At 65.2% G+C, this 228,010-nt stretch carries 210 protein-coding genes and 3 pseudogenes (2 of these 213 only partly in view); 96 read left to right on the forward strand and 117 right to left on the reverse strand.

Features of this window, described 5'->3' with window-relative positions; translation table 11 throughout:
- A protein-coding gene (locus JX001_RS01605; protein ID WP_112863023.1) for an electron transfer flavoprotein subunit beta/FixA family protein crosses the window boundary here: on the reverse strand, nt 1–392 show its 5' portion. Its footprint begins 373 nt before the window's first position; only the first 392 of its 765 coding nucleotides appear in the window; it begins with the start codon at nt 390–392; the stop codon falls past the left edge of the window.
- Between the two features lie 116 nt (nt 393–508).
- On the opposite strand from JX001_RS01605, the gene JX001_RS01610 reads away from it, so the two are divergent.
- Nucleotides 509–853, forward strand: coding sequence for a hypothetical protein (locus tag JX001_RS01610; RefSeq protein WP_055755047.1), 345 nt, complete (start codon nt 509–511; stop codon nt 851–853).
- 10 nt (nt 854–863) lie between these two features.
- Here JX001_RS01610 and JX001_RS01615 read toward each other — a convergent pair whose 3' ends face one another.
- Both JX001_RS01615 and JX001_RS01620 read right to left on the reverse strand, forming a co-directional pair.
- On the reverse strand, nt 864–1,436 hold the full coding sequence (locus tag JX001_RS01615) for a cob(I)yrinic acid a,c-diamide adenosyltransferase (protein WP_039246607.1): 573 nt from the start codon (nt 1,434–1,436) through the stop codon (nt 864–866).
- A 2-nt stretch (nt 1,437–1,438) separates the two neighbouring features.
- Nucleotides 1,439–1,642 (reverse strand): twin transmembrane helix small protein, encoded by a 204-nt coding sequence (locus tag JX001_RS01620; protein ID WP_205682014.1) that lies wholly within the window; start codon nt 1,640–1,642, stop codon nt 1,439–1,441.
- A 160-nt stretch (nt 1,643–1,802) separates the two neighbouring features.
- Here JX001_RS01620 and JX001_RS01625 point away from each other — a divergent pair, with 160 nt between their 5' ends.
- The gene (locus tag JX001_RS01625; RefSeq protein WP_205682015.1) at nt 1,803–2,957 is read left to right on the forward strand and encodes a hypothetical protein; all 1,155 of its coding nucleotides are present in this window, start codon (nt 1,803–1,805) and stop codon (nt 2,955–2,957) included.
- Nucleotides 2,958–2,964: 7 nt separating this feature from the next.
- Here JX001_RS01625 and polA read toward each other — a convergent pair whose 3' ends face one another.
- The 5 genes from polA to JX001_RS01650 form a co-directional block, all read right to left on the reverse strand.
- The gene (gene polA, locus JX001_RS01630) at nt 2,965–5,877 is read right to left on the reverse strand and encodes a DNA polymerase I (RefSeq protein WP_205682016.1); all 2,913 of its coding nucleotides are present in this window, start codon (nt 5,875–5,877) and stop codon (nt 2,965–2,967) included.
- 37 nt (nt 5,878–5,914) lie between these two features.
- The gene (locus JX001_RS01635; RefSeq protein WP_017505427.1) at nt 5,915–6,532 is read right to left on the reverse strand and encodes a DUF6655 family protein; all 618 of its coding nucleotides are present in this window, start codon (nt 6,530–6,532) and stop codon (nt 5,915–5,917) included.
- On the reverse strand, nt 6,532–6,972 hold the full coding sequence (locus JX001_RS01640; RefSeq protein WP_205682017.1) for a VOC family protein: 441 nt from the start codon (nt 6,970–6,972) through the stop codon (nt 6,532–6,534). Before JX001_RS01640 ends, JX001_RS01635 begins: the two co-directional genes overlap by 1 nt.
- Before the next feature lie 78 nt (nt 6,973–7,050).
- Nucleotides 7,051–7,290: a zinc-finger domain-containing protein gene (locus JX001_RS01645; RefSeq protein WP_205682018.1), complete on the reverse strand. Its 240-nt coding sequence runs from the start codon at nt 7,288–7,290 to the stop codon at nt 7,051–7,053.
- A gap of 56 nt (nt 7,291–7,346) precedes the next feature.
- Nucleotides 7,347–7,631, reverse strand: a complete 285-nt coding sequence (locus JX001_RS01650; protein ID WP_241004708.1) for a hypothetical protein — start codon at nt 7,629–7,631, stop codon at nt 7,347–7,349.
- A gap of 185 nt (nt 7,632–7,816) precedes the next feature.
- Between JX001_RS01650 and JX001_RS01655 the strand changes: the two genes are divergently transcribed.
- A complete protein-coding gene (locus JX001_RS01655; protein WP_205682019.1) occupies nt 7,817–8,791 on the forward strand; it encodes an ABC transporter ATP-binding protein in 975 nt (324 codons plus the stop codon).
- Here JX001_RS01655 and JX001_RS01660 read toward each other — a convergent pair.
- The 3 genes from JX001_RS01660 to JX001_RS01670 all read right to left on the reverse strand — a co-directional run bounded on the left by JX001_RS01660 (nt 8,788) and on the right by JX001_RS01670 (nt 11,315).
- Nucleotides 8,788–9,669, reverse strand: coding sequence for an alpha/beta fold hydrolase (locus JX001_RS01660; protein ID WP_205682020.1), 882 nt, complete (start codon nt 9,667–9,669; stop codon nt 8,788–8,790). The two genes, JX001_RS01655 and JX001_RS01660, sit on opposite strands and share 4 nt — an antisense overlap.
- Before the next feature lie 63 nt (nt 9,670–9,732).
- Complete coding sequence (locus JX001_RS01665; protein ID WP_205682021.1) at nt 9,733–10,242, reverse strand: D-glycero-alpha-D-manno-heptose-1,7-bisphosphate 7-phosphatase; 510 nt, start codon at nt 10,240–10,242, stop codon at nt 9,733–9,735.
- Nucleotides 10,239–11,315 carry an AGE family epimerase/isomerase gene (locus tag JX001_RS01670; protein ID WP_205682022.1) on the reverse strand — a complete coding sequence of 359 codons (1,077 nt, stop codon included), beginning with the start codon at nt 11,313–11,315 and terminating at the stop codon, nt 10,239–10,241. Before JX001_RS01670 ends, JX001_RS01665 begins: the two co-directional genes overlap by 4 nt.
- A gap of 175 nt (nt 11,316–11,490) precedes the next feature.
- Between JX001_RS01670 and JX001_RS01675 the strand changes: the two genes are divergently transcribed.
- The 4 genes from JX001_RS01675 to xth all read left to right on the forward strand — a co-directional run bounded on the left by JX001_RS01675 (nt 11,491) and on the right by xth (nt 15,157).
- Nucleotides 11,491–12,654, forward strand: coding sequence for a DegT/DnrJ/EryC1/StrS family aminotransferase (locus tag JX001_RS01675; RefSeq protein WP_205682023.1), 1,164 nt, complete (start codon nt 11,491–11,493; stop codon nt 12,652–12,654).
- Between the two features lie 4 nt (nt 12,655–12,658).
- The gene (locus JX001_RS01680) at nt 12,659–13,591 is read left to right on the forward strand and encodes a Gfo/Idh/MocA family protein (protein ID WP_205682024.1); all 933 of its coding nucleotides are present in this window, start codon (nt 12,659–12,661) and stop codon (nt 13,589–13,591) included.
- A 47-nt stretch (nt 13,592–13,638) separates the two neighbouring features.
- Complete coding sequence (locus JX001_RS01685) at nt 13,639–14,142, forward strand: hypothetical protein (RefSeq protein ID WP_205682025.1); 504 nt, start codon at nt 13,639–13,641, stop codon at nt 14,140–14,142.
- Nucleotides 14,143–14,359: 217 nt separating this feature from the next.
- Nucleotides 14,360–15,157 (forward strand): exodeoxyribonuclease III, encoded by a 798-nt coding sequence (gene xth / locus JX001_RS01690; RefSeq protein WP_205682026.1) that lies wholly within the window; start codon nt 14,360–14,362, stop codon nt 15,155–15,157.
- A 3-nt stretch (nt 15,158–15,160) separates the two neighbouring features.
- Here the strand turns inward: xth and JX001_RS16220 are convergent, their stop codons facing one another.
- Nucleotides 15,161–15,535, reverse strand: coding sequence for an aminotransferase class I/II-fold pyridoxal phosphate-dependent enzyme (locus tag JX001_RS16220; protein WP_241004709.1), 375 nt, complete (start codon nt 15,533–15,535; stop codon nt 15,161–15,163).
- Nucleotides 15,532–16,608, reverse strand: a complete 1,077-nt coding sequence (locus JX001_RS01695) for an aminotransferase-like domain-containing protein (RefSeq protein WP_241004710.1) — start codon at nt 16,606–16,608, stop codon at nt 15,532–15,534. The genes JX001_RS16220 and JX001_RS01695 overlap by 4 nt, the downstream gene beginning before the upstream one ends.
- 62 nt (nt 16,609–16,670) lie before the next feature.
- Here JX001_RS01695 and yczE point away from each other — a divergent pair, with 62 nt between their 5' ends.
- Nucleotides 16,671–17,270, forward strand: a complete 600-nt coding sequence (gene yczE, locus JX001_RS01700; protein WP_205682027.1) for a membrane protein YczE — start codon at nt 16,671–16,673, stop codon at nt 17,268–17,270.
- A gap of 4 nt (nt 17,271–17,274) precedes the next feature.
- Here yczE and JX001_RS01705 read toward each other — a convergent pair whose 3' ends face one another.
- Nucleotides 17,275–17,961 carry a response regulator transcription factor gene (locus tag JX001_RS01705; protein ID WP_039246636.1) on the reverse strand — a complete coding sequence of 229 codons (687 nt, stop codon included), beginning with the start codon at nt 17,959–17,961 and terminating at the stop codon, nt 17,275–17,277.
- A gap of 65 nt (nt 17,962–18,026) precedes the next feature.
- A complete protein-coding gene (locus tag JX001_RS01710; RefSeq protein ID WP_205682028.1) occupies nt 18,027–18,743 on the reverse strand; it encodes a YggS family pyridoxal phosphate-dependent enzyme in 717 nt (238 codons plus the stop codon).
- On the opposite strand from JX001_RS01710, the gene JX001_RS01715 reads away from it, so the two are divergent.
- Complete coding sequence (locus JX001_RS01715) at nt 18,673–19,386, forward strand: thiamine phosphate synthase (protein WP_241004711.1); 714 nt, start codon at nt 18,673–18,675, stop codon at nt 19,384–19,386. The genes JX001_RS01710 and JX001_RS01715 overlap by 71 nt on opposite strands.
- A gap of 10 nt (nt 19,387–19,396) precedes the next feature.
- Here the strand turns inward: JX001_RS01715 and JX001_RS01720 are convergent, their stop codons facing one another.
- Nucleotides 19,397–19,777 (reverse strand): NtrZ family periplasmic regulatory protein, encoded by a 381-nt coding sequence (locus JX001_RS01720; RefSeq protein ID WP_205682030.1) that lies wholly within the window; start codon nt 19,775–19,777, stop codon nt 19,397–19,399.
- 364 nt (nt 19,778–20,141) lie between these two features.
- Here JX001_RS01720 and JX001_RS01725 point away from each other — a divergent pair, with 364 nt between their 5' ends.
- The 4 genes from JX001_RS01725 (at nt 20,142) to holA (ending at nt 24,871) form a co-directional block, all read left to right on the forward strand.
- Nucleotides 20,142–20,606 (forward strand): DUF3576 domain-containing protein, encoded by a 465-nt coding sequence (locus JX001_RS01725; protein ID WP_017505409.1) that lies wholly within the window; start codon nt 20,142–20,144, stop codon nt 20,604–20,606.
- Between the two features lie 157 nt (nt 20,607–20,763).
- On the forward strand, nt 20,764–23,343 hold the full coding sequence (gene leuS, locus JX001_RS01730) for a leucine--tRNA ligase (RefSeq protein ID WP_205682031.1): 2,580 nt from the start codon (nt 20,764–20,766) through the stop codon (nt 23,341–23,343).
- Nucleotides 23,343–23,822, forward strand: a complete 480-nt coding sequence (gene lptE / locus JX001_RS01735; protein ID WP_205682032.1) for an LPS assembly lipoprotein LptE — start codon at nt 23,343–23,345, stop codon at nt 23,820–23,822. The genes leuS and lptE overlap by 1 nt, the downstream gene beginning before the upstream one ends.
- The gene (gene holA, locus JX001_RS01740; RefSeq protein WP_205682033.1) at nt 23,819–24,871 is read left to right on the forward strand and encodes a DNA polymerase III subunit delta; all 1,053 of its coding nucleotides are present in this window, start codon (nt 23,819–23,821) and stop codon (nt 24,869–24,871) included. Before lptE ends, holA begins: the two co-directional genes overlap by 4 nt.
- 2 nt (nt 24,872–24,873) lie before the next feature.
- On the opposite strand, the gene JX001_RS01745 is transcribed toward holA, so the two are convergent.
- The 11 genes from JX001_RS01745 to hemE form a co-directional block, all read right to left on the reverse strand.
- Nucleotides 24,874–25,056, reverse strand: a complete 183-nt coding sequence (locus JX001_RS01745) for a hypothetical protein (protein ID WP_066553618.1) — start codon at nt 25,054–25,056, stop codon at nt 24,874–24,876.
- Nucleotides 25,057–25,082: 26 nt separating this feature from the next.
- Nucleotides 25,083–25,973, reverse strand: coding sequence for a ParB/RepB/Spo0J family partition protein (locus tag JX001_RS01750; protein WP_205682034.1), 891 nt, complete (start codon nt 25,971–25,973; stop codon nt 25,083–25,085).
- A 24-nt stretch (nt 25,974–25,997) separates the two neighbouring features.
- Nucleotides 25,998–26,816, reverse strand: coding sequence for a ParA family protein (locus tag JX001_RS01755; protein ID WP_039246649.1), 819 nt, complete (start codon nt 26,814–26,816; stop codon nt 25,998–26,000).
- Entirely contained in the window at nt 26,797–27,429 is a 633-nt protein-coding gene (gene rsmG / locus JX001_RS01760) for a 16S rRNA (guanine(527)-N(7))-methyltransferase RsmG (RefSeq protein WP_205682035.1), read from the reverse strand. The genes JX001_RS01755 and rsmG overlap by 20 nt, the downstream gene beginning before the upstream one ends.
- Entirely contained in the window at nt 27,429–29,309 is a 1,881-nt protein-coding gene (mnmG, locus tag JX001_RS01765) for a tRNA uridine-5-carboxymethylaminomethyl(34) synthesis enzyme MnmG (RefSeq protein ID WP_205682036.1), read from the reverse strand. Before mnmG ends, rsmG begins: the two co-directional genes overlap by 1 nt.
- Before the next feature lie 102 nt (nt 29,310–29,411).
- Entirely contained in the window at nt 29,412–30,722 is a 1,311-nt protein-coding gene (mnmE, locus tag JX001_RS01770) for a tRNA uridine-5-carboxymethylaminomethyl(34) synthesis GTPase MnmE (RefSeq protein WP_205682037.1), read from the reverse strand.
- 34 nt (nt 30,723–30,756) lie between these two features.
- Nucleotides 30,757–30,981 (reverse strand): DUF6489 family protein, encoded by a 225-nt coding sequence (locus JX001_RS01775; protein ID WP_055755073.1) that lies wholly within the window; start codon nt 30,979–30,981, stop codon nt 30,757–30,759.
- Between the two features lie 40 nt (nt 30,982–31,021).
- Complete coding sequence (rho, locus tag JX001_RS01780) at nt 31,022–32,455, reverse strand: transcription termination factor Rho (RefSeq protein WP_174086893.1); 1,434 nt, start codon at nt 32,453–32,455, stop codon at nt 31,022–31,024.
- A 207-nt stretch (nt 32,456–32,662) separates the two neighbouring features.
- Nucleotides 32,663–33,130 carry a CopD family protein gene (locus JX001_RS01785; RefSeq protein ID WP_205682038.1) on the reverse strand — a complete coding sequence of 156 codons (468 nt, stop codon included), beginning with the start codon at nt 33,128–33,130 and terminating at the stop codon, nt 32,663–32,665.
- The gene (gene hemH / locus JX001_RS01790) at nt 33,127–34,188 is read right to left on the reverse strand and encodes a ferrochelatase (RefSeq protein WP_205682039.1); all 1,062 of its coding nucleotides are present in this window, start codon (nt 34,186–34,188) and stop codon (nt 33,127–33,129) included. The genes JX001_RS01785 and hemH overlap by 4 nt, the downstream gene beginning before the upstream one ends.
- Nucleotides 34,185–35,243: a uroporphyrinogen decarboxylase gene (gene hemE / locus JX001_RS01795; RefSeq protein WP_205682040.1), complete on the reverse strand. Its 1,059-nt coding sequence runs from the start codon at nt 35,241–35,243 to the stop codon at nt 34,185–34,187. The genes hemH and hemE overlap by 4 nt, the downstream gene beginning before the upstream one ends.
- 450 nt (nt 35,244–35,693) lie before the next feature.
- On the opposite strand from hemE, the gene JX001_RS01800 reads away from it, so the two are divergent.
- Genes JX001_RS01800 through dnaQ form a run of 5 tightly spaced genes read left to right on the forward strand, consistent with a single transcriptional unit; the run spans nt 35,694 to nt 39,398 of the window.
- Nucleotides 35,694–36,563 (forward strand): pyruvate, water dikinase regulatory protein, encoded by an 870-nt coding sequence (locus JX001_RS01800; RefSeq protein WP_165114702.1) that lies wholly within the window; start codon nt 35,694–35,696, stop codon nt 36,561–36,563.
- A complete protein-coding gene (locus tag JX001_RS01805; protein ID WP_205682041.1) occupies nt 36,563–37,195 on the forward strand; it encodes a Maf family protein in 633 nt (210 codons plus the stop codon). Before JX001_RS01800 ends, JX001_RS01805 begins: the two co-directional genes overlap by 1 nt.
- Nucleotides 37,192–38,022, forward strand: a complete 831-nt coding sequence (locus JX001_RS01810) for a shikimate dehydrogenase family protein (protein ID WP_205682042.1) — start codon at nt 37,192–37,194, stop codon at nt 38,020–38,022. The genes JX001_RS01805 and JX001_RS01810 overlap by 4 nt, the downstream gene beginning before the upstream one ends.
- Nucleotides 38,019–38,651 carry a dephospho-CoA kinase gene (gene coaE, locus JX001_RS01815; protein ID WP_205682043.1) on the forward strand — a complete coding sequence of 211 codons (633 nt, stop codon included), beginning with the start codon at nt 38,019–38,021 and terminating at the stop codon, nt 38,649–38,651. The genes JX001_RS01810 and coaE overlap by 4 nt, the downstream gene beginning before the upstream one ends.
- A gap of 24 nt (nt 38,652–38,675) precedes the next feature.
- Nucleotides 38,676–39,398: a DNA polymerase III subunit epsilon gene (gene dnaQ / locus JX001_RS01820; protein WP_205682044.1), complete on the forward strand. Its 723-nt coding sequence runs from the start codon at nt 38,676–38,678 to the stop codon at nt 39,396–39,398.
- A gap of 68 nt (nt 39,399–39,466) precedes the next feature.
- On the opposite strand, the gene dapB is transcribed toward dnaQ, so the two are convergent.
- From dapB to dnaK, 3 genes are all read right to left on the reverse strand, one after another.
- Nucleotides 39,467–40,216, reverse strand: coding sequence for a 4-hydroxy-tetrahydrodipicolinate reductase (gene dapB, locus JX001_RS01825; protein WP_205682045.1), 750 nt, complete (start codon nt 40,214–40,216; stop codon nt 39,467–39,469).
- Complete coding sequence (gene dnaJ, locus JX001_RS01830; RefSeq protein ID WP_205682046.1) at nt 40,213–41,415, reverse strand: molecular chaperone DnaJ; 1,203 nt, start codon at nt 41,413–41,415, stop codon at nt 40,213–40,215. The genes dapB and dnaJ overlap by 4 nt, the downstream gene beginning before the upstream one ends.
- Before the next feature lie 175 nt (nt 41,416–41,590).
- Nucleotides 41,591–43,498: a molecular chaperone DnaK gene (dnaK, locus tag JX001_RS01835; protein ID WP_205682047.1), complete on the reverse strand. Its 1,908-nt coding sequence runs from the start codon at nt 43,496–43,498 to the stop codon at nt 41,591–41,593.
- A 290-nt stretch (nt 43,499–43,788) separates the two neighbouring features.
- On the opposite strand from dnaK, the gene JX001_RS01840 reads away from it, so the two are divergent.
- The 5 genes from JX001_RS01840 to JX001_RS01860 are packed head-to-tail and all read left to right on the forward strand — an operon-like array spanning nt 43,789 to nt 47,008.
- Nucleotides 43,789–44,157, forward strand: coding sequence for a hypothetical protein (locus JX001_RS01840; RefSeq protein ID WP_055755085.1), 369 nt, complete (start codon nt 43,789–43,791; stop codon nt 44,155–44,157).
- Nucleotides 44,120–44,758, forward strand: coding sequence for an alpha-ketoglutarate-dependent dioxygenase AlkB (locus JX001_RS01845; RefSeq protein ID WP_205682048.1), 639 nt, complete (start codon nt 44,120–44,122; stop codon nt 44,756–44,758). Before JX001_RS01840 ends, JX001_RS01845 begins: the two co-directional genes overlap by 38 nt.
- A 52-nt stretch (nt 44,759–44,810) precedes the next feature.
- A complete protein-coding gene (locus JX001_RS01850; RefSeq protein ID WP_205682049.1) occupies nt 44,811–45,560 on the forward strand; it encodes a dienelactone hydrolase family protein in 750 nt (249 codons plus the stop codon).
- A gap of 58 nt (nt 45,561–45,618) precedes the next feature.
- The gene (locus tag JX001_RS01855; protein ID WP_205682050.1) at nt 45,619–46,098 is read left to right on the forward strand and encodes an Rrf2 family transcriptional regulator; all 480 of its coding nucleotides are present in this window, start codon (nt 45,619–45,621) and stop codon (nt 46,096–46,098) included.
- Nucleotides 46,076–47,008 (forward strand): NAD(P)/FAD-dependent oxidoreductase, encoded by a 933-nt coding sequence (locus tag JX001_RS01860; RefSeq protein ID WP_241004712.1) that lies wholly within the window; start codon nt 46,076–46,078, stop codon nt 47,006–47,008. The genes JX001_RS01855 and JX001_RS01860 overlap by 23 nt, the downstream gene beginning before the upstream one ends.
- 3 nt (nt 47,009–47,011) lie before the next feature.
- Here the strand turns inward: JX001_RS01860 and JX001_RS01865 are convergent, their stop codons facing one another.
- The 6 genes from JX001_RS01865 to typA all read right to left on the reverse strand — a co-directional run bounded on the left by JX001_RS01865 (nt 47,012) and on the right by typA (nt 55,378).
- Nucleotides 47,012–47,449 carry an NINE protein gene (locus tag JX001_RS01865; RefSeq protein WP_205682051.1) on the reverse strand — a complete coding sequence of 146 codons (438 nt, stop codon included), beginning with the start codon at nt 47,447–47,449 and terminating at the stop codon, nt 47,012–47,014.
- A gap of 74 nt (nt 47,450–47,523) precedes the next feature.
- Complete coding sequence (locus JX001_RS01870) at nt 47,524–47,988, reverse strand: OsmC family protein (RefSeq protein ID WP_205682052.1); 465 nt, start codon at nt 47,986–47,988, stop codon at nt 47,524–47,526.
- Nucleotides 47,988–49,031: a tryptophan--tRNA ligase gene (gene trpS / locus JX001_RS01875; RefSeq protein WP_205682053.1), complete on the reverse strand. Its 1,044-nt coding sequence runs from the start codon at nt 49,029–49,031 to the stop codon at nt 47,988–47,990. The genes JX001_RS01870 and trpS overlap by 1 nt, the downstream gene beginning before the upstream one ends.
- Nucleotides 49,032–49,156: 125 nt before the next feature.
- Nucleotides 49,157–50,752: a murein biosynthesis integral membrane protein MurJ gene (gene murJ / locus JX001_RS01880; protein WP_205682054.1), complete on the reverse strand. Its 1,596-nt coding sequence runs from the start codon at nt 50,750–50,752 to the stop codon at nt 49,157–49,159.
- Nucleotides 50,753–50,788: 36 nt separating this feature from the next.
- Nucleotides 50,789–53,494, reverse strand: coding sequence for a [protein-PII] uridylyltransferase (gene glnD, locus JX001_RS01885; protein ID WP_205682055.1), 2,706 nt, complete (start codon nt 53,492–53,494; stop codon nt 50,789–50,791).
- A 51-nt stretch (nt 53,495–53,545) separates the two neighbouring features.
- The gene (gene typA, locus JX001_RS01890; RefSeq protein ID WP_205682056.1) at nt 53,546–55,378 is read right to left on the reverse strand and encodes a translational GTPase TypA; all 1,833 of its coding nucleotides are present in this window, start codon (nt 55,376–55,378) and stop codon (nt 53,546–53,548) included.
- A gap of 233 nt (nt 55,379–55,611) precedes the next feature.
- Here typA and JX001_RS01895 point away from each other — a divergent pair, with 233 nt between their 5' ends.
- Nucleotides 55,612–55,917, forward strand: a complete 306-nt coding sequence (locus tag JX001_RS01895) for a UrcA family protein (RefSeq protein ID WP_205682057.1) — start codon at nt 55,612–55,614, stop codon at nt 55,915–55,917.
- Here JX001_RS01895 and JX001_RS01900 read toward each other — a convergent pair.
- The 5 genes from JX001_RS01900 to JX001_RS01920 all read right to left on the reverse strand — a co-directional run bounded on the left by JX001_RS01900 (nt 55,914) and on the right by JX001_RS01920 (nt 58,819).
- Nucleotides 55,914–56,411 (reverse strand): GNAT family N-acetyltransferase, encoded by a 498-nt coding sequence (locus JX001_RS01900; protein ID WP_205682058.1) that lies wholly within the window; start codon nt 56,409–56,411, stop codon nt 55,914–55,916. The two genes, JX001_RS01895 and JX001_RS01900, sit on opposite strands and share 4 nt — an antisense overlap.
- Nucleotides 56,411–56,845, reverse strand: coding sequence for a DUF1178 family protein (locus tag JX001_RS01905; RefSeq protein ID WP_205682059.1), 435 nt, complete (start codon nt 56,843–56,845; stop codon nt 56,411–56,413). Before JX001_RS01905 ends, JX001_RS01900 begins: the two co-directional genes overlap by 1 nt.
- Nucleotides 56,846–56,851: 6 nt before the next feature.
- Nucleotides 56,852–57,691, reverse strand: coding sequence for a carbon-nitrogen hydrolase family protein (locus JX001_RS01910; protein ID WP_205682060.1), 840 nt, complete (start codon nt 57,689–57,691; stop codon nt 56,852–56,854).
- 3 nt (nt 57,692–57,694) lie between these two features.
- Nucleotides 57,695–57,952, reverse strand: a complete 258-nt coding sequence (grxC, locus tag JX001_RS01915; RefSeq protein ID WP_055755096.1) for a glutaredoxin 3 — start codon at nt 57,950–57,952, stop codon at nt 57,695–57,697.
- Between the two features lie 72 nt (nt 57,953–58,024).
- The gene (locus JX001_RS01920) at nt 58,025–58,819 is read right to left on the reverse strand and encodes a ComF family protein (RefSeq protein ID WP_205682061.1); all 795 of its coding nucleotides are present in this window, start codon (nt 58,817–58,819) and stop codon (nt 58,025–58,027) included.
- Here JX001_RS01920 and JX001_RS01925 point away from each other — a divergent pair.
- A complete protein-coding gene (locus JX001_RS01925; protein WP_205682062.1) occupies nt 58,818–59,720 on the forward strand; it encodes a methyltransferase domain-containing protein in 903 nt (300 codons plus the stop codon). The genes JX001_RS01920 and JX001_RS01925 overlap by 2 nt on opposite strands.
- Here JX001_RS01925 and JX001_RS01930 read toward each other — a convergent pair.
- The 6 genes from JX001_RS01930 to JX001_RS01950 are packed head-to-tail and all read right to left on the reverse strand — an operon-like array spanning nt 59,717 to nt 63,116.
- On the reverse strand, nt 59,717–59,908 hold the full coding sequence (locus JX001_RS01930) for a Flp family type IVb pilin (protein WP_205682063.1): 192 nt from the start codon (nt 59,906–59,908) through the stop codon (nt 59,717–59,719). The genes JX001_RS01925 and JX001_RS01930 overlap by 4 nt on opposite strands.
- A gap of 25 nt (nt 59,909–59,933) precedes the next feature.
- Nucleotides 59,934–60,347 (reverse strand): (deoxy)nucleoside triphosphate pyrophosphohydrolase, encoded by a 414-nt coding sequence (locus JX001_RS01935; RefSeq protein ID WP_241004713.1) that lies wholly within the window; start codon nt 60,345–60,347, stop codon nt 59,934–59,936.
- Nucleotides 60,344–60,628 (reverse strand): hypothetical protein, encoded by a 285-nt coding sequence (locus JX001_RS16225; RefSeq protein WP_241004714.1) that lies wholly within the window; start codon nt 60,626–60,628, stop codon nt 60,344–60,346. The genes JX001_RS01935 and JX001_RS16225 overlap by 4 nt, the downstream gene beginning before the upstream one ends.
- Nucleotides 60,600–60,824 carry a colicin E5-related ribonuclease gene (locus JX001_RS01940; protein ID WP_205682065.1) on the reverse strand — a complete coding sequence of 75 codons (225 nt, stop codon included), beginning with the start codon at nt 60,822–60,824 and terminating at the stop codon, nt 60,600–60,602. The genes JX001_RS16225 and JX001_RS01940 overlap by 29 nt, the downstream gene beginning before the upstream one ends.
- A complete protein-coding gene (argJ, locus tag JX001_RS01945; RefSeq protein ID WP_205682066.1) occupies nt 60,824–62,218 on the reverse strand; it encodes a bifunctional glutamate N-acetyltransferase/amino-acid acetyltransferase ArgJ in 1,395 nt (464 codons plus the stop codon). Before argJ ends, JX001_RS01940 begins: the two co-directional genes overlap by 1 nt.
- Nucleotide 62,219: 1 nt before the next feature.
- Nucleotides 62,220–63,116, reverse strand: coding sequence for a peptidylprolyl isomerase (locus JX001_RS01950; RefSeq protein ID WP_205682067.1), 897 nt, complete (start codon nt 63,114–63,116; stop codon nt 62,220–62,222).
- Nucleotides 63,117–63,360: 244 nt separating this feature from the next.
- On the opposite strand from JX001_RS01950, the gene secA reads away from it, so the two are divergent.
- Both secA and JX001_RS01960 read left to right on the forward strand, forming a co-directional pair.
- The gene (gene secA / locus JX001_RS01955) at nt 63,361–66,210 is read left to right on the forward strand and encodes a preprotein translocase subunit SecA (RefSeq protein ID WP_205682068.1); all 2,850 of its coding nucleotides are present in this window, start codon (nt 63,361–63,363) and stop codon (nt 66,208–66,210) included.
- Between the two features lie 83 nt (nt 66,211–66,293).
- Nucleotides 66,294–67,454: an aminotransferase class V-fold PLP-dependent enzyme gene (locus tag JX001_RS01960; protein ID WP_205682069.1), complete on the forward strand. Its 1,161-nt coding sequence runs from the start codon at nt 66,294–66,296 to the stop codon at nt 67,452–67,454.
- Here the strand turns inward: JX001_RS01960 and JX001_RS01965 are convergent, their stop codons facing one another.
- Nucleotides 67,455–68,351 (reverse strand): hypothetical protein, encoded by an 897-nt coding sequence (locus JX001_RS01965; RefSeq protein ID WP_205682070.1) that lies wholly within the window; start codon nt 68,349–68,351, stop codon nt 67,455–67,457.
- A 449-nt stretch (nt 68,352–68,800) separates the two neighbouring features.
- Between JX001_RS01965 and JX001_RS01970 the strand changes: the two genes are divergently transcribed.
- Both JX001_RS01970 and JX001_RS01975 read left to right on the forward strand, forming a co-directional pair.
- Nucleotides 68,801–73,657, forward strand: a complete 4,857-nt coding sequence (locus tag JX001_RS01970; protein WP_205682071.1) for an NAD-glutamate dehydrogenase — start codon at nt 68,801–68,803, stop codon at nt 73,655–73,657.
- Nucleotides 73,658–73,767: 110 nt separating this feature from the next.
- Complete coding sequence (locus tag JX001_RS01975) at nt 73,768–74,235, forward strand: universal stress protein (RefSeq protein WP_205682072.1); 468 nt, start codon at nt 73,768–73,770, stop codon at nt 74,233–74,235.
- A 12-nt stretch (nt 74,236–74,247) separates the two neighbouring features.
- Here the strand turns inward: JX001_RS01975 and JX001_RS01980 are convergent, their stop codons facing one another.
- Both JX001_RS01980 and timA read right to left on the reverse strand, forming a co-directional pair.
- On the reverse strand, nt 74,248–75,372 hold the full coding sequence (locus JX001_RS01980; RefSeq protein WP_205682073.1) for an MltA domain-containing protein: 1,125 nt from the start codon (nt 75,370–75,372) through the stop codon (nt 74,248–74,250).
- Nucleotides 75,372–76,010 carry a TIM44-related membrane protein TimA gene (gene timA / locus JX001_RS01985; protein ID WP_205683032.1) on the reverse strand — a complete coding sequence of 213 codons (639 nt, stop codon included), beginning with the start codon at nt 76,008–76,010 and terminating at the stop codon, nt 75,372–75,374. The genes JX001_RS01980 and timA overlap by 1 nt, the downstream gene beginning before the upstream one ends.
- 197 nt (nt 76,011–76,207) lie before the next feature.
- Here timA and secB point away from each other — a divergent pair, with 197 nt between their 5' ends.
- Together secB and JX001_RS01995 are read left to right on the forward strand one after the other, a co-directional pair.
- Nucleotides 76,208–76,720, forward strand: coding sequence for a protein-export chaperone SecB (secB, locus tag JX001_RS01990; RefSeq protein WP_205682074.1), 513 nt, complete (start codon nt 76,208–76,210; stop codon nt 76,718–76,720).
- A 9-nt stretch (nt 76,721–76,729) separates the two neighbouring features.
- The gene (locus JX001_RS01995; protein ID WP_205682075.1) at nt 76,730–77,680 is read left to right on the forward strand and encodes a DMT family transporter; all 951 of its coding nucleotides are present in this window, start codon (nt 76,730–76,732) and stop codon (nt 77,678–77,680) included.
- Nucleotides 77,681–77,684: 4 nt separating this feature from the next.
- Here the strand turns inward: JX001_RS01995 and dut are convergent, their stop codons facing one another.
- Complete coding sequence (gene dut / locus JX001_RS02000; protein WP_205682076.1) at nt 77,685–78,140, reverse strand: dUTP diphosphatase; 456 nt, start codon at nt 78,138–78,140, stop codon at nt 77,685–77,687.
- Nucleotides 78,137–79,366: a bifunctional phosphopantothenoylcysteine decarboxylase/phosphopantothenate--cysteine ligase CoaBC gene (coaBC, locus tag JX001_RS02005; RefSeq protein WP_205682077.1), complete on the reverse strand. Its 1,230-nt coding sequence runs from the start codon at nt 79,364–79,366 to the stop codon at nt 78,137–78,139. The genes dut and coaBC overlap by 4 nt, the downstream gene beginning before the upstream one ends.
- Nucleotides 79,367–79,468: 102 nt before the next feature.
- Here coaBC and JX001_RS02010 point away from each other — a divergent pair, with 102 nt between their 5' ends.
- The gene (locus JX001_RS02010) at nt 79,469–79,981 is read left to right on the forward strand and encodes an S-type pyocin family protein (protein WP_205682078.1); all 513 of its coding nucleotides are present in this window, start codon (nt 79,469–79,471) and stop codon (nt 79,979–79,981) included.
- 35 nt (nt 79,982–80,016) lie between these two features.
- Nucleotides 80,017–80,886: an HAD family hydrolase gene (locus JX001_RS02015; protein WP_039246730.1), complete on the forward strand. Its 870-nt coding sequence runs from the start codon at nt 80,017–80,019 to the stop codon at nt 80,884–80,886.
- Between the two features lie 9 nt (nt 80,887–80,895).
- On the opposite strand, the gene JX001_RS02020 is transcribed toward JX001_RS02015, so the two are convergent.
- The 4 genes from JX001_RS02020 to JX001_RS02035 all read right to left on the reverse strand — a co-directional run bounded on the left by JX001_RS02020 (nt 80,896) and on the right by JX001_RS02035 (nt 84,110).
- Nucleotides 80,896–81,258: a PilZ domain-containing protein gene (locus JX001_RS02020; protein WP_241004715.1), complete on the reverse strand. Its 363-nt coding sequence runs from the start codon at nt 81,256–81,258 to the stop codon at nt 80,896–80,898.
- A 9-nt stretch (nt 81,259–81,267) separates the two neighbouring features.
- A complete protein-coding gene (locus tag JX001_RS02025; protein ID WP_205682079.1) occupies nt 81,268–82,083 on the reverse strand; it encodes a kinase in 816 nt (271 codons plus the stop codon).
- Nucleotide 82,084: 1 nt separating this feature from the next.
- Nucleotides 82,085–82,405 (reverse strand): 2Fe-2S iron-sulfur cluster-binding protein, encoded by a 321-nt coding sequence (locus tag JX001_RS02030; protein WP_066627263.1) that lies wholly within the window; start codon nt 82,403–82,405, stop codon nt 82,085–82,087.
- Between the two features lie 79 nt (nt 82,406–82,484).
- Complete coding sequence (locus JX001_RS02035; protein WP_241004810.1) at nt 82,485–84,110, reverse strand: sensor histidine kinase; 1,626 nt, start codon at nt 84,108–84,110, stop codon at nt 82,485–82,487.
- Between the two features lie 119 nt (nt 84,111–84,229).
- On the opposite strand from JX001_RS02035, the gene JX001_RS02040 reads away from it, so the two are divergent.
- Nucleotides 84,230–84,919 (forward strand): TorF family putative porin, encoded by a 690-nt coding sequence (locus JX001_RS02040; protein WP_205682081.1) that lies wholly within the window; start codon nt 84,230–84,232, stop codon nt 84,917–84,919.
- Between the two features lie 64 nt (nt 84,920–84,983).
- Here JX001_RS02040 and JX001_RS02045 read toward each other — a convergent pair whose 3' ends face one another.
- Genes JX001_RS02045 through sdhC form a run of 4 tightly spaced genes read right to left on the reverse strand, consistent with a single transcriptional unit; the run spans nt 84,984 to nt 88,452 of the window.
- Nucleotides 84,984–85,778, reverse strand: a complete 795-nt coding sequence (locus tag JX001_RS02045) for a succinate dehydrogenase iron-sulfur subunit (RefSeq protein ID WP_205682082.1) — start codon at nt 85,776–85,778, stop codon at nt 84,984–84,986.
- A gap of 1 nt (nt 85,779) precedes the next feature.
- Nucleotides 85,780–87,564 (reverse strand): succinate dehydrogenase flavoprotein subunit, encoded by a 1,785-nt coding sequence (sdhA, locus tag JX001_RS02050; protein ID WP_205682083.1) that lies wholly within the window; start codon nt 87,562–87,564, stop codon nt 85,780–85,782.
- Between the two features lie 7 nt (nt 87,565–87,571).
- Nucleotides 87,572–87,991 (reverse strand): succinate dehydrogenase, hydrophobic membrane anchor protein, encoded by a 420-nt coding sequence (sdhD, locus tag JX001_RS02055; RefSeq protein ID WP_205682084.1) that lies wholly within the window; start codon nt 87,989–87,991, stop codon nt 87,572–87,574.
- Complete coding sequence (gene sdhC / locus JX001_RS02060; RefSeq protein ID WP_017506653.1) at nt 87,988–88,452, reverse strand: succinate dehydrogenase, cytochrome b556 subunit; 465 nt, start codon at nt 88,450–88,452, stop codon at nt 87,988–87,990. The genes sdhD and sdhC overlap by 4 nt, the downstream gene beginning before the upstream one ends.
- Nucleotides 88,453–88,645: 193 nt before the next feature.
- On the opposite strand from sdhC, the gene JX001_RS02065 reads away from it, so the two are divergent.
- Both JX001_RS02065 and alaS read left to right on the forward strand, forming a co-directional pair.
- Complete coding sequence (locus JX001_RS02065; RefSeq protein ID WP_205682085.1) at nt 88,646–89,506, forward strand: pirin family protein; 861 nt, start codon at nt 88,646–88,648, stop codon at nt 89,504–89,506.
- 271 nt (nt 89,507–89,777) lie between these two features.
- The gene (gene alaS, locus JX001_RS02070) at nt 89,778–92,423 is read left to right on the forward strand and encodes an alanine--tRNA ligase (protein ID WP_205682086.1); all 2,646 of its coding nucleotides are present in this window, start codon (nt 89,778–89,780) and stop codon (nt 92,421–92,423) included.
- 385 nt (nt 92,424–92,808) lie between these two features.
- Here alaS and JX001_RS02075 read toward each other — a convergent pair whose 3' ends face one another.
- The 3 genes from JX001_RS02075 to JX001_RS02085 form a co-directional block, all read right to left on the reverse strand.
- On the reverse strand, nt 92,809–93,363 hold the full coding sequence (locus JX001_RS02075; protein WP_017506657.1) for a DUF2939 domain-containing protein: 555 nt from the start codon (nt 93,361–93,363) through the stop codon (nt 92,809–92,811).
- A 50-nt stretch (nt 93,364–93,413) separates the two neighbouring features.
- Nucleotides 93,414–93,995 carry a DUF2939 domain-containing protein gene (locus JX001_RS02080; RefSeq protein WP_205682087.1) on the reverse strand — a complete coding sequence of 194 codons (582 nt, stop codon included), beginning with the start codon at nt 93,993–93,995 and terminating at the stop codon, nt 93,414–93,416.
- Nucleotides 93,996–94,266: 271 nt separating this feature from the next.
- Nucleotides 94,267–95,487, reverse strand: a complete 1,221-nt coding sequence (locus tag JX001_RS02085) for an NADP-dependent isocitrate dehydrogenase (RefSeq protein ID WP_017506659.1) — start codon at nt 95,485–95,487, stop codon at nt 94,267–94,269.
- 308 nt (nt 95,488–95,795) lie between these two features.
- Here JX001_RS02085 and JX001_RS02090 point away from each other — a divergent pair, with 308 nt between their 5' ends.
- From JX001_RS02090 to JX001_RS02100, 3 genes are read left to right on the forward strand one after another with little or no spacing between them, the layout of a single operon-like run.
- Nucleotides 95,796–96,008, forward strand: a complete 213-nt coding sequence (locus JX001_RS02090; protein ID WP_017506660.1) for a hypervirulence associated TUDOR domain-containing protein — start codon at nt 95,796–95,798, stop codon at nt 96,006–96,008.
- Entirely contained in the window at nt 96,005–97,153 is a 1,149-nt protein-coding gene (locus JX001_RS02095; RefSeq protein WP_205682088.1) for a DUF1176 domain-containing protein, read from the forward strand. The genes JX001_RS02090 and JX001_RS02095 overlap by 4 nt, the downstream gene beginning before the upstream one ends.
- Entirely contained in the window at nt 97,150–98,058 is a 909-nt protein-coding gene (locus JX001_RS02100; RefSeq protein WP_256435996.1) for an NAD(P)/FAD-dependent oxidoreductase, read from the forward strand. The genes JX001_RS02095 and JX001_RS02100 overlap by 4 nt, the downstream gene beginning before the upstream one ends.
- Here the strand turns inward: JX001_RS02100 and JX001_RS02105 are convergent.
- The 9 genes from JX001_RS02105 to JX001_RS02145 all read right to left on the reverse strand — a co-directional run bounded on the left by JX001_RS02105 (nt 98,055) and on the right by JX001_RS02145 (nt 109,132).
- Nucleotides 98,055–99,887, reverse strand: a complete 1,833-nt coding sequence (locus tag JX001_RS02105) for a DUF885 domain-containing protein (RefSeq protein WP_205682090.1) — start codon at nt 99,885–99,887, stop codon at nt 98,055–98,057. The two genes, JX001_RS02100 and JX001_RS02105, sit on opposite strands and share 4 nt — an antisense overlap.
- A 149-nt stretch (nt 99,888–100,036) precedes the next feature.
- Nucleotides 100,037–102,271, reverse strand: coding sequence for a polyribonucleotide nucleotidyltransferase (pnp, locus tag JX001_RS02110; protein WP_205682091.1), 2,235 nt, complete (start codon nt 102,269–102,271; stop codon nt 100,037–100,039).
- 298 nt (nt 102,272–102,569) lie between these two features.
- Nucleotides 102,570–102,839 (reverse strand): 30S ribosomal protein S15, encoded by a 270-nt coding sequence (gene rpsO, locus JX001_RS02115; RefSeq protein ID WP_017506665.1) that lies wholly within the window; start codon nt 102,837–102,839, stop codon nt 102,570–102,572.
- A 79-nt stretch (nt 102,840–102,918) separates the two neighbouring features.
- Nucleotides 102,919–103,848 carry a tRNA pseudouridine(55) synthase TruB gene (gene truB, locus JX001_RS02120; protein ID WP_091752038.1) on the reverse strand — a complete coding sequence of 310 codons (930 nt, stop codon included), beginning with the start codon at nt 103,846–103,848 and terminating at the stop codon, nt 102,919–102,921.
- Nucleotides 103,849–103,891: 43 nt separating this feature from the next.
- Nucleotides 103,892–104,344: a 30S ribosome-binding factor RbfA gene (gene rbfA, locus JX001_RS02125; protein WP_091752041.1), complete on the reverse strand. Its 453-nt coding sequence runs from the start codon at nt 104,342–104,344 to the stop codon at nt 103,892–103,894.
- A 65-nt stretch (nt 104,345–104,409) separates the two neighbouring features.
- Entirely contained in the window at nt 104,410–105,093 is a 684-nt protein-coding gene (locus JX001_RS02130; protein WP_205682092.1) for a DUF2459 domain-containing protein, read from the reverse strand.
- Nucleotides 105,090–105,641, reverse strand: a complete 552-nt coding sequence (locus tag JX001_RS02135; protein WP_205682093.1) for a hypothetical protein — start codon at nt 105,639–105,641, stop codon at nt 105,090–105,092. Before JX001_RS02135 ends, JX001_RS02130 begins: the two co-directional genes overlap by 4 nt.
- A gap of 55 nt (nt 105,642–105,696) precedes the next feature.
- Complete coding sequence (locus tag JX001_RS02140) at nt 105,697–106,380, reverse strand: LolA family protein (protein ID WP_066553451.1); 684 nt, start codon at nt 106,378–106,380, stop codon at nt 105,697–105,699.
- 340 nt (nt 106,381–106,720) lie between these two features.
- On the reverse strand, nt 106,721–109,132 hold the full coding sequence (locus JX001_RS02145) for an FtsK/SpoIIIE family DNA translocase (RefSeq protein ID WP_205682094.1): 2,412 nt from the start codon (nt 109,130–109,132) through the stop codon (nt 106,721–106,723).
- Between the two features lie 140 nt (nt 109,133–109,272).
- Between JX001_RS02145 and JX001_RS02150 the strand changes: the two genes are divergently transcribed.
- The gene (locus JX001_RS02150) at nt 109,273–110,526 is read left to right on the forward strand and encodes a UbiH/UbiF/VisC/COQ6 family ubiquinone biosynthesis hydroxylase (RefSeq protein ID WP_205682095.1); all 1,254 of its coding nucleotides are present in this window, start codon (nt 109,273–109,275) and stop codon (nt 110,524–110,526) included.
- A 209-nt stretch (nt 110,527–110,735) separates the two neighbouring features.
- On the opposite strand, the gene JX001_RS02155 is transcribed toward JX001_RS02150, so the two are convergent.
- From JX001_RS02155 to dapF, 6 genes are all read right to left on the reverse strand, one after another.
- A complete protein-coding gene (locus JX001_RS02155) occupies nt 110,736–111,257 on the reverse strand; it encodes a hypothetical protein (protein ID WP_205682096.1) in 522 nt (173 codons plus the stop codon).
- Nucleotides 111,258–111,463: 206 nt separating this feature from the next.
- Nucleotides 111,464–112,279, reverse strand: a complete 816-nt coding sequence (locus tag JX001_RS02160) for a SirB1 family protein (protein WP_205682097.1) — start codon at nt 112,277–112,279, stop codon at nt 111,464–111,466.
- Between the two features lie 12 nt (nt 112,280–112,291).
- Nucleotides 112,292–112,633: a YraN family protein gene (locus JX001_RS02165; RefSeq protein ID WP_241004812.1), complete on the reverse strand. Its 342-nt coding sequence runs from the start codon at nt 112,631–112,633 to the stop codon at nt 112,292–112,294.
- Nucleotides 112,634–112,698: 65 nt separating this feature from the next.
- Nucleotides 112,699–113,571: a 16S rRNA (cytidine(1402)-2'-O)-methyltransferase gene (rsmI, locus tag JX001_RS02170; RefSeq protein ID WP_205682098.1), complete on the reverse strand. Its 873-nt coding sequence runs from the start codon at nt 113,569–113,571 to the stop codon at nt 112,699–112,701.
- Nucleotides 113,568–115,898, reverse strand: a complete 2,331-nt coding sequence (locus tag JX001_RS02175; RefSeq protein WP_066553438.1) for an NADP-dependent malic enzyme — start codon at nt 115,896–115,898, stop codon at nt 113,568–113,570. Before JX001_RS02175 ends, rsmI begins: the two co-directional genes overlap by 4 nt.
- Before the next feature lie 133 nt (nt 115,899–116,031).
- Nucleotides 116,032–116,862 (reverse strand): diaminopimelate epimerase, encoded by an 831-nt coding sequence (dapF, locus tag JX001_RS02180; RefSeq protein WP_205682099.1) that lies wholly within the window; start codon nt 116,860–116,862, stop codon nt 116,032–116,034.
- Between the two features lie 40 nt (nt 116,863–116,902).
- Between dapF and JX001_RS02185 the strand changes: the two genes are divergently transcribed.
- The 5 genes from JX001_RS02185 (at nt 116,903) to JX001_RS02205 (ending at nt 123,837) form a co-directional block, all read left to right on the forward strand.
- Nucleotides 116,903–117,697, forward strand: a complete 795-nt coding sequence (locus tag JX001_RS02185) for a potassium channel family protein (protein ID WP_205682100.1) — start codon at nt 116,903–116,905, stop codon at nt 117,695–117,697.
- A 99-nt stretch (nt 117,698–117,796) separates the two neighbouring features.
- Entirely contained in the window at nt 117,797–119,971 is a 2,175-nt protein-coding gene (locus tag JX001_RS02190; protein WP_205682101.1) for a prolyl oligopeptidase family serine peptidase, read from the forward strand.
- A gap of 148 nt (nt 119,972–120,119) precedes the next feature.
- Nucleotides 120,120–122,327, forward strand: a complete 2,208-nt coding sequence (locus tag JX001_RS02195) for a prolyl oligopeptidase family serine peptidase (protein ID WP_205682102.1) — start codon at nt 120,120–120,122, stop codon at nt 122,325–122,327.
- Nucleotides 122,328–122,395: 68 nt separating this feature from the next.
- Complete coding sequence (locus JX001_RS02200) at nt 122,396–123,151, forward strand: DUF1223 domain-containing protein (RefSeq protein WP_205682103.1); 756 nt, start codon at nt 122,396–122,398, stop codon at nt 123,149–123,151.
- An 11-nt stretch (nt 123,152–123,162) separates the two neighbouring features.
- A complete protein-coding gene (locus JX001_RS02205; RefSeq protein ID WP_205682104.1) occupies nt 123,163–123,837 on the forward strand; it encodes a phytanoyl-CoA dioxygenase family protein in 675 nt (224 codons plus the stop codon).
- 1 nt (nt 123,838) lies between these two features.
- On the opposite strand, the gene JX001_RS02210 is transcribed toward JX001_RS02205, so the two are convergent.
- Both JX001_RS02210 and glpK read right to left on the reverse strand, forming a co-directional pair.
- Entirely contained in the window at nt 123,839–124,915 is a 1,077-nt protein-coding gene (locus JX001_RS02210) for a phosphotransferase family protein (protein ID WP_205682105.1), read from the reverse strand.
- A gap of 37 nt (nt 124,916–124,952) precedes the next feature.
- On the reverse strand, nt 124,953–126,482 hold the full coding sequence (gene glpK / locus JX001_RS02215) for a glycerol kinase GlpK (protein ID WP_205682106.1): 1,530 nt from the start codon (nt 126,480–126,482) through the stop codon (nt 124,953–124,955).
- A 38-nt stretch (nt 126,483–126,520) separates the two neighbouring features.
- Here glpK and JX001_RS02220 point away from each other — a divergent pair, with 38 nt between their 5' ends.
- The 3 genes from JX001_RS02220 to JX001_RS02230 all read left to right on the forward strand — a co-directional run bounded on the left by JX001_RS02220 (nt 126,521) and on the right by JX001_RS02230 (nt 129,428).
- Nucleotides 126,521–127,501 carry a threonine ammonia-lyase gene (locus JX001_RS02220; RefSeq protein ID WP_205682107.1) on the forward strand — a complete coding sequence of 327 codons (981 nt, stop codon included), beginning with the start codon at nt 126,521–126,523 and terminating at the stop codon, nt 127,499–127,501.
- 62 nt (nt 127,502–127,563) lie between these two features.
- Nucleotides 127,564–128,043, forward strand: a complete 480-nt coding sequence (locus JX001_RS02225) for a MaoC family dehydratase (protein WP_205682108.1) — start codon at nt 127,564–127,566, stop codon at nt 128,041–128,043.
- A 227-nt stretch (nt 128,044–128,270) separates the two neighbouring features.
- A complete protein-coding gene (locus tag JX001_RS02230) occupies nt 128,271–129,428 on the forward strand; it encodes an OmpA family protein (RefSeq protein ID WP_205683035.1) in 1,158 nt (385 codons plus the stop codon).
- A gap of 189 nt (nt 129,429–129,617) precedes the next feature.
- Here JX001_RS02230 and JX001_RS02235 read toward each other — a convergent pair whose 3' ends face one another.
- Nucleotides 129,618–130,292: a YiaD family glycine zipper/OmpA-like lipoprotein gene (locus JX001_RS02235; RefSeq protein WP_205682109.1), complete on the reverse strand. Its 675-nt coding sequence runs from the start codon at nt 130,290–130,292 to the stop codon at nt 129,618–129,620.
- Between the two features lie 162 nt (nt 130,293–130,454).
- On the opposite strand from JX001_RS02235, the gene JX001_RS02240 reads away from it, so the two are divergent.
- On the forward strand, nt 130,455–131,426 hold the full coding sequence (locus tag JX001_RS02240) for an isopenicillin N synthase family dioxygenase (protein ID WP_205682110.1): 972 nt from the start codon (nt 130,455–130,457) through the stop codon (nt 131,424–131,426).
- Nucleotides 131,427–131,430: 4 nt separating this feature from the next.
- Here the strand turns inward: JX001_RS02240 and JX001_RS02245 are convergent, their stop codons facing one another.
- The 7 genes from JX001_RS02245 to JX001_RS02275 all read right to left on the reverse strand — a co-directional run bounded on the left by JX001_RS02245 (nt 131,431) and on the right by JX001_RS02275 (nt 138,844).
- Nucleotides 131,431–133,338 carry a TadE/TadG family type IV pilus assembly protein gene (locus JX001_RS02245; protein ID WP_205682111.1) on the reverse strand — a complete coding sequence of 636 codons (1,908 nt, stop codon included), beginning with the start codon at nt 133,336–133,338 and terminating at the stop codon, nt 131,431–131,433.
- A 111-nt stretch (nt 133,339–133,449) separates the two neighbouring features.
- Nucleotides 133,450–135,345: a M2 family metallopeptidase gene (locus JX001_RS02250; protein WP_205682112.1), complete on the reverse strand. Its 1,896-nt coding sequence runs from the start codon at nt 135,343–135,345 to the stop codon at nt 133,450–133,452.
- A gap of 64 nt (nt 135,346–135,409) precedes the next feature.
- Complete coding sequence (mtgA, locus tag JX001_RS02255) at nt 135,410–136,102, reverse strand: monofunctional biosynthetic peptidoglycan transglycosylase (RefSeq protein ID WP_205682113.1); 693 nt, start codon at nt 136,100–136,102, stop codon at nt 135,410–135,412.
- Nucleotides 136,102–137,067, reverse strand: coding sequence for a WD40 repeat domain-containing protein (locus JX001_RS02260; RefSeq protein WP_205683036.1), 966 nt, complete (start codon nt 137,065–137,067; stop codon nt 136,102–136,104). Before JX001_RS02260 ends, mtgA begins: the two co-directional genes overlap by 1 nt.
- Nucleotides 137,068–137,116: 49 nt before the next feature.
- Nucleotides 137,117–138,067 (reverse strand): pirin family protein, encoded by a 951-nt coding sequence (locus JX001_RS02265; RefSeq protein ID WP_205682114.1) that lies wholly within the window; start codon nt 138,065–138,067, stop codon nt 137,117–137,119.
- Between the two features lie 21 nt (nt 138,068–138,088).
- Nucleotides 138,089–138,310, reverse strand: a complete 222-nt coding sequence (locus JX001_RS02270) for a hypothetical protein (protein ID WP_205682115.1) — start codon at nt 138,308–138,310, stop codon at nt 138,089–138,091.
- Between the two features lie 45 nt (nt 138,311–138,355).
- Nucleotides 138,356–138,844, reverse strand: coding sequence for an Lrp/AsnC family transcriptional regulator (locus JX001_RS02275; RefSeq protein ID WP_017505812.1), 489 nt, complete (start codon nt 138,842–138,844; stop codon nt 138,356–138,358).
- A 149-nt stretch (nt 138,845–138,993) separates the two neighbouring features.
- Between JX001_RS02275 and JX001_RS02280 the strand changes: the two genes are divergently transcribed.
- The 5 genes from JX001_RS02280 (at nt 138,994) to lpdA (ending at nt 145,009) form a co-directional block, all read left to right on the forward strand.
- Complete coding sequence (locus JX001_RS02280; protein WP_241004716.1) at nt 138,994–140,241, forward strand: thiamine pyrophosphate-dependent enzyme; 1,248 nt, start codon at nt 138,994–138,996, stop codon at nt 140,239–140,241.
- A gap of 2 nt (nt 140,242–140,243) precedes the next feature.
- Nucleotides 140,244–141,368 carry an alpha-ketoacid dehydrogenase subunit beta gene (locus JX001_RS02285; protein ID WP_205682116.1) on the forward strand — a complete coding sequence of 375 codons (1,125 nt, stop codon included), beginning with the start codon at nt 140,244–140,246 and terminating at the stop codon, nt 141,366–141,368.
- Between the two features lies 1 nt (nt 141,369).
- Nucleotides 141,370–143,025: a dihydrolipoyl dehydrogenase family protein gene (locus JX001_RS02290; protein ID WP_205682117.1), complete on the forward strand. Its 1,656-nt coding sequence runs from the start codon at nt 141,370–141,372 to the stop codon at nt 143,023–143,025.
- Between the two features lie 131 nt (nt 143,026–143,156).
- A complete protein-coding gene (locus JX001_RS02295) occupies nt 143,157–143,615 on the forward strand; it encodes a hypothetical protein (protein WP_205682118.1) in 459 nt (152 codons plus the stop codon).
- Nucleotides 143,612–145,009 carry a dihydrolipoyl dehydrogenase gene (gene lpdA, locus JX001_RS02300; RefSeq protein WP_205682119.1) on the forward strand — a complete coding sequence of 466 codons (1,398 nt, stop codon included), beginning with the start codon at nt 143,612–143,614 and terminating at the stop codon, nt 145,007–145,009. The genes JX001_RS02295 and lpdA overlap by 4 nt, the downstream gene beginning before the upstream one ends.
- On the opposite strand, the gene JX001_RS02305 is transcribed toward lpdA, so the two are convergent.
- Together JX001_RS02305 and JX001_RS02310 are read right to left on the reverse strand one after the other, a co-directional pair.
- Nucleotides 145,010–145,807 (reverse strand): SDR family NAD(P)-dependent oxidoreductase, encoded by a 798-nt coding sequence (locus JX001_RS02305; RefSeq protein WP_241004717.1) that lies wholly within the window; start codon nt 145,805–145,807, stop codon nt 145,010–145,012.
- Nucleotides 145,808–145,814: 7 nt separating this feature from the next.
- Complete coding sequence (locus JX001_RS02310) at nt 145,815–146,285, reverse strand: Rrf2 family transcriptional regulator (RefSeq protein ID WP_199059321.1); 471 nt, start codon at nt 146,283–146,285, stop codon at nt 145,815–145,817.
- Between the two features lie 168 nt (nt 146,286–146,453).
- On the opposite strand from JX001_RS02310, the gene JX001_RS02315 reads away from it, so the two are divergent.
- From JX001_RS02315 to JX001_RS02350, 8 genes are all read left to right on the forward strand, one after another.
- On the forward strand, nt 146,454–148,430 hold the full coding sequence (locus JX001_RS02315; protein ID WP_205682121.1) for a potassium transporter Kup: 1,977 nt from the start codon (nt 146,454–146,456) through the stop codon (nt 148,428–148,430).
- Complete coding sequence (locus JX001_RS02320; protein ID WP_434082624.1) at nt 148,427–149,815, forward strand: RsmB/NOP family class I SAM-dependent RNA methyltransferase; 1,389 nt, start codon at nt 148,427–148,429, stop codon at nt 149,813–149,815. Before JX001_RS02315 ends, JX001_RS02320 begins: the two co-directional genes overlap by 4 nt.
- Before the next feature lie 47 nt (nt 149,816–149,862).
- Entirely contained in the window at nt 149,863–150,537 is a 675-nt protein-coding gene (rpe, locus tag JX001_RS02325; protein WP_205682122.1) for a ribulose-phosphate 3-epimerase, read from the forward strand.
- On the forward strand, nt 150,534–152,381 hold the full coding sequence (locus tag JX001_RS02330; RefSeq protein ID WP_205682123.1) for a heparinase II/III family protein: 1,848 nt from the start codon (nt 150,534–150,536) through the stop codon (nt 152,379–152,381). Before rpe ends, JX001_RS02330 begins: the two co-directional genes overlap by 4 nt.
- The gene (locus JX001_RS02335) at nt 152,381–153,013 is read left to right on the forward strand and encodes a hypothetical protein (protein ID WP_205682124.1); all 633 of its coding nucleotides are present in this window, start codon (nt 152,381–152,383) and stop codon (nt 153,011–153,013) included. The genes JX001_RS02330 and JX001_RS02335 overlap by 1 nt, the downstream gene beginning before the upstream one ends.
- Nucleotides 153,014–153,111: 98 nt before the next feature.
- The gene (gene purH, locus JX001_RS02340; RefSeq protein WP_205682125.1) at nt 153,112–154,716 is read left to right on the forward strand and encodes a bifunctional phosphoribosylaminoimidazolecarboxamide formyltransferase/IMP cyclohydrolase; all 1,605 of its coding nucleotides are present in this window, start codon (nt 153,112–153,114) and stop codon (nt 154,714–154,716) included.
- A gap of 145 nt (nt 154,717–154,861) precedes the next feature.
- The gene (locus JX001_RS02345; protein ID WP_205682126.1) at nt 154,862–155,761 is read left to right on the forward strand and encodes a dienelactone hydrolase family protein; all 900 of its coding nucleotides are present in this window, start codon (nt 154,862–154,864) and stop codon (nt 155,759–155,761) included.
- 270 nt (nt 155,762–156,031) lie between these two features.
- Nucleotides 156,032–158,074, forward strand: a complete 2,043-nt coding sequence (locus JX001_RS02350; protein WP_205682127.1) for a S8 family peptidase — start codon at nt 156,032–156,034, stop codon at nt 158,072–158,074.
- Nucleotides 158,075–158,098: 24 nt separating this feature from the next.
- Here JX001_RS02350 and grpE read toward each other — a convergent pair whose 3' ends face one another.
- Together grpE and hrcA are read right to left on the reverse strand one after the other, a co-directional pair.
- Complete coding sequence (gene grpE / locus JX001_RS02355; RefSeq protein WP_434082634.1) at nt 158,099–158,686, reverse strand: nucleotide exchange factor GrpE; 588 nt, start codon at nt 158,684–158,686, stop codon at nt 158,099–158,101.
- A 44-nt stretch (nt 158,687–158,730) separates the two neighbouring features.
- A complete protein-coding gene (gene hrcA, locus JX001_RS02360) occupies nt 158,731–159,780 on the reverse strand; it encodes a heat-inducible transcriptional repressor HrcA (RefSeq protein ID WP_205683039.1) in 1,050 nt (349 codons plus the stop codon).
- Nucleotides 159,781–159,891: 111 nt separating this feature from the next.
- Between hrcA and rph the strand changes: the two genes are divergently transcribed.
- Nucleotides 159,892–160,617 carry a ribonuclease PH gene (rph, locus tag JX001_RS02365; protein ID WP_205682129.1) on the forward strand — a complete coding sequence of 242 codons (726 nt, stop codon included), beginning with the start codon at nt 159,892–159,894 and terminating at the stop codon, nt 160,615–160,617.
- 66 nt (nt 160,618–160,683) lie between these two features.
- Nucleotides 160,684–161,145: a hypothetical protein gene (locus tag JX001_RS02370; protein WP_205682130.1), complete on the forward strand. Its 462-nt coding sequence runs from the start codon at nt 160,684–160,686 to the stop codon at nt 161,143–161,145.
- On the opposite strand, the gene glmM is transcribed toward JX001_RS02370, so the two are convergent.
- Nucleotides 161,142–162,488, reverse strand: a complete 1,347-nt coding sequence (gene glmM / locus JX001_RS02375) for a phosphoglucosamine mutase (RefSeq protein WP_205682131.1) — start codon at nt 162,486–162,488, stop codon at nt 161,142–161,144. The genes JX001_RS02370 and glmM overlap by 4 nt on opposite strands.
- 161 nt (nt 162,489–162,649) lie before the next feature.
- Between glmM and glmS the strand changes: the two genes are divergently transcribed.
- On the forward strand, nt 162,650–164,464 hold the full coding sequence (gene glmS, locus JX001_RS02380; RefSeq protein ID WP_205682132.1) for a glutamine--fructose-6-phosphate transaminase (isomerizing): 1,815 nt from the start codon (nt 162,650–162,652) through the stop codon (nt 164,462–164,464).
- On the opposite strand, the gene JX001_RS02385 is transcribed toward glmS, so the two are convergent.
- The 7 genes from JX001_RS02385 to JX001_RS02415 form a co-directional block, all read right to left on the reverse strand.
- Nucleotides 164,425–165,093, reverse strand: coding sequence for a Crp/Fnr family transcriptional regulator (locus JX001_RS02385; protein ID WP_205682133.1), 669 nt, complete (start codon nt 165,091–165,093; stop codon nt 164,425–164,427). The genes glmS and JX001_RS02385 overlap by 40 nt on opposite strands.
- Nucleotides 165,094–165,145: 52 nt before the next feature.
- Nucleotides 165,146–165,889 carry a Crp/Fnr family transcriptional regulator gene (locus JX001_RS02390; RefSeq protein ID WP_205682134.1) on the reverse strand — a complete coding sequence of 248 codons (744 nt, stop codon included), beginning with the start codon at nt 165,887–165,889 and terminating at the stop codon, nt 165,146–165,148.
- Nucleotides 165,889–166,149: a DUF6894 family protein gene (locus tag JX001_RS02395; RefSeq protein ID WP_205682135.1), complete on the reverse strand. Its 261-nt coding sequence runs from the start codon at nt 166,147–166,149 to the stop codon at nt 165,889–165,891. Before JX001_RS02395 ends, JX001_RS02390 begins: the two co-directional genes overlap by 1 nt.
- A gap of 69 nt (nt 166,150–166,218) precedes the next feature.
- Nucleotides 166,219–167,718, reverse strand: coding sequence for a phosphomannomutase/phosphoglucomutase (locus tag JX001_RS02400; protein WP_205682136.1), 1,500 nt, complete (start codon nt 167,716–167,718; stop codon nt 166,219–166,221).
- Nucleotides 167,719–167,758: 40 nt separating this feature from the next.
- The gene (locus JX001_RS02405; protein ID WP_205682137.1) at nt 167,759–168,844 is read right to left on the reverse strand and encodes a glycosyltransferase family 4 protein; all 1,086 of its coding nucleotides are present in this window, start codon (nt 168,842–168,844) and stop codon (nt 167,759–167,761) included.
- Between the two features lie 92 nt (nt 168,845–168,936).
- Nucleotides 168,937–171,153 (reverse strand): AGE family epimerase/isomerase, encoded by a 2,217-nt coding sequence (locus JX001_RS02410; RefSeq protein ID WP_241004718.1) that lies wholly within the window; start codon nt 171,151–171,153, stop codon nt 168,937–168,939.
- 114 nt (nt 171,154–171,267) lie between these two features.
- Nucleotides 171,268–171,729 (reverse strand): Lrp/AsnC ligand binding domain-containing protein, encoded by a 462-nt coding sequence (locus tag JX001_RS02415; RefSeq protein ID WP_039243792.1) that lies wholly within the window; start codon nt 171,727–171,729, stop codon nt 171,268–171,270.
- 109 nt (nt 171,730–171,838) lie between these two features.
- Between JX001_RS02415 and putA the strand changes: the two are divergent.
- Nucleotides 171,839–174,969: pseudogene (gene putA / locus JX001_RS02420) on the forward strand (bifunctional proline dehydrogenase/L-glutamate gamma-semialdehyde dehydrogenase PutA).
- A gap of 89 nt (nt 174,970–175,058) precedes the next feature.
- On the opposite strand, the gene JX001_RS02425 reads toward putA, so the two are convergent.
- Both JX001_RS02425 and JX001_RS02430 read right to left on the reverse strand, forming a co-directional pair.
- Complete coding sequence (locus JX001_RS02425; RefSeq protein ID WP_205682138.1) at nt 175,059–176,390, reverse strand: HlyD family type I secretion periplasmic adaptor subunit; 1,332 nt, start codon at nt 176,388–176,390, stop codon at nt 175,059–175,061.
- A complete protein-coding gene (locus tag JX001_RS02430; protein ID WP_241004719.1) occupies nt 176,387–178,120 on the reverse strand; it encodes a type I secretion system permease/ATPase in 1,734 nt (577 codons plus the stop codon). The genes JX001_RS02425 and JX001_RS02430 overlap by 4 nt, the downstream gene beginning before the upstream one ends.
- Before the next feature lie 523 nt (nt 178,121–178,643).
- Here JX001_RS02430 and JX001_RS02440 point away from each other — a divergent pair.
- The 16 genes and pseudogenes from JX001_RS02440 to JX001_RS02515 all read left to right on the forward strand — a co-directional run bounded on the left by JX001_RS02440 (nt 178,644) and on the right by JX001_RS02515 (nt 199,302).
- Nucleotides 178,644–179,774, forward strand: a complete 1,131-nt coding sequence (locus JX001_RS02440; protein ID WP_241004720.1) for a 2OG-Fe(II) oxygenase — start codon at nt 178,644–178,646, stop codon at nt 179,772–179,774.
- 105 nt (nt 179,775–179,879) lie between these two features.
- On the forward strand, nt 179,880–180,158 hold the full coding sequence (locus tag JX001_RS02445; RefSeq protein ID WP_205682140.1) for a hypothetical protein: 279 nt from the start codon (nt 179,880–179,882) through the stop codon (nt 180,156–180,158).
- Entirely contained in the window at nt 180,155–181,339 is a 1,185-nt protein-coding gene (locus JX001_RS02450; protein ID WP_205682141.1) for a glycosyltransferase, read from the forward strand. Before JX001_RS02445 ends, JX001_RS02450 begins: the two co-directional genes overlap by 4 nt.
- 566 nt (nt 181,340–181,905) lie before the next feature.
- Entirely contained in the window at nt 181,906–182,097 is a 192-nt protein-coding gene (locus tag JX001_RS02455) for a hypothetical protein (protein WP_205682142.1), read from the forward strand.
- Between the two features lie 387 nt (nt 182,098–182,484).
- Nucleotides 182,485–183,897 carry a glycosyltransferase family 4 protein gene (locus JX001_RS02460; RefSeq protein WP_205682143.1) on the forward strand — a complete coding sequence of 471 codons (1,413 nt, stop codon included), beginning with the start codon at nt 182,485–182,487 and terminating at the stop codon, nt 183,895–183,897.
- Nucleotides 183,894–185,117, forward strand: a complete 1,224-nt coding sequence (locus tag JX001_RS02465; RefSeq protein ID WP_205682144.1) for a glycosyltransferase — start codon at nt 183,894–183,896, stop codon at nt 185,115–185,117. The genes JX001_RS02460 and JX001_RS02465 overlap by 4 nt, the downstream gene beginning before the upstream one ends.
- A complete protein-coding gene (locus JX001_RS02470) occupies nt 185,117–185,869 on the forward strand; it encodes a tetratricopeptide repeat protein (RefSeq protein ID WP_205682145.1) in 753 nt (250 codons plus the stop codon). Before JX001_RS02465 ends, JX001_RS02470 begins: the two co-directional genes overlap by 1 nt.
- Nucleotides 185,870–185,961: 92 nt before the next feature.
- Nucleotides 185,962–190,326, forward strand: coding sequence for a beta strand repeat-containing protein (locus tag JX001_RS16405; RefSeq protein WP_205682146.1), 4,365 nt, complete (start codon nt 185,962–185,964; stop codon nt 190,324–190,326).
- 66 nt (nt 190,327–190,392) lie between these two features.
- Nucleotides 190,393–191,170 (forward strand): annotated as a pseudogene (locus tag JX001_RS02480) (IS5 family transposase).
- 225 nt (nt 191,171–191,395) lie between these two features.
- Nucleotides 191,396–192,229: an ABC transporter permease gene (locus tag JX001_RS02485; protein ID WP_205682147.1), complete on the forward strand. Its 834-nt coding sequence runs from the start codon at nt 191,396–191,398 to the stop codon at nt 192,227–192,229.
- A 137-nt stretch (nt 192,230–192,366) separates the two neighbouring features.
- Nucleotides 192,367–193,434 carry a KpsE/RkpR family capsule polysaccharide export protein gene (locus JX001_RS02490; RefSeq protein WP_241004721.1) on the forward strand — a complete coding sequence of 356 codons (1,068 nt, stop codon included), beginning with the start codon at nt 192,367–192,369 and terminating at the stop codon, nt 193,432–193,434.
- A gap of 10 nt (nt 193,435–193,444) precedes the next feature.
- Nucleotides 193,445–194,176 carry an ABC transporter ATP-binding protein gene (locus tag JX001_RS02495; RefSeq protein ID WP_241004722.1) on the forward strand — a complete coding sequence of 244 codons (732 nt, stop codon included), beginning with the start codon at nt 193,445–193,447 and terminating at the stop codon, nt 194,174–194,176.
- 211 nt (nt 194,177–194,387) lie between these two features.
- A complete protein-coding gene (locus JX001_RS02500; RefSeq protein ID WP_205682150.1) occupies nt 194,388–195,278 on the forward strand; it encodes a glycosyltransferase family 2 protein in 891 nt (296 codons plus the stop codon).
- 46 nt (nt 195,279–195,324) lie between these two features.
- Complete coding sequence (locus JX001_RS02505) at nt 195,325–197,223, forward strand: glycosyltransferase family 4 protein (RefSeq protein WP_205682151.1); 1,899 nt, start codon at nt 195,325–195,327, stop codon at nt 197,221–197,223.
- 154 nt (nt 197,224–197,377) lie between these two features.
- Nucleotides 197,378–198,361 (forward strand): GDP-mannose 4,6-dehydratase, encoded by a 984-nt coding sequence (gene gmd / locus JX001_RS02510; RefSeq protein ID WP_205682152.1) that lies wholly within the window; start codon nt 197,378–197,380, stop codon nt 198,359–198,361.
- 2 nt (nt 198,362–198,363) lie between these two features.
- Entirely contained in the window at nt 198,364–199,302 is a 939-nt protein-coding gene (locus tag JX001_RS02515) for a GDP-mannose 4,6-dehydratase (RefSeq protein ID WP_205682153.1), read from the forward strand.
- 748 nt (nt 199,303–200,050) lie between these two features.
- Here JX001_RS02515 and JX001_RS02520 read toward each other — a convergent pair.
- Nucleotides 200,051–200,828: pseudogene (locus JX001_RS02520) on the reverse strand (IS5 family transposase).
- 120 nt (nt 200,829–200,948) lie between these two features.
- On the opposite strand from JX001_RS02520, the gene JX001_RS02525 reads away from it, so the two are divergent.
- The 6 genes from JX001_RS02525 to dapD all read left to right on the forward strand — a co-directional run bounded on the left by JX001_RS02525 (nt 200,949) and on the right by dapD (nt 206,638).
- Complete coding sequence (locus tag JX001_RS02525; protein WP_205682154.1) at nt 200,949–201,299, forward strand: class I SAM-dependent methyltransferase; 351 nt, start codon at nt 200,949–200,951, stop codon at nt 201,297–201,299.
- Between the two features lie 109 nt (nt 201,300–201,408).
- The gene (locus JX001_RS02530) at nt 201,409–203,040 is read left to right on the forward strand and encodes a class I SAM-dependent methyltransferase (RefSeq protein WP_205682155.1); all 1,632 of its coding nucleotides are present in this window, start codon (nt 201,409–201,411) and stop codon (nt 203,038–203,040) included.
- Nucleotides 203,041–203,114: 74 nt separating this feature from the next.
- Nucleotides 203,115–203,972, forward strand: coding sequence for a hypothetical protein (locus JX001_RS02535; protein ID WP_205682156.1), 858 nt, complete (start codon nt 203,115–203,117; stop codon nt 203,970–203,972).
- Between the two features lie 199 nt (nt 203,973–204,171).
- Complete coding sequence (gene argB / locus JX001_RS02540; RefSeq protein WP_017506718.1) at nt 204,172–205,101, forward strand: acetylglutamate kinase; 930 nt, start codon at nt 204,172–204,174, stop codon at nt 205,099–205,101.
- Nucleotides 205,098–205,772 carry a pyrimidine 5'-nucleotidase gene (locus JX001_RS02545; protein WP_241004723.1) on the forward strand — a complete coding sequence of 225 codons (675 nt, stop codon included), beginning with the start codon at nt 205,098–205,100 and terminating at the stop codon, nt 205,770–205,772. The genes argB and JX001_RS02545 overlap by 4 nt, the downstream gene beginning before the upstream one ends.
- Entirely contained in the window at nt 205,769–206,638 is an 870-nt protein-coding gene (dapD, locus tag JX001_RS02550) for a 2,3,4,5-tetrahydropyridine-2,6-dicarboxylate N-succinyltransferase (RefSeq protein ID WP_205682157.1), read from the forward strand. Before JX001_RS02545 ends, dapD begins: the two co-directional genes overlap by 4 nt.
- Here dapD and JX001_RS02555 read toward each other — a convergent pair whose 3' ends face one another.
- The 7 genes from JX001_RS02555 to JX001_RS02585 form a co-directional block, all read right to left on the reverse strand.
- Nucleotides 206,639–207,913: a sensor histidine kinase gene (locus JX001_RS02555; protein WP_205682158.1), complete on the reverse strand. Its 1,275-nt coding sequence runs from the start codon at nt 207,911–207,913 to the stop codon at nt 206,639–206,641.
- Nucleotides 207,914–208,125: 212 nt separating this feature from the next.
- Nucleotides 208,126–208,626, reverse strand: coding sequence for a YciE/YciF ferroxidase family protein (locus tag JX001_RS02560; protein WP_205682159.1), 501 nt, complete (start codon nt 208,624–208,626; stop codon nt 208,126–208,128).
- A 97-nt stretch (nt 208,627–208,723) separates the two neighbouring features.
- Entirely contained in the window at nt 208,724–210,652 is a 1,929-nt protein-coding gene (gene thrS / locus JX001_RS02565; protein ID WP_205682160.1) for a threonine--tRNA ligase, read from the reverse strand.
- A complete protein-coding gene (gene yidD, locus JX001_RS02570; protein ID WP_082503497.1) occupies nt 210,649–210,885 on the reverse strand; it encodes a membrane protein insertion efficiency factor YidD in 237 nt (78 codons plus the stop codon). Before yidD ends, thrS begins: the two co-directional genes overlap by 4 nt.
- 79 nt (nt 210,886–210,964) lie before the next feature.
- A complete protein-coding gene (locus JX001_RS02575; protein WP_205682161.1) occupies nt 210,965–211,420 on the reverse strand; it encodes an iron-sulfur cluster assembly scaffold protein in 456 nt (151 codons plus the stop codon).
- 55 nt (nt 211,421–211,475) lie between these two features.
- Complete coding sequence (locus JX001_RS02580; RefSeq protein WP_205682162.1) at nt 211,476–212,135, reverse strand: HAD-IA family hydrolase; 660 nt, start codon at nt 212,133–212,135, stop codon at nt 211,476–211,478.
- Nucleotides 212,136–212,177: 42 nt separating this feature from the next.
- Nucleotides 212,178–212,999 (reverse strand): tetratricopeptide repeat protein, encoded by an 822-nt coding sequence (locus JX001_RS02585; RefSeq protein ID WP_205682163.1) that lies wholly within the window; start codon nt 212,997–212,999, stop codon nt 212,178–212,180.
- 86 nt (nt 213,000–213,085) lie between these two features.
- On the opposite strand from JX001_RS02585, the gene JX001_RS02590 reads away from it, so the two are divergent.
- Nucleotides 213,086–214,468 (forward strand): leucyl aminopeptidase family protein, encoded by a 1,383-nt coding sequence (locus tag JX001_RS02590; protein WP_205682164.1) that lies wholly within the window; start codon nt 213,086–213,088, stop codon nt 214,466–214,468.
- 83 nt (nt 214,469–214,551) lie between these two features.
- Nucleotides 214,552–215,334 (forward strand): C40 family peptidase, encoded by a 783-nt coding sequence (locus tag JX001_RS02595; protein ID WP_205682165.1) that lies wholly within the window; start codon nt 214,552–214,554, stop codon nt 215,332–215,334.
- Here the strand turns inward: JX001_RS02595 and mmcB are convergent.
- From mmcB to thpR, 4 genes are read right to left on the reverse strand one after another with little or no spacing between them, the layout of a single operon-like run.
- Nucleotides 215,331–215,774: a DNA repair putative endonuclease MmcB gene (gene mmcB / locus JX001_RS02600; RefSeq protein ID WP_205682166.1), complete on the reverse strand. Its 444-nt coding sequence runs from the start codon at nt 215,772–215,774 to the stop codon at nt 215,331–215,333. The two genes, JX001_RS02595 and mmcB, sit on opposite strands and share 4 nt — an antisense overlap.
- A 45-nt stretch (nt 215,775–215,819) precedes the next feature.
- Nucleotides 215,820–216,344: a lipocalin family protein gene (locus JX001_RS02605; protein ID WP_205682167.1), complete on the reverse strand. Its 525-nt coding sequence runs from the start codon at nt 216,342–216,344 to the stop codon at nt 215,820–215,822.
- A gap of 57 nt (nt 216,345–216,401) precedes the next feature.
- Entirely contained in the window at nt 216,402–216,986 is a 585-nt protein-coding gene (locus JX001_RS02610) for a GNAT family N-acetyltransferase (protein ID WP_241004724.1), read from the reverse strand.
- Nucleotides 216,983–217,522: an RNA 2',3'-cyclic phosphodiesterase gene (gene thpR / locus JX001_RS02615; protein ID WP_205682168.1), complete on the reverse strand. Its 540-nt coding sequence runs from the start codon at nt 217,520–217,522 to the stop codon at nt 216,983–216,985. The genes JX001_RS02610 and thpR overlap by 4 nt, the downstream gene beginning before the upstream one ends.
- A 130-nt stretch (nt 217,523–217,652) precedes the next feature.
- On the opposite strand from thpR, the gene JX001_RS02620 reads away from it, so the two are divergent.
- Entirely contained in the window at nt 217,653–218,402 is a 750-nt protein-coding gene (locus JX001_RS02620; protein ID WP_205682169.1) for a Bax inhibitor-1/YccA family protein, read from the forward strand.
- A 114-nt stretch (nt 218,403–218,516) separates the two neighbouring features.
- Complete coding sequence (locus JX001_RS02625) at nt 218,517–220,484, forward strand: serine hydrolase domain-containing protein (RefSeq protein WP_205682170.1); 1,968 nt, start codon at nt 218,517–218,519, stop codon at nt 220,482–220,484.
- Here the strand turns inward: JX001_RS02625 and JX001_RS02630 are convergent, their stop codons facing one another.
- A complete protein-coding gene (locus tag JX001_RS02630) occupies nt 220,485–220,820 on the reverse strand; it encodes a DUF2794 domain-containing protein (protein ID WP_205682171.1) in 336 nt (111 codons plus the stop codon). It abuts the gene before it with no gap.
- A 322-nt stretch (nt 220,821–221,142) separates the two neighbouring features.
- On the reverse strand, nt 221,143–222,474 hold the full coding sequence (locus JX001_RS02635) for a trypsin-like peptidase domain-containing protein (RefSeq protein ID WP_205682172.1): 1,332 nt from the start codon (nt 222,472–222,474) through the stop codon (nt 221,143–221,145).
- A gap of 173 nt (nt 222,475–222,647) precedes the next feature.
- Between JX001_RS02635 and JX001_RS02640 the strand changes: the two genes are divergently transcribed.
- The 4 genes from JX001_RS02640 to JX001_RS02655 all read left to right on the forward strand — a co-directional run bounded on the left by JX001_RS02640 (nt 222,648) and on the right by JX001_RS02655 (nt 225,586).
- Nucleotides 222,648–222,947 (forward strand): DUF6356 family protein, encoded by a 300-nt coding sequence (locus tag JX001_RS02640; RefSeq protein WP_205682173.1) that lies wholly within the window; start codon nt 222,648–222,650, stop codon nt 222,945–222,947.
- 80 nt (nt 222,948–223,027) lie between these two features.
- Nucleotides 223,028–224,188, forward strand: coding sequence for a dual-specificity RNA methyltransferase RlmN (rlmN, locus tag JX001_RS02645; RefSeq protein WP_205682174.1), 1,161 nt, complete (start codon nt 223,028–223,030; stop codon nt 224,186–224,188).
- Between the two features lie 111 nt (nt 224,189–224,299).
- A complete protein-coding gene (locus JX001_RS02650) occupies nt 224,300–224,740 on the forward strand; it encodes a DUF350 domain-containing protein (protein WP_205682175.1) in 441 nt (146 codons plus the stop codon).
- A gap of 12 nt (nt 224,741–224,752) precedes the next feature.
- Entirely contained in the window at nt 224,753–225,586 is an 834-nt protein-coding gene (locus JX001_RS02655; RefSeq protein ID WP_205682176.1) for a S1 family peptidase, read from the forward strand.
- 56 nt (nt 225,587–225,642) lie between these two features.
- Here JX001_RS02655 and JX001_RS02660 read toward each other — a convergent pair whose 3' ends face one another.
- A protein-coding gene (locus JX001_RS02660) for a M16 family metallopeptidase (RefSeq protein WP_205682177.1) crosses the window boundary here: on the reverse strand, nt 225,643–228,010 show its 3' portion. Its footprint extends 509 nt past the window's final position; 2,368 of the gene's 2,877 nt are visible here — the last part of the coding sequence; the start codon falls outside the window, past its right edge; the stop codon is at nt 225,643–225,645.

Genomic DNA, 228,010 nt, shown 5'->3' on the forward strand with positions numbered 1-228,010 from the left:
TTGTTGTCGCCGTCGATCGACTGTTTGCCCATCAGGACCAGATCGGGCTTTTCTTCCTCGACCACCGCCTTCAGCAGCTTGGCGACCGCCAGCGGCTCGAGATCCGTGTCCGACTGGATCAGCAGACCCCGATCCGCGCCCATGGCCAGCGCCGTGCGGATGGTTTCCTGCGCCTGGGTGACGCCGATTGAGACCACGACGATTTCCGTCGCGGTGCCGGCGGCATGGTGTTCCTTGCCTTCCTTCAGACGAACCGCCTCTTCGACGGCGATCTCGTCGAAGGGGTTCATGCTCATCTTGACGTTGGCCAGATCGACGCCCGACTGATCCGCCTTGACGCGGGCCTTGACGTTATAGTCGATCACCCGTTTGACGGGGACGAGTACCTTCATGGGTCTATCCGTGAAATCGCCTGAATGTGTGGGCAGGACATGGAGCGGTCGCGAAGGCCTGTCAACGTAACGCGGGGTCAAGCTGCGGCTTCGATCCCTATCCAACGGACCACGAGATGAAGCGTTTCCTGACCTTTCCCCGCCTGGCGATGATCTTCTTCGGCCTGTTCGGCATCACCGTCGTCGGGATTTTCGCCTTGCAGGACTACTGGGTCGCGCCCGGCAAACGCTGCGAGGCGGCGGGCAAATGGTACGATATGGAAAGCCGCATCTGCGCCCAGCCCATCTCCATCGCCCAGATCACCGGCCGTCCCAATGGCGTGTCGCGCGCCGAGGCTTCGGCCGAGAAGAACCGCGAGCTGGTTCGGATCGAACAGGATCTCGCCGCCCAGAGCCGCGCCCGCGCCGCAGAGGCCGAGCGTCAGAAAGCCGCACTGGCGGCGGCGCGTCCCGCCGCCTGACCGGTTTCGCCTAGCGGGTCGCGCCGGGCTTCCATTTGATGTCGCTGGCCCCGTTGGCGTTGGCGCGCCGCGCGGCGACGAACAGATGGTCGGACAGGCGGTTCAGATATTTGACCGCCTCGACATTCACGGCCTCGCCGTTCTCGATCAGACGCACCGCCTCGCGTTCGGCCCGTCGGCAGACGGTGCGCGCGACATGCAGATGGGCCGACAAGGGCGCGCCGCCCGGCAGGATGAAGCTGTCGAGCGCCTTCAGGCTCTCGTTCATCCAGTCGATTTCCTGCTCCAGCCGCGCAACCTGGCTCTCGACGATGCGCAGGGCCTCCCAGGCCGGCGGCGGGTCCAGAGGCGTGGCCAGATCGGCGCCCAGGTCGAACAGCTCATTCTGAATCCGACCCAGCATGGCGTCGATCCGGTCGTTCTGACCGCTGTTCAGCCGGGCGACCCCGATCACCGCGTTCAGCTCATCCACCGCTCCATAGGCCTCGACCCGGGCATCGCTCTTGGACACCGGCGCGCCAGACGCCAGCCGCGTGCGACCGTCATCACCCGTGCGAGTGTAGATCTTGTTCAGCGTCACCATGATCAGGCCCCCTGCGTCGCCTTCCACATCATGCCGACGACCAGCAGGATGACGGCCACCGCCTGAAGCCCGACGCGCAGGCGCATCAGCTTGTTGGAATGGCTGCTCGCATAATCCCCGCCCCGGAACAGCGAATAGAGACCGAACCCCAGAGTGATCGTCACGGCCAGAATCGCGAGGATGATCAGAATGTCGAAAATCTGCATGCCGTTGTTCTAGACCCGGATCGGCTTCACGCGCCAGCACAGCGCATCGAACGTTCTGCGAGCGGTTTTAAGGCTCAGCTGACCGGACTTCATCGACCACGGGTATTTTTGTTGGTCCAGCTAAGCCATTTGGTGACGATTGAAGCTTAGGGTCATCGCCATGACTGATCGCGCCGTTCGCAACCTGGAGCTTTTGAGAGGCTCGGCTTCCACCGCTCGCGTGCTGAACCTGCTGCGCGTCTGGGAAGAGAATGGCGACAGCGCTTTCGACGGCGCCGTGCGCAACCCCGATTGGGCCGCGCGCCCGATCTTCCGCACGGCGGCTCTGAACCGCGCCCTCATCATCAAACATCGGCTGCGGCGAAACGAAACCGACCTATTCAACGGCCGACGCCAAGTGGCCACCAAGGTGGTGATGCCGATCGACGATGCGGATTTGAAGACCGGCGGCCGATACGTCTTCGTCAACCAGATCGGCTTCGAGCGCGTCATGATGGAGGCGTTCGGCGTTCCCGCGAACCATCCCGACATCGAGACCCTGCGACTGATCGACAAACTTCCGTCGCTGGATCCGTTTCTTCTGCGAGAACAGCTTCGACGCGGCGGGTTAGATCCCGCGCCCTGCTACTTCTCTATCAGCGACAGCGATCTTCAGCGGATGCTGACCTTCGTGCGTAACGAAATCGAACCGCTTGTGACGCTGAGCTTTGGCGGCGACACCATCGCGGTAAACTCGGATTCGGCCGGGCGGATGGCGTCCAAGATTCTGTCGAACACGCCGGGCGATCAGCTGGACGCCCTGCGGCTGACCCTGCGTCTGGCGCCCGAGCAGTATCAGGAGGGCGTTTTCTGCTGGAAAGGCTTCCTCTATTACAAATGGACGCTCGCGGCCCTGCTGGGAGAGGTCGCCGCGGTCGCCGAGGCTGTGCGCACCATCAAGCCGGTCGGCAAGGTGGACCACGCCGCGAAGGAATACCTCACCCGAAGCCGCGATGTGCTGCGCGGTCGCATCATCAAGACGTGCGACGAAGTCAGCCGCACCCTGCGCATCTATGACGACGCCTACGCCAAACTGACCCAGGAAGGCCGTCCGATCGCCTTCCGCGACTTCCTGCTGGACGCCCCGTCCATGTTCTCGAAACTGGGCGACCAGCTGGGTGCCGTCCAGCATATCGTCAGCTACTGGCGCTTCCGTTTCGGCCCGTCGGCCGCTCCGGTGAACGTCGAGGAGTTGATGGACATCTTCATGGACTTCGAAACCGGCCTGCTGGGCCGTGGCGAAGTTCCCGATGACATCGGCATGATCGCCGCCTAGCCCGATCCTAGTGCGCGGCGTCCCAGTTCGACGCCGCGCGGGCATCCACCACCAGCGGCACTGACAACGCCACGGCCGGATCCGACGCGTTTTCCATCACGCGTTTGATGACGGCGATGGCGCGGTCGGCCTCGGCTTCCGGCGCCTCGAACACCAGTTCGTCGTGGACCTGAAGCAGCATGCGCGTGCTGAGGCCTGCGTTGGTCAGGGCGGCGGGCATGCGGATCATGGCGCGGCGAATGATGTCGGCGGCCGCGCCCTGGATCGGGGCGTTGATGGCGGCGCGCTCGCCGAACTGGCGCTCGGCGCCGGACTTGGAGTGAATGGCCGGGATGTGGATTCGGCGGCCGAAGACGGTGGAGACGAAGCCCGTCTGGCGCACCTCGGCCTTGGTCTTGTCCATGTAGGCGCGGATGCCCGGGAACCGTTCGAAATAGGTCTTGATATAGGCCCCCGCCTCGCCCTGATCGATGCCCAGCTGATTGGCCAGGCCGAAGGCCGAAATGCCGTAAACGATGCCGAAGTTGATCGCCTTGGCGCGACGGCGGGTCTCGGACGGCATGCCCTCGACCGGCACACCAAACATTTCCGACGCCGTTGCGGCGTGAATGTCGAGCCCCGCCTTGAAGGCGCGCTTCAGCTCGGGGATGTCGCCGATATGGGCCAGCAGGCGCAGCTCGATCTGGCTGTAGTCGGCGCTGATCAGGACATTGCCGGGCGCAGCGATGAAGGCCTGGCGGATCTCTCGGCCGGTCTCGGTGCGGATCGGGATGTTCTGCAGGTTGGGATCGCTGGACGCCAGGCGGCCCGTGGTGGCGGCGGCCAGTTGATAGCTGGTGTGAACGCGGTCGGTCTTGGGATCGGCCGCCGCGGTCAGGGCGTCCGTGTATGTGCCCTTCAGCTTCGACAGCTGGCGCCAGTCCAGGATCGCGCGCGGCAGATCGTGGCTGAGCGCCAGTTCCTCCAGCACGCTGGCGTCGGTGCCCCACTGACCCGAGGCGGTCTTCTTGCCGCCTGGCAGGTTCAGTTCGCCGAACAGGATCTCGCCGATCTGGCGCGGCGAGCCGATGTTGAAGGGGCGCCCGGCGATCTCATGGGCCTGAGCCTCCAGCTCGGCCATGCGCAAGCCGAACTCGCTGGATAGCCGCTTCAGCCGGTCGGGATCGATGCGAACCCCGTTCAGCTCCATGTCCGCCAGCACCGTGGGCATGCCGCGCTCCAGCGTTTCATAGACGGTGGACAGGCCCTCACGTGCCAGACGGGGTTTCAGAATGCGCCATAGCCGCAGGGTCACATCCGCATCCTCGGCGGCATATTCCGAGGCGGGTTTCAGCGCGACGTGCTTGAAGGATTTCTGGCTCTTGCCCGTACCCGCCACGCTCTTGAACGGGATCGGCTCGTGGCCCAGGTGCAGGCGCGCCAACTCGTCCATGCCGTGCCCGTGCAGTCCGCCCTCCAGCACATAGGAGACCAGCATGGTGTCGTCATAGGGCGCGACGCGGATGCCCCGACGCACCATGACGGCGATGTCGTATTTGGCGTTCTGAAGCACTTTCAGGACCGACGGGTCTTCCAGCAGCGTCTTCAGCTTCGCCAGGGTCGTGGGCTTGTCCAGCTGATGGATCGGCTCGGGCGCCTCGCCCGTTTCGCCAAATAGTCCGCCCTCGCCGGACTGCGGCTCGTGCTCGTGCGTCAGGGGGATGTAGCAGGCCTCGTTCGGCCCCACCGCCAACGACACGCCGCACAGACCCGCGTGGGTCGCCGACAGCGTGTCGGTCTCGGTGTCGAAGCCGACTACGCCGACCTCGGTCGCGCGCGCGATCCAGCGATCCAGCGCCTCTTCGGTCTGGACGCATTCGTAAGCCGCGTGATCGAAGGTCTGAACCTCGGCCGGGCCTTCGACGACCTGGCCGTAGCGAGGGGTCGCGACCGGCGCGTTCAGGTTCGTCGCGCGCTTGGGCGCAAAGGCCGAGACGTCGCTGGGCCCGGCCTTGCCGTCGCCGACGCGGCGCTGCAGCGAGCGGAACTCCATCGTCTCCAGAAAGGCCGACAGGATCGCGGGATCGGGATCGCGCACGGCGAAATCGTCGATCGCCTCGGGCGCCGGCGCATCGCAGGTCAGGCGCACCAGCTCGCGCGACAGACGGATCTGGTCGGCGAAGTCGATCAGAGTCTGGCGGCGCTTGGGCTGTTTGATCTCACCGGCATTGGCCAACAGGGTGTCCAGATCGCCGTATTCGTCCAGCAGCTGCGCCGCCGTCTTTGGTCCGATGCCTGGCGCGCCGGGGACGTTGTCGACGCTGTCGCCGATCAGGGCCTGCAGATCGACCATCTTCTCAGGCGCAACGCCGAACTTTTCGAAGACCTCAGGCTCGGCCAGACGCCGGTCCTTCATCGGATCCCACATCACGACGCCGCCGCCGATCAGCTGCATCAGGTCCTTGTCCGACGAGACGATCACCGCCTCCCCGCCCGCATCGCGCGCCTTGCAGGCATAGGTCGCGATCAGGTCGTCGGCCTCGTAGCCGGGCAGTTCGACGCAATGCACGCCGAACGCCGCCGTCGCCTCGCGCACCAGCGGAAACTGCGGGACCAGATCCTCGGGCGGTGGCGGGCGATGGGCCTTGTACTGATCGTACAGGGTGTTGCGGAACGTCTTTTCCGAGTGGTCGAAGATGGCCACCAGGTGCGTCGGACCATCGGCGCCCTTCATGTCCTTCAGCAGCTTCCACAGCATGTTGCAGTAGCCTTGGACCGCGCCGACCGGCAGGCCGTCGGACTTTCTCGTTAATGGCGGCAGGGCGTGATAGGCGCGAAAGATGTAGGCCGAGGCGTCGATCATCCACAGACGCAGCGCAGGGCCGTCCTGCGTCATCTGGCGTTCGGTCTCTGGATTTTCGTGCGCGGTCGTCTCGGTCATGGCCGGAACATAGGGCTCCTACGCCCCCGCGTCAGCGTCAGAATTCGGTCCAGCTCGATCCCGGATCGCGTTGACCCGGCTGGGCCTGCTGCTGGCCCCAGGACACGACCATGAAGGCCTTGTGGCTGCGGATGCGATAGGTGCCGATCATCGGCACCACCGCGCCCAGCGGCGCACCGGTCTTGGCTTCGTAGAGGAAGCCGGAAAATTCGGCGACCCCGACCCGGTCCCGGTGGCTGTAGACCGACAGTTCCGGCAGGGAGACGACGTTGAAGGTCTCGTTGATCGGGATCCGCATCTCGGGAATGCCGAAGACGCGCCGCATCTGCTCCAGCGACAGGGCGCCGGCGCGGATCTCGAACACGGCGTTCGCCTCGTCCTTGTTGCGGGCCAGGCTGAAACCGGCGTCCGAGATCGCGCCGCGTATCGCGCTGACGGCGTAGCGTGTGCCCTCGCCCTGGAAATAGGCGTCGTCGATGAAGACCGAAGCGCCCGTCGGCAATGGCAAGACCAGTCCCTCGACCGCCCGGTCCGAGGCGCGCGCCAAGAGCAGTTGCTCCGTCGCCGTGCGGCCGGTGTTGCTTTCGGTGGTCGAGGCGCAGGCCGACAGCACGACCGCCGCAACCGTCAGCAGAGCCGCCGTCCGGGCCGTCATCACCAGGCGCCGACGTTCGGCATGGAGGCCCAGGGCTCGGCCGGCGCCAGCGGCGCGCCTTCCTGGAGCAATTCGATGGAGATGCCGTCGGGCGAGCGGACGAAGGCCATGTTGCCGTCGCGCGGCGGACGGTTGATCGTCACCCCGCCGTCCATCAGCGTCTGGCAGGCGGCGTAGATGTCATCGACCTTATAGGCCAAGTGACCGAAGTTGCGGCCGCCCTGATACTCTTCCGGATCCCAGTTGAAGGTCAGTTCGACCTCGGGGCAGCGTTCCGCCGCCGACTGTTCCAGATTCTCGGGCGCGGCGAGAAACACGAGCGTGAACCGGCCCGCCTCGTTCTCGGTGCGGCGCACCTCCTGCAGACCCAGAAGGTCGCAATAGAAGTGCAGCGAGGCGTCGATGTCCTTTACCCGGACCATGGTGTGCAGATAGCGCAAGGTTCGTCTCCGTCCGAACAGCGTGTCAGCCGTCTATAGACCCAACCGCCGCACCGCGACTGAACTGAGGTTACGGTCTCAGTGGGCCTCGGGCGCGCGGGCGGCGGGGCTCAGATATTCGTTCTCTTCGTGGGCCTGGGCCGACAGGACGAAACGCCGGTCGCAATAGCCGCACTCGATGAAGTCGTCCTCACCCATGTCCATATAGACTAGCGGATGACCCAGGGCCCCGCCGCCGCCGTCGCAGGCCACGCGTTTGGTCGAGACGACGATCTCTTCGGGCGGCGGGATGATGGCGTCGGAATGGCGGGGAGGCATGGTCCGGTCCGGGTCTGAAAGGCTTGCGGGCTTCCTAGGCGGCGCAGGCCGGAAGGTCAAACCTCGGCGGTCCGGCGACCCAGCAGCCGGTTCAGCATCGCCTTGCGCTTCTTGAACAAGGTCAGGCCCAGACAGGCCGCGCCGACCCACAGACCGATCTCGCCGATCAGCAACAGGGCGGCGCCGGCGATGGCGGCATGCGTCATCTCGATCTGATCGGTCTTGCCCGCCAGCAGCGTCAGTCCTCCACCAATATAGCCAGTGGCGCAGACCGCCATGGCGACGAAGCCGATCAGGCGAGTGCGGGTCAGAGGCGTCTTGGCTTTTTGAACGGGGGTCACGGCGATCTCCATCAAGTTCGGTTGTCTTTATGACAAGCAAACTAGACATACTGATTGGTGAGGTCAAGCACCATTGACACATGGACAGGTCTGCTTGTCTGATGCTGTCGGCGAGACAGGTTGGCGATTGTGATCGCGCGCCCTACCTATGCCGCTCGCCGTCCCGTCCGAGTGAATAGCCGATCATGTCAGAGACCCTCGCCCTGCCCGACAACGCCATCGAGGTGCGGGGACTGAAGAAGACCTATGCCGGGTCCAAAAAAGCTGCTCCCAAGACGGCCTTGCGCGGCGTCGATCTGGTCATTCCGCGCGGCTCAGTCTTCGGCCTGCTGGGCCCGAACGGCGCAGGCAAATCGACCCTGATCAACATCCTGGCCGGAGTGGTGAAGAAGTCCGAAGGCTCTGTGACCATCTGGGGCCGCGACATCGACAAGGAGCCGCGCGACGCCGCCGCCGCTCTGGGCGTCGTGCCGCAGGAGATCGTCGCCGACGTCTTCTTCACCCCGCGCGAATCGCTGGAGGTGCAGGCGGGCTTTTACGGCGTGCCTAAGGACGAGCGCCGGTCCGACGAACTTCTGGCCGCGCTCGGCCTGTCGGACAAGGCCAACGCCTATGTCCGCGCCCTGTCCGGCGGCATGAAGCGCCGCCTGATGGTGGCCAAGGCCCTGGTCCACAATCCGCCCATCCTCATCCTGGACGAGCCGACGGCCGGCGTGGACGTCGAACTGCGTCGCCAGCTGTGGGCCTACGTCCGCCGCATCAACGAAGAGGGGGTGACCATCGTCCTGACCACCCACTATCTCGAGGAGGCCCAGGAGCTTTGCGACACCATCGCCATCGTCAACCGGGGCGAGGTGGTGGCCTGCGAGCCGACGCCGCAGCTATTGCGCCGTCTGGACAGCCGCAATGTCGTTGTGACCCCGGAAACGCCCCAGGCGACGCCGCCGGTGCTGGCCGGTTTCGAGGTTACGCCTCGTCCGGGCGGCGCCTTCGCGGTCGCCTATAAGAAGGGGCAGTCGTCGGTCGAGCAGGTCATCAATGCCGTGCGCGCCGCCGGCGTCACCATCGCCGACATCACCACCGAAGATCCGGACCTGGAAGACGTCTTCCTGGCCCTGACCTACGGCGACACGTCACGGGTCGACCCGACCAGGGACTAATCGACCTCGGCCAGGAATTCGAAGATCGCCGCCTTGGCGTCGGCCTCGTCCAACATGGGCGCGTGGCCGATGCCGGGAACCTCGACACAGGTCATGGTCGGGGCCGCCTTCTTCATCCGCGCGGCGATGTCGGCGCTCAGCAGATCCGAGGCAGCGCCCCGCACCAGCAGCGTCGGCTTCTTCTTCGCCAGGCGTCGGAACATGGGCCACAGGTTCGGGACCAGCGCCTTGGCCCCGGCCGCGCGGATCGGCACGGCGATGTCGGGGTCGTAGTCCAGCCCGATCTCGCCGTCGGGCTGCTGGCGGAAAATTCGCCGGGCGAAGGCGTCCCAGTCCGCATCCCTATAGTGCGGAAACGCCACCGCATTGATCCGTTTTGCATAGGCCGCCGCATCGGCCCAGGAGCCGATCTCGACGGACTGGCCGCTGTAGGCGGCGATGCGCGCCAGACCTTCCGGCGCCACCTCCGGCCCGATGTCGTTCAGGATCGCCGCGACCACCGCCTTGGGCCGCATCGCCGTCAGCGCCATGGTGATCAGCCCGCCCATAGAGGTGCCGATGAAGACCGCTCTATCGATCCCGGCCTGTTCCATCAGGGCCAGCACGTCGCGCGCATAGACGTCGGGCATATAGGTCATGGGGTCGGGCGCACGATCCGACAGCCCGCGCCCTCGCACATCCACCGCCAACACCCGCCGGCCGCTCTGGGCCAGAAGCGGCGCGATGGCCTCGAAATCGGCGCTGTTGCGGGTCAGGCCGTGGATGGCGATCACGGGCGGGCGGGCGACGCCGGGACCGGGCGCATAATCCCGCGCAAAGAGCGTGAGCCCATCCGGCGAGGTCCAGCGGCGTTCAACGAATGGATAGGGCGCGCTCATTGGCGATTTCCTCCGATTTTGGATCAGAGTAATTCACCAGCCGAGGAAATGCGACGCCCGGTCCTAGAGACCGACCACATCGCGCACGAAAGCGTCCAGATCGCCGCCTTCGAAGAGGTAGCCCGCCACCGCGGCCCGCTCTCCGGCCTGCAGATCCCGCTTCTGATCGCCGATGATGAAGGACTGCTTCGGGTCCAGATCATGCTCTTCGATGGCGCGCAGCAACATGCCCGGATTGGGCTTGCGATCAGGGTGGTCGGGATGGCGATAACGCGCCTCGATCGCTTCGGGATGGAAGGGCGCGGAATAGACGCCGTCGATGATCGCCCCCTCTTCGGTCAGTCGCGCGACCAGCAGATCGTTGAAGGCGTTCATCGTCTCTTCGCTGAACAGGCCCCGCGCCACGCCAGACTGGTTCGTCACGATCACGGTGCGATAGCCGGCCTGGTTCATCCGCCGCACCGCCGCCGCCGCGCCGGGGATCAGCTTCAGGTCCTCAGGCCGATGCGGATAACCGCTGTCCTCGATCAGCACCCCGTCCCGATCCAGAAAGGCGGCGGGCCGGCCGGTCATGCGTCGCTCCGAAGCAATTCCGAAAAGGCGGTCATCAGGTGATAGAGGCTGGACGCCGGCGCCGCTTCATCGTGCGAGCGGCAGTCGGCGTCGTAGCTGTCCACCCATAGGCCCGGCACGGCGGTCGCCAGATGCGTGTCGAACACGGCGGCGATCAGTGCCGAAACGCCGGTGTCGCCAAAACTCAACCCTGTGCGAATGGCCTCGGTCTGGGACCACAGACGCCGCCCGCCATCCAGCACCTCTCCCGCCGGGCCGATCTCACGGATGGCGAATCCGTCGCGATAACCCTGCGCCGCCGCCCGACGATGCAGCGCCGTGGCCAGATCTGAATCGTCCCCGGCCTGCTTAAGCAGCCAGGCCCATTCTTCGAGGTGGCCTGGCTCGATCACATAACCTGTCGCTGGATCGGCGGACCAATCCTCGGTGAAATATTCGCGGATCGCGCCGTCGATCAGGAAGCGGTGTTTGCACAGGTCCAGCGACACCCGCGCCGCCGCTTCGAACGCTGGGTCGGGCGCAATCGCCTGCCAAGCCAGCATCGCCTCCAGCATATGCATGTGAGGATTTTGCCGACGCGGCAGGCATGGCGGCAGGGCCTCCGCCCATCCCCAATGCGAAGACGCCATCAACCGATCGATCGCAGCCAGCGTCTCAAGCGCCAGAGGCCGCGCTCGCGCATCACCCAGGACGCGGTGCGCCGCCGCGAGCGCGAACAGGACGAAGGCCAGGTCGTAAAGATCAGGCGTCTCATCGACCACCACGCCGTCGTCATCGGTTGCCGAGACCCAAAGGCCGTCGTCACGTCGGCGATCGGCTATCAGTTGATCCAGCCCGGCCTTGGCCACCGCACGGCCCTGCGCCCAGCCCAAGGCGGCCGCTTCGCAGAAGACATAGACCTGGCGTGCCTGAACCCGCGTGCGGCGACCAAGACCGGTCACCGGCCGGCCGTCGAAATCCAGCTGCTCGAAGAACCGCCCATCGGCGTCCACGCCCCGCTCGGCCCACAGCGGCAGGGCATGGTCGAACAGCCAGTTCGAGACCCTGGTCCGGGCGGCGGAAAGCGTCGTCATGGCGCTGGCTTAAGACGCAAGCCGACGGGCGCCAAGACCTGTGTGCGGTAGCAAAGGGCAACGCGATGTGACGCCGCGCGATTTGGCCCGCGCGCCCGATCTTGCTAGGACGACCCGACATTCGCGGCCCGCCTGTCCGGCCGCCGCCCCCGATCCCCCGTGGAGAGCGTCCCCCATGATCCCCTTCATAGACCTTCAGGCCCAGCGCCAGCGCCTCGGCGGCAAGATCGAGGCCGCCGTTCAGGAAGCCGTCGTCGGCGGCGCTTGGGTGATGGGCCCGCAGGTCCGCCAGTTCGAGGCCGACCTCGCCGCCTTCGGTCAGGCCAAACACGCCTTGGGCTGCGGCAACGGCACCGACGCCCTGATCCTGCCGTTGATCGCCTGGGGCGTTCGCACCGGCGACGCCGTCTTCTGCCCCAGCTTCACCTTCACGGCCACGGCCGAGGTTGTGCCGTGGCTGGGCGCCTCGCCCGTTTTCGTGGACGTTGACGCCCACACCTACAATATGGATCCGGCCAAGCTTGAGGCGGCCATCGAAGCGGTCAAGGCTGAAGGTCGCCTGACGCCCAGGGTGGTCATTGCCGTCGATCTGTTCGGTCAGCCGGCCGACTATCCCGCCATCCGCGCCATATGCGACCGCCATGGGCTGAAGCTGATCTCGGATTCGGCGCAGGGCTTCGGCTGCACCCTGAACGGCGACCATCCGCTGAAGTGGGCCGATGTCACCACGACCAGCTTCTTCCCGGCCAAGCCCCTGGGCTGCTACGGCGACGGCGGTGCGGTGCTGACCGACGACGACGATCTGGCTCAGGAAATGGATTCCCTGCGCGTGCACGGAAAGGTCGTCGCCAAGGACCTGGAGGCCGGCGCCGCCGCCTTCGCCCACGACCCCAAATATCTGGCGATGCGCATCGGCATGAACAGCCGGCTGGACACCATCCAGGCCGCCATCCTGATCGAGAAGCTGAAGGTCTTCGGTCAGGAGATCGAATGGCGCAACCGGATCGCCGCCCGCTACAACGAACGCCTCGCGCCCCATGTCTCGGCCGTGCCCCACGTCATCGACGGCGGCGTCTCGATTTGGGCGCAGTACACGATCGAGCATGAGGATCGCGACGGTCTGGCCGCGCACCTGAAGGATCAGGGTGTGCCAACCGCCGTCTATTATCCGGTGCCGATGCACATGCAGCCGGCCTATCAGCGCTTCCCGCAGGGCGCGGGCGGGCTGCCGGTCACCGAACGGCTGAGGAACCGGGTCCTCAGCCTGCCGATGCACGCCGATCTGGACGAGGCGACCCAGGACAAGGTCGTCGCTGCCGTCGCCAGCTACAAGGGCTAAGCCGATGCCGAACACCTCCGCCCTCAAGATCGGCGTCGCCGGCGTCGGCGTCATGGGCCGCAACCATGCGCGCGTCGCCTCCGAAATGCGCGAGTTCGAGCTGGCCACCGTCTTCGATCCCGATGCGGTGACGGCCGAAGGCGTCGCCGCCGCCTATGGCGCATCGCCCGTCACGACGGCCCAGGCCTTCGTCAACGCCGGCTTGGATGCCGCCATCGTCGCCACGCCCAACCGATTCCACGCCGAAATCGGCGTCGCCCTGCTGGAAAAGGGCGTCCACGTCCTCGTCGAAAAGCCGATCGCCGCCAGCGTCGCCGACGCCCAGCGCATGATCGATGCGGCCAAGGCCAATGACCGCGTTCTGATGGTCGGTCAGGTCGAGCGCTTCAATCCCGCAGTCGAAACCGTCAAGCGCGCAGTGACTGACGACGACATCATCTCGATCCAGATCACTCGCGTCGGTCCCTTCCCGCCCCGCATGGGCGAGGTCGGCGTGGTCATCGATCTGGCCGTGCACGACATCGATATCATCCGCCACCTGACGGGTTCCGAGATCGTCGAGGTCCAGCCGCAACTGGCCCGCACCCGGGCGGACCGCGAGGACACGGCCCTGCTTCAGTTCCGCCTGGACAGCGGCGTGATCGCCCACATCACCACCAACTGGGTCACCCCCTACAAAACCCGCACGCTGCAGGTCGCGACCAAGACCAAATTCATCGTCGCCGATCTGATCACGCGCCAGGTCACCGAATATTTCGGCCAGCAGCCAGACGGCTCCTATTCGACCCGGATGCTGAACAGCTGGCCGGCCGAACCGCTAAAGAAGGAGCTGGAAGCGTTCGCCCGCGCCATCGCGACCGGCGAAACGCCGGCCGTCACCGGCGAAGACGGCCTGCGCAATCTCGAGGTCGCGCTGCGCTGCCTCGGCGAGCACTGACCGGATCCAGAACCGTTCTCGCCGCAAAACCTGAGGAAGAGAAACGTATGCGCCGTATCACCGCCACCGCTCTCGCCCTGATCGTCGTCGGTTCGGCAGCGGCGCCCGCTCATGCGGACACCCGCTACCTGGCCTATAATGCGTCGGACCGGATCACGCAGGCGCTGACCAAGGGTGTCACCTTGCAGGTGCGGCGCGGTCTGTTCGGGGCGGTGCAGGTGGAACGTCTGTTCTCCACCACCGCACGTGGCACGGCAGGCTTCACGCGCGGCGGACCGGACGCCGCGCGACGCGTCCTGCCGCAAGGCGCCGAGGAAAACGATATCTACGCCATCGATCAGGACGGCGACGGCCGTGGCCTGTCGCGCGCCCTGTGTCCCGGCGCCGACGAGGTCTGGCTGATCATGGGTCGCGTCCGTGCGCCCCGTCCCCTGACGATGCAGGCGGTGGGTCGGTGGTCGGACGGCGCTTATCGGCACTGCGTGACGCTCAGCTACGACTGGCGCGGCGAATGGGCGACGGCGCCGCAGGCGCAAACGCCGCGAGACTGATGCGCGTCCAGACTGTTTCATAATCAGCACGCGCAAGCGAGCAATTGTGACGATTTGACTTTTACAGTCATCAGTGACACTTTGAGCACACGAGCGGCGGCGGCCGTTCTACCGCCCTGGAATATCCCCCTCCCCGGCGGCGAGAGAGACGAACCTCCCAGAGCCCGGCCCGTCGCGGCCGGGCTTTTTTTACGCGGCGCGCCTGCTAGACGGGGGCATGACACTTCGCCTCGCTACCTGGAACATCAACTCCGTCCGCCTGCGCATCGATCAGGTGGCCCGCTTCGTCGCCGAGCGCGCGCCCGACGTCCTGATGCTGCAGGAGATCAAATGCACCACGGACCAGTTCCCGCGCGGCGCCTTCGAGGACATGGGCATGCCCCACCTTCGCGTCGCGGGCCAGAAGGGCTGGCACGGCGTCGCCATCGCCAGCCGCCTGCCGCTTGAGGACAGCGACACCTTCCAGGTCTGCAAACTGGGTCACGCGCGCTGCGTCTCGGCCCGCGTGTCCGGCATCGACGTTCAGAACTTCTACATCCCGGCCGGCGGCGACGTTCCCGACCGGGCGCTGAACCCCAAGTTCGACCACAAGATGGACTTCTATGAACAGCTGACCGCGATCGTGGCCAAGCAGGACAAGTCTCGTCCCTTGGTCATAGCCGGCGACTTCAACATCGCCCCCGGCGAAGGCGATGTCTGGAACCACCGCTACATGTCCAAGATCGTCAGCCACACGCCGATCGAGGTCGAGACTTTGAACCGACTTCAGGAGACGGGCGGTTTCGCCGATGTGCTGCGCGACCGTTTCCCCGAGCCTCAGAAACTGGCCAGCTGGTGGAGCTATCGCGCCGCCGACTTCCGCAAATCGAATCGCGGTCTGCGCCTCGACCACATCTGGACCTCGCCCGGCCTGACCCCCGCCGTGGTCAAGGACACCGCCCGCATCCACGACGACGTTCGCGAGTGGGAGCGTCCCAGCGACCACGCGCCGGTCACGGTCGATCTGGACGTCTGATCCTCAATAGACGGCGACCGGCTTGACCGACGCCGGCGCCTTTCGACCCCGGCCGACCTTCCTGGCGGCGCGCCCGAGCCGAATCACCGCCTCATCCAGCTGATCTTCCGGCAGGGTGTAAGGCAGGCGCAGCCGGCGTTCGAAGGCGCCGTCGACGCCGAATCGCGGACCGGCGGCGAGGCGCAGGCCTTCGGCCTCGGCCGCGATCGTAAGGGCGGAACTGATCGGTCCGGGCAGGCGCGCCCACAGGGACAATCCCCCAGCTGGGCGGGGACAGACCCACTCAGGCAGTTTTTCAGCGAGCCGCGCCCGCAGATGATCCCGCCGGGCGCGCAAGAGGGGCCGGCGCGCCGCCAGGGCCTTGCCGCCGTCGTTCAACAGTTCGACCGCCGCCAGCTGCTCCAGGATCGGGACACCAGATCAAAGGTGGCGCGACTTTGGGCCAGACGCTGGATCACCGCCCGGTCCGCGCGGATCCAGCCGATCCGCAAACCGCCCCAGACGCTTTTGGACATCGATCCCAGCCTGACCATCCGCGGCGCATCGACGGCCGAGGCGCTGAGCGCCGGCGGTCCGCTCAAGGTCAGTTCGACCAGGGTCTCGTCCAGCACGAGCAGGGTCTCCGATCCCTTCAGCCCCGCCAGCAAGCGCGTCCGCTCCGCCGCCCGCATCATCCGCCCCGTCGGATTGTTGTGATCCAGCACCAGATAGGCCATGGCCGCATTGCTGCTTCGGCAGGCCGCAACCAGACCCTCGACATCCCAACCCTCCTCGCCCTCGCCGTCCGGCAAGGCGACGGGCACGGCGCGACCGCCCGCCGCCAGAATGGCGTCGATCGCCTGCGGATAGGTGGGATGGTCGAACACCACCGGGGCGCCGGGGCGCGTCGTCAGGCGCAGAAGATGGACCAGTCCATTGTGCGCGCCGTGCGTGATCAAAATCTGACCCGAAGAGGTCGCCAGGCCGCGCCGCCGATAGCCGGCCGCTACCGCTTCGCGCAGCGCCTCCAGCCCCGCCGTCTCGTAACCGTGTCCCGGCAGGTTGGCCGGCAACCGCTCTAGCGCCCGCACATAGGCAGCGTGCACATTGGGATCGGCCGGCAGGACGGCGGCGGTCAGGTCGATCAGGCCAGTCTTGTCCGTTGACGTCGCCTCATGACGCGGCGCCGGTCCGTTCGGCAGGCTGGTGCGCGCGGCGGCGCCCTGCCCGCCGGTCAGAAACCCGTCATCCCGCAAGCGACCGTAGGCGGCCGAAACGGTCGTTCGGCTCAAGCCCAGCGCCTGGGCCAGTTCCCGTTCGCCGGGCAACCGTGCCGCCAAGGGCAGTCGGCCATCCAGAATCAGCAGTCGTACCGCCCCCGCCAGCTGCCGATAGGCTGCGCCAGCACCCGGCGACCGCCAGGCGCCGAGATGGCGTGTCAGGGAAACAAGACCGATCGACCGCGACGACATGAGGCCAGAATGGCATAACTGGCTCTGTTTTCGATAGCCAGTTTGGCGCATCTGGTCGATCTATGACCCGTCGCCTGATCCAGCTGTTCATCGGCCTATTTCTCTACGGCCTCTCCATCGCCCTGATCGTTCGCGCAGATCTCGGTTTGGATCCGTGGGACGTGCTGAACCAAGGGGTGTTCGAGCGGCTCGCCAAACCCAGCGGAGTCAGCTTCGGTCTGGTGGTCAATCTGATCGGTATGGCTGTGCTGCTTCTATGGATTCCCCTACGCCAGAAGCCGGGGATCGGGACCGTGGCCAATGTGTTGGTCATCGGCACGGTCGCCAATTTCGGTTTGGACTGGATCCCGTCCGACCTGGGCCTACCGCTCCGGGCCGGCCTGCTCATCGCCGGCATCGTCCTGAACGGCGTGGCCAGCGGGGCCTATATCGGCGCAGGCCTCGGTCCCGGTCCCCGCGACGGCCTGATGACCGGCATCGTCGCGCGCACCGGCTGGCCCGTGAAATGGGTGCGGACGGCCATCGAACTGACCGTCATCGCCGTCGGCTGGCTTTTGGGCGGTTCGGTAGGAATGGGCACGGTGCTGTATGCCCTGACCATCGGCCCGCTGGTGCACGTCTTCCTGCCGCTGTTCACGGTCCGTCGGAAGACGGGCGACTGAGCCCTTAAGGCTGCAGCCGGTATCCGCCCGCATCGGTCAGCAGAAGGCGGGCATGGCCCGGTTCCGGTTCGATCTTCTGGCGTAGGCGATAGATATGGGTTTCCAGCGTATGGGTCGTGACCCCGGCGTTGTAGCCCCAGACCTCGGTCAGCAACTCTTCGCGCGACACCGGCTTGGCCCCGGCGCGATAGAGGTATTTCAGGATGTTGGTTTCCTTCTCGGTCAACCGCACCTTCTTGCCCTTTGAGTCCATCAGCACCTTGGCGGCGGGCCGGAACTCGTAGGGGCCGATGGTGAAGACCGCGTCCTCGGACTGTTCATGGCTGCGCAGATGGGCGCGGATGCGCGCCAGCAGCACGGCGAACCGGAAGGGCTTGGTGACATAGTCGTTGGCCCCGGCGTCCAGACCCAGGATGGCGTCGGCGTCCGCCGATTGCGCCGTCAGCATGATCACCGGTGTCGAAACCCCGTCCTTGCGCAACAGGCGACAGGCCTCGCGGCCGTCCATGTCGGGCAGATCGACGTCCAGCAGGATCAGGTCGGCGCGGATCTCGCGCCCCATCCGCACCCCGTCCGTGGCGGTCGATGCCTGCTGGGTGCGAAACTCCTCATGCAGGTTCAGCTGCTCGGCCAGGGCCTCGCGCAGGTCGTCGTCGTCGTCGATGATCAGAATGGTCTTGGGCGTAGGCATGGGACAGACAATGGCGAGGCTTGGCCCCCGCGCCAAGGCTTGGGGGTGCGAATATTCACATCGGGTTACGAGCTAGAGGGCGTTTCGGGTCGATTTCGTTCCCCGAACAAGGCCGTTCCGACCCTGACGTGCGTCGCACCGCACCGGATGGCGGTCTCGTAGTCGCCGCTCATGCCCATCGACAGGACCGACAAACCGTTGCGTTCGGCCATGGCCCGCAACATCTGAAAATGCGGCTCTGCATCCTGATCCGCCGGGGGGATGCACATCAGACCCTCGACAATCAGCCCGTAGGTGTCGCGGGCCGCCGCAATCAGGGCATCGGCGGCGTCGGGCAGGACCCCGGCCTTCTGCGGTTCGGCGCCGGTATTGACCTGGACCAGGACGCGCGGCGATCGGCCGCGCTTTTCGCCCGCCTGCGCCAGGGCCCGCGCCAGCTTCTCGCGGTCCAGGGTTTCGATCACATCGAACAGGGCGACCGCATCCTCGGCCTTGTTGGTCTGCAAGGGGCCGATCAGCCGCAGCTCCAGGGCCGGTACGGCTCCGCGACGGTCCGCCCAACGGCCCTGCGCCTCCTGCACCCGGTTCTCGCCGAAGATCCGCTGACCCGTCGCCAGGATGGCGTCGATGGCCTCTGGGGCTTGCGTCTTGGAGACGGCGGTCAGGGTCACGCCCGCTGGATCCCGACCGGCTGCATGGCAGGCGGCGTCGATGCGCGCCCGCACCCCGGCGACCCTTTCGGCGATGGACGGGGCGGAAAAAGCGGAGGAAGAAGAGGTCATGATCCTGCCGGCCGGTTACAGCGACGATGCGCGCGCGCTCTGGAACGCCGCGACCGCTCTAAACCGCGCCGCCGCCGCTGTCAGCCCGGCCGCCGCGGCCTTGCCGCCGATGCTGTTCTTCACCGACCCGGATCGCACGCCCCGACCGTGGGAGACGGCGGCGCGCCTGCCCGCCGGTTCGGCCGTGGTCTATCGCGCCTTTGGCGCCTCGAATGCCGTCGAGACGGGGCATCGGCTTCGGGAAGCGACGGCCGGTTGGGGCAGGAAACTATTGGTCGGTCTGGACTTGGATCTTGCCGAGGCGATTAACGCCGACGGGCTCCACCTGCCCGAACGGGCGGCGGACCAAGCAGCGCGCATCCGCGCGGACCGACCCGGCTGGATCCTGACGGCGGCCTGGCATGGGTCTTCGCCCGCGCCCGAAGACCTGAACGCCTTGATCCTGTCGCCGGTATTTCCCGCAGGCGGCGCGTCCGCCGGTAAATCCGCCCTGGGCGTCGCTGCATTCGAACGGCATGTGAAAGCCGCCGCCCTGCCGGTCTATGCGCTGGGTGGGGTCACGCCAGCAAACGCCGCAACGCTCGCACACACAGGCGCCTGCGGCCTGGCGGCGGTAAGTGCGATCCAGTCAGCGTTTCGCTGACCGATCGAAATCAGAACTTGAAGATGGTTTCCAGACGGACGCGGGGCTGGGCCCGGCCGTTGGTTTCGGGCGCGCGGGCCGGATCGGCTTCCGGCGTGCTGACGGCGGCGGCGGCCCCGACCCGCAGACGGTCGTTCAGCCGATAATAGGCGCCGGCTTCGACATCACCCCATTCGGTCTCGCGGCCGACGGGCTGATTGAGGTTGAAATCCAGACCCCACCGACCGCGGTCGTTGAGGCGCAGACCGCGACGCTGCGGCGCCGGCGTATTGCGTTGCGCCGCCTGGGCTTCCGACAGAGAGACTGTGGATCGGCTTTGGGCGAGCGCCGACGTCGACGCGGCCATCGCCGTCATCGCCATCATCACAGCCAGGAAACCACCGAACCGCATACCAAATCCTTCGAACCCCGCCGTGAAGGCGACGTTTCATCCCTGAACCGACCTTATATGGTCGTGAGCCCCGCGATTAGACACCGGGTGCCTGCGCGGTCAACGCAATGAGCCGACGATAACAAGGTTCCCGCGCATTGTTGTCGGCGTATGTGTCTCAAGCGTCACGGGATTCGGGCGGATTTCGGCGAAATCTCACATGCCCTTCACAAAACACCGCGACGCGCGATGCGACGGGAACCGACTTCGCCTTGTCATCGCCCCTTTTCGCCGTGTTATAGAGCCTGGCAGTCGGCATTCCTCATGCCGTGCGCGCGTGCGGGCGAGGGCTCTCACGTCCCTGAGTTTACGGAGACTTCTCTTGATGAGCCTCAACAAGGCCCTGGTTCGGAACGTCGCGGTCGTGCTGGTCTCGGGCGTGGCCCTGGGCGCGTCCCTGTCGGCCTGCTCGAGCATTCCCTTCGTCGGCGGCAAGAAGTCTGCGCCGAAGACGAACGTGCAACAGGGCATCGGCGTCAACGCCTTCCTGTGGCGCGCCTCGCTCGACACCCTCAGCTTCATGCCGCTGCTGACCGCCGATCCGTGGGGCGGCGTCATCAACTATGACTGGTACATCAACCCCCAGACGCCGAACGAGCGCTTCAAGGCGACCGTCTTCATCCTGGACACCCGTCTGCGCGCCGACGCGCTGAACGTCACGGTGACCAAGGAAGTGAAGGGCGCCGATGGTCAGTGGACCGCCGCCCCGGTCGCCGCCCAGACCGAGGCCGATCTGGAAAACGCCATCCTGACCAAGGCGCGCCAGCTGAACCTGTCGAACGCCGGCTAAAGCCGGCGCTCGCTTTGTTTGAGCGCTACCGCCCTTCGGGCTGCTTGAGCGCGACGCGTCCAAGAGTTTGTAGGACGCATTACTTCTTGGGCGCTGTCGTCCTTCGGGCTAGTTGAGCCGGGAGGGCGTCAGCGCCCTTTCGACTTTCAGGACGACCGTGGCCCGTTACGAACCCAAGACCGCCGAACCCCGCCAGCAGGCCCGATGGGCCGAGGCTTCCGCCTTCGTCACGAAGGACACCGGTCGGCCGAAATATTATGTGCTGGAGATGTTCCCCTATCCGTCGGGCAACATCCACATGGGTCACGCCCGCAACTATGTGATGGGCGACGTGGTGGCGCGGTCCAAGCGCGCGCAAGGGTACGACGTTCTGCACCCGATGGGCTGGGACGCCTTCGGCATGCCGGCCGAGAACGCGGCCATGGAGCGCGGCATACACCCGAAAGGCTGGACCTATTCCAACATCGCCAACATGCGCGAACAGCTGAAGCTGCTGGGTCTGTCGCTGGACTGGTCGCGCGAGTTCGCCACCTGCGACCCGGAATACTATGGCAAGCAGCAGGCTTGGTTTCTGGAGCTGTATCGGCGCGGTCTGGTCTATCGCAAGGATGCGGTGGTCAACTGGGATCCGGTCGACAACACGGTCCTGGCCAATGAACAGGTCATCGACGGTCGCGGCTGGCGCTCGGGCGCCCTGGTCGAGAAGCGCAAGCTGAACCAGTGGTTCCTGCGCATCACTGACTATGCGGACGACCTGATCGACGGCCTGAAGACCCTGGACCGCTGGCCCGAAAAGGTCCGGCTGATGCAGGAGAACTGGATCGGCAAGTCCAAGGGCGCGACCCTGTGGTGGGATATCGCCGAGGCGCCGGCCGTCCTGCCCGCCTCCCCCGAGGGCGAACCCAATCACGCCCGCGATCCGATCGAGGTCTACACCACCCGCCCCGACACCCTGTTCGGCGCCAGCTTCCTAGCCCTAGCGCCCGACCATCCCCTGACCAAAGCCATCGCCGAACATCGGCCGGACGTGGCGGACTTCATCAAGTCTTGCGCTCAGACCGGCACCAGCGAAGCCGAGATCGAAAAGGCCGAGAAGCTGGGCGTGGATCTGGGCGTCCGCGTCCGCCATCCCTTCGATCCGGACAAGACCCTGCCCGTCTGGGCCGCCAACTTCGTGCTGTCGACCTACGGTTCGGGCGCTATCTTCGGCTGCCCGGCCCACGACCAGCGCGACCTGGACTTCGCCCGCAAATACGATCTGCCGGTGACGCCGGTGGTCAAACCCGACGACGCCGAGACAGTCGAAATCGGAACCGAGGCCTATGTCGGCCCCGGCCGCATCTTCAACTCCGACTTCCTAAACGGCATGGACGTCGAGGCCGCCAAGGCCGCCGCGATCGCCAAGGTCGAGGCCGCCGGCCAGGGCCGCGCCGAGACCATCTATCGGCTGCGCGACTGGGGCGTCTCCCGCCAACGCTATTGGGGTTGCCCGATCCCGATCATCCACTGCCCGTCTTGCGGCGTCGTCGAGGTTCCCGCCGATCAGTTGCCAGTCGTCCTGCCTGATGATGTGACGTTCGACGTGCCCGGCAACCCGTTGGCGCGTCACGCGACCTGGAAGCACGTCAAATGCCCGTCGTGTGGCGCGGACGCGACGCGCGAGACCGACACGCTCGACACCTTCGTCGATTCCAGCTGGTATTTCGCCCGCTTCACCGATCCGACGGCCGAGGCGCCGATCGACAAGGCCGCCGCCGACCGCTGGCTGGCTGTCGATCAATATATCGGCGGGGTCGAGCACGCGGTCCTGCACCTGCTGTACGCCCGCTTCATCACCCGCGCCCTGTCTGACGCCGGCATGCTGTCGGTGAAGGAGCCGTTCGCCGGCCTGTTCACCCAAGGCATGGTGGTCCACGAAACCTATCGCCGCGCCGACGGCGCCTGGGTCGAGCCGACTGACGTCGAGCTCAAGAACGACAACGGCGTCCGCTCGGCCCGCCAGCTGTCGACCGGCGAGACCCTGGTCATCGGCGACATCGAAAAGATGTCGAAGTCCAAGAAGAACGTCGTCGCGCCGGCCGAAATCCTGGAAAGCCACGGCGTGGACGCCGGTCGCCTGTTCGTCCTGTCCGACAGCCCGCCCGAGCGGGACGTGCAGTGGACCCCTGGCGGCGTGGAGGGCGCCAGCCGCTTCGTCCAGCGCGCCTGGACGCTGTTCGACACCTATGACGCCGGTTTCGCGGGCGAGGACAAGGCCAACGCCGAACTGCTGCGCGAAACGCACAAGGCTATCAAGGCCGTGTCCGAAGGGGTCGAAGGCTTCCGCTTCAACTCGGCCATCGCCAAGCTCTACGCCTTCGTCGCCACTATTCGCGACAATGCCCAGGCCGGCGGCGACGCCAAGCGTCAGGCCCTTTCGGCGCTGGCCCGTCTGATCGCCCCCTTCACCCCGCACCTGGCCGAAGAAGCCTGGACGCGGCTGGGTGAGGACGGGATGGTTCTGGACGCGCCGTGGCCCGTGTGGGACGCTGCGCTCGCGGCCGACGACGAGGTGGTCCTGCCCATCCAGATCAACGGCAAGCGTCGCGCGGAAATCCGCGTGCCGCGCGGCATGGAGCCGACCGAAGTCGAAGCCTTGGTCCTGGCTGACGAAACGGTCAAGGCGCGGCTGGAGGGTCTGAGCGTGAAGAAAATCGTCGTGGTCAAGGACCGCATCGTCAATCTGGTGGCCGGCTGATGCGTATTGCGGCGGCTCTCGCGGTTCTCGCGTCTCTGGCGGTTTCCGCCTGCGGCTTCACGCCCATGTACGCCGAGACGGCCGCGGGTTCATCCCTGCGCCGGATCGCCGTCACGACCCAGGACGACCGCCTTGGCTATCGCCTGCGCGAGCAGCTGGAAGACGCCCTCGCCTGGGATCGCGGCGCGACGCCGCTGTATCGCCTGACGACAGAGGTCCAACAGAACCGCCGCTCGCTGGGTCGCCGCATCGACGACACCGCCACCCGCTATGAACTGACGGTCAAGGCGACCTGGACCCTGACGCCGGCCGCCGGGGGAACGCCCGTCAGCGGCGCGGAAACGGTCACCACGACCTACGCCACCGCCGACCAGCCCTATGCCGCCATCGCCGCCCAGCAGGACGGCGAGGAGCGCGCCGCGGCCGAACTGGCTCGCCTGATCCGACTGGATCTTATGCAGGCGCTGTCGAACCCGTGATCCTGGCCAAACGCCCCGAGATCGATCGCTTTCTGAAGGCGCCCGATCCGGCGATCCGGGCGGCGGTGATCCACGGCAAGGACCGGTCCGGCGTCGCCGAGCGGGCCGAGGTGTTGTGCAAGACGGTCACGCCCGACCTGAACGACCCCTTCAACGTCACCGTCCTGACCGATAGCGACATCGATGGCGACGAAACGAAGCTGGAAGAAGCGCTGACGGCCATGTCCCTGATGGGCGGCCGTCGTCTGGTGCGCATCCGTCTGTCGGCGCTGAAGCCCGGCGTGGATAAGGCCGTCGCCGCCGCGCTGAAGATCCACGCCGATGGCGGCTACAATCCCGACGCCATGATGGTGGTCGAGGCCGACCAGCTGGGCCGCGAATCCGCGCTCAGAAAGGCGGCCGAGAAGGAGAACGGCGCGGTCGGCATCGTCTGCTACGAGGACGAGACCGGCGATGTCGCCCGCATGGTCCGAGAGGCCCTGGCCGCCGACAAGGTGGGCCTGACGTCCGACGCCCTGGACCGTTTCGTCGCGCGCCTGCCGCGCGAGCGGGGCTTGATGCGGCAAGAGATCGAGCGCCTGGCCCTGTTCATCGGCCCTGGTTCCGGCAAGACGCTGGATATGGATGCGCTGGAGCATCATCTCGGCGTCGAGCCGGACGCCTCCCTGTCGGATGCCGCGCTTCAGGCTTTCGGCGCGCGGCCCGGCCCGGCGCAGGCGGGGCTCAGGCGCGCCTTCGCCGAGGGCGAATCGTCGGTGCTCGCCGTTCGCTCCGCCGCAATCCATCTCGGAAAGCTACGCCGGATCAATATCTTGCAGGCCAACGGCGCAAACGCCAAGGAGGCCGCCAAGGCCGCCGGCGTCTTCTGGAAACAGGAGGCGGAAATGCTGCGTCAGGCGCGATCTTGGCGGGTCGAAGCCCTGGACGAAGTCTTGGACAGCATCAACACGGCCGATGTCGCCACCAAGACGACCGGAATGCCGGACCAACTGATCGCAGAACGCCTGCTGCTGGAAATCGCAGGTCGCGCCAGACGCCTGGGGCTTTAGCCCTAGCCGCGCTTGGACGCCTTGCGGAAGGCGGGCTGGGCCATGGCGACATTGCGCGCCGACACAGCCTTCTCTTCGGCCTTGGCGCCCGGTTGGGCGTTGAACCCATGACCCGCCTTGGCCTTCTTGGCGGCGAGCGCCTGTTTCAGCTTTTCGGCGGCGGTGGGTGTCGTGTCTTCAGTCATATCGACACCCTAGCACAGTCCGCCGGTCAGCCGCGCATCAAACGGCGGCACAGGTCGTCGAGCTGCTCCAGCGAGCCGTAGCCGATCGTCAGTTCGCCCTTTCCGCCCTTGTCCGACAACTGGACCTTCAGGCCCAGCGCATCAGCCAGATCCTGCTGCAGGGCGGCGACATCGGCCGCCCCCTCCCCGGCTGCGGCCGCCGACGCCGACTTGGCCTTCGTCGGCTTCGGCCCCTCGACCGCACGGCGCGCCAGAGCCTCGGTCTCACGGACGCTAAGCCCGTCGACGAAGGCGATATCCGCCAACTGACCCGGATCGGGCGTATTGATCAGCGCGCGGGCGTGACCCGCAGACAGCTTGCCTTCGCGCACATAGAACAGCACCCGCTCAGGCAGTTGCAGCAGGCGCATGGTGTTGGCCACATGGCTGCGGCTCTTGCCGACCACGCCCGCCACCGCGTCCTGCGTCCGCCCGAAGCGCTCCATCAGAACGCGGTAAGCCTCGGCCTCTTCCAGAGGATTCAGATCTGCGCGCTGGACGTTTTCGACGATCGCGACTTCGAACACCTCGACGTCGTCCATCTCGTGGACCACGATCGGCACCTCGGTCAGGCGCGCCGCCTGCGACGCGCGCCAGCGGCGTTCGCCAGCGATAATCTGCCAGACGCCGTCCTCGCCCGGTTGGGTCCGCACCAGGATCGGCTGCAGCACCCCCTTGTCGCGGATCGAGGCGGTCAGTTCCTCCAGATCCTCTTGGCGGAAGGTCTTGCGCGGCTGATCTGGATTGGGCTTAAGACTTTCGATCGGCACGCGTTGCACACCGGCGGGCACGGGCGCGTCAGATGCGACCGGCGCCTCGGCGTCCTGTCCCATCAACGCCGACAGGCCGCGGCCCAGACCTCTATGTCGTTCAGCCAAGATACTGTTCCGTTCTATTAAAACTCAGGCGGCCAGCTTCAGGCGCTGGCGTTCGCGCTTTACCACTTCCTTGGCCAGCCGCAGATAGGCCTGGCTGCCCGCGCACTTCAGGTCATAGATCAGGGCCGGCTTGCCGAACGACGGCGCCTCGGCGACGCGCACGTTACGCGGGATCACGCTCTCATAGACCTTGTCGCCGAAGTGAGCGCGCACGTCGTTGGCCACCTGGCCCGACAGGGCGCTGCGACGATCGAACATGGTCAGGACCAGGCCCTGGATTTCCAGCGATGGATTGAGGCTGTGCTTGACCATGTCGATGGTGCGCATCAGCTGGCTCAGGCCTTCCAAGGCGAAGAACTCGCATTGCAGCGGCACCAACACTGCGTCCGCAGCCGCCATCGCATTCAGCGTCAGAAGGTTCAGCGACGGCGGACAGTCGATCAGCACATAGTCATACGCGGTAGGGCCATCGTCGTGGGCGCGCAGGGCGTCGCGCAGCCGATAGGACCGGCGATCCGCCTGGCTGAGTTCGATCTCCACACCCGACATATCGGCGTCAGCGGGCACGATCCACAGACCCGGCACCGTCGTCTGCACCGAGGCATCAGCGATGGAGCGCTGATCCACGACGACATCATAGATGGTGACGCGTCGTGTTTCACGTGGAACACCCAGACCCGTTGAGGCATTGCCCTGCGGGTCCATATCCACGATCAGTACGCGCTCCCCGATGGCGGCCAGGGCGGTGCCGAGGTTGATGGCTGTCGTCGTCTTGCCTACCCCGCCCTTTTGATTGGAAACAGCGAGGACGCGGGCGGGCTTTCTAGCGCGTTGAGCGGGCACGGCGGAGGCTCCGGATTGTCACGATGCGGCCGCGCACGTCGCTTTGCGACGGGGCCAGTTCAGCCTCGAAATGCCAGGATTTGCGCGCTTCGATCAACTCCGATTCGGCACGCTCCCCCTTCAGGAACAGACCTTGTGCACCCCTTTGGAAGTAGGGCTGTGCATAACCCAGCAGTTTCTCCATCGGCGCGACGGCGCGGGCGGTGACGATGTCGCACGTCACAGACTGCGCTTCAGCTCGGCCGACGATGACCGTCGCCGGCAAGGACAAGGCGTCCACGACCTCCTGAAGAAATCGGCAGCGTTTGGCCAAGCTGTCGATCAGCCAGACATGAGCCCCATGCCTCCCCTTGAGCATGATGGAAAGCACCAGTCCGGGAAAGCCGGCTCCCGCCCCCAGATCCGCCCAAGTCTTGGCTTCAGGCGCCAGATCGAGCAGTTGCGCGCTGTCCCAGACGTGCCGGTTCCAGAAGTCTGGCAGACTGTCCGGCCCCACCAGATTCATTACCGTATTGGCCTCGACCAACCGCTGCCGAAAGACCTCGAGGTCGGCGATCTGTTCCGCTGACGCATTGGTGCGTGTACGGCACGCCTTTTGTTCAGCCTCCAACATCAGGCCGCGACCGACGCCTTGGGCGCGCGCTTCACATAGGCCAACAGCGCCGTCAAAGCGCCGGGCGTCATGCCCTCGATCCGACTGGCTTGGCCCAAGGTGCGCGGTTGGACGCGCACCAGCTTTTCCTTCACCTCGTTCGACAAACCGCCAATGGCGCCGTAGTCGAGATCGGTCGGAAGCATCAGCCCCTCCTCCGCCTTCAGAGCGTCCGCATCCTGAGACTGGCGATCCAGATAGTTGGCGTAGGCGGCGTCGATCTGGACCTGCTCGCGGACGTCATCGGTCCATTCGGCGATGACGGGCACTGCCGAGACGAAGTCCTCCAAGGTCACATCGGGGAAGGCCAGCAGTTCGCGCATCGAGCGCCGACGACCATCAGCATTGACCGAGATGCCTAGCGCGCCAGCCTCATTGGGCGTGAAAAGTGTTTCACGTGAAACAGCGCTCGCTGCCGCAAGCGCCAAAGCCTTGGCCTCGAACCGAGTACGCCGCTCATCCCCGACGATGCCTAGCTCCATCGCAGTCGGTGTAAGCCGAAGGTCGGCGTTGTCCGCCCTCAGCGTGAGCCGATACTCCGCCCGGCTGGTGAACATCCGGTACGGTTCGGTAACGCCGCGCGTCACCAGATCGTCGATCATGACGCCGATATAGGCCTGATCACGCCCCAGGATCACCGGCTCCTGGCCGGCCGCTGAACGCGCGGCGTTTAGCCCCGCCATCAGCCCCTGGGCCGCGGCCTCCTCATAGCCCGTCGTGCCGTTGATCTGTCCGGCGAGATATAGTCCCGGACGCTTCTTGACCTCAAGCGCCGCCGTCAGCTCGCGCGGATCGACGTAGTCGTATTCGATGGCGTAGCCGTATCGGAAGACCTCAACCGCTTCCAAGCCCGGAATGGTTCGCAGGAAGGCGAGCTGCGTCGGCTCCGACACCGAAGTCGAAATCCCATTTGGATAGACCGTGGGATCATCGAGTCCTTCCGGCTCCAGGAAGATCTGATGGCTCGTCTTGTCGGCGAACCGAACGACCTTGTCTTCGATCGACGGACAATAGCGCGGACCCCGCCCCGACAGCTTGCCGCCATAGACGGCGCTCTCGCCGAGATTCTCAGCTATGATCCGATGGGTCTCCTCCGTCGTGTGGGTCACGCCGCAGGCGATCTGGGGCACGTCAATCCGGTCGGTCAGGAAGGAAAAGGCTGACGGTGTATTGTCCGCTTCCTGCATTTCCAGCCGGTCCCAGGCGATCGTCCGACCGTCCAGGCGTGCGGGCGTGCCCGTCTTCAAACGCCCCATCATCAGGTCGGCCGCATGAAGATCGGCGGCCAGACCGGTCGAGGGCTCCTCACCATGCCGCCCCGCCGGGATGCGTTCATCGCCGCGATGGATGACGCCGTTCAGGAAGGTGCCGGTCGTCAGGACGACTGCCCCAGCGCGAACCGTCTCTCCCGCGCCGGTCACGACGCCGCCCACACGGTCGCCTTCGAGGGCAAGCCGCTCGGCCGTCCCCGCCATCAGGGTCAGGTTGGGCGTCCCCTTCAGTTCGGCCTGTATGGCCTCGCGATAGAGGCGGCGGTCGATCTGGCTGCGCGGGCCCCGAACGGCGGCGCCCTTGGATCGGTTCAGGAGGCGGAATTGGATGCCTGACGCATCGGCCAGTCGGCCCATCACGCCGTCCATGGCATCAATCTCGCGAACGAGATGCCCCTTCCCCAGCCCCCCGATGGCCGGATTGCACGACATCTCGCCGATCGTCTCCAACTTCTGGGTCAGCAAGACGGTGCGGGCGCCCGCCCGCGCGGACGCCGCCGCCGCTTCACAACCGGCATGGCCGCCGCCGATGACGACGACGTCGAATACAAGATCATGGGGAGAAATCATCGCCGCCACATAGGGCAAAACGGGTTTGATCGCCAGAGGCAGGCCAAGCCCGTCATACTAAGATGGCCCTCCGTTTCACGTGAAACACCGGTATGGCTAGACCTACTTTCCAATGCAGAAGGTCGAAAAGACTTCGCCCAAAATGTCTTCGACACCGATCGCACCTGTCACGCGCGCCAGAGCGTCGGCAGCCCGTCTCAGATCCTCGCCAGCCATTTCCGGCGCCACATTGAGTGCAGCCCGCGCCGCATCGACGCTTTCCAACGCCTCAAGCAAACGCAGTCGGTGGCGCTCTTGGGTCACGGCAGGAAAGTCGGCGCCGGAAAGATCTCTCACAAGACGGTAACCAATCCAGTCCCGAAGCTCGATCAGGCCTTGGCCGGTCGCGGTGCTGACCGCTAAGGTCTCAAGACCATCTTCCCCTCCCGACCGGGCGCCAAGGTCGGACTTGGTCGCCACGATCAGATCGCCATCCTCGACGTAGCCCGCAGCCACCCCGTCAGGGTCGCCAGGCGCGCGGACCCAAAGACGCAAGTCGGCTTGTTCGGCGCGAAGCCGGGCGCGGCGCACACCCTCCGCTTCGACCGGGTCATCGCTGTCTCTCAAGCCGGCCGTATCCGACAAGGTCACGGCATAGCCGCCGATCACCAGATTCGCGTCCAGCACGTCCCGCGTGGTGCCGGCGATCGGCGTCACGATGGCCGCTTCACGCGCAACCAGCGCATTGAACAGCGACGACTTGCCGGCGTTCGTCTCTCCAATCAGGACGATGCGATAGCCGTCCCTCACCCGTTCGCCACGCCGCCCAGTATCGACCGCGCGTCGCAGGTCGGCGCCGAGTCGGTCCAGCACAGGCCCCGCCGTACGGGCCAGATTGTCCGGGACCTCTTCATCCGGAAAATCGATCTCGGCCTCGACCAGAGCCAGGGCGTGAAGAAGATCACGGCGGAAACCGGCATAGGTCTCGCTGAGCTTGCCGTCCAACTGGCCCAACGCCTGCTTGGCCTGGGCGCTGGTTTCCGCGTCGATCAGATCGGCGACCGCTTCGGCCTGCGCCAGATCCATGCGGCCGTTCTGAAAGGCGCGGCGTGTGAACTCGCCGGGGTCCGCCGGGCGTAAGCCCAGTGCAATCAAGGCGCGGCTGGCGGCCTCAACGACCGCGCGACCGCCATGCAGATGCAGTTCGGCGGCGTCCTCTCCCGTGTAACTGTTTGGCGCCGCGAAACGCAGCACAAGCGCCTGATCGATGTGCTCGCCGACATGGCTGAGGTCCCGCACCGACGCCATGCGCGGCTTCAAAAGGGTTGCGCCGAGCGCCGTCAACGCGGCCTCGACGCCTGGGCCCGACAGACGAAGAACCGCAATGGCGCCTCGGCCGGGCGGCGTCGCCAAGGCGAAGATGGTGTCGATCATCGACTCAGACCAAGCGGCTCCAGACGCGGACGGCTCACTTCACCGCCGCTTCCATCAGGCGACGGAACTGGTCCTGGGCCTGCAGGCCGAAGCTGGTCCAGGTCTTCATCAGTTCCTCAGGCTGCATGGCGGCGACATTGGCCTCCATCCGCTTCTGCATCTCCGCGACCATGGCCTCGTTCAGCGGCGTCACGTCCGGCAGACCGAGGAATGCGCGCGCCTCCGCCGGCGTGCAATCGACTTCCACATTGACCTTCATCGCATGGCCTCCTGTTTCACGTGAAACGTCCGAAGACAGATTACGTGTTCATCGACTGGAAGAAGTCCGAGTTGTTCTTGGACTGACGCAGCTTGTCGAGCAGGAACTCGATCGCGTCCTGTGGTCCCATCGGATTCAGGATGCGGCGCAGGACATAGGTCTTAGCCAGCTGATCCTTCGGCGTGATCAGGTCTTCCTTGCGGGTGCCAGACTTCAGCACGTCGATGGCGGGGAAGATGCGCTTGTCGGCGACCTTGCGGTCCAGCACGATTTCCGAGTTGCCGGTGCCTTTGAACTCTTCGAAGATCACCTCGTCCATCCGGCTGCCGGTGTCGATCAGGGCCGTGGCGATGATGGTCAGCGAACCGCCCTGCTCCACGTTACGCGCGGCGCCGAAGAAGCGCTTGGGCCGTTGCAGGGCGTTGGCGTCCACACCGCCCGTCAGGACCTTGCCCGACGAGGGAACGGTGGCGTTATAGGCGCGGCCCAGACGCGTGATGGAGTCCAGCAGGATCACCACGTCCTTCTTATGCTCGACCAGACGCTTGGCCTTCTCGATCACCATTTCGGCGACGGCGACGTGGCGGGTGGCGGGCTCGTCGAAGGTCGAGGCGACGACCTCGCCCTTCACCGTGCGCTGCATGTCCGTCACTTCTTCGGGGCGTTCGTCAATCAGCAGGACGATCAGGAAGACTTCCGGGTGGTTGCGTTCGATCGACTTGGCGATGTTCTGCAGCATCACCGTCTTACCCACGCGCGGCGGCGCCACGATCAGGCAGCGTTGGCCCTTGCCCAGCGGCGCAACGATATCGATGACCCGGCCGGAGCGATCCTTCAGCGTCGGATCCTGGATTTCCATGTGCAGCCGCTCTTCGGGATAGAGCGGCGTCAGGTTGTCGAACAGGACCTTGGTCTTGACCGCTTCGGGGTCTTCCAGATTGATCGTGTCTACCTTGAGCAAGGCGAAGTAGCGTTCGCCTTCGCGCGGGGCGCGCACGGCACCATGGACGGTGTCGCCCGAGCGCAGGCCGAAGCGGCGGATCTGCGAGGGCGAGACATAGACGTCGTCCGGCCCCGGAAGATAGTTGGCGTCCGAGCTGCGCAGGAAGCCGAAACCGTCCGGCAGGATTTCCAGCACGCCGTCGGCGATGATCTCGACTTCTTCGTCGGCCAGGGCCTTCAGGATGGCGAACAGCAGATCTTGTTTGCGAAGGTTCGAGGCGTTCTCGACCTCCAGCTGCTCGGCGAAGGCGACCAGGTCGGCCGGGGTCTTCTCGTTCAGTTCGGCGAGCGTGATGCGGCCGTTGGCGACGACAGGCTCGCCGTCCTCTTCATCGTCCGCTGTCGTATCCACGCCGGAATCGGCGCCCGCTGCCTCGCCGGCTTCATGCGCAGCGCCGTGATGGGTGGGGGTTTCAACCTCCACGCCTTCGTTCTCGGGGGTGTCGGGATGGGTGTCGCGGACGTCGGTCATGATACAGGCTCGCGGGCGCACACGGCCAGACGGCTGCGGCGCGGGTCTCTGAAAATGTCTGGCCGGTAGGCCGAAGGGAGGTGCGACGGGCTCCCGCTGGCTCCAAGGCCTGCAGGCGTCACGAAAGAGAGGGACCGCCGACGCGGGACGCCGAACGGTTCGCCGCCAGCGGAACCACAGGCGGCGGGTCAGGTCAAGCGGAGCCGCTTATCGGAAGGTCCACTCTGTCGTCACTGACAGCACCATGATGATCGCCAGAACGAAGGGCACTTCGTTCGTCATGCGCCAGAACTTGCCTGAATATTTCGACGTGCCGGCCGCGATCTTCTTCCTTTGGGCCGCCAGGAAGCCGTGCCAGCCGCTGAGCAGGAAGACACCCGCCAGCTTGGCGATCATCCACGGCTCGGCCAGGAAGGCGGCGCCGCGTGCCGAGACGTCGATGTGGATCAGCCACAGCCCGAAGACCCAGGCCAGGATCATCGCCGGGTTCATGATGATGCGCAGCAGCCGCGTCTGCCACAGGCGCAACAGGGTCTGCATTTCGCTTTTCAGCGGTTCAGGCTTGGCGTTCTGCTCGGCGTCATAGGCGTAGAGCCGAGGCAGGAACAGAAGGCCCGCCATCCAGGCGATCACCGCCAGAATGTGCAGCCCGCGTGCGAGATCATAGGTGTTCATGCCGCCTGCCTTCCCTTGCGATGCGGACAGGCCTTCCAGTCCGCCTTGCACCCCTGGCCGAACGGCGCAACGCCCGCGTGGGATAGCGCGCCCACGGCCGCGTCGGCCAAGGCGTCGATGAACAGCGGCTCGATCCCGACCGCCGACGCCCGCAAATAGGGACTGGCCCCTTTTTCGTGGGCCAGTTCGCCATATTCGATATCGAGCTCGACCAGGGTCTCGATATGCTCCGAGACAAAGGCGATGGGCGTGACGACCACGCCGATGCCGTCTTTGGCCGCGGTTTCAATGGCTTCAGGCGTGGACGGGCCCAGCCATTTCATTGGCCCGACCCGGCTTTGGTAGCAGATGGCGTGGTCGATCGGCCCGCGCTGGGCCTCGATGGCGGCGACCACGGCGGCGACCGTCGTCTCGATCTGCTCCTGATAGGGATCGCCCTTGCCGGTCACCAGCTTCTCGGGGATGCCGTGGGCGGAGAACAGCACCCGCACCGGCTGACCCACTGCCTCGTCCAGCTTCTCACCGATCGCCTGGGCCTGGGCCTCAACCCAGCCTGTCGCGGCCGGATAGCAGCAGACGGCGCGGCTGACGCCCGGGCCGGTATAGGCGGCGTTCCAGGCTTTCAGCGAGGATTCCGTCGTCGTGGTCGAAAACTGCGGATAGAGCGGCAGCAGCACGACTTCGTCAGGTCCGAAGGCGGCGACCTCGGCCGCCGTCTCTTCGGTCAACGGATGCCAGTAGCGCATGGCGATGAAGACCTTGACTTCGTCGCCGCCAAGCCGCGCGCCAAGCACGGCCTGCAAAGCCTCCGCCTGGCGACGGGTTTCGGGCAGCAGCGGCGATCCACCGCCCATCAGGGCGTAGTTGGCCTGGGCGCTGGTTTCGCGCCGACTGGAGATCAGTTTGGCCAGAGGCGTGCGGAAGATCCCCGGAAGGCCGATGATGGCCGGATCGTTGAACAGGTTGAACAGGAACGGCTTGACCGAAGCCTGATCATCCGGCCCGCCCAGATTGAACAGCACCACCGCAATGCGGCGGCCGGGGTTCGCATCACTCATTGGGCGCCGATCCGTCTCAGAACCTGTTCGACATGGTCGATCGGCACGTCCGGCAGGATGCCATGGCCCAGATTGAACAGCCAGGGCCCCTGCCCCCAGGCCTCCATCAGTTGATCGACGCGTCGATCCAGCAGATCGCCGCCGGCGCGCAGCAACAGCGGGTCGAGCGCCCCCTGGATCGGCTTGATCTGCTGCACTCGTTTGCCGACCTCGAGCGGGCAGGCGGTGTCCAGGGCGACGGCGTCGACCTCGACCGCCTCGGCATACCGCTCTGCGAGCGCCGCAGAGCCCCGTGGGAAGCCGATGAGGGGTACGGTGACCCCCAGCTCCCGCGTGCGCCTCACCAGCGCCTGGTGGGGCTTCAGGACCAATCTTTCGAACAGATCGTCCGGCAGCCCCTCGGCCCAGCTCTCGAAGATCTTCAGAACCTGGGCGCCGGCGTCGGCCTGCATCTTCAGATATCGGGCGGTGGCCTCGACCAGAACCTCCAGCGTCTCGTCGACACGCTCGGGATCGGCATAGGCGTAGGTGCGGGCCTGGGCGCGCTCGCCCTTGCCGATCGTGCGCGCCTGTCCGTCCAGCATATAGGTCGCCACGGTCCAGGGCGCGCCGGCGAAGCCGATCAGGGCGCGTTCCGGCTCCAGGGCCGCGCGCACGATCGACAGGGTCTCACCCACCGCTGACAGATGCTCGCCCGCCGCCGGAGCCAGTTCGGCCATCCGACCCGGGATCGGCATTTCGCCCAGACGCGGCCCCTCCCCCGTCTCGAACCAGACGTCTTGGCCGAGGGCGCGCGGGATCAGCAGGATGTCGGCGAAGACGATCGCCGCATCGAAGCCGAACCGGCGCATGGGCTGAAGCGTCGCCTCGGCGGCCATTTCGGGGTTCAGACAGAAGGCGATGAAGTCGGGCGCCTCGGCCCTCAGCTTGCGATATTCCGGCAGATACCGCCCGGCCTGGCGCATGAACCACACCGGCGGACGCTCCAACGTCTCCCCGCGGAGAGCCCGCAGCACCAAGGGTGTCGGATCGGCAGTCTGGGTCTGATCGGTCATGCCGGAGGATTAAGGTCACAGCCCCCCTCTCTCAATCCCTAATCAGATTAAGAATTAAAAGATTCGAAGTGGCAGGTAGGGCGGTGGAATGGCGGGGATGACTCGATCAGCTGCGGCGGAACAAAAGCGGATATCCACGCCTGCCGTATCGTTAACGGGGATGTCGAAACGGCTCATCCCGTCGGTGGACAATCCCTAACGAAACGTTAACGGGCAAGGGTTTGCGGGGACTTGCGGCTGTGAACGCGGTTAAGCGCCGTTAACCTTTCATTAGGATTTTCCACAGCGGTTAGAAGTTCGGTTTTCCGCCTTGGGATGATCCGGCGGCGGACGACCGACGCGATCCACCATCATCCCCGCTCGCGGGCGGATCGATCAGCGGCTAAGGAAAACGGCGCCCCGACGGTCCAACGCCGTCCCCCAACTTTCAACAGGGAGACAGACAGTCTCATGAGCCCTGCGAGACCCTCGGGACCGGCCCGTCTGGCCACCTATTTCCACGTTCACCTGGTGTCGGACTCCACCGGCGAGACCTTGAACGCCATGGCCAAGGCGGTGACCGCACGCTTCGACGGCGTTATTCCGATCGAGCACATCTATTCGCTGGTCCGGTCCGAAAAGCAGATGGAGCGGGTGTTGCAGGAGGTGGAGTCCGCGCCGGGCGTCGTTCTCCACACCCTGGTCGACCGCGATCTGCGCGAACAGCTGGAAGAAGGCTGCCGTCGCCTGGACATGCCCCAGATCGGCGCGCTGGATCCGCTGGTCGGGGCCATGTCGCGCTATCTCGGCGCGGCCCTGTCCACCCGCGTCGGCGCCCAGCACGCGCTGGACCATGACTATTTCAACCGGATCGCGGCGCTGGACTTCGCCATGGCCTACGACGACGGCCAGGGGTCGCTGGATCAGCTGGAGGGCGCCGACGTCGTTCTGTGCGGGGTCAGCCGGACGTCCAAGACCCCCACCTGCATCTATCTGGCCCACCGGGGCATCCGGGCGGCCAACGTGCCTCTGGTGCCGGGTCAGGAGGACGGCGAGCGGCTGACCAAGCTGAAGAACCCCTTGGTGATCGGCCTGACCGTGTCGCCCGATCGGCTGGTTCAGATCCGCCGCAACCGCATCGACAATCTGAACGCCAGCCAGTCGTCGAACTACACCGATCAGGACGCTGTGCGCGACGAGACGATCAAGGCGCGCCGGGCCTTCGAGCGGCGCGGCTGGCCGACCATCGACGTGACCCGCCGTTCGGTTGAGGAGACGGCGGCGGCGATCACCAATCTGCTGAGCGAGCATCGCAACCACAAGATCGGGACGACCTGGTGATGAGTGTTTCTGTTGCGCTATCGCCCTCCGGGCTGTTTGAGCGCGGAACCCTGATCCTGGCGTCCAAGAGCGCGGCCCGGCGCGCCATGTTGGAAAACGCCGGCGTCGCCTTCGAGGTGCGCGTCGCCGATGTGGACGAGGACGCCATCAAGGCCATCTCGACCGACCTGAACGCCGCCGCCCTCGCCGTTCGTCTCGCGGAAGCCAAGGCCCTGGCCGTCTCGCGCGACGACGAAACCGCCTGGGTGTTGGGCTCGGATCAGACCCTGGCCTTTGACGGCGGCCTGGTCTCCAAGGCCAAGTCTCTGGACGCGGCGCGGGAGCGGCTGAAAGCCATGCGTGGCAAGTCGCACCAGCTGCATTCCGGCGCAGCCCTGGCGACCAAGGGCAAGATCGTCTGGTCCGGCGTCGATACGGTTCAGATGCGGATGCGCGATTTCTCGGACGCCTTCCTCGACGCTTATCTGGCGGCGGAGGGCGAGGCCCTGCTGTCCTGCGTCGGTTCCTACCGGCTTGAGGGGCTGGGCTCGCAACTGTTCGAGGCGGTGGACGGCGACTATTTCACGGTTCTGGGCCTACCGCTCTGGCCGGTGTTGAAAGAGCTGCGTCGGGCGGGAGTGATCGCGGCATGAGCACGCACCGCATAACCGGGGCGGCCATGGTCGCCGGTATCGCCGGAAATCCGGTCGCCCATTCGCTCAGCCCGGTCATCCACAACGCCTGGCTGGCGGCCGGCGGGATCGACGGCGCTTATGTCCCCTTCGCCCCTGCTGATGCGGCCGGTTTCGAGGCCCTGGTCGCGGCGGGGCGCGCCGGCCTGATCATGGGGTTGAACGTCACCGCCCCGTTCAAGGAACAGGCCTTCGCCCTGGCGGATCAGGCGACGGCGGCGGCGCGGTTGACGTCCTCGGCCAATATCCTGCAGTTCGAAAACGGCAGGGTGCTGGCCGACAGTTCCGACGGGATCGGCCTGATGCGCGGCCTAAGGGAACAGGCGCCGGACCTGGACGTGGCGGGGCGGCCGGTGGTGATGCTGGGCGCCGGCGGCGCGGCCCGCGCAGGGTCCGGCGCCCTGGTCGAGGCAGGCGCCGAAGTTCGCATCGTCAACCGTTCGCCCGAACGCGCCCAGGCCCTGGCCGCCGATTTAGGGTCGTCGGTTCGGGTCGTGACGGCCGATGACGCCTTCGACGGCGCGGTCCTGGTAATCAATGCCCTCACTGTTGCGCCGACCATCGACTTCGACCGGATCAGGCCCGGCACGGTGATGATGGACATGACCTACAAGCCGCTGGCCACGCCCTTCCTGAAGGCGGCGCGCGAACGCGGCCTGCCGACAGTGGATGGATTGGCCATGCTGATCGGCCAGGCGGCGCCGTCGTTCGAAGCCCTGTTCCGCCGTCCGCCGCCACCTCTCGATCTTCGGGCCCTGTTGATGACGCATCTGAGCGAGGCGGCATGATCCTGCTCGGTCTCACCGGCTCCATCGGCATGGGCAAGTCGACGACGACGGCCATGTTCGCCGATTTGGGGGCCGTCGTCTGGAACGCTGACGATGCGGTCCACCGTCTCTACGCGCCCGGCGGCGCGGCGGTCGGTCCGGTGGGCGAAGCCTTTCCCGGCGTCCTCGTGGACGGCGCGGTCGATCGCACGCGTCTGGCCGAGGCGCTTGGGAAAGACGACACAGCGTTCCGTCGTCTGGAAGCCATCGTGCACCCCTTGGTCGCCCAGGGTCGCGCGGCGGATCTGGAGGCGGCGCGTACTGCGGGTGTGAAACTGGGGGTTCTGGACATCCCCCTGCTGTTCGAGACGGGTGGGGACAAGGGCGTCGACGCCGTGGTGGTGGTCACCGCCGATCCGGCGATCCAGGCGGAGCGTGTGCTGGCCCGCCTCGGCATGACCCGCGAACGGTTCGACGCCATCCTGGCGCGCCAGATGCCGGACGCGGAAAAGCGGGCGCGCGCCGATTTCATCATCGACACCGGCCGGGGTTTGGAGGCCGCTCGGGCCGAGGTCGAAGCGATCGTGGGCGCCGTTCTGGCCCCGTCGTGGATATCTCACCGGCGCGGCGCGGCGAGCCTTTCGCGCTGAGGCGAATGCCGCCATTAAGGGCGAATGGCGCGCGAGATCGTTCTGGATACGGAAACCACCGGCTTCGACCCCAAGACGGGCGACCGGTTGATCGAGGTCGGCTGTATCGAGATCCAGGACCTGCTGCCGACGGGCCGCACCTTCCATCGGTTCGTCAATCCCGAGCGACTGATCCCGCCCGACGCCATCCGGGTTCACGGCATCACCGACGAGAAGGTCAAGGATGCGCCCAAGTTCGCCGAGATCGCCGACGACCTGATCGAATTCATCGGCGATGCGCAGATGATCGCCCACAACGCCGCCTTTGACCGCAACTTCATCGACTTCGAATATGCGCGGTGCGGCCGGCCGATCACCGGCGAGGCGCGCTGGATCGATACGCTGAAACTGGCCCAGAGCCGGTTTCCGGGCATGCCCAACTCGCTGGACGCCCTGTGCAAACGCTACAAGGTGTCGCTGGTCGAGCGGACGCTGCACGGCGCCCTGATCGACGCTCGTCTGCTGGCCGAGGTCTATCTGGAGCTTCGCGGCGGCAAGGAACGGGTGCTGGACCTGTCGTCGGCGCCGGTCGGTCGCGGTCCCGGCGGCGTCATCGAAACCGCCGCCTATGGCCAGCGCCCTCGCCCCCTGGCGCCGCGCTCCACGCCCGAGGAACAGGCCGCCCACGTCGCCTTCCTCGCCAAGGCGCTGAAGGACCGCTCACTGTGGGAAGCCTACGGCCTGCCCACTCAGGAAGACGCGGCTTAGTCTCTTTTTAGCGCTCAAGTCGTGAGCGACCGCGTCGCGAACATAGCGCGACGCGCAGCGCCCCAGGCTTAAGCCTGCCGGAAGCCCAGCACGTCCTGCATGTCATAGAGACCGGGGCCTCGCGTCCGCACCCAGGCGGCGGCGGCGACGGCGCCGCGGGCGAACAGCGACCGGTCGATGGCCGAATGGCTGAGCGTCAGAACCTCGTCCTCGGAGGCGAACAGCACGGTATGCTCGCCGATGATGCCGCCGGCGCGGATGGAGGAAAAACCGATCTTGCCGCTCTCGCGCTCGCCCTGGACCCCGTCGTAGGGTTTGGAGCGCAGGTCATCCAGATCCGCGAACCGGCCCTCGGCGGCTGCTTCGCCCAGCATCAGGGCCGTGCCCGACGGTGAATCCACTTTCCGGCGGTGGTGGGCCTCGGTGATCTCGATGTCCCAATCCTGGGCGTCCAGACGTTGGGCCGCGTGCTGGACAAGGCCGATCAGGATGTTGACGCCCAGAGAGAAGTTGCCGCTCTTGACGATGGCGACCTTCTCGGCGGCCTTCATCAAGTCGGCTTCCTGCTCGTCCGTGAAGCCAGTCGAGCCGATCACCAGGGCCGGGCCGCCGCGCTCGGCCGCGCTCTGGGCCAGGGCGACCGAGGCGGCCGGGGTCGAGAAGTCGATGATCACGTCGCACAGCGACAGGTCGGCGGTTTCGCCCCAATCGAAGCGGGCGGCGACCACCACGTCTTCGCGGGCGTCCAGAACCTGAGAGACCGCACGCCCCATCCGGCCGCGATAGCCGGAAATGCCGGCGTGGAAGATTGCGCTCAAACCGCGTTCTCTTTCGACCCGTCCGCGTCCTGATTGCCCAGGATGTCGGCCCAGAAACGCTTCGCCTTTCCGGCAAAGCTGGAATTCCTGGGGTTCTGCCCCTCCCCGAACGACAGGGCAAGCTCTTCCAGCAACTCACGCTGGCGCGCGGTCAGATCGGTGGGCGTCTCGACGAACAGTTCGACCACCAGATCGCCCCGGTTGCGGCCGTTCAGATGGGGCATGCCCTTGCCCTTGATGCGCACGGTCTTGCCGGTCTGGGCGCCGGCCGGCACGGCGACGGAGGCCTTGCACTTGCCGTCGCAGGCCGTGGAGACCAGGCAGGGCGCGTCGATCTCGCCCCCCAGAGCCGCCACAGTCATCGGCACGGGCACGGTGACCAGCAGGTCCAGGTTGTCGCGCTCGAACAGGTCGTGCGGCGTGACCGAGATGAAGACGTACAGATCGCCGCGCGGTCCGCCGCGCTGGCCCGCATCGCCCTCGCCCGACAGACGGATGCGCGAACCGTCGTCCACGCCGGCGGGGATTTTCAGGTTCAGGGTGCGGGTTTTGCGCACCTGGCCGTGCCCATGGCAGGTGGTGCAGGGATCGGCGATCATCTGACCCTGGCCGTGGCAACGGGGGCAGGTGCGCTCGACCTGGAAGAAGCCGTTGGCCTGGCGCACGCGACCGGCGCCCTGGCAGGTGGTGCAGGTGACAGGCTTGGTGCCCGGCTTGGCGCCCGACCCGTCGCAGGTGTCACAGGTCATGGTGGAGGGGATGTCGATCTCGACGTCTTCGCCCTTGTAGGCCTGCTCCAGGGTGATCTCCAGATCGTAGCGCAGGTCAGAGCCCCGGCGCGGTCCGCCCTGCTGGCCCCGGCCCTGGCGTCCGCCGAACGCGTCGCCGAACGCATCGCCGAAGACCTGGGAGAAGATGTCGTTGATGTCCGAGAAGCCCTGACCGCCCTGACCGAAGGGATTGCCGCCCCCGCCGCCGTTCACGCCCGCATGGCCGTAACGATCATAGGCCGCGCGCTTGTTGTCGTCCGACAGCACCGTATAGGCCTCAGACAGCTCCTTGAACTTGGCCATCGACTCTTCCGAGCCGCCGTTGCGGTCGGGGTGGTGAACCATGGCCAGCTTACGGTAGGCGGCTTTCAGGCCGGGGGCGTCGATCGTGCGTTCGACACCCAGAACTTCGTAATAATCACGCGCCATCGGGCGTTCGTCCTCATACTTCCCCGTTCGCTTTCGCCTCGCCTCTTATCGAGCGTTGGTCGAAATCGATGTCCCGGCTGACATGGGGTCCGGGACCAATGATGCAAGTTTCATGAAAAGGCCCCGCCTATCGCAAGACAAGCGGGGCCGTATCATTTCAGCGACCTGTGACGGATCAGGCGCTCTTCTTGTCGTCGCCGTCCGTGTCCGACACTTCCTCGAACTCGGCGTCGACCACGCCGTCGTCGGCCGGCTGGCCTTCGGCGGCGGCGTCGCCCTGCTGCTGGGCGTACATGGCCTCACCCAGCTTCATCGAGGCCTGGACCAGGGTGTTGGTCTTGGCGCGGATGTCTTCCGGGTCCATGCCTTCGCGCGCGGTCTTCAGCTCGGCCAGGCCGGTCTCGATGGCCGTCTTCTCGTCCGCGCCGACCTTGTCGCCGTGTTCGGCCAGGGCCTTCTCGGTCGAGTGGATCAGGCTGTCGGCGGCGTTCTGCGCCTCGACCAGATCCTTCTTGGCCTTGTCGGTCGCGGCGTTGGCTTCGGCTTCCTTGACCATCTTGTCGATGTCGGCGTCCGACAGGCCGCCGTTCGCCTGGATGCGGATCGACTGCTCCTTGTTGGTCGCCTTGTCCTTGGCCGAGACGTTGACGATGCCGTTGGCGTCGATGTCGAAAGCGACCTCGATCTGCGGCATGCCGCGCGGTGCGGGCGGAATGCCCATCAGATCGAACTGACCCAGCATCTTGTTGTCCGACGCCATCGGACGCTCGCCCTGGAAGACCCGGATCGTCACGGCCGACTGGTTGTCGTCGGCAGTCGAGAAGGTCTGGCTCTTCTTGGTCGGGATCGTCGTGTTGCGCTCGATCAGGGGCGTGAACACGCCGCCCAGGGTTTCGATGCCCAGGGTCAGCGGCGTCACGTCCAGCAGCAGCACATCCTTGACGTCGCCTTGCAGAACACCGGCCTGAACGGCGGCGCCCAGGGCCACGACTTCGTCAGGGTTCACGCCCTTGTGCGGTTCCTTGCCAAAGAAGGCCTTCACGGCTTCCACGACCTTGGGCATGCGAGTCATGCCGCCGACCAGAACCACTTCGTCGATGTCCGACGCCTTCAGGCCGGCGTCGGCCAGGGCCTTCTTGCACGGCTCGATCGTGCGCTGGACCAGATCCTCGACCAGGCTTTCCAGCTTGGCGCGCGTCAGCTTGATGTTCAGGTGCAACGGACCCGAGGCGTTCATGGTGATGAACGGCAGGTTGACCTCGTACTGGGTCGTGGTCGACAGCTCCTTCTTGGCCTTTTCGGCCTCTTCCTTCAGGCGCTGCAGGGCCAGCTTGTCCTGGCGCAGGTCGACCGACTGTTCCTTCTTGAACTCGTCGGCCAGGTAGTCGACCAGACGCAGGTCGAAGTCCTCGCCGCCCAGGAAGGTGTCGCCGTTGGTCGACTTCACCTCGAACACGCCGTCGCCGATCTCCAGGATCGAGACGTCAAAGGTGCCGCCGCCCAGGTCATAGACGGCGATCTTCTGGCCGTCGTTCTTTTCCAGACCATAGGCCAGGGCCGCCGCGGTCGGCTCGTTGATGATGCGCAGCACTTCCAGGCCGGCGATCTTGCCGGCGTCCTTGGTCGCCTGACGTTGGCTGTCGTTGAAGTAGGCCGGCACGGTGATCACGGCCTGGGTGACCTTGTCGCCCAGGTAGGCCTCGGCCGCTTCCTTCATCTTGGTCAGGGTGAAGGCCGAAATCTGCTGCGGGGAATAGTCCTTGCCGAAGGCGCGCACCCAGGCGTCGCCGTTCGGGCCCTTGACGATCTCATAGGGCACCATGCCCTTGTCCTTGGCGACGACGGGATCATCGAAGTTGCGGCCGATCAGGCGCTTGATCGCGAAGAAGGTGTTGGACGGGTTGGTGACGGCCTGGCGCTTGGCGGGTTGACCCACCAGCACTTCCGCGCCGTCCTGGATCGCCACGACCGATGGGGTCGTGCGGTTGCCCTCGGCGTTTTCGATCACCTTCGGCGTCTTGCCGTCCATGACGGCGACGCACGAGTTGGTGGTGCCCAGGTCGATGCCGATAATCTTGGCCATGTGTTCTTCAGTCTCTCTGGTTCGGCGGGCGATGCGGCGGCCTTCGACGAAGCGCCGCGCGTGACCGCCCCCGGTTGGGTTGGCGTGGATCAGGCTGGATAGCCCCAAGTTTCGCGGGGTTTCTCCGAAGCTGGCCCCGATATGGGAAAATCCCCCCGGCCCGCAAGGGCGTTATGCGATTCAACGCTTTCGAAGAACGCCGAAATTCGAAGATGCAGGCGCGGCGATTACGGCGCATAAGATTTTGCATCGCGCTCTGGGGATCGCGATCGAGGAAGGGAGAGGAAACAATGATCAAGACCACGCTCAAGGCCGTCGTCGCCGCAGCCATTCTTGTCGGCTCCGCAGCGGCCGCCGCGCCGCCTGCTGCGACGCCCATGGTGCAGTCGAAGGACGGCTATGACCGGCACGTCACCATCAAGAACCGCACCGGCTGGACCATGTTGCGCTTCTACGCGTCGGATTCGCGCAGCGACGACTGGGAAGAGGACATCTTGGGCTCGGACGTTCTGGAAAGCGGGCAGGATGTGCGCATCAACATCGATGACGGCTCGGGCGCCTGCATCTATGACTTCAAGGCCGAGTTCACCAACGGTCAGGAGCTGACGCGGTCGCGCATCAATGTCTGTGAGGTCAGCGAATACACCTACACCCGTTGAGGTGAAGACCGCCGTCGAGGGCTTCCGGCTCTGGCCGGGGGCGCTCAATGCAGCGGCGCAGGCTGATCTGGTCGCCGAGGTGTTCGCCCGACTGGATGACGCGCCGCTTTATCGGCCGACCACGCCGGGCGGTCGGCCCTTCTCGGTTCAGATGAGCAACTTCGGGCCGCTGGGCTGGGTCTCCGACAGGGGCGGCTATCGCTATCAGTCGATCCATCCCGAGACCGGGCGACCCTGGCCCGCGATCCCGACCGTGCTGCTCAACCTGTGGGACGCCACGGTCGGCTGGCCCACGCCGCCGGACGCCTGTCTGGTCAATCTGTATCGCGATGCGGCGAAGATGGGCCTGCACCAGGACAAGGACGAGGCCGACCTCGGCGCGCCCGTTCTGTCGGTATCCCTCGGAGACACGGCGACGTTCCGCATCGGCGCGGCGGAGGGCGGACGCACCACGACGCTGAGACTGGACAGCGGCGACGTCTGCGCCCTGACCGGACCCGCCCGCCTGGCCCGTCATGGCGTCAACCGCGTTCAGGCCGGATCGTCGCGCCTGATCCCCGGCGGCGGCCGGCTGAACCTGACGCTGCGCTGCGCCGGTTGAGCACCGGATTTTTGGACTGGCTTTCGACGACAAGCTGCGGCGTAAATCGGGAATGGATGATCTGAAGCGCCGCTGGGCCCGCCTCGAACCCCACATCACCGTCGTAGGCCCCGACGACGACCGGCCCCGTCCTGCCGTGCTGATGTTCCACGGCTGCGGCGGCCTACGCGATCACCTGCCCCGCTATGCCGAGGTCGCCAAGGCGGCGGGCTGGCGCGCCTTCATCGTCGATTCCTACGGCCCGCGCGGCTGGGGCCGGGCCTTCACCCTGGCGGCGGTCTGCACGGGCCTGTCGTTCCGGGGCTATGAGCGGGTGGGCGACCTCCTGGCGGCGATCCAGGGCGTTTCGGCCCGCCCCGATGTCGACGCGACGAAGCTGGCCCTGGCCGGCTGGAGCCACGGCGGCTGGTCGATCATGGAGATGATGAGCGGCGCGCCGACGCCCGGCGCCTTTGGCGTGATCGATCCCGCCGAGGCCAGCCTGTCCGGCGTCAAGGCGGTTTGGCTGGCCTACCCCTACATCGGCCCGTTCGCCTTCAACCGGTTGAAGCCCTGGCGGCATTGCCCGCGCGTTCTGGCCGTCACCTGCAAGCGCGACCACCTGACCACTGTGCGCAACGCCGAACAGGTCAACGCCATGATCCGCAACTGCGGCTCCGAGGTCGAAAGCTGGATCGCCGGGGGCACCCACGCCTTCGACGAACCCACCAACAACGGTCCGATGCGCCACGATCCGGAACTGACAGTCGAGGCCCTGCGCCGTTTCGGCGCCTTCCTGACCGACGCGGTCCCACACAGCTGAAAAAGAAAACTCACCCGTGCTATTGACGGGCGACCCATCACGTAACAATTGCAGTTACATGAAAAGGGATTCCCGCCTGTCCAACATTCTCCACGCTCTGCTGCACATGGCCGAGCATGAGACACGCACCGGCTCGCCCATGACCTCGGACCAGCTGGCGGTCTGTCTTTCGACCAATCCCGTGGTGGTGCGCCGAACCATGGCCGGCCTGCGCGAGCAGGGATTGGTGGCGTCGGAGAAGGGGCATGGCGGCGGCTGGCGTCTGTCGCGACCGCTGGATCAGGTCACCCTGGGCCAGGTGAACACGGCCCTCGGCGGCGCGGATCTGTTTCCGGCCGCTCCGCCCATCGAGGCCGACGGCTGCCTGGTCGAGGCGGCGGTCAACGACGCCCTGGCCGAGACCTACGCCGCCGCCCGCGCCCTGCTGATCGCGCGCCTGAACGACATAACCCTGGCCGATCTGGCGGCGGATTTCTCGCGCCGCATGGCCGAACATCCCAAGAGAGACCTCCTGCATGCCCACGCTCGAAAGTCCTGACGTCATGCCGCACGACGCCCTGATCATCGGCGGCTCCTATGCCGGCCTATCCGCAGCCATGCAGCTGGTCCGCGCGCGCCGCCGCGTTCTGGTCATCGACGACGGGCGGCCGCGCAATCGGTTCGCCGCTCGCGCCCATGGCGTCCTGACCAATGACGGAAAGCCCGGCGCTGAGATCACGGCGTCGGCTCGAGCCCAGGTCGCGGCCTATCCCACCGCCGCCTTCCGCATGGCGGAGGCGGTCGAGGTCGAACGGATCGATGGCGGATTCTCGCTCGCCTTCGCTGACGGCACACGTACGCGCGGTCGCCGGCTGCTGCTGTCGCACGGGGTCGAGGACGTGCTGGCCGACATCCCGGGGGTGAAGGAACGCTGGGGACGCACCGCCCTGCACTGTCCCTGGTGCCACGGCTATGAGATCGGCGGCGGCCCCATCGGCGTGCTGGGGCGTGGCGATCACGCAGTCCAGTATGCGGCCACGGTCGCCGAATGGGGCCAGGTCACCCTCTTTATGGATCTGGACGTCGGCCTGTCGCCCGAGGACGCCCATCTGCTGGATCGACGCGGGGTCACCATCGAGGCCACGCCCATCGCGCGGCTGGAGGGCGAGGCGCCGGACCTGAGCGGCGCGCGGCTGACCGATGGACGGTTCGTCGACCTGAAGGCCATCTTCGTCGGCGCCAATGTGCGCGTCGCCAGCCCGTTCGCCGAGCGGTTGGGCTGCGAGATGACCGACACCCCGATGGGGCGAGTGATCAAGGTGGACGCCATGCAGCAGACGACCCAGCCGGGCGTCTTCGCCGCCGGCGACCTGGCGCGCGCCGCCTCCAACATCACCCTGGCGACCTCGGACGGCATGATCGCCGCCCACGGCCTATTCCGCTCCCTGATCGAGGAGGAGGCGCGATAGGCGTTAGACCGGGGCGCCAATGAGGCGTCGCTTCTGCGCTTCGTATTCGTCCTGCGAAATGGCGCCGCTATCCCGCAACGTCGCAAACTTGGCCAGCTCATCGACGACGGACTCTTGGGGCTTCGCACCCACATTGAGGCGGTCCATCAGCTTTCGATTTTGTTCCTCGACCATGCCGCCGATGGTGAATAGATCGATCAGCAGCCAAACAGCCAGAACCCCAATCAAGAAGAAGCCGACGATCACCAAAGCGAGCAATATGCCGGTCAAACAGAGAGTGAGTTGGGCCACGGCGGACCCTGTGCGGCCAAGGTAGAACCGATGCCCGCCGACGCTCCCGGTGAAGAACCAGAGCAGATAGGCGACGCCAGCAGACTTCTTGTTGGCTTCGAACGCCATCAAGGCTTGAGTGTCGGCGCTCAGGCCGCTTTGATTGGACATTTTACTTCCCCCTAAGGAAGTGTCCTTCTCAACCGACGCGGGTAGAGTCAAGGCGCTCCAGCTTTGTATCAGGGTCAGCCGATTGTCGCCTCGACCGTGATGGTCGCGCGGACCGAATGGGCCATTTCGCAATGGTCGTGCGCCTGGTGATGCAGGGCGTCGATCTCGGCCTGATCAGGTTCGCGGCCGGTGAAGCTGGTGAAGGGGCGTAGCGTCACCTCGGCGAGGTAGCGCTTGCCGTTCTCGACCTTGCCCATCTTGCCCGACGCCTCGTCGACGTAGGTATCGACCACCAGGCCGGCGTTGGCGGCGAAGGCGAGGAACCACAGCATGTGGCAGCTGGACAGGGAGGCGATCATCGCCTCTTCCGGATCGACCCCGGCCGGATCGGACATCGGCACGGGCACGCTGGAGGGCGCCGACGACCCCGGCACCACCGCCCCGCCGTCGAAGCTCCAGGAATGGGCGCGGCTGTAGCCTTTATCCAGAAACTGCTGGTCGCCGCGGGTCCAGACGACCTTGGCTTCATAGACGCCCATTACGCCCTCCAGAAGCCGACGATCTTCTTGACCTCGTCCACCACGGGATCGGCGACCTCGGCGGCGCTTTCGGCGCCGGCCTTCAGCACACGGTCGATCTCGGCCGGATCGTCCATCAGACGGCGCATCTCGGCCGTCACGGGCGCTAGCGACGACACCGCCAGATCCGCCAGCGCGGGCTTGAAGGCGCCGAAGCCCTGGCCGCCGAACTGTGCGATCACCTGTTCGCGGGTCAGGCCAGCCAACGCCGCATAGATGGCGACCAAATTCTTGGCCTCGGGCCGTTCGTTCAGGCCCTCCAGGGTTTCCGGCAACGGCTCGGGATCGGTCTTGGCCTTCTTGATCTTGGAGGCGATCGTGTCGGCGTCGTCGGTCAGGTTGATGCGGCTGTTGTCGGACGGGTCCGACTTGGACATCTTGGCCGCCCCGTCGCGCAGGGACATGACGCGGGTCGCCGGTCCCTGGATGATCGGCTCAGGCACGGGGAAGAAGCCAGGAACGCCGAAGTCGTTGTTGAACTTGGCGGCGATGTCGCGGGTCAGCTCCAGATGCTGCTTCTGGTCCTCGCCGACCGGCACTTCGGTGGCCTTGTACAGCAGGATGTCGGCCGCCTGGAGCACGGGATAGGTGTAGAGGCCGACCGAGGAGCGTTCCTTGTGCTTGCCCGACTTCTCCTTGAACTGGGTCATCCGGTCGAGCCAGCCGAGGCGGGCGACGCAGTTGAAGATCCAGGCCAGCTCCGCATGGGCGCGCACGGCCGATTGCGGGAAGATGATCGCCTTTTCCGGGTCCAGCCCCGAGGCCAGATAGGCGGCGGCGATCTCGCGCGTCTGGGCGGTCAGTTTGGCGGGATCCTGCCACACGGTGATGGCATGCATGTCGGCGACAAAGACATAGACCGGCGCGCCCTGGTCCTGCAGTTCCACGAACCGCTTCAGGGCGCCGAGATAGTTGCCCAGGTGCAGCGCGCCTGAGGCCTGGATGCCGGACAGGATGCGGCGCGGGCCGTCATAGGTCGCAACGGCGGGGGTTTGGTCGGTCATGGGATCGGGTCTCGGAAGGTCGAAAGGCAGGCGTGGCGAGGCAGGCGGCGGCTCAGCCGCGCCATCGCAGGTCATGGATCAGGCCCGAGGTCGTCATGGCCTCGCGCTTATCGGTTCGCCGCCTGTCAGTCCAGACCGGAGACCGCGCCGCCGCCGGGCTCGCGCCTCAGCGTAGCCTTCAGTTCCGAGATCGTGACGGCCCGGAACGCCAGCAGGCAGAAGCCGTAAAGCCCGGCTCCGGCGCCGCAGACCACCAGGACGGCGATCTCCTTGGCCAGGAACAGGCGGCTAAGCTGCGGATAGAAGACATCGGCGGCGAACAGCAGGGCGGCCATCATGGCGCTGGCGGCGATGACGCGCGCGATGCGCGACAAAAAGGCCGGCGACGGCCGCCAGCTGTTCTCGCGGATCAGGATCCCGCCCAACAGGGCGACATTGACCCAGGCTGAGGTGCTGGTGGCGATGGCCAGGCCCAGCACCCCGTCCCAACCCTGACTGCGGAACCAGAAGAACAGAGCCGAGCCCAGGATGACGGTGATGACCACGCTGGCCACGGCGAAGATCATCGGACGGCGCGTGTCCTGGCGCGCGAAAAAGGGTGGAGTCAGAACCTTGGCCAAGACGAAGGCCGGCACGCCCCAGGCGAACTGACGCAGCACATCGGCGGTGCGGGCGGCGTCGGCCGAGGTGAAGGCGCCCCGCGTCACCGTCGCGTCGATGATGAAGAAGGGAATGACGAACAGGGCAACCGCCGCCGGCAGGGTGAAGGCCATGGCCAAGTTGATGCCGTCGTCCAGCGTCTTCTGCCCGCCCTCGTGATCCCCGTCGACGAATGCCTTGGTCAGGCGCGGCACCAGGGCCAGGCCGATGGCGACCCCCACCAGGCCCAGCGGCAGTTGATACAGGCGGTCGGCGTTATAGAGCACCGAGCGCGCGCCCTCGTCCGACCCGGTCAGGAACTGCGACACGAGAGAGTTGATCTGCAGCGCCCCGCCCGCCAGGGCGCCGGGCACGGCCAGCGCCAGGGTGTGACGCACGTTCGGCGTGATGCGCGGCAGGCCGATCTTCAGCCGAACGCCCAGACGCCGCACGCCCCACCACAAGAGACCAGCCTGGATCAGGCCCGACACCGTCACCGCCGCCGTCACCATCAACAGCACCGTCTCCTGCGGGATCGGCAGGATCAGCGGCGGCATCAGGGCGGCCAGGGTGCACAGGTTCAGAAACACCGGCACGGCCGCCGACAGGGCGAACCGACCGCCCGTGTTCAACACGCCCGACAGCAGCGAGGCCACGGTCATACAGGCCAGATAAGGCATGGCCAGTTGGGTCGCGATCACGGCGGCGCGCAGCACCTCGGCCTGACCCTGATAGGCCGACAGCAGCCACGGCATGATCCACGGCATCACGACCTGCAGCAGGATGCAGAAGCCGGCGACCACCGCCAGCATGAAGCTGAGCGCCTCGGACGCCGTGACGGCGGCGGCTTCCTCGCCCTCGCGCGCCCGAACCCCGCCATAGAACGGCACGAAGGCCTGGGCGAAGGCGCCCTCGGCGAACAGGCGGCGGAACATGTTGGGCAGCATCAACGCCGTGGTGAAGGCGTCCATCATCGGTCCCTGGCCGAAGCGCGCCGCCAGCGCCATGTCGCGCACGAAGCCGAGAATTCGACTGCCCAGCGTCAGGGTCGACTGCACCAGGGTGTTTCGGGCGAGGCTCATGCGGACATTCGACAGGGCGCGGAGGAAGGTTGTCGCTTAGCGCGCTTGTTCGCCGGGCGATACGGGCTTTGCGCGCGGGCTGCGGCGGCCCAGGTCGGACACGTCGCGCGCGCTGGCGCGGGCCGAGGCGACCTTGCGTCCGGCGGGCGCGGGCGCGCGGCTGTCCAGCACGGCCTCAAGCGCGGTGCGCAGTTCGGCGATCCGCTGTTCCGAGGTGATCTTCCGCCCCTTGCGATCCACGACGTAGAAACTGTCCACCGCCCGCTCGCCATAGCTGGCGACGTGGGCGGAGCGGATGCTCAGGCCTTCGTCGTTGAACACCCGCGACAGGTCCGCCAGCAGCCCCGGCCGGTCGGCGCAGGACACCTCGACTACCGTGGCGACCTCGCTGGCGTGGTGATCGACCATGACCACGGGCCGGACTTCAAAGGCCGCCTTTCGCGCATTGCCGGTCGGATCGGGCGCCTGGCCGATGCGGCCCTCGCCCCGCGCGGCCTTTTCCAGCGCCTCGACCAGGGCCTTCAGGCGACGCGGTTCAGCCTGGCCATAGGGCAGGCCCGCTCCGTCCTGAACACGAAACACGTCCAGGACGACGCCGTCCTCGGTCGCCACGCGGGCGTCGGTCACGTCGGCCCCAAGCGCGGCCATGGTCTGGGCCAGATCGGCGAACAGGCCCGGCCGGTCGGCCGCTGCGATGGAGATTTCGGTGGTCTGCACCGCCAGCCCCTGCACCGGCGCGGTGGGCGCGCTCTCCGCCGCCGCGCCCGTCTCGCGCGCCCGCTGGACCAGGGCCGGATGCGCCGCCAGCGGATCCTCGCGCGTCACGTCCTCGCCCCGGAACAAGGCGGCGACCTGGTTGTAAAGGGTGCGCATCAGCTGACCCTTCCAGCCGTTCCACACCCCCGGCCCCACGGCCCGGATATCGGCGACGGTCAGAACCAGCAGCATCCGCAGTCGCTCGGGATCGCCGACCAGTTCGGCGAAGGCGCGGATGGTCGCCGGGTCCGACAGGTCGCGCTTCTGGGCATAGTCCGACAGCGCCAGATGGCTGCGCACCAGCCAGACGACCAGTTCGATCCGGCGCGGATCGACGCCCAACCGCTCGCACGCACGACGCGCGGCGATGGCGCCGTCCTCCAACTGCCCCCGCTCGCCGCCCTTGCCGACGTCATGCAGCAGCATGCCCAGCATCAGGGCTTCCATGTCCGAGATCAGGTGCACGATCTCGCTGGCCATCGGGTGATCGGTCTTCAGCTTGCCGCGAGCGATGTCGTTGATGATGCCGATGGCCTGCAGCGTGTGCTCGTCGACCGTATAGGCGTGGTACATGTTGAACTGGGTCTGGCCGACGATCCGCCCCCATTCAGGCAGGAACCGGCCCAGTAAACCCGTCTCGTTCATGATGGTCAGGACGCGATAGGGCCGCTGCCCGTGCGCCAGAACGTCCAGGAACGCCCGCGTCGCCGCCGGATCGCGCCTCAGCCGGGGCGTCACCAGCGACAGCGAGCGCGTCACCGCCGAAAAGGCGTCCGGATGCAGGTCCAGGTCGTGCTTGTCGGCGCAGACGAAAAGGGTCAGCAGCTTGACCGGATCGGCGGCGAACACCTCCGGCCCCTCGACTGACAACCGGCCCTGGTCGATCCAGAACCCCTCGACCTCCAGCTTGCGCCGCGGGGCGGGCCGGAACGGCGCCATCAGACGCGACAGGCCGTGCGCCGTCTTCTGGTGGCGCGCCTCCAGCTTGGCCGACATGGCGCGCGTCAGGGCGCCGACGTCGCGGGCCACCAGAAAGTATCGCCGCATGAACCGCTCGACCGCCGGTTCGTCGCCGCGCCCGCGCCAGCCCATGCGCCGGGCCACCTCGGGCTGCATGTCGAACGTCAGCTTCTCTTCGGCCCGGCCCGCGATCAGATGCAGATGGATGCGGACCCGCCACAGGAAGTCGAACGCCTCGTCCGACGTCCGTCGCTCGCGCGGGGTGAACAGTTCGTCCATCACCGTCGCGCCCAGCCGGCTTTCGGGCGCCAGTGACCTCGCGATCCAGTACAGGGTGTTCAGGTCGCGCAAGCCCCCCTTGCCGTCCTTGACGTTGGGTTCGACCTTGTAGCGGGTCGAGCCGGCCTTTTCGTGCCGGGCGGCCCGCTCCTCCAACTTGGCGGCGATGAATGGGCGCGGGTCGGATTTCGACACCATGTCGCGAAACCGGCCGATCATCAGCTGGGCCAGCGCCTCGTCCCCCGCCAGCGGACGCGCCTCCAGCAGAGTCGTCCGCACCGTCATGTCTGTCCGCGACAGGCTCAGACACTCTTCGACCGAGCGCACCGCCGACCCGACCTTGGCCCCCAGGTCCCACAGCACATAGAGGACGAACTGGATCACCTGCTCGCCGCGCGGCGTCGCCTTGGACGATCTCAGGAACAGCAGGTCCAGATCGGAATGGGGCGCCAGCACGCCCCGGCCGTAGCCCCCGACCGCAACCAGGGTCAGCCGCTCGGCCTCGACCGGCGAGGTCGGCCACAGCGTCTGGGTCGCCACCCGCCACAGGCCGGCCAGCATCTCGTCGGCGGCGGCGGCGTACAGACGCGCCACGTCGCGGCCCTTCATGCCGCCGTCCAGCTTGCGCTCCGCCCGGGCTCGGGCGGCGTCATAGGTCTCGCGCAAAACGACAGAGACCGCCGCGCGCGGGTCTTCCGCGCGGGCGGCCTCGTCAAGGCGGTCATCCAGACTGGGCGAGGCGTTCATGTCAGCCGTCTATAGGCCGCATCCCACCGCACGTCAGTCAGGGATTGCTGACTACTCCGGGCGAACGCGCTTCTTGCGGAACGACGGGTTCAGCGTCTGCTTGCGCAGGCGGATGGACTTCGGCGTCACTTCGACCAGCTCGTCGTCGTCGATATAGGCGATGGCCTGTTCCAGCGACATCTGGCGCGGCGGCGTCAGGCGAACGGCCTCGTCCTTGCCGGCGGCGCGGACGTTGGTCAGCTGCTTGCCCTTGATCGGGTTGACATCCAGGTCGTCCCAGCGCGCGTTCTCGCCGATGATCATGCCCTGATAGGTCTTTTCGCCGGCGCCGACGAACATGATGCCGCGGTCTTCCAGGTTCCACAGGGCGAAGGCCGCCGTTTCACCGTCAGAGTTCGAGATCAGCACGCCCTTCAGACGGCCGGCGATGGCGCCCTTGTGCGGCTCGTAGTGGCTGAACACGCGGTTCAGCACGCCCGAACCGCGCGTGTCGGTCAGGAACTCGCCCTGATAGCCGATCAGCGAACGCGACGGCGCCTTCAGCTGGATGCGGGTCTTGCCGGCGCCCGACGGCCCCATGTCGGTCATTTCGGCCTTACGGGCCGACAACTTTTCGATGACGATGCCCGAGAATTCGTCGTCCACGTCGATCATGACGTCCTCGATCGGCTCCAGCTTCTCGCCGTTCTCGCCGGTCTGGAACACCACGCGCGGACGCGAGATCGAGACCTCGAAGCCTTCGCGGCGCATGTTCTCGATCAGAACGCCCAGTTGCAGTTCGCCGCGACCGGCGACCTCATAGGCGTCGCCGCCTTCGGTCGTGGTGACGCGGATGGCGACATTGGCCTCGGCCTCCTTCAGCAGGCGGTCGCGGATGACGCGCGACTGCACCTTGTCGCCTTCGCGACCGGCCAGGGGGCTGTCGTTGACCGAGACGGTCATGGAGATGGTCGGCGGGTCGATCGGCTGGGCGGGCAGAGGCTCGGTCACTTCCATGGCGCACAGTGTGTCGGCGACAGTCGCCTTGGACATGCCGGCGATGGCGACGATGTCGCCCGCTTCCGAACCCTCGTCCAGGGCCTGACGCTTCAGGCCGCGGAAGGCCAGCACCTTGGTGATGCGGCCGCGTTCGATTTCCTTGCCTTCACGGTCCAGAGCGTGGATCGCCATGCCGGGAACGGCCTTGCCGCTCTCGATGCGGCCGGTCAGCAGACGGCCCAGGAACGGATCGCTTTCGATCAGCACGTCCAGCATGCGGAAGGGCTTGTCGCGGTTGGCCTGGACGGCGGGCGGCGGGACGTGATCGACGATCAGGTCGAACAGCGGGGCCAGATTGTCGTTGGGCTGGTTCAGGTCCAGCGTCGCCCAGCCGTTGCGGCCCGAGGCGTAGATGTGCGGGAAGTCCAGCTGCTCGTCCGTCGCGCCGATGGCGGCGAACAGGTCGAAGGTCTCGTTGTGGACGCGGTCGGGATCAGCGTGGGCGCGGTCGACCTTGTTGATGCACAGGATCGGGCGCAGGCCCATCTTCAGCGCCTTGGTCAGCACGAACTTGGTCTGGGGCATGACGCCCTCTTCGGCGTCCACCAGGATGACGCAGCCGTCCACCATGCCCAGGATGCGCTCGACCTCGCCGCCGAAGTCGGCGTGGCCGGGGGTGTCGATGATGTTGATGCGGGTTTCACCCGCCTTGCCGTTCCAGAGCACCGAGGTGCACTTGGCTAGGATGGTGATGCCGCGCTCTTTTTCCTGGTCGTTGGAGTCCATCGCGCGCTCGGTCTGCGCCTCGTTGGCTCGGAAGACGCCGGATTGGGCGAGCAGTTGGTCCACCAGGGTCGTCTTGCCGTGGTCGACGTGGGCGATGATGGCGACGTTGCGCAGGTTCATTTGAGTATCGCGAAAAGGCGCGGCCGGCATACGGGCGGCCGCTGGTCATGAAAAGGCATGCGGGAGGCGCGCGCCTCTTACAGGCATGTGGACAGAAAGACCAGAGCGGGCGTTCGCCGCGCTGATCGCGGCCTTACCGATATTTCATCCCCGACGCCGCATCCGACGCCGCTGACGGACGCCTCCTTCCCACGACGGGCCTGACGCAGGCCCATTCCGAAGGGGAGATGACGATGGGTTTGATGATCGCAGCCGCGCTTGCCGCCGCCTTGGGCGCGGGCCAGGCGCCGGACATGCATGTGGATGCCGAGGGGCTGAACATGGCCCGACCCGGCGAGGCCATGATCCTGGCCGGCCGCATCCGCGCCGCCAGCCGTGACTGGTGCGCCGTCCATCGCGCCGTCCTGACACCCGACAGCCTTGGCGACGCCAGGGTCTGCGAGCGTGAAATGAGACGCCGGGCCTATGTCGCCCTGCCCCGCCCTCAGCGCATCCATTTTGTGCGCGCGGGCGGCCAGACCGCGCTTAATCGGCGCTAGAGCGGTCGCAGCATATAGCGGGCGTCGGCGCCGTAGCTGGCAAGTTTAGCCGCCATGGCCTCGGCGGGTTGCTCGACGAAACCGTGTCGAGACCAGAAGCCGACGGCGTCATTGACCGCGACCAGGGCGACGGCGGGCCATCCGTCTTGCATCGCCTGTTCGGCCAGCCGCTCGACGATGGCGCCGGTCACGCCCCCGCCCCGCGCCTCGGGGTGCAGAGCCAGATCGTGCAGATAGATCAGGTCCGGCTGGGGCGGCAGGCCTTCGATCACTGTGTTCAGCGGCGGCGCGCTCTCGGCCTTCCACGGATAGGCGATCAGATAGCCGCGCGCCGGTCCGCCACCGTCCGCCAGCACGAAACACCCGCGCGGATACAGCGCCAGCCGGTTTTGAAAACAGGCTCGATCCTCGAAGTGGTCGGGAAACGACAGCCGCGCCACCTCCACCACCGCATCGATGTCCGTCGGCCGCATAGGCCGCCATTGCAGGGTCATCAGTTCACCCTGGACGGGTCTGGCGGCGCGTCAGGCAGGGCGGAAACCGGAACGCCGTCGTCCTTCAGCTTCTTGACCTCTGCGGGCGTGGCCTCGCCATAGATTTCGCGCTTCTCGGATCGGCCCTCGTGGATGTCGCGCGCCTCGCGGGCGAAGGTGTCGCCGACGTAGTCGAAGTTGGCCTCGACATGGGCGCGGACCTCGCGGGCGGCGGCCATCATCATCGTCTGCATCTTGGCGGCGACGTCAGAGGCGGGATCGGCCCTGCGGGCGCCGCTGACGGCCGGGGCCATGATCGCCTTTTCGACCGCGTGCGAACCGCAGAACGGGCATTCCACCAGCCCCCGCGCCGCCTGATCGTCATAGTCGGTCGAGGAGCCGAACCAGGCTTCGAAGGCGTGGGCCTGGTCGCATTTCAGGGCGTAGCGGATCATGGGGCGTCAAACAGCGGGCAGGTAATCGCGATCGTGGGTCAGGCTGGGCACGGCGGCGCGCGCCCTGGCCACGGCCTCCATGTCCAGTTTCGCACGCACGATGCAAGGTTCGTCGTGATCCGCCTTGGCGATGATCTCGCCCCACGGGCCGACGACGGTGGATCGCCCCCAGGTGCGGCGACCGTCCTCGTGCAGTCCGCCCTGCGCTGGGGCCAGGACGAACGCCCCCGTCTCGATGGCGCGGGCGCGTAACAGGGTTTCCCAATGCGCCTCGCCCGTCGGGGCGGTGAAGGCGGCCGGTATCGCGATCATCGACGCCCCCGCCTTGGCTAGCTGGCGATGCAGGTGGGGAAAGCGGATGTCGTAGCAGATGGTCAGACCCAGTCGGCCCCAGGGCGTGTCCGCCACCGCCGCCCCGTCGCCGGGCCTCACCGTCGCGCTCTCGCGATAGGTCTCGCCATTGGGGAGGTTCACGTCGAAGACATGCAGCTTGTCGTATCGGGCCACGATCCCGCCCGACGCGTCGATCAGCAGCGACCGATTGGCGGCGCGGCCGTCTCCCGCCTGGTCTGACCGGACGATGGCCGAACCGATCAGCAGCCAGACGCCCAGTTCCGCCGCCAGACGACGCAGACCCAGCACGGCGACGTCCTCGTCCTCGGTCGTGATCGCCGCCTCGCGCCGGTCTCGGCGTTGCTCCAGGACATTGGTCCCCTCGGGCGTCAGGACGAACTTCGCCCCGCCCGACGCCGCCTCGCGGATCAGGGGCTCGACATGGGCCAGCGCCTCTCGCGCCGTCGCCGGCGTGCGCGTCTGGATCAGGGCGATGTCGAGCCCGCTGCTCATGGATCAGGCGGCCAGAAGTCCGTCCAGCTTGCCGTCGCGATCCAGCGCGTGGATGTCGTCGGAACCGCCGACGTGCTGGCCGTCGATGAAGATCTGCGGGAAGGTCATTCGGCCGCCCGACTTCTCGACCATCTCGGCCTTCTTGTCGGGATCGTTGGACGCGACGATCTCGGTATAGTCCACGCCCTTCTTCTTCAGAAGCGACATGGCGCTGAAGCAGTAGGGGCAGCCAGGCTTGGTGTAGATAACGACGTCGGCCAAGTTCAGATCTCCAAAATAAAATCCAGCGCCCTCAAGCAGCGAGCCGCCGCGCGGCGAGCGATAGGGCGCTCTTCACATAGTCAGTTCACGGGCGTTTCGCACCCGCGCGATGACGGCGAGGTCCACGGCGCGCGCTCCGGCGTCGATCAGGGCGCGCGCGCAGGCCTCTCCGGTCGCACCCGTGGTCAACACATCGTCGATCAGAAGGATGCGTCGCCCCCGGATCCGACGCCAGCCCGCCTCGGTCACAGCGAAGGCCTTCTTGACGTTCAGCCGCCGCCCGCGCTGGCTCTTGCCGCCCTGGCTGGTCGTGTGGGTCGTGCGGACCAGGGCGTCGGGCAAATAGTCGCGGCCGGCGTGCCGGGCCAGCGGCCGGGCGATCTCGGCCGCCTGATTGAACCGTCGCGACAACAGACGAAGCCGATGCAGCGGCACGGGCAGGATCACGTCCGCGTCTTCGACCAGATCGGCGGCGGCGCGTCCGATCCAGCGCGCGAACAGGGGCGCGAACTGTTGCTGGTCCCCGTGCTTGAATCTGAGGATCAGACTGCGCGACGCCTCGTCATACAGGCAAGCCGCGCGCGCCCTCTCGAAGGCATAGGGCTTGGCGATACAGGCGGCGCAGCGATCCTCGGCGAAGGCGCCGCCGTCAAAGTCGAAGGCCGCTCCGCAGCCGTCGCAGACCGGCGCCTCTAGAAATTTGATCCGGCTCCAGGCGTCGGGCGTCAGGCCGGCCGCAGCGGTCGCCTCTCGGCTGTCGTGCGCCATGGGCGGCAGGATCAGGTCGGCCAGTCCTCGCCCTGCCCCGCGCAAGTGACGGCCCGCCCCTTCCCAGGCGCGTCGCCAGCCCCCATCCTGTGCGTCCATGACCGCCCCCCAATCCCCTTCCGAAGGCCCCCCGCGCATCTTCGACGCCGTTCGACGTCAGGCGCGGCTGGCGCGGTCAGCCTCCCGGTTCCCCCAGGCTGACTTCCTGCACACCCGCGCCGCCGCCAACGCCGCCGAGAGCCTGGAAGCCATATTGCGCGATTTTCCCGCTGCGGTCGATCTGTCCGCCCATCCAGGCGTGTTCGATGCGGCGGTCCGGTCCAGCGACGCCGCCGGCCGCGTCGGTCCCATCCAGACGCCCGTCTCCCTGGCCCAGCGCGCAGCGCCGGGCGCGGACGCGCTGCCGCTGGCCGACGCCTCGACCGATTTGATCATCTCCCTTCTGACCCTTCACTGGGCCAACGACCTGCCTGGCGCCCTGACCCAGATCCGGCGCGCGTTGAAACCGGACGGCCTGTTCATCGGCACGCTGTTCGGCGCGGGCACGCTGAAAGAGCTTCGCGCCGTCCTGACCGAGGTCGAGCTGGAGGAGCGCGGCGGCGCCCAGGCGCGAGTCTCGCCCTTCGCTGACGGCTATGACGGGGCGGCCCTCTTGCAACGCGCCGGGTTCGCCCTGCCGGTGTCGGACGTGGATCGGTTCACGGTCCGATACGACGACCTGTTCGCCCTGATCCGCGACCTGCGCGCCATGGGAGAGACCAATGTGCTGCACGGACCCGTTCGGCCGCTGAGCCGCCGTATCGTGGCGCGCGCCGCCGCCCTCTATGCCGAGCGCTACGGTCTCGACGACGGCCGCATCCCGGCGACGTTCGAAATCATCCATCTGGCTGGCTGGAAACCCCATGACAGCCAGCAGAAGCCCCTGCCGCGCGGCTCGGCCAAGACGCGGCTGGCCGATGCGCTGGGCGTCAGGGAAATGACGGGCGACGAGCCGGGCTAGTTGCCGACGACGGCCTTCATGGCGGTGGTCAGCCGCTCCACCGTTACGGCCAGGCCGCCGTTCTGCGTGTTCGCCAGGGCGCTGACAGAGGTCACGATCGCCAGAAAGATCAGGGCGCAGATCAGGCCGTATTCAATGGCCGTGGTCCCGCTCTCATTGCGCAGGAACCGGCCGATAAGACGTCGCATGGCCGGCCTCCCTGGTCGGCGGTGGTCAGAGCAGGTCGCGCAACCAGGCGACCAGAGGTTCATCCGCCGGCGGCATGGGATAGTCCGAAAGCTTGCTCGGCTTCACCCAGGCCAGGCCGTCGTGTTCACGCGCCGTGACCACGCCGTCCCACCGTCGGCACAAATACAATGGCATCAACAGGTGAAACGAATCGTAAGCGTGACTGGCGAAAACGAACGGCGACAGACAGTTTTCGCTGACGTCGATCCCCAGCTCTTCCTTCAGCTCGCGGATCAGGGCCTGTTCGGGCCGCTCTCCGGGCTCGACCTTGCCGCCCGGGAACTCCCACAGGCCGGCCAGCGTCTTGCCCTGCGGCCGCTTGGCGATCAGCACTCGCCCATCCACATCGATCAGGGCGGCGGCGACGACCAGGACGGTGGGAAGCGACGCAGCGGTCACCCGGCTTTCCGCAGCCACTGATTGGAGCGTTCGTCCATGTCCAAGGCGCGGGCGACGGCGACCAGCACCTCCGCATCGCCGTTCGCGCGTCGCTCCACCACCACTTCGTCCCCCGGCCCGAACGCCCATTGCTCGTCCTGCGGAGCCGGCTCTTCGCTGAGGTGGAAGACATTGTCGCTGACGGCCTTGGCCTTCACCGGCCGCCAGACATCGACCACCTCGTCCACGATGCGCACATGGACTTCCGTCCAGTCAGTAGATGAAGCCGTCGCCGCCGACATGAATGATCTCTCCAGACTCGTCCTCGATGACCACCGAGCGACCCGTCACGGGATGAATATAGCGCGTCGCGGGCCGATCTGTCTCGCGGTTCACCGTGGCGATGCGCACGCCTTTAGACACGGCCTCCGCGATCTGATCGTCGGTCCAGCCGCGGCCGACCATCTGACGCCGAAGCTTTTCCGGCCTCTTGACCATCAGCTGCGATAATCGCCGTTGATCTCGATGTAGCCCTTGGTCAGGTCGCAGGTCCAGACGGTGGCCGACGCCCGGCCGGACCCCACGTCGACGGTGATGTCGATCTCGGGGTTCTTCATATAGGCGGTCATCTTGGCCTCGTCGTAGGTCGGGGACGGGGCGCCGTCGACGGCGGCCTGGTGCGGGCCGAACTTGATGGCCAGGCGGTCCCGGTCGACCGGTTCCTCGGTCTTGCCCACCGCCATGACGACCCGGCCCCAGTTGGCGTCCTGACCGGCGATGGCGGTCTTGACGAGGGGGCTGTCGGCGATGGACTTGGCCAGCTTGCGGGCCGAGGCGGGCGAGGCGGCGCCGTCCACCGTCACCTTGACGAACTTGGTCGCGCCTTCGCCGTCGCGCACCAGCTGGTGCGCCAGGTCCAGCATGACCTTGTCCAGAGCGGCCGAGAAGCTCTTCAGGCGGCGATCGCCGACCCGCCCGATACGCGGCGCGCCCGAGGTTCCGGTGGCGAACAGCAGGGCGGTGTCGTTGGTCGAGGTGTCGCCATCCACCGTCACGCTGTTGAAGGTGGTGCGCACATGCAGGCCCAACAGCGCCTGCAGCACGTTCGGATGGATGTCCGCATCGGTGACGATGAAGGCCAGCATGGTCGCCATGTCCGGCGCAATCATGCCCGATCCCTTGGCGATGCCGGCGATCCGGACTTTGTAACCCTCGATCTCGGCCTCGGCGTAGGAGCCCTTGGGGAAGGTGTCGGTGGTCATGATGCCGCGACCGGCCCGGGCCCAGGCGTCCGCCTCCAGCCCGTTCTCGATCTCGGGCAGTTTGGCGACGATCTTCTTGTCGTCCAGCACCACCCCGATCACGCCGGTCGAGGCCAGCATGACGTCGCGCTGGCGACAGCCGAACCGTTTGGCGACCTCCGAGGCCGTGCGCCGCGCGGCGTCCGCGCCGGCCTTGCCGGTGAAGGCGTTGGCGCATCCGGCGTTGATCACCAGGGCGCGCACATCCTTGCCGCCCTCGGCCCCGGCCAGATGCTTCTTGCACCAGTCCACGGGCGCCGAGCCGATCTTGTGGCGGGTGAAGACCCCGGCGCAGCTGGTCCCGCGCGCGAACCGGAACACCACCAGATCGTCGCGCTCATGCTTGTAGAAGCCGGCGCGCGCGGTCGCGATCTCGACCCCGCCGATCGGCGGAATGGTCGGGAACGGCACGGCTAAGGGCGAGATGGCCAGGCCCGGCTTGCCGGCGGCGGCCGGCGGCGGCGCAGCAGCCGGGGCTGCATCCGATCCCGGCGTGCGGGTGGCGCGCTTCAGCGCCGTGGCGAACGGGTCCAGCGCCTTTTCGAACGCATGCTCGATCTTCTGGCCGGTCGTGGAGGGAGGCTTGGTCATGTCAGGCGCCCGGAGGAGCGGAAGGAGCAGGCGATGCGGGCGGCGTTTGGGCGGGCAGGCGGACATCCACCTTGGCCTTGCCACGCAATTGCTCCAGCAACTGTCGCACGCCTTCATAGGTCAGATAGCGCACGATCTGCGGCCGGGCCTGTTCCAGCGTCGGCGGGTTTTCCTTGCGCCGGTCCTCGACCCTCAGAACGGCCCAGCCGCCCTCGGTCTGGAACGGCCCGACGGTCGCACCGGCCGGCTTGTCGCGCAGGGCGTCGGCATAGGCTTGGGGCATCACGTCCAGCGTGGAATACCCCAGGTCGCCGCCGGAAAACCGCGTCGCCTCGTCGATCGACCGCTCCGCCGCCACCGCCTCGAAGCCGGCGCCCTGGCCCAGAATGCCGATCACGGCGTCCGCCTCGGGCTTGGTGCGCGACAGGATCAACCGCACGCGGATCTCTTCCGAGGTCTTCGCCAGCCGCAGCTGCTCATTATAAAGGGTCTGCACCGCCTGGTCCGACACGGCCTTGTTGACCACGCTCTCGACCAGCATGTCGCCCAGGATGCGCTCGCGCGTCGCTTCCAGACGCCGCTGCGCCAGGGGCGAGGAGTCCAGCCGCCGCCGCTGCGCCTCTCCGGCCAGCAGCTTTTGGTCGATCACCTCGTCGAGCACCCGGCGGAAGAGATCCGACGTCGTATCCAGCGCCTCGTCCTCGCCGATCAAACCTTGGGCCACCGCCTCGCGCTTCACGTCCGAGGCCCAGATGGTCTCGTCCTGCACCGTCGCCACGGCCTTGTCGCCCTGTTCGGGCGGCCGGTTGTCGCCGCTACGCGAACAGGCGGCGGTCGAAAGCGCCGCCGTCAGCACCGCCGCTGTCAGAAGACGTGAAGATCGCCGGAAGGGGGTCAAGGGGGCGCTCCGTCGAAGGCGGCCGAAAGCCCCTCGCGTTGACAGGGGTTAGGCCGGTGCTTAAGTCCCGCCTGCGCCCAAGTCGAGGGGTTTTGATCGTCTGCGCGGCCCTTCGCGCGCGCCTGATGCGGCGCTCCGGGGCTGCGGTCGGTCAGGGCCTCTCTCACGGCGTCCGTATCGCCGCCCCTCACGGGATTTCAGAGCCGCTCAGCTCGCAGACGCTCGACCGCTTACCGGATCCAATATGCTCGGCTTCGCCAAGAAACTTTTCGGCTCTTCCAACGACCGCAAGGTCAAGGCCTTCCAGGACCACGCCCAGCGCATCAATGCGCTGGAGCCCAAGTTCGCCGCCCTGTCCGACGACGAACTGCGGATGATGACCGACGCCTTCCGCGATCGGCTGGCGAACGGCGAGACCCTGGACAAGATCCTGCCCGAAGCCTTCGCCGTCGTGCGCGAAGCTTCCAAGCGCGTGCTGGGCCAGCGTCAGTACGACGTTCAGCTGGCGGGCGGCATGATCCTGCATGAAGGCGGCATCGCCGAAATGCGGACCGGCGAAGGCAAAACCCTGGTCGCCGTGGCGCCGGTCTATCTGAACGCCCTGCCCGGCAAGGGCGTGCACGTCATCACTGTCAACGACTACCTGGCCCGCCGCGACGCCGAGACGATGGGCAAGGTCTATCGCTTCCTGGGTCTTGAGGTCGGCGTCATCGTCAACGGCCTCAGCCAGGGTCAGCGCCAGCAGGCCTACAACGCCGACGTCACCTACGGCACCAACAACGAGTTCGGCTTCGACTATCTGCGCGACAACCTGGTCTATGACCGGCGCGAGATGGTGCAGCGTCCGCACAACTTCGCCATCGTCGACGAAGTCGACTCCATCCTGATCGACGAGGCGCGTACGCCTCTGATCATCTCGGGCCCGACCGAGGACCGTTCGGATCTCTACAAGATCCTCGACGGCCTGATCAAAGACCTGATCAAGGACAAGGACACCTTCGAGCTCGACGAAAAGCAGAAGCAGGTCCTGCTGACCGAGCTGGGCTCCGAGCGGATGGAAGAGGCCCTTGAGGCCGGCGGTCACTTCGCCGCCGACACCACCGGCCTGTACGACGCCGCCAACATCAGCCTGGTTCACCACGCCAACCAGGCCCTGCGCGCCAACACCCTGTATCAGCGCGACAAGGACTATATCATCAAGGGCGGCGAGATCGTCCTGATCGACGAATTCACCGGCCGCATGATGACCGGCCGCCGCCTGTCCGAAGGCCTGCACCAGGCCATCGAAGCCAAGGAAGACGTCAAGATCCAGCCCGAGAACCAGACCCTGGCCTCGGTGACGATCCAGAACTACTTCCGCCTGTACGAAAAGCTGTCGGGCATGACGGGCACGGCCGCGACCGAGGCCCAGGAATTCGGCGACATCTACAAGATGGACGTGCTGGAGGTGCCGACCAACCGGCCGATCCAGCGCAAGGACTATGACGACGAGGTCTATCGGACCCACGCCGAGAAGAACCAGGCCATCGCGCGCCAGATCGCCGAATGCCACCTCGCCGGTCAGCCGATCCTGGTCGGCACCGTATCGATCGAGCGTTCGGAACAGCTGTCGGACCTGCTGAGCCGCTTCGAATACAAGGTCGAGACCGCGCGCACGCTGAAGCCGGAATATGCCGGCAAGGCCAAGGAAGCCGAGAAGATCGGCGACGCCGCCTATGACATCACCTACGAGACCAAGCTGCGCGGCATTCCGCACAGCGTCCTGAACGCGCGCCAGCACGAACAGGAAGCCTATATCGTCGCCGACGCCGGCCTGCCCGGCGTGGTGACCATCGCCACCAATATGGCCGGCCGCGGCACCGACATTCAGCTCGGGGGCAACCTCGAAATGAAGATGCAGAAGTGGCTGCTGGAGCAGCGCAACATGGCCGTCGAGGTCACGCCGGAAATGGAAACGGGCAAGGAGGCCGAGTTCAAGGCCGAGATCGCCGTCCAGAAGAAGATCGCGCTGGAGGCCGGCGGCCTGTTCGTTCTGGGCACCGAGCGCCACGAGAGCCGCCGCATCGACAACCAGCTGCGCGGCCGCACCGGCCGTCAGGGCGACCCCGGCACCTCGAAATTCTACCTGTCCTGCGAGGACGACCTGCTGCGCATCTTCGCCGGCGACCGTCTCGACTCAATCATGAAGACCTTCGGCGTGGCGGAGGGCGAGGCCATCACCCACCCCTGGCTGAACCGCGCCATCGAGACCGCACAGAAGCGCGTCGAGACCCGCAACTACGACATCCGCAAGAACCTGCTGAAATACGACGACGTCGTGAACGACCAGCGCAAGGCCGTGTTCGAACAGCGTCAGGAGTTCATGGACTCCGAGGATCTGTCCGAACTGGTCGGCGACTTCCGCCGCGACGTCGTGTCCGACCTGGTCGAACGCTACATGCCGCCCAAGGCGTATGCCGAGCAGTGGGACATCGACGGCCTGGACGAAAAGGTCCGCTCGACCCTGGGTCTGGAGCTGCCGCTGCACGACTGGGCCGCCGAGGAAGGCGTGTCGAACGAAGAGATCGAGGAGCGGCTGCTGGCCGCCGCCGACGCCCGCGCCGCCGAACGCCTGGAACAGATCGGCGCCGACCAGACGCGCGGTCTGGAAAAGCAGTTCATGCTGCAGATGATCGACATGCAGTGGCGCGAGCACCTGGTCCATCTGGACCATCTGCGCGGCGTCATCGGCCTGCGCGGCTATGGCCAGCGCGACCCGCTGAACGAGTACAAGACCGAGGCCTTCTCGCTGTTCGAGAACCTGCTCTACGACCTGCGCCACAACGTGACCCGCTGGCTGATGACGGTGGAGTTCCGCTTCCAGGCTCCGCCCGAACTGCCCGAGTTCCAGGAAATCCACCTGAACCCCGGCACCGGCGAGAACGAGATGGCCAATCCGTCGGCGCAGAACCCCGAAGGCACGTTGATCGGCGACGACCGCTCCAAACTGCCGATCGAGGCCCTGCCGCCCGGCTGGGAAATGACCGGCCGCAACTCCCCCTGCCCCTGCGGCTCGGGCCGCAAGTTCAAACACTGTCACGGGGCTCTCGTTTAAGAGGCGCGCTACCCGCAGCGCTATCGCTCGCCGCGCGGCGGCTCGCTGCTTGAGCGCTGGGTGAGATGTCCTAAAGAAGAGGGATGACCTACAAGTCCCTCTTCTCCCGCGCCCTGTCAGCGGCGCCCGGTCGGCTGCATTTCGCCGCGCACAGCCATCACCTGTGGCCCGACGCCAGTTTCGAGGCGCAGCAGCAGACCTGGCTCGACGCCAACTTGCATGCCGACCACAAGTGGGATCTCGTCTTCGGTCAGGTGATCCCCGAGGCCCAGGCCCATGTCGCGGCCGAGCTGGCACTGCCCTCGCCCGACAGCATCGTCTTTTCGTCCAACACCCACGACTTCCTGCTGCGTCTGTTTTCGGGCGTGGAGACCAAGCCGGTCCGCATTCTGGCGACCGACGGCGAATTTCACTCCTTCCGTCGTCAGGCCGAACGGTGGGAAGAGGTCGGGGCGGCGCTGGTCACGCGCGTTCCGCTAGCCCCTTTCGACACCTTCGCCGACCGCTTTATCGCCGAGGCGTCCAAGGGCGGCTACGACTGGATCGTGGTCAGCCAGGTCTTCTTCCGCACCGGGGGCCTGTTCGACCGGATCGAGGAGCTTGCCGCCCTGGCGAGACCCGAAGGGCCTTGGGTGCTGATCGACGGCTATCACGGCTTCATGGCGACCCCGACCGACCTGTCGGCGGTGGCGGACCGGGTCTTCTATGTCTCCGGCGGCTACAAATACGCCATGTCGGGCGAGGGCGTCTGCTTCCTGCACGCCCCGCCCGGCTTCTGCCCGCGTCCTGTCGTCACCGGCTGGTTCGCGGAGTTCGGCGACCTGTCGGGTCCGCCCGGCGGCGTTCAGTATCGCAGCGACGGCGGTCGTTTCTGGGGCGCCACCTTCGACTGCACGCCGCTGTATCGCTTCAACGCCGTGCGCCGAATGCTGGATCAGCAGCGGCTGGACACCGCCGCCATCGCCGCCCATGCTCGCGATCTGGCGACCAAATTCCAGCAGGCCGTTCAAGCCGGACAGGCCGGTGTGTTGGCGCAGGCCGAAATCTTCAATCCGGTCGAGGGCGAAGCGCCGCGCGCCCGTTTCCTCGCCCTGCGTCATCCCGACGCCCAGGCCTTGTGCGCCGGTCTGCGGGCGGCGAACATCGTCACCGATGTGCGTGACGACGTCATCCGCTTCGGCTTCGGCCTGTATCAGGACGCCGAGGACGTCGATCGCCTGATCGCGGCCTGCCGATCCCTCTGATCAGTAGAAGGTCGTGTCGTCCTGCTTGCTGGGCGCCGGGGCCGTGCGCGGCGGCGTCCTCGGTTGGTTCGATGCGGGCGGACTCGCCGGGCGCGCTTGGGGCGAGGGCGGCGTCGGCGTGGCCCCGGCCCCCGGCGCATCGACCGGAGGGATCGCCGGCAAGTCCGGATAGGGCATGGACGAGGGGCGGGCGTCCTGCGCCGGCGCCTCTTCATCGGGCGCGATCGGTCCCGCGTTGGACTGGCCCAACCGGTCGGGTGCGCCGACATCGTCGCGGATGAAGGCCCAGGCCTGCCGGTCCGAGCAGCCGCAGGCCTTCAGGAAGCCCTGCTTGTCCCGCCACAGGATCAACGGATAGCTGATGTCGACGCCGGACTCCTTGAGCAACTCGCTCAGCCGCTCGTTGAAGCGACGTCCGGCCTCCACCACGGCGGTGCGCGCCAGATTGCCGTCCGCCTGCGGCACGCCGGCGGCGGTCCAGCTGTTGGCCGGCGTCGCCATCCAGCGTTGATAAAGCGGCCAGTCGCGTGTCAGCCAAAGCTCGGCGACCGTCGCCCGCTCCGCCGCCGTCGATTGCGCAGCGCCCTCCAGATCGGGGCGGGCGAACAGGATGTAGCGCGTCTCGATCCCCGCCGCCTTCAGCTTGGGCGCCTCGTCGCGCGCGTAACGCAGGGCCGAGGCGCTGTCGCGATAGGTGACGATATACAGGGCCTGTCCCCCGCTGCCGTCCGACACCCAAGAGGCCTCGTCCAGCAGTTGCTGGACCTCGGCCTGATTGCGGCTGACCGTGACCGGCTGGAACCGCGAATAGAAGTTCCAATAGGCCCAGTATCCGGCGCCGGCGAGCAGCAGGCCGACCACGGCCGCCACGATCGAACCCATCAAAAAGCGACGCATGTAATCGGGTGCTCCAGCTTCACCGTTGACCCTTCCTAACGCATAGCATCGAAATCCGTTGTCCTCCGAATCCGCCGACGTGTTCATCGCCGCTCGGAGGCGCCGAATTGTCGCGAAAGATTCCGTCCGATCCGCTCTTGAACGGCGAAATCGGCTTCCCATTTCCGATCTCGACGCTGCGGGACACTCCCCCTCCGAACCGCAGCGAAGCGAAGCCGGCGCCCTCCCCTCCCCTCCAGGCGCCGCTCGCGCAGGCCGCCGGACTCCCCCAGTCCGGCGGCTTTCTGCTTTGTGGCGCTGCACAATAATTCCAACCTGATCACTGATCATTACAAGGATCGGTCGCCGGGGGCTTCCCGAGCGACCGGACCTGGCCTAGTCAGCAGGGGTGGCGCCCCGTCGCGCCGCATCCCTTGCGGCCCTGCCGCGTCGTTCGAGACTGCTCGTCCATGACCGCCCACGATCTGCGCCAACCCGTTCAGCCGATCACCAAGGCCGCGCTGGAGGCGGCCTTCGCCAAGATCGCGGGGACCGGGCCCGGCGCAGTCGAACAGACCTATCTGATCCAGGCGCACGAAGACTATTCCGCCGATGAGACGCCCGAGCTCAGCGGCGAGGATCTGGCCGCCCTGCTCGGCGCCTCCTGGAGCGCCGCAAAGGCCTACCCGACCGGAACTGCGGCCCCCGCCATCACGGTCGGCCCGCTGCACGGCGCGAACGGTCAGGTGCTCGACTACGATCTGGTGCGCATCGTCCAGTCCGACGCCCCCTTCCTGGTCGACAGCGTCATGGGCGCCCTGGCGGAAGCCGGCGTGTCGGTACGCGCCCTGTTCCACCCTGTGGTCGAGCTGGACGGCCGTCGCCTGTCGATCATCATGCTGGTCATCGACAGCGTGCCGCAGGAGCGTCGCGACGCCCTGGGCGAAGGCCTGGCCCAGAGCCTGTCGGACGTCCACGCCGCCGTCGCCGATCACGACGCCATGACGTCCCTGATGCGCCAGGCCGTGCAGCGTCTGGAAGAGACCCCGCCCCCGGTCGATCCCGCCGTCCTCGCCGAGAACATCGCCTTCCTGAAATGGCTGAAGAGCGATCATTTCGTCTTCCTGGGCGCGCGCGACTACAGCTATCCGCTGAACGCCGACGGCGACTATGAGGCCGAGGCGCCGCTGGGCCTGTCTACCGACGGCCTGGGCATTTTGGCCGACCCCGAGCGCACCGTGCTGCGTCGCGCGTCGGAACCCGCCGTCCTGACGCGCCAGATGCGCCGCCAGCTGGATCTCAGCGAACCTGTGACGGTGGCCAAGGCCAACGCCCGCTCTCGCGTCCACCGCCGCGCCTACATGGACTATGTCGGGGTCAAGCGTTACGGGCCGGACGGCAAAGCGACCGGCGAGACACGTTTTGTCGGCCTGTTCACGTCGGAAGCCTACGACCAGCTGGCGACCGAGGTGCCGCTGCTGCGTCGCAAGGTGGCCAACGCCCTGGCCCGCGCCGACAAGGCGCCCGGAAGCCACAACGAAAAACGCCTCAAGAACATCCTTGAGAATTATCCCCGCGACGAGCTGTTCCAGGTCAGCGAGGACGAGCTGCTGTCCATCGCCCTGGGCATCCTTCACCTCTATGACCGGCCGCGCATCCGCCTGTTCTCGCGCCAGGACCCGTTCGACCGCTTCGTCTCGGTCCTGTGTTTCATCCCGCGCGAGAAGTTCGATTCCGCCGTGCGCGAACGCATCGGCCAGATCGTCGCCCGCGCCTGGGGCGGCCGCATCTCGGCCTGGTATCCGCAGCTGTCGGACGCGCCCCTGGTGCGCATCCACTACATCATCGGCGTGGAGCCCGGCGCCCACCCGATCCCGGACCCCGCCCAGCTGGAGGCCGACGTCGCCGAGGCTGGTCGCGGCTGGGTCGATCGTTTCGAAGGCGCCCTGCGTCGCTCGGGCGTCGAGGAAGTCGCCGTCGGGCCGCTGAGCGCCCAATGGGCCCGCGCCTTCGGCGCCGCCTATCGCGATCGCTATGACGCCGATGAGGCCGCGACCGACCTGCAATATGTGAACCGGCTGAATGAGACGGGCCTGCCGGGTGAGGGCAAGGCGGTCGCCGTGCGCGCCTTCCGCACGCCGGACGACAGCCGCCTGCAGTTCCGCTTCAAACTCTATCGTCGCGGCCCCGCCGTTCCCCTGTCCGACGTCCTGCCGATCCTGGCCGACATGGGCCTCAAGACGCTGGAGGAATACGGCTATCCGATCCGTCCCATGGGCGAGGAAGAGATCCACGTCCACGAGTTCCTGATGGAGGATCCGCGCGGCGAGGCGCTGGTCTTCGATGACGTGAAGGGCCCGTTCGAGGACGCCTTCGCCGCCGTTTGGACCGGCCGCAACGAAAGCGACGGCTTCAACCGCCTGGTGATCGAACTGGGCGTGGAATGGCGCGACGCCGCCCTGATCCGCACCTTGGCCCACTATCGCCAGCAGACGGGTCTCGACCCCTCCCAAACGGTCCAGGAGGAGGCCCTGCGCGAATATCCCGATGTGGCGCGCGCCCTGCTGTCGCTTTTCAAGGCCAAGTTCGCCCCTGAAGGCGGTTCGGCCGACGACCGCGCGCCGGCCGTCGCCGAGCTGGACGCCAAGATCGTCACCCTGCTGCAGGACGTGAAGAGCCTGGATCACGACCGGGCCCTGCGCCGAATCGCCGCCCTGATCGGCGCGATCAAGCGCACCAACTATTTCCAGCTGGACGCCGACGGTCAGCCCAAGCCGCACATCTCGATCAAGATCGCCTCGCGCGAGCTGGACGACCTGCCCCTGCCCAAACCCTATCGCGAAATCTTCGTCTGGGCGCCCCACGTCGAGGGTGTGCACCTGCGCTTTGGTCCCGTCGCGCGTGGTGGTCTGCGCTGGTCGGACCGTCGCGACGACTTCCGCACCGAGGTGCTAGGCTTGGTCAAGGCGCAGCAGGTCAAGAACGCGGTCATCGTGCCGGTCGGCTCCAAGGGGGGGTTCTATCCCAAGCAACTGCCCCGCACGACGGACCGCGAGGCCATTCAGGGCGAGGCCATCCGCGCCTATCGCACCTTCCTGTCCGGCCTTCTGGACATCACCGACAACATCGCCGCCGACGGGTCGGTGACCCATCCAGCCAATGTCATCGCCTGGGAAGGCGACGACCCCTATCTGGTGGTGGCCGCCGACAAGGGTACGGCGACCTTCTCCGACATCGCCAACGGCGTCTCGGCCGCCTACGGCTTCTGGCTGGGCGACGCCTTCGCCTCGGGCGGCTCCGTCGGCTATGACCACAAGGCCATGGGCATCACCGCGCGCGGCGCTTGGGAGGCGGTCAAGCGCCACTTCCGCGAAATGGGCAAGGACATCCAGACCCAGCCCTTCACCATGGTCGGCGTCGGCGACATGTCCGGTGACGTCTTCGGGAACGGCGCGCTTCTGTCCAAGGCGACGCGTCTGGTCGCCGCCTTCGATCACCGCGACATCTTCATTGATCCGAACCCGGATCATGTGACCAGCTGGACCGAACGCAAGCGTCTGTTCGACCTGCCGCGCTCGTCCTGGCAGGATTACGACAAGGCCCTGATTTCCGAAGGTGGCGGCGTCTTCTCCCGCTCGGCCAAGTCGATCCAGCTGACGCCGCAGATCAAGGCGGCCCTGGACATCGCTGAGGACGAACTGGACCCCGTCAGCCTGATCCGCGCCATCCTGAAGGCGCCGGTCGAACTGCTCTATCTGGGCGGCATCGGCACCTATGTGAAATCGGCGGCCGAAACCGACGCCCAGGTCGGGGACAAGGGCACCGACGCCTTGCGCATCAACGCCGACGAACTGCGGGTCAAGGTGGTGGGCGAGGGCGCAAACCTCGGCTTCACCCAGGCGGGGCGCATCGCCTTCGGTCAGGCCGGCGGCCGGATCAACACCGACGCCATCGACAACTCCGCCGGGGTCGACACCTCCGACCACGAGGTCAACATCAAGATCCTGGTCGGCTCGGCCGTGACCAACGGCGTCCTGCCGGCCGAGGAGCGCACGCCGCTTCTGGCCTCCATGACCGACGAGGTCGGCCTCAAGGTGCTGGCCCACAACTACGACCAGACCCTGGCCCTGACCCTGCAACAGGCCGAAGGCGTCGGCGCCCTGGACGCCCAGCAGCGGTTCATGCAGAGCCTGTCGGCGCGCGGAAAGCTAGACCGCAAGGTCGAAGGCCTGCCCAACGACGCTCGCGTCAAGGAGCTGATGACGGCGGGCATTCCGCTGGCCCGGCCGGAGCTGGCCGTCCTGATGGCCTACGCCAAGCTGGAGCTGTCGGACGATATCGTCGCCTCGCAGGCGCCCGAGGATCCCTTCTTCGAACAGATACTGGTCCGCTACTTCCCCGAGGCTCTGGCCCGGTTCGAGCCGGAGATGAAGAGCCACCGTCTGCGGCGCGAGATCATCGCCACGGTCATGGCCAACGAAGTCGTCAACATGTGCGGCCCGACCTTCCCCGACCGCCTGCGCGGCTCGGCGGAATGCGACACCACCGCCCTGATCATCGCCTTCGAGGCGGCGCGCCGCGTCTTCCGTCTGGACGAAGCCTGGGACGCCGTGTCGGCCCTGGATTTGAAAATCTCGGCCGAGGCGCAGATCGCCCTCTATCAGGAAATCGCTGTCGTCCTGCGTCGTCAGACCTTCTGGCTGGCCCGCCGCGCCAAGGGCGGTCTGTCGGTTCAGGCCCTGATCGACCGCTATCGTCCGATCGCCGACGCCCTGCAGGCCGAGGGCGCGCCGGTCCTGTCGCGCTTCGAACAGGGGCGTCTGGATGCGCGCGTCAAACGCTTCGCCGACCACGGCGCGCCTGAGGATCTGACCCGCAGCATCGCCATCATGCGCCCCCTCGTCGCCGCCTCCGACATCGGGGACTTGGCGCAGGAGGCGAACTGGCCGGTCGCAGCCATGGCGCGCCTGTATCACCAGGTCGGCGCCGCCTTCGACTTCGACCGTCGGCGCGCCGCCGCCGGCTCCATTCCGTCTGCGGATCATTTCGATCGTCTCGCCGTCCGTCGTCTGATCGAAGACCTGATGAACGAGCAGGCGGCCCTGACTCGCGCCGTCGCCCGCGCCTCCGATCCGTCGGTGGGCGTCAGCGAGGACGCGGCGGAGGCCGCCGTGGACGCCTGGATCGGCTCCAAACAGGCGACGGTCGAGGGCGTGCGCGCTTCGGTGGACGAGATCGAACAGTCGGGCTCGGGCTGGACCTTCGCCAAACTGACGATCGCCAACGCCACGATCCGTGATTTGGCGACGGCGGCGGTGAATTCTTGAGGTGTGCTATCGGCCTTTCGGCCGACTTGAGCACGCTATGTGGACGCTCTGCTTGACGAAGCCGTCGTCGCACGGCCTCTTCAGCCGCTGATCAGGCTGGGGAGGCCGCAATGCCGAGAAAGTTCCTCGTCGTCGTCGACGACAGTCCGGAGTTCGAGGCCGCCCTGCGGTTCGCCTCGCGCCGGGCGAAATCGACGGGCGGGCGCGTGGTCATGCTGCGCGTCCTTCCGACCGACAGCGACGCCCACTGGTCGGGCGTGCGCGAGGAAATCGAACGCCAGCAGCGCCAGGAGGCGGAAATCCTGCTGAACCGCCTGGGCGAGGAGGCGCAGAACCGCTCCGGCGCTGCGCCGGTCTTCCTGATCGAAAAGGGCGAGGCCCAGGCCGCGATCAAGAAGGTCGTCGCCGCCGACCCTGAGATCAAGATCCTGGTGCTGGCCGCCGGAACCAGCTCGCGCGGCCCCGGCCCGCTCGTCTCGGCCATCATCAAACAAGGCGCGCAGATCGGCGGCCGCAAACTGCCCGTCACCATCGTCCCCGGCGAACTGACCGAAGACGAGATCGAAGACCTGGCCTAGCCGGGCAGGGGTCTAACCCTTCGGGACCAGGCGCCACATCCGCAAGGGGTGGCGCACGGTCCCGGCCTCGGCCCCCGCGCGGTCGCCGCGCCCCATATAGAGGTCGGCGCGCACCGGTCCGCGAATGGCCGATCCCGTGTCCAGCGCCATGGCCAGACCGCGATAGCTGGCCGTGGCGCCGCGCAGATTGCCCCCGTCGGCCTCCAGCCAGACCAGTTCGCCATAGCGCCAGTGGGCCGGGTCGACCGCGATCGCCCGCCGCTCGGTCAGGGGCACGCCCGCCGCCCCCGCCGGGTGGCCGTCATCGTCGGAGTCCAGCCGGAAGAAGATGTAGCGTGGGTTCAGCGCCATGACCGCCTGCGCCTCATAGCCCCGATGGCTGGCCAGCCAGTCCCGGATTGCATCGCCGGAGGTGCCGTTCTGCGGCAACAGACCCTGCTGCGCCATCGGTCGGGCGATGCCCACGAACGGCTTGCCGTTGTCGGCGGCGTAGGCGGCGCGGCCGCGCGTGCCGTCCTCGAACGTCAGATAACCCGACCCCTGGATCTGCAGAAAGAACAGGTCCTCGGCCCGCATCCAGGCCAGGGCCTGCTCAGGCCGAGCGGCGGATTCGATATAGGCCCGGTCGCCGGCGGCGCGGGGATTGGCGGGCTTGGGCAGGACGGGGGCCGAGAACTCGGCGTCCGGTCGTCGCCGCGCCGGATATTCGGGCGCGAAGTAGGAAGTCAGCAGCCCCGGTCGCCCGTCCGGCGTCTGGGCCGGGATCGCGCTGAAGCTGGCCTCGAAGAAGGCGCGCGCCTGCGACGGCGTGATCGTCATCGTCGTCGCCATGGCCTTGGCGCGCCCGCAGACCCGGCGTGCGGCCGCGTCACGCGCCGCGCCGCACCCGTCCACATAGGCCCGGAAGGCGGCCAGATGGTCCTCCTGGCTCCAGCCCGGCAGCACGGCGGGGCTCAGGGCGTCGGACGGCGCGGGAGGCGGTGCCGGGTTCGGCGACGGCGTATAGGGTACCGGCCCCGTCTGCGGCCCTGTCGTCCCCGTCGCGCCGGTCGGCGTCATCGGCCCGGTCGAACAGGCGGCGACAGCCAGGGCGGCCGTCAGCGTCGCCAGTCCGCCCGACCGGCCGCGAACCGCCATCAGGCGTTGGCCGGCTCGACGCGCGCCAGGACCCAGTTCGGGTCCGTCGCGCCCAGGGTGCGTTCGAAGGTCCAGTGTTCGGCCGTGCGGCGTTCCTCTACCAGAGGCTCGCCCGTCGTCGCGTCCGCCGTTTCGCCAGAAGCCTTGGTCACCCGACTGCGCAGTTCGGCCAGGAAGCGGACCTTGGCGACGGCCTTATCGCCCTCGGCGACTGCGCCTTCCAGATCGGCCCGGGGCGGATACAGGAACTCGACCGTCTCGGTCTCGCCGCGCGTCTCGCGCGCTGCGATGCCGGCCTCGAACGAGGCGAAGACATTGGGCTTCAGCAACGGCTTCAGCGCGGCCCGGTCGCCGGCGGCGTAGCCGCGAACGATGGTCTCATAGGCCTGACGCGCGCCGTCCAGGAAACGGGCCGGGTCGAACGCCGGATCGCGCGCCTTCAGGCTGGCGATGGAGGCCAGGGTCGCCGGGTCGATCGCCGCGACCTTGGGCGTTTCGGCCTGGGCCGGGCCGGGCGGCGCGATCTTGGCGTCTTCCTGCGGCTGACGGCCCACCCGCTTGCCCAGCACGTTGTAGAGCTGGAACAGCACAAAGGCTGCGATGGAGGCGAAGACGACGACCTGTAACTGAACCGGAATGTTCAAGAGGAGATTCCTGTAGCGAACGACGGGTGCGCCAAACCTTAGTCTGGCGTGATTACGGGCTCATATAGGGTGAGGCAAGGCGAAGCGCGCCCCCAATCGCGCGCGCGACGTTGCGGCCAAGCGTCCCGGCATGGTAGTCGCGGCGCCTCATTCCGGCCTCATCGGCCCCAAACTGCGCCAAAGACCGTTTCATGACCGACGCCGCTTCTCCCGCCGAACAGCCCCAGCAAGGCGACGCCCAGCAGGGCCAGCCCGCCGGTCCCGGCTTCCGCATCCTGGCGCAATACGTCCGCGACTTCTCGTTCGAGAACCCGCGCGCCCCGGAATCCCTGCGCATCGACGGCAAGCCCGCGATCGATCTGGGCGTTGAAATGGCCGCCCAGGGTCGCCCCGACGGCCTGTTCGAACTGGACCTGAAGCTGTCGATCAAGGCGACGCACGAGAACCAGCCCGTCTTCCACGTCGAACTGGTCTATGGCGGCCTGTTCCAACTGGCCAATGTCCAGGAGCAGGACATCGAGCCGCTGCTGCTGATCGAATGCCCGCGCTACCTGTTCCCGTTCGCGCGCGAGATCATCTCGGGCGCCACGGCGGACGGCGGCTTCTATCCCCCGTTCCAGCTGGACCCCATCGACTTCGCCGCGATCTACATCGCGCGCCAGCAACAGATCGCCCAGCAGCCGGTCGAAACCGGCCAGGCCTAAGCGCGCGACATGGTCGCCGCCGCGCGGCCTTCGCCTGATCCATCGAAAGCCGCGGGCGAGGACGTCGTCCGCGGCATTCTTCTGCGCATCGCCGCCGCCGGCTGTTTTTCGATCATGACGGCGACGTTGAAGCTGGCGTCGCAGGACGGCGTCGCGGCGCCGGAAATGCTGTTCTACCGCGCCTTCTTCGGCCTGCCGGTCGTTGTGGCCTGGGTGCTGACCCAGCCGGGCGGGCTGTCGGCCCTGTCGACGCGCCGCCCCCTGGCCCATCTGGGACGCAGCGCCCTGGGCGTCGCAGCCATCCTGTGCCTGTTCCAGACGCTGACGCTGCTGCCTCTCGCCGACGCGACGACCCTCAGTTTCACCGCCCCGATCTTCGCCACCGTCCTGTCCTTCTTCGTGCTGAAGGAGGCTGTCGGCCCGCGCCGCTGGGCCGCCGTCGCAGTCGGCTTCATCGGCGTGATCGTCGTCATGCGGCCGGGCGTGGGCCATTCGGTCCTGCCGCTGGCGGGCGTGGCCTTCGCTCTGATCGGGGCGGTGCTGACGTCCGGCGTGACCATCACTCTGCGTCAGCTGCGCGACACCGAAAATGTCGCCGCCATCGTCTTCTGGTTCTTCGTCGCCTGTTCGGTCGTGGGGGCGATCCTGCTGCCCTTCGTCGGCCATTGGCACGCGCTCTCCACCTTCGGCCTGCTGATCGGATCGGGCGTCGCCGGCGGTCTGGCCCAGCTGTTCATGACCGCCTCGCTGCAAAAGGCCCCGGTCGCCGTGGTCGCGCCCTTCGACTATCTCCAGATCGTCGGCGCCATCGTCTTCGGCTGGTGGCTGATGTCCACGACGCCCACCCTCACCACCCTGGCCGGCGCCGCCCTGATCGCGAGCAGCGGCCTCTACACTGCTTGGCGCGAACATATCCGCCGCAAGGCCAGCCTCATCCAGCCGACCGCGCCGCTGGTTTAGGGCGTCAGCGCCCCGTCGATCCAAACCCGCCCGTCCCGCGCGCCGTCTCGTCCAGCGTCTCGACCTCGATCCAGTCGGCGCGTTCATGCCGGGCGATCACCAGCTGGGCGATGCGTTCGCCGCGGCGGATGACGAAGGGTTCGGCGCCGATGTTGGCCAGGATCACGCCGCACTCGCCGCGATAGTCGCTGTCGATGGTGCCCGGCGCATTGGGGCAGATGATGCCGTATTTCAAAGCCAGTCCCGAGCGCGCCCGCACCTGGGCCTCATACCCCAGCGGCAGGGCGATTTTCAGCCCCGTGGGCACCAGCATCCGCTGACCCGGGGCCAGGATCATCGGCTGATCCTCTGGCACGGCGGCGCGCAGGTCCATGCCCGCCGAACCGGCCGTCTCATAGGTGGGCAGGGGCAGACCTTCGGAATGTGGCAGACGCAGGATCTGGATTGGGGTCTCGGTCATTCGGGGGCCTCGAAATGATCGGCGATGCGGGCGGCGACGGCCCGGGCGATGGCGGTCTTGGACTGGCGCGGCCAGGTCTCGGTCCGATCGGCGGTGACCAGCAGCACGGCGTTGCCGTCCGATCCGAACACGTCGTCGGACACGTCGTTGCCCAGGATCCAGTCGCAGCCCTTTCTCGACAGCTTGGCGCGCGCATTGGCTTCCAGGTCCGTCGTCTCGGCGGCGAAGCCGATGACCAGGGCCGGGCGGTTCGGACCGGGCGCGGCGACGCCGGCCAGGATGTCGGGGTTCTCGATCAGGGCCAGGGTCGGCGGGCCGCCCGGTCCCTTCTTGATCTTGCCGCCGGCGATAGTGTCCACGCGCCAGTCGGCGACGGCGGCCGACAGCACGGCGATGTCGGCGGGAAGGGCGCTCTGCGTCGCCGCCTGCATCTCCAGCGCGCTCTCCACATCGATCCGCGTCACGCCGGTCGGGGCGGTGAGCGCCGTCGGCCCCGACACCAGCGTCACCTCGGCCCCCAGCTCGGCCAGGGCGGTGGCGATGGCGTAGCCCTGTTTGCCGCTGGAGCGATTGGTCAGCCCCCGCACAGGGTCGATCGGTTCGAACGTCGGCCCGGCCGTGACCACGGCCTTGCGTCCCTTGAGCGGTCGTCCGGCCGCGCCGGCTAACAGGCCTGCAATGGCGTCCAGGATCGCGGCGGGTTCCGCCATTCGACCCGGCCCGTATTCGCCGCAGGCCATCTCGCCGTCATCCGGCCCCACCACCGCCACGCCATGGAAGCCCGGAAAGGCCTTCAACCGTTCCATATTGGCCTGGACCGCCGGATGCTCCCACATCCGCACATTCATCGCCGGCGCCAGCAGCACCCGCTTGTCCGTCGCGATTAGGGTCGTCGAGGCCAGGTCGTCGGCCAACCCGTTCGCCGCCTTGGCGATCAGCCCCGCCGTCGCCGGCGCCACCACCACCAGATCGGCCCAGCGCGACAGCTCGATATGCCCCATGCTGGTCTCGTCGTCCGGGTGGAACAGGCCCGACCGCACCGGATGACCGCTCAGCGCCGCCAGCGACAGGGGCGTCACGAACTCGGCTCCGGATTCGGTCAGGATGACACGCGTCCGCCCGCCCGCCTTGGCGATCAGCCGCACCAGCTCCAGCGCCTTATAGGCCGCGATGCCGCCGCCCACGATCAGCAGGATCTTGCGGTTCGAAAGGGGGCGAGTGTCCATGACCACGGTCTAGCCGCCGCGCGTGACGCCGTCGAGACGAGAACATTGCACGAACAATAAAGTTGTGCTTTCGTCGCGCCCAGCGGGTATCTGGAGGGAAGAATGAGAACGCTGACGAGGGGAGGGGCCGCGCTGGTCCTGTGCGGTCTGGTGGGGCTTGGCGGCTGCGACAACAGCTCGGCGGTCGAGACGCGGGATCGCACGGCAAGCGCCGAACCCGTCGCCCTGACGTCCATGCCGACGGTAAGCGAAGAGGCTGCGACGCGTCAGGAGAAGCCCGTCCTGACCGCCAATCGGCGCGAAACCGTCGACGCCAAGATCGCCCGTCTCTACGACCGCAACGGCGCAGACTTCGGCGCGCGCTCGGCCGAGGATTATCTGACCAAGGTCACGGCTTTCACGACAAAGCCTCCACGCGACGTCGAGACCGTCAAACGGCCCAATGGCGACACCCTGATCTATCAGGCCTCGACCAACACCTTCGCCGTGGTGGCCCGCAACGGGTCGCCCCGCACCATGTTCAAGCCGACGACGGGCGCCGACTACTGGGCCGAGCAGAAGGCGGCGGCGCCCACCTTCGGTCAGCGGCGCCAATCGACGGGCGCGGCGGGCTGATATAGAGGGCGGGCTTCCACTGAGGATCTCGCCCCATGTCCGATACGGCCGAACCCAAGACCCCGCTGCTGAAGACCGCCCTGATCTATGATTTCGACGGCACCCTGGCGCGCGGCAATATGCAGGAGGTGTCGTTCATCCCCTCCGTCGGCATGGGCATCGGCGCGTTCTGGGAAGAGGCCGAGCGCCTGACCAAGGACGCCGACGGCGACGGCATCCTGATGTACATGCAGCTGATGCTGCATCACGCGCGTCAGAACGGCGCCCCGGTGACGCGCGAGACCCTGCGTCAGCACGGCGAGGCGGTGGCCCTGTTCGAGGGCCTGAAGGATCTCAGCTGGTTCGACCGGATGAACGCCTTCGGGGCCAAATACGGGCTGGAGATCGAGCATTACATCATCTCCGCCGGGCTGGAGGAGATGATCGACGGCACGCCGATCCGCCCCGCCCTGACCCACGTCTTCGCCTCCCACTACGTCTATGACGACAAGGGCGAGGCCGCCTGGCCGGCGGTCGGCGTCAACTACACCACCAAGACCCAGTATCTGTTCCGCATCAACAAGGGCGTGAAGAACCACTGGGAGCACGAACGCATCAACCACTTCATCCCCGACGACGAGCGCGCCGTGCCCTTCGACCGGATGATCTTCATCGGCGACGGCGACACCGACGTGCCGACCATGAAGATGATGCACACCAAGGGCGGCTTCTCGATCGCCGTCTATGATCCGCGCTCGAACGAGCGGGATCAGAAGAAGGTCTATTCCCTAATCTCGGAGGACCGGGTGAACTTCGTCGCCGCCGCCGACTATCGCGAGGGATCGGCCCTGGACCTGATCGTCAAGGGGCTGGTGGGCCGCATCGCCATCAACGCCGGCTCCATGCCAGCCGACACGGCGGACTAGCCCGGCCGATCAGCGGCCGCCGGCCCTCAGCCAGGCGTCGCGCGCGGGAATCAGCCTCGCCGGCGCCAGGCCTCTCAGCGACTTGGCCCCGGTCTGCCTCAGCCCGGCCTCCTGCCCGCGCTGCCAGACGACGGTGGCGGGATAGGCGACGCCCGCAGTCACATCGACCACCACGACCTCGCGCGGCAAGGCCCCGCCTCTGTCCAGCCGCAGCTTCATCCCCGCGTCCGACAGATCGACGATCAGACACGCCGTCTCCAGGCCGGGCGCGCAGATGACGCCGCGCGCGTTTGCAGGTCGGCGCGCGCCCATGCGGCGGTCGGGCTCGACGGCGGGCTTGGATCCAAACAGGCTCATGGTCCGATAACGCACAGATGCGGCTCAGGCGCCAAGCCCGCCTTCAAGGCTGCGAACCCCGCGTTTCCGGTCCAGAGCGACGATAATGTCGGCCTCCACGCCGCCCGTCATCATATGACGGCTCAGGCGCTCATAATGCTGGATGAAGACCGCCAGGGCCGCGCGTCGCTCGGGCGATACGGCGTCCTGCCCCATCAATCCCGCCTCCTGCTCGCAGCGCCAGTCCAGCACGACATCGAACCCCGGCGCCTTCAGAAAGACCAGGGCGTCCAGCCGCCCGCGCAGGCGGGCGTAGGGCTGACCCAGCGCTGCATTGACCGCCCTGCGCCATTCGGCCCCGACGTCCTGCCGGGCTTCCAGGGCGTTGATCGGCGCAACCAGATCCCCCTCGGCCTGCGGCGTCGCCCCCAGGCACCATCCCTCCAGCACGATGATCCGCGGCCGACCCTTCACCACAGGCCAGTCCGCCTGGGGCGCGCGGTCGTCGGCCAGCTTGTCGAAACGCGGCAGAGGCGTCAGATCGTCCGGCCCTGCCGCCTGCAACCGATCCAGCAGACGGTTCAGAAGGCCCAGGTCATGCGTCCCCGGCGGCCCGCGCGTGGCGAACAGCGGATGCACCCGCGCCGCCATGGCCGCCCGCTCCGCCTTCGTCAGATAGACGTCGTCCAGCGACAGGCTCGCCCCGCCGAACCGCTCGGCGACGGCCTTAGCCAGGGTCGATTTTCCTGAACCCTGCGATCCCGCGATCCCCAGGATCGGCGGCGGACCGTCTTGGCCCATCGCCTCGGCGCGCTGGTCGATCCATCGGCCGATCTGGTCGATCAGCCCCGCGTCGATCATTTCAGTGCTGGTTTTCCGGCAACCGCACGATCAGGCCGTTCAGCGCGTCCGACACCCGGATCTGGCACGACAGGCGGCTGTTCGGCTCGACCTCTTCGGCGAAGTCCAGCATCGATTCTTCCATGGCCGACGGCTTGCCCGTCGCCTCGCGCCAGGCTTCGTCGACATAAACATGGCAGGTCGCGCAGGCGCAGGCCCCGCCGCAGTCCGCGTCGATGCCCGGCACATTGTTGCGGATCGCGCCTTCCATGACGCTCAGCCCCGACTTCACGTCGACGACGTGCTCGGTTCCGTCATGCTCGATATAGGTGATGCTGGCCATGGCCCGCTCATATCAAGCCGGACCGCTCGCGCAAGGGCGTTGCTGGCCCCGGAGGACGATGCAGACCCAGAAACGCGGCTCAGGCGGCCGTCTCGGAGCGATCATGGTCGCATGGCGCGTCGGGCGCCGGGAGCAGGAGCCGGAAGGTGGTTCCCACGCCGATCCGGGTCTCATAGTCCAGCACGGCGCCCATCGAGGTCGCCAGCCGCCTGGCCAGCGCCAGTCCCAGACCCGCGCCGTCGACGCTGCGGGTGGCGGAATCGTCGCCCTGGCTGAAAGGGGTGAACAGCTTCGTCTGAACGGCTTCGGACATTCCTGGCCCGGTGTCGGCCACCCCGAAGATCAGGCCTTCTGACGACGGCTCGAGCGTCAACCGCACCTCGCCCGCACACGTGAACTGGATGGCATTGTCGATCAGGGCCGTCAGCACCTTCGACACGCGCCCCGCGTCGCCGAGCCGCAAGCCGGTGGGCTGATAGGTTTCGGTGATCGCCAATCCCTTGGTGTCCGCCTTGGCGCGCAGGCCGGCGGCGGCCTTAGCGAACACCGACGCCGGATCAAACGGCCGCCTCTCCGGCTCGGCCAGGGCGTCATCGATGTGCGCCATCTCAAGGATGCGCTCGATCATGACGAGCAGATGCTCGCCCGACTCCTTGACCACGCCGATCTGTCTCCGCTGCGTCGCGCTGAGATCGCTCATCAGCACGACCTCGGACATGCCCAGCACGCCGTTCAAGGGCGTGCGCAGCTCGTGGCTCATATTGGCTAGGAACCGCGACTTGACCAGATTGGCGGCGTCGGCGGCTTTCAAGGCTTCGCTCAGCGCCCGCTCGCTGTCGCTGAGCCGTTGGACATTGGCGGCCACGCGCCGCCACATCAGCGCCGCCGCGATCAGGAACATGACCAGCAGGCCGGCGAACACCGGAAGCAGCGTCGCCAGAATGTGGCGTCCTGGCCTCTCAGGCGCCCAGGACAGTCCGGCGATGGGGGTTCCATCCCGGCCTTGAAGAGAAACGAAATGCCGCTCATCCGGCGTCGTCAACCGGGTGTCATGCAGCCCAAGGTCCGTGTGCAGCGAACTGATGAAGGTGCTGATCGGCTTGGCGGACACCACGATGGCGTCGCGCGCCGGCCGGGCGACGGGCGCCAGATCCTCGGGCACGACGGTGGCGGCGCCGACCAGATAAAGCGCATCGCCGGCCCGTATGATGGAGGACCCACGCGAAACCGCCTTGAAGCCGACGGCTTGGCGCCGCGCAGGATTCAGCGAGGTCCGTCGAACGTCGGCCGCCAGATCCTGCACCGCCGCGGTCAAGGCGGCCTCGCTCGCCGCATCGACCGTCTTGCCGCCGCGCGACGCCAGCATCAGCCGGCCGTCGCCCGAGAAGACGAGCGTGACGGCATGATCCATATATTGCGCATAGTAGTCGCCGAAGTTGCTCTGCATCCACGACGTATCCTCGCGCTCCACCGCATCGACGGCGTCGTTCCAGATCGTCGCAGAGACGATGTCGTCGGAGATGACGTTGAGCATGCGCTCCAGACGACGCTCCACCATCGTCTGTTCGTGGGCGGCTGCGCGCTCATCGATGGCGCGACTGACCAGAAGCATGGCGATCGTCATGCCCAGGCATACGACGATGAGAACCGTCGCCGCGACAGCCTTCAACCAACGCATCTCATGCGCTTGTGCAAAGGGCGGCATCTTGGTCAACGGCCAAACCTCCCCGAAGGCCATGAACAGAGAAAGCCTTTAGAACAGAAATACTTCCGATATATTTAACCTCTGGCTCGGCACATTCCCCTAAGATTCAGGGGGACCTTATGGGCCGATCCTTTCTTGCCGTCCTTGGTCTCGTGTCGGCGTTTCCGGTCGCGGCGTCGGCTCAGGAGGCGGCCGATCAATGGCGTCTTGAGGCGGTCGTCGGCGGCGTCAGCGACTATCGCTATCGTGGGCTGAGCCTGTCTGACGAAAAGCCGGCGCTGCAGGCCGGCGTGACCCTGTCCCAGGCGTCAGGACTCTATGCCGACGTCTATCTGTCCAGCATCGCGGCGTATGGCGGCGATGAGGAGGACGAGGGTTCAAGGCTGGAGGCGACCTTGACCGTCGGATGGGCGGGGTCCTGGCTCGGCTTGGACTGGGACGCGGCCCTGTCCGCCTATCGCTATCCCGGCGGACAGGACGTCGACTATGTCGAGGCGCCCATCCAGGTCAGCCGCAGCTTCGGCGCCGCGACGGCGACCGTCGGATACGCCTACGCTCCGTCGCAGACCGCCTTGGGAGACGAGGACAATCACTACGGCTGGGCGGGGATCGATTACGCACCCGACGACTGGCCCGTCAGCCTCAGCCTGTCGGTCGGCCGCGAGCAGGGCGCCTATGCGCCGGAGGGCAAGACGGACTGGCGGATCGGCGGCTTCCTGCCCGTGGGCAAACTCACCGCCAGGCTGGAATGGGTCGACAGCGACAGGGACGACGGCGCCCTGGTCGCCAGTCTGTTCGCCAACTTCTGACGCCGGCCGACACGCCCGCCGTCCCCTCGGATCCGAAGGACCGGCGAGCGTTAGAAACCTGGCCTCAGGCCGCCTTCTTGCGACTCGGCGCGACCATCAGCTTCTTGGTCTCGGCGATGGCCTTGGCCGGGTTCAGGCCCTTGGGGCAGACCTGGGCGCAGTTCATGATCGTGTGGCAGCGATACAGTTTGAACGGGTCTTCCAGGTCGTCCAGCCGCTTCTGGGTCGCGTCGTCGCGGCTGTCGGAAATCCAGCGATAGGATTGCAGCAGCGCCGCCGGGCCCAGGTACTCTTCCTGGTTCCACCAGTAGCTGGGGCACGAGGTCGAGCAGCAGGCGCACAGGATGCACTCGTACAGGCCGTCCAGCTTCTCGCGCTCGGCCGGGGTCTGCAGACGTTCCGTCTCGGGGTCCGGCTCGTCCGATTGCAGATACGGCTGGATCGAGTCGTACTGGGCGTAGAACAGGCTCAGGTCCGTCACCAGGTCCTTGACCACCGGCTGGTGGGGCAGGGGGGAGATGGTGATATTGTGCGAACTGCACTCGTCCCAGCCCTTGGTGCAGGCCAGGGTGTTACGTCCGTCGATGTTCATCGAGCACGAGCCGCAGATGCCCTCGCGGCACGAGCGCCGGAACGACAGGGTCGGATCGATGGTGTTCTTGATGTGGATCAGCGCGTCCAGCAGCATCGGGCCGTGGTCGCCGCTCGGCACCTCATAGGTGTCCCAGCGCGGATCGGCATCGGTTTCCGGATCGTAGCGATAGACCTTGTAGGTCTTCACGTCCTTGGAGCCCGGCGCGGCCTTGTGGACCTTGCCGGTCGTCGGCTTGGAGCCTCTGGGGAGAGTAAGCTGGACCATCTTAGTAAACCCGCGCCTTCGGTTCGATATACGCGATGTCGTCGGACATGGTGTAGTTGTGGACCGGACGATAATCGATCTGGACCTGCTCGCCCGGACGCTTCCACGCCAGGGTGTGCTTCATCCAGTTGACGTCGTCGCGATCGGGATAGTCCTCGCGGGCGTGGGCGCCGCGCGATTCCGTGCGGTTCAGGCCGCCCTCGATCGTCACCATCGCCTGGGCGATCAGGTTGTCGTACTCCAGCGTCTCGACCAGGTCCGTATTCCAGATCAGGCCGCGATCGGTGGTCTTGATGTCGGCGCCGGCCGCCTCGATGGCGCGCAGCTTGTCCGTGCCCTGCTGCAGGGTCTCGCCGGTGCGGAACACCGCCGCATCGGCCTGCATCGCGCGCTGCATCGACAGACGCAGCTCGGCGGTCGGAGTCGAGCCGTCGGCGTAGCGGAATCGGTCCAGGCGGGCCAGGTGCTGGTCGGTCTGGCTTCTGGAGGCCGACGGCACGGCCGAGGCCTTGTCGACGACTTCACCGCAGCGCAGGCCGACGGCGCGGCCGAACACCACCAGGTCGGTCAGGGAGTTGGAGCCCAGGCGGTTGGCGCCGTGCACCGAGACGCAAGCCGCCTCGCCCACGGCCATCAGGCCCGGGACCACGCTGTCGGGGTTGCCGTCGCGCAGCGTCAGGACTTCGCCGTGATAGTTCGTGGGGATGCCGCCCATGTTGTAGTGGACGGTCGGCAGGACCGGGATCGGCTCCTTGGTCACGTCCACGCCGGCGAAGATCTTGGCGCTTTCGGAAATGCCCGGCAGGCGCTGGTGCAGGATCTTCGGATCCAGGTGATCGAGGTGCAGGAAGATGTGGTCCTTGTTCGGACCCACACCGCGCCCTTCGCGGATTTCGATGGTCATGGAGCGCGAGACCATGTCGCGCGGGGCCAGGTCCTTCACGGTCGGCGCATAGCGCTCCATGAAGCGCTCGCCTTCCGAGTTGGTCAGATAGCCGCCCTCGCCGCGTGCGCCCTCGGTGATCAGGCAGCCGGCGCCATAGATGCCGGTCGGGTGGAACTGCACGAACTCCATGTCCTGCAACGGCAGGCCGGCGCGCAGCACCATCGCATTGCCGTCGCCGGTGCAGGTGTGGGCCGAGGTGGCGCTGAAATAGGCGCGGCCGTATCCGCCGGTCGCCAGAACCACCATCTTGGCGCGGAACTGGTGAAGCTGACCGTTGTCGAGCTGCAGCGCCGTCACGCCGGTGCAGGCGCCGTCCTGCATGATCAGGTCCAGCGCGAAATATTCGACGAAGAACTTCACCTCGCGGCGCACCGACTGGCCGTACAGGGTGTGCAGGATGGCGTGGCCGGTGCGGTCGGCGGCGGCGCAGGTGCGCTGCACCGGGCCTTCGCCGAAGTTGCGGGTCATGCCGCCGAAGGCGCGCTGATAGATCTTGCCTTCTTCGGTGCGGCTGAAGGGCACGCCCCAGTGTTCCAGCTCATAGACGGCCTTGGGCGCGTTCCGGACCAGATATTCGATCGAGTCCTGGTCGCCCAGCCAGTCCGACCCCTTGACGGTGTCGTACATGTGCCACTGCCAGCTGTCCTCGCCCATGTTGCCGAGCGAGGCGGAGATGCCGCCCTGGGCTGCGACGGTGTGCGAGCGGGTCGGGAAGACCTTGGTCACGCAGGCGACCTTCAGTCCCTGCTGGGCGGCGCCGAGCGCAGCGCGAAGGCCCGAGCCCCCGGCGCCGACGACGACGACGTCGTATTCGTGATCGATCAGTTCGTAAGCGGCCATCAGTTCATCAGGCTCCGAAACCAGCGGGCAGCGGCGCCGAACCCAGCGCCAGCCGTACGATGAAGAAGACGCTGGCGGCGGCCAGCACCAGGAAGACGATGTTCAGCAGCAGGACCAGAAGGCCGCGCGTTCCGACGTTGGGCACGTAGTCTTCCAGAATGACTTTCCAGGCCAGGCTGACGTAGCCGAAGAAGATCACCGCGGTGATCGCCATCAGGACGGCGTTCAGCGGATTGGCGAACCAGGCCATCGCCGCGTCATAGCCGGCGCCCGCCAGGGTGAAGCCGGTCGAGGCGACCCACAGGCCCAGCGGCAGCAGGGCCACGAGCAGGATCCGCTCGATCAGCCACTCGCCGGCGCCGTGACGCTCGGAAACCTTGACGTTGTTCTTGAACTTTGCCCCGTTCCCTTTGATTTGACCGCTCACAGCGAAACCCTCCCCGTGGCGAACAGCACGACCCAGAACAGCACGGCCAACGGGATCGGTCCCCACACGGCGATGTTCGACAGGGCGGTCGCCGACTTCACCGTCAATCCGTTGCCGGTGTCGTTATAGGTGTGGCGCGCGCCGTTCAGGATGAAGGAGAACAGCACGACCGTCAGACCGAAGAAGACCAGCAGGCCCAGCGGCGATCCGGCCAGATCGAGCGCGCTCTGGAACGCCTCGGGTCCGAACGCCAGCGCGCCCAGCCAGGCCAGGACGAACAGCACGCCGACCGTGGCGGCGATGATCGTCGCGCGGAACAGGATCGAGGCCGTCATGGTGACGTGCCAGCGCCAGACGCCCATGTGGGGCGACAGCGGCGCGATATGTCCGTTCGGTTGAGTGACGAAGCGACCCGTCCGGTCGCTTGAGGCGCCACCCGGCGTCGGGTTGGGCTGGTTCATGCGAATGGTTCTCAAAAGCGAATGAATTCAATCGCCGTGTGCGGTTGCGAAGGCTTTTGTGACCCCGTGGGGCCGGTGTCAACGCACAGACCCCCAGATCGACGGATTGCCCCGCTTATACGTCCGTCTGAGACGATGGATCGTCAGGGGGCTCGGGCTCGCCACCGCTGATCCGCCACCCTATATGTAGCGAATGACCCAGCCCCGTTCCGTCCTTCGCCTGCACCCCGCCCACCGCGACGACATCGGCGACCTGACCACCCGCCGTCCCGTGCCCGGCCCCGGTGTGGACCAGATCGATCCCTTCCTGTTCCTGAACCACCACGGGCCCCAGACCTATGCGCCGGGCAACGCCGGCCTGCCGTTCGGCCCGCACCCGCACCGGGGCTTCGAGACCGTCACCTTCATCCTGGACGGCGAGCTGGCCCACAACGATTCCGGCGGCGGCGAGAGCATCATCAAGGCGGGCGGCATCCAGTGGATGACCGCCGGGTCGGGCCTGATCCACGCCGAACTGTCCCCCGCCGCCTTCAAGCGCGACGGCGGGCCGATGGAGATCCTGCAGCTTTGGGTGAACCTGCCGTCGCGGCTGAAGATGACCAAGCCGGACTATGTGGGCCTGCAGAAATCCGACATCCCGACCTTCACCACCGAGAACGGCGTCACGGTCGAGCCGGTCTCCGGCGACTGGCTGGGTGTCACGGCGCCGATCCAGTCGCTGATCGACATCCATCTGGCCGTCGTGCGCCTTCCCGCCGGCGCGACGTTCGAAACGCCCGTCGCCCCCGGCCGCAACGTCTTCCTGTATGGCGTCAAGGGCGAGATCGCCGTCGCCGGAACGCCCGTGCCTCAATGGAACCTCGGCGCCCTGTCCGACGGCGATGCGGTCCAGATCACGGCGACCACCGACGCCGTCGTCCTCTTGGGCCACGCCGAGCCCATCGGCGAGCCGGTCTTCAGCCATGGCCCCTTCGTCATGAACACCCGCGACGAGATCATCCAGGCGATCCAGGACTACCAGTCCGGCAAGTTCGGCCCGCCGCCCAGGGTGTGAGGCGGGCGCTTTCGTCTCCTCCCTGCTTTGCGGGGAGGTGGCGCGGCGCTTCTTCAGCGCCGTGACGGAGGGGCTCTTCGGAGCGTCACCGATCAAGGGACGTGAGGCGGCACAACCCCTCCACCGCTCAGCGGTCCCCCTCCCCGCAAAGCGGGGAGGAGACATCGTCTTCTCTGGGGCGCGCGCCTCTCCCCGCGCAGATGATGCGCTCCCCGCCAAAACCCTATATGACGCCGGTTCCTAGCGACCGCCCCAGCCGAAGACACGCCGAATGCCCAGCCTGAACGAGATCCGCGCCACCTACCTCGACTATTTCGCGGCGGACGGCCACGCCAAGGTCCATTCGGCCCCGCTGGTGCCGCAGAACGATCCGAGCCTGCTCTTCGTCAATGCGGGCATGGTGCCGTTCAAGGACTATTTCACCGGCGCCGCCAAGCCGCCCTATCGGCGCGCGACCAGCTCCCAGAAATGCGTTCGCGCCGGGGGCAAGCACAACGACCTGGACAATGTCGGCTATACCGCCCGCCACCTGACCTTCTTCGAGATGCTGGGCAACTTCTCCTTCGGCGATTACTTCAAGGAACACGCCATCGAGAAGGCGTGGAACCTGGTCACCCAGGACTTCGACCTTGACCCCAAACGCCTCTTGATCACCGTCTATATCGATGACGACGAGGCCGCCGCGATCTGGAAGAAGGTCACCGGCTTCTCCGACGACAAGATCATCCGCATCGCCGGCTCGGACAACTTCTGGGCCATGGGCGACTCGGGTCCGTGCGGCCCCTGCACCGAGATCTTCTGGGATCACGGCGACAAGATCGCCGGCGGCCCTCCCGGTTCGCCGGACGAGGACGGCGACCGCTACGTCGAGATCTGGAACAACGTCTTCATGCAGTATGAGAAGGAGAACGATCAGATCGTTCGCAACCTTCCCAAGCCCAGCGTGGACACCGGCATGGGTCTGGAGCGGATGACCACCGTGCTCCAGGGCGTGCATTCGGTTTTCGAAACCGACCTGTTCAAGACGCTGATCGCCGCGTCCGAAGACGCCACCTCGACCAAGTCGGACGGCGATCAAGCCGCCAGCCACCGCGTCATCGCCGACCACCTACGCTCGTCGTCCTTCCTGATCGCCGACGGCGTCACCCCGTCGAACGAGGGTCGCGGTTATGTGCTGCGCCGCATCATGCGCCGCGCCATGCGCCACGCCCACCTGTTGGGCGCCGCCGATCCCCTGATGCACCGTCTGGTCCCGATTCTGGTCGCCCAGATGGGCGACGCCTATCCCGAACTGGCCCGCGCCCAGCCCTTCATCGAGGACACGCTGAAGCAGGAAGAGGTCCGCTTCCGCACCACGCTCGGCCGCGGCATGGCCCTGTTCGACACGGCGGTTCAGGGCTTCCGTCCCGGCGACATGCTGGACGGCCAGACGGCCTTCACCCTGTCCGACACCTACGGCTTCCCGCTGGACCTGACCCAGGACGAGGCCCGTCGTCGCGGCTTCTCGGTCAATGTCGACGGCTTCGAGGCCGCCATGGCCGAACAGCGCCAGCGGTCGCGCGAGAACTGGAAGGGCTCGGGCCAGACCGCCAACACCAACGAATGGCTGGCGATCCGCGACCGGATGGGGCCGACCGTCTTCACGGGCTATGACAACATCGAAGGCTCGGGCGAGGTCCTGGCCCTAATGAACGCCGGCGCGCCGGTCGAAACGGCCGAGGCCGGCGACATCGTCGAAGTGTTGTTCGACACCACCCCCTTCTATGCCGAAAGCGGCGGCCAGGCCGGCGATCACGGAACCCTGGAGTGGCCGGATGGCGAGGCCGAGGTCATCGACGTGCGCAAACACGCCGGCGACCTGCACGTCCTGGTGGCCCAGGTCACGGCCGGCAAGCTGGAGATCGGAACCCGCGCGGCCCAGTTGGTGGACGCCGAAAAGCGTCGCACCAGCCGCGCCAACCACTCCGCCGCCCACCTGCTGCATACGGCGCTGAAGAATGTGCTTGGCCCCGCAGTCGCCCAGAAGGGTCAGCTGGTCGACGCCGAGCGCGCCCGCTTCGACTTCAGCCACGGCGCCCCGCTCACCGAGGCCGAACTGTCCGCCATCGAGACCGAGGTCAACGCCGTCATCCGCCAGAACGTCCCGGCGGAGACGAAACTGATGGCCCCGCAGGAGGCGATCGAGGCCGGCGCCATCGCCCTGTTCGGCGAGAAATACGGCGACGAGGTCCGCGTGCTGACGCTGGGTCGCTCGCTGGTCAGCGACAACGCTCCCTATTCGGTCGAACTGTGCGGCGGCACCCACGTCGCCCGCACCGGCGACATCGCCCTGTTCAAGATCGTTCAGGAAACCGGCGTCGCCGCCGGCGTGCGCCGCATCGAGGCCCTGACCGGCGAGGCCGCGCGTCAGTATCTGCTGGCCCAGGCCGGCGTCGCCCGTTCTCTGGCTCAAAGCTTCAAGGTCCAGACCGCCGACGTCCCCGCCCGCGTCGACAGCCTGGCCGCTTCGGTGAAGTCGCTGGAGAAACAGGTCGCCGAGCTGAAGAAACAGCTGGCCCTGGGCGGCGGCTCGGGCGCGTCGTCTGCGCCTGAGGAGATCAACGGCGTCAAGCTGATGGCCCGCGTGCTGGACGGCGTGGACGGCAAGGGTCTGCGCGGCGTCGCCGAAGACTTCAGGAAACAGGTCGGAACTGGCGTCGTCGCCCTGATCGGCGTCACCGAGGGCAAGGCCGCGGTCACCGTCGCCGTGACCTCCGACCTCGTTGATAAGGTCAACGCCGCCGACCTGGCCCGCGCCGCCGTCATCGCCATGGGCGGCCAGGGCGCCGGCGGCAAACCCGACTTCGCCCAAGGCGGCGCCCCCGACGGCTCCAAGGCCGAAGACGGCCTGGCGGCGGTCCGGAACGCGTTGGCGTAACCAGCTCGTTCCCTTCTCCCGTTGGGAGAAGGTGGCCCACAGGGCCGGATGAGGGTCGGCCGGTGGGCCATCTCGCACCACCCGACCCTCACCCTTTCGCGCAAGTACGATCGCTGCGCGCTCGTGCGCTCAAGCCCTCTCCCAAAGGGAGAGGGTGATCCATCGCAATTTCAAACCTGAAGACCTTGCAATCCAGCGGCTTAACCGGCCGCAGCGTCCGTTTCCTGAGCGTGCTGCAGGGCCGGCCTATACTCTCCGCTCACCACAGAGGAGGCCGCGCACCCAAGGGCAAAGTGCACCAATTGCACTCACTTTCTGATCGGCGCCCCGCCGTCCAATCAGACGAATTAGACACTTTAGACGGTGTTTTTTGTCCCCGAACGTCTCAACCCATCGGGTCGGGCGTCAGGTCCACCCCGGCCAGCTTCCAAGTGAAGGGCGTCCGGCGTTCCATGATCAGCACCAGCGCATCGTCCGGCCGATCGTCGCGCGTCAGGGTGACGGCGAAGGTGTTGAGCCCGCGATAGGCCCAGGACTGGCGGATCTTGTCCTTGTCGACGGCCGGCGTGTCGTCGGCGGGCACGGGCCGTTCCGGCTCGGGCGTCTCGCCGGAGCGGACCATGGCGGCGATGCCTTGCGGCGTGACGAAGTTGTCGACCGCCCCCTCGACCAGCGACGGGGCCAGCAGCATGCCCAGCGCCGCCAGACCCGTGTCCCCCTTGGTCCGGTTGCGGATTTCCAGGGCTGCGCGGGCGTTCAGCTCGCTTTTCAGGCTGGTGCGGAACGCTGGGAAGTCCACCTGCCGCTCCAGTCCGGCCGCATCCCCGGTCCGCGCGGCCCGCACCAGCGCCTGGGCGGCGATGAAGGGCGAGACGAACAGGGCGACGACCACGCCGATGACGACGGCGATCAGGGCTCCGGTGATGATCTTGCGGCTCATGTCGTCTCCTTGGCAAGCCAACGCGGGCTGGGCGGCGTCGGTTGCCGGGTTTATCGCGGGGTGACGGTGACGGCCGGCGCCGCCGGGGCCGTTCCGTCGGGCAGGCCGATGTGAACCAGCTTCCACTCGAACGGCCCGCGCCGCTCGAAGGTGAACAGGGTGCGCGACCCGCCCTGATCCGTCACCGCCATCCGCGCCCGATTAACGCTCCAGTAGGCGGGGATGGGCCAGGGCTTGCGGCTGCGCTCCGAGGCCGGCGAAACCCCCGCCGACGTGCGCTGGCTGGCGTATCGGCCCTCGCCCTTCAGCAGGGCGGTGAGGGCGGCGGGCGTCAGATAGGCGTCCACGTCCGGCTGGCGCAGGATCGGGTTCTGCTCGATCTGACGCCGGAAGGCGCCGATGGGGTCTTCCAGGAAGGACGGCGCGGGCGCCATCGCCTCGGGCCGCCCCGCCAGCTGCGGCCGCAGCGACTGGCGCACAGCGTTGAAGTCGATCAGTCGCGCCAGCCCCGCCACGTCGTTGGCCTCAGCCGCTGACCGAATGGCGAAGAAGGCTACTGCGGGCGCCGCGAAGAAGGACAGCACCGCCACGACCACCGCCGTCAGCACCAGGTTTCCGAACAACCGCTTCACGAACGCATCCTCATTACCGCCGATCATGCACGCCCCGGCCGATCACACAACGAAAAGCCCCGCCGGAGCGATCCGACGGGGCTGGTATTCTTGCGTTCCTCCCCAGCGAAGCGGGGGAGGGGGACCGCGCGTAGCGTGGTGGAGGGGGCGGACGCCGCACGGTCTCTTCAGCGTCGCGGCTACAAGCCGTCACGAAGGATTGCGCGCGGGTCGCCCCCTCCACCGCTTCGCGGTCCCCCTCCCCCATTGTCATGGGGGAGGATCTCAGGCTTCAGCCCACGTCCGGCAGAGCGGTCTTCAGGTTCTCGGCGACCTTGTCGAGGAAGCCTTCGGTGGTGAGCCAGCCCTGTTGGTCGCCGACCAGCAGCGCCAGGTCCTTGGTCATGAAGCCGGCCTCGACGGTGTCCACGACCACCTTCTCCAGCGTGTCGGCGAACTGGTCCAGGGCGGCGTTGCCGTCCAGCTTGGCGCGGTGCTTGAAGCCGCGCGTCCAGGCGAAGATCGAGGCGATCGAGTTGGTCGAGGTGGCCTCGCCCTTCTGATGCTGGCGATAGTGGCGGGTCACGGTGCCGTGGGCGGCTTCCGTCTCCAGCACCTTGCCGTCCGGCGTCATCAGTACCGAGGTCATCAGGCCCAGCGAGCCGAAGCCCTGCGCCACGACGTCGGACTGCACGTCGCCGTCATAGTTCTTGCACGCCCAGACGAAGCCGCCCGACCACTTCATCGCGGCCGCGACCATGTCGTCGATCAAACGGTGCTCATAGGTCAGGCCGCGCGCCTTGAACTCGGCGGCGTAGTGTTCGTCGAACACTTCCTGGAACAGGTCCTTGAAGCGGCCGTCATAGGCTTTCAGGATCGTGTTCTTGGTCGACAGATAGACCGGATAGTTGCGCTGCAGGCCATAGGCGAAGCTGGCGTGGGCGAACTCGCGGATCGAAGCGTCCTGGTTGTACATGGCCATGGCCACGCCGGCGCCCGGGGCCTTGTAGACCTCGTGCTCGATCACTTCGCCATCCTCGCCGACGAACTTGATCGACAGCGTGCCCTTGCCGGGCATTAGGAAGTCGGTGGCCTTGTATTGGTCGCCGAAGGCGTGACGGCCGACGACGATAGGCTGGGTCCAGCCCGGAACCAGGCGCGGCACGTTCGAGCAGATGATCGGCTCGCGGAAGACCACGCCGCCCAGGATGTTACGGATGGTGCCGTTCGGCGACTTCCACATCTTCTTCAGGCCGAACTCCTGCACGCGGGCTTCGTCCGGGGTGATGGTGGCGCACTTCACGCCGACGCCGTGCTTCTGGATCGCGTGGGCCGCGTCGATCGTCACCTGGTCGTCGGTGGCGTCGCGGTGCTCCATGCCCAGGTCGTAGTAGTCCAGCTCGAGATCCAGGAACGGGAAGACCAGCTTGTCCTTGATCATCTGCCAGATGATGCGGGTCATTTCGTCGCCGTCGATGTCGACGATGGGGTTTTCGACCTTGATCTTGGCCATGCGTTCGGTCCGCCTGTGACTGTGGGGAAGGGAATGTCGTGGCGGCGGTATAGCGAGGCCGCGCGCCCGCGCAAACCCCGCCGGCCGTCGTCGCCGCTCGGAATAACGCAGATCGGTTCTGAACCCTTTGCCGCCCCCGGACTTCTCTTGAGCCCAACAACAGAGACGGACGGCAGGATGACGGAGGAAGAGCGCCAGCTGGTGGACCGGTGGATCGTCACCTTCTGCGAGGCGCCGCCCGTGGTCGATGCGGAACTGATGCGCACGCTGATCGCTGAACAGGAAGCGACACAGCAGGAGTCATGGTCATGTCAGAAAAGACGTTCAAGGCCGGCGACAAGGTGAAGTGGGACCACAGTCAGGGCACAACGACCGGCAAGGTGGTCAAGAAGGTCACCTCGGAAACCAAGATCAAGGGCCACAAGGTTGCGGCCTCCAAGGATAATCCGGAGTATATCGTCGAGAGCGCCAAGACCGGCGCACGCGCGGCGCACAAGCCGTCGGAGTTGAAGAAGGCATGACCCTGAACGGCCTGTCGCGCGGCGTCGCCCTGTCGGCCCTTGTCCTGTCCGCGCTGTCCATCGCAGGATGCGGGGACAAGGATGCGGCCAAGGTGCCCGCCGCGACCCAGGTCGCCAGTCCGTCTGCACCGGCCGCCGCCGCTCCGGTGCTGCAAATCCGCCCCGAGACCAAAATTTTCCGCGACTGGAGCGCCACCTGCGGCAATGACGGGACCTGCTGGGCCTTCGGTTTTGCGCCCGAGTTCGCCGCCGGCTGGGTCCGCATCAGCCTGGCGCCCGGTCCGAACGCCCAGCCGCAAATCCTCTTCGGCTATTGGCCCGACGGCGAGGCCAAGGGCGCCGGGCCCCTCAGCTTGACCATTGACGGCCGCGCCTATCCGGCCGTGTTGGGCGCGGCGAGCGACGCCGAGACGCCGATCGGGGAAATCCGCGAAGGCGCTCGCGCCGCCCTCGACGCCATGGCTCAGGGCAAGGTCATGATCATTCGCGGCGCCTCGACCCAGGAGGTCTCGCTGCACGGCGCCGCCGCCGCCCTGTTGTGGATCGACGAGAAGCAGGGACGTTTGGATACGCCAACCGCCCTGATCCGACGCGGCGACCGCCCGGCCGCCCTTGTGCCGATTGCGCCGTCGCTGCCGACGGTGACGCCCGCTCCGGCCGTCGATCAGGCCGCGTTTGGCGATCAGAACCAGCGCCTGCCCGCCGCGCTGCGCGCTCGTACCGAGGTCGGCGACTGCCTCAAGGAGTCGGCCATGCCGGCCGTCAGCGACATGGTCATGTCCGCCCGGCTGGACGCCCGCACCGAGCTGTGGGCCGTGCCCTGCGGATCGGGCGCCTATAACGTCACCCACAACTGGTATCTGACAGGACCGGGCGGTCGCGACCCTCGGCCCGCAATGCTCGCCGGATCGGAAGGTCCGGGCTCCGATCCCGTTATGCAGGACAACGCGACCGTCAACGGCGCATATGATCCCAAGACCCGCACCCTGTCGGCCTTCGCCAAGGCGCGGGGCATCGGGGATTGCGGCGCGGCGCAGACCTGGGCCTGGACGGGACAGGGCTTCACCCTGACGCAGGAAAGCGTGATGGGCCAATGCGCCGGCGTGCCGTCCGACCTTTGGCCTGTCACTTGGCGCACGCGGTGACCGATCCGGAGGTTCTGATCATCGGCGCGGGCCCGGCCGGCCTGACGGCTGCGACCTATCTGGGCCGCTTTCGTCGGCGGACCCTGGTGGTGGATGGCGGCGCGCCCCGCGCCTGCTGGATCCCGCTCAGCCACAATATGCCGGGCTTTCCGGCGGGCATCACCGGCGCGGACATCCTGAAGCGGATGCGCGAACAGGCCGAGGAATATGGCGCGGTCGTCGAACCGGATCGCGTCCAGCGCCTGACCCACGACGGCGACGGCTTCGTCGCTGAGATGGATGGCCGCGTCGTTCGCGCCCGCGCCGTTCTGCTGGCGACCGGGGTCGTCGATCACCATCCGGATCTGCCCGGCGTCGAAGCGGCGGTGCAAAAGGCGCTGGTCCGCATCTGTCCCATTTGCGACGCCTACGAGGCGACCGACAAGGCCGTGGCCATCATCGGCCAGAGCGACAAGGGCGCGCGCGAGGCCGCCTTCATGCGCACCTATTCCGACCGTGTGACCCTGATCCATATCGGCGCGCCCGACGCGCTCAGCAGGCGTGACGAACTGGACCGGCTCGGCGTTGAACTGATCCTGGCGCCGCTGGACGCGATCGACATCGAGAACGATCGCGTGACGGCCCTGAGCTACGCCGGCCAGAGCCGCGCATTTGATTTGGTCTATTCAGCGTTGGGCACATCGCCGAACGCCGAACTGGCCCGGGGGCTGGGCGCGCGTCTGGCCGGCGACGGCCGGTTGGAGGTCGATCTGCATCAGGCCACCAGCGTGCCGGGCCTGTATGCCGCCGGCGACGTCGTGCGCGGCCTCAACCAGATCGCCGTCGCGACCGCCGAAGCCGCCGTCGCCGCCACCGACATCCACAATCGCCTGCGCCAGGCCGACGGCCTGACCGTCGCAGATTAAGCCTGGGTCGCGACCCAGCCGTCGACGATCCGTTCCAGCACCGACAGGGGCACGCCGCCGGCGGCGAGCGCCGTGTCGTGGAAGCCCTTGATGTCGAACCTGGACCCCAGTGTCGTCTTGGCCTTTTCACGCAGGCGGACCCATTCGTTGTGGCCGACCTTGTAGGCGCAGGCCTGGCCCGGCCATCCGCAATAGCGTTCGACCTCGGACGTCGCCGCGCCTTCCTGATCGCCATAGGCCTCCATCATGTAGCGGATGCCCTCTTCGCGGCTCCAGCCCTTGGAATGGATGCCGGTGTCGACCACCAGGCGCGCGGCGCGGAACATCAGCGATTGCAGGTAGCCGATCTGACCCACCGGATCGTTCTCATAGGCGCCCAGTTCGTCGGCCAGCTGTTCGGCATATAGCCCCCAGCCTTCGACGTAGGACGAGAAGCCCAGCAGGTTCATCAGCAGCGGCGCGGACTCGCTCTCCTGCTGCAAGCTGATCTGCAGATGGTGGCCCGGCGTCGCCTCGTGATAGGTCAGGGTCGGCAGGGTCCAGGACGGCCATTCCGCCGTGTCCTTCAGATTGATCCAGTATATGCCGGGCCGCGTCCCATCCAGGCTGGGGGAGTTGTAATAGCCCATCGGCGCGCCGGCCTCGATCTCGGGCGGCACCCGCTTGATCTCGACCTTGGCCTTGGGCAGGCGGCCGAAGGCGTTGGGCAGGCGGGCCTGCATGTCGGCCATCTGGGCGTTCAGCTTGGCGATCAACTCGGCCTTGCCCGCATCGGTGTCGGCGTAGACGTATTTGGGATCGTCCCCCAGGGCCTTGATCCGCTCGGCGACCGAGCCTTGCGTCAGGCCTTGCGCCTTCAGCAGAACATCGGCGCGCGCCGTCAGATCCGCCATCTGTTCGACGCCGGTGCGGTGGATCTCGTCCGCCGTCAGCCGGGTCGTGGTGATGTAGCGCAGGCTGTTGGCGTAATACTGCTCGCCCTGCGGCAGGCGGCGCACCGAGGCCTCGTGCACGGCGTTCGGTTGGGCTGCCTTCAGGACGGCGTTCTGGGCGGCCAGGGCCGGATAGACCCGCTCGGTCACAAGCCGTTCGACCTGCGCGCCCCAGTCGCCGGTCAGGCCCTTGGCGCGGGCCCGATCCACGACCGACTGGGTCAGGGGCGAGGTCGCCGCAGGCGTCGCCAGGACGCCGTCCTGCTGGCGGATCGCCTTGGCCAGGATGAAGTCGGGCGGGATGACGCCCAGCGCATAGTCTTCCTTCAGACGATCCGTCTCGGCCAGCAGCACGTCGGCGAAGGCGTTGACGCGGGCGACATAGGCGTCGGCGTCGGCGGCCGTCTCGATGGTGTGCTGGTTGGCCAGGAAGTCGGGCGTGGACTGATAGGCGCCGCCTTGCTGGCTGACGCGGTACGGATTGGGCCAGCCACCCTGGCCGTAAGGGATGTCGTAGGTGGCGATCACCCCGTCCAGATTCTGGGTCAGGCTGTCGTAGTAGTTGGCGTTGCGTGCATCGAGTTTGGAGCGGTCGATGCGGGCCAATTCGGCGCGTTGGCGACGGGTGAAGGCGCGCTGGTCGTCTTCCTCGGCGCGGGTCGGAACGGTCAGCTTGGACTTGGCGGCGGCGCGGTCGCCCTTGTCCAGGCCGAACATGGTGACGACCTCCGGACTCTTGTCCAGCGTCTGCTCGAACGTTGTGTCCATGAAGGTCTTTAGCTGGGCGGCGGCGTCGCCCTGCGATGCACCGGCCTGACGAGCGAAGGCCGGGCCGCCCACGGCGACGAGGCCGGCGCCCAGGGCGGCGGACTGAAGAAGACGACGACGATCGAACATGGAACGGCCCCTCGAAACTGGATGCGGCAATGGAAACCGCATGGGCCGGGGCGGCAAGTGAAATCGCGGACAGCCGGTGCGCCGACCCAAAGAAAAAGGCCCGGCGGATCGCTCCGCCGGGCCTCTTTCAGTCTCGATACCGAAGTCGCTCAGTCGCGACGACGACGTCCGCGATCGCCACCGCGATCACCGCCGTCACGTTTCGGACGACCGCCGGTGTCTTCCGACAGGGGCTCTTCGCCGCGCTCGGCGCGCTCGGCGTTGATCTTGGCCGTCAGGTCTTCACCCGTGGCCTGATCGACGACCTTCATCGACAGCTTGGTCTTGCCGCGATCGTCGAAGCCCAGGAACTTGACCTTGACCTCTTGGCCTTCCGACAGGACGTCGGCCGGATTGGCGACGCGTTCCAGAGCGATCTGCGACACGTGGACCAAGCCGTCCTTGGCGCCGAAGAAGTTCACGAAGGCGCCGAAATCGACGACCTTGACGACCTTGCCGGAGTAGATGGTTCCGACTTCCGGCTCCGAGGCGATGGACTGGATCCAGGCCTTGGCGGCGTCGATCTTCTCCTGGTCGTTGGCGGCGACCTTGATGGTGCCGTCATCGCCGATGTCGATCTTGGCGCCGGTCTTCTCGACGATCTCGCGGATGACCTTGCCGCCCGAACCGATCACTTCACGGATCTTGTCGACCGGGATCTTGACCGTTTCGATCTTGGGCGCGTGCTCGCCCAGTTCGGCGCGCGGCGCATCCATGGCCTTGGACATCTCGTCCAGGATGTGCAGGCGACCGGCCGAAGCCTGGGTCAGGGCCTGTTCCATGATTTCCTTGGTGATGCCGGCGACCTTGATGTCCATCTGAAGGCTGGTGATGCCTTCCGCCGTGCCGGCGACCTTGAAGTCCATGTCGCCCAGGTGGTCTTCGTCACCCAGGATGTCCGACAGGATGGCGAACTCGCCCGACGGCTCCAGGATCAGGCCCATGGCGATGCCCGAGACCGGACGGATCAGCGGCACGCCGGCGTCCATCAGGGCCAGCGACGAACCGCAGACCGTGGCCATCGAGGACGAGCCGTTCGACTCGGTGATCTCGGAGACCAGACGGATGGTGTAGGGGAAGTCTTCCTTGGTCGGCAGCATCGGACGGATCGCGCGCCAGGCCAGCTTGCCGTGACCGATTTCGCGACGGCCGGGCGAACCCATGCGGCCTGCTTCACCCACCGAATAGGGGGGGAAGTTGTAGTGCAGCAGGAAGTTCTCTTTGTAGGTGCCCTGCAGGCTGTCGATGTACTGCTCGTCCTCGCCGGTGCCGAGGGTGGCGACGACCAGGGCCTGGGTTTCCCCACGCGTGAACAGGGCCGAACCGTGGGTGCGCGGCAGGACGCCGACTTCCGACACGATGGCGCGGACCTTATCGAGGGCGCGGCCGTCGACGCGGTGCGCGTTCTCGATGATGTCGCGACGCAGGACTTCGGCTTCGCACTCCTTGAAGGCGGCCGAGAACTTGGAACCGTCGACGCCGTCAGGGTTCTCGTCGGTCTTCACCAGCTTGGCGGCGGCGGCCTTCTTGGCGGCGTCGACGCCCGAACGGCGCTCGTATTTGCCGGCGTGGGTGTAGGCGCTCTTGATGTCTTCGCCGACCAGCGACTTGATCGAGGCGACGACGTCGGAGTGGTCTTCGGCCTGGAAGTCGAAGGGCTCCTTGGCGGCGTGTTCAGCCAGTTCGATGATGGCGTCGATCACCGGCTGCATGCCCGCATGCGCGAACATCAGGGCCTCGAGCATCTTCTCTTCCGACAGCTCCTTGGCTTCGGATTCGACCATCATCAGGGCGTCTTGCGTACCGGCGACCACCAGGTCGAGGTCCGAGGACGGGATCAGGTCGATGGCGGGGTTCAGCACCAGCTCGCCGTCGATCAGGCCGACGCGCGCGGCGCCGATGGGGCCCATGAAGGGCACGCCCGAAATGGTCAGGGCGGCCGAGGCGGCGACCATGCCCAGAACGTCGGGATCGTTTTCCATGTCGTGCTGCAGCACGGTCACGACGACCTGGGTCTCGTTCTTGAAGCCCTTGACGAACAGCGGCCGGATCGGACGGTCGATCAGGCGGGAAACTAGGGTTTCCTTCTCGGACGGACGGCCTTCACGCTTGAAGTAGCCGCCCGGGATCTTGCCGGCGGCGAAGGTCTTTTCCTGATAGTTGACCGTCAGGGGGAAGAAATCCAGGCCGGGCTTGGGCGCACGGCCATAGACGACGGTGGCCAGAACCACGGTCTCGCCGTAGGTCGCCAGCACGGCGCCGTCGGCCTGGCGGGCGATGCGGCCCGTTTCCAGGGTCAGCGGGCGGCCGGCCCAGTCGATCGTCTTGCGTTTGATGTCGAACATATTTCGTCTTTCGTATCCCGGACGGCGTATTCCGTGCGGGGTCCCATCATGGGGCGGATGCGTCGGCGTTCTGTCCTTCGATCCAGAGGCCGCCGCGCCATCGCGACGACCGGGAGAGGACCGTCATGGCCCTCGCAGCTGCGCCGGTAAGTCCTGCGGCGCACAGGTCGTGTCTTTGTCGTCGCGCTTCCGGGGCGGCCAACCGGCAGCCACTTGGCCTGGAAGCGCTTAGTTGCACAACGAGGCGCGGACGAGACCGCCCGCGCCTCGAAAGCGTATTCTACACTGTTCCGACGCCTTAGCGGCGCAGGCCCAGTTTGGAGATGAGCGCCTGGTAGCGACCGGCGTCGACCTTGTTCAGGTGGTCGAGCAGGCGGCGACGTTGCGACACCATCTTCAGAAGGCCACGACGCGAGTGGTTGTCCTTCTTGTGGGTCTTGAAGTGTTCGGTGAGGTTGGCGATGCGTTCCGACAGGATCGCGACCTGAACCTCGGCCGAGCCGGTGTCGCCAGCGGAGCGGGCGTTATCGGCGATGATCTCGTGCTTGCGTTCAGCAGTAACCGACATCGTAGAGTCCTTTCTTGGCCTATCGCGCTTCGCGCTACTTGAGGCCGTGGGGTCTCGGCCCTTGCCGGATGGCGCGGGCCTAGAGGTTGAAAACGCGGTCGGGTTCTAGCCGGCCGGCCCGCAACTGACAGAGGGCGACGAGGGTCTGGCCCTGAAAGGCTGAAACCGTGCGCGAACCGCCGGTGAGACGATCCTTGAGGGTTTCCACCTGACGGGGGAGCAGAACGATCGGGCGTCCCTGCCGAAGCGAGAAGGCGTCCTGTTCATTCACGGCCAGTTCCGGGATGTCGTCCAGAGCGGTCGCGACGGCAAGCAAGCCTTCCGAGGCGGCGCCCCTATGCACCATTTCCTCCAGAGAATCCAGAGTGACGGCGTTTTGCGTGCTGAACGGCCCCACGCGCTCGCGTCTCAGGGCGCTGACATGACCCTCGGCGCCGAGGGCGGCGGCCAGATCGCGGGCCAGCGAGCGGACATAGACGCCCTTGCCGGTGCGGATGGTCAGTTCCACGTGGTCGGCGTCGGGCGCATCCGTCACCTCGGCCGAGTGGATCGTCACCCGGCGGGCCTGAAGCTCGAACTCCACCCCGTCGCGGGCCAGGTCATAGGCGCGGGCGCCGTCCACCTTGATTGCGGAAAAGCGCGGCGGCGTCTGGTCGATCTCGCCGACGAAGGCCGGCAGGGTGACCTTCACCTGATCGACGGTCGGGCGCACGTCGGAGCGGCCGATGATCTCGCCCTCGCGGTCCACGCTGTCGGTCGAGACGCCCCAGTTGATGGTGAAGCGATAGACCTTCTGCGCCTCCATCATCATCGGCACGGTCTTGGTCGCCTCGCCGAGCGCGATGGGCAGGATGCCGCTGGCCAGCGGGTCGAGCGTTCCGGCGTGACCGGCCTTCTGGGCGTTGAACAGGCGACGGATGCGGCTGACGGCCTCGGTCGATCCCATCTCGAACGGCTTGTCCAGGCAAACCCAGCCGTCGACGATGTCGCCCTTCTTCTTGCGGCCCATTATGCTTGGCCTACCGCGCTTCGCGCTACTTGACGCCGGAGGATCACTGATCGTCCTCGTCGTCGCGGCGCTCCAGGTCGGCGCGGACGCGGGGGTCGTCGAACAGGCGGTCGATGTGGCTGGCGGCGTCGAAGCTTTCGTCGTGGCGGAACTTCAGGTCGGGCGTGAACTTCATGTCCAGGCGACGGCCCAGCTGGCCGCGCACGAATTTGGCGTGGACATTCAGCGCCTTGATGATCTCGCTCTCGTGGCCATTGGTCGGCGCGGCCTCGACGCCGGCGCCGAGAGGCTCGACGAAACAGGTGGCGTGTTTCAGGTCCGGCGACAGGCGCACTTCGGTCACGGTGATGGACACCCCGGCCAGGGCCTCGTCGCGGATATCCTCCTCGCGCAGGATGTCGACCAGGGCGTGACGGATCAGCTCGCCGGCGCGCAGCTGGCGCTGGCTGGGTCCGGCGGGGCCGGAGGCGTTGCGGGTGTGTTGCTTGTGGGCCATCGGCCTCTCCTTCTTGTTCGCCCGCTGGGGATCGGACCCGGCCGGATAGGCGAAAGTCGGGCGGTCTAGTCCCGCAGCGGGGGTCTGTCCAGTTTTCGCGCCCGGTCGGCGACCCGAACCGAGCGCATCACCTCGCCCGAGGTGATGGCCGGAACAGGCCGGATCGCCACGCCACCGGCGTTCAGTACGCCGGCCGTCCAGTGATTGCACAAATGCAGGATGGAGAAGGTCTCGCGGCTGGCGAAGAAGCGCGCGTCGTCGCCGGGCCGCAGGGCTGCGATGCGCGGCCGGCCGTTCGACAGGTCGAGCGAAGCCTCGACGCGCGCGGCCAGACGCTCGAAGCGGGCGCGGCGCAGGGTCAGAGCGGCGCTGTCTTCGCCATAGGCCAGGCTCGGATCGTCGCGTCGAGGGGCCAGCATCAGCACCGATCGATTGCCGGGATGCAGAAAGGCGCGCGCCCCGTCGGGCAAGCGATCCGAAATCGGGCTCTGATCGACGTAGAATTTCGCATCGCCCCAGCCGATCAGAATCCACTCGCCGGGCGCCAAGGCTTGGACCGCAAGCGCCAGAGGACCGCCGCGGCGTTCCAGCGCGGCGCGCGGGACGGCGATATCGGTGTGAAAGCCGTTGTCGAGCACCTGAATAACGACGGGGTCTGTCGCCGTCCCATCCGTCGCGCCCGACCGGGTCCAGGTCAGAAGCGCGGCGACCAGTCCGGCCAACGCCGCCAGCACCAGGGCTCGCATCATCGGCTGAGGTCCAGCACGGCGCACAGGCGGTCGTCGCCCAGCAGGGCGCCCGGCGGCGGCCCCTGTCGCACCGGCATCAGGACGAAGCCGTCGCGCCGCACGGCCAAGGCCAGCCATCCGACGGGATAACCGGCGCACAGCCGCGTGTCGTCGTCAGCCGTGACGCGCCGCACCTCGATCTGGGCCATCGGCGGCACGGCCATGGCGTCCGTAAAACTTTTGGAGACGCTGGCCTGCTGATCCGCCTGAACCAGCCGATGTGGCGCCGAGGTCAGGCGGCCGCCCGTGGTCGTGCTCAGCGCGCCGCCGTTCACGTCCAGCGCCATGTCGGACTTGGCCGCGACGTAGCGCCCGGACAGCACGACCTCCCCGACCTCGACCTGTCCGGACAAGAGAGGTCTGGCAGAGAGGTCGGTAGGAGCGATCAAGCGGTTCAGAGCCGGTTCGACCACCAGGGCGCCCAGCATGAACAGAGCAAAGGCGCCAGCGCCGACCGCCGCGATCCATTTCAGCGATGGGACGCCGGATGGCGGGGCGGTCGCGCTCATGCGGCCAGTCTAGCGGAACAGGGGTTGAGGAATGGTCACCCGCCCCCGAAAGCCCTTAGTTGCGGCCGGGCCGGCGGGTCGGATCGCTGAGCTGGAACAGGCGCGCCGACAGGCCGGACGCCGGTTGCAGCGAAGTCAGCTGGGTCCGGGTGCGGGCGCCCTGAGGATCGGTGATGGTCCACTCTTGCAGACGCATCGGATTGCCGGCGAAGGCCAGCACGACCTGCCCGTCGTTCGGGCGGTTGGAATCCCGCGCCGTGATGGCGAAGGCGCCCGAAGCCATCCGGGTCACGCGTTCGATGCGGACGCCTTGGTCCAGCCGGACATTGCGCGCCAGGAAGGTGGACAGTGGGGTGCGACCGAGCGGCACCTGCTGGAAGCTGTTAAGACGCGGGTCGTAGCGTTTGACGTTATAGCCGTCCGATACCACCAGCAGACCGGCCGGGTTGGTGTATTCGAACCGCATCTTGCCGGGACGCTGCAGGTAGAAGCGGCCCTGGCGCGTCTGTCCGTTCGGGCCCGTTTCGGTGAAGGTGCCTTGCGCCGAGGTCAGGGCCTGCAGATAGCCCTGCGCCTGTTGAACCACGGCGCGATCCTCGGCCGACAGGTTGGACTGGGCGTGGGCGGCATCGAAGGCGCCCAGCGCGATCAGGCCGGTCGTCAGGCCGGCGCCCAGCAGCAGGCTGCGGCGGTGCAGATCGGCGGCCGGCAAGGCCAGGGTCTTGGTGCGCGAGGTCATGAAGTTCGTCTCCCGTTCGGGATGGTTGTCGATCCTGCCGTCTTGCCCGGTCGGCTTGGCGTCGGAATGACGCGAGCCTGACCATATTCCGGCGCTGCGATGAAGCCCTGTTCATCGAAATGCTGAAGCTTGGACGCGATAGCGGGTCAGACAACGGACATTGGGGGGGACGGTTGCATGGCGTCTCCTCCCCACCTGTGGGGAGGGGGACCGCGCGTAGCGTGGTGGAGGGGGTCTTGAAGGCCCACCCGCGCTCGCGATGATCTGAAGAACCCCTCCGTCACGGCGCGAAGAAGCGCCGCGCCACCTCCCCGCAAAGCAGGGAGGAGACCGGCTATTTTCACACCATCGGCGGCGGGCCGGCCAGGACGTCGCGCTTGCCGGCGTGGTTGGCTGGGCTGACCACGCCTTCCTGCTCCATTCGCTCGATCAGGGAGGCGGCGCGGTTGTAGCCGATCTGGAGCCGACGCTGCACGTAGCTGGTCGAGGCCTTGCGGTCGCGGGTGACCACGGCGACCGCGCGGTCGTACAGGTCGTCGCCCGAGCTGCCGCCGCCGCCTTCGTCATAGCCGTTGTCGCTGTCGCCGTCCGGTTCGTCGGTGATCAGATCCAGATAGTCGGGCTCGGCCTGGGCCTTCAGGTGTTTGCAGACGTCCTCGACTTCCTTGTCGTCGACGAACGGGCCGTGCAGGCGGGTGATGCGGCCGCCGCCGGCCATATAGAGCATGTCGCCCTGGCCCAGCAGCTGTTCGCCGCCCTGTTCGCCCAGGATGGTGCGGCTGTCGATCTTGGACGTGACCTGGAAGGAGATGCGGGTCGGGAAGTTGGCCTTGATGGTGCCGGTGATGACGTCCACCGACGGGCGCTGGGTCGCCATGATCAGGTGGATGCCGGCGGCGCGGGCCATCTGGGCCAGACGCTGAACCGCGCCCTCGACGTCCTTGCCGGCGACCAGCATCAGGTCGGCCATCTCGTCCATGACCACGACCAGGAAGGGCAGGGGCTCGGGGCGGATCTTCTCGGACTCATAGACCGGGCGGCCCTGGTCGTCGAAGCCGGTCTGGACCGTGCGTTCGAAATGCTCGCCCTTGGCCTGGGCCTCGCGGGCGCGCTCGTTGTAGCTGGCGATGTTGCGCACCCCCAGCTTGGACATACGGCGATAGCGATCCTCCATCTCGCGCACCGTCCATTTCAGGGCGACGACGGCCTTCTTCGGATCGGTCACGACCGGCGCCAGCAGGTGCGGGATGCCGTCATAGACCGACAGCTCCAGCATCTTGGGGTCGATCATGATGAAGCGGCACTCGGCCGGGCTGTGGCGATACAGGATCGACAGGATCATGGCGTTGACCCCGACCGACTTGCCCGAGCCGGTGGTGCCCGCGATCAGCAGGTGGGGCATCCGCGCCAGGTCGGCGACATAGGGCTCGCCGCCGATGGTCTCACCAAGCGCCAAGGGCAGCAGGTGGCCCTTCTTGTCATATTCGGCGCTGGCCAGAAGGTCGCGCAGATAGACGGTCTCGCGCTTGGCGTTGGGCAGTTCGATGCCGATGGCGTTTCGGCCCTGGACCACCGAGATGCGACAGGCGCGGGCGGACATCGAGCGGGCGATGTCGTCGGCCAGGGCGACCACGCGGCCATGCTTCACGCCCGGCGCGGGGACCAGTTCGTACAGGGTGACGACCGGGCCGGGACGGATCTGGTCGATCACGCCGCGCACGCCGAATTCCTGCAGCACGCCTTCCAGCATCTTGGCGTTCTGTTTCAGCGAATCCTCGTCCACCGAACCGACGCGCTGGGCCGGCTTGGTCAGGATGCCGAGCGGCGGCAGGTCAAAATCGCCTTCCGGCCGCACGAAGTCGAAGGCCTGTTGGTCCACATCGTCCTTGCGGGGCTTGGGCGCCTTGACCGCGGCGACGCGCGGCTCGACCGGGCGGGCGGCCGAGGGGCGTGGCGCGGGCTGGACGGCGTCGTCCTCCCACGGCGGCAGGTCGTCATAGGCGGTCTGAGGCGGCTCTTCGGCATAGGTCGGGGCCAGCGGCGCCTCTTCCGGTGGCGCGGCGCGGGGCGCTCGGGCCTTGGCGGGCGCCTTTTCGCGGGCGGCCAGGGGCTTCGGCTGGGGCGGCGCGGGTGCGCGCAGCGACTTGCCCCAGTGCAGGGCGTCCAGGAAATCCATGGCGCGCAGGCCGATGGCGAAACCGACCAGCCACAGCCCGGCGATCAGGAAGACGAGGCCCGCAATGATGCGGCCGCCGGGAATATGCAGGGCGCCGAGGCCGCGCGCCGCCAGGCCCGTCACGGCATCGCCCCACAGACCGCCCAGACCGGCGGCGAGCGGCCAGGCGGCGGGCGCGGCCAGGGCGGCGAGCGCGCCGGATAGCAGCAGCACCCCGCCGGTCGCGGCCAGGGCCTTCAACGGCGTGGGCTTGAGCCTTTGCTGGATCGCATCGCCGACCGCGCGCGCCAGGCCGAAGGCGACCAGCAGCAGGGCGGCCGGCCAGGCTGCGAGACCCAGCGACTGCATGAACAGATCGGCGAACAGGGCGCCGTTCGCCCCCAGCCAGTTGGTCGTCGGCAGGCTGGATGCGGCATTCAGACTGGCGTCCGCCGGATTCCACGACACCAGGGCGACCAGCAGCAGGGTCGCCAGCAGGGCCTGCAAGACACCTCTGAACCGCACCACGAAGGGCGCGTCCCACAGGATGCGGGCGCTGATCCAGGCCTGACGGCCGATGACGAGGGCGGTGGACATGAAGGGTCGAACCTTCCGGCGGCTGACGTTCGACCGCCCTTGTCGCACTCACAGGGTTAAGGGGCTGTTTACCAGCTTGGCCTTGGCGATGGACAAACCGTCCTCTGGACCTTTGGCCGCGACGGCGCGACAAGCCTGTCATGGCTGATACCGAACGCTACGACATCGTCATCGCCGGCGCGGGGCTGACCGGGGCGGCCTTCGCCCTGGCGGCGGCGCAAGGCGGGTTGAAGGTCGTGATGGTCGATCCGCAGCCGTTCAGCGCCCAGTTGGCGCCGACCTTCGACGGACGGTCGACCGCCGTGGCCTTTTCGACCTTCCGCATGCTGGACGCGCTTGGCCTAGGCGAAACCCTGCGTCCCCACGCCTGCCGGATGGACCATATTCTGGTGACGGACGGGCGTCGGCCGGGCGCGGCCAGCCGGTCCGCCTCGCCCGCCTTCCTGCGCTTCGACGCCGACGAGATCGGCGGCCGCACCGGCGGCGAACCGCTGGGCTATATGGTCGAGAACCGTCGCATCCGTGCGGCCCTGGCCGAGGCGGTGACGCGCGCGGGGATCGCGGTGCGGGCCCCGGCGACCGTCGCCAGCGTCGCGACCGATGCGGGCAAGGCGGCCGTGACCCTGGCCGATGGATCGACCCTGATCGCCCCCCTGGTCGTCGGCGCGGAGGGGCGAGGCTCGGCCGTGCGCCGCGCGGCCGGGATCGAGACCGTCGGCTGGGGCTATGGCCAGAGCGGCGTTGTGGCGACGGTGCGGCTGGGTCGCGACCATGGCAATGTCGCCCACGAATATTTCCTGCCCAGCGGCCCCTTCGCCATCCTGCCCCTGACGGATCAGCGCGCCAGCCTGGTCTGGACCGAGACGACGCGGCGGGGCGAGGCGCTGCGCGACGCCTCGGACGATGCGTTCCACGCCCATCTGATGCGGCGGTTCGGAGAGTTTCTCGATGGGGCGACGGTCGAGGGCCCGCGCTTCGTCTATCCGCTGTCGCTCAGCCTGGCGGAGAAACTGATCGCGCCGCGCATCGCCCTGATCGGGGACGCCGCACACGGAGTGCATCCGGTCGCCGGCCAGGGTCTGAACATGGGGCTGAAGGATGCGGCCGCTCTGGCCGAGGTGCTGGCCGAGGCCGCGCGCCTGGGCGAGGACATCGGGTCGGAAACCGTTCTGGAGCGTTACGCCCGCTGGCGCCGGTTCGACAACGCGGCCTTGGCGGCGGGTTTCGACGCCTTCGTACGCCTGTTCTCTAACGACATCGCGCCGGTGCGTCTGGCGCGCGATCTCGGCATGGCGGCGGTCAACCGGATCGGGCCGTTGCGTCGCGCCTTCATGCAGGAAGCCGGCGGCGCGACGGGGGATTTGCCTAGGTTGCTACGCGGCGAGGCATTTTAGGCCTGCTTAAGCTAACCAATTGAAATCGGAATCAAATTTAGCTTCAGGTCCACAAAATTGACCGTCGCTTCAATCCGTTATACGCTGAGAAATCGTACCGGAGAGGCCATTTCTGACCTCTCCGGTACGCTACTGGTCCCCCAACGGGGCTGCACACTGCGACGGGGTGCCTCCCAACGCAGTCTGGAAGTTAAGTTATGGTGGCGGTTTCAAGTTGCCTCACCTCCTTCCGGTTCTGAGCCTAAGAGGTCGGCGAGATTGCTATGCGATCTCGCCGATTCTTTTTTGGGTAGTGAGTAGACAGGCCCATCTTTTCTCAATCGCCCTTGTTGCGACATTCGCCAAGCAATAGGTCCGACACTTTCGCTGGAAGCGTCAGGCCACCAAACGCGCTGAATTTCAGCAAGAATTATACGCGGTTCGAGTCCGTCGATGCCTGCCTTCTCGGCATTCTCTAAGACTTTTAAGATCATGTCAGTAACAGCGGGAAGACTTGTCGGTTTTCGGCGTGTCCCACCTGTCGGCAAAAATGCTTCAGGCCTAGGCACAACCGCTCGGGACAAATCAGCGTCGTCCGCTTCATCATCCACGTGCAGCCTTGCAAGCACCCTTTGGGCTACTTCAAGCTCGGCAGCTTCTGCGCGCAGCGACGCAATGCGAGCGTTCAGGCGATCAAGCTCATCCTCGATCTCGTCGAGGCGATCGCGCACGATTTCAGCGACGTTAGCCATGTTCTCATCATGACGCTATGATAAGGCCAGTCAAGCCGTCATGGCGCTTTTTGGTGCTGATAACCCACAATATATCGGTCATCTGCGGAATTCTGCATGATTCTTGGTGAGTCAAGTCAGGTTTGGGAAGCGATTGTTAGTAGTGCTGTGGATAAGTCAGCCTCTAACGTCACGAAAAACTCAGAATCGCCGCTTCATCGCTCGGTTCAGTTCAACTGCATTCTCACGCGTTCGAACGTCGTGAAGCGGCGGGCTTCTTCTGCCCCGTCCAAACCGTGGGCGCGGGACAGGGCCTGAAGCGAGCCGGCCAGCGCGCCCTGTTTCTCGCGCGCCGAGGCGACGTCCAGCCACGGCCGGTGGTCTTCGGGGTCGAGCAGGGCGCGACGTAGGGCCGACCGCTCGGCGCCCTCATAGTCCCGACCGCGAATGGCGCGGCTAAACAGCACGTTCTGCAGGCGGATCAGCGACTGACGATCCGTCACCGGCGCCATCAGGATATCCAGCCGATCCGCGACATGCGGCATCAGACCGGCGCGAAGAGCGCGGCGAGTCAGTTCGCTGGGCAGGATCAGCCGCCCCTGGCTGAACGGATCCAGGGCTACGGGACCTTCCGGCGTCTCGACGCGAACCATGAAATGGCCGGGAAAATCGACGCCCGCCGCCGTGATGCCGGCCGCGCGCGCCGCGTGCAGATAGAAGACCGCCAGAACGGCGGACAGGCCGCGCCGACGCTCGGCGACCGCGATGATGTCGGTGTTGTCGGGATGGTCGTAATGGATCAGGTCGCCGTTCAGCCGCAGGTCCGCGCACAGGGTTTCGGCCAGGGCCTCGTCGGGACCTTCGCCGCCGATCCGCTCCTTCAGCCGCTCGCAGGCGTTGCGGGCCAGAGCGCGAACAGGCTCGGGATCACGCAACGGATGGTCATGGATGGCGCAGGCGATCGCCGCCTCCAGCAGGGGGAAGGCGTCGTCTTCGGCCTGACCGGCGGCGGTCAGGACGGCCTCGGCCTCCTCGCGCGTCATGCGATCCCCTTGTCAGCGCCTATCGACGCCACGAAGATGACGTGGAACGCGCCAGGGAGCCAGCGCCACCATATCAATTCTCAAATCCAGACGTTGCAGACCCGGCCGATTGCGCCGGATCGCCTCGCCCGCCGCGATCAGTCGATCGTATTGGACCGGCTTCAGCGCGAGCATGGCCGCTTCCATCGTCGCGCGGCGCTTGACCTCGACGACCGCCAGCACCGAACCGCGACAGACCAGCAGATCGATCTCGCCGGCCCGGCTCTTCAGACGGAAGCCGAGAACGCGATAGCCGCGCAGGATGAGCCAGAAGGCTGCGATCCATTCGGCGGCGTGACCGGACTTGAAGGCCATCCCGCCCTTCGCCTGACGCCACGCTGCCTTGGGGCGACGGACCGGCGCGGGACGAGACAGGCGTTTCACTTGCCCTTCAGCTCCAGCGCCCGGCGATACAGGGTTTTTCGGTTCAGACCCAAAGCCTTGGCCACCTCGGAGGCGGCGTCGCCGGTGGACAGGGTCTGAAGGGCGTCGATCAGGGCGGCGTCCGCGTCGGCTTCGGTCGCCTGGATCTCTTCGCCGGGGCCGACGACCACGACGATCTCGCCCTTGGGCGCGTCCAGGCGCGGATCGACGGCCAATTCGTCCAGCGGCCCGCGCACGCACTCTTCATAGAGTTTGGTCAGCTCGCGGGCGACGGCGGCGGGGCGCGGACCCAGCACGGCGGCCATGTCGGTCAAACTGTCTTTCAGACGCGGCCCGCTTTCGAAGAAGACCAGGGTCTGGCGCTGACCCTTCAAGGCTTCCAGCGCGGCGGTGCGGCCGGCCGTCTTGGGCGGCAGGAAGCCGGCGAACAGCACTCGATCGGCCGGCAGTCCGGCGATGCACAGGGCGGCCAGTAGACTTGAGGCGCCGGGGATCGGATGGACGGGCAGGCCCTCGGCGATCACCGCGCGGGCGACGACGAAGCCGGGGTCGCTGACCAGAGGCGTGCCCGCATCCGACACGAGGGCCACGACTTGCCCTTCGCGCAACCGTTCGATCGCCTGTTCGGCGGCGCGGCCGGACGCATGGTCGTCGCAGCGTTCCAGCCGGGCCTTCAACCCATAGGCGCTCAGCAGTTTGGCGGTGACGCGGGTGTCCTCGGCCAGCACCAGATCGGCGGCGGCCAGCACGTCCAGCGCCCTCAGCGTCATGTCGCGCAGATTCCCGATCGGGGTGGCGACCAGATAGAGGCCAGGCTCCACCCGCCGGGGCGGCGGTGCGGCGGGTGGAAAGACCGAGGCTTCGCTCAACGTTCGACCACGGCCGCGGGCGGACGCGGCGCCGAGGTCAGGCCCGAGCCCTGGAAGGCGGGACCGGCGTCATAGGCGGCGAAGGTGGCGGCGGTGATGATTTCGCTGACCGAGGCGCCCAGGGACACGATCTGCACCGGCTTCTCCAGACCGACCAGCAGCGGGCCGATCACGGTGGCGCCGCCCAGGGCCTGAACCAGCTTGGTCGAGATGGCGGCCGAATGGATGGCGGGCATGACCAGGACGTTGGCCGGCTTGGTCAGGCGGTTGAAGGCGTAGGCCGAATGCCCCTTGGGATCCAGCGCGACTTCCGGCGGCATTTCGCCCTCGTATTCGAAATCGACGCCCTTCTTGTCCAGGATGCGGATCGCCTCGCGCACCTTCTCGGCGCGGTCGCCGGGCGGGTTTCCGAAGGTGGAATAGGACAGGAAGGCCACGCGCGGATTGCGGCCCAGCTTCCTGACCGTATCGGCCGCCTTGACGGCGATGTCGGCCAACTCCTCGGCGTTCGGCAGTTCGTGGATGGTGGTGTCGGCGACAAACAGGGTGCGGCCCTTGGCCAGCAGGATCGACAGGCCGATCAGGGTGTCGTCCACGTCCAGCACGCGCTGAACTTCTTTAAGCGCCATGTTGAAGTTGCGGGTCACGCCCGCGACCATGGCGTCGGCCCGGCCCTTGGCGACCAAGGTGGCGGCGAAATAGTTGCGGTCCTGATTGATCATCCGCTGCACGTCGCGGCGCAGATAGCCCCGGCGCTGCAGCTTTTCGTACAGCCAGTCGGTGTCCTCGACATTGTGGTCGGAGACGCGGGCGTTGGTGATCTCTATGCCCAGCTCGTCGAAGTTCAGACCGGCCTCTGCGGCGTTCTGACGGATCAGATCCTCGCGGCCGACCAGGATCGGCGTGCCCAGGTCGGCCTGTTTGAAGCCCCAGGCGGCGCGGATGACGGCGGGTTCTTCGCCCTCGGCGAAGACGACGCGCTTGTTCGGCCCGCCGCGCACGGCCGAGCTGATCTTCTGCATCAGCGCGGCGGACGGATCGACGCGCGAACGCAGCGCGTGGCGATAGGCGTCCATATCCTCGATCTGGACGCGGGCCACGCCGGTGTCCATCGCCGCCTGGGCGATGAAGGGCGGGATGTACCAGATCAGGCGCGGGTCAAAGGGCGTCGGGATGATGTAGTCCGGACCGAACTTCAGCTTGCGTCCGCGATAGGCGGCGGCGACCTCGTCCGGCACGTCCTCGCGCGCCAGGGCGGCCAGGGCCTGGGCGCAGGCGATCTTCATCTCGTGGTTCACGCGGCGCGCCCGCACATCCAGCGCGCCTCGGAACAGATAGGGAAAGGCCAGGACGTTGTTGACCTGATTCACATAGTCCGAGCGGCCCGTGGCGATGATGGCGTCGGAACGCACAGACTTGACGTCCTCGGGCGTGATCTCGGGGTCGGGGTTGGCCATGGCGAAGATGATCGGATTGGGCGCCATAGAGGCGACCATCTCCTTGGTGATCGCGCCCTTGGCGGACAAGCCCAGCACCACATCGGCGCCGACCATGGCCTCGGCCAGAGTGCGCAGGGGCGTATCGGTGGCGTGGGCGGCCTTCCACTGGTCCATGCCGTGGTCGCGACCTTTGTAGACGACGCCGTCGCGGTCACAGATCACGGTGTTCTCGGCCTTGACGCCCGCGGCCTTCATCAGGGCGATGGAGGACAGGCCCGCCGCCCCGGCGCCGGCCAGAACGACCTTGATCTCGTCCAGCTTCTTGCCGGCGATATGAACGGCGTTGATCAGGCCGGCGGTCGAGATGATGGCGGTGCCGTGCTGGTCGTCATGGAAGACGGGGATGTCCAGCAGGTCCTGAAGCTCGCTTTCGATGACGAAGCATTCGGGGGACTTGATGTCCTCCAGATTGATGCCGCCCCAGGTGTCGCCGATGTTCTTGACGACGGTGATGAACTCGTCAGGGTCGGTGGTCTTAACCTCGACGTCGAAGCTGTCGACGTCGGCGAACCGTTTGAACAGGACCGATTTGCCCTCCATGACCGGCTTGGAGGCCATGTGACCCAGGTTGCCCAGGCCGAGGATCGCGGTGCCGTTCGAGATGACGGCGACCAGATTGCCCTTGGAGGTGTAGTCGTAGGCCTTGTCCGCATCGGCGGCGATGGCCAGGACCGGCACGGCCACGCCCGGCGAATAGGCCAGCGACAGATCGCGTTGGGTCGCCATCGGCTTGGTCGGCGCCATGGATATCTTGCCCGGCGTCGGGATGCGGTGGAAGTCCAGCGCTTCGTCGTCGGAGAAGGTTTGCTTTTCGGTCTGATCGGGCATCGGTCGTCCAGGGCGTCGGCGTGGCTGTAACCGTTCGTGTCCTAGAGGCTGGGACGGGCCGCGCCAACCCTTGACGCCGAGGAAGCCTGCGCAATCGGCCCGGAGCCTTACCTGCGCGTCAGCGTCAACGCCGTCAGATCGACAGCACGCCCGTCCGTTCGATCTCGACCGGTCCGGTCATCAGGACGTGATCGGTCGCGGCATCCCAGTCGATGATCAGTTCGCCGCCATCGACGACGACCGTCGCCTTACGTTCGGTCAGGCCGCGCCGCGCGGTGGCGACCAGGGCGGCGCAGGCGCCGGTGCCGCAGGCCTTGGTCAGTCCGGCCCCCCGCTCCCAGACCCGGAGACGGATGTGGTCCCGATCCAGCACATTGGCGAAGCCGACATTGACCCCTTGCGGGAACAGCGGGTGATGCTCGACCAGCGAGCCGGACCCCGTGACGAAGCCGTCGTCCTGGCGGTCGGTGAAGAAGACCACGTGCGGATTGCCCATGGAGACGGCGCCGGGCGTATACAGGATCGGCGCGTCGATCGGCCCGACCTGAAGCTCGATCCCGCGCGTGTCCATCTCTTCGGCCAGCGGAACCTGGGTCCAGTCCAGGCGGGGCCTGCCCATGTCCACGGTCACGCGGTGGTCGCCCGCTCGGGTGGCGGCGGTCGGGCCGGCCGCCGTATCGATGACGACGCGGTCCGAGGCGTTGGCCTGCATCAACAGCCAACCGACGCAGCGCAGGGCGTTGCCGCAGGTCTCGACCATCGATCCATCGGCGTTCCAGACCCGCATGAAGGCGTCGGCCGTGTCTGACGGTTCAATGGCGATCAGCTGATCGAAGCCCTCGCCCGTCTGGCGGTCGCCCAGCGCACGAATCTGGTCCTCGCCGGGAGCGAACGGCTGTTCCAGCGCATTGACGACGACGAAGTCATTGCCGGCGCCGTTCATCTTGACGAAAGGACGGGTCATGCAGGCCATATAGGCCCAACCCAGCGTCGCGGAAACCAGCGTGTCCCAGACCGAAACCGACCCCAAGGACAACGGCCTGCGACTGCGCGCCCGGCTGCGATACCTGTATCACGGCAGTCAGCCGCCGGCGGTGCGGTTCCGGTTGATGGTCATCGTCATCGATCTGGCGATCATCGCCTTCTTCCTGGCCGCGCCGATCCTCAAGAATATGGGCTGGGCCTTCTATGCGCTGGATTACTTCGTCGCCGCCATTCTGGCTCTCGACCTGGCCGCGCGAGCCTATGCCTACGCCAACGTCAAGGACTGGCTGAAGCGGCCGATCGTCTGGGTCGATCTGTTCGTGCTGGCGACCCTGTTGTTTCCGGCCTGGCTGTTCAACCTCGGCTTCCTGCGGATGCTGCGGCTGTGGACCCTGCTGAACTCGGACTTCTTCTGGCGCACCGTGGGGGCGCGGTTCGACGATACGCGGGTCGAAGGTATCGCGCGGGCCCTGGCCAACCTGATCACCTTCGTCTTCGTGGCGACCGGCTTCGTCTATGCGACCTTCAGGGGGCACGACGGCATCGCCGGCTATGTGGATGCGCTGTATTTCACGGTGGCCACCCTGACAACGACCGGGTTTGGCGACGTCACCCTGCCCGGGCCGTGGGGGCGATTGTTGTCCATCGCCGTCATGCTGGTCGGCATCACCCTGTTCCTGCGCCTGGCCCAAGCCCTGATCCGACCGCACAAGGTGCATTTCCCCTGCGATCGCTGCGGCCTGCAGAACCACGACCCTGACGCCGTCCACTGCAAGGCGTGCGGCAATCTGCTTTGCATTCCCGACGAGGGATGAGGCGGCGCGTCCCGCCGGTGTGACAAAACGGTAAGATCGCACGGCTTGCCGCACGGGAAGGCGTCGTTAAGGTGCCGGCTTCGTTTTAGGGACCTGTCCATGATCCGTGCTTCCGCCGTCGCGCTTGCGACGCTTCTCGCCTCCACCAGCCTGACCTCGGTATCCATGGCCCAGACTCCCCCCTCCTCACCCGCTCCGACCTCCGGCGGTTTCGCGACCAGCGATGCGACCGACCCCTATCTGTGGCTCGAAGAGGTCGAGGGCGAGCGGGCGATGGAGTGGGTGAAGGCCCACAACGAACGCACCTTCGCCGTCCTGCAAGGCGATCCGCGTTACGAGACCCTGCACCAGCAGGCGCTGGAGATCGTCCAGGCCCAGGACCGCATCCCGTCGCCTGGCTTCACCCACGACGGCCATATCGACAACTTCTGGCAGGACGCCCAGCATGTGCGCGGGCTGTGGCGTCGCACGACGCTGGACAGCTATCGCACCGCCACGCCCGAGTGGCAGACCATCCTCGACATCGACGCCCTGGCGGCGGCCGAGGGCCAGAACTGGGTCTACAAGGGCTCGACCTGCCTTCAGCCCGAAGAGCGCTACTGCCTGATCAGCCTGTCGAACGGCGGCAAGGACGCGGTGACCCTGCGCGAGTTCGACACGGTCGAGCGCAAGTTCGTCGACGGCGGCATCACCCTGCCGGAATCCAAGGGCGGCGCATCCTGGATCGACAAGGACACCCTGCTGATCTCGCGCGACTTTGGTCCCGGCACCCTGACCAACTCGGGCTATCCGATGGTGGTCAAGCGGATGAAGCGCGGCCAGACGCCCGACCAGGCCGAGACCCTGTTCACCGGCCAGCCGACCGACGTTTCGGTGTCCGGCTATACGCTGCGTGACGCCGACGGGGTGGTGAAGGCGACGCTGATCAACCGTTCGGTGGATTTCTATTCGTCAGAAACCTGGCGCCTGGGCGACGACGGCGCCCTGACCCAGCTTCAGTTGCCGGCCAAGTCCGACATCACCGGCCTCGTTCAGGGCCAGCTTCTGGTGTCGTTGAAACAGGACTGGACCGCGCCGTCAGGTCAGGATTTCAAGACCGGCGACCTAATCGCCTGGCCGCTGGAGGCCTGGCTGGCCGATCCGGCGACCCCGGCCCAACTGGTGCTGCGTCCGACCGAGCGTCAGGCCATCGAGGGCGTCAACGTCACGCGCAACCGGCTGGTCGTCGCCCTGTATGACAATGTGCGCGGCTCGGTGCGGGTCTATACTCCCGGTCAAGGCGAATGGTCGCACACGACGCTGGACCTGCCCCAGAACGTCTCGGTCGGCGTCGGTTCGGCCTCGGAGAAGGACGACAAGGTCTTTGTCAGCGTCACCGGCTATCTGAACCCGTCCAGCCTGTGGCTGGCCGATGCGGCGACTGGCGCGGTCGATCAGGTCAAGTCGATGCCGGCCAAGTTCGACGCCGCCGGCATGACGGTCGATCAGCACGAGGCCCGCTCGGCCGACGGGACAATGATCCCCTATTTCGTGGTGCATAAGGCGGACATGCCGCTGGATGGCTCCAACCCCACGCTGCTGTACGGCTACGGCGGGTTCGAAAGCTCGCTGCTGCCGGGCTATTCGGCGACGGTAGGCAAGCTGTGGCTGGAGCGGGGCGGCGTGTATGTCATCGCCAACACGCGCGGCGGCGGCGAGTTCGGCCCGCGCTGGCACGAGGCGGCCCTGCAACAGAACCGACAGCGCGCGCACGAGGATTTCCAGGCCGTGGCCCTGGACCTGATCGCCCGCGACATCACCAGCCAGCCCAAGCTGGGCATCATGGGCGGCTCGCAGGGCGGGCTGTTCATGGGCGCAATGCTGACCCAGCGACCGGACCTCATCAACGCCGCCGTCATCCAGGTGCCCCTGTTCGACATGTTGCGCTTCCACAAGCTGCTGGCCGGCGCCTCGTGGATCGGCGAATACGGCGACCCGGATATCCCCGCGCAGCGCGCCTGGATTCAGCAGTATTCGCCGTATCAGAACCTGCGCGCGGGCCAGCCCTATCCGGAGGTCTTCATCCATACCTCGACCAAGGACGACCGCGTCCATCCCGGTCATGCCCGCAAGGCGGCGGCGCGGCTGGAGGAACTGGGCTATCCCGTCCTGTTCTACGAGAACGTCGACGGCGGCCACGCGGCCGGGGCGAACCTGCGCGAAACCGCGCGTCGTCTGGCGCTGGAATACACCTATCTGTCGCGCCGCCTGATGGACACGCCGGCGCAGGAATAGGTCTTTTTCGATCCTCCCCGCGAAAGCGGGGACCCAGTGCTTTCGCAAGGTTCGGCGGCTGGGATTGCGTTCACTACGACACGGGCGACGCCGAACGCCCAAAGGTCTGGGTCCCCGCTTTCGCGGGGATGAGCGGAAAGTTCAAAGCATGCGTCACCTGATCCTGTCCGCCGCCATTCCGGCGCTTATGCTCGGCGCCTGCGCGAGCAGCCGGAACATGGACGAGTACTTCGAACCGAGGACTGTCACTTCGGAGACGCCCCCGCCCCACTTCCCCCGCGACCTGACCCCGGCGGGCGTCGCGGCGGCGGACGATCATCTGGCGCTGGAGCAGGTGGACGGGGCCGAGGCGACGGCCTTCGTCGCTGAGGAGAACCGCAAGTCCCTGGCCGTCCTGACCGGCGATCCGCGCTATGAAACCTTCCGCGCCGAGGCCCAGGCGATCCTGACTGCGACCGATCGCATCCCCAGTCCGTCCTTCCTGGGCGACGGCATCGGCAACTTCTGGCAGGACGCGACCAATCCCAAGGGCGTCTGGCGCCGCACGACGCTGGCCAGCTACCGGACCGCGACGCCGCAGTGGGAAACCCTGCTGGACATCGACGCCCTGTCCAAGGCGGAGGGCAAGGACTGGGTGTTCAAGGGCGCCGACTGCCTGGCGCCGGACGACACCCGTTGCCTGATCAATCTGTCCGACGGCGGCAAGGATGCGGTGGTCGTGCGCGAGTTCGACCTGACCACGAAGTCGTTCGTGGACAGCGGTTTCAACCTGCCCGAGGGCAAGCACCGCATCGAATGGCTGGATCGCGACACGCTTCTGGTCGCCACCGACTTCGGCGCCGGGACCATGACCGAGTCCGGCTATCCCTTCATCGCCAAGACGCTGAAGCGCGGCCAGACCCTGGCCCAGGCGACCGAGGTCTATCGCGGCGAACAGTCGGACGGCGGCTACGGCGTCAGCCCCGCCGTCTATCGCGACAAGGACGGCAAGGTGACCGCTGTCATCATCACCCGCCCGCTGGACACCTTCCGCTCCGAGACCTGGGCCATGGCCCACGACGGTTCGACGATGAAGCTGGCCCTGCCGGATCGGGTCAGCGTCTTCGGCGCCCAGGGAGACCTGCTGATCGTCTCCAACGACGAGGCCTGGACCTTCAACGGGATCGACTACAAGCCCGGTTCGCTGCTTTCGATTCCGCTGAACAGTCTGCGAAACGACCGCAATGATCTGAGCATCAGCAATCAGGCCTATCTGATCTATGAACCGGCCGCGCGCCAATCTTTGGGTGACGTGCGAGTTCTGGATCGCCAGGTCGTCGCGTCTCTGTCCGACAATGTGGCCGGGCGGCTGGCGATCTTCGAGAACCGAGGCGAATTTGGCTGGCGTCGTCAGGACGTGACCGTGCCCCAGAACATCGCCGTGGGTCTGGGCGATTCCTCCAAGTCGAAGGGCGAGGTCTTCGTCTCGACCCAGGGCTTTCTGACGCCCCCAACTTTGAGCCTGGCTTCAGTCGGTTCGACCGCCCTGACCGAGCTGAAATCCGCCCCGGCCAAGTTCGACGCCTCGACCCATGTGGTGGAACAGTACGAGGCCACGTCCGCCGACGGGACCAAGATCCCCTATTTCGTCACCCGCCCGCGCGACATGAAGCTGGACGGGTCGAACCCGACCGTCATGCTCGGCTATGGTGGTTTCCAGGTCAGTCTGAACCCGGCCTACAAGCCCGAGATGGGCAAGCTGTGGCTGGAGCGGGGCGGGGTCTTCGTCCAGGCCAATATCCGCGGCGGCGGCGAGTTCGGGCCCGACTGGCATCAGGCTGCGCTGGACGGCGATCGTCAGAAGGCCTTTGACGACTTCGCCGCCGTGGCGCGCGATCTGGAACAGCGCGGGATCACCAGCCCGCGTCGCCTGGGCATCTATGGTCGGTCGAACGGCGGGGTCCTGACCTCGGTGTCGATCACCCAGCACCCTGAACTGTTCAATGCGGCGGTGATCGAGAGCCCGCTTGTGGACATGCTGCGCTATCACGAACTGCCGGCCGGGGCGTCGTGGATCGGCGAGTACGGCGACCCGCGCATCCCGGAAGAAGCCGCGTGGATCGCGAAATACTCCGCCTATCAGCAGCTCCGTCCGGGCCAGCCCTATCCGCGCGTCTATCTGACCACCAATACGCGCGACGACCGCGTTCACCCCGGCCATGCGCGCAAGTTCGCCGCGCGCCTGGGGGATATGGGCTATGACCACCTCTATTATGAGGACACGGCCGGCGGTCACTCCAACGACGCCGACCCTGTCGCCAACGCCCGTCGCTGGGCCCGCCACTATGTCTATCTGTCGCAACAGCTGATGGATTGAATGAAGCAGAGAGAGCCTCACGCGAATATGAGGCGCTCCCTTGCAGCCCAGGGACTAAGAACGACGGCATGAACACCAAGGGCTGGATCATCGCGGGCACGGTCATGGCGGGCGCCCTCATGTCCGTCGCCTCGGCGGCCCAGCCGGCGGCGGGGCGTCCGCCGCTTGCGCCGCGCCATGCGACGGCCAACGGCCCGCCGGTGGTCGTCGAACTGTTCACCGCCCAGGGCTGCGGCGGCTGCATCGAGGCGAATGCGGCGGTGGAGAAGGCAGCGGCCCAGCCGGGCGTCATCGCCCTGACCTATGGCGTCGACTACTGGGATTATCTGGGCTGGACCGACACCTTCGCCCGGCCGGAGTTCGTTCAGCGCCAGCGCGCCTATCGCGCCGCCCTGCGCCAGCGCGGCGTCTCGACGCCCCAGGTCGTGATCGACGGCCGACGTCAGGTGTCGGGCGCCCGCAGCGTCGAGCTTGAAACCGCCATCGGTCAGGAGGCGGTGCGTCAGGCCTGGCCGCCGGAAATCGAATTCCGCGAGAACGGAGCCGGCGTCGGCGTCGGTTCCGGCCGCGCGCCGGCCGGCGGCGCCGAGGTGGTGGCGGTGACCTATACGCCCGGCCCCCAGGTGGTCGAAGTCCGTCAGGGCGAGAACCGAGGTCAGGCCGTGCGGCACATGAACGTCGTGCGCGGCGTGACGCGCCTGGGCGAATGGCGCGGCCGCCCGATGCTCTACGCGCTGCCGTCCGCCCGCCCCGGCGAGGCCGTGGCGGTGCTGGTGCAAGGCAAGACGGACAAGCGTATCCTGGGCGCCGCCGTCAGGGATTGATGTCTAGGCTTATGACGGTCGATCATGCGGCGTTTCAGAATTTGGGCGCCCACCGTTTTCACGGCGCGGTTTCGGATGACCTCGAGACTCTGTTCACGATCCTCGCTGACCTTCCATCTGATCGCGCGGGCGTGCGCCTACGCGGCATTGATCGACTAAGCCGATATTTAGCGCCAGACGGACGGATAGGGGCCGTCGCCGCCGAGGTGCTCGGCGATGCCAGCCGTCCCGTCCGGGCTATTCTTTTCGACAAGACGGCTGAAACCAATTGGTCGCTGGATTGGCATCAGGACCGCACGATCTGCGTCGAGCGGCGTGTCGCCGTCGATGGATATGGTCCCTGGTCCATGAAGGCAGGAATGCAGCATGTCGCTCCGCCTTTCGATTTGCTTGCGCGTATGGTGACCGTGAGAGTGCATCTGGACGATGTCTCCGTGGAGAATGCACCGCTCTTGATCGCGCCGGGTTCTCACCGTTATGGCCGGGTTGCGATCGGCGATGTGCCTGACCTCGTTCGACAGTGCGGCGTTCATGCTTGCCTCGCCGAGGCCGGCGATATCTGGCTCTATGCAACGCCGATTTTGCATGCTTCGGACGCCGCAGCACGTCCCACGAGACGGCGTGTTCTTCAGATCGACTATGCGGCCGAGGAGCTTCCTGGCGATCTGGAATGGCTTGGTGTTTGATCTAAGCGCCAGCCTTTTTCGCAAAGCTCCACGCCGCGTCGCTGAGCGGACCGACCTGGGCGGCCATGGTCTTGGCGTGGGCGCTGGCTGCGGTGCCGTCGCGGACCCGGCCGGCGATGCCCTGGCAGATGGCGGTCAAACGGAACAGATTATAGGCGTAGAGCCAGTCGAGGTTGGCGGGCCGCATGCCTGTCGCAGCGGCGTAGCGTTCGACGGTCTCCTCCACGGACGGGATGCCCAGGGCCTCCAGATCAGCCCCGGCGAGGCCGTTGCGCAGCGAAGCCGGAATGGCCCAGGCGATCAGCAGATAGGAGAAGTCGGCCATCGGATCGCCCAGGGTCGACAGCTCCCAATCCAGCACGGCGCGAACCTCTGCTCGATCCGGCGCGAGAATCATGTTGTCGAGACGAAAGTCGCCGTGGACAATGCGGCTGGGGCCTTCGGCCGGGAGGCTTTCGGGCAGGAAGGCGATCAGCCGGTCCATCGCCGGAACCGGCTCGGTCTCCGACGCATGATACTGCTTCGTCCAGCGGCTGACCTGACGCGCGAAATAGTTTCCGGCCTTGCCGTATTCGCCCAGGCCGATGGCGGCCGGATCGAAGGCGTGCAGCCGGGCCAGCGTGTCCGTCTGGGCTTCATAGACGGCGCGCCGCTCGGCGGGCGTCAGGCCGGGCAGTTTCAAGTCCCAGAAGATCCGACCCTCGACCTTGTCCATTACATAGAAGATCGAGCCGATGACGGTTTCGTCCAGGCATAGGGCATGCGGCTTGGCGACGGGGAAGCCTTGCGCGGCCAGGGCCGAGATGACCTGAAACTCGCGGTCCACGGCATGGGCGCTAGGCAGGAGGACGCCGGGCGGTTTGCGACGCAGCACATAGGCGGCCGAGGGCGTCACCAGTTCGTAGGTCGGGTTCGACTGGCCGCCCTTGAACTGGCGCACCGTCAGAGGACCGGCGTAGCCCGAGACATGGGCGCGCATCCAGGCGTCCAGCGCCGCCTCGTCCAGGCGATAGCGCGGATCGACTTCGCGTGTGCCGGAGAAGGCGCTTTGGGCGTCCAGCGGGGCGGCGTCGGTCATGCGGCGGTCCTCGTCGTTTCCTTGAGCCGTCCGGATCTCACGCCCGGTCCGGCGCGGCGATGATGGCGGCCTTCACCGCCCGACGCCAGCCGGAAAGCAGACGCTCGCGCTCGTCCGCCTTCATGCGTGGTTTCCAGCAGGCGGGCGCCTCGGCCGGGCGCGCCTCCAAGTCCGGCAAAAGGCCGACGCCCAATGCCGCGAGGCGCGCGGCGCCCAGGGCCGTCATCTCCTGAAAGGCCGGACGCTCCACCTCGACCTCGCAGATGTCGGCGATGAACTGCATGGCGAAACTGTTGGCGGTGACGCCGCCGTCCACCTTCAGCGTCTTCAGCGGCGGGGCGCCGTCGGCGGCCAGGGCGTCGAGCAAATCGCGCGTCTGATAGGCCAGGGCTTCCAGCGCGGCGCGTACGAAATGGGCCGGACCGGAATCCCGTGTCAGCCCCACGATGGTCCCCCTCGCTTCCGGTTCCCACCATGGTGCGCCCAGACCCGTGAAGCCGGGGACCATATAGACCCCGCCGTTGTCCTTGAGGGTCTGCGCCATCGCCTCCGACTGGCGCGACTCCGAGATCAGCCCGACCCCGTCTCTCAGCCACTGGATTGCCGAGCCGGCCGAGAAGATCGACCCCTCCAGGGCATAGGCGGACTGGCCATCGGCCTGATAGCCGAGCGTGCCCAACAGGCGCCGTGTCGAGGCCACCGGCTCCGCGCCGACATTGGCGACCAGGAAGGCGCCGGTGCCATAGGTGATTTTGGCGTCCCCGGCCTTAAGCGCCCCGTGCCCGACCAGGGCCGCCTGCTGGTCTCCGGCCGATCCGGCGATGGGCAGCGGCTGGCCGAACAGCGCCGGATCGCTCTCGCCGATCACACCTGCGCAAGGGACGATGTTGGGCAGGGCTTCGCGCGGGATGTCGAACAAGGCGCACAGGTCGTCACGCCATTCGACCGTCCTCAGATCCATCAGAGACGTGCGTGAAGCATTGGTCGCATCGGTGGCGTGGACCCGACCGCCGGTCAGCTTCCAGATCAGCCAGGCGTCGATCGTGCCCAGCTTGACCTCGCCCTTCGCCGCCCGCTCGCGCGATCCGGGCACGGCGTCCAGCAGCCATGCAAACTTGGTCGCCGAGAAATAGGGGTCGAGGATCAGGCCGGTCGCGGTCTGGACCCTAGGCTCGTGGCCCTGGGCGGTCAGGCGTGCCGTGACGTCGGCGGTGCGGCGATCCTGCCAGACGATGGCGCGATGCAGCGGCTCGCCGGTCGCCGCGTCCCAGATCACGGCCGTTTCCCGCTGATTGGTGATGCCGATGGCGTTGAAGCGGGCGACGCCGCCGACCTTGCGCACCACCTCGCGACAGGTCTGGAGCGTCGCCGCCCAGATTTCGCCGGCGTCATGTTCGACCCAGCCGGACTTCGGGAAATGCTGGGCCAGCTCGATCTGGCTGACCGCGACGGGCCTCAGGTCCCCTTTTTCTTCGCCTATCGCGCGTCGCGCTGCTTGAGGCGCGACTTCGAAGGCGATGGCGCGGGTCGAGGTCGTGCCCTGGTCGATGGCGAGGATCAGGCTCATGGTTCTCTCCCGGCTGCGTCTTGGGCTAAGGGGAGCATATGACGACGCACCTGCCCAGCTATGAAGGCGTCCTCGACGCCGCCCGCCAGATCGACGGGGTCGCCGTCCGCACGCCCCTGCTCGAAAGCCCCGCCCTGAACGCAGCGGTCGGTGGGCGGGTTCTGATGAAGGCGGAAAGCCTGCAACGGGCTGGGGCCTTCAAGTTTCGCGGCGCCTACAACCGCATCAGCCGGCTGACCGACGAGGAGAAGACGCGCGGCGTAGTCGCCTTCTCGTCCGGAAATCACGCCCAGGGGGTCGCCGCCGCCGCCGCCATGGTCGGGACGCCGGCGATCATCGTCATGCCGTCGGACTCGCCCAGGGTGAAGGTCGAAGGCGTGATCGGCTTCGGCGGCGAGGTGCGCTTCTACGACCGCTGGACTGAAAGCCGCGAGGCGATCGGCGCGGCCATCGCCGCCGAGCGCGGCTCGATCCTGGTTCCGCCGTTCGATGATCCCTTCATTATCGAGGGTCAGGGGACGACGGCGCTGGAAATGCTGGATCAGGCGGATGCGCCCTTCGACCAGCTGCTATGCGGGGCGTCCGGCGGCGGGTTGATGGCCGGGATCAACCTGGTCATGGCCGAACGCAGTCCTGCGACAAAGGTGTTTGTGGTCGAGCCCGAAGCGTTCGACGACACCGCGCGATCGCTGGCGGCCGGGGAGCGGGTCGGGCGTCCACAAGGCGCGCCGTCGATCTGCGACGCCCTGATGTCGCCGATGCCGGGCGTGCTGACCTGGCCGATCAATCGACGGCTAGCGGGGGCGATCACCGTCTCGGATGCTGCGGTCGCGGAAGCGATGCGGTTCGCGTTCCGCCATCTCAAGATCGTCCTCGAACCGGGCGGGTCTGTCTCGCTCGCGGCCTTGCTTGCCGGAAAGATCGGGACGAAAGGACGGACGACGGCCATTGTGCTTTCAGGCGGCAACGTCGATCCGACGCTGTACGCCGAGATCATTGAGGGGCGTTTCGGCGGCTGAGGGTCTTTTCTTCGTGACAAGGGTCGGCCAACCTCACATCAAATGAACTGAGGAAACGCACAATGACCAGGGCTAGTGAACTTCAGGCATTGATCGGCCAGGAGGTCGGGGTGTCGAAATGGTTTGACGTCACCCAGGCCCGCATCGACGCCTTCGCCGATTGCACCGAAGACCACCAGTTCATCCATGTCGATCCGGAAGCGGCCAGGGCCACGCCGTTCGGCGGAACGATCGCGCACGGCTTCCTGACCCTCAGCCTCGCTTCGGCCATGAGCTATGATGCGGTGGCGCCCCTGGAGGGCGTCGTGATGGGCGTAAACTACGGCTTTGACAAGCTGCGGTTCCTGGCGCCGGTGCCGGCAGGATCACGCATTCGCGGTCGCTTCAAGCTCATATCCGCCGACGACAAGGGCGGCGGACGCTGGTTGCTGAAACACGAACTGACCGTCGAGATCGAAGGGGCCGACAAGCCGGCGCTGATTGCGGATTGGCTCGGGATGCAGATGGTCGATCCCAAAAAACGAGCCATGACGCTCGCATAGGTTATAGCGCCGCGCGGTCCTAGATTGTGACGTGTCGAGGGCTGGTGATTAACCATTCTGTGGCCTGACCCGAAATTCACGTGTATCATCAAGGCCACGGTCTCAGATTTGCTGGTCGATATCGTCACGTTTCCGCCTCGACCTTATACGGCAAGGCTGGTAAGACCCGCGTAGGCGGTAGACCCGCCCCCTACTATAACAGAGGCGGAGGGATACCCCCTATGCGTATGAAGACTTTCGTGCTGGCCTCCAGCGCAGCGGCCGCCTTGGCCCTGTCGGCTGGCGCTGCGTCGGCAGAACCCAATGGTTGGTACGGCGCCATCGACGCCGGCTACCACATGATCGACGATATCAACGCTGAATCGTCCACGACCGGCGCCAACTGGAACTGGGAAGTGAACGACGGCTGGGCGGCGTTCGCTCGCCTCGGCTATCGCTTCAACCCGAACTGGCGCGTTGAACTGGAAGGCGGTTATCGCTCGGGCGACATCGGCCGCGTTCGCGCCGTGTCGGGCACGCAGGGCCTGTGCAACTTCACCCCGGCGACGGGCGGTTGCTTCTCGCCCGAAGGCGACATCGAATCCGCCACCCTGATGGCCAACGTCATCTATGACTTCGGTTTCGAATACTGGGGCGTGCGTCCGTTCGTCGGCCTCGGCGCCGGTGTGAACCGCGTGTCGACCGACACCATCGGCGCTCTGCGCGCCAACCGCAGCGCCACCTTCACCGCTGACGACAGCTCGACCAAGTTCGCCGCTCAGGCGATCGCCGGTCTGGCCTGGGCCATCGGCGAACGCGCCAACATCGACCTGACCTACCGGTATCTGACGGGCGACGCCAACTTCGCCTCGACGACGGTCGGCACCGGTCCTGGCGCCGGGCAGTTCGGCGAATGGGACGGCGACTACGACCAGTCGCACACCGTGACCCTGGGTCTGCGCTACAGCTTCGGTGCGGAAGACGCTCCCCCGCCCCCGCCGCCCCCGCCGCCCCCGCCGCCGCCGCCTCCTCCGCCCCCGCCGCCTCCGCCGCCGGTCGCTCAGACCCCGGTCGCTCGCCAGTTCGTCGTCTACTTCGACTGGGATCGCTCGGACCTGACCGCGGAAGCCCGTTCGGTGGTGACGCAGGCCGCCAACTACGCCAAGTCGGGTCGTCCGACGCGCGTCCTGATCGTCGGCTACACCGACACCTCGGGTTCGGCCGCCTATAACCTGGGTCTGTCCAACCGTCGTTCGCGCACCGTCGCGGACGCCCTGGTCGCTCAAGGCGTCAACGGCGGCGTGATCGCCCTCGACGGCAAGGGTGAAACCAACCTAGCCAAGCCCACCGCCGACGGTGTGCGTGAACCGCTCAACCGCCGCGCGACCATCGACATCAACTTCTAAGACTTTCGGAGCCGATCCGGTTCGTCCGGGTTGGCTTCGACCTTCGAAGCCGTCGAAAGACAGAACGCCGCTTCCGAAAGGAGGCGGCGTTTTTCTTTGCGCCGTCTCACCTTCTGCGTGATGCGCCCACGCAGCGAAAAGGGCGACGCCTCGCGACGCCGCCCTCAAGCATTCTGATTTTGACGCCGATCAGCCGGTGAACGGACGGATCAGGATCTCGACCCGGCGGTTCTGCGCCTTGCCTTCGGCTGTGGCGTTGGTGGCCACGGGTTCGCTGGAGCTCTTGCCGGCGACATAGAGCCGCTGAGCGAGGACACCGCGACGAACCAGTTCGGAAGCGACGCTGCTGGCGCGGGCTTCCGACAGCGGCTGATTGATCGCATCACCGCCCGAGGAGTCGGTGTGGCCGATCACGTCCACGGTCGACTGGTCATACTGTTGCAGCACGCGGGCGACGTCCTCCAGCACGGGCAGGAAGCGCGGGTCGATTGACGATTGGTTGGTGGCGAAGGTCACGTCCGACGGCATCCGCAGCACAAGCAGGTCGCCCTGACGCGCCACGCCGACGCCGGAGCCGGACAGTTCGGCCTCCATCGCACGCTGCTGACGATCCATATACTGGCCCACTGCGGCGCCGCCCAGCGCGCCAACGCCAGCCCCAATCAAGGCGTTCTTGCGGCCCTGCTCGCCGTTCGACGTGTTCGTCAGATAGCCGAGAAGCGCGCCGCCGACAGCGCCGGCGATGGCGCCGGTTCCGGTGTTGTTGCGAACCGGACCCGAGCGGTACGGGTCGGTGGTGGTGCAGGCGGCGGCGCCTAGAAGGGCGGCGATGGAGACGCTGGCGACGATAAACTTGGCGCGCATGGACTAGTCCTTTTCTCTGATTGCGATCTGGCGCGAAAACGTAGGCTCACTGTGAAGGTTCCAATCTGTATCGGGCATGAACGCCCGTCCGATGGTCCCGCGACGCCCTGACAAGGGCGCAGATTAGGCGTATGGGAACCGCCGCACCTTTTCAGATCGAGGATGTTCGTGAGCACGATCCTGAACGACAGCCCTGCCGGCCGCGCCATCCAGCCGGTCTCGATGACCCAATATGATGTCGATTTCCAAGGGTTCAGCGACGCCCTGGGCGCGTCCTTCTCGCGCTATGGCTTCGCTGTGGTCGCCGACCATGGGCTGGACGAGGCGCGCATCGCGGCCGCCATCGACGACGCCAAGGCCTTCTTCGCCCTGCCGGAGGACGTAAAGCGCCAGTACCACCAGCCCGGCACAGGCGGCGCGCGCGGTTTGACGCCGTTCGGCGTCGAGGCGGCCAAGGACGCCAAGACGGTCGATCTGAAGGAGTTCTGGCACGTCGGTCGTGAACTGCCCGAAGGCCATCCCTATCGCCGCTATATGCGCGACAACGTCTGGCCGACCGAGGTCGAGGGCTTCCGCGAGCATCTGTATGGCATGTTCGAAGATCTGGACGCATTGGGCGCCAAGATCCTGCGCGCCATCGCCCGCTATCTGAAGCTGGGCGACGACTTCTTCGCCGACAAGGTCGAGATGGGCAACAGCGTCCTGCGCATGCTGCACTATCCGCCGGTGCCTGTCGATGCGCCGGGCGTTCGGGCCGGAGCCCATGAGGATATCAATGTCATCACCCTGTTGCTGGGCGCTGAGGAGGCCGGGCTACAGCTGAAGGAAAAGGACGGCAGCTGGCTGGACATCGCGCCGCCGCCTGGCGCCCTGGTCGTCAACATCGGCGACATGCTGCAGCGGCTGACCAACCACGTCCTGCCGTCGACCACCCACCGCGTGGTCAATCCGGCGCCCGAGCGCCGCGGGTTCGCGCGCTATTCGACGCCCTTTTTCCTGCACTTCAACCCAGACTTCCCGATCGAGACCCTGCCCAGCGCCATCACGCCGGACAACCCCGACCGCTATGCCGGTAAGACCATTCTGGCCGAGGATTATCTGACCGAACGCCTGCGCGAAATCCGCCTGCTCTAGGCCGTCAGCGGGAGATCCTCAGTCGGGTGATGTCGCGTCCAATGGCCTGGAAGTCGTTGGACAGATCCGCCCCCGACTGCGGCAGGAAGGCCTTGTCCTTGTCGGTGGCGCAACTGCTGAGGATGTTCGCCGCCTCGCTGCCGGGGGTGATCGAGAACCCCACCGTGTAGACGATCACGTCCTTCGCCTTCATGCCGGCGCAGAGCTTCGCCGCCTGGTCGAAGGGGTCGCCGTTCGTCGCGTCGCAGGCGATCTTGTCGTAGAGACTGCCTGACCCAGAGCCGGCGTTTCGAGCGATCACGCCGCCGCAGTAAGGGGTGTTGAACTCGCCGTCGGTCATCAGAATGACAGCCTTCAGCACCTTGGTCGGCGCATAGGCGGCTGCGGGATTTGATGACCACAACCCGTTGAACTGGTTGGATACGGTGTACCATCCCCAGGCGAGGCCGATCTGCCCGGCTGTCGATCCCGTGACCGACAGACCATTCACAAGGGTGGTCAGGGTGTCGATGTTGGACGTCAGGGGCTGGATCGTCGCCGCTGGACAGGGATTGCGTGGAGACGCGTAGTTTCGGCCGACGTAGGCGGAACCGGGGGCCGTGTCGGTATAGGCCGACGACCCTGCGCGCTCACTGACGCAGCTCGTATTGTCGAACACATTGAGGCGATTGTACTGCGGATCGCGGAAGACACGTTTGACGCAGCCGTCACGGCCGCATTGAACAGAGCCGCCGTTGGAATAGTCGGCGTAGGCGGCGCCCCCGACGGGCAGGACGAAGGCATCGTTGGATGTGCGCTCATAGACTTCGAAAAGGCCGCTGTTGTTGTTCAGCGCGCTCATGCCGTTCACGCCGGTGATCTGGACGCCTTCGTCCTCGGACAGCCCATGGTTGTTTGAGGTGATGGTGATGAAGCAGTCCGAGCGCGTGCACTTGCGGATCTGGCCGCCGGAGCTGTAGCTGCTGTAACCGCTACTCGTGTTCAGCGCATACCAGTTGCCGCCGGACTGATATTGCAGGGAGACCTTGTTGGAGTCGATGCGAACGACCCTATAGGCGCGGTTGTTGATCTGGGTCATGCCGCTGACACCGCTGATCCAGACGTAGTCGTTGGTCGCCAGTCCGTGGCTGTTGGCGGTCACGACGCCGGGTGAGGCGCGCGTGATGCCGGAAATCGACTTGGCTGAGGCCGCCGCCCACGAGGCGCCGGTGATGCTGGTCGATCCGATCGAAGCGCCGCGCGCGGCGTCGGCGCGCGCCCCCAAGTTCACACCGATCGAATAGGGCACGATGGCCATGCGCGAATAGTAGGGCGTCTGTTTCGCCGCCGGTTGAACGACCAGCTTGATCAGCTGGTTCGCCGCGTTCTTCAGATCGCCGATCCGGTTGTTGCTGCCCATGGAGCCGGTGATGTCGAGCACCAGCGAGACCTCGATGTCCTTGGACGATCGGTTCACCTCGGAGTGGACGCTCACGGGCAGGGTGTCGTCCAGAATCTTGCCATAGGGCGGCAGGACGACGTTGGCGATCAGGGTCTTCACCTGCACCTGAATGTCGGCGATGACGACCTGCTCCTTCGTCAGCTCGATCTTTACGGCATCATCGGAAAACGGCTCGACCGAGGCGTTGCGCAGATTGGCTTTCAGGGCCACCAGGGCGACGGTCTTCAGGTCCTTGGGGTCGGTGTAGGAGGACCGCGCGGCGGCGAGCGTGGCGGCGTCCAGCGCGTCCTGCACCCGCGCCTTGGCCGTCGTCACCCGATTGATGTCGATGCCGCCCAAGGTCAGCATGATCAGGGCCGGCATCACCAGGGCGAAGATCATCACGACGTTGCCGCGCCGGTCCGAAGCCAGTTGGATCGCCAGCCTGCGCAGGGCCCGAACCGCTTTTTCGATCCGTGTGGACGCGTTCACAATGATCATCCCCAAGGGCGCAGATCGCCCGGATACCGCCTGAATAGCGATCAGTCTGCCATCAGGCGGTTAAGGGAAGCCTCAAGCGGAAGAGTTAACCGCGCTTGGAGATCAAGTGGCGCTCCAGCCGCATTGATGGCCGCGGTTCTGTTCCTGAAGCCAGACATTGAGCGGTGCGAAATAGTCGGCGATGGCCGAGGCGTCGTTGCCGTCGTCGCCGGTGAAGGCCTTCATCGCCTCCTGCCAAGGCCGCGACTGCCCCATTTGCAGCATCGCGTTGAAGCGCTCGCCGACCTCCTTGTTGCCATAGACGGAGCAGCGATGCAGCGGCCCAGTCCAACCCGCCTGCTTGCAAGCCGCTCGCTGGAACTGAAACTGATAGATCGCCGCCAGGAAGTAGCGGGTATAGGGCGTGTTGCCGGGCACATGGTATTTGGCGCCCGGATCGAAGGCGTTGGCCGGACGCGGACCCGGCGGCACCAGGCCCTGGTACTGCAGCATGTCGGCGGTCCAGGCAGTATTGTAAGCGGCCGGCGCCGTCTCGCCCGAGAAGACGTCCCAGCGCCAGCGGTCGACCATCAGGCCGAACGGTAGGAAGGCGATCTTGTCCAAAGCCATCTTGAGCAGGAAGGGAATGTCCTCCTCGGCGCCCGGCGTGGTCTTGAGCAGGCCGATCTGGCTCAGATAGGTGGGGGTCAGGGCCGACAGGCCGACGAAGTCGCCGATGGCCTCATGGAAGCCGTCGTTGGCGCCGTTTCGGAACAGCATCGGCTGGTTCTTGTAGGCGCGCTGATAGTAGTTGTGACCCAGCTCGTGGTGGACGGTGTAGAAGTCGTCGCCGTTGACGTTGGTGCACATCTTGATGCGGATGTCGTCGGCGTTGTCCAAATCCCAGGCCGAGGCGTGACAGACGACTTCGCGGTCGCGCGGGCGGGTGATCTGACTGCGTTCCCAGAAGGTCTGAGGCAGCGGGTCGAGGCCCAGCGAGACGTAGAAGCCCTCGCCCGTCTTGACCATTTTCGTCGCGTCGTAATCGGCGGCCTTGAGCAGTTCGGTGAGGTCATAGCTGGAGGCGCCGCCGCTGGGCGGGGCGACGACGTCGTAGATGTTGCCCCACTGTTGGGACCACATATTGCCCAGCAGATCGGCGCGGATCGGGCCGTGATCGGGTTGCACCGCGTCGCCATACTTCGCGTTCAACCGAGCGCGCACATAGCAGTGCAGGTTCTCGTAGAAGGGCTTCACCTGGGCCCAAAGCCGGTCGGTCTCGGCGGCGAAATCGTCGGCGGGCATGTCGTAGCCTGACCGCCACAGGGCGCCGGTGTCGGCGAAGCCCAGCTCACGCGAGCCTTCGTTGGCGATCTCGACCATGCGGGCGTAGTCGTCGCGCATGACCGGCGAGATGGTGCGCCAGCCTTCGTACAAAGCCTTGGTCTCGGTGGGGTCGCGGCTGTCGGCCAGGATCAGCGAGGCCTCGTCCAGCGTGATCGGCTTGCCCTTGAAGTCGAACTTACCGGTCGAATAGGTCGAGTCCAGCCGCGTGGTGATCTGGGCCAATTCCTCGGCTGCGCCGGGGCGGTTGGGAGCGGGCAGGACCAGGCTGAGCCGCAGCAGGTTCAGCTTGCGGCGCACGACCGGATCGACCTGGACGTCATTGAACTTTGCCGCCTGATTGGCCAGCTGGACCTGAAGCTCGGTCGCCTCGGCGTTGGCCTTGGACTCCAGCCACATGGTGTCGAAGGTGATGTTGGTGGCGCGCGCCCATTGGATGCGGGCGACATATTCGCTGACCTCGGCCCATTTGGTTTCGGCGTCGGCGATGAAGGCGGTCGCGCCCTCGGCGGTGATCGGATAGTCGCCGCGCATGCCACTGACGGCCGGCGCAGGCGTCGTCGAGGCCGTCTGTTCGACGCCCGGGGCTGCGGCGGCGGGTTCGCTGGTGCTGGCGCAGCCGGCGGCGAAGGCGAGGGCGCAGACCGCGACGGCGGTCATCATCTGACGCTTCATGATGGATCTCCTGAACAGCGCGGGCAGGAGAGGTCAGGCCCGGTCGCCCGTCAAGCGTGACGGTTCAGCGGCCGACGACGCAGGTGTTCAGACCCTCGTTGCGCACCGTGCCCATGGCCGCCTGGATGCGCGACGCCCGTCTGCGGACATAGGGGCCGGGCGCGGCGGCCTCGTAACGGCGCGGGGCCGGCAGGATGGCGGCCAGACGCGCCGCTTCGCGTGGGCTCAGGTCTCGCGCGTCCTTGCCGAACCAGTGGCGCGAGGCGGCCTGGGCGCCATAGACGCCGGGCGCCCATTCCACCACGTTCAGATAGACCTCCATGATCCGGCGCTTGGACCACACGGCCTCGATCAGGACGGTGTAGCCCGCCTCCAGACCTTTTCGGATCCAGTCGCGGCCGGGCCACAGGAAGACGTTCTTGGCCGTCTGCTGGCTGATGGTCGATCCGCCGCGCAGACGCCCGCCCTCGGCGTTATGGTCCAGGGCCTTCTGGATCGCCTCCATGTCGAAGCCGTGGTGGCTGCAGAACCGGGCGTCCTCGGCGGCGATGGCCGCATTGACCAGATTGGGCGAAATCTGGTTCAGACCGCGCCACTGATAGTCCATGCCGTCGCCCCTCGCGAGTTGGCGCAGCATCAGTATGCTGGGCGGCGGCGGCACGATGGCGACGATCAGCACGCCCGCGACCGGGATCAGGGCCAGGATCAGAAGCGCGGTCAGCACGACGCGGCGCCAGCTTTTACGGCCCGTCGCCATCAGAGGATCAACACCCCGGCGGCGCCATCTTCGTCGGCCCATGCGACCTTGTCGACGGCGGGGCTGAGCGACAGGGCGACGATGGCCGGCCCCTTCTCGGCCTTGACGAAGTTCAGACCCTGGGCTGCCGGATGCGCGACCCAGACCCGACCGTCGGTCAGGCCGGCGGCCAGCAGGCCCTGATCGGCGCGGGCCGAGACCAGATTGACCAGGGTCGTGTCGTCATAGCCGATCTCGGTCGCCTCGCGCCCCATTGGTCCGTTCGATCCGATGAAGGGCCACAGGACCGCGCCCTGCGCGCCCGAGGTCGCCATCAGCTGACCATTTGCCAGGAAGGCCATCGAGCGCACCTTGCCTGGATAGCCGCCCATGCGCAGATTCTTGGCGTCCTTGATGCGCCAGCCGTGCATCTGATTGTCCTGCATCGTCGTGACGACGAAGGCGCCGTCGGGCGAAAAGGCGACGCCGGTGTGCGATCCGGCCCAGGCCAGCTTCACCGGTTGCTGTTTCTCGATCCGTGCATACCACAGGGCCGCCCCGCCATAGGTCGAGGTGGCGATGCGCCTGCCCTTGGGCTCGAAGGCGACGCCGGAGACGGTGCGCTCATGCTGGAAGTCGCGGCGGAAGCCCACCTCCTTGGGGTCGATCACAGACAGGGTGCGGCCGAAGGAAAAGGCGATCAGACCCGAGGCCGGCGAGGCGTCGATGGCGTCGATCCACTGGTTCTTGGCCGTGGCGAGAACGACCGGGTCCTCGTCGCGACGGGTCCAGACGACCTTGCCGTCATCGCCGCCTGTGACGATCCCGTCGCCGGACGGGTGAACGCAGGCGCACAGTACGGCGCCGTCGTGCGCCTCCACCCGCGTCCGGTCCTCGAACCGGATCGAGCCGTCGCCGAGGGCGAAGACAGCGCCGGTGTTGTCGAACAGGGCGGCGGTGACCTGGGCGTCGAAATCGAAGTTCATAGGCCGCATGTAGCGACCCGACCTTGCCGCGTCACCTTCTGCTTGCCCGCTAGACCGGATCGGTCGGCTTGGGCGTCACTGGCGCCGGCGCGGCCTGCGCCCTTGCGGGTTCGTCGGGCAGGGGAATGAACTCCAGATCATCGGCGTCCGGCAACGTCATCCGGCCCGCCTTCCAATCGGCTTTCGCCTGATCGATGCGGGCCTGGCTGGAGGCGACGAAGTTCCACCAGATCAGCCGTTCCCCCACCGGCTCTCCGCCCAGCACCATGACGGTCGACTGGGTCAGGGCCTTGACCGTCGGTTCGGCCGTCGGCTCCAGCACGATCATCTGGCCCTCGTGGAAGGTGCGGTCGCCGACCTCGATGGAGCCCTTGGCCACATAGAGCGCGCGTTCGCTCATGCCTGCGCTTGGGCCCCCGGCGCGCTTCCCGGACGGCGGGGCGGTGCGCACGCCGGGCTGAAGCTCCCAATGGATATAGAACAGCGGCGACGACACCGGCACGGCCGCCTTGGCGCCGTAGGCCTCGCCCGCGACCAGCCGCGCGAAAAGGCCGCCGTTCTCGTAGGCCGGCTGGGCGTCCTCGCCCAGGTGATGAAAGGCCGGGTCCATCTCCTCGGCCTCGTCGGGCAGGGCGACCCAGGCCTGCATGCCGTGCATCGGCCCGCCCTTGCTCTTCTTCAGCGGATCGGTGCGTTCGGAATGGACGATGCCCTTGCCGGCGGTCATCCAGTTGACCTCGCCCGGCCGGATCGCCTGATCGTAGCCGAGATTGTCGTGGTGCATGATCTCGCCCTCGAACAGATAGGTCAGGGTCGACAGGCCGATATGCGGGTGGGGCCGCACGTCGATGGCCGTGGCGCCCGGCGCGAACTCCGCCGGTCCCATCTGGTCCAGGAAGATGAAGGGCCCGACCATCCGCCGCGAATGGAAGGGCAGGACGCGCCCGACCTCGAACCCGCCCAGGTCCTTGCGGCGTGCGTCGATCACCAGTTCGATCATAATCAGAGCCTTCGCCTGGAGTTATTTCCAGCCGGACTTTCGCAGCTTCTTTTTCAGGTCTGCAATAGCATCGTTCATGACCCGCTCGCCCTCAGTCCGAAGTGCGTGTTGAACGTCTCTGAGCGATCCAACTTCGGCTTCGCATGAGTTGCAAACCACCTGCTGATCCGGCTCTTCTCTATCGAACCGAAACTCTTTGCCGCCGCAGGTTTTGCATTCTGCGTTGATCGATCCATCAGCCATACGAATCTCCTTTGAGGAGAACGTATCATGAACCGAAAACCGACGCTATCCGACGTGAGGCGTGACGATGCCAAGAGGCAGGGCGGTCACATTCTTCACCCCGCGCGTGACGATGTGGCTTTCGCAGTCCGAGACGATGCCCAGGGCCAGCAGCTTCTCGCGCAGGAACAGGTCGAAGGCGTGCATGTCCGAGGTGATGATGCGCAGCACATAGTCCTCGCGCCCCGTGATGGTGGCGCACTGGACCACTTCCGGCCATTTGGCCACGGCGGCCTCGAAGACATTGAGGTTTTCCGCCGAGGGCAGCATCAGCTTGACGATGGCGTAGACCTCGAAGTCCAAGCCCAGCAGCTGAGCGTTCAGCAGGGTGACGCGCTTGGTGATCAGGCCCGAGTCTTCCAGCCGCTTGATCCGCCGCCAGCAGGGCGAGGCCGACAGCCCGACGCGATCGGCGACCTCTGCGACCGACAGCCCGGCGTCTTGTTGCAGGATATCCAGGATGCGGGCGTCGATGGGGTCGAGTTCGTCGGCCAATGCGTTTCTCCGATTATGATTATCGCGAAATAAAATACCCGATATCGGGATTGCGCAAGGTCAAATTGAGCGAGCACCTGCTTAGGGGTCGTGTTATCACACGTCCAGAGGAAACACGGACGGACCCCAGAACGGATATGGACGCCCGCATGAACGACAAAATGAACAAAAAGAACAGCCAGCCCCTGTCCTTGCGCGTGCCGGAGCCGTCCGGCCGTCCCGGCGATACGCCGGACTTCAGCCATCTGCAGATGGACCCTGCCGGTGTCGTCGAACGGCCCGAGGTCGGATCGACGCCCTATCAGATGCGCGATCTCGCCTTCCGCCTGATTCGGGTGCTGGACGATGAGGGCGCCGCGGTCGGTCCTTGGAACCCGCGCCTGGATCCCGAGACGATGCGCCGGGGCCTGAAGGCCATGATCCTGACGCGCGCCTTCGACGACCGGATGCACCGCGCCCACCGCCAGGGCAAGACCAGCTTCTATATGAAGTGCACCGGCGAAGAGGCCATCGCGGTCGCGCAGGGCATGATCCTGAGCCGCGAGGACATGGGCTTCCCCACCTATCGCCAGCAGGGGCTTCTGATCGCGCGCGGTTATCCGCTGGTCGCGATGATGAACCAGATCTATTCGAACGCCGAAGATCCGATCAAAGGCCGCCAACTGCCGATCATGTACTCGGCCAAGGACTATGGCTTCTTCACCATCTCGGGGAATCTCGGCACTCAGGTGCCGCAGGCCGTCGGTTGGGCCATGGCAAGCGCCTACAAGGGCGACGACAAGATCGCCATCAGCTGGATCGGCGACGGGGCCACGGCCGAGGGCGACTTCCACAACGCCCTGACCTTCGCCTCCGTCTATCGCGCTCCGGTCATCCTGAACGTCGTCAACAACCAGTGGGCCATCAGCTCCTTCCAGGGCATCGCCGGCGGTCTTGAGACGACCTTCGCCTCCAAGGCCATCGGCTATGGCCTGCCGGCCCTGCGAGTGGACGGCAACGACTTCCTGGCGGTCTGGGCGGCGACCCAGTGGGCCGAGGAACGGGCGCGGTCGAACCAGGGGGCGACGGTGATCGAGCTGTTCACCTATCGCGGCGCCCCGCACTCGACCTCCGACGACCCCAGCCGCTATCGCCCCGGCGACGAGCATGAGAAATGGCCGCTGGGCGATCCGATCGAACGTCTGCGCCAGCATCTGACCGTCATCGGCGAATGGGACGACGAGCGTCACGCCGCCGCGCTGAAGGACGCCGTCGAGAAGGTCCGCGCCGCCGGCAAGGAATCCGAAGCCATCGGCACCCTGGGCCAGTCGCGCCCCAGCGTGAAGACGATGTTCGAAGAGGTCTATGCGACCGAAGACTGGCGCCTGATCGAACAGCGCCGCGAGGTGGGGGTCTGACCATGAGCGAGCAAACCACCTTCACAGACGCCGATCGCAACGACGGCGTCGAGCCCGACATGGTCGACCAGAACGCCGCCCCCGCCTCGGAAGCGACGGGCGCGGGCGTGGTCTCCATGAACATGATCCAGGCGCTGAACTCGGCCATCGACGTCAAGATGGCCGAAGACGCCAACGTCCTGTCGTTCGGCGAGGACGCCGGCTATTTCGGCGGCGTCTTCCGCGTCACCGACAAGCTGCAGCAGAAGCACGGCCTGACCCGCAGCTTCGACGCCCCGATTTCGGAATGCGGCATCGTCGCCGCCGCGATCGGCATGGGCGCTTATGGTCTGCGTCCCGTCGTGGAGATCCAGTTCGCCGACTACATCTATCCGGCCTACGATCAGATCGTCTCGGAAGCGGCCAAGATGCGCTACCGCTCGGGCGGTCAGTTCACGTCGCCGATCACGGTGCGCAGTCCCTATGGCGGCGGCATCTTCGGCGGCCAGACCCACAGCCAGTCGCCCGAAAGCCTGTTCACCCATATCGCGGGCCTGAAGGTCGTCATTCCATCTAACCCCTATGACGCCAAGGGCCTGCTGACCGCCGCCATCGAGGATGACGATCCGGTCGTCTTCTTCGAGCCGAAACGCCTCTACAACGGCCCGTTCGACGGCTGGCACGAGAAGCCGGTCAGCCCGTGGAAGGCCCAGGATCTGGCCCAGGTCCCGACCGGCAAATATGTCGAGCCGATCGGCAAGGCGCGCGTGATGCGCGAAGGAAACGACGTCACGATTCTGGCCTATGGCACCATGGTCTGGGTCGCCCTGGCGGGTGCCGAGCACGCGGGCGTGGACGCCGAGGTCATCGACCTGCGCTCGCTCGTGCCGCTGGACATCGAAGCCATCGAGGCCTCGGTGAAGAAGACCGGCCGCTGCGTTATCGTGCATGAGGCGCCCAAGACCTCGGGCTTCGGCGGCGAGCTGTCGGCTCTTGTTCAGGAGCGCTGCTTCTATTCGTTGGAGGCGCCGATCGCGCGCGTCACCGGCTGGGACACGCCCTATCCGCACGCTTTCGAATGGGAGTATTTCCCCGGGCCGCAAAGGGTCGCAGACGCCTTGAAGAGCGTCATGACGGGAGGTCGATAAGATGGGTCGTTTCGTCTTCAAACTGCCCGACGTGGGCGAAGGCACCGCCGAGGCCGAACTGGTCGGATGGCACGTCAAGGTCGGCGACACGGTCGCCGAGGACCAGATCGTCGCCGACGTCATGACCGACAAGGCCACGGTCGAGATCACCGCCCCGGTCAGCGGCAGGGTCCTCGCCCTGCACGGCGAACCCGGCGCCATGGTGCCGGTGCGCGGCCCCCTGGTGGAGTTCGAGGTCGAGGGGGCGGGCAATGCCGATGACGCCCCGACGCCCGTCGCCCCCGCCGCCGCACAGCCGGACCCCGCGCCCGTGATCGCCGAGGCGCCGAAGGTCGAAACGACGGCAGCCCCCGCTGTCGAGGCGCCGACATCCGGCAATTACGTCTTCAAACTGCCCGACGTCGGCGAAGGCACGGCCGAGGCCGAGCTGGTCGGCTGGCACGTCAAGGTCGGGGATGCGGTCGAGGAAGACCAGATCATCGCCGACATCATGACCGACAAGGCCACGGTCGAGATCACCTCGCCGGTCGCCGGAACCGTCGTCGTCCTGTACGGCGAGGCGGGTAAGTCGGTGCCGGTCGGCGGGCCGTTGGTCGCGTTCGATGTCGAGGGTCGGGGCAATGTATCGACGCCCGTCGCGGCGCCGAAACCGGCCTCCAAGCCGACCGAGAATGCGACGACGGCTTCCGCCGCGATTTCAACGACTGGAAGCGCGACTACAGCGACCGCGCCCTCCAAGCCCGTTCCCGCCCTGACCGGCCGCGCGCCCGGCGAACGCCCCTCGGCGTCGCCGGCCGTGCGCAATCGTGCGCGGGATCTGGGCGTCGATCTGACCTTCGTGCCCGGTTCCGGCCCGGCGGGTCGGATCACGCACGAGGATCTGGACGGCTTCATCGCGCGCGGCGGTTCGCAACCCGCGTCGGCGCCGTCCGGCGGCGGCTCGACCTATGCGAAGGCGCAAGGGACGACCGAGGTCAAGATCATCGGCCTGCGCCGCAAGATTGCGGAGAAGATGGCCGAGAGCGTGCGCCGCATTCCCCACATCACCTATGTCGAGGAAATCGACATGACCGCGGTGGAGGAGCTGCGCGCCCACCTGAACGCGACGAAGTCCAAGGATCAGCCCAAGCTGAACGTCCTGCCCTTCATCGCCCGCGCCATCGTGGTCGCCCTGCGCGACCAGCCCCAGATCAACGCCACCTATGACGACGAAGCCGGCGTCCTGACCCAGCACGCCCCGGTCCATCTGGGCATCGCCGCCCAGACCCCGAACGGCCTGATGGTGCCGGTGGTCCGCCATGCCGAGGCGCGCGACCCTTACGATACGGCGCTGGAGATCGCGCGTGTGTCGGGCGCGGCCAAGGACGGTTCGGCCAAGCGCGAAGAGCTGTCGGGTTCGACCATCACCATCACCTCGCTGGGCACGCTGGGCGGGGTGGTCCATACCCCGATCATCAACCACCCCGAGGTCGCCATCGTCGGTCCCAACAAGATCGCCGAACGGGTCATGGTCAAGGACGGCCAGATGGTCGTGCGCAAGATGATGAACCTGTCGTCCAGCTTCGATCACCGCATTGTCGATGGGCATGATGCGGCGGTGTTCGTGCAGCGGATCAAGGGACTGTTGGAAAACCCGGCGACGCTGTGGATGGGGTGATGCCCGTTTTCTAAGCGGGAAAGCGAGGTCCGCCCGCGCCTATGGCTATCACCTCGAATTTGGCGCCATGGCTCTTGATGATCCTCTCTCCTCGCCGAGAGAGGATCATCGGGAATTGGAAGGGTAATGTGATGCGGCAAGTCAAAGTCAAAGCGCTGACCTTCGGCGCCAGCCTGCTAGCAGCCGTCGGCGTCGTCGCCTCGTCCGCTAACGCCTGCATTCCCGAGCCGCCGCCGGCTTGGTCGTCTCTGCTACGGACCGATGGGCCGGCGCTGTTCATCGGGCGCGTGACGACCGTGGAGCGTTTGGCTGAACCCAGCCGGACGCCGACCATCGAGGTCATTCAGTCCAAGGCGACCATCGCCAGACTGGAAACGCTTCAAGGCGCCCCGCAAGAGACATACACCCTGACCGCTGCAGAAACCGCTCGTCCGTTGGGCGGCTATCAAGGCATGATTTGCGTCGATTTTCAGCGCGTCAAACCCGGCGACGTCGTACTGGCCATGGAAACCCAAACCGGCGCGGTCCGCGTTTTCGAGCCCCAGCAAGTTCCTCCGCAGTTCAGCACCCGCCTTGAGGCCTATCGTTGACCCAGACCCTGAAAACCAAAGTCCTGATCATCGGGGCGGGCACCGGCGGCTATGTCGCCGGCATTCGCTGCGGCCAGCTGGGCCTCGACACCGTGCTAGTGGACGGCGGCGACGGGCTGGGCGGCACCTGCCTGAACGTCGGCTGTATTCCGTCCAAGGCCATCATCCATGCTGCGGGCAAGTTCGAGACGGTGGCCAAGGCGGCCGGCGGCGGGACACTGGGCATCACGGCGGCGGCGGCGGCCATCGACCTGTCGCAAACGGTCGCATGGAAGGACGGCATCGTCCGTAAGCTGAACGCCGGGGTCGCGGCCCTGCTGAAGAAGGCCAAGGTCAAGGTCATCAAGGGCTGGGCCGAGTTCGCCGACGCCAAGACCTGCGTGGTCAAGACCGACGAAGGCGACATCCGTATCACCGCCGAACATGTCATCCTGGCGACGGGGTCCGAGCCGGTCGAACTGCCCTTCCTGCCGTTCGGCGGCGACGTCATCTCCTCGACCGAGGCGCTGAGCCTGTCGGAGGTCCCCAAGAAGCTGGTCGTCGTGGGGGGCGGCTATATCGGCCTGGAACTGGGCATCGCCTATCGCAAGCTGGGCGCCGAGGTGGCCATCGTCGAAATGGCCGACCGCATCCTGCCGCTCTACGACAAGGCCCTGACCGATCCGGTCGCCAAATGGCTGGAGAAGCACGGGGTCGAGCTGCATCTGGGCGCACGCGCCGGGGGCTTCGGCGACGGTAAGCTGTCGATCACGACGAAGGACGGCGAGCCGCTGCAGCTGGACGCCGACAAGGTGCTGGTCACGGTCGGCCGGCGTCCGCGCACTCAAGGCTGGGGTCTGGAAAACATGGGCGTGGCCATGGCCGGGCCGTTCGTGAAGATCGACCAGCGCTGCGCCACCAGCATGAAGAACGTCTGGGCGGTCGGCGATCTGACCGGCGAACCCATGCTGGCCCACAAGGGCTCGGCCCAGGGCGAGGTGGTCGCCGAAATCATCGCCGGCCACGACCGCATCTTCGATCCCGTCACCATCGCCGCCGTCTGTTTCACCGAGCCGGAAATCGTTTCGGCCGGTCTGGGCCCGAACGAGGTCGCGGGCCGCGACGATGTGATCCAGTCGGTCTTCCCCTTCGCCGCGATCGGCCGCGCCCTGGCCATCGAGGCGGGCGAGGACGGCGGGTTCGTGCGGGTGATCGCAAACAAGGGCGATCATCGCATCCTCGGTATCCAGGCGGTGGGCCAGCACGTGTCGGAACTGTCCAACAGCTTCGCCCAGATGCTGGAGATGGGCGCAGTGCTGGAAGACGTCGCCTGGACGATCCACGTCCACCCGACGCTGGGCGAAGCCTTCCACGAAGCCAGCCTGCGCGCCCTCGGGCACGCCATCCACATCTGATCAGATCCGGTCCAGCCGCTTCGCATGGTTCGCCACCATGCGGAGCGCCAGGCCATCGGGCAGGAAGCGGGCCAGTCCGGCCATGACGTTGTTCATGACGCCGGGGGTGACGCTGGGACGGTTGGCCTCGCAGGCGTCATGGCCGATGCGCGCCACGCGCGCGGCGTCCATCCACATCCATGCCGGATAGGCGCTGGAGACCTGCTCGCGCGAGCCGTTGACGTCGTGGAATTCGGTCACGGTGTAGCCGGGGTTCAGCACCGTCACGTGAACGCCGGTTCCCTGCGTCTCCAGATGCAAGCCCTGCGACGCCTTGATCAGAAAGCTCTTGATCGGCCCATAAAGGGTGTCGCCGCCCGTCGCGGGCATCTGGCCGGCCAGCGAGGCGACGTTCAGCACCCGGCCGAAGCCGCGCTGGATCATGCCGGGCAGCAACAGCCGCGACAGCTCGACCGGCGCGGTCAGCATGACCTGGATCATGGCGCGGTGCGCGCTCTGGTCGGTGTCCAGAAAGCCGGTGACCCGGCTAAATCCCGCATTGTTGACCAGACCGTCGACGATCAGGCCGCGGGCCGCGATGGTCGCGACCAGCCGCTCGGGCGCCGCAGGGTCGGACAGGTCTTCGGGGATTACGGTCCCGATCACGCCGTGGGCGGCGGTCAGTTCGTCGGCCAGAGCCTGCAGCGGGGCTTGGCGACGCGCTGTCAGGATCACATTCCAGTTCTCGGCCGCATAGGTCCGGGCCAGGGCCGCGCCGATGCCGGCCGAGGCGCCGGTGATCAGGACGGTTCGATTCACGGCGCGATCAGGCCGCGACGGGGCAGGACTTATGCGGCGCATAGGCCGCCAGCGCGATCGGGTTTTCGGCCAGAAGATCGGCGATGGTGATCTTGGACAGGGCTTCGGTCGCGGCCTCGTCGGCGGCGGTCAGGGCCTTGGCGACCTGGCGCGGGATATGTTCGCTGATCGGGCAACCCTTGGCGCCGGCCGGGGGCGAACCGATGTGGGCGCAACCGTTGACGGCCTTCAGCACCTGATCCAGCCGGATGTCCTCGGGCTGCCGCAACAGCCAGGACCCGCCAGTCGCCCCCGGACGAGTGGCGATCAGCCCGGCCTTGGCCAAAAGGGCGGTCACGCGGCGAACTACGACCGGATTGGTCGGGATCGAGGACGCCAGCACGCCGCTGGGCATCGCCTGCGCAGGCCCAAACGCGCCCTTGTGGGCCATATAGGCCAGGGCGTGGGCGGCGACGGGGAAGCGTTGGCTGTCTGACATGGTTCTGTTCCTGATGCGAAAATAGGCGTTCAGGGGCCGAATCACAAATCGCGCCGCAGAACGCCGAAACCGAATCCGCTCCGGCGCGATTGAAGACCGCGTGGAATGGGCCTAAAGGCTCGCCGCTTTGAAGGGACCGACGCCGCGTCGGAGACCCGGAGGATACGCATGGCCGGGGACACTCCCCACGACGCGAGCGCTCCCTCGCCCGCGTCGAACACGCCGGACAAGCCCACCCACGCCACGGGTCCGGACTCCCACATCCCGGGCGGCCAGGCCGTCAAGCATGGCGGCTTCTGGGCCCTGACCATTGGCGCGATCGGCGTGGTGTTCGGCGACATCGGCACCAGCCCGCTCTACGCGCTGCGTGAGGCGATCGACCATGCACGCACTGGCGTCGGCGGCGACCTGGCCGTTATCGGCGTCGTGTCGCTAGCGTTTTGGGCGCTGATGGTGGTGGTGACGTTCAAATACGTCTTCTTCCTGATGCGCGCCGACAATAAGGGCGAGGGCGGTACCCTGTCGCTGATGGCGCTGGCCCAGTTCGCGGTCGGTCGGCGTAGCGCCTGGATCTTCATCCTCGGCGTTTGCGGCGCGGCCCTGTTCTATGGCGACGGCATCATCACGCCCGCCATCTCGGTCCTGTCCGCCGTCGAAGGGCTGCAGGACGCGCCGGGTCTGGCTGGGCGGCTGGATTCCTTCATCGTGCCGATCTCGGCCGGCATCCTGATCGCCCTTTTCCTGGTCCAGTCGCGCGGCACGGCCAGCCTGGCTAAGTATTTCGGCCCGATCACCGCCATCTGGTTCCTGAGCCTGGGGGCGCTCGGCCTGTATCATATCTTCGACGACGTCAGCGTGCTGCGGGCCCTGTCGCCCCACTACGGAATCCAACTGCTGTTCAACGACGGCTTCCTGGGCTTCGTGATCCTGGGCAGCGTCTTCCTGGCCGTCACGGGGGCCGAGGCCCTGTATGCCGACATGGGCCATTTCGGAAAGGCGCCGATCCGCATGGGCTGGCTGGCCTTCGTCCTGCCGTGCCTGACGCTAAACTACCTGGGCCAAGGAGCCCTAATCCTGGACAATCCGGCCGCGTCCGAGAACCCGTTCTGGAACATGGTGCCGCAGTTCGCCTATTGGCCGATGCTGATCCTGGCGACCGCCGCGACCGTCATCGCCTCACAGGCGGTGATCACCGGCGCCTTCTCGGTGACGCAGCAGGCGGTGCAGCTGGGCCTTCTGCCGCGCATCGACATCAAGAACACGTCCGAAACCCAGGCCGGTCAGATCTTCGTGCCGGCGGTCAACACCTTCCTGATGATCGGGGTGCTGGTGCTGCTGGTCGTGTTCCAGAGCTCGCATAACCTGACCGCCGCCTATGGCGTGGCGGTGACGGGCACCATGCTGGTCAATACGCTGATGGCCTATTCGGTCATTCGCAAGGGCTGGAAGTGGCCGATGTGGGCGGTGGCGGGGACCCTTATTCCGTTCGCCTTCATCGACAGCGTCTTCCTGACCTCCAACCTGCTGAAGATTCCGGACGGGGCGTGGATGCCGCTGGTGCTGGGCGCCCTGTTGGTCGTCGTGATGTGGACCTGGGTGCGGGGGACGCAGATTCTGACGACCAAGACGCGCAAGGACAGCCTGCCGCTGAACGATCTGATCGAGATGCTTCAGGCCCGTCCGCCGCACCGTGCGCCGGGCATGGCCATCTTCCTGACCTCGGATCCCGATGTCGCCCCGGTCGCCCTGATGCACAATCTCAAGCACAACAAGGTGCTGCACGAGAAGAACGTCATCCTGACCGTGCGCACCTCCGAGCGCCCGCGCGTCAAGGAGGCCGACCGGGTGCGGATGGAGCCGATCAACGACGACTTCAAGAAGGTCACGGTCACCTACGGCTTCATGGAGACGCCGAACGTGCCGCGCGCGTTGGGCCTGTGCCGCAAACAGGGGCTGAAGTTCGACATCATGTCGACCAGTTTCTTCCTGGGCCGACGTTCTCTGATCCCGTCGGCGCGTCAGGGCATGCCGCTGTGGCAGGACAAGCTGTTCATCTTCCTGATGCGCAACGCCGCCAATCCGACGGACTTCTTCCACATCCCGCCCGGCCGCGTGGTCGAACTGGGTGCGCAGGTGGCGGTATGAGCACGGAGGGACGGGGCGGGCAGAGCTCGCAGGCGCGCGGCCGTCGCATGGCCACCAAGGGCCGCCCGCGCCCGGCCTCGGCCGAGGCCGATCAAGGTCCGTCGCAGGACGACATCGGCGTGGAGGCCCGCGTCGTCGCCGGCATCCTGCTGAACGCCGCGCTGGAGAAGCGCAACGGGCTGGACGAAGCCCTGTCTCAGCCCGCCGCACGCGCGCTGGAGCCGGTGGACCGCGCCTTCGCCCGCGCCGTGGCCATGGCGGCCCTGCGTCGCCTTGGTGAGATCGACCAGATTCTGGATCGCCGCCTGAAGAAGTCTCCGCCCGAGGCCGTGCGCACCCTGATGCGCGTCGCCCTGGCCCAGACTCTGGTGCTGGAAACGCCCGCTTTCGCCGCCGTCTCGACGGCGGTGAAACTGGCCGAGCGCGATCCCAAGACCCGACCCTACAAGAATCTGGTCAATGCGGTGCTGCGCGGGGTTGGGCGCGAAGGTCCCGGCCTGACGACGGCCGAAAGCAATCTGCCGGACTGGATCGCGGCCCGCTGGAAGGCGACCTATGGCGAGGCCGCCCTAGCGGGTCTGGCCTTGGCCGCGCGCGAAGAACCCGCGACCGATCTCAGCCTGAAGCCGGGCGTGGATCCCGCCGCCGTGGCTGCCGCTGTCGATGGCGAGGTGCTGACCGGCGGTACGGTCCGCACCGGCCGTCGCGGCGATGTGGCCGGATGGCCCGGTTTCGAGGATGGCGACTGGTGGGTGCAGGACGCGGCCGCCGCCGTGCCCGGCCGGCTGCTGAATGTGAAGCCCAGCGAGACGGCGCTCGACATGTGCGCCGCGCCTGGAGGCAAGACGCTGCAACTGGCGGCGGCCGGCGCCACGGTCGTCGCGCTCGACCGTTCGGCCCCGCGTCTGAAACGCCTGACGCAGAATCTTGAGCGGACCGGCCTGACCGCCGAGGTGGTCGCCGTTCCGGCCGAGGACTGGGAGGACGCCCGCACCTTCGACGCCGTCCTGCTGGACGCGCCCTGCACCGCGACGGGCACCTTCCGCCGCAACCCCGAAGTCCTGCGCGCCACCAAACCGGCAGAGGTCGCCAAATTGGCGGACGTCCAGCACCGCCTGCTCGACGCCGCCGCCGAGCGCGTGAAGCCGGGCGGCCGTCTGGTCTATTGCACCTGCTCGCTGGAGCGCGAGGAGGGCGAGACCCAGATCATCGCCTTCCTGCGCCGCAACCCCGCCTTCCGCACCGTCGCCGCCGATCCGGCCGCCGTCGGCGCTCCGCCGGAGGCGCTGACGCCCGAAGGCTGGCTGCGCATCCTGCCCTCCATGTGGGCCGGACACGGCGGACTGGACGGCTTCTTCGCGGCCAGGCTGGAACGGGTGTCCTGAGCAGGAGCGCCTTGCTCCTGCCCGCAACCCGCCTTATCCGGAAGGCCATGGCCGTTACCCCTCTGATCTGCCCGTCGATCCTCGCCAGCGATTTTGCGCGGCTGGGTGAAGAAGTCCGCGCGCTTGAGGCGGCGGGCGCCGACTGGATCCACGTCGACGTGATGGACGGGCATTTCGTGCCAAACATCACGCTTGGCCCCGACATCGTGAAGGCGATCCGACCGCACACGACCCTGCCGTTCGACGTGCACCTGATGGTCGCGCCGGTGGATCCGTGGCTGGAGGCGTTCCGCGAGGCGGGCGCCGACGTCCTGACCGTTCACCCTGAAAGCGGTCCGCACCTGCACCGCACCCTGGGTCGCATTCGTCAGTTGGGCGCCAAGGCTGGCATCGTGTTCAATCCGGCGACGCCGCTGTCGATCCTGGAAGAGGTGGTCGATCTGGTCGATCTGGTGCTGATCATGTCGGTCAATCCGGGCTTTGGCGGTCAGAAGTTCATCGACAGTTCGCTGAAGAAGATCGCGGGCGCGCGGGCCATTCTCGACCGCGCCGGTTCGTCGGCTCACCTCCAGGTGGACGGCGGCGTGACCTCCGCCAACGCCGCAGCCTGCGTCGCCGCCGGCGCCGATGCGCTGGTCGCCGGCTCGTTCGTGCTCAAGGGCGATTACGCGGCCAATATCGCCGCCCTGAAAGCCGCGCCGGCTGGTCCGAGCCTCTCGTGAGCCCGCTCGGCCCCTTCGCCCCGCGGGGGCAGGAAACGACGCTGGACGTCGCCTCGGGTCAGATCCCCGGCCTGCCTGGCGCCCCGGTGCGCACGCCGGTGCGGTCGGGCGACACGATCGCAGGCCCGGGCCTGTGGCCCGCCATCGCCGGACGGTTGGCGACGCGGCAGCTGTGGATCGAGCTTTACGGCCTGCCCGGCTACGGCCTGACGCTGGGGGCGCCGCTGGTTGGGGGCAAGGTGACGGCGTTCGCCGCCACGCCGCGCGATTTCCGCCCTCATGATCCGGCGCCGGGGCGCAATGTCCTGGCCGGGCGTTTCATGTTGGCGGGCGCCTCGATGGAGGTCGAACCGCCGTCCGATCCGTGGAACCGGCCCAGTCCCTCGCGGCCATTCGCGGTCGAGCTTCACGCCTTCGCCTGGTTGCCGGGCCTGATGGCACAAGGCGACCGTGGCGCGCGCGAGGCGCTGCGTCTGACCTTGGCCTGGGCCGACGCCTTTGCACGGTGGTCGCCCTTCGCGTGGGGACCGGAAATCCTGGCCCGGCGGGTCGTCAATCTGGCGTGCGGCGCACGGCGGATGGGCGCCGTCGCGACCGAGGCCGAGCGGCTGAAACTGGCCGATAGTCTGGCGCGCCAGACCCGACAGCTGCTGCGTCCGCCCGGCGGTCTGGCCAGCCGGGCCGAGCGGTTGACGGCGGCGGCCATCGGCGGCTGCGTGCTGGCCGGGGCGCCAGGGCAGACCTTGCGCCGCCGCGCGTTGTCGCGTCTGGACGGCGCCCTGAAGACCACGGTGCAGGCCGATGGCGGACACGCCTCGCGCAGTCCCGAGGCGGGGCTTGAGCTGCTGCTTGACCTGTTGACACTGGACGACGCCCTGTCGCAACTGTCCGAACCGACGCCGGAGAGCATCTCGGCCGCGATCGCCCGGCTGACGCAGGGCCTGCGCCCGCTGACCTTGCCCGATGGTCGTTTGGCCAGCTTCCAGGGCGGCGGTCCCTCCACCATTGAACGCGTCGCGGCCGCCCGCGCCCACGACGACGAAGCGATGGCCAGGAGCGACGACACGCCTCCAGCGATCGGTTCGGTCGCCGGCCTGACGCGCATCGTCAGCCCCCTGCTCACCATCATCGCCGACACCGCCCCGCCGGCGCGCGACGCCTGGGGGGCGGCCGCCTGCGCCCAGCCGCTGACGCTGGAGATCGCCTGCGGCAAGGATCGTCTGGTGACCGGCTCGGGGTGGACGCCGGCCTCGACCGACCGCCAGGCCCTGCGGCTGACGCCGGCCCATTCGACCCTGACCTTGGGCGAGCGATCGCTGAACGAACCGCTGGGCGGCTGGAAGGGTGAGCTCTTGGGCCCGCGCCTGGTCGGACCGCCGATCCATGTGACCACCGACCTGCGCGACGGCGACGGCGCCGTCTGGCTGGAGATGGAACACGACGGCTGGAATGAGTTGTTCGGCCTGAACCATCAGCGCCGGCTTTATCTGGACCAGCGCTTGGACGAGTTGCGGGCCGAAGAGAAGCTTTTCCCCACGCCAGGCCGCAAGGAGATGGTGCGCCAGATTGCGGCCCCCTACGCCATCCGCTTCCATCTGGAGCCGGGAGTGCAGGCCTCTCTGGCGCGCGACCGGCGGTCGATCCTGCTGCGCGGCGCCTCGGGCCGGGGCTGGTGGTTCAGGACCGACGGACCGGACGTGGCCATCGAGCCCAGCGTCCATATCGACGCCGGCCTGACCCGCCGCTCCCTTCAGATCGTGGTGCGCGGCTCGGCCCGCACCGACAGCGAGACCAAGATTCGCTGGAAGCTGAGCCCGGCTGGCGCAAGCGGCGAACCGGGCTGATGTCGCGCCGTAAGGTCAATCTCGTCGATCTTATTGCGGTGCGGCCGATTGTGAATCCCACCCGGATCACCTCATTCAAACTGGTCGGCGATGTGGCGAGCTTCGCCCTTCAAGGCGCGTCGTGGTGGGGCGAGAATCAAGCGAACATCAACGGCAAGATCGAGTTTCGCTTCGAGGGTGTGACCTCCGGTTCGATCGACCTTTGGGCGCTTTCCGACCCCGAGTGGGACGAGGCGCTAGACACGTTCCATATGGAGCGTACATCGGACCTCCCTTGGGCCCAGCCGTCAACTGTTTCGATCTTTTGTAATGGATCGATCCCACGACCGCTGGACGTTTATACTTGCGTTCAGAACTATCTTCTCGACGTCAAAGCGTTGCGCTCGCCTTCGGACATTTTGAATGGCGGCGACAGGCTGTCGTGGTTTCTGGAAGTGGCTCGTTCGCCTGTGCACCAACTGGCCGTAGCGCCGCCAGCTATTGCCGACTTGATCATCGGCGAACTAAACGATCAGGGCGTGCCGCACACTGTAACTTTCCCTCCGGGTAGTGGGATTGCGCCGATCTTAGTCCGTATCGGTGATCACGGCTTTTTCTGCGAGCGGGCGACGGCTGAATTCGATCCAGACTGACGAATTGCGCCGCCCCAAACTGTCTCGCAAAAGCTGACGCAGCGTGTCGATGGTGCTAGATGGCGCGCCATCCTCCCCTGCCATCACGGACGCCGCCCATGCCCGCCGCTCCCGACTTTCCGCCCGCCCCTGACCGGGTCAAGCCGCAACGCGCCCTGATCTCTCTGTCCGACAAGGCCGGGCTGGAGGACGCGGCGCGCACCCTGCACGATCTGGGCGTCGAACTGGTCTCGACCGGCGGTACGCGCGCGGCGATCGAGAAGCTGGGTCTTCCGGTCAAGGACGTGGCCGATCTGACGGGCTTCCCCGAGATGATGGACGGCCGGGTCAAGACCCTGCACCCCATCGTTCACGGCGGCCTTTTGGGCGTGCGTGACGCCGCCGACCATGCCCAGGCCATGACGGACCACGGCATCGGCGCCATCGATATCGTCTGGATCGACCTTTATCCGTTCGAGAGCACCGTCGCGGCGGGCGGCGCGTTCGAGGCGGCGGTCGAGAATATCGACATCGGCGGCCCGGCCATGATCCGCTCGGGCTCCAAGAACCACGGCTATGTCACCGTCGCCGTCGACGGCGAGAGCATCGGCCTGATCCTTGAGGCGCTGAAGGCCGAAGGCTCGACCGATCTGGCCCTGCGCAAACGCCTGGCCGCCCGCGCCTTCGCCCGCACCGCCGCCTATGACGCCGCTGTCTCCGGCTGGTTCGCCGGTCAAATCGAGGATGCCGCGCCGGCCCGCAAGTCCATCGCGGGCGCCCTGGCCCAGACCCTACGCTATGGCGAGAACCCGCATCAAACGGGCGCCTTCTACCGCACCGGCGAGCGCCGTCCGGGCGTGGCCTATGCCGAACAGGTCCAGGGCAAGGAACTGGGGTACAACAATATCGCCGACGCCGACGCCGCCTATGAGTTGGTCGCCGAGTTCGAACAGCCTGCCGTGGTCATCGTCAAACACGCCAACCCGTGCGGCGTGGCCGTGGGAGGTGATCTGTCCGAAGCCTACGCCCGCGCGCTGGAATGCGACGCCGTCTCGGCCTTCGGCGGCGTGATCGCGGTCAACCGTCCGCTTACGGCTGAGGACGCTCGCGCCATCACCGGCATCTTCACCGAGGTCGTCATCGCCCCTGGGGCCGACGACGAAGCCAAGGCCGTCTTCGCCGCCAAGAAGAATCTGCGGCTGCTGATCACCGACGGCCTGCCCGACCCCCACGGCGCGGGAGAGGTATTCCGGTCGGTCGCCGGCGGCTTCCTGGTCCAGAGCCGCGACCGGTCGCTGATCAAGCCGTCGGACCTGAAGATTGTCACCAAGCGCCAGCCGACCCCGACCGAGATCCAGGACATGCTGTTCGCCTTCACCGTGGCCAAACACGTCAAGTCCAACGCCATCGTCTATGCCAAGGACGGCCAGACCGCCGGCATCGGCGCCGGCCAGATGAACCGTCGCGACAGCGCCCGCATCGCCGCCATCCGCGCCAAGGAGGCGGGTGAAGCCAAGGGGCTGACGCAGTCGCTGGCCGAGGGGTCGGCCTGCGCCTCGGAAGCCTTTTTCCCCTTCGCCGACGGCCTCCTGGAAGCGGTCGCGGCCGGGGCCACGGCGGTGATCCAGCCGGGCGGCTCCATGCGCGACGCCGAAGTCATCGCCGCCGCCGACGAGAAGGGGATCGCCATGGCCTTCACCGGCGTTCGGGTCTTCCGGCACTGATGCTGGAAAGAAAGGCGCTAACGCTCGACGCGCGGCGTCTCGCTGCTTGAGCGCCCTTCTTCCCGTTTTAAATCGCGCCTTAACGTGACTGGACGGCTGTCTTCGGCCGTGATGCTCTGACGCCTTTACTGCGTTGGAGCGTCCCATGACCGTGCTGATCCGCCCCGAAGGCCAGACCGCCGATGACCTCAAGCTGAGCCGTCGAACTCTGGGCGCCTTGGGGGGCTTGCTGTTTTCCGGCTATGCGGTCGCGGCCCTGGCCAAGGAAGCCAAGCCCATCACGACCGACGCCGAAGGCCTGTCCACCGAGACCGTGACCTATGCCGCGCCGGACGGGTTCCAGCTTCCGGCCTATGTCGCCCGGCCGGCGGGCGACGGGCCTTTTCCGGTGGTCGTGGTGGTCTCCGAGATCTTCGGCGTCCACGAATATATCCGCGACATTTGCCGCCGTTTGGCCAAGCAGGGATACGCCGCCATTGCGCCGGCCTTCTTCGTCCGAGTCGAGGATCCCGCGCCGCTGTCGGACATGCAGCGGATCATGCAGATCGTCGGGGCGGCGAACTATGAGCAGGTGATGGGCGACCTGTCGGCGACGCTGGAATGGGCCAGCCAGCAGTCGTGGTCCAGGGACGGCAAGGTCGGCATCACTGGCTACTGCTGGGGCGGCAAGGTGGTGTGGCAGGCGGCGGCCCGCTTCGCCGCCATCGGCGCAGGCGTGGCCTGGTACGGCCGCTTGGCGCCCGCCGCAGACGCCACGCCGGTTCAGATCTCATCGGGCCAACCCTGGCCGGTCGACATCGCCGACGATCTCAAGGCGCCGATGCTCGGCCTGTACGGCGGCAAGGATCAGGGCATCCCGTTGGCCAGCGTCGAACGGATGCGCGAGGCCCTTGGGCGCGCCGGCCAGACCGGAAGCCAGATCGTCGTCTATCCTGACGCCCAGCACGGCTTCCACGCCGACTATCGCGCCAGCTACTCGGAAGCGGACGCCAAGGACGGCTGGTCCAAGCTGCTGGAGACGTTCGATAAAGCGTTACAGAATTAGGACGTTAATGGTGCGAAGGCTGCGGGAAGCAGCCTCGAGTATGGGAGGGTAGGCGTGAACGGATTGAAGCTTCGCGGAGCGGTGGTCCTGGGTCTGGGGCTGCTGTTTTTACCGCTGGCCGGTTGCGGCGGCGGTGGTGGAGGCGGCGGCGGCACAATCACGCCTCCCGTTCCCCCGCCCTCCCCGCCCCCGCCTCCGCCCCCACCACCACCGCCTCCGCCTCCTTCGGTCACGTCGAGCGAGTATCTGCGGAACTACGGCCTGGCCAATATGAAGGTCCAATCCGCCTGGCAGGCCGGGGCGACCGGAGCCGGCGTCACCGTCGCCGTCGTCGACTCCGGCATCGCCAACACCCTGCCCGAGTTGGAGGGGCGTATTTCCAGCGCGTCGACCGACGTGGTTGTGGGACGCAACACACCCTATGTGGCGTCAAGCAGCCACGGCACGCGGGTGTCGGGCGTGATCGCGTCGAACTTCAACGGGTTTGGTACGATCGGGGTGGCGTACAATTCGACCATCCTGTCGATCCGCACCGACATCTCCGACTGCACGGACAAGAACACGGACGTCTGTTTCAGCAGTTCGGATCTGGTGCGCGCGCTGGACTACGCCGTCGCCAATGGCGTCAAGATCATCAACATGTCGCTGGGCGGCGATGGGCGGCTGGGCTCGGCATTCGAGGCGGCGCTGCTGCGCGCGGTCAATTCGGGAGCCGTGATCGTGGCTTCGTCGGGCAATGACGGAAACGCCAATCCGGGCTGGCCCGCGCGTTACGCTATCGACCCCCGGTTCGCCGGCAGCGTCATCGCGGTCGGATCGCACGGCGCGACAGATGCGATGTCCAGCTTCTCGAACCGGGCAGGGGATACGGCTGTCGGCTATATCTCGGCCCCAGGCGAAAAAGTAGTCACCGGCTGTGAAGGCACGTCGTGCAGGGAGGTCAGCGGCACGTCCTTCTCGGCCCCGCATGTGTCCGGTGCGCTCGCTTTGCTGATGCAGGCCTTCCCCAATCTGACGGCGCGCGCGGCGCTGGATATCTTGCTGACGACCGCACGCGACGGCGGGGATCCCGGCACGGACATCGTTTATGGGCGCGGTCTGCTGGACATGGCCGGCGCGTTCAGACCGGTCGGAACGACCTCGACGCCGATGGCGGACGGAAGCTCCATCGTCAGCATCAGCGAACCGGGCAACTTCGTCGGCGCGGCGTTCGGGGACGCTTTCGGCCGACAGACGGCGCTGAACACGGTGCTCTACGACGCCTACGATCGGATGTTCGCCGTCCAACTGGGCGGCGCCTATCCGACTGCGCCGAGCCGATCCTATCAGGCGGCGCCGTTCGAGCAGAACACGACGGCGACAACCAGCCTGGCTCTGCCGGACGGCGGGCGGTTGAACCTGATCGCGGCCCAGCCCAGCGCGCGACCTGACCCGATCGCGCCTCGTCACGATCTGTATGATGCGCCCTGGATGGGGGATGAGCCGCGTCAGGAGGCGATGCTTGACGTCTCCACAGGCCGTATGAACTTTTCGGTCTGGCAAGGAAAGGGCGGGGCGACATCGCCGTTCAACGGTGCGGCGGGCGACGCTTTCGCCGCCCTGGCCCAGGCCGATCGCGCCGTCCGCGGATCCATGCGGTTCGGCCCGGTGACGGTCTCGGGCGAGAGCGGCGGCGGCGATCGCCGGATGCCGCTGCGTCGCGTGGAGCAGGACGCCTCAACCTATAGCCGCGCGGCGATCGGATGGCGCGGAGCGGAGGGCGGTGTGTCGTTCAGCGTCGGCGCTCTCGATGAACGTCTCGGGCCCTTGGGCGCCTTCCTGCCGGGCGGGTCTGACTTCGCCCTGCCATCACGGACCAGCTTCTATGCCCTGGGCGGCGATTGGACCCTACGGCCGGGCCTGCGCCTGATCGGGGAGGCGGGGATGGGGTCGACCCGGATCGAGGGTCGGTTCCTGTCGATGGATCAGGCGGCGATCAGTTCGAACTGGCGGCTGGGCCTGCTGACGGGCTGTTCGATGATCTGCGACCGGATCAGCTTCACCCTGGCTCAGCCGCTCAGGATCGAGCGCGGAACCTTCTCGGCCATGCTGGCGGACGTGCCGGTCGAATATTTCGATCCGCTGACCTATTCGCGCCGCAGCTTCTCGGCGACGCCCAGCGGCCGCCAGATCGACTTCATCGTCGGCGGCGAACGTCGGCTGTGGGATGGGTCCAGCATGACACTGCAAGCGGTCGCCAGCCGCGAGCCGCGCCATGTCGCAGAAGCGCCGCCGGAGTTCGCCTTGATCGGAGCCTGGCGGCGTCAGTTCTGAGCGACGCCGCCTGACGACTGCGGATCAGGCCTTGCCGTCGAAGGTGTGAGTCTCGGCGGGGGGGGCGGCGCCATAGGGGTTCGGGGCTTGCGCTCCGGACCCCTTGGCGGCGACGACCACCATGGCGGGGCGGACGGTGCGGCCGAACAGTTCAAAACCGGACTGCATGGTCTGGATCACCGATCCGCCGGGCACGGTCTCGGACGGCTGTTCCATCATCGCCTGGTGCAGATGCGGGTTGAAGGTCTCGCCGGCCTCGGGCGCGACGCGCTTCAGGCCGTTGGCGTCGAAGGCTTGCAGCAGCGCCTTCTGCGTCAGCTCCAACCCGGTCACCAGACCAGCGGTCGCGCCCTCGGCGTCCTTGGGCGCAGCCATCAGGGCGCGTTCCAGATTGTCGGCGACGCTCAGCAGGTCCTTGGCGAAGCGCTGGATGGCGAAGGCGCGGGCGTCGTTCTGCTGCGTCTCCGAACGGCGCTTCAGATTCTCCATCTCGGCGGCGACGCGCAGGGCGCGGTCCTTCCATTCGTCACGCTCGGCGATCACGGCGTCCAGCGGCGCCAAATCGTCTGACGGATGGGCGTCCAGGCCGTGTTCGGCGTTGGTTTCGGCCATGTCGGCGTCCACGGCGTTTAGTTCGTCGTTAAGGGGCTTGTCGCTCACTTGTCGTTCCCGTCCAGCATCCGGCCCAGCACCCGGGCGGTATAGTCCACCAACGGAATGACACGGGCGTAGTTCAGTCTTGCGGGGCCTATCACGCCGATGGCGCCCAGAACCCGCTGTCGGCCGCTCATATAGGGCGCCGCGATCACGGCGGAACCCGAAAGTGAAAACAACCGTGTCTCCGCGCCGATGAAAATGCGCACCCCCTGCGCCGCATCGACGCCGTCCAGCAGGCCGATCAGCTGTTCCTTCTGCTCCAGATCATCGAAAAGGACGCGGACTCGCTCCAGATCGGCCAGGCCTTCCCGGTCCTGAAGGAGGTTGGCGCGACCCCGCACGATCAGGGCGCGCTCGCGATCCTGCCCGCCGGACCAGGCGGCGAATCCGTCCTCGACCAGGCGAGCGGCGGTCTGGTCCAGTTCACGCCGTGCGATTTCCAGCTCTTGCGTCATCTCGCGCCGGGCGTCGGCGAAGGGGCGGCCGCGCAGGCGGGCGTTCAGGAAGTTGGAGGCCTCGACCAGGGTCGAAGGCGTGACGCCGGCCGACAGGGTCATGATGCGGTTTTCGACCGTGCCGTCGTCAGCGACGATGACGGCCAGCGCCTGATCTCCGCCCAAGGCGACGAACTCGACATGTTTGACGCCGGAATCCCGCACCGGGCTTGAGACGACGCCCGCGCCGCCGGCCAGGCCCGACAGCAGGTTCGAGGCCTCATCCAGCGCCGCCTCGAAGTTCCGGCCGCGCCCGGCGAGCCGCCCGTCGATCTCGCGACGCTCTTCCTTGGTCAGGTCGCCGACTTCTAGCAGGCCGTCGACGAACAGGCGCAGGCCCGCGTGGGTGGGGATGCGCCCGGCCGAGGTGTGGGGCGCCGCCAGCAGGCCTGCAAGGGTCAGATCCTGCATGGTGTTGCGGATCGAGGCAGGCGACAGGGCAATGCCGCCCAGCGACAGCGTCCGCGACCCGACCGGCTCGCCGGTCTCCAGATAGCTTTCCACGATGCGACGGAAGATGTCGCGCGCCCGCGCATCCAGCCCCGCCAGACCCACGAGGGACTGGCCGGCGTCGAACGGCGGGTTTTTCGGGGCATACAGGCTCACGGTTTCAGGATAAGCACCGCCGCCACAGCTTCCAAGGTCAGACTTCCAAGGATCCCTCCCATGCGCCATTCGCAACGCACCGACGATCAACTGCGTCCCGTGACCATCGAGACCGGCGTCAACCGGTATGCTGAGGGCTCGTGCCTGATCACCTTCGGCAACACCAAGGTGCTGGTGACCGCCTCGATCGAGGACAAGGTGCCGGGCTGGATGCGCAACTCGGGTCAGGGTTGGGTGACGGCCGAATACGGCATGCTGCCGCGCGCCACCCACACGCGCGGCCGTCGTGAAGCCGCTGCCGGCAAACAGTCGGGCCGCACGCAAGAGATCCAGCGATTGATCGGTCGCTCCCTGCGCGCCGTGGTGGACCTGAAGGCGCTTGGCGAACGTCAGGTGCTGATCGACTGCGACGTCATCCAGGCCGACGGCGGCACCCGCACGGCGTCGATCACCGGCGCCTGGGTCGCCATGAGTCTGGCCCTGAACTATCTGCGCGACGAGGGCGTGCTGAAGGTCGATCCGATCACGGACCAGGTGGCGGCGGTGTCGTGCGGCGTCTGCGACGGCGTGCCGGTGCTGGATCTGGATTACGAAGAGGATTCCGAGGCCGAGGCGGATTCGAACTTTGTCCTGACCGGCTCGGGCCAGATCGTCGAGGTCCAAGCCACCGGCGAGAAACGCGGCTTCTCGCGCGCCGAGTTCGACCGGCTCTTCTCACTGGCCGAGATCGGCTGCACCGAACTGTTCGCCCTGCAGAAGGCGGCCCTGGCGGCGATGAAGCGATAAGGGGGTTTCACCTCGGGGCGCGGCCGGGCATCCTAACCGTCTCGGTTCTGATCGGAGATTAAGCCCATGCGTCGATCTCAATGGCTTTCGCTCGCCGCCTGCGCCGTGCTGGTCGCGGCATGTCAGCCTTCCGGATCGGGCGAGACGCCGGCTTCAGACAATGCGGCGTCGAACACCGCAGTGATCGACGCCGTTCCGCTGCAATCCGAAACCGCTGCGCCGGCTGAGGCGCCCAAACCGGCTGCGCCGACCAAGGAAACGCCCAAGCCCGCCGATGACCCTCAGGCCCGCATCCCTGAAGGACCGGACATGGCTCCGCAGCCCGTCCCGATCAGTGAAGTCCCCTGCCGCGAAGCCATCGGCGCCGCCGCCTCGGCCCGGCTGGTCGAGCGCTGCAGCCAGGTCAGCCCGGCGACCCGCCCGCCCTGCAACGCCGCCAACCCCTGCGACCTCATCCAGGGGGAGATCGACCGGTCCTGCAAACTGTGGGAACGCGACGGCGACCCGCCGGCGGCATGCAAGCCCTAGGCTGAGCGCACCGCGCCCGCCACATCGGCCACCACCCGCTTGACCAGCGCCTCGTCGTCGCCCTCGGCCATGACGCGGATCAGTTTTTCCGTGCCCGATGGCCGCACCAGCAGCCGTCCCTGACCGCTCAGGGCCGCTTCGGCCTCGGCGATGGCGGCCTTGACCGCGTCGGTCTCCAGCGGCTTGTCGGCGGAGAAGCGGACGTTCTCCAGCTTTTGCGGCACGGGCTCGAACTGACGAGCCAGTTCGCTCATCGGCTTGCCGGATTCGACCAGGACGGCCAGCACCTGCAGCGCCGCCATCAGGCCGTCGCCGGTCGTGGCGTGGTCGTGCAGGATGATGTGGCCCGACTGTTCGCCGCCGATGTTGAAGCCGCCTTCGCGCATCCTTTCCATGACATAGCGGTCGCCGACCTTGGTCCGCTCCAGCGTCAGGCCTTCGGACTTGAGTTTGCGCTCCAGCCCCAGGTTGGACATGACGGTTGCCACCACGCCGTCGCCGGTCAGGAGGCCGCGTCTGGCCCAGTCCAGCCCGACCAAGGCCATGATCTGATCGCCGTCCACGACCCGACCCGTCTCGTCGCAGATGATCAGTCGGTCGGCGTCGCCGTCCAGGGCGATGCCGATGTCGGCGCGGTAGCGTTTGACGGCATCGGCCAGGGTCGCGGGATGGGTCGAGCCGCACTCGGCGTTGATGTTTGTCCCGTTGGGGGTCACGCCCACGGGGAAGACCTCTGCGCCCAGTTCGAACAGGGTGGTGGGCGCGACCTTGTAGCCGGCGCCGTTGGCGCAATCGACGGCGATACGCAGCCCTTGCAGCGTCAACCGTTTGGGGAAGGCCTGTTTGGCGATCTCGATATAGCGGGCCTGGGCGTCGTCGATGCGTTTGACCCGGCCCAGCTTGTGCGACGGCGCCAGGCCCTGGTCGAGACCCTGGTCCATCATGGCCTCGATCTTCAGCTCGATCTCGTCCGACAGCTTGTAGCCGTCCGGCCCGAACAGCTTGATCCCGTTGTCGGCATAGTCGTTGTGCGAGGCCGAGATCATGACCCCCAGGTCGGCGCGCATCGACCGGGTCAGCATGGCCACGCCCGGCGTCGGCACGGGTCCGAAGGTGCGTACGTCCATTCCGACCGAAGCGAAACCGGCGACCAAGGCCGGCTCGATCGTATAGCCTGACAGGCGGGTGTCCTTGCCGATCACCACCAGATGGCGTCGATCATCGTCGGTGCGGAACAGTTTTCCGGCGGCCAGACCCACGCGCAGCGCGACCTCGGCCGTCATCGGATAGGTGTTGGCGCGGCCGCGAATGCCGTCGGTGCCGAAATATTTTCTGTCGCCCAAGGTGCGGTCCTTTGTTTCGGGTAACGTTCCGAAACCCCTTTTTTGATGCGGCCCGCCTTAAGATTGCATAGACGGCCGATGGGGCTTGATGTGTGGCTTAGCCCCGGATCGCCGTCAGTGCAAAGCGGCGCCCTTTTCCTGACTTCTCGGAGCCTTCGCTCATGTGCGGCATCATCGGCGTCACCGGCAATGGTCCTGTCGTTCCCCGGCTGATCGACAGCCTGAAACGGCTGGAGTACCGCGGCTATGATTCCGCAGGCGTCGCCGCCGTTGTGGACGGCTCGGTCGAGCGCCGCCGCGCCAAAGGAAAGATCCGCAATCTGGAAGCCGTCCTGGCCGAGGAGCCGATGACGGCGACGGTCGGCATCGGCCATACGCGCTGGGCCACGCACGGCGCGCCGACGACGGAGAACGCCCACCCGCACAAGGCCGGTCGCGTTACCCTGGTCCACAACGGCATCATCGAAAACTTCGCCGAGCTGAAGGCCGAGTTGGCGGCCGACGGCCATGTCTTCGAAAGCCAGACCGACACCGAGGTCATCGCCCACCTGCTGGATGCCGAACTGAACACGGGCCGCAGCCCCCTGGAGGCGTTCAAGACCACTCTGGATCGCCTGACCGGCGCCTATGCGCTGGCGGTGCTGATCGACGGGACGGACGACCTGATCCTGGGCGCGCGACGCGGCAGCCCCTTGGTGGTCGGCTGGGGCGAGGACGAAATGTATCTGGGCTCGGACGCGCTGGCCGTCGGTCCGTTCACGCAGAAGATTTCCTATCTGGAAGAGGGCGATTACGTCGCCATGACCAAGGCCGGCGCCCAGATGTTCGACGTGGCGGGCAAGCCGGTCGAACGCGCCATCGTCCAGGTCTCGGCCTCATCGGCCATGGTCGAGAAGGGCGAATATCGCCACTTCATGGAGAAGGAAATCCATGAACAGCCCGACAGCGTCCAGCACACCCTGTCGGAATATCTCGACCTGGTGACCGGCAAGGCCAAGACCAATCCCGTCGACTTCGCCGCCATCGACCGCATACAGATCGTCGCCTGCGGCACCGCCTTCTACGCCGGCCAGATCGGTCGTTATGCGTTCGAGAAGCTGGCCGGCCTGCCCTGCGACGTCGAGATCGCGTCTGAGTTCCGCTATCGCTCGCCGGCCGTCTCGAAATCCACCCTCGCCGTCGCCGTCAGTCAGTCCGGCGAAACGGCCGACACCCTGGCCAGCTTGACCTGGTGCAAGGCGCAAGGGTTGCAGACCGCCGCCGTCGTCAATGTTCATTCGTCCTCGATGGCGCGCGAAGCGGCCGTCCTGTGGCCCACCCATGCCGGACCGGAGATCGGCGTCGCCTCGACCAAGGCCTTCACAGCTCAGGTCGCGGCTCTCCTGGCCCTGGCCGTGGCGGCGGGCGTGGCGCGCGGCCGGATCGATGCGGCTCAGGAGGCCGAACTCGTCAAGGCCCTGTTCGAAAGCCCTCGCCTGATCGCCGAAGCCCTGACGATGGGCGACAGCATCCGCGCCGTGACCCACGACCTGTCAAAGGCCGACGATGTCCTTTTCCTGGGCCGGGGCGCCATGTTCCCGCTAGCGATGGAGGGCGCGCTGAAGCTGAAGGAGATCAGCTATATCCACGCCGAGGGCTATGCCGCTGGCGAGCTGAAGCATGGCCCCATCGCCCTGATCGACGAAGAGACCCCGACCATCGCTCTGGCTCCGCTTGACGACGTGTTCGAAAAGACCGCGTCCAACCTGCAGGAGGTTGCGGCACGTGGCGGCCCGGTCATCATGATCGCGCCGGAAAAGGCCCCCGATCCGCACGGCGCCGGCATTCGCCGCATCCACGCCCCCGACTGCCACCCGCTGATCGCGCCCCTGGTCTATGCCGTACCGGTGCAACTGCTGGCCTATTACACCGCCGTTCAGAAGGGCACCGACGTCGATCAGCCCCGCAACCTGGCCAAGTCCGTCACGGTCGAGTGAGGCTCGCCTGCCAGCCGGCGTAGCGTGTCCGGGTCGATGATCTGGATCGCGCCGCGCCGGAGCCGCACCGCCCCGGCGGCGCACAGTTCCGTGCACGCGGTCGATATGCTGGCGCGTCGTACGGCCATCAGCTGCGACAGCTCGGTTTGACGCAGAGCAAGGACGTCGCCCCCTTCTCGGTCGTGAACATCGAGTAGCAGGGCGGCCAGGCGCTGGCTGACCTTCAGTGCCGCATACCGAGAAAGCTCGGCTTGAAGGGCGCTGTTGCGACGCATCAGGTCCGTCAATGACGCCTCGACCAAGCTGTCGTGAGGGAGTGTTTGCGCGAGTTTTGCTGCCGATACGGTCAGGAACCGACCCGCTGTCAACCAAAGGGCGGATTCGGTTTCGCCGCCGCCTAGCACGGCATCGAAGTTGATTACGTCGTCGCTGGAGGCGAGCCCCCTTGAAAGGAAGCCGTCGAACCCGATCCGAGCCACGACGCCGGAAAGCACAAAGGTGACGATGGGGTCGCCATTGTAGGTGGGTGCGGTCCGTGCGCCGGCCTCGGCGAAGAACGCGTCGCCTGCGTCCAAGCCTTGGAGTGCAAGGCCGGACAACAAGGCGTGTGCGAGGTTCGACGTTGACATGCCTCGTCTAGACGGCCGATCGCCGTTTTTCGCGATAACATGCGTTAAGCCGTCAGACGGGCTCTGACTGCAGACGCAGATAGGTCGGATCGAACTCGGCGATTTCAGCGAGGCGACGCCAGTCGAGAATATCGATCCGCCCGCCCGCCCACGCGACGACGCCCTCGCTGCGGAGCTCGGAAATCAGCCGGCTGACATGAACGGTCGAAAGGCCGAGCGCGTCACCCAGCGTCGTTTGCGTCAGCGGAAGATCAAACGTCAGATCGCCCGTCTGGCCGACAGCCTGGAGACGCAGATAGAGCTCGCACACCAGATGCGCCAGGTGGCCAAGCCCGCTCCGTCGGCCCATGGCCACCAGCCACTGCCGATGAATGGCGGCGTCGATGATGGTGTCCAGCCAGAGAAGTCGGCCCAGATGCGGGTGGCGCTCGGTGATGTCGATCAGCCCGCTGTGCGGCGCCTCTGCGATCACGCAGTCGGTTAAGGCGACGACGCCATGGTCCATCTGTTTCATCAACAGGCTGTGCAGATCGATGAAGTCGCCCGACACATTGATTTCGGTGATCTGACGCGCTCCGTCTTCCAAGGTTGAATATCGCGCGGAAAAGCCCGAGATCAGAAGCGTGCTGTGCAGCGGACGGGTGTGCTCGCGAACGATGTCGGAGCCAGCGGGGGCTGTCTTTGGGGCGTCGAGCACATCTCGTAAGGCGGCGATTTCCTTTTCGTCGAGACGGTCTCTCAGCGACAACTTGTCGACCAATGTGGTGATCTTGGCGGGGCCGACGGTCTTGGGCATCAAACCTCTCCCGCCAGCGTCCAACCTTCAGGCGCTTGGTCAGATGCGGCCGCCGTCACGCTGACCACGGTCTGACCCTCCGCATCCGTGACGATGACGCTGAAGGCGCCGGTCGTCCAGAAGGACGCGCCCCTGTACCGCAGGATCTCACCAAGGACGGCGACGGCCTCTTCGCGCGCCGCGTCCATGTTTTTCAGTTCCTCGCCCTGCTCGTCGCGGACGCAATCGCCATTCTGGGTATGGAAAAAATAGCGCGGCAATCTTCCCTCCTGGCCTCAGACGAGAGGGAAGCGGTCACGGGCGCGATTGGTTCAGTCCGCTGCGAGCTTTCAGATTTCCTGATTGAAGGCGCCGATTTCAGGATAGGCGGCAAGGCGCGGCTTGATCTCCTTTCGGAACAAGTCGCGCATGTCGTCTTCGGATCGCATGCTTTCGACCACCACAACCAGTTCCGGCTTGTTGGACGACGCGCGCACCAACACCCATGAGCCGTCGTCCAGATGCACGCGAACACCGTTGACGGTGATGGCCTCGACGATCTTGCGGCCCAGGATTTCGCCGCCGGCTGCGGCCAAATCGGAATAATCCTTCACGATCCGCTCCAGCACGCCGTACTTCAGCTCGTCGTCGCAGTGGGGCGACATGGTCAAGCTGGTCCAGGCGTCTGGAAGGGCCGACTTCAGTTCGCTGAGCTTTTTACCTGGATTGCGATCCAGCATGGCCAGAACGGCCCCGGCTGCGACCAGCCCGTCGTCGTAGCCGTGTCCTAGATCGCCGGCCATGAAGAAGTGGCCCGATTTCTCGAAGCCGGCTAAGGCGCCCAGCTCGGCAGTCTTGCGCTTGATGTAGGAGTGGCCCGTCTTCCAGTAGACGACCTCGGCCCCGCTGGCTTTCAGCACCTCATCGGTTTTGTACAGGCCGGTCGATTTCACATCGACCACGAAGGTGCTGTCCGGATAGACCTTGGACAGGTCGCGAGCCAGCATCAGGCCGATCTTGTCGGCGAAGATCTCCTCGCCCGTGTCGTCAACAACGCCGCAACGGTCGCCGTCGCCGTCGAAGCCAAGGGCGAGATCTGCGCCCGTCTCACGCACGCGCTGGGCCATCTGCACCAGCATGGCGTGATCTTCTGGGTTCGGATTGTACTTGGGGAAGGTGTAGTCGAGGTCGGTGTCCATCTCGATCACCTCGACACCCATCCGCCGCAGGGCGTCGGGGGCGAAGGTGCCAGCCGTGCCGTTGCCGCAGGCGCAGACGACCTTCAAGGGACGCTTGATCTGCACCTTGGAGGCCACGTCGGCGACATAGGTTTCGCGGAAGTCATCGACGCGCACCAGCTTGCCGCCGGGGCGGGCCACGCCCTCGCCGTTCAGCACGATTTCTTTCAGGCGGCCCATCTCGTCGGGACCGAAGGTCAGGGGCTTGTTGGCTCCCATCTTCACGCCGGTCCAGCCGTTCTCGTTATGGCTGGCGGTGACCATGGCGACGCAAGGCGCGTCCAGCTCGAACTGACCGAAATAGGCCATGGGCGACAGGGCCAAGCCTACGTCCAGAACCTCCATCCCGCCTTCCAGCAGCCCGAGGATCAGGGCCTGTTTGACGCTGAGGCTGTAGCTGCGGAAATCATGGCCGGTGACGATTTTCGGCGCCACGCCGATCTCCTGGACATAGGTCGCCAAGCCTAGGCCCAGCGCCTGAATGCCGAGGAGGTTGATTTCCTTTTCCAGGATCCAACGCGCGTCGTATTCACGGAAGCCGGTCGGCTTAACCAGCGCCTGGGTTTCGTAGGCGGCCGTGTTCGGCTTAAGGTCCTGACGGGGGTTCAGCATGGTTGTAGTCCCTGGTTGTGTCGGTTGGATTGCCGGCAGATCAGGCTGCGGCGCGCTTGCGGATGCGAGCGATGCGGCGCAGGCGGCGCCAGAAGCGGCCGCGCTCCGGCTCGGGATAGGGCTGCAGGTTCTCGACGAACTGATCGGCTGAGGCGCGCCAGCTGAACTTTTCCGCATAGGCGCGCACAGTCTTGCGATCAAGTTCGAGGCAATCCAAGCAGGCGGTCTTGAGGTCCTTGTCGATTGCGCCTGCGTTCGATCCCGGAATGATGTCGATCGGGCCGTGAGCCGGATAGGCCGCGACCGGCGTACCGGCGGCCATGGCTTCCAGAATCACCAGACCGAAGGTGTCGGTCCAGCTGGGGAAGACGAATACGTCGGCGTCGCGGAAACAGCGGGCCAGGTCGTCGCCGAACTTGGCGCCGAGGAATTTGGCATCCGGATATTTCTCTTCGAGCTCGGCGCGGGCCGGTCCGTCGCCGACGACGATCTTGGTGCCGGGCAGCTCGAGCTGAAGGAAGGATTCGATGTTCTTCTCGACCGCCACGCGGCCCACATTCAGGAAGAAGGGCCGGGGCCAGTCCTTGCCCCCAAGCTCATCGTAAATCCGTTCCAGGTCGGGGTTGAACACGTCCGTGTCGACGCCCCGCGACCAGGGTGAGACGTTCTTGAACCCGTGCTCGACCAGTTCGTCGCGCAGGGTCGGGGTCGCCACCATCAGCCGACCCGACGGCTTGTGGAACCACTTCATATAGGCGTAGCCGACCTGGACCGGGATCGGGAAACGGGCCGAGACATATTCGGGGAATTTGGTGTGATAGCTGGTCGTGAAAGGCAGCTTCCATTCCACGCAGATGCGACGCGTGGCGATGCCGATCGGACCCTCGGTGGCGATATGCACGGCCTCAGGCTCAAAGGCGCGCAGCATTTCGCGGATTTCTTCCTCAGCGCCGAGCGCCAGTCGGATTTCCGGGTAGGTGGGGCAGGGAATGGTCTTAAACAGGCTGGGCTCGATGACCTCGACCTCATGGCCCATGGCGCGGCATTCCCCCACTGTGCGGGTCAGGGTGCGGACGACGCCATTGACCTGAGGTTCCCAGGCGTCGGTGGCCAGAACGATGCGCATTGAGGCGGGCGGACCCTGAGCCGTTAAGTAAGGGCGGAACTTCTAGACGGTTCGAATGACGAAGGCGAGACGGTCTCCGATGTCTCCGGCTCCTATAACAGCCGCAAGTGTTGGGCGATATCAGGCTCCAGTATGGTCAGAGTCTCTTTCGCCTGAACGTAAGCGGCCATGATGTGATAGAAGGAACTGGCAGGAGCTGGCTCGTCGATGAAATCGCCAGAGGCAAGGAGCTTGTCGTGCCAAAGTCCTTGCGGCGTGAGATATTTCCAAAGCGCGCGCTGCGCATTGGCGGCCTGGTCAAAACATTGAAGGCGTCTGCCGTCATCACTTAACGATGCCAGTATGAGCGATGCCTTGAGCCATTCTGTCTGGGGCCAGAGCCTGGATCTCCCGCTCCTCACGCTGCCGTCGGTGTTCATGGCGTCTATGGCGATATTGCGCTTCCTGTCGATACCCTTCAGGCCCGCTTCATAAAGTCTCCAGGCGTCCTCAATGACGGATTCATCGCGCCTGTTGCGGCCATGCCTTGCCAATAACCAGGCCCACTCGAACTGATGTCCCGGCTCGACCAAACGCCCGTCTTCTCCTGCTGCCGGAGACCACTCCTTCTGGAAGAACTCGAGCAAATATCCGGACTGGGGATCAATGAATCGGGTTCGAGCGAGGTCTACAATGCGGTCAGCGAGACGTCCCCATGCCGCGTCGCCGTTTGCTTCTTCCCAAGCGAGGGCGGACTCTAACAAATGCATATGAGCGTTTGACTGATACGGGTGCCCCCCACTTTCCATCACGCCGCCAACAGCATCCGCGCGCTTAAGTATTTCTTCTCTGACGGCAGCCGCATCGACTTCAAGCGCGGCGTCTCCGGTTGCAACCGAAGCGCGTGCGAGGGCGAAGATCAGGAACGCTTGATCATAAACCATCGCGGTCTCGTCGATCGGCGAGCCGTCGGCTGCAAGAAGCGTCCGCATTAGCCCGTCAGGACGCAGGTAGAGTGACCTAAGTCGCTCAAGACCCTTTGAAATCACCGGCTTCCACGGGCCCTGCCAGCCCTGCAATCCTGCTTCCGCATAGACCTGCAACTGCCGCGCCTGGACACGGGCGCGGCGCGGCGCCGAGACGTGGCGGCCGTCGAGCGCCAGAACTTCTTCAAAAGCCCCCGTAGCGTCCTGGCCCAAGCCGGACCAAACCGGCAGCGCGGCCTGCCGCAACCAGTTCGTCAACCTGACCGCACCGTCCTTCAACCCTTCCGGTTCCGGAAGGGGCGGAAAGTCCAAATGTTGAGGAGAGAGGTTTCGAAGGCGATCGACAACCTTCTTCACATCTTGGCTTTTTCTCAGATCGGTCACCAAGACCGCGTCGCGTTCTACGACAATGCCGACATCCCGCAAGCCGATTGCGGCGACCATTACGCCATCGCAGGCCCTGATCAGACAGCCCTCTGAGTCCTCCAAGACATGCAGGCCGACATTGCCCTCGCCCGACGCGTGCACGGAATCCCACGCGCCGAGGTCGGTCCAAGCGAAACGTACCGGCAGTACTGCGGCGAGACTGGTTTTCTCCATCACCGCGTAATCTATCGAGATTTTCGGGGCCAGTTTGAACTCCGAGCCTAGCAGGATGTATGCGTCATCCTGCACGGCGCTCTTCAATGCGCTCTCTATAGCTTCCGCCACAGCGGCGGCGCGCTCTGTTATCTCTTGAACGAGGACCGTGGACTGAACGATGAAGTTGCCGCTGTTCCAGAGGTACCCCTCGGAGATATAGCGCTGCGCCGTCGTAGTGTCGGGCTTTTCAACAAAAGCGGCGACTGCCGACAAGCCAGGGCCTTCAGGCGCAATATATCCGTAGGCCGACGACGGTTCGGTCGGCACGACGCCCAAGGTGACGATACGTCCAGCTTCAGCGCCGACAACGGCTTCGCGAACCGCGTCCCTGAACTCTTCTCCGTTCGGGATGTGGTGATCAGAAGCGACAAACAGATTGACCGCGTCAGGATCCCTGCGGGTCGTCCACAGGGCGGCAGCGGCCATGGCGGCTGCAGAATCCCGACCTTCAGGTTCCAAGATTATGGTTGCCGATATCCCGATCTCGTCAAGTTGGGATTGAATGGCATCGCGATGCGATAGCCCGGCGACGACGATGAGATCAGCTCCAGCCGCCAAAGACACCACGCGTTCGGCCGTCTCTTGGAACAGTGACCGGTTTCCCGCCAGCGGGATGAATTGCTTCGGCAGGGAAGGCCGTGACGCAGGCCACAAACGCGTACCTGAACCGCCGCACATGATGACCGGGTAAAGCGTTGCCATATTCTACAAGCCGCCGTTTCTTGACCGAACCGCCTATTACGCGAGCTTTGCTGTCGCGTCACGTGTTGAATGCGCCAGAGTTGCGCGACCCGTCACTTGGTTTCACGCTTCCAGTTACAGCGGCAGCACCGTCGTCGACTTCACCTCTTCCAGCACCGCATAGGTGCGGGTTTCGCGGACGCCCGGCATCCGCACCAGCACGTCGCCCAGGAAGGCGCGGTAGGCGTCCATGTCGCCGACGCGGGCCTTGATCAGATAGTCGAAGCCGCCGGCGACCATGTGGCACTCCAGCACCTCAGGCTGGCTGCGAACGGCGGCGGCGAAGGCTTCGAAGACGTCGCCGGTGGTGCGGTCCAGCAGGACCTCGACGAAGATCAGCAGGTCCCGACCAACCTGGGCCGGGTCGATCATGGCGGCGTAGCCGGTGATAATCTTCTTTTCGCGCAGCCGTTTGACCCGTTCGAAACAGGCGGCGGGCGACAGGTTGCAGCGTCGCGCCAGTTCGGCGTTGGAAATGCGGGCGTCGGTCTGCAGCACCCGCAGGATGCGGCGATCAACGGCGTCGATGTCGATCATCGGAAATCCGGAGCGTGTGCCGAACGATCTTCGGTTCTGTCCAATATCATACGAAGCACCTTCAATGAACTCCGGCATATACGGCTGAAATCCACAGGATTTGTCGCCGATGACCACTCCCGCCTTCATGCCTTCGCGCCTGGCCGCTTGGGACGGTCTGGATGCGCACAAGTTCCGAGACGAGCGTGAGGCCGTCGCCGCCAATCTGGCGCGCATGCCTCTGGATGCGACCGAACGGGCTGATGTGGTCGCTGAGGCGACGGCCCTGGTCGAACACGCGCGTCGCAGCCAGAAGAAGCAGGGCGTCGTCGAAAGCTTCCTGCAGCAATTCTCGCTTGGGACCCGCGAAGGTCTGGCCCTGATGTGTCTGGCCGAGGCCCTGCTGCGCGTGCCGGACGAGGACACCCGCGATCGCCTGATCGCCGAGAAGATCGGCTCGGCCGACTGGGCCGCCCACCTGGGTCAGTCCGACAGCCTGTTCGTCAACGCCTCGACCTGGGGCCTGATGCTGACCGGCAAGCTGGTCGATGTGGACGACGAGGCCCGCAGCGACCTGCCCAGCTTCCTGAAGCGGATCGCCGGCCGTCTGGGCGAGCCGGTCATCCGCCAGGCCGTGGCCACGGCGGTCAAGATCATGGGCGAGCAGTTCGTGGTCGGCCGCACCATCCAGGGCGCGCTCAAACGGTCGAACAAGGAAGGCTGGCTGTGCAGCTTCGACATGCTGGGCGAGGGCGCCCGGACCATGGCCGACGCCGACCGCTACGAGAAGATTTACGCCGACGCCATCGAGGCGGTGGGCAAGACGTCGAAGGGCCAGGGACCGGAACACGGCCACGGCGTTTCCGTGAAACTGTCGGCCCTGTCGCCCCGCTATGAGGCGACGCATGAGGATGACGTCTGGGCGACCCTGTATCCCCGCATCCTGCGCCTGGCCCAGATCGCGGCCAAATACGACATCAACTATACGATGGACGCCGAGGAGGCGGACCGTCTGGTTCTGTCGCTGAAACTGCTGGACCGGCTGGCGCACGAGCCGTCGCTGGGCGGCTGGACCGGCCTCGGTCTGGCGGTTCAGGCCTATCAGAAGCGCGGGCTGGAAACGATCGAACGCGTCGCCGACCTCGCCCGGCGCTCGGGCCGTCGTCTGATGGTGCGCCTGGTCAAGGGCGCCTATTGGGACACCGAGATCAAGCGCGCCCAGGTGTTCGGCCGCACCGACTATCCTGTCTATACGACCAAGGCGGCGACCGATCTGAACTATCTGGTCTGCGCCAAGGCCATGATCGAGGCCGCGCCGGCCATCTATTCCCAGTTCGCCAGCCACAACGCCCATACGCTGGCGGCCGTGCGGCGTATGGCGCGTGATCACGGCGTCACGGTCGAGCACCAGCGGCTGCACGGCATGGGCGAGGCGCTTTATGACGCAGCGCATGAGGCCTGGGCCGACGAAGTCGTCATCGTCCGCGCCTACGCCCCTGTCGGCGGACACGAGGAGCTGCTGCCCTATCTAGTGCGGCGCCTGCTTGAAAACGGCGCCAACTCCTCCTTCGTCCACGCCCTTCTGGACGAGCGCGTGCCCGCCTCGGCCGTCGCGGCCGATCCCATTTCCCTGGTCGAGCAGGCGCCCGACCGTCACCCCAAGATTCCGGTTCCGAAAGACATGTACGGCGATCGTCAGAACTCCCTCGGCCGCGATTATTCTCAGGCCGCCGACCGTGAAGCCCACGCCAAGGCGCTGGAATTGGTCGACCGCGAGAAGTTGACCAGCGGCCCGATCATCGGCGGCAAGCTGCGCGCCGGCCTTAACGCTCAGGACGTGACCAATCCCTTCGATCGATCACAGGTGCTGGGCCATGTGTCGGAAGCCGAGACGGCTGACATCGACGCCGCCGTCCAAGCCGCCGCCGAGGCTCAGGTCAAATGGGACCGCCAGGGCGGCGCCAAGCGCGCCATCGTCCTGCGCGCTATGGCCGATGCGCTGGAGGCCGATCTGGACCGGCTGGTCGCCCTGCTCAGCCGCGAGGCGGGCAAGACCCTGAACGACGGCGTGGCCGAGGTGCGCGAGGCCGCCGACTTCTGCCGCTATTACGCCCTGCTGGCCGAACGCGACTTCACCGCCCCCGAGACCCTGAAGGGGCCGACCGGCGAGACCAACCAGCTGTTCCTGCACGGACGCGGCGTCTTCGCCTGCATCTCGCCGTGGAACTTCCCCTGGCCATCTTCACCGGCCAGATCGCCGCCGCCCTCGCCGCCGGCAACGCCGTGCTGGCCAAGCCCGCCGAACAGACGCCGCTGATCGCCTCCGAGGCTGTGCGCCTCTATCACAAGGCCGGCCTGAACCCCGACCTGTTGGCCCTGGTCCCAGGACGTGGCGAGACGGTCGGCGCAGCGCTGGTCACCCACCCCGGCATTGATGGCGTCGCCTTCACCGGCGGCACCGACACGGCTGCCGCCATCAACCGCTCCATCGCCGCCCGCCCCGGCGCCATCATCCCCTTCATCGCCGAGACCGGCGGCCTGAACGGCATGTTTATCGACACCACGGCGCTGAAGGAGCAGGTCATCGACGACGTGATCCAGTCGGCCTTCGGCTCCGCCGGTCAGCGCTGTTCGGCCCTACGCGTCCTCTATGTGCCCAAGGATTCGGCCGACGCGTTGATCGAGGGCCTGAAGGGCGCGCTCGCGGTTCAGGCCGTCGCCGACCCCGCCGATCCCAAGACCGACATCGGCCCCGTTATCGATCCCGAATCCCGTCGCGCTTTGGAAGCTCATGTCGAGCGCCTGTCGAAAGAAGCGAAGATCATCGCCCGCGCCGCCCTGCCGATGGGCGCCGAAAAGGGCGACCTGTTCGCCCCCACCATCGCCGAAATCCCGACGCCGGACTTCCTCGAACGCGAGGTCTTCGGCCCCATCCTGCACATCTACCGCTACGGCCCGTCCGACCTGAAGTCGGTCGCCGGCAAGCTGGCCGCCCGCGGCTACGGCCTGACCCTGGGCGTCCACAGCCGCATCGAAGCCTTCGCCGCCGAAGTGATCGACCTGGTCCCCGCCGGCAACGTCTACGTCAACCGCTCGATCACCGGCGCGGTGGTTGGCGTCCAACCCTTCGGCGGCGAGGGCCTGTCGGGAACCGGCCCCAAGGCGGGTGGGCCGAACAGCCTGATCCGTTATGCGGCCGAGAAGGCGATCAGTGTCAACATCGCCGCGCAGGGCGGAGATCCGGCGCTTTTGAGCCTATGAGGTGCGTGCAAAAGAGGTAACATTCGATTCTCGATCTGCGCGCAGTATGACGAGTCACGGTCTGGCGGAAACACTGACAAATATCAGGACTAAATTCCTGATCCGCTACGCCATACGCTTCTGGTTAGGGGTTCAAGCAAATATTCAAGAGCTGTGCGTTTCCGCAGTAAGATCACCACCTCGACAGGCGTACCATTTCTGATTTGCGTGCCAAGTGGTCCAACTTTTTCCATTTCTTTGCTGCTCACAGTCACCTCCCCCCGGAAGTGAGCCCTTCCAGTATTCTGATCTGTAAAAGCATCAGCGGACACCACAGTCAGATGTCCTCGAATTATCGGAATTGAGCGGTCATGAAGGCCCGGGAAGCGGATCTCCGTTTCCATCCCTTTTTTAACATCATCGATATCGTTGGGATTTATCGAAACAACGATCACCTGCTCGGCCCGATCCGGTACTATTGACATCAAGGTCTGGGCAGGTTGGATGACGCCACCGGGTGTGAAGACCGTCAGACCGACGACCTGGCCGCTTGCCGGAGATCGAATTGCACTTCTGGCAATCTGCTCGCGAAGTTCGATCTGCTTCGGCAATAGATCATTTAGCTGGATGTCGATTTGTCGTAAGCCTTCGGCGATCTCCTCATTGGTTTGCGTCGTCACGCCTATCCTCTGAAACTGCGTTTCGCCGATGGATTCTCTGGCACGTGCGGCTTGAGCGCGGAGAGATCCGAGTTCTCCTTCCAGCGATGCGGCGGCCCGTTCAAGCGCACGAACCCTGTTCTGCGGTGCGTATCCTTTTTCCGCCAACGTCCGCATTCCTTCCAGTTCTTCTTGTATGAGGCGGCGCTGCTCAAGGTTGGCGGCAATTTGGCGGCTATAGCCTTCAATTTGCTTATTTAGTTGCTCGATACGCTGACTAAGAACGCTTTGCTGTGTCGATCGGCCCGCGCTTCTCGCCTCGAATTGAAGGCGCTGTAAGCGCAAGGCCTCATTCGCCATTGCGAGATCATCAGTCGGTAGTTGCTCAAACTCTATTGGGGCGGCGACCGTCGGGAGTCCGTCGCGTTCGGCGACCATTCGTGATCGTTGAGCCATAAGCGCCAAGATCTGACCCGTGATGCCACGCTCGTTAGCTTTCACGTTTCCGCTGGATAGGGTGATCAGAACTTGATCGCGCCTGACACTATCGCCTTCCCCAACATTCAGTGTTTCGACGATGCCGCCTTCCTGGTGTTGGACGGCCTGCTGATTGCCCGATACAGTGACCTGGCCGGACGCGTAGGCTCCGGCATCAAGTGGCGCCAGTGAAGCCCAACCCAGAAAACCAATAAAGAAAATCCCCACGACTACGCTACCGACGGTGATCTCGCCGCGGGGGGAGTTGATCGTCACCTTCCCCGAGGTGGCCGCAATGTTCTTCATTGAGCGAGTCCTTTTGCCGGCATAGAAGCGGCTCGCATTTCGGACAGCACTTTCTCGCGGGGGCCTTCCAACTGCACCATCCCATCCTTCATGGTGAGCAATCGATCGACCCGGGCCAATACGCCCGCGCGATGTGCGACGATTATAACAGCCGCGCCTCTCTCTGCTGCTCCAGCGATGGCGCGCATGAGTGCGATCTCTCCCTCTTGGTCGAGGCTGGAATTAGGTTCGTCCAGCACCAAAAGCGCGGGATCGCGATAAAGGGCTCGTGCCAGTGCGATTCTCTGCGCCTGCCCTGCTGAAACGCCCTCGCCGAAGCTCCCAAGCATAGTGTCGTAGCCCGCTGGCAGCCGAAGAATCATGTCGTGAGCACCCGCCCCACGGGCCGCTGCAATGGCCAGCGCGTCCAGATCCTCTTGATCCAGTCCCTTCTCACATTCGAATCGAGAAATGTTGTCTTTAACAGATCCTGCGAATAGTCCCGGATTCTGGGGTAGGTATCCGATATGCATGGCGAGATGGTCGGGGTTCCAAGCGCTATAATCCGCACCATCGATCCGAACTACGCCCGCTGTTGGCGCGAGCGCGCCAGCGACAACTCTGGCAAGCGTCGTCTTTCCGCTTCCACTTGGACCAACCACGCCAAGCGTAAGTCCAGGATCTAGCTTCAGTGTAACAGACCTGAGCTGAAGCTGTTCGCTGCCGGGAAAACGAACCGAGACACCATCAAGTCTGAGATTTCCTGTTGGTGCAGGCAAGCGTGTTCGTGAACGGTCAATATCAGCTGTCGATGAAAAGACGCTGACAAGCGCCGCCCAACTGGCTTGCGCTTGGACGATGCTGGGCCAGGCGCCAACAAGTGTTTCGATCGGGGCGACCGCGCGGCTAAGCAAGACGGATGCGGCGATGATGGACCCGGCGGAGACTTCCCCGCGTACTGCCAAAAACGCTGCCAGGCCCAACGAACCGGACTGGAGAGAAAGACGAAGAAATTTGATCGAACTTGAATAGCGTCCGCCACCAAACTGCGCTTGGGCATTAAGCTTCACTGCCGAACTTCGGTGGCGTAAATGACGTGCTATACTTGCGCGCACCATGCCGAGTGCACGAATAGTTTCGTTCTGGGTCGAGAGTGCGTCCTGAGAGGCATAGGTCTGCGAACTTAACAAGGCCGACTGTCTGAGCGTTGGTCGGGTTTCACGCTCATTGAGAATCGCAAGTATGATCAGAAGCCCGCCGCCCAGTAGTGTGAGAACGCCAATTGCTGGATGCAGTAAGAAGCAGCAGGCCAGATATAATGGCGTCCACGGAGCATCGAAAATTGCGAGCGCAGCGGGGCCGGAAATGGTGGATTTGAGAGCGTCGAACTCTCTCATTACTTGGCCTGAATTGCGAGGCTCGCCTGCCGCCATGGTACGGGCGAGGATTTGCGGGGCCAAATCTTCCTCTAGTTGAAGACCAGCTCGAATCATTATCCGGGAGCGTAGCCAATCCAAGGCCGCGAGCGTCGCAAGCGCGAAGAGCGCTATTGCCGTCACAAGCGCGAGCGTCACCAGGCCGCTTGTGGGTATCACTCGATCATAGACCTGCATCATGTAAATCGTAGGAGCGAGATAAAGCAGGTTCACCAACGCGCTGAAGCCTGCGCTCCACGCAAAATGAACGCGACACCGCTTCAGGGCATTGTGAAGCGGCTCCGTTGCGGGAGTTTTCTTGAACGGGGATTGCAAATTCCAGCGCCTAGTTTGACGTACTGTCTTATATGCAAGCCGCCAGATTACAGCCAGCATCATGTCGGATGGCGGTGGTCGGGCCTGTTGATGGCATGCAGGCGGAGATGGTGTGGCGCAAGTGACGGTCAATGTCTTTTTGCCAGCTTTGGCTTACCTTGTCCTAGGGAGGGCGCAAGCATGCCGCGCGTTTGACCCGGTACGCGACCAGGACCCTAAAGGCGCCGTGCAGATGTATGACGAGGCGGAAGGCTACTGGAAAATTGAGGCAAACGACGGCCGCGCTTGCTGGCTAGGCCTGAGAAGCGACCCCCGTGGCTCCAATCAAAAATTGAATGTGGATCATTGCAAGATTTCGAGTCCCTCTGAGGTGAGGGCCTGGCGTATCGAATATAACCAAATTCTGCTTTTGACGGAGTCTGGAGCTTTATCCGTAAGGTTTCGAATGATTGAACCAGACAATATTATTAGCGTGGAAGGAAACTGTCGAGTAAATCGAGTGCCTGTCTCTTGATATCGTGACATGAATAATAACTCGCTAAATGAGCATCTAGTTGTGGATATGCCTCGGAAGGCTGAAAATCAGGTTAATGACGTGTGCCTTCCTGGTGATCCGTTCCCTTCAATTCGGGCAGGGTATAAGACAAACCTCAACTATTCATTGGATGCCGCCGCAGGGCGCTATCTCGTGGTTGCCAATCTCGTAAATGCTTCCGAAGCTTGCTTTGATGATGCTGTCTCTGCGATAAAGAGCCACCGCGCATTTTTTAACGACACCGACATCTCTTTTTTTGGCTTCTTGGATGCCGAGAGTACATGGCGACAGAAGGCTCAGGATAGCCTGCCGGGAATACGCTGGCTTTTCTTCAGTCGAGATGCCGACGTCGCTTTGCATCGAATTCCGCCTTTCTGCTGGATTCTGGTGGATCCAACGCTGCGTGTGCTGACCAGGGCGCCTTTACAGTTCCATCGGAGTTTTCTTTCAAGTCTGGCTCTCCTGCCTCCGCCCGCCATGCACGGAGGAAGTGTGATTGATCCGCCTGTTCTCATCGTTCCCCGAATATTTGAGCCTGATTTTTGCGCGGAACTCATTCGTCATTACGATTCGGACGGCGGTCAGCTGTCTGGATTTATGAGAGAAGTCGCCGGCCGAACGGTGGTTCAGCATGACTTGAATTATAAACGGCGGAGGGATGTCATCGTGGGCGAGGGTCCATTGAGAGATGCGACTCGTGCTAGAATTTCACGCCGGTTGGCTCCCCAGATCAGCCGGGCGTTTCAGTTCGATGCGACGAGGATCGAGCGCTACCTGATAGCCGCCTATGATGGCGATGAGGGTGGCTGGTTTCGGGCGCATCGCGACAACACCACAAAAGGCACAGCGCACCGAAAATTCGCCGTGTCGATTAATCTAAACGCAGACTACGACGGCGGCGAACTCCGTTTTCCGGAATATGGAAATCGGACATACAGGCCACCATTGGGGGGTGGCTGTGTTTTCTCATGCTCGTTATTGCACGAAGCAATCTCTGTAAGGCGCGGACGCCGATACGCATTCTTGCCTTTTCTGTATGATGAAGCGTCAGCGGCTATCCGTAAGGAAAATGCTGCCTTCCTGGGCCTGAAGGGCCTGGGAGATATCGAGCATTTCTAGGCAAAATCTGTGACGAACGACCTTATCAAGAAGCTGGCGCGATCGACAAGATTGTGGCGTGTCCGACTCGGCTTGGCGCCCGAGCCTCAACCGGGGGCGGCGCGAATGAAGAGATCGATAGCTCGGCGGGCGTTGCCAGGCGGACGGGTTGCAGCCCTTGAAGCCGATTTCGATCAGATGATGAGCGGTTGGAACCAACACATTCCGCAAATCCTGGCGGAGATCGGTCAAGCGCGTCGCGCAATGGCGGAAGGCGACCAGACTCGTGAGCAAATTGGCGAACTTGAGGCCGCGCTACAGGCTCTGACTGCCGAGGTGAAACACTTGGAAGGACAGTTGAACATGTTAACCCGAACGCGAAATGACAAGGGTGAGCAGATTTGACTGCTAATAACGCGAGTATTGTAGTTGTTTGTCCTACTTTGCTGAACCACGACGCCGTCGGGGCGGCCACAGCTGCGCTTTACCGTGATTTGTCGCTTTGTCCGAACTGGACCGTGACATTACTCAGCCGAAGAACCGAGCGATCTGATACGCCCGTAACGATCGTTCATTCGCTCGGCGATCTTCTGATGAACCGAAAATTTCTGGAAGCCGATCTGATCATATATATATTTGCAATATACAATGAACTATTTGACGCGATGCTTATCGGAAATGGTCGAGCTCGACAGGTGGTAAGGTTTCATAATGTAACTCCAGTAGAGTTTGTTGATGCTAGTCAATCGGACATCATTGTAAAATCGCTGGATCAGTTGCGAAATTTTGATGTTGCTGACGAAATCTGGGCGGATAGTCAAGAAAATGTGGATGAGCTTCTGCGCCGGCGGATCGCGAATGGCAGGGCCGTACGTATGCCGATATCGGTCGAGCCTCTCATTGAGGCAAGTGTATTGGATAAGCCTGCAGCAGACAATGTAAATATATTGTACGTGGGAAGATTTGTGCCTTCAAAAGGCATAATTGATCTTATAAATGCTATCTCAACGGCAAGGTATTATATACCAGGCGTAAAATTACGAATGCTTGGAAACCTCTCTAGTGCGCCAAAGGAATATTTAGAAAAGATAATATCGACCATAAAAGAGCATAATCTGGAATCGGTAATTGATGTCAACGGTCCCGTTTCGGCAGACGAGCTTGCAAGGGCCTACAAATGCTCACATGTGTTTATGACAGCGTCTCATCATGAGGGCTTTTGTGTCCCTGTTATCGAGGCCTTGGCGGCAGGTTGTGTTCCCGTCACTTATAGCAACAGCAATCTTCGCCACATTTCAGGCGGATTGGGACGCCTTTCAGCGGAGGATAATCCGGATAGCCTCGCGGCGGCCTTGGTGGATGTGGTGCGAGCAATTACTGCGCCGTCTTCGATCGTCCTTCCTCTGGACCGTGGAGACACGCCAGTGGCGGAGTTCGACAATCTTTCGTCGAGGCACCTTCGGACCTTCGCGCCAGATATTTGTGCTGAGCGTGTGACTCGACGTGTTGTCGATCTCCTATCTATGTCGCAGCGTGACGCCTCATCCAAGTCAAGGATTACGTCCGTGCTGGACGAGAAGGCGTGACATAGCGAGGTTGAGTTTTGCCTTGCTGGGTTGCGTGTCTCGTCTAGGGTTCGGCCCATCTAAAGAGCTGTGTCGCGAGGACATCTCAAGTTGCACCGTGGCAACCAAGCAGGCAGAATACCGTGGGCTGCCAGCGTCGATCCTGACATAATCAAGGTCTCCGATGCGGCGAACTCGGTAACCGACTGCAGCCAACATCGATGGCGCAAGGGACCTAATCTCGCGCAACTGCGTCATCAATTTTGACGCCACAACTACGGCACAGTCCAGGCGAGCATTCATGTCGACTTGAATATGACGCACTCATTGCCGCAGCAGACGCTCATACAGCGTTCGACATTGAATGGTCTATATTTGGCAGGGCCGGTCGCCTTGTTTCTACGGACGGCACGGAAATTCTAATAGTGACGAGGTCGGCGCAGATCGGCTTGATGCTAACGCCAGGCTGACTCAACCACTCTCGACTGTGGCTAAATATTATGTGCACTTTGCGCAGTGCCTGGCGCTCGATCCTGAATTGATCGTTTGGAAGCGCTGCGGCGGCAGCTACCAGGACTACGCGCATCATGTCTCGGCGCCGCCCTCAGATGCTGGCGCGCTCAGTCTTGATGGGATCGGCGCGCCACGGCGGAGCGGGCGGCAATGTCTCGGTCCACGACGGCGTCGATGATGTGATTATTGGCGGCGGGGCGGACGCAATGTTTGGTGGCGTCGGCGCTGACATTTTCCGCTACCTGATGACAGACGATTCCACCTAGATAGCGGTTGAACGTGTTATTCGGCGTTGGCATTACGACGGACTTGGTGGATATTTCACTCGTCTGCCAAGGACCTCCGCCGAGCTTGGTCTTGCTTACAACGACGGTGGAAGCCTTATTTTGTCGATACGGATGGCGGCAGCACGTCGATATGGTGATCCATATTGCTAATGCAACAGTATCTCCGTCCGACATACGATCGGCTCAAAATCCGACGAATTCCGGTGTATCCGCCTGTGGCAAGGTATATTTGGAGGGACGGAACGACAGCGATGACGTTGTCCGCAGATGATGACAGCCTAATAATTGAAATGTAAGTCCGACTTGAGGTCGCTGATACGACGTTACGCGTATATGATGACCGACCTACGCTGACGCATAACTTTAATGATCTTCGTAGAGAGCAATGATAATGTTTACTCTGGTGCCATGACAACTTACTTCGATATCACAACCACCATGTCTTGGGGCGGCCCCCAGGTTGGCATCACTCGCGTCGAGAGGGAGATCGCCAAGCGCGCGATAAATTATTCTAAGAACAAGATCGCTCATTGCTTTTATCACAAAAGCACACGTTTGTATTATGTCCTGAACTCTGAGTTCGCGCATTCCGTGCTTAACCACGACTGGTGGATAGAGTTGAGCGTTGCCCAGAATCTTCCAGTTGCAGGGCTTCGAAGAGAAAGAGACCTTTTTCCACTCTCATTAGATCAGCGCACGAAAAACAAAGGCAGGTTAATAAAGTTACTAAATAATCTGACGGAAAATATGTCGTTAGACGAAGTGTTGATTTATAGAAATAACAGTCCCTTAGTTCCGGTGAACACGCCATCTGGCACTGTGTTTTTAACGGTCGACAAAATTATAGATGGAGTCTTGCCTCTAAATGGTGACGCGTGGATTGTAAACGGCGGCTTGGACTGGGAGCATAAAGATATTCGAGATATTCGACGTCTTAAAGCAAAATATCGCTTTAATTATGTTGCCATACTATACGACATAATACCGCTTCTCTTTCCGCACTACGTTGTTCCGTTTTATGTTGATTTGTTAAAGAGGTACTTCGGGGAGTTGTTTTGGACGGCGGATTTCGGATTGTGTATATCATCAACTACGCGCTGTGATGTAAAAGCGCATCTATCCGATTGGCGTATGCCTGACCTGCCACTGTCGGACTGGCAGCTGGGATCGGATCTGCCTTCAAGTCTAGAGTCAACACGCTTGCCCAAATCGCTACGCGGGAGGCCGTTCCTCCTTTATGTTTCGACTATAGAGCCGCGAAAAAGTCATCGCACCATCGTCGAAGCCTTTGAGAGGGCTGTTATGGATGGAAAATTATCGGCGGAAGCTGTTTGTGTATTTGTTGGGCGTGTGGGTTGGAATTCCGAGAATTTACTCCAAGAAATCCAAAATAATCCCAATTTGCAAGATAGGATTATATTGATGTCTGGGGTGTCGGATGAAATGCTGCTGGAGCTATACGATAACGCGAGATTCGTCGTGTTTCCATCTCGCTATGAGGGTTACGGATTGTCGCTCGTGGAGGCCATGGCTTTGGGTAAGGCCTGTATTTGTGGCGATGCCGGCTCGCTGAGGGAGGTGGGCGGCGACGCGCCTCTATACATCGATCCCATCGACATCCCTGCGTGGTCGAAGGCGATCTCCATGGCTTTTTCAGACGACGAAATGGTGGCATCGCTATCGCTGGCGTCCAAGACTCTCTACGAGCCAGTGACTTGGGATCAGTCTGCTGTTCAATTTTTTGACCGCCTTGACCGACATATTGAGACCTCAGAGTGAAGATTTTAGCATTTGGGACCTATCCCACACGTAGGCCCGTACACGGCGGACAACGTCGATCTGCACAGATCGGCGCATACTATACTGCTAAAGGTGCTGAGTATGAATACGCCTGCGTGTATCAACCGCGCACCTATTCGGCAGATGTTGTCGGTCCCAATGATTATCCGTTTGGGGCAATGGAAGGCCTATTCGCAAAGGTGCCTTTTATCGACGATCTTGCGAGCGGGGAGTTCGCCGCTAACCGACCTGAGGTCTATGAACATTTTGCCAGGCTTGTGGATACTTTCCGGCCTAATGTTGTCCAGCTTGAGCAGCCCTTCTTATGGCCTCTTGTTAGACGTCTTCTAAAGGAGCGTAAGCTGGACGACGTAAAGATTGTTTATTCTTCTCACAACCTAGAGGCCCCACTTAAGTTTGATCTTCTGGAGTCGGCGGGTGTGTCGCGAGACCTCAACGTACAGGTAGAGTGTCAGATATTCGACCTGGAGAATGAGCTCGCTGATCGTGCAGATCTAATCATATCGGTATCAAAATCAGAATCTGATATCTATCGTGGAATGAATGGTCGTCAGAGCCCGATTGTTATCAGGAACGGTGCTGATCGTATTGGCCACGTGTCTAAGCCGATACATGCTGAAGAGCTGCTGCGAGAAGAGTATATGGTCTTCGTTGGTAGCGCCTATCCGCCGAACGTCGATGGGTTCTGCAAATACGTCCTTAAATATGGTCTTTACGGTTTCCCTCCTGAAAAGCGATTTGCTATCTGTGGTGGCGTCAGTGAGGGCATCTACCAATCGGGTCTATACGCGCCTCATCAAGGTTCCTATCAGGATAGGGTGCAGTTCTTTAGCCAGCCCTCCGACAGTGAACTCTCATGGATCAGATTGCATGCCAAAGGTTTTCTGCTTCCCATAGAGAGTGGTGGAGGAAGCAATTTGAAAACCGCCGAGGCGCTAAGCAGCGGGAAGTGGGTCGTGACGACCGGAAAAGCGCTAAGATCATTCGAAGATTTTGGCAGCGAGGCCGGCGTGATCGTCGCGGATACACCGCGCTTGTTTCGCGATGCGATGCTAGAGGTCACATATGGAGCACCGTTGGTGCTAGATCATAGTCAGGTCGCTATGAGGGAAGGGCTGTTTTGGGACAAACTGATGTCCGAGAGTGGTTTGCTGGAGCGCTTGTCAAGCGTTGTTGAGACGGAAATGACGGTCCGCTGATGGATATTGTTCGGTTTCTTCGCCGTAAGCTTGCTCGTCCCTTCGTTCGAGACGGCAAGAAATATCAAGCCCGCCGTGATTGGGAGGGCGCCTTGGAGTGCTATAACAAGGCCGCACGTATTTTGGGTCATAGTCCCGGCCTCTCTTTCAGCATTGGCAATATTCTGGTTGAACTTGGTATGTTTGACGCGGCTCAGGAGAGTTACGCTAAGGCGAGCCAAGATCCACAGTTTTTAACTCGAATCATGGTTGCTCAAGCGGGGATGGAAGAGCGTCGCGGTCAATGGAGCGCAGCCATAGACGCTTGGGAACGAGTTCTCCAGGACATGGCCAGCATGGAGCAGTCTGGCCGAAAGCAGGAATGGGCGATGACGCCAGCGAAAGTGTTATTGCACCTTGCCAAATGCCGCCAAGCCAATGGTGCCGATCTTGAAAGCGAACGCGATTTCAATCTCGCGCTTGTGTTAGACCCTTCATCGCGCCTCGACCATGAAGCCGTCCTGATGCGCTCCCGGCTTCTCGCCAAGACCTCAAAACAAGCATCCTATAGCCTGCTGGAAAGAGGCCGCCGGAAATTTCCTGCCGATCAAGGGATCGCGCTGGCCTTAATCCAGTGTGCTCTGGATGTCGGACGAAGAGAGGATGCTTCGCGCCTTGGCCGCGAATGGCTTGCCAGCGCTCCGGGTGACGCCTTGGCGCTGCGCCTACTTGAAGTGAATGGGCTTGCGCCAAGCCCTGCGCCGGAAAGTTAGTGAGATAATCAAAAACCATTTTTCGTAACATCTTGGTCACTAAAGAGGCTGTCTAACGGACCTTAAACGGCGATGGTCACTGGAGAGTCCGAATGCGCATCCTATCTGCGACCCTGGAGTTTTTGCCGAATATGCTCTCCGCAGAGAGCTATCAGCCCGACGCTTTCGCTTACGATTCGTCTCCTTTAAGCGTCGTGATTAACGGAACGTCCGGCAATGATGTGCTGATCGGCAGCGCGGGCGACGATACGTTGAATGGACTAGAGGGTGATGATGTCCTCGATGGACGCGCGGGCGCTGATTCTCTTATTGGCGGGGACGGGTTCGATATCGTCAGCTATGCGCAAGCGACAGGCCCTGTTTGGGTTTACATCAGCGGAGGAGGGGATCCGCGTGGAGAGGCTGTCGGCGATACCTACTCCAGCATAGAGGGGATTATTGGCTCCGCCTTCAACGACTACCTCTCTGGAAATGGACTGAACAATAGACTTTATGGCGGACGGGGCGACGACACGATCTATGGCTTCGGGGGACTTAGTTCAGTCAGTTATCTCTATGGCGAAGACGGAATTGACACACTCGTCGGGTCAATCGGTGTGGATGTCATGGACGGCGGCAATGGCGAGAACACGGTCAGCTACATCCTCTCTCCTACAGGCCTCACCATTTCCCTAATCGACTCATCGCGAAATACGGGATGGGCGATGGGAGATACATACGCCAACATCCAGGATGTCATCGGCTCGAACTATAATGATGTCATTTACGGCAACAATGACTTCATCAATCAGTTGCAAGGACAGGAAGGCGACGACCAGATTTATGGGGTCGGATCGGCATATACAGTGCTTATCGGCGGCGCTGGCGCTGACCAACTGCACGCGGGCACGGGCGGTAATCTGATAGATTACGAAACGTCGCTTCAGGGCGTCACCGCCTCTATGGCGAATCCGACCTTGAATACGGGAGATGCCGCTGGCGACACCTATTTCGGGCTTTTTGGGCATGATTTGGCCGGTTCGCCTTTTGACGACGTGCTTTACGGAGACGCTGGCGATAACAACATAATCGGCGACCCCGACATTAACGTCTATCTTCGTTCAGGGACGGATCAGCTTTACGGCGGCGCTGGAAACGATACGCTAGACGGCGGCGGCGGCGGCGATCGGCTTGATGGGGAGGAGGGCTTTGACGCCGCTGCCTACACAAGCGCGCAAGCGGGGCTCCATGTTTATCTGCTCAATCCCGCGGCAAATACCGGCGACGCCCAGGGCGATACATTTTTCAATATCGAGGCGGTCATTGGATCGGCCTTCGCTGACACCATAGGTGGGGATAACGCGAACAACTCGCTCTTCGGAGAGGCCGGAAATGACGTTTTACAAGGGGAAGGAGGCGACGACCTCCTCGTAGGCGGCGCCGGATCAGACCGTCTCATTGGCGGCGCGGGTTTGGACCTAGCTGTTTACTCAGATTCCAATCAGGGCCTGTCCGTCAGCATGGAGGCACCACAGTTTAACACTGGCATCGCTGGGGGAGACACTTACGAAGGCGTTGAGGGTCTTTTGGGCAGCAAGTTTGCAGATGTCCTTGTAGGCGATGCTGGCTCCAACGTTCTGCGTGGCGAGGGAGGCGATGATCGGCTTTCTGGAGCCGCCGGCGACGACGTGCTGTTTGGAGACGCTGGTGCGGATCAATTGGACGGCGGCGCGGGATTCAACATCGCCAGCTATCAAACGTCCAGTGCCGGAGTAACCGCTTCTCTGACAGACCCGTCCCTCAACACGGGCGATGCGAAGGGCGACACTTATCAAAACATCCAACAGCTCAATGGCAGCGAGTACGCTGATATTCTAACGGCAATCAGCGCCAATGGAGGTGTGGTGAGGGGGCTTGGGGGGGATGACACTCTTTATGCCACTGGATTCGGCGCCCAACTGAGTGGAGACGACGGGAACGACGTACTGAACGGGGGTGCCGGTGATGATGTGCTTGTGGGCGGCGCCGGATCTGATCAGCTTATAGGCGGCGGAGGCGTCGATCTTGCAAGTTACGTGACTTCGACTTCGGGTGTGACCGCATCGCTTGGTTCGGGTGGCGTGTCGGGTGATGCGTCGGGCGACAGCTACGCCGGGGTCGAGAATCTGGCGGGCACCGACTTCGCTGACGATCTCACTGGAGATGCTTCCAGCAACTATCTTCTCGGCCTGTTCGGAGATGATACTCTTCGGGGCGGGGACGGTGATGACCTCCTCGAAGGCGGTGTCGGGGCAGACGCGCTCCTGGGCGGAGCTGGGTTCGACTATGCAGTGTATTCGGCCGCAGATACGGCCGTGACGGTCGTTCTCTCTGGCGGGACACAACTCGGGGACGCCAACGGTGACACATTCAGTTCCATAGAGGGCGTGCTAGGCAGTGCGTTCGGCGATGTGATCATTGGCGATGCCGCCAGCAACGTTCTTCAGGGGCTAGGTGGCAATGATCGCTTGAACGGCGGTGGCGGAAGCGATCTCTTGGTGGGCGGCGCGGGCGACGATATTCTTTTCGGCGGCGCCGGCAATGACAGTCTCACTGGTGGCACGGGTTCTGATAGATTTATCTATTCATTGGTAACTGATTCCCAATCCACGCCGGAGATCGCTCCCGACATTATCGAGGATTTTGAGACCGGAACTGACAAGATCGACATATCAGCTCTGCGACCGACCAATGTGAGTATTGGTCGAGATGGTGCTTACACGTTGGTTTCCGCGCAAACGTCAGAAGGCATTTGGGCTGTTCGTGTGGTCGGTGATGTTTCTATCAGCGATGTTATTCAAACAGCGACTGGCCAACAGATCATCGGCACGTCGGGTCCGGATGTGTTGGTTGGGACTGCTGGCCCCGACATTCTAAATGGTGGAGGCGGCGGCGACACCCTTACGGGTGGCCTGGGCTCAGACACCTTCCTCTACGCAGCGGCCAGCGATTCAAACGCTAGCGGTCGCGACCTGATTACAGACTTCGAGACTGGCGTGGATCGCATTGATCTTTCGGCCTTGAACACAACCGAGATCAGTATCATCCGCGACGGGGCGTCCAGCTACGTCTTCGCTTCAAGTCCGGGCGGTGGATTCCAGCTTCAAGTCAACGGGGCTCTTCAGGCCTCGGATATTGTCTATGGCTACAATCACTCGATCTACGTGATCGGCTCCAACGATTCGGACATCCTCATCGGATCAAACCAAGGAGACCCGATCGTCGGCAATGGTGGTGACGACACGATTATCGGCGGCGTAGGCGCTGACGCCCTGCATGGCGGCGCTGGCCGTGACACGTTCGTGATCCGCTCTGCGGCAGAATCCAACGCGACAGGCTACGACAACTATTATGATTTCACGACAGCAGAAGACCGCCTGGATCTGACGGCCTTGAGCACAACCGCGATTTCGGTCCTGCGGCAAACGGACGGATCCTCTGTTGTTTTCGGCAACTCCGCCTCGGGCAACTTCCAGTTCATCGCCGCCGGCCATGCGATCAATGGAGGTGACTTCGTCTATGGAAATAATCACTCTGTCTATCTGATTGGGTCCAGCGTTGGTGAGACCATAATTGGCTCTGCCTATGGCGATCCCATCCAAGGTGAGGGCGGCGATGATATCCTCATCGGCGGGCTGGGGGCTGACGCAATCCATGGCGGGGCGGGGCGCGATACATTCGTGATCCGCACAGCGGCCGAGTCCAGCGCCACTGGCTACGACAACTACTATGACTTCACCACGGGAGAAGACCGGATCGATCTCACCGCCTTAAACACGACTGCGATCTCGGTGCTGAGACAAACCGACGGCTCGAGCGTGATCTTCGGCAACTCAGCTTCCGGTGACTTCCAGTTCATTGCCGCCGGCCGTGCGATCAACGGAGGTGATTTCACCTATGGAAACAACCACTCGGTCTTCCTGGTCGGCTCGGCGGCAGGGGAGACCTTGATTGGATCGAACTACGCAGATCCCATCCTTGGCGGCGGCGGCGACGACATTGTCATCGGCGGCGGGGGCGCGGACAGCCTCGAAGGCGGAGCCGGGCGTGACATCTTCCGATACAGGGCGGCTTCTGAATCCACCTTAGGCTTCTCTGATCGCATCCAGGATTTCGTCGCCGGTGTGGACAAGATCGATCTGACTGGCCTGCGAAGCGGAGCCGCCGACAAATATGGCATCGCCTACGACGGTGGCGGATCGTTCCTCTATGTCGACATCGGCGGCGACGGCACCAACGACATGCTCATCCAGCTAAAAAACGTCAATCTGACCGCCGCGGATATTACCTGGGATGCGCAAAGCGCCTCTTCCCAGCCGCTATCCGCTATGGCGTTCGATTTGTGGGCTAGCCATGCGCATGCTGCCGATACCGCGAGCGGCCCCGCTATCGAATGGGTCAATCCTATCTGCAGCCATGATCAGGCCTGGCTGCTCTAGGCTCCGTACTCAATCAGCTTGCTTTGGAACGCGAAGGCTGATTCCAAGATTCCTGAGGGGCTCCGGATGTCGAAGTCGAAGTCGGTTTACTGGTTGTCGGATGTGGAGTGGGCGGCGATCGAGCCGCATCTGCCGAGAGGCCGTAGCGGCGCGCGGCGTGTAGATGATCGCCGGGTGATCAGCGGGATCGTCCACATGCTGCGGTCGGGCGCCCGATGGCGGGACTGTCCGACCGATTACGGGCCGTACACGACGGTATACAACCGCTTCAATCGCTGGAGCCGACAGGGCGTTTAGAGCGAGGTCTTCTACGCCCTGACCGGCAAGAGCGACGTGTTCACTGGCGCGATAGACGCCACCTACGTGAAAGCCCACCGCTCGGCGGCGGGCGCAAAAGGGGGGCCTTCGAAAACGCCATCGGAGCCTCCCGGGGCGGTCGGACGACGAAGATTCACGCCCTGACCGACGACCTGGGCCGGCCCCGAGCCCTGGTTCTGACGGCTGGGAACACCCATGACCTCGTCGGAGCTGCGGCGTTGCTCAGGATTGTGCCGACGCCTCGCAAGCTCCTGGCCGACCGCGCCTACGACGCCCGCAAGTTGCGCGACTGGCTCGCCGAACGAGGCTGCGAACCCGTCATCCCGCCCAACCCGACGCGCAAACATCCCACACCTAGGACCCCGTTGCCTATCGGAGCCGCAACGCCGTCGAACGGATGTTCTGCCGCATCAAGGACTTCCGGCGCATCGCAACCCGATACGACAAACGGGCCGACAACTTCCTGTCCGCCGTGCTTATCGCCGCCGCCGTCACTTGGTGGATGCCGATTGAGTCCGGAGCCTAGATCGGCGATTGTAGCGTGACGCCCACTTTCCAGGCCTTGGAAGCGTCGATGATGGTGGTCGAAGCGTCTCACTCCGAGCTCAAGCAACAGGCTTAAACACCTCCGTCAGAGAGTGGTGGTTGAGCTCGACATGCTGAGCGGGTTCCTGAGATGAGTTGACATCGGTGATCCCGTGGGCTCAATGCAGGACAGTGCGGGAGAGGCCCGACCATTATAGATAGGTCCATGCAACACCCGAGCCGTGATGAGGCCATGCTTGGCCATAAGTCGCTTCACGGCGGCGGCGTACTGCGGGGCGTCAAGCGTCACGCCCGGCTCGTGGGCGCGCTTTTCATGCGCGAAATCGTTACCCGTTTCGGGCGAGAGAGCGCTGGCTTTTTATGGGTTATAGGCGAGCCGCTAGTGTTTTGTGCCGGCGTCCTCGTACTGTGGACAGCCGTCAAGCCCGCTTATGAACACGGTGTCCGCATTGGGCCGTTCGTGATGACAGGCTACATGTGCTTGTTGCTGTTGCGACACATGCTGTCTATGAGCGTCGGCGCCCTCCAGGCAAATGTTGGCGTGCTTTACCATCGGCAGGTCACCGCAACCCATATCTTCGTTGCACGGAATCTGATGGAGCTTAGCGGTGCTACAGTTGCATTTATTGTAGTTTACGTCGTGCTTTACGCGCTCGGACAGGTCGGATTGCCGCACGACTGGCTGCTGTTGTACGCTGGCTGGTTTTTGATGGCTTGGGTGAGTTTCGGTTTCGCGATAGCCATGGCTGGCTTGGCCATGAAGTTTGAAGTTCTGGAGAGGATGGTCGCGGTCATAAGCTACATTCTTATCCCGTTCTCTGGCGCCTTCACGATGGCCTCCTGGGTGCCCAACAGCTATCGCGAGCTGTATTTGATGTTCCCGTTTCCGCACGGTGTCGAAATGGTTCGGCGCGCCGTTTTCGGCGAGTTTGTCGAGACTCACTTCAACCCCCTTTATGCCTTTGCCGTAGGGGGAGTGATGCTGCTAGTCGGGCTGGTCCTGATCTCCGATGCGAGGGAGCGTATCCTTGTCGAATGACCGTGAGTGTAATACCTGCATGGCCTTGATTCGGAACTGGATTTGGAATGTCTGACCCTCAATTGACTTATCTGGGGCCGTATTCCCGAGCCCGCGAAGCGCGCGTCCAATCCCCAGCCTGGTGGCGCAGGCTTCCGTTGGCTTTCCTAATCATTGTTGTGCTGCCCTTCGCCCTTTCGGCAATCTATTTCTTGCTCATCGCATCGCCGCGTTATGTATCTGAGGCGCGCTTTATTGTTCGCGCAGCCGACGACAGCCGGCCATCGTCTCTAGGGGTGGCTCTGGAAGGTGTCGGCTTGGCGACGGCGACTTCAGACGCCTTTGCTGTGCACGAATACATAACTTCACGCGACGGTTTTAATGAACTGACGCGGCGTTTCAATCTGCGCCGGATGATTGGGGCGGGCGATGTTCTGTCGCGCTATCCTCGCCCGTGGGAGGGTCAATCGAATGAGGATTTCTTCTCCGCGTTTCAGCGGTTCATCACGGTGGGTTATGACTCGACCACAGGCATCAGCACCTTGCGTGTCGAAGCGTTCGCTGCCCGTGATGCTCAGCGCCTGAACGACGCCATGCTGGCCAGTGGGGAAGCCTTGGTCAATCGGCTGAACGAACGGGCTTCCGTTGCGGCAATCCGCGACGCGGAAGCTGCTCGCACCCGCGCAAGCGACAGGCTGGCTCAGGCGCAAGCCGGTCTGACCGCGTTCCGCAACAAGCAGCGCTACATTGACCCTGCCCTGACCGCGCGAGAGGGCTCGCAACTGATCGGCGGGCTGTTGGCGACGGTGGCCGAGTTGCGCGCCGAACGCGCGCAACTGGCCGCTCAAGCTCCTCAGAGCCCGCAACTGGCGACGATCGACAGCCGAATTCGCGCCTATGAGGGGCAGATCACGGAGGAGCGCAGCAAGATCGCGGGCAACTCCACATCACTCGCCCCACAGGTCAGTGTGTACGAGGATCTGGTGCTGGAACGCGAACTGGCGGATAAAGAGCTGACGGCCGCCAATGCGGCCCTGACAACCGCTGAACAGGATGCGCGCCGCCAGAAGCTGTACCTGGATCGCATCGTCAATCCCAGTCTGCCGGACGCGGCGACGCAACCAAAGCGCCTGCTTTCGATCCTGACCGTCCTGTTTTCGGCCCTGCTAATCTATGGTGTCGGCTGGTTCGTTTGGGCGGGCGCGCGCGAGCATAGGCAGGCTTGACGGTGACGACGTGACTGCAGATCAATGGAGCGGCACGCCGTCGCCGAGTTCTACTGCGCCTGTCATTGGCGAAGGGGGTGAGTCTCCGGTTGGCTTAAGCCTTCGCAACGTCTCCAAAACCTATCACGGCGCGGCCAAGCCCTTGTTCGAGGGGCTGACGTTTGACTTGCAACGCAGCGGGCGCATCGCGCTTCTGGGGCGCAATGGTCAGGGCAAGTCCACCTTGATCAAGATGTTGGGCGGAGCCATCCCGCCGAGCTCGGGTGTAATCGAATGGCGGATGAGCTCGTCGTGGCCGATCGGCTTCTCTGGCGGTTTCCAAGGCAGTCTGACCGGAAACGACAACATTCGCTTCCTTTCGCGCATCTATGAGCGTGACTATCGAGAGGTTCACGACAAGGTCGAGACGTTTGCCGAACTGGGCAAGGCGCTGACCCAGCCGGTCAAGTTTTACTCGTCGGGCATGCGGGCGCGACTAGCATTCGGCTTGTCTTTAGCGATCGACTTCGACTGCTATTTGATCGACGAACTGATGGCTGTGGGGGACGCTCGCTTCCAGAGAAAATGTGCTGAAGAGTTGTTCGACCATCGGGGGCACAGGGCCTTCATAATCGCTTCGCACGACATGGCGACCATTCGTGATAGGTGTGAAAGCGCGCTGATTATTGAAGGCGGTAGATACAAGTTGTTTTCTGATATTGGCGAGGCAATCGAGATCTATACCTGGCTGAAAGCCGGATAAATTATCCAGGAGCTACAAGTCTCACAATAATATCTACGGCTTATCTTTTAGGCTTATGGGCAATCAGAGCAACATGGTGTCGTGTTTGGGCGTTGAGTAAATTGGATGTTGTATTCGATAAATATGTGGGGGTTTGTTTTGTTGGAGAGTGATAGGCAGGTCTAGTGCTTGCCCAATTTCAGATGCTTGCATTGGGACGGATGGGGTTCTGGTGCGGCATTTCCCCCTCGATACCACGCTGGATGTTGTGAACATGATTACGAGAGACGAAGCCTTTTGGTTGCACCGCTGTTTTTTGGGGCGAGACCCTTCCAGCGAAGACGACCTGCTCGCGCTTACACAACATCATGTTGATTTCGATGCCGCCCGGCTGGCCTTTATAATGTCGCGTGAATTCCAAAATCGATGGTTTCCCGCGCCTCGCTACATAGCGCCAGTCGGCGAAGTGCCGACATATGACAAAAAAGATGGCTGCCGGCTTGTGGTGACCTCAATTGTCAAGAACGAAGCCCATCAGATCGGTGATATGATCCAAGCTGCTTCGCTAATCGCTGACTATTTTGTAATAGTTGATACGGGTTCAACCGATAAAACGCGATCAGTAGCTGAGGAGGCTCTAAAGCGATCCGGCGTTGATTTCGTTCTGGCTAGTGTGGATTTTGTCGATTTCGCTCAAGCGAGGAATTGCGCGCTTGATCTTGTCCCCTGTGATGCGGATTGGATTTTCATGCTTGATGCGGATGAGCATATTGTTCCTGAGGATGTTCCAGCGTTCCGAGCTCTGTTGAGTAAGAATGTTGATGGCTGGCGTTTGCCGCGCTTTAATTTCAACGATGTCGATAAACTGGAACTTCCCTCGCCATACCCGGACTATCAGGCTCGTCTATTTCGTAAAATGGACCCTCCAGTGCGCTACGTTGGTGCAGTTCATGAGCAGCCAGTAGGTGTCGCAGAGTGGGCCGCGGTGCCAGTAAGCTCGGCTCAGCACGGCGGCGACTCCGGCGGACCGCACATCCATCATATGGGGCAAGCGGTGGCGACTGCGGAAATTCTTGAAAAGAAACGCGAACTTTATAACAAGCTCTCTCAGGTCGGCACTTAATCGTAGACGGTGCGAAATCTCTACAAAGCAAATGCAAGAGAATGATATGTTAGATCAACCGATCCGAGCTTCCAAAATTGACGGAGCTGATGAAATCGTCTGCGTAAGTGGCGGCGAGGAGGTGGTGAACGAATTCACGGGAGTGAGTTATTTCGACTGTACGGATCTCGTATTTTATCTCGCGCATCACAAAATGCCTTCTGGCATTCAACGTGTTACGCTTCAGCTCCTTAAAGAAATATTTGACCGTATATCATTGTGGGCTGGTGTTGAGTTTATCGCTTTCGACAAAAGCCGACAAAGGTTTGTGAATATAGATAAAAGCGATTGGTTGATGCTTATCAACCATGTGATTATTTGCGGCGTTGACGATAATCTGCAGGCCAAATTCCAGTCGGCCAATAACGGCGACTGGTCTGTCTTCAAGGGGCGTCCTCTTGACGATGATCGTTGGCGCGGCTCAAGGATTTTCGTGATTGGAGCGGGCTGGGTTACCGATTGCGTCCCTGCGCTCGCTGAGGCGCGAGAGTTGGGCGCTTTCATCAATCTTCTCGTTTACGACCTGATTCCGCTTAGACGGCCCGAATTTTTCACTATGGGCACAAGGGCACAGTTCGAGTCCTGGCTGAAGCCTATGCTCGCCATCGCCGACAAGGTTTTTGCCATCTCCAAGCACGCATCGAACGATGTCGAAAGCTTTGTCCGGGAGATCGGTTTGCCTTCGATCAACGTTGAGCCGATCAAGCTTGGTACGTTCGACTTGAACGCTACCGTCGGCGCGGACGAAGAGGCGACGGATTTTGTTGTAGGCGACTACGCGATTTTCGTTTCGACGATTGAGGCTCGCAAAAATCATATCCTCCTGTTTCGGGTTTGGAGTGATCTTCTAAGAGAAGGCGTAGATCTGCCCAGGCTCATCTTTGTCGGGCGAATGGGCTGGAATATAGAAGAACTACAGAGAAATTTGGAACAGTCCAACCAGTTGGATGGCGCTATCGAGATTCTGAATGATCTTACCGATTTCGAACTGTCGAAAATTTATCGGGGGGCGAAGTTTGCCGTGTATCCGAGTTGGTGTGAGGGGTGGGGCTTACCTGTTACCGAGGCAATCGCCGCTGGGTGTCCCGTCATCGCTTCAGACGCGACGGCCATACCTGAGGCCGGGGGAGCGGCAGCCAAGTACATCTCTCCAGATGATTATGAGGGATGGAAGGATGCTGTCCGGCAATGGTCGGAAAGCAAAGACCCGCGAGAGTTCGTGGATTTGGACGCGTTCGAACTTCCTAAGTGGAGCGACAGCTTAAACCAACTGCTCGCCACCGCAGAGATGAACCCAATCGAGGGAAGGTCTCCACGGTTGCCGTCCATTGAGCTAGGTCGTGAGTATGTTCTGTCTCACGCGCCCCACAGTCGTGCGCAGTCGCGAGCCATCGCCTCAGAAACACTGACACACATGACAAGCGGCATCCCTATGTGGGCGTTTGACGCTCAGGCCGGGCGGGTAGGTAGAAGTTGGGGTGAGCGCGAAACTTGGGGCAGCTGGACACTTGCTAACAGAAAAGCAGATCTATTGGTTAATGTGGCGGGGTCCGACAAAGACTTCTGTCTAATATTGAACTGTCAGATCGTATCCGAAGCTGTCGGTTTTAAAATCGTAGTGTCATTGGACGGTATCGATCACGAAGTTGTTCCGATGAATACCTCGTTCTCGCTATGCTTGCAGGTGAGCGGGAGCGAAAGCGTCGATCATACCGATCTTCGCCTCTCAATTATGCTGACATGCGGCCAGAACCAGCTGCGCCACATTAAGAGTGTGTATGGCCGAGCGCTTGGGGTTGGTGTGCGCAGCTTATTGGCTCTCAAGACGACCGACTTACCTCGTTGGGCTCAACTTTCGACACAGCTATCGGCCAAAGGGTCTGCTTTGATACTTGCGGATGACTGATGCACCGAATGCAGAAATTTGGGTTCGCACGAACTGATTGAGCCTGTAACAGCGTATAGATAGCGTCACGTCCGTAATTCCGAAATTTCAGCAGGGCGTTGTCGGGCGCTCTTGCTGATGTTAACCACAGCAAAATTTTCTCTGGATGACTATAATGACTCGCAAGGCTCTCATCACGGGCGTGACCGGACAAGACGGTGCCTATTTGTCCCAGCTGTTGCTGAGCAAAGGCTACGAAGTGCACGGATTGGTCCGCCGCAGCAGCCACTCGGAGGTGAACGACCATCGTTTGCAGTGGCTGGGCGTGCACAACGACATCCAGTATCATGACGGCAATCTGATCGATCTGTCCGGCCTGATCCGCGTGTTGCGTGAAGTGAAGCCGGACGAGGTCTACAATTTGGCGGCGCAGTCGTTCGTCAAGGCCAGCTGGCAGCAGCCCCTGCTGACCTCGGATGTCACCGCGAAGGGGGTCGGCAACATCCTTGAAGCGGTGCGTTTGGAAACGCCCGAGGCTCGCTTCTATCAAGCGTCGTCGTCGGAAATGTACGGCCTAATCCAAGAGCCAATGCAGAGCGAGGCCACGCCTTTCTATCCGCGCAGCCCCTATGCTGTGGCCAAGCTTTACGGTCATTGGCTGACGGTGAACTATCGTGAGAGCTTCGGCCTCCATGCGTCGAGCGGGATTCTGTTCAACCATGAATCGCCCCTTCGCGGCTTGGAGTTCGTAACCCGCAAGGTCACTGACGCCGCAGCCCGGATCAAGCTGGGTCAGGCCAAGGAATTGCCGATGGGCAATCTGGACGCCACGCGCGACTGGGGTCATGCACGCGACTATGTTGCGGCTATGTGGGCCATGCTGCAACAGGACGAGGCTGACGACTATGTGGTGGCGACCGGCCGCACGATCGCGGTTCGTGAACTGTGCCGCGTGGCTTTCGCCGCCGTGGATCTGAACTACGAAGACTATGTCCGCCTAGACGAGCGTTTCATGCGCCCCGCCGAGGTCGACGTTCTTCTCGGCGATTCGTCGAAGGCCGAGCGGAAGCTGGGCTGGAAGGCGGAGACGACGTTTGAGCAGCTGATCTCTGAAATGGTCGAGGCCGACCTCGTCCGTCGCCGCCGCGCGGCCGCCTGATCGTGAGCGGCGATGGCGGGATCGTCGTTACAGGCGCATCCGGCTTCATCGGAAGCCATGTGCTTCCGCAACTGAAAGCGGCGTTTCCCGAGCGGCTGATCACGCCGCTCGGGGGGCCTTCATCCAAGGCGTATCGCGGGGTGGATCTAAGCGATCCCGCAAGCCTGAGGGCGGCGCTGGACGGCGTGCAGTTCGATGCGGTGATTCACTTGGCCGCCCAGTCAAGTGTGGCCGGCGCGATCAACGCGCCCGAATTGGTTTGGCGCGCCAATGCTGTAGGCGCGATGACCGTGGCCAGTGTGGTTTCCGATCTGTCACCGCACGCGACCGTCATCCACGCCGGCAGCGCCGAATGTTATGGAGAGAGCTTTCTGCCCGGGCATCCGTTGGACGAAAGCGCATGTCTGAAACCGAGCAATCCCTATGCTCGGTCCAAGGTCGCCGCTGAACTGGCCTTGACCGACATCCTTCCCGCTAACGCGCAGTTGGTGTTGCTACGGTTGTTTAATCATACTGGAGCGGGTCAAGACGAACGCTTCGTCGTGCCGTCTTTCGCCGCTCAGGTGGCGCGCGTGGAAAAAGGTGAGCAGGCCATCATCGAGGTTGGCGACCTCACCGCCGAGCGCGATTTCGGCCATGTCGCCGATGCCGCTGCCGCCATCGTGGAGGTGTTGAAGGCCTCCGAAAACCTTCCCCGTGTAAGCACATTCAATGTGTGCACCGAAGTCGCCCGTCCTGTCGATGACGTCCTTGAAGTGCTTTTGAGTGCCGCCAAGCACCCTGTGGCTGTGAAGGTTGATCCGGCGCGTATGCGGCCTTCATCGATCGCCGTGGCCGCCGGCTCTTCGGCGGCGCTTAGGGCCGCGACAAGTTGGGTGCCTACGCGAAGCTTCGAGGAGACGATCCTGGAAGTGCTAGATTACTGGCGCAAAGCCGTCTGAATCGAGCCTAGGTCGGTTTAGTCAAACCTCGCCTGAACCCAGGGATGTGACCGCTAGGGATCTAGGCAAGCGAACGGATACGGCGTGCCGAATAGGCGCGTTGGGCGGTGTTATGCGCTTTTCATTGGCTAGCACATTCAGCCGAATGGAGCAGCGGATCATATTGGATCCTGCTGTCGCGCTGACAGGTGGCGGTATCAAGGTCGACGATCACCGCCTAGACGGTGTATCGGACTCCTGTGGGCTTTGCGCTAGAAAGTTCTAAATGTGCCGCCGTAGCGCTGACCACAGCAGCGCCAGCAAGACAAAGGTCGGCCAAGGCCAGGCCGTCGCCATTTGGTCGCCCACGCCTGTTGCAGTTGCTCAAACGGCTGGTCGGAGAGGATTTGGCGGAGCAAAAGTGTCTCAAGATTCTGAATGCTGATGAGCGTCTTGATGAGCTCGTGATGACGATGGCTTGCGAGGCGCCATTTGAGCAGCTTTTCAAGCTAGCGCGCACGTCGCGTCCTGGCTCATCCGCAAGAAAATGTTCGATCCAGCCTATGGCGGGCTCAAGGACTATGACGTCTCGGCTCCTTTCTGCAAAACTTCCGCGACCATTTCGCTACACGCCTTGGCAAGAGAGCCGAAGGGGCCGCGGCCATTTCTGATGTGCTCAAGGGGCGCTACCATCCTCCGCGCTTTGTCGAAACGGGTTGTATCCGTATGCTCGGGAATTGGTCCGGAGACGGTCAGAGCACTTTTCGATCTAGGCTCCGGACTCAATCGGCATCCACCAAGTGACGGCGGCGGCGATAAGCACGGCGGACAGGAAGTTGTCGGCCCGTTTGTCGTATCGGGTTGCGATGCGCCGGAAGTCCTTGATGCGGCAGAACATCCGTTCGACGGCGTTGCGGCTCCGATAGGCAACGGGGTCCTAGGTGTGGGATGTTTGCGCGTCGGGTTGGGCGGGATGACGGGTTCGCAGCCTCGTTCGGCGAGCCAGTCGCGCAACTTGCGGGCGTCGTAGGCGCGGTCGGCCAGGAGCTTGCGAGGCGTCGGCACAATCCTGAGCAACGCCGCAGCTCCGACGAGGTCATGGGTGTTCCCAGCCGTCAGAACCAGGGCTCGGGGCCGGCCCAGGTCGTCGGTCAGGGCGTGAATCTTCGTCGTCCGACCGCCCCGGGAGGCTCCGATGGCGTTTTCGAAGGCCCCCCTTTTGCGCCCGCCGCCGAGCGGTGGGCTTTCACGTAGGTGGCGTCTATCGCGCCAGTGAACACGTCGCTCTTGCCGGTCAGGGCGTAGAAGACCTCGCTCTAAACGCCCTGTCGGCTCCAGCGATTGAAGCGGTTGTATACCGTCGTGTACGGCCCGTAATCGGTCGGACAGTCCCGCCATCGGGCGCCCGACCGCAGCATGTGGACGATCCCGCTGATCACCCGGCGATCATCTACACGCCGCGCGCCGCTACGGCCTCTCGGCAGATGCGGCTCGATCGCCGCCCACTCCACATCCGACAACCAGTAAACCGACTTCGACTTCGACATCCGGAGCCCCTCAGGAATCTTGGAATCAGCCTTCGCGTTCCAAAGCAAGCTGATTGAGTACGGAGCCTAGACGCGTTCGTTGCGGTGCGGTCCGGATGGCTGACGTCTATCGATATCAATGTGGACAGCATTGACACGGCGCGGAGCCACTGCAGCCACTCGACGCAATTGGTGATCGATGACTCCGTTGCGGCGTTGAACGCTCTGTGTCCGTTTATAAATAAGCCTGTCGATTTGCTGTCTCTAGACTCTTTCGATGTCTATCCGGAAGCGCCCCACCCCAGCGCCATCCATCATATTATGGAACTGCTGGCCGCGAGACCGGCGCTTAGGCCCGGCTCGATCATTGCGGTTGATGATTCTGCCATCGGCGGTGATGGAGGCAAGGGGATGATAATGAACGAGTATTCTTCCAGGTCGTCCGCTACCGTGCTGTACGACGGGTATCAGAAGGTCTGGATAATGCACTGACCATAAGGGCTTGGCGTCGCTACAGATTGTGGATTTCGCTAGGCGGAGAACGGCTCGGGCGTGTAGAAATCAGCCTTGATAATTTGCTTTTGGCGACCAAGAGACTCCAATGAATCGAGATGATACTGCGGGCGCAAAGGCCGCAGCTTCGCCACCCAGCCCACCTCTCGCGCTGGCTTTCCCAACACTGATGGAGTGCTACGCCGACGCTCGACGGACGCCAATGCCGCCGCTGACAGTTGAAGACGGACGGTACACGAAAAACGTCGAATTGTTCGAGGCTTATGCCGCTAACCGTGAGCTTGGGGTCTATGAGCAAGTTCACTATGAGCGGTTTAAAATCAGCGCGGGCATGTTTTCTGGTTGTTTTGACAAAGGTACAAGCGTTTTAGAAGTTGGCGGGCAGTCCTTTTTTGGGGAATTCGTTCGCGACGTCCATTCGTCTTCCTATCATTCATGGAATGGCCCCTTGGGCGAGGACTTTGAACTGGATGACGCCGTCTTTGATCGGGTCCTGTGTCTAGAAGTCCTGTCCGAGTTAAGGGACGTCACGCCGATTGGTTCAGAGTCAAATGGACGCACATACTTTGACTACAGTGGCGTCCTGAAGGTGCTTAGCGAGTCGTATCGTATTCTGAAACCCGGCGGCCTGCTGCTAGTCAGCGCGCCAAATGCTACCTCGGTCGATGCTATTGCGCGAATCCTTCGACAGGAGCACCCGCATCTTTACGATCCTCACATTCGAGAGTTTGCGCCGCAGCAAATTCGGGCGTTCGGAAAGTTGGTGGGTTTTGACCTCATGGCGTTTGGGACGTTCTTCGCTTGGAACGTCATCGATCGGCTAGAGCGAGATAAACTTTTAAAATGGATTGCTGATGAGGGTTTAGATGCCTCGAATAGAGGCGACGACGCATGTTTCGTATTTAGAAAGCCGGTCGGAGAGGGACATAGCCTCGCGAAAGCGTCCATCCATTCAACGGAGCTGCCTATTCAAGTGTTCTTTGGGATGGGTGCCGCAGGAAGTGCGAGCTACTGGAGGGAGCGACACCAATCGGGGGACGTGCCGGAATATGAAGACATTTTGGCCGATGTTTTTTCCCGCCTGCTGTCGGCTGGTGACGTTGTCGTCGATATCGGTGTGAACGTCGGCAGGCACTTTACGCGCTTTCACGAAGTGGTCGGTGAGCATGGCCGCGTGATCGGTTTCGAACCTGTTCCAGATTTTGCGGCACACAGCCGTGCCTTAGTGGGGCCGGCCGCCGAGATCCGCGAAAAAGCGCTTTCTGACGCCGCCGGCGTCGGGGAGTTCCTTTTCATGACGAAAGCTGTCGGGGAGTCTGGCTTTAAAGAACGAGCAAGTGACGGTGATCGCGGCGCAAAGCCGATTCAAGTCGAGATATCGACGCTGGATGCCGAAACGGTTGACCTGCCAAGTTTGCGCTACATTAAAATCGATACTGAAGGGCACGAACTCAGCGTTCTCAAAGGAGGGCGAGAAACATTGCGACGTTTTCGTCCATATATCAGCGTCGAATGGGGCGAGCCCACCTATACCTTGTACGGACACGATATGTTCAGTCTTTTTGAATTTGCCAATGAAATAGAATATTCGATATCAGACTTGTTCGGTAACGTTGTGTCCAGTAGAGAAGAGTGGTCTAGGGTCTCCGATCAATCGTATTGGGATTACTTTTTAGTGCCGCTTGAAAAACTGGCAGAATGGCGCGAGTTGTTTAAATAGCGTGATTTTGGTGCCGGCAGTAAGAAATTTGCCAGTCAAAAATGACGCTATACCTCGAAGGTATTATATAGAATATGGCGATCGATTCTTTGCCGACGTTATTGTTATTGGTGGATGAGTCCTCGTCAAAGCAGTGGCGTGACTCGTTGATAGAAGTTGCGAGCGGCGGTGGGTTTGAGTTGATCTCTGGACCTGCTCCCCAAACATTCGACCCGCAGCATCCTACGGTCGTGATTAGCGATGACGTAAACTGGACTGTGCATATTGCGGCAGCCAGAACGCACGTTTTTGCCAATGGGGATTTGCCGCCGTTGGCCCCCTCTCCAGGATCATTTGTTGACCGTCATGAACTGCATAAGGAGTCGCGGCGCCTCGTGGTTGCTGCGCACGTCATCTCCGAGGGCGCGACTCTTCATGACCTTGATAGCGTCGAAGCAGAAATCGACGGTGTGGGCATCGCAAAACGTCTTGGCAAGTGCGCGCGAAGCACCGTTCAATCCCCCTTGTCAATTTATACTGATCTACCCCCCCGGCCTGGTGTCGCCGCTCATTGGCCGTCGCACGTTTTTTCGTATCAGTCAGAGGCGTTCGTTGACGGCTCGCCTGACATTGACCTCACGGGGCGGCCTAGAATGTTGCTTCATGGCCCCTACGTTTTTCTCCCGATTGGGCGATGGCGTGCGGACATCCGATTTGCTGTAGATCCGGAAGGTGGTGCGGCGCCTCTTCGAGTACAATGGGGCAAGGATGGGGATTACGCGACCTTGGAGTTTCGGGTCGCTCAAGGCGGAGAATACAGTGTTTCGCTAGAGCATGACTGGAAAGAACCCGCCCCAGCCCAAGTCGTAATTTGGGTGACCGAAGCCGTTTTTCGGGGCCATTTCATGTATCGCGGATGTTCGATTGACATGATTGCTGAGCTTAAATCGTGAGATTGGGCACCTGGAACATACTTTTCCGATTTTCCAATGGGTTGAGAAAGCGGTTTGTCCAGTGCGGCGGTCTGACGGCGTAGAGACGGTCTTGTATCATTTCGGAATTGACTAGGATGTTGCTAGGTCAGTTCCTGCAATAGGATTTCCACTGTAATTCCGTGACACCGCCCCCTTCCCCCGCTATCTCGCGCGCGTGATGAACGAAACCGAGCGCCAATCCGAGGAACGCAGTTGGGAGACGGCGAAGACGCTCGCCGAGGCCCTGCCGTATATTCAGGTCTATGACCGCGAGACCGTGGTCATCAAATACGGCGGTCACGCCATGGGCGAAAGCGCTGTGGCGCGGCAGTTTGCGGCCGATGTGGTGCTGTTGAAACTGATGGGCGTGAACCCGGTGGTCGTGCACGGCGGCGGGCCGCAGATCAGCGCCATGCTGGACAAGGCGGGGGTGAAGTCCAGCTTCGTCGACGGGCTGCGGGTCACCGATCCGGCGACGATGGAAGTCGCCGAGATGGTGCTGTCGGGCGCGGTGAACAAAGAGATCGCCCACTGGATCACCATGGCCGGCAAGGAGGCGGACGTGCGCGGCGTCGGCCTGTCGGGCAAGGACGCCGGTCTGTTGACGGTCGAGAAGACGCGCCGCACCAAGCGCGACCCCGACAGCATGATCGAGCATGAGGTGGACCTCGGCTATGTCGGCGAACCGACCAAGGTCGATCCCAAGCTGATCGCCGGCCTGATCGCGTCCGAGACCGAAGACTGGGTCCCGGTCATCGCCCCGATCGGCGTGGCCGAAGACGGCCAGACCTACAACGTCAACGCCGACACGGTGGCGGGCGCCGTGGCGGGTTCGCTGAACGCCAAGCGGATGCTGCTGCTGACCGATGTGCCGGGGGTCAAGGGCGCGGACGGCGACATCATCCGTCAGATGACGCTGGACGAGGCGCAAAACCTGATCGACACGGGCGTGGCCACCGGCGGCATGATCCCCAAGCTGGAGACCGCGATGGCCGCCGTTCGCGCGGGCGTCGAGGCGGTGGTCATTCTGGACGGGCGCCGACCGCACGCCATGCTGGTCGAGTTGTTCACCGAGTTCGGCGCGGGCACCCTGGTGAAGGCGTCTTGATCGACCCCCATTCCACATCCCTTGGGCATGTGCGCGCCTGGGTGTTCGACATGGACGACACCCTGTATCCGCGCGAGCAGGGTCTGATGCGGCTGGTCCAGGCGCGCATCAACGCCTTCGTGGTCGAAGCCGTCGGACTGGAGCCCGAGGCCGCCGCCGCGATGCAACGCCAGTTTCTGGACGAGCACGGCACGACCCTGGCCGGGCTGATGGCCAACTATGCGGTCGATACCGAACGGTTCCTGCGCGAGGTGCACGACGTGCCGCTGGACGGGGTCGAACCCAACCCGCGTCTGGCCGAGCGGCTGAAGGCTCTGCCCGGTCGTTGCTATGTCTTCACCAACGGTGCGCGCGACTACGCCCATCGTGTTCTGGAGCGGATCGGCGTCGCCGACTGTTTCGAAGGCGTTTTCGCCATTGAGGATGGGGATCTGACGCCCAAGCCCAATCCCGCGACCTTCCGCCGGATGCTGGAGCAGTTCGGCATCGATCCGCACCGATCCGCCTTCTTCGAGGACACGTCCAAGAACCTAGAGCCGGCCAAGGCGCTGGGCATGGCGACGGTCCTGATCGGCGACGGCCATGGCAAGCCGATCGGGCCGCACATTGACCATGTGGCCCCGGACCTTCTCGACTTCCTCTCCGACCTGAGCTTCAAGGACGCCGCATGACCGATCTGTCGCATCTCGAATCCGTCGTCGAGGCCGCTTGGGAACAGCGCGGCGAAGTGTCCGCCGCCACGCATGGCGAGGTGCGCGACGCCGTTGAAACCGCCCTGGCCCTGCTGGATTCCGGGCAGGCGCGCGTCGCCTCGCGCGGCGAGGATGGCGTCTGGACCACGCATCAGTGGCTGAAGAAGGCGGTGCTGCTGTCCTTCCGTCTGAACGACAACCAGATCATGCGGGCGGGCGCGCCGTCCGTCATGCCGCTGTCGGTGGATCATCCCGTCGCCGTCGGTCCCTTCTGGGATAAGGTGCCCAACAAGTTCGGCGACTGGACCGCGTCGGATTATCAGTCGGCCGGCTTCCGCTCGGTGCCCGGCGCCATCGTCCGTCACGGCGCGCATATCGCCAGGAACGTCGTGCTGATGCCGTCGTTCGTGAACATCGGCGCCTTCGTCGACGAGGGCTCGATGATTGATGCCTGGGCCACGGTCGGCTCCTGCGCCCAGATCGGCAAGAATGTGCACCTGTCAGGCGGCGCGGGCATCGGCGGTGTGCTGGAGCCTTTGCAGGCCAATCCGACCATCATCGAGGACGGCTGTTTCATCGGCGCCCGCGCCGAGGTGGCCGAGGGCGTGATCGTGCGCGAGGGCGCGGTCCTTGCCATGGGCGTCTATCTGTCGGGCTCGACCAAGATCGTGGACCGGGCGACCGGCGAAGTGTTCCGAGGCGAGGTGCCGGCCTATTCGGTCGTCGTGCCGGGTTCGCTGCCGGATCCCAATGGCGGGCCGTCGTTGTACTGCGCCGTCATCGTCAAGCGTGTGGACGCGCAGACGCGGGCCAAGACCGGCGTCAACGAACTGCTGCGCGACTGATCAGGCCGCTATGCGGGCGGCTTCGACCTGAGGCGTATCGAAGGTCGCGTGCAGGGTGAAGGTCGATCCCTGGCCGGGGGTCGACGTCACCGTGATCTCGCCGTCCATCAGGGCGGCCAGACGCTGACAAATGCTAAGGCCCAGGCCGGTGCCGCCGAACTTGCGGGTGGACGACCCGTCCACCTGAGAGAAGGGCTGGAACAGGCGCGTCAGATCGTCGGCGGCGATGCCGATGCCGGAATCGACCACACCAAGCCGCAAGGTCGTGCGGCCCTCGCCTGCCGGCTCGCTGTCGATAATCAGGCGAACCTCGCCCTGGGGCGTGAACTTGATGGCGTTGGCCAGCAGGTTATGCGTCACCTGCGCCAGGCGCAGCGGGTCCATTCTGAGAAGCGGCGGCAGCGGGCCGCGGATGTCGGTCGTGAAGGTCAGGCCGCGCGCTTCGGCCTGGGCCTTGAACGGGCCCGTCAGGCGGGCGGCGAGGGTCTCGGCTCCGACATCGACAAAGTCCAGTTCCATCTTGCCGGACTCGATCTTGGTGATGTCGAGGATGTCGTTCAGCAGCACCATAAGCCCTTCGCCGGAGTCGCGGATGACCCCGACGAATTCTTTCTGACGCTCGCTGAGCTCGGACATCTGCAACAGTTGCGCGGCCCCCAGAACCCCGTTCATCGGCGTGCGAAGCTCATGAGAGATGACGTCGAGGAAGCTGGATTTGGCGGCGCTGGCGGCGTCGGCCCGGTCGCGGGCGGCTTCCAACTCGGAGATCAGTTCGGCTTGGCGTCGGTTCACGGCCTCCAGATCATTGTCCTTCATCTGATTGATGGCCACCTTGATCAACAGGGCCAGCGCCAGCACCGGAGCCATGCTCAGAACGACCCAGAAGCCCGGTGTGCCGTAAAGTCTTACGAAAAGGACGCCGAACACGAGGGTGTAAGGCGTAGAAACCAGCAAGGCCTCACGCGGCGCGGCGCGCATCTGGGTAAACACCAGAACATAGCCGGCCATCAGAAGGGCGACACCCAACGGCACGCCATACGCGCCGCCATGGAGGAAGGCGAGCAGCGGGGCGGCGGACCAGGCCACGCATGAGACCGTTGCGGCCACCAGCTTGATCCGTCCGTGCAAGGTGTCGTCCGCCATCACCAGCAAACGTTCGGTGAATGTGCGCAACAGACCCGACAGGGTCGCCGCCAAGAACCACATTGCGGCGGTCCCCACGTTCGTCACTGTGAACAGCGCGATCGCCCAACTGAGGATGATCAGGTATCGCATATGCCCGTCTGCAATGAGGTGTTGCAGTACTGAGCGATCTTGGCCGGCCGCGTATTTCGTCATCGTCAGGTCTCAGGAGTCGATGACGCATCTTCGACTAGCTTCGCCTAAGAGACTATGAACGCTGATTTTTACGCGCTGAGCTGTCCGGTTTGGGGCGGATGGTCAAAGCCGCGGCAATGCGGGGGCGGTCGTCAGCCGCCCCCATAAAGTCAAACTGCGCTCTTCGTCGCATCGGCGTTGACCGCAGCGTCGGCGATGCCGGTCAGATCTTCGTCAGTTTGGGATTCCTCCTGGAGCGTCTCGTCCAGAAGGGCGGCGGCGTCCTTCATGCCCAGCACCAGCGCCCAGCGTTTCAGCGTGCCGTAGCGGGTGATCTCATAGTGTTCGACCGCCTGGGCGGCGGCCAGCAGGCCGGCATCCAGGGCCGGTGTGTCCTTGTATTCTTCCATGATCTCGTCGCCTTCGGCCAAGATGCCCTCAATGGCGTCGCAGGTCTTGCCGCGTGCGGGCTTGCCGATCAGCTCGAACACTTGTTGCAGGCGTTCGATCTGGCCTTCGGTCTGGCCCTTGTGCTTCTCGAAGGCGGCCTTCAGCTCAGGCGACTGAGCCGCACGGGCCATTTTGGGTAGAGACTTCAGAATCTTGCGCTCGGCGTAATAGATGTCCTTGAGCGTGTCGTGGAACAGGGTGTCCAGGGTCTTGTCGGCCATGGTGAGGTCTCGCATCCGTGATGGAGCGCAGGCGCGCGCCCCATCACAAGCGATCCATCCCGTTAGCGTTCCTATGCGCGAATTCGCGCGCAGCGGATCAACTGGCGCGCTTCAGATCCGGCGGGGTCGCTTCGTCGGTCAGGATGCGGATGGCTTCCTCGACCGTGACCAGGGTCTGGGCCTGCGAGCCGAGGCGACGGATGGCGACCATGCCGTCTTCCGCCTCCTTGCGACCGACGACAGCGATGACCGGGACCTTGCCGACCGAGTGTTCACGCACCTTGTAGCCGACCTTTTCGTTGCGCAGGTCGATCTCGGTGCGCAGGCCGGCGGCCTTGAACCTGGCCATCACGTCGCGGGCGTAATCGTCGGCGTCCGAGGTGATGGTGGCCACCACAGCCTGGGTCGGGGCCAGCCACAGCGGGAAGGCGCCGGCGTAGTTTTCGATCATGATGCCGATGAAGCGCTCGAACGACCCCAGGATCGCGCGGTGCAGCATGACCGGGCGGTGCTTCTGGCCGTCCTCGGCGATGTAGGTGGCGTTCAGACGTTCGGGCAGGACGTAGTCCAGCTGGATCGTGCCGCAGGTCCATTCGCGGCCGATGGCGTCCTTGACGATGAAGTCCAGCTTGGGCGCATAGAAGGCGCCGTCGCCCTCGGTGACGACCGGCTCGGTTCCGGCGGCGCGGGCGGCTTCGGCCATCAGGGTCTCGGCCTTGTCCCAGAACTCGTCCGTGCCGGCACGGTTCTCGGGCCGGGTGCCAAGGCTGATATAGGCCGTTTCCATGCCGAGGTCGGCGTGGACGCTGCGGGCCAGTTTGATGAACTCGGCCGTCTCCTCGACGATCTGGTCCTCGCGGCAGAAGATGTGGGCGTCGTCCTGGGTGAAGCCGCGCACCCGCATCAGACCGTGCAGGGATCCCGACGGCTCATAACGGTGGCAGGCGCCGAACTCGGCCATGCGCAGCGGCAGTTCGCGATAGGACCGCTGGCCCTGGTCGAAGATCTGGACGTGACCCGGGCAGTTCATCGGCTTCAGGCTCAGTTCCTCGCCCTCGACCGTCTCGCAGACGAACATATTGGGGCGATACTTGTCCCAATGGCCGCTCTGCTCCCAGAATTTGCGGTCCAGCACCTGGGGCGTCTTGACCTCGACATAGCCGGCGGCGTCCAGGCGGCGGCGCATATAGGCCTCGAGCACGCGCCACAGCACCCAGCCCTTCGGGTGCCAGAAGACCATGCCCCGGCCCTCTTCCTGCATATGGAAGAGCTCCATGGCCTTGCCGACCTTGCGGTGGTCGCGCTTTTCGGCCTCTTCCAGACGCTGCAAATGCGCGTCCAGATCCTCCTTGGTCGCCCAGGCGGTGCCGTAGATGCGTTGCAGCTGCTCGCGCTTGGAATCGCCCCGCCAATAGGCCCCGGCCAGCTTTGTCAGTTTGAACGCCTTGCCGACGTGGCGCGTCGAGGGGAAGTGCGGGCCCCGGCACAGGTCGATCCAGTCGCCCTGTTTGTATAGGGTGATGGTCTCGGTTCCCGGCAGGTCGCGGATCAGCTCGGCCTTGAACTTCTCGCCGCGCGCCTCGAAGAATTGGATGGCGTCGTCCCGCTCCCACACCTCGCGTTCGAACTTGGCGTCGCGATCCACGATCCGGCCCATCTCCTTTTCGATGGCGGCGAAGTCGTCGGTCGAGAAGGGCTCTTCGCGGTAGAAGTCGTAGTAGAAACCGTCCTCGATCGCCGGGCCGATCGTGACCTGGGTGCCAGGGAACAGGGTCTGGACGGCCTCGGCCAGGACGTGGGCGGTGTCGTGGCGGATCGTATAGAGGGCGGCGGGGTCGTCGCGCATGATCAGGCGGAAGTCGCCGCCCGTCTCCAGCACCCGGCCCATGTCGCGCTGCTCGCCGTTCAGTTCGGCCAGCACGGCCTTCTTCGCCAGCGACGGCGAGATGGAGGTCGCGACGTCGCGCGCCGTAGAGCCGGCCGGGTATTGGCGCACCGCGCCATCGGGGAATTTCAAGTCGATCATGGCTTCGTCTTTACTGGCGGAACCGGGTCGTATCCCGACCCGCCGAAGGGATGGCATTTACAGAGCCTGCGCACGGTGAGCCATCCCCCCTTTACCGGTCCGTGCTGGATCAGGGCGTCGCGCCCGTAATCCGAACAGGTCGGCAGGAAGCGGCACTGCTGGCCGATCAGGGGGGACAGCGTCAGCTTGTAGCCCCGATGGGCCGCGCGCACGCCGCGTTCATAGAGAGACATCACGTCCCTTCGCCGGGGGCTTGAGAGGTTCGCCGCGCTTATCCCCTGTTGCAGCAGGGGGATCAACCGGTCGTGCCCGTCAGGCCGCGCCGGCGAGACGAGTTCGGGCGGCGAGGGCCTTGTTCACCGCCTCCAGCGTCGCCTCCAGCGAGACCAGGGTCGAGGCGTGGCGGGCGGGGTAGTCGGCGACCTGTTTCAGCAGGCGCAAATCCTCGAACCGGCCGACGGGGCCGTCGCTGCCGGATTTCAGCATGGCGATCATCGCGTCGCGGGCGTCCTTGAGATCATCGACCGACGCGCCGATCACAGACTGACCCAGCACCCCGGCGGCGGCCTGGCCGAGGGCGCAGGCTTTGACGTCCTGGGCGAAGTCGGCGATGCGGCCCGCGTCGTCCAGCGTCACATCGACTGTCGCGCGAGACCCGCACAGTTTCGCCACCCGCTCGCCAGTGCCCTGCGGCGTAGGCAGCCGACCCGCGTGCGGCAGGTTCGCCGCCAGAGACAGGATGCGCGCGCTGTAGAGGTCGTCGATCATGGGGCGAAGATAGGCGCTCAGTCCTCCCCCGTGAAGCGCGGCGTAATGGGGGAATTTAAAGCGTCAGGACGAGACGCCCATCGGATCGCACTTCCACAGTCGCATCCGCATAGTCCGCCAGTGTGGGATGATCGGTTTTCAGCGGATGGGTCCAGGCGGCGGTGACGACCACCACATCGGCGCCGGCCGCTTCGCCCGCTCTGATCCCGGCCTCAGCGTCCTCGAACACCAGGCAGTCCGCGATGTCAAAGCCCAGGGTCGCGGCGGCCTTCAGATAGCCGGCCGGGTCGGGCTTGCCGCGTTCGACGTCTTCGGCGGTGATCATCACGGCGGGCGGGGTCGCGCCTGCGGCCCTCAGCCGGGCGCGCGCCAGGGGGATCGAGGCGGAGGTGACCACGGCCCAGCGGTCGGGCGGCAGGCGTTTGACGAAGTCGACGGCGCCGGGGATTGGGGCGACGCCGTCCACGTCCTCGATCTCGCCGCGTTCGACCCAGGCGACCTCGGCGTCCAGGTCGATATGGGGCAGTTTTTGGCGACGAATGGTGTCGATGGCGCGCACGCCGTGGATGGTGGGAACGAAGGCCTCGACATCCAGCCCGTGGCGCTCGGCCCAGCGGGTCCAGACGCGCTCGGCCGCCAGGGTCGAGGTGATCAAGGTGCCGTCCATGTCGAACAGGAAGGCCTGGTAAGTGCGGGGCGCGGGGAGGGAAGCCATGACCTCATCCACCACGCGGGCGGCCCGACCGCAACGGGCGGATCAACCGCCTTGAAGCGAATTCCAGGTGCGCGCGGTGTCGGTCGCTGCGCCGCCGCCGGACGTCGCCGCGCCGCCGGTGCTGCGCGAGCGCAGCCATTGCAGGTTCCGCTCGGCCTGTTCGGGCGGCAGTTCGCGGCGCAGGATCTGTTCCGCCTCGCCCATCTTGCCCTGAAGGCCCAGCACCATGGCCAGGTTCTGGCGCACCTTGGCCGAGGCGGTGGGTTGGGCCACGGCGCGGCGCAGCAGGGTCTCGGCGCCCGGCGCATCGCCATGCGTCAAGGCGGCGGTGGCGGCATTGGTCAGGACATCAGGGTTGTCCGGCGACAGGGCCAGGGCCTGGTTCCAGGCGGCGCGGGCGTCGTCGGTGCGACGCACCTGCTCATAGGCCACGCCCAGCAGGGAGTAGGGGCGCCAATCGCGCGGCGCCAAGTCGCGCGCCTGCTCCAGCGGCGCGACGCCATAAAAGGCCTGACCGCGCGCGATGTGGGCGCGGCCCAGCTCCAGCAGGGCGTCCAGATTGTTGGGCTGGAGCGTCAATGTCGCCTGCGCGGCCTCGGCTGCCTGGTCGTAGCGGCCCAGCTCACGCAGGGCCTGGGCCAGTTTCACGCCCGCCACGGCGTCGGTCGGATCAGCCTGCTGCTCCGAGGCCCAGAAGACCGAGCGCGACAGGGCGTCCATCCGGTCATAGGTGGCCCGCACCGCAGCGGACGACGGCGCGCGGGCCTGGGCCGCGGTCGCCGCAGTCGGATCGGCCGCCAGCGTCGGCGTGCCGGACAGGGCGATCAGGGCGACGGTTGCGAGAAGGGCGGGCATGCGCGACATGGGTCAGGTCCAGACGGTCCTAGAGGTCTCACCCCTAGAATCGCCGGTTCGCGTCAACCGATGGTTAACTTCGTTTTGAGGGCCTCATGTCCGTCTCGCATCCTCTGCTGGTTTCCGCCCAAGACGGCGACGGCGCCATCCCGATCCGCTTCGTGCAGGCGGGCGGCGTGCTGGACGGCGCGGCCCGACGCTGGGGCGATCGACATGGATTCGACGGCAAGCCGGGCCAGCTGTTGGTCGTGCCGGACGCGGACGGCGAGATCGGCCAGGTGGTCGTGGGCGCGGGCGCGACCTTCGACCCGATGAGCGTGCGAGGGCTGTCGGCGCGACTGCCGGGCGGCCTATATCGGCTTGAGGTCGCCGCCCAGGACGCGGAACTGGCGACCTTGGCCTTCCTGCTGGGGGCCTATGTCTTCGACCGCTACAAGGCCCGGCCGGACCGGACGCCCGTGCGGCTGGTCGCGCCGGACGGGGTGGATGTCGCCGAAATCTCGCGCATCGCCGCCGCCTGCGCCCTGGCCCGCGAAATGGTCGACACGCCCGCCGCCGACATGGGGCCTTTGCAGATCGAGACCATCGCCCGCGAGATCGCAGAGAAGGCCGACGCCGAGATCACCGTCACCACCGGCGACGCTCTGCTGGAAGACAACTATCCGGCCGTCCACGCCGTGGGGCGCGCCGCCGCCCCGCACCGGGCGCCGCGCCTGATCGAGATCGGCTGGAAGCTGGACCGGACCGACCTGCCGCTGGTCGCCTTGGTCGGCAAGGGCGTGGTGTTCGACACCGGCGGTCTGGACCTGAAGCCCGCCGCCGGCATGCGCAATATGAAAAAGGATATGGGCGGCGCGGCCCATGCCCTGGCCCTGGGGCGTCTGGTGATGCAGGCCGACCTGCCCATGCGATTGGTGGTCATCGTCGCGGCGGTCGAGAACGCCGTGTCCGCCGACGCCTTCCGGCCCGGCGACATCCTGAACAGCCGCAAGGGGCTGACCATCGAGATCGGCAATACGGACGCCGAGGGCCGGCTGATCCTGGCCGACGCCCTGACACGGGCGGGCGAGCACCAACCCGACCTGACGCTGGACTTCGCCACCCTGACCGGCGCCGCGCGGATCGCGCTGGGGCCGGAGCTGCCGCCACTTTATACTGATGACGAAGCCCTGGCGGCCGGGCTGCTGGCGGCGGCAGGTCAGGTGCGCGATCCCCTGTGGCGGATGCCGCTGTGGCCCGGCTATCGCGGCGCGCTGGACGCCGAGATCGCGGATCTCCGGAACGACCCGGCCGGCTGGGCCCAGGCCGGCTCGGTGACGGCCGCCCTGTTTCTGCAGAAGTTTGCTCCGACCACGGGCGCCTGGGGGCACATGGACATCTTCGCCTGGAACCCCCGCGCCCGCCCCGGCTACCCAGAAGGCGGCGAGGCCCAGGCGCTAAGGGCGTGCTTCCAATATCTCAGAACGCGGTTCTGTTGATTTTCTTTCGCAAAAGCGTCCCGCGTTAACGGCCCCTAAGCCATCGGGGGATAAGGCTGTGGGTTCAGCAATGCGAGTTCACGTTGACCGACGTCCTCGACCTTCTTCCGCCCGGCGAGCGCCTCGTTCGCTCCGACCTCGCCGAACAGGCGCTGGAAGGGCTGGTGCGCGCAGACACCTATCGGGCGACCGAGGCCATGCACTGTCGCGTCGCCGTGGCCGACATCCTGTCCGACGTTAACGGTCGCATCGACCAGCTTCTGCATGGCGAGGTCTTCGACGTCCTGGATCGGTCGAACGGACGGGCCTGGGGCCGGGCGCGCCGCGACGGCGTCGTCGGCTGGGTCGTCCTGGACAGTCTGTCGGCAGGCGCGCCGCTGGCTACGCACTGGATCGCCGGCGTGGATGCCGCCCTTCCATTAAACGCTCTGGTGATAGAGGCGACGGATGTGGCCGAGGCTGATCTGAAGCCCGTCGGCGCCTTCGAGACGGATCTGGTCGCGGTGGCCGAGCGGTTGCTCGGGCGGCCGCATGAACTTGGCGCGCGGTCTTCGATCTCCACCGACTGTTCCGGCCTGGTGCAGCAGGCTCTGCTGGCATGCGGCCTGCCCGGTCCTCGCCGGTCGGACGCGCAGGCCCAGATGGGTCGCGCGGCGTCTTCGTCGGACCTACAGCGCGGCGACATCGTCGTCTGGCTGGCGCCGAACAGCGATCAGGACTGGACCGGTCATTCGGCGCTGATGCTGGATGGCGAACGCATCATCCACGCCACGGGCGGCAGGGGCGTGGTGATCGAAAACCTGGCCGAGGTCGAGGCGCGTCTGGTCGCCGAAGGTTTTGCGACCGCCGTCTTCCGCCGGCTCTAGTCCCGCAAGGTCCGCATCGCGCCCAGCCGGGCGAAAGCCAGCGTCAGCGCCTTGCGGCGGGCGGGCGCCAAGCCGATCACGGGCGCGTCTCGCACGACCGCCCCGCCGAAACTGTCTGCGACGATCAGGCCCGGTTTGTCGGGCAGGATGTCCTGGGGAAACTCGGGCGCGACGGCGAAGAAGAAGGCGTCGCAGAACGGTTCGTACTCGTGCCATTTGCGGTCGACGCGATAGTCCTCGACGCCCGACTTCACCTCGCAGATGACGATGTCGCCCTTACGCCCGATCGCCATGACATCGGCGCGGCGGCCGTTGGGCAGGCAGACTTCCAGGAGCGGCGCATACCCCATGTCCATCATCAGCCGCGCCGCGCCGCGCGTGACCGAAAGGGTTGTCTCGGGACGGCTGAAGACGAGTTCGAGATGGGCGACGGCGGACATGCCGACAGCTTATGTTCCGCCTACGTTCCTATCGCAAGCGGCGCCTTAGAGGCCGGTGTGGATCAGGCGGCCGGTGCTGAAGCCCAGAGCGCGGACGCGGCTCAAGATGCGGTCGCGCTCAGCCTGCGAGGCATTCTGGTTGCGGTGCCAGATCCACCAGTTCGACTTGTCCGGCAGCCCCATGATGGCCCAGCTGTAGTCCGGGGCATGGTCGTAGACCCAGTAGTTCTGGCCCGCCAGGCCGCCGAAGCTGAGCAGGCCGGTCAGGCTGAATCGGAACTTCGCATTGGTCGTGGTGTCGGTGACACGGGCGTTGGCGCGCAGCGTCTCGACCTTGCCGTCGGCGCGCCGGACGCAGGTGACGGTGATGGCGTAGCGGGCGGCGGCGCCCTGCGGCGTGAAGTCGATCTGCGCCCGGCTGCAGTCCTTCTGGACGTTGTTATGATTGCGCTCGATCTCGAACCACCGGCCGTCGAAGCGGTTCAGATCGACGTTCGACGCCTGGGCGAACGCCAATGACGGCAGGGCGGCGAAGGCGATGGAGGCGGCGATCAGGCTGGCGCGGAACATGGGCGTATCCTCGTTCGGTTTGGAGGGAATACGATGCGCCGATGCGTCCGGTTGTGATCAGCCCTTCAGACGCGTCCGATTGATCGCCCATTCGTCGCGCGTCTGGCCCCATAGATCGATGGCGATGTCCTGGAGGGGTTCGGGCAGGACGCCCGGTCCGCGATTGCGCGAACCCAACCGTGTTGCGACCGCCGCCGAGGGCAGGTTCTCGGGCGCGATGCAGTGGATCACGTCTTCCCAGCCCAGCACGTCGAAGGCGTAGTCCATCGTGGCTGCGGCCGCTTCTACGGCATAGCCCTTGCCGGTGGCGTCGCGATGCAGGCTCCAGCCCACCTCGCGGCCGGGCCAGCCATAGGGGTGAAGCGGCCCGACGCGGCCGATCCACTGGCCGGTCTCCTTTTCCAGGATGGAGAACATGCCCTCTCCCGTCAGGGCCCACATCCCCGCGACGGTGCAGATCAGACGCCAGACCTGGGGCGCGGGCTGAACCCCGCCGATGAAGCGGGCGGTCTCGGGATCGGCCATGAACGCGGCCCAGCGCGGAAAGTCTTCAATCGCCGGCGGACGCAGGATCAGTCGTTCTGTCTCCAGGGTCGGCCCCAGAACGACGTGGGGCGGGAGGGCGTAGGCGGGGTCATTCACAGCAGATACTCCCGCTCCAGTTCGTAATGGCTGCCGCTGTCTGTCAGTACGCTGGAATACAGGCCGAAGCGGTCGATGCGGATCGGCGGCGAATGCAGCAGGTTGTGCCCCGACACCCAGGCGCCGAGCCGGTCGGGATTGGTCTGGGTCTTCAGATAGGCCAGGGTCACATGCGGTTTGTAGGCGCGCGCCTCCATGCCGATCCCGGCGCGTTCTCCGGCGGCCTTGCAGCGCCCGGCGAGAACCGACAGGCGCTCATTGGGCGTTTCGACCCCGGCCCACAGCGTATGGCTGCGGTGGTCGTCGCCGAAACAGCCGACGCCCTTCAGCGCGATCTCGAACGGACCGCCCGTCACGCGCGTCAGCTCCGACGCCAGGTCGTCGGCGCGGCGTTCGTCGGTCTCGCCATAGAAGGCGAGCGTGACGTGCAGGGCGTCCAGCGGCCGCCACCTTGCGCCGGGCAGGCCCGATTGCCGTCGTTTCAGCGTCTCTCCGACATCGGGGGGCAGGGTCAGGGCGGTGAACAGACGAAGCATGCGACCGAAGGTAGCGGCCGGAACACAAGCCTCCAAGTCCGGTTTTCCTTGCAGCGCGGGCCTCGGCTCACGATATTCAAAGCCTGTGACCGGAGAAGCCTCTCCGGCCAATCGGAGAAAGTTCGTCGCCATGAGCGATTTTAACAACGGTTACGCCCGTCCTCTGCCGCAGACGGCCGACATGTCGGTCGACGCCGGCCTGCGCAGCTTCATGCTGGGCGTCTACAACAAACTGGCCCTGGGCCTCGTGGTCGCCGGCGCCCTGGCCTATGTCACCGGCAATGTGCCGGCGGTGCAGCAGCTGCTGTTCGTCCAGACGGCGGACGGCCGGATCGGCCTGACGATCCTGGGCATGATCGTCCAGTTTTCGCCGCTGGTGATGCTGTTCGGCTCGATGTTCTTCATGAAGAACCCGACCGCCAAGGGCGTGAACATGCTCTACTGGGCCGTGGTCGCCACAATCGGCGCGGGCATGGGCGTGCTGTTCCTTCGCTATACCGGCGGCTCGCTCGCCACCACCTTCCTGGTGACGGCGGCGGCCTTCGGCGGTCTGAGCCTGGTGGGCTATACGACCAAGAAGGACCTGACCGGCATGGGCACCTTCCTGATCATGGGCGTGATCGGCCTGATCATCGCCTCTATCGTGAACATGTTCCTGCAGTCCGGGACCTTCTATCTGATCATCTCGGGCCTGGGCGTGCTGATCTTCTCGGGTCTGATCGCCTACGACACCCAGCGTCTGAAGATGACCTACTACGCCCTGGGCGGCGATCAGAACGCGATGGGCGTGGCGACCGGCTTCGGCGCTCTGAGCCTGTTCATCAACTTCGTGAACCTGTTCCAATTCCTGCTGGCCTTCATGGGCGGCAACCGGAACTGAGGACGGTCGAAAGACGGATGTGAGAAGGGCCCCTCACGGGGCCCTTTTTTTGATCTCTCTCTGCATCCATTCACGCACTCCAAAGCCTCCTGCGTAAAACGGCGAGGCTGATGCATGATCTCTATGATGCGGCGTTTCGGGTGCGGCCTAGGGCTTGGGCTGCTCGTTCTGGCGGCGACAGGCCAGGTTCAGGCCCGAGTGGAGAGCTCTGCGGCCGAAATACGATTGCCTAACGGCGTCGGCGTCATGGCGCCATCGGCCTGGTCCGTGCGACGAGAGGCGTCGTCAATCATTCTGGAAACGCCCGAGCCGGGTTCCTTTCTCATCTTCACGGACACCAGCGGCGGGGATGCGGATCACGCCGTAGCCGCAGCGTGGGCGGCTCACGACAAGACTGCTCTGCCACAGCTCTCTGCGCGAGATCTGCCTTTGCGCGATGGTTGGGCGCAGATCAGAAGCTACGCCTATCGCGCTGAAGAAGGGCGAACAGCCTATGCGCGCGCCTATCGGGAGGGCGGCGACTGGACGGTCGTTCTTTACGATATGGATGACGCGATCGCGGAAAAGCGCGATTCCCAAATCGAGGTCGCGCTAGGTCGCCTCCTCCCCCAGGGCTATCGGCGCGAAAACTTCGCCGGGCGCCAGGCTCATCGCCTCGATGCAACGCGGGTCCAGGCGCTGACCGACTTCATCGAGACGGCCCGGGCCGACCTCGACATCCCGGGTGTCGCGCTAGGGCTCGTGCAGGACGGCGAGGTCGTGTTCCAGGGCGGGTTCGGGGTCCGTGAGATTGGACGGTCCGAAACCGTCGACGCCGACACCGCCTTCATGATCGGCTCGAACGGCAAGGCCCTGACGACCCTTCTTTTGGCGCGATTGGTTGAACGGGGACTGCTGGACTGGGACACGCCGGTGTCCTCAGTCTGGCCGGCCTTCAGGCTGGGCGACGCAGTCACAACGCGACAGGTCCGCGTTCGTCATCTGGTGTGCGCCTGCACTGGACTGCCGAGACAGGACTACCCGTGGATATTCCAGGGCGACGAAGCCCAGGCGGCGACCGTGCTTGACTGGCTGTCGGAGATGAAGCCGACCAGCGACTTCGGGGAAATCTATCAATACTCCAACCTGATGGCGGCGGCGGGTGGCTATCTGGCGGCTCACATCCTGCATCCGGAAATGGAGTTGGGCGCGGCCTACGATCTGGCCATGCAGGATGAGGTTTTCGGCCCATTGGGTATGACGGAAACGACCTTCAACCAGGCGCGCGTGATGGCGGGCGACCATGCCTCGCCCCATGCGCTCGACATCGACGGCGTACAGCGGGTCGCCGTGATGGGATTGAACGACGCCGGCGTCCCTTCTCGCCCGGATGGCGGCGAATGGAGCACCGTGCGCGACATGCTGCACTATGTGCAGATGGAACTGGCGCGAGGACGCTTGCCGGACGGACGGCGCTATATCGCCGAAGAGCCGCTTGTGGCGCGTCGCATTCCCCAAGTGGCGGAAGGCAGCGACGAATATTACGGCATGGGCCTGAAGATCGACGAAATCTGGGGTGTGCCCGTCGTTCATCACGGCGGAACCCAGTACGGATATCGGGCGGACATGATCTGGCTGCCGGACCAGAACGTGGGCGCGGTCATCTTGATCAATTCCGATTCAGGGGCGGCGTTGCGGGCGGTGTTCCGTCGTCGCCTTCTGGAGGTGCTTTTCGACGGCGAACCGCGCGCCGCGGCGGACCTTGAAAACTATGCGCGCAGGTTTAAGGCCAGTCTGGGTGAAGGGCGTCGGTCGATGACAGCACCTGCCGATTCCCAGGCTGCGTCACGACTGGCCGATCGCTATGTCAGCAAGGATTTGGGGCCGCTCACTGTCCATCGGCAAGACGCGTCGACTGTGTTTGACTTCGGTGGTTGGCGCAGCGAGATGGCCAGCCAAACCGACGACGATGGTGCGACCTCGTTCGTGTCGATCACGCCCGGCGCGGACGGCTATGTCTTCGAAGAACGCGCCGGCACCAACGGTCGACAACTCGTCACGCGGGAGGGATCGTTCGCCTATGTCTTCGACGAGGTGAAATGATCACTCCACCACCTGAAACCGGCGGCCGTCGAAGACCCGCAGCACCTGGGCCAGGTCGCGGCCGCGTTTCAGGATCTGGCCGCCTTCGCCGATGACGGCCCACTGGCCCTGGCGGGTCTGGAGGGCGGGGCGCTTTTCGATGCGGTAGAGCGGGGCGTCGCCGCTGCGGCGAAAGACGGCGAATTCGGCGAAGTCCTTGTGCCCGACCATGGCGTAGTCGCGCCATTCGCCCTGCGCGACCATGCGGCCATAGATCCTGAGGATAGGATCCAGTTCGCGGCGGTCGAAGAAGACGGGGCCGGGCGCTGGCGTCGTGTCGTGAGGGTTCAGGCTCATACGTCCAACTTAGGCCGCTGGCGGCCCGACGCCAGAGGCGGCCAGGAAATCGACGCAGACACGAAATGGCCCCGTTTCGGTCCTTCGCCCGCCCGTATGCGCAACGAAATATCGATCATCGGCTCGTCGGAGTTCGGAAGCGTCCCGGATCCTGAACAGCCCCCCCCAGCCCCCCTGGATGTTTCCAGTTTACGGGCTCCGGCGGCCGATGCTTCCTCCAAGCGAGCGCCCGCCCTGCCTTTCCCCTCCCCCTCCCTGGCAAGGCGGGCGTTTCGCTGTCTGGAGCTTGCCAGACAGCGCCCCGTCGGCGTCTGACCCCGCCTTAGAGCGACAGGGTCAGGTTCAGGGCCTCTCCATTTCTGAGCACGGTCGCCTCGACCGATCCCGACGCTCCCTGTAGCGCGATCGCGGCCGCGCGAGAGTCGGCGACGGGCGCGCCGGCGATGGCGGTGATCACATCGCCGGCCGTCAGCTCGGCCCGGGCGGCGGGCGAGCCGGCCGAGACGGCCGTGACCTGGGCACCGCCGTCCTGGTCTCGCAGCGTCGCCCCATAGGCCAGCACCGACTGGGCCCCGACGATCACGGGCTGATCAGCGGGCGTCTCGACCGCCAGCGACGTGGTCGCCTCGCGCCCGCCGCGCAGATAGGAGACGCTGAGGTCCGAGCCCGGCGCGGCGATGCCGATGGTGGCGTTGACCGAGCCGGCGTTGGCGACTGGGCGGCCCTGGATCCGGGTGATGACGTCATTGTGGCGCAGGCCCGCGCGTTCGGCCGGCGATCCCGGCGCGACATCGGCGACAACGGCCCCACGCACGATGCCCAGATGAAGGTCGCGCGCGCGTTCGGCGTTCAGCGAGCCGAAGATGGCCCCGGTCGCGCCGCGCTTGACCTCGCCGTTCTTCTTCAACTGGTCGGCGACGTAGAGCATGATCCGCGTCGGCACGGCGAAGGCGATACCGTCATTGCCCCCGCCCAGACCGCCCGACAGGATCGAGGTGTTGATGCCGATCAGCCGGCCCCGGCTGTCCAGCAGCGGCCCGCCGGAGTTGCCCGAGTTCACGGCCGCGTCGGTCTGGATATAGTCCTCGACCGCATCGCCTAGCCCTGAGCGGTTCAGGCCCGAGATGACGCCCATGGTCAGGGTCTGGTCCAGGCCCAGCGGATAGCCGACCGCGAAGGCCAGATCGCCGGTGCGCAGGGTGTCGGAATCCACCGTCTGGACCTGTTTGAGGTTCAGCGGCCGACCGTCGGGCGTGATGCGAAGCACGGCGATGTCGGTCGCTTTGTCCGCCCCCACGAGCACGGCGTCGAACAGGCGACCGTCCGTCAGATCGACGGTGAACTTCCGCCCGCCCTCGACGACGTGATTGTTGGTGATCACCAGCCCCTCGGCCGCATCGACTATGACGCCGGAGCCGGAGGCGTAGGGTTTGGGATCGGCCGCGTTCGAACTGGGACCGCGCGACTGGCCCAGGGTCGTGACCTGAACCACCGCCGGAAGCGAGCCCTCGAGCCCCGACGAGAAGCTGAAGACCCCGCGCCGGGCGTCATAGGGCAGGCCTGCCGCGCCCGACTGCGCCAGCACCGGCGTCGCTGAGGCCAGCAGGGCCAGGGCGACGGCCATGGAGGAGGCGGGCGAAAGGCGGATCGGCATGGGCATTTCCTTGATCGAGCGCCGACCCTAGACCGAGTTTTCGTTTCTGACGATGGGTCTGAAGCGGGCAGGTGGCGTGTCGGTCACGTCCAATGATCAGATCGCGGTTGGGGGTTGCGTCCGGAGCAGTACGGCGAGACCATAGGCCCGACGAAGCAGGGAAGGCCGCCGCCATGAGCCAGACGACGATCGACCGCCGCCGGTCGGGTTCGACCCCGTTCGACCGCCTGTTCCGCGACCACCCGCGCGAGGTCGACGAGACCTATCTGCAGCATATGGCCGCCTCGGCGGGTTTCGGCTTCAAGCTGCTGGGCCTGGCGGGCGCCGCCTTCGCCCACGCGATCGTGCCGGGCGTGCACAAGATCACCGTCTCGACCGCGATCCGCAGCATGGCCAAGGACATGGGCGGTCGGGCCGAGGAGGCGCGCGAGACCCGGATGCGCGACGCCGGCGTCTGGGACGTGGGCCTCTAGGCGGTCGAATCCGCCCCGGCCATGCAATCGCCGGGATCCGTGCTATATAGGCCGGCTCAACCTCACGCAGGATCGCCGCCTTGAGCATCACGCTCGATCTTTCGCGCGTCTCTAACGCGCCCGCCGTCAAAGCTCCCGTCAACCTCAGCGGTCTGACGCGCGCCGGCCTGCGCCAGGCCCTGATCGACGCGAACGTCTGTCCGCCCGAAAAGGCCAAGATGCGCGCCAGCCAGGTGTGGAGCTGGATCCACCACTATGGCGTGACCGAGTTCTCGGCCATGAGCAATGTTGCCAAGGATATGCAGGCCAAGCTGGCCGAGCATTTCACCCTGGCCCGTCCCGAGGTTGTCGAACGCCAGGTGTCCAAGGATGGCACGCGCAAATGGCTGATCCGCACCGCGCCGGGCATCGAGATCGAGACCGTCTATATTCCCGACGTGGGCCGGGCCGGCGCCCTGTGCGTGTCCAGCCAGGTCGGCTGCACCCTGAACTGCACCTTCTGCCACACCGGCACGCAGAAGCTGGTGCGCAACCTGACCGCCGCCGAGATCGTGGCCCAGGTCCAGGTCGCGCGCGACGACCTTGAGGAATGGCCGTCGCCCAAGGAAGACCGGCGCCTATCCAACATCGTCTTCATGGGCATGGGCGAGCCGCTCTACAATCTGGACCACGTCGCCGACGCCATCGACATCATCTCGGACAATGAGGGCATCGCCCTGTCGCGCCGTCGGATCACGGTCTCGACCTCGGGGGTAGTGCCGCAGCTTCAGGCCTTGGGCGACCGGACGGTGGCCATGCTGGCCATCAGCCTGCACGCCACCAACGATGCGCTTCGCGACGTGCTGGTGCCGCTGAACAAGAAGTACCCGCTGGACCAGCTGATGGCGGCGATCCGGGCCTATCCAGGCCTGTCGAACGCGCGGCGGGTGACGTTCGAATACGTCATGCTGAAGGGCGTCAACGACAGCCCCGAAGAGGCGCGCGCCCTGCTGAAGCTGATCGAGGGCATTCCGGCCAAGATCAATCTGATCCCGTTCAACCCCTGGCCCGGCGTCGAATACGAATGCTCGGACTGGAAGACGATCGAGCGCTTCGCCGCCATCTTGAACAAGGCCGGATACGCGTCGCCCATCCGCACCCCCCGCGGCCGCGACATCCTGGCCGCCTGCGGTCAGCTGAAGTCCGAAAGTGAAAAGGTCAGAGCCTCGGCGCTCCGGAAGGCGGAGCAGGCGGCGGCCTGATCCTCGTGTCCTCTCTTGATGAGAGGACACAACCTTCGGACACATAATGTCACGCAGTGTGTCCCCGGCGCGCTTGCGGATTGGGGCGACAATCGGGCAAGGCGTCTGGGCATGGACCCCTCCTTGTCGAATGTCCTTTCCAGCGCCGAGGTGCAGGCTTTCGCCTCGGGCTTCCCGGTCATGGTGATGCACCTGATCGTGACCCTGCTGCTGCTCGTGGCGGGGGCGACGGTCTATGCCCTGCTGACGCCATGGAAGGAGGTCGCCCTGATCCGTCAGGGCAATGTCGCCGCCGCCATCGCCTTCGCCGGCATTCTGGTGGGGTTGGCGGTGCCGCTGGCGGTATCGCTGTCGGTGTCGACCTCGGTGCGCGACATCGCCATCTGGGGCGTGGCGACCGTGGTGCTGCAGCTTCTGGCCTTCCGGGTCGTGGACCTGTTGCTGACGGGCCTGCCTGAACGCATACGCCACGGCGAGATCTCGGCGGCGGTGGTGCTGCTGGGCGCCAAGCTGGCGACGGCCGTCATCCTGTCCGCCGCGCTCACCGGCTGATCGGCCGGGGCGATGCAGTTTCCCCGCCTGCCGGACTGGGCCATCTATGGAGCGGTGGCGGCCGTGTTTCTGGCGGTGTCCCTGGGGCGGCGCGAGAACGCCGATGCGCCGCCGGTCGAGGAGGCCGACGCCGATGTAGCTGAGGGCGCGCTGTTAGGCCCCATCACCCCCTTTGACGCCGCCGTCACGGTCGATGCGGGCGAAGCGCCGTTCAAGCCGTCGTCGGGCACGGCCTTCTCCATCGCAGGACGGGGGCGCTGGGTGACGGCGCGCCATGTCGTCGAGGGGTGCCGCAAGCCGGCGCTGGTGGTCGGCGAGGGGCGGGCGGTCGCGGCCGACGTCCGTCTGGCGCCGCGCGCCGACGTCGCCTTGCTGATCACCGACGGCGGGCCGGCGGCCTTGCCGGTCGCGGTCGGGGCGCCGCTGCGCAAGGGGCAGCGCGCCTTCCATCCGGGCTTTCCTCAGGGGCGTCCCGGCGAGGTGACGTCTCGCCTGCTGGGGCGCGAGACCTTGAAGGTCTTCGGGCGCGGCGCGCGCGACGAGCCGGTGCTGTCCTGGGCCGAGGTCGGGCGCACCAACGGGCTTGAGGGCACATTGTCGGGCCTGTCGGGCGCGCCGGCGCTGGATGCGCAGGGCCGCGTCGTGGGCGTCACCATCGCCGAGGCGCCGAGGCGGGGCCGGATCTATACGACGGCGCCCGAGACGTTCGGTCCGGCGATCCGCGGCGAACAGACGCCGGCCGACGACGCGCGCGGCCAGGCCATCACGACCGAGGATTACGGCCAGGTGTCCAACCGGCTGAGGCGCGATCTGCGCGTGGCGCAGGTGGTGTGCCTGTCGGTCTAGCCGAAAAGGAGTGACGGCCCGCCGCGCAGAGGCGACGGGCCGTCCAGCTTTCAGTTCTACTTTAGCGAACCGCTGTTGAGGTTCAGGGCGCCGGCCTCGATGACTTCGAGGTTGGGGTGTTTGGCGCGCAGATCGTCCAGGAATTTGGAGCCGTCGCCGACGATGACCAGGCTGGCGCGGTTGACCGGCAGGTGTTCGGCGAAGGCGGCCTCGACCTGTTCCGGCGTGACGGCGCGGACCCGGCCGGCGTAGTCGGCGAGGTCGCTCATCGGCAGATCATAGAGCGCCAGGTTGGCGACGAGGGCGCCCAGGCCGTCCACCGTCTCCAGCGAGCGGCCGAAGCCGCCGATCAGGGTGGCGCGGCGCGGGGCCAGATCGGCCTGGGTCGGAGTCTCGGTTCCCAGCTTGGCGATCTCGGCCAGGATCAGATCGGCGACCTCGTCGGCGGTCTCGTTCTTGGTCTGGGTCGAGGCGGTGAACAGGCCCGCATCCGCCCGCGCGCCCAGCGACGACGAGGCGCCGTACGACAGACCGCGCTTGATGCGGATTTCCTGGTTCAGGCGCGACGAGAAGCCGCCGCCCAGCAGGGTGTTGCCGACCGTCAGCGGGAAGAAGTCCGCATCGGTGCGCGACACGCCGCGAACGGCGGCGACGACCGCGGCCTGACCGGCGCCGGGCTGGTTCACCACGACGATGCGCGGAGCCAGGGGCTGACCGGCCGGGTTGGTCGCAGCGGCCGGGGCCGCGCCGGCCGGGCGCCAGTCGCCGAACGCCTGTTGCGCCAGGGCGCGGGCGGCGGCCGGCGTAATGTCGCCCGAGAAGACCAACGTCGCGTCCGACGGCCGGTAGCGGGCGGCGTGGAATGCGGCGACGTCGGCCGCCGTGATGGCCGGAACCGTCTGCTGGGTGATCGTCGCGCCGTAGGGGGCGTCGCCGTAGATGACGCGGCCGACCGTCATGCCGGCGATGGACGCCGGCTGGCTGAGGGCGACGCGCAGGCCGTCCAGGGTCTGGGCCTGCTGACGTTCAAGCTCTTCGCCGGCGAAGGTCGGGTTCTTCACCAGATCCGCCATCAGGGCGACGGTCGCCGGGAAGGCGTTCGACGGCGCGTTGGCGTAGACGTTCGAGAAATCGACCCCGGCTGATGCGCCCACGCTGGCGCCCAACTGTTCGATCTGGGTAGCGATTTCGGGCGCGGTTTTGGTCTTGGTGCCCTGGGTCAGAAGGGCGGCGGTCATGGCGGCGACGCCGGCCTTGCCCGTCGGATCATCCGACGAACCGGCGTCGAAGCTGAGGCGGGCCGAGACCAGCGGCACGCCGTCGGTCGGGGCGACCAGGACGCGCAGGCCGTTGTCCAAGCGGAAGTCGGCGACGGTCGGCGTCACGGGTGCGACCTCGGCGCCCGGCTGGGGCAGGGGCTTGCGCTCCGCCTCGGGCAGGAGGACGGCGGGCGGGCCGGCGGGGGCCAGGTCGGCGACCTTCACGGGGGCGTCCACGTTCATCTTCTGGACCGAGGCGGGGTTCTGATCGTCGGCGGCCAGGAAGGTGATCGTCGACTGGCGCTGCGGCGTCAGATATTTGCGGGCGACGCGCTGAATGTCGGCGACGGTGACGGCCTGGATCTGGGCGACCTCTTCGTCGGCGGCGGCGGCCGAGCCGGTGTTGATCAGCGAGAAGCCCAGGGCGGTCGCGCGGTCGTCCACCGTCTCGCGGCTGCGCAGGGCGTCGGCGACCAGTTCGTTCTTGGCTTCGGCCAATTCCTCGGCGGTTACTTTAACGTCGCGCAGCTTGGCGATCTCGTCGTTCAGGGCGGCGATGCCTTCGTCGGCCGTATGGCCCTGAGCCATGATGGCCAGGGCGGACAGATTGCCGGCCTGCTGCGAGAAGTCGGGGGTCGAGCCGATCTGGGCCGCGATCTGCTTGTCATAGACCAGCGAGCGATACAGGCGGCTGGACTCGCCGGTGGACAGGATGCCGTCCAGAACGGTCAGGGCGGCGCGGTCGGCGTCGGCGTATTTCACCGTCGGCCAGGCGACGACGGCGGCCGGCAGCGGTACGTTGGGCGCATAGTAGGTGACGTTGCGCGGACCCGTCGGCTCAGGCTCGACGACATTGTTGGTCGGGATCGGCGTGGTCGGGTTCTTCAGCGGGCCGAAATACTGATCCACCCAGCGGTCAAGTTGAGCCTGGTCGAAGTTGCCGGCCACGATCAGATAGGCCGCGTTGGGGCGATAATAGGTGGCGTGGAAGCGGCGCACGTCCTCCAGCGACGAGGCCTCCAGCTCCTCGATCGAGCCGATGCCCGGACGGCGATAGGGGCTGTCTTGGTAGATGGTCTCGGGCACGAACAGGCCAAACAGGCGGCCGTAGGGATTTGCCAGGATGCGCTGGCGGTATTCCTCCTTCACCACGTCGCGCTCGGCG

The sequence above is a fragment of the Brevundimonas fontaquae genome (assembly GCF_017086445.1).
In the GTDB taxonomy this organism is placed as follows: domain Bacteria; phylum Pseudomonadota; class Alphaproteobacteria; order Caulobacterales; family Caulobacteraceae; genus Brevundimonas; species Brevundimonas fontaquae.

Bases quoted from the DNA above. Each gene is read 5' to 3' on its own strand.
- JX001_RS02315 (WP_205682121.1), top strand. From the start codon at position 146,454: ATGGCCGGGGACACTCCCCACGACGCGAGCGCTCCCTCGCCCGCGTCG.
- argJ (WP_205682066.1), bottom strand. From the start codon at position 62,218: ATGACCAAGCCTCCCTCCACGACCGGCCAGAAGATCGAGCATGCGTTC.
- JX001_RS02205 (WP_205682104.1), top strand. From the start codon at position 123,163: ATGACGGTCGATCATGCGGCGTTTCAGAATTTGGGCGCCCACCGTTTT.
- JX001_RS02140 (WP_066553451.1), bottom strand. From the start codon at position 106,380: ATGACCTCGCGCACCAAGACCCTGGCCTTGCCGGCCGCCGATCTGCAC.
- glmS (WP_205682132.1), top strand. From the start codon at position 162,650: ATGTGCGGCATCATCGGCGTCACCGGCAATGGTCCTGTCGTTCCCCGG.
- JX001_RS02025 (WP_205682079.1), bottom strand. From the start codon at position 82,083: ATGATCGACGCGGGGCTGATCGACCAGATCGGCCGATGGATCGACCAG.
- JX001_RS02200 (WP_205682103.1), top strand. From the start codon at position 122,396: ATGAACACCAAGGGCTGGATCATCGCGGGCACGGTCATGGCGGGCGCC.
- JX001_RS01965 (WP_205682070.1), bottom strand. From the start codon at position 68,351: ATGCGTCGCTTTTTGATGGGTTCGATCGTGGCGGCCGTGGTCGGCCTG.
- JX001_RS02370 (WP_205682130.1), top strand. From the start codon at position 160,684: ATGCGTCGATCTCAATGGCTTTCGCTCGCCGCCTGCGCCGTGCTGGTC.
- hemE (WP_205682040.1), bottom strand. From the start codon at position 35,243: ATGACCGATCAGACCCAGACTGCCGATCCGACACCCTTGGTGCTGCGG.
- JX001_RS02270 (WP_205682115.1), bottom strand. From the start codon at position 138,310: ATGGCTGATGGATCGATCAACGCAGAATGCAAAACCTGCGGCGGCAAA.
- JX001_RS01670 (WP_205682022.1), bottom strand. From the start codon at position 11,315: ATGACGACGCTTTCCGCCGCCCGGACCAGGGTCTCGAACTGGCTGTTC.
- JX001_RS02620 (WP_205682169.1), top strand. From the start codon at position 217,653: ATGAGCGATTTTAACAACGGTTACGCCCGTCCTCTGCCGCAGACGGCC.
- JX001_RS02560 (WP_205682159.1), bottom strand. From the start codon at position 208,626: ATGGCCGACAAGACCCTGGACACCCTGTTCCACGACACGCTCAAGGAC.
- JX001_RS02075 (WP_017506657.1), bottom strand. From the start codon at position 93,363: ATGAGCCGCAAGATCATCACCGGAGCCCTGATCGCCGTCGTCATCGGC.
- purH (WP_205682125.1), top strand. From the start codon at position 153,112: ATGCCCGCCGCTCCCGACTTTCCGCCCGCCCCTGACCGGGTCAAGCCG.
- secB (WP_205682074.1), top strand. From the start codon at position 76,208: ATGACCGACGCCGCTTCTCCCGCCGAACAGCCCCAGCAAGGCGACGCC.
- JX001_RS02230 (WP_205683035.1), top strand. From the start codon at position 128,271: ATGAAGACTTTCGTGCTGGCCTCCAGCGCAGCGGCCGCCTTGGCCCTG.
- JX001_RS16225 (WP_241004714.1), bottom strand. From the start codon at position 60,628: ATGTCGGCGGCGACGGCTTCATCTACTGACTGGACGGAAGTCCATGTG.
- lptE (WP_205682032.1), top strand. From the start codon at position 23,343: ATGCGTATTGCGGCGGCTCTCGCGGTTCTCGCGTCTCTGGCGGTTTCC.
- JX001_RS02345 (WP_205682126.1), top strand. From the start codon at position 154,862: ATGACCGTGCTGATCCGCCCCGAAGGCCAGACCGCCGATGACCTCAAG.
- glnD (WP_205682055.1), bottom strand. From the start codon at position 53,494: ATGAACGCCTCGCCCAGTCTGGATGACCGCCTTGACGAGGCCGCCCGC.
- JX001_RS02210 (WP_205682105.1), bottom strand. From the start codon at position 124,915: ATGACCGACGCCGCCCCGCTGGACGCCCAAAGCGCCTTCTCCGGCACA.
- JX001_RS01680 (WP_205682024.1), top strand. From the start codon at position 12,659: ATGCCGAACACCTCCGCCCTCAAGATCGGCGTCGCCGGCGTCGGCGTC.
- JX001_RS02590 (WP_205682164.1), top strand. From the start codon at position 213,086: ATGTCCGTCTCGCATCCTCTGCTGGTTTCCGCCCAAGACGGCGACGGC.
- JX001_RS02295 (WP_205682118.1), top strand. From the start codon at position 143,157: ATGCGGCAAGTCAAAGTCAAAGCGCTGACCTTCGGCGCCAGCCTGCTA.
- JX001_RS02320 (WP_434082624.1), top strand. From the start codon at position 148,427: ATGAGCACGGAGGGACGGGGCGGGCAGAGCTCGCAGGCGCGCGGCCGT.
- JX001_RS01995 (WP_205682075.1), top strand. From the start codon at position 76,730: ATGGTCGCCGCCGCGCGGCCTTCGCCTGATCCATCGAAAGCCGCGGGC.
- JX001_RS02085 (WP_017506659.1), bottom strand. From the start codon at position 95,487: ATGGCCAAGATCAAGGTCGAAAACCCCATCGTCGACATCGACGGCGAC.
- JX001_RS01920 (WP_205682061.1), bottom strand. From the start codon at position 58,819: ATGGACGCACAGGATGGGGGCTGGCGACGCGCCTGGGAAGGGGCGGGC.
- JX001_RS01810 (WP_205682042.1), top strand. From the start codon at position 37,192: ATGAGCACGCACCGCATAACCGGGGCGGCCATGGTCGCCGGTATCGCC.
- JX001_RS02655 (WP_205682176.1), top strand. From the start codon at position 224,753: ATGCAGTTTCCCCGCCTGCCGGACTGGGCCATCTATGGAGCGGTGGCG.
- thpR (WP_205682168.1), bottom strand. From the start codon at position 217,522: ATGCTTCGTCTGTTCACCGCCCTGACCCTGCCCCCCGATGTCGGAGAG.
- JX001_RS02225 (WP_205682108.1), top strand. From the start codon at position 127,564: ATGACCAGGGCTAGTGAACTTCAGGCATTGATCGGCCAGGAGGTCGGG.
- JX001_RS02030 (WP_066627263.1), bottom strand. From the start codon at position 82,405: ATGGCCAGCATCACCTATATCGAGCATGACGGAACCGAGCACGTCGTC.
- JX001_RS02400 (WP_205682136.1), bottom strand. From the start codon at position 167,718: ATGCTGAACCCCCGTCAGGACCTTAAGCCGAACACGGCCGCCTACGAA.
- JX001_RS02390 (WP_205682134.1), bottom strand. From the start codon at position 165,889: ATGCCCAAGACCGTCGGCCCCGCCAAGATCACCACATTGGTCGACAAG.
- JX001_RS02470 (WP_205682145.1), top strand. From the start codon at position 185,117: ATGGATATTGTTCGGTTTCTTCGCCGTAAGCTTGCTCGTCCCTTCGTT.
- JX001_RS02250 (WP_205682112.1), bottom strand. From the start codon at position 135,345: ATGAAGCGTCAGATGATGACCGCCGTCGCGGTCTGCGCCCTCGCCTTC.
- JX001_RS01625 (WP_205682015.1), top strand. From the start codon at position 1,803: ATGACTGATCGCGCCGTTCGCAACCTGGAGCTTTTGAGAGGCTCGGCT.
- JX001_RS02425 (WP_205682138.1), bottom strand. From the start codon at position 176,390: ATGAAGAACATTGCGGCCACCTCGGGGAAGGTGACGATCAACTCCCCC.
- JX001_RS02195 (WP_205682102.1), top strand. From the start codon at position 120,120: ATGCGTCACCTGATCCTGTCCGCCGCCATTCCGGCGCTTATGCTCGGC.
- JX001_RS01805 (WP_205682041.1), top strand. From the start codon at position 36,563: ATGAGTGTTTCTGTTGCGCTATCGCCCTCCGGGCTGTTTGAGCGCGGA.
- JX001_RS02455 (WP_205682142.1), top strand. From the start codon at position 181,906: ATGTCTCGGCGCCGCCCTCAGATGCTGGCGCGCTCAGTCTTGATGGGA.
- JX001_RS01925 (WP_205682062.1), top strand. From the start codon at position 58,818: ATGACCGCCCCCCAATCCCCTTCCGAAGGCCCCCCGCGCATCTTCGAC.
- JX001_RS01845 (WP_205682048.1), top strand. From the start codon at position 44,120: ATGTCTGTGAGGTCAGCGAATACACCTACACCCGTTGAGGTGAAGACC.
- rsmG (WP_205682035.1), bottom strand. From the start codon at position 27,429: ATGTTGGAGGCTGAACAAAAGGCGTGCCGTACACGCACCAATGCGTCA.
- JX001_RS02485 (WP_205682147.1), top strand. From the start codon at position 191,396: ATGCAACACCCGAGCCGTGATGAGGCCATGCTTGGCCATAAGTCGCTT.
- JX001_RS01610 (WP_055755047.1), top strand. From the start codon at position 509: ATGAAGCGTTTCCTGACCTTTCCCCGCCTGGCGATGATCTTCTTCGGC.
- JX001_RS01900 (WP_205682058.1), bottom strand. From the start codon at position 56,411: ATGACCCTGCAATGGCGGCCTATGCGGCCGACGGACATCGATGCGGTG.
- JX001_RS01980 (WP_205682073.1), bottom strand. From the start codon at position 75,372: ATGGCGGTTCGCGGCCGGTCGGGCGGACTGGCGACGCTGACGGCCGCC.
- JX001_RS02010 (WP_205682078.1), top strand. From the start codon at position 79,469: ATGAGAACGCTGACGAGGGGAGGGGCCGCGCTGGTCCTGTGCGGTCTG.
- JX001_RS01725 (WP_017505409.1), top strand. From the start codon at position 20,142: ATGAGCCTCAACAAGGCCCTGGTTCGGAACGTCGCGGTCGTGCTGGTC.
- murJ (WP_205682054.1), bottom strand. From the start codon at position 50,752: ATGAGCCTCGCCCGAAACACCCTGGTGCAGTCGACCCTGACGCTGGGC.
- JX001_RS01660 (WP_205682020.1), bottom strand. From the start codon at position 9,669: ATGAGCGCGCCCTATCCATTCGTTGAACGCCGCTGGACCTCGCCGGAT.
- JX001_RS02445 (WP_205682140.1), top strand. From the start codon at position 179,880: ATGAAGAGATCGATAGCTCGGCGGGCGTTGCCAGGCGGACGGGTTGCA.
- JX001_RS02090 (WP_017506660.1), top strand. From the start codon at position 95,796: ATGTCAGAAAAGACGTTCAAGGCCGGCGACAAGGTGAAGTGGGACCAC.
- JX001_RS02160 (WP_205682097.1), bottom strand. From the start codon at position 112,279: ATGACGCGCGAGGAGGCCGAGGCCGTCCTGACCGCCGCCGGTCAGGCC.
- JX001_RS01960 (WP_205682069.1), top strand. From the start codon at position 66,294: ATGACCTACAAGTCCCTCTTCTCCCGCGCCCTGTCAGCGGCGCCCGGT.
- JX001_RS01745 (WP_066553618.1), bottom strand. From the start codon at position 25,056: ATGACTGAAGACACGACACCCACCGCCGCCGAAAAGCTGAAACAGGCG.
- JX001_RS01785 (WP_205682038.1), bottom strand. From the start codon at position 33,130: ATGAACACCTATGATCTCGCACGCGGGCTGCACATTCTGGCGGTGATC.
- sdhC (WP_017506653.1), bottom strand. From the start codon at position 88,452: ATGAACCAGCCCAACCCGACGCCGGGTGGCGCCTCAAGCGACCGGACG.
- JX001_RS02440 (WP_241004720.1), top strand. From the start codon at position 178,644: ATGAATAATAACTCGCTAAATGAGCATCTAGTTGTGGATATGCCTCGG.
- JX001_RS02105 (WP_205682090.1), bottom strand. From the start codon at position 99,887: ATGTTCGATCGTCGTCGTCTTCTTCAGTCCGCCGCCCTGGGCGCCGGC.
- rph (WP_205682129.1), top strand. From the start codon at position 159,892: ATGCGCCATTCGCAACGCACCGACGATCAACTGCGTCCCGTGACCATC.
- JX001_RS02505 (WP_205682151.1), top strand. From the start codon at position 195,325: ATGTTAGATCAACCGATCCGAGCTTCCAAAATTGACGGAGCTGATGAA.
- JX001_RS01705 (WP_039246636.1), bottom strand. From the start codon at position 17,961: ATGCCTACGCCCAAGACCATTCTGATCATCGACGACGACGACGACCTG.
- glpK (WP_205682106.1), bottom strand. From the start codon at position 126,482: ATGAGCCTGATCCTCGCCATCGACCAGGGCACGACCTCGACCCGCGCC.
- grpE (WP_434082634.1), bottom strand. From the start codon at position 158,686: ATGGCCGAAACCAACGCCGAACACGGCCTGGACGCCCATCCGTCAGAC.
- JX001_RS02405 (WP_205682137.1), bottom strand. From the start codon at position 168,844: ATGCGCATCGTTCTGGCCACCGACGCCTGGGAACCTCAGGTCAATGGC.
- JX001_RS02580 (WP_205682162.1), bottom strand. From the start codon at position 212,135: ATGGCTTCCCTCCCCGCGCCCCGCACTTACCAGGCCTTCCTGTTCGAC.
- JX001_RS02135 (WP_205682093.1), bottom strand. From the start codon at position 105,641: ATGAGCGCGACCGCCCCGCCATCCGGCGTCCCATCGCTGAAATGGATC.
- JX001_RS02460 (WP_205682143.1), top strand. From the start codon at position 182,485: ATGATCTTCGTAGAGAGCAATGATAATGTTTACTCTGGTGCCATGACA.
- JX001_RS01975 (WP_205682072.1), top strand. From the start codon at position 73,768: ATGCCGAGAAAGTTCCTCGTCGTCGTCGACGACAGTCCGGAGTTCGAG.
- JX001_RS02035 (WP_241004810.1), bottom strand. From the start codon at position 84,110: ATGCCGCCCTTTGCACAAGCGCATGAGATGCGTTGGTTGAAGGCTGTC.
- JX001_RS02290 (WP_205682117.1), top strand. From the start codon at position 141,370: ATGGGTCGTTTCGTCTTCAAACTGCCCGACGTGGGCGAAGGCACCGCC.
- JX001_RS01930 (WP_205682063.1), bottom strand. From the start codon at position 59,908: ATGCGACGTCTTATCGGCCGGTTCCTGCGCAATGAGAGCGGGACCACG.
- JX001_RS01620 (WP_205682014.1), bottom strand. From the start codon at position 1,642: ATGCAGATTTTCGACATTCTGATCATCCTCGCGATTCTGGCCGTGACG.
- JX001_RS02535 (WP_205682156.1), top strand. From the start codon at position 203,115: ATGGCGATCGATTCTTTGCCGACGTTATTGTTATTGGTGGATGAGTCC.
- JX001_RS02385 (WP_205682133.1), bottom strand. From the start codon at position 165,093: ATGTCAACGTCGAACCTCGCACACGCCTTGTTGTCCGGCCTTGCACTC.
- JX001_RS02635 (WP_205682172.1), bottom strand. From the start codon at position 222,474: ATGCCGATCCGCCTTTCGCCCGCCTCCTCCATGGCCGTCGCCCTGGCC.
- JX001_RS01840 (WP_055755085.1), top strand. From the start codon at position 43,789: ATGATCAAGACCACGCTCAAGGCCGTCGTCGCCGCAGCCATTCTTGTC.
- JX001_RS02235 (WP_205682109.1), bottom strand. From the start codon at position 130,292: ATGCGCGCCAAGTTTATCGTCGCCAGCGTCTCCATCGCCGCCCTTCTA.
- dapD (WP_205682157.1), top strand. From the start codon at position 205,769: ATGACCGATCTGTCGCATCTCGAATCCGTCGTCGAGGCCGCTTGGGAA.
- hemH (WP_205682039.1), bottom strand. From the start codon at position 34,188: ATGAGTGATGCGAACCCCGGCCGCCGCATTGCGGTGGTGCTGTTCAAT.
- JX001_RS01665 (WP_205682021.1), bottom strand. From the start codon at position 10,242: ATGACCGGCCGGCCCGCCGCCTTTCTGGATCGGGACGGGGTGCTGATC.
- JX001_RS01615 (WP_039246607.1), bottom strand. From the start codon at position 1,436: ATGGTGACGCTGAACAAGATCTACACTCGCACGGGTGATGACGGTCGC.
- JX001_RS02240 (WP_205682110.1), top strand. From the start codon at position 130,455: ATGTTCGTGAGCACGATCCTGAACGACAGCCCTGCCGGCCGCGCCATC.
- gmd (WP_205682152.1), top strand. From the start codon at position 197,378: ATGACTCGCAAGGCTCTCATCACGGGCGTGACCGGACAAGACGGTGCC.
- JX001_RS02095 (WP_205682088.1), top strand. From the start codon at position 96,005: ATGACCCTGAACGGCCTGTCGCGCGGCGTCGCCCTGTCGGCCCTTGTC.
- dnaQ (WP_205682044.1), top strand. From the start codon at position 38,676: ATGGCGCGCGAGATCGTTCTGGATACGGAAACCACCGGCTTCGACCCC.
- JX001_RS02630 (WP_205682171.1), bottom strand. From the start codon at position 220,820: ATGAGCCTGAACCCTCACGACACGACGCCAGCGCCCGGCCCCGTCTTC.
- dut (WP_205682076.1), bottom strand. From the start codon at position 78,140: ATGACCGAGACCCCAATCCAGATCCTGCGTCTGCCACATTCCGAAGGT.
- JX001_RS02415 (WP_039243792.1), bottom strand. From the start codon at position 171,729: ATGATCGACATCGACGCCGTTGATCGCCGCATCCTGCGGGTGCTGCAG.
- argB (WP_017506718.1), top strand. From the start codon at position 204,172: ATGAACGAAACCGAGCGCCAATCCGAGGAACGCAGTTGGGAGACGGCG.
- JX001_RS02625 (WP_205682170.1), top strand. From the start codon at position 218,517: ATGATCTCTATGATGCGGCGTTTCGGGTGCGGCCTAGGGCTTGGGCTG.
- JX001_RS01850 (WP_205682049.1), top strand. From the start codon at position 44,811: ATGGATGATCTGAAGCGCCGCTGGGCCCGCCTCGAACCCCACATCACC.
- mmcB (WP_205682166.1), bottom strand. From the start codon at position 215,774: ATGTCCGCCGTCGCCCATCTCGAACTCGTCTTCAGCCGTCCCGAGACA.
- JX001_RS02065 (WP_205682085.1), top strand. From the start codon at position 88,646: ATGACCCAGCCCCGTTCCGTCCTTCGCCTGCACCCCGCCCACCGCGAC.
- JX001_RS01865 (WP_205682051.1), bottom strand. From the start codon at position 47,449: ATGTCCAATCAAAGCGGCCTGAGCGCCGACACTCAAGCCTTGATGGCG.
- JX001_RS02015 (WP_039246730.1), top strand. From the start codon at position 80,017: ATGTCCGATACGGCCGAACCCAAGACCCCGCTGCTGAAGACCGCCCTG.
- typA (WP_205682056.1), bottom strand. From the start codon at position 55,378: ATGAACCTGCGCAACGTCGCCATCATCGCCCACGTCGACCACGGCAAG.
- JX001_RS01710 (WP_205682028.1), bottom strand. From the start codon at position 18,743: ATGACCTCTTCTTCCTCCGCTTTTTCCGCCCCGTCCATCGCCGAAAGG.
- JX001_RS02190 (WP_205682101.1), top strand. From the start codon at position 117,797: ATGATCCGTGCTTCCGCCGTCGCGCTTGCGACGCTTCTCGCCTCCACC.
- JX001_RS02265 (WP_205682114.1), bottom strand. From the start codon at position 138,067: ATGATCGAACTGGTGATCGACGCACGCCGCAAGGACCTGGGCGGGTTC.
- mnmE (WP_205682037.1), bottom strand. From the start codon at position 30,722: ATGATCGACACCATCTTCGCCTTGGCGACGCCGCCCGGCCGAGGCGCC.
- JX001_RS02175 (WP_066553438.1), bottom strand. From the start codon at position 115,898: ATGCCCGATCAGACCGAAAAGCAAACCTTCTCCGACGACGAAGCGCTG.
- JX001_RS01720 (WP_205682030.1), bottom strand. From the start codon at position 19,777: ATGCGGTTCGGTGGTTTCCTGGCTGTGATGATGGCGATGACGGCGATG.
- coaE (WP_205682043.1), top strand. From the start codon at position 38,019: ATGATCCTGCTCGGTCTCACCGGCTCCATCGGCATGGGCAAGTCGACG.
- truB (WP_091752038.1), bottom strand. From the start codon at position 103,848: ATGGGCCGCAAGAAGAAGGGCGACATCGTCGACGGCTGGGTTTGCCTG.
- JX001_RS16405 (WP_205682146.1), top strand. From the start codon at position 185,962: ATGCGCATCCTATCTGCGACCCTGGAGTTTTTGCCGAATATGCTCTCC.
- polA (WP_205682016.1), bottom strand. From the start codon at position 5,877: ATGACCGAGACGACCGCGCACGAAAATCCAGAGACCGAACGCCAGATG.
- dapF (WP_205682099.1), bottom strand. From the start codon at position 116,862: ATGACCCGTCCTTTCGTCAAGATGAACGGCGCCGGCAATGACTTCGTC.
- JX001_RS01775 (WP_055755073.1), bottom strand. From the start codon at position 30,981: ATGAAGGTCAATGTGGAAGTCGATTGCACGCCGGCGGAGGCGCGCGCA.
- JX001_RS02335 (WP_205682124.1), top strand. From the start codon at position 152,381: ATGTCGCGCCGTAAGGTCAATCTCGTCGATCTTATTGCGGTGCGGCCG.
- JX001_RS01675 (WP_205682023.1), top strand. From the start codon at position 11,491: ATGATCCCCTTCATAGACCTTCAGGCCCAGCGCCAGCGCCTCGGCGGC.
- alaS (WP_205682086.1), top strand. From the start codon at position 89,778: ATGCCCAGCCTGAACGAGATCCGCGCCACCTACCTCGACTATTTCGCG.
- JX001_RS02555 (WP_205682158.1), bottom strand. From the start codon at position 207,913: ATGCGATACCTGATCATCCTCAGTTGGGCGATCGCGCTGTTCACAGTG.
- yidD (WP_082503497.1), bottom strand. From the start codon at position 210,885: ATGTCTCTCTATGAACGCGGCGTGCGCGCGGCCCATCGGGGCTACAAG.
- trpS (WP_205682053.1), bottom strand. From the start codon at position 49,031: ATGACCGACCAAACCCCCGCCGTTGCGACCTATGACGGCCCGCGCCGC.
- JX001_RS02045 (WP_205682082.1), bottom strand. From the start codon at position 85,778: ATGGTCCAGCTTACTCTCCCCAGAGGCTCCAAGCCGACGACCGGCAAG.
- JX001_RS02040 (WP_205682081.1), top strand. From the start codon at position 84,230: ATGGGCCGATCCTTTCTTGCCGTCCTTGGTCTCGTGTCGGCGTTTCCG.
- rho (WP_174086893.1), bottom strand. From the start codon at position 32,455: ATGACCGACGTCCGCGACACCCATCCCGACACCCCCGAGAACGAAGGC.
- JX001_RS01635 (WP_017505427.1), bottom strand. From the start codon at position 6,532: ATGACGGCCCGGACGGCGGCTCTGCTGACGGTTGCGGCGGTCGTGCTG.
- JX001_RS02165 (WP_241004812.1), bottom strand. From the start codon at position 112,633: ATGGCCTTCAAGTCCGGTCACGCCGCCGAATGGATCGCAGCCTTCTGG.
- JX001_RS02285 (WP_205682116.1), top strand. From the start codon at position 140,244: ATGAGCGAGCAAACCACCTTCACAGACGCCGATCGCAACGACGGCGTC.
- JX001_RS01645 (WP_205682018.1), bottom strand. From the start codon at position 7,290: ATGCCTCCCCGCCATTCCGACGCCATCATCCCGCCGCCCGAAGAGATC.
- JX001_RS02605 (WP_205682167.1), bottom strand. From the start codon at position 216,344: ATGTTCCGCGCCAGCCTGATCGCCGCCTCCATCGCCTTCGCCGCCCTG.
- JX001_RS01905 (WP_205682059.1), bottom strand. From the start codon at position 56,845: ATGATCCGCTACGCCCTGAAATGCGACCAGGCCCACGCCTTCGAAGCC.
- JX001_RS02310 (WP_199059321.1), bottom strand. From the start codon at position 146,285: ATGTCAGACAGCCAACGCTTCCCCGTCGCCGCCCACGCCCTGGCCTAT.
- JX001_RS01685 (WP_205682025.1), top strand. From the start codon at position 13,639: ATGCGCCGTATCACCGCCACCGCTCTCGCCCTGATCGTCGTCGGTTCG.
- JX001_RS02280 (WP_241004716.1), top strand. From the start codon at position 138,994: ATGAACGACAAAATGAACAAAAAGAACAGCCAGCCCCTGTCCTTGCGC.
- JX001_RS02650 (WP_205682175.1), top strand. From the start codon at position 224,300: ATGGACCCCTCCTTGTCGAATGTCCTTTCCAGCGCCGAGGTGCAGGCT.
- yczE (WP_205682027.1), top strand. From the start codon at position 16,671: ATGACCCGTCGCCTGATCCAGCTGTTCATCGGCCTATTTCTCTACGGC.
- JX001_RS02575 (WP_205682161.1), bottom strand. From the start codon at position 211,420: ATGATCGACGACCTCTACAGCGCGCGCATCCTGTCTCTGGCGGCGAAC.
- mtgA (WP_205682113.1), bottom strand. From the start codon at position 136,102: ATGGCGACGGGCCGTAAAAGCTGGCGCCGCGTCGTGCTGACCGCGCTT.
- JX001_RS02410 (WP_241004718.1), bottom strand. From the start codon at position 171,153: ATGGCAACGCTTTACCCGGTCATCATGTGCGGCGGTTCAGGTACGCGT.
- JX001_RS02130 (WP_205682092.1), bottom strand. From the start codon at position 105,093: ATGATGCGAGCCCTGGTGCTGGCGGCGTTGGCCGGACTGGTCGCCGCG.
- dnaJ (WP_205682046.1), bottom strand. From the start codon at position 41,415: ATGGCGCGTGATTATTACGAAGTTCTGGGTGTCGAACGCACGATCGAC.
- JX001_RS02155 (WP_205682096.1), bottom strand. From the start codon at position 111,257: ATGGCTAACGTCGCTGAAATCGTGCGCGATCGCCTCGACGAGATCGAG.
- JX001_RS02585 (WP_205682163.1), bottom strand. From the start codon at position 212,999: ATGTCGCGCATGCCCGCCCTTCTCGCAACCGTCGCCCTGATCGCCCTG.
- rbfA (WP_091752041.1), bottom strand. From the start codon at position 104,344: ATGGCCCACAAGCAACACACCCGCAACGCCTCCGGCCCCGCCGGACCC.
- JX001_RS01715 (WP_241004711.1), top strand. From the start codon at position 18,673: ATGCGCGCCCGCACCCCGGCGACCCTTTCGGCGATGGACGGGGCGGAA.
- JX001_RS02350 (WP_205682127.1), top strand. From the start codon at position 156,032: ATGAAGGTCCAATCCGCCTGGCAGGCCGGGGCGACCGGAGCCGGCGTC.
- JX001_RS01695 (WP_241004710.1), bottom strand. From the start codon at position 16,608: ATGTCGTCGCGGTCGATCGGTCTTGTTTCCCTGACACGCCATCTCGGC.
- JX001_RS01855 (WP_205682050.1), top strand. From the start codon at position 45,619: ATGAAAAGGGATTCCCGCCTGTCCAACATTCTCCACGCTCTGCTGCAC.
- JX001_RS01800 (WP_165114702.1), top strand. From the start codon at position 35,694: ATGAGCCCTGCGAGACCCTCGGGACCGGCCCGTCTGGCCACCTATTTC.
- xth (WP_205682026.1), top strand. From the start codon at position 14,360: ATGACACTTCGCCTCGCTACCTGGAACATCAACTCCGTCCGCCTGCGC.
- JX001_RS01940 (WP_205682065.1), bottom strand. From the start codon at position 60,824: ATGGTCAAGAGGCCGGAAAAGCTTCGGCGTCAGATGGTCGGCCGCGGC.
- JX001_RS01860 (WP_241004712.1), top strand. From the start codon at position 46,076: ATGCCCACGCTCGAAAGTCCTGACGTCATGCCGCACGACGCCCTGATC.
- JX001_RS02145 (WP_205682094.1), bottom strand. From the start codon at position 109,132: ATGTCCACCGCCCTCGTCATCGGCCGTCAGGCCTGGATCAGCGCCCGC.
- JX001_RS02220 (WP_205682107.1), top strand. From the start codon at position 126,521: ATGACGACGCACCTGCCCAGCTATGAAGGCGTCCTCGACGCCGCCCGC.
- dnaK (WP_205682047.1), bottom strand. From the start codon at position 43,498: ATGGCCAAGATTATCGGCATCGACCTGGGCACCACCAACTCGTGCGTC.
- rpsO (WP_017506665.1), bottom strand. From the start codon at position 102,839: ATGTCGGTTACTGCTGAACGCAAGCACGAGATCATCGCCGATAACGCC.
- JX001_RS02640 (WP_205682173.1), top strand. From the start codon at position 222,648: ATGAGCCAGACGACGATCGACCGCCGCCGGTCGGGTTCGACCCCGTTC.
- mnmG (WP_205682036.1), bottom strand. From the start codon at position 29,309: ATGATTTCTCCCCATGATCTTGTATTCGACGTCGTCGTCATCGGCGGC.
- sdhA (WP_205682083.1), bottom strand. From the start codon at position 87,564: ATGGCCGCTTACGAACTGATCGATCACGAATACGACGTCGTCGTCGTC.
- JX001_RS02150 (WP_205682095.1), top strand. From the start codon at position 109,273: ATGGCTGATACCGAACGCTACGACATCGTCATCGCCGGCGCGGGGCTG.
- JX001_RS01895 (WP_205682057.1), top strand. From the start codon at position 55,612: ATGGGTTTGATGATCGCAGCCGCGCTTGCCGCCGCCTTGGGCGCGGGC.
- JX001_RS02530 (WP_205682155.1), top strand. From the start codon at position 201,409: ATGAATCGAGATGATACTGCGGGCGCAAAGGCCGCAGCTTCGCCACCC.
- JX001_RS02260 (WP_205683036.1), bottom strand. From the start codon at position 137,067: ATGAACTTCGATTTCGACGCCCAGGTCACCGCCGCCCTGTTCGACAAC.
- coaBC (WP_205682077.1), bottom strand. From the start codon at position 79,366: ATGGACACTCGCCCCCTTTCGAACCGCAAGATCCTGCTGATCGTGGGC.
- thrS (WP_205682160.1), bottom strand. From the start codon at position 210,652: ATGATCGACTTGAAATTCCCCGATGGCGCGGTGCGCCAATACCCGGCC.
- JX001_RS01870 (WP_205682052.1), bottom strand. From the start codon at position 47,988: ATGGGCGTCTATGAAGCCAAGGTCGTCTGGACCCGCGGCGACCAGCAG.
- rpe (WP_205682122.1), top strand. From the start codon at position 149,863: ATGGCCGTTACCCCTCTGATCTGCCCGTCGATCCTCGCCAGCGATTTT.
- secA (WP_205682068.1), top strand. From the start codon at position 63,361: ATGCTCGGCTTCGCCAAGAAACTTTTCGGCTCTTCCAACGACCGCAAG.
- pnp (WP_205682091.1), bottom strand. From the start codon at position 102,271: ATGTTCGACATCAAACGCAAGACGATCGACTGGGCCGGCCGCCCGCTG.
- JX001_RS01655 (WP_205682019.1), top strand. From the start codon at position 7,817: ATGTCAGAGACCCTCGCCCTGCCCGACAACGCCATCGAGGTGCGGGGA.
- JX001_RS01970 (WP_205682071.1), top strand. From the start codon at position 68,801: ATGACCGCCCACGATCTGCGCCAACCCGTTCAGCCGATCACCAAGGCC.
- JX001_RS01910 (WP_205682060.1), bottom strand. From the start codon at position 57,691: ATGAGCAGCGGGCTCGACATCGCCCTGATCCAGACGCGCACGCCGGCG.